A 184,656-nucleotide genomic window follows, 5' to 3' on the forward strand; every position below is an offset into this window, starting at 1 on the left:
TCGCATATGCGCGCTCGCATGTCCGAAAACGTAGTGAATATGACATTTGGGACGCAAGCTTTCAAGACTATTGTTCCTTCATGCGGATTGAACCTCCCACCGCAGGAAAAGGACAGAAACGATGACAAATTCATCCCTAGGAAAAGCATTGGTAACAGGTGCATCGTCGGGCATCGGCGCGGTTTATGCGCATCGTCTTGCCAGACGCGGCTTCGACCTCATTCTGGTCGCGCGCAATGAAGAACGGCTTTCGGCAATCGCCGCTCAGCTTCGCGAGGAGACGGGCCGCAAGGTCGAGGTCATTGCCGCGGACCTGGGCTCGCAGAAGGATCTCAGCCGTGTCGAGCATGTGTTGAAGACGGATGATGCGATCACGCTTCTCGTCAACAATGCCGGTTTCGGCGGGGCAGGATCCTTGCTGGAGTCGGACGTCGAAAGAATGCAGCAGATGATCGATCTCAACGTCACGGCGCTGATGCGGCTCACCTATGCCGCCGCGCCGGGGTTCGTTCAGCGTGGTGGTGGCGCCATCATCAACATCGCGTCAATCGTTGCGATCGCGCCGGAGCTGCTGAACGGCGTCTATGGCGGTACGAAGGCTTTCGTTCTGGCGTTCAGCCAATCGCTGAAGCATGAGCTGGCGGATAAGAATGTTCGCATCCAGGCGGTTCTGCCCGGTGCGACCGCTACGGAATTCTGGGCTGTCGCCGGTGTTCCCGTCGAGCATCTGCCGTCCGAGATCGTAATGTCGACCGAGGACATGGTCGACGCCGCGCTGGCCGGTTTTGATCAGGGAGAGCTGGCGACGATTCCCGCTCTCGAAAGCGTCGAACTGCAGAACGCCTATGAGGATGCGCGGCAGGCTCTGAAACCCAATTTGTCACGCTCCAGCGCCGCACCGCGCTACAAGGTGAAATAGTAAGATTATCGAAATGATGCCATGGCCGGCATCAAATCGCGGGTGCCGGTCATTCAAAAGCCACAAAACTAAAGAGGCTCAGGAATGCAGGGCGGATCGACGCGATCCTGACAGCCTCTGCTTGAGCTATTCGTTGACGCCACTCGTGCGCCATGCCCATCCCGCTGCCAGCGGGTTCAATCACAGGACCTGATGAGAAGGTTCGCCACGACCAAAGCAGATCTGCGAGGTTCAATGCGATGTATTCCATCCACGACCGCATTCCCGTTTCCATCGTTATCGCCAACTATAATTACGCTCATTATTTGAGGCGCGCCATCGATAGCGCATTGGAACAGGACTACGACAATGCCGAAGTCATCGTCGTCGATGACGCATCGACGGATGCGACAACCGATGTCATCGCCTCTTATGACTCACGGATTAAGACCTGCCTCAGAGAGGTGAATGGCGGACATGCCGCAGCATTCAACACAGGCTTCGCATCCAGTCGCGGCAAGATCGTGCTGTTTCTCGATGCGGATGATTATCTTTATCCGAATGCGGTGTCGGAGGTGGTCGAAGCCTGGGAAGAGAAGACTGCCCAGATGCAGTTCAGGCTGCATATCGTTGATGAGTACATGCAGGTGAAGGACGTGTTTCCACCTGCGGAACTACCTTTCGATTCCGGTGACGTCACTCCGGAGCTTTTGCGAAAGGGGCGCTATCAGACGACCGTCACGAGCGGCCTGGCGTTCAGCCGCTCGGTTCTCGACAGGGTGATGCCCGTTCCGGAACGGGAATTTCGACAGGGCGCCGACGGATATCTGGCGACGGTTGCTCCCCTGCATGGCGAGGTGACATCCATCGATGATTGTCTGGGTGCCTATCGTATCCACGGCGCCAATCATTCCGTCTTTGCAGAAAGGCTCGGCCGGCGTGCGCGCTGGCGCATACAGCATGATTTTCGCCGGCTGGAGGCTTTGTCGGATCAGGCGGCGGAGATCGGCCTGGAAGTACCTCAAGATGCCGGTCTGCGCGATCCTGTGCATTTGGAGGAGCGTCTTGCATCGCTTTGTATCGACAGGGAACGACATCCTGTCGCCGAGGATTCCCGGCTCTCTCTCGGCGCCGCCGGAGCGGTCGCCAGCCTGAAGATGAATGCGTCCAGACGGCGCCGTGCGATGCTGGCCGCCTGGTTTCTGTCGGTCGGCATCCTTCCTCGCCATATGGCAAAAGCAATTCTTTCATGGAAACTCGTTGCCTCATCGAGGCCTCGGTTCCTCTTGCGCCTGTCGAAAACGATCCGGCACGCGGTGGGGTAGGGCGAATTCACCAGTGCGAATGACCGGACGGCCCTAGTCGGGCATGTCTGGTTTGCGCGAAGCTCCCATCAATGCGTCGATCACGCCCTGATGGTGGATGTTCCGGTCGAAACGGCTGTCGTTTGCCAGTTGCATCAATCCCGCGAAGGCATGCTTGGCCGAAGGTTTTTTGCCCTCTCCGCGAAGATGGGCGACCAGGCGGCGGTAGTCTGCATTCGCCTTGATTTCGAGCGGGTTGCCCGCACCGATTTTCTTCAGGGGCCACCATGACCAGCCGATGCCGTTTTTCTCCTGCAGCGCCACGGCGCGGGCATACCAGTCATTGTTGTTTTCGCCGGATTCGCCGTTCCAGAGCGGCATGTCATATTGCTCGCGCAGTTTCAGGAACGGTTCGATCGATTCCCGCGTCGTCGGCGTCCAGTATTTGTGAAAGCTGAGCGCCGTGTTGCGATCCTCGATCGGCAGCACGCCGGCATAATTATTGCCCCAGCAATTGCCCTCGATCACAAGCATATGGTTGGTATCGATCGCGCGGATCGCACGAATGGTGCGTATGTAGATGTCGCGCAGCGGCCGGTTTTCGGTTTCGCGGCAGCCGCCCTTGTCTTTCTTGTCCTGAAAGCCCCAATTCGGTTCGTTAAGCAGGTCATAACCCGCGATCGTCGATTCGTCCTTGTAGCGACGGGCGATCTCGCTCCAGAGCGCGATCATCATTGCCTGGTTCTCATCGCTGTGCCAGAGCGACGGCTTGTTCGGATTGCGATCGGAAATGGCGATGTCGTGACCCTGGCCGCCAGGTGCCGCATGCAGGTCGAGTATCAAGTACATGTCATGGGCTTTCAGCCAGCCGATCAGCGCATCAACCCGGCGAAAGCCCTCCTCGTTCCAGACAATGTTCTTGGACGTTTTCTTGCCGTGCCTATCCTTGATGAACAGGTTCCAATGCATCGGCAGGCGCACGCTGTTGAAGCCCCATTTGGCCATTGCGTCGATATCGGCTTTCGTCACGGCATTATCGAGCCAGGACCGATAGAATTGTTCAGTCCTTTTCTCGCCGATGATTTCGGAAATGCGGCGGCGAATGATGTGCTGCGCCTTCAGATTGGAAGGGCCCATCATGTAGCCTTCCTGCACCATCCATCCTCCAAGGCCGAGGCCACGCAGGATGAGCCGATGGCCTTTGCCATCAACGATTTGCTGATGATCGGCGCGGACGAATCCCTCCGCATGCGCCGGCGGCGCATATGAGCCCAGGCAGATAATGAACAGGCTGGAGAGCAGCAGCAGAAAATGCCTCATGAACCTCAACTCGCCCGAAAACTTTGGCGCCATGTGGGCACGATACCGCGCAGGCGATTAAAATCTTGCGACGGAGCCTATGCCGGACGATCCAGCGGCGCACCGAAGATGATCTGCTGATAGGCTGCAAGCAGGGCAGGTTCCTCGATGGAGCCGTGATGATGAAGCTGCCGCCAGACGCCGTCGATCCTGACGAACCAGCGGGTTGTGCGAATGCGAAGTTCAATGCTCTCGCCGGCCGTGACGCAGGTTCCTTTCTCCCGGCCGACGAACAGGTGCCAATCATCGCCGCCCTGACTGGTGAAATCGTGGAATGTGACCCGGACCTTCGCCTTCCCGGTAAACAGCTTCTGATAACCGTCGCGGATCGACGGCCATCCGCGCCGGATGCCTCCGATCGGATTGTCCATGCTTGGCTTGTCGCCATCGGCCCAATTGGCGGCCAAGGCAGTCAGGTCGCCGGCATTGAAAGCGCGGTAGAAGCCGATAAGTGCGTCGAGGGCGCCGCCATTGTTCACCATGTCTTCGCTGCCGGTAATTTCAGTCAAAAGCTTTGCCATGTCATGTTCTCCTATTGTTATGCGTCGTGATCCCGGGCACTTCCCTGAGGAACTCGAACCAACACCGCGACGGCGAGGTCGATCGTCAAGGCGAGGACCATGGCGCCGGTTCCGATGAAGAAGAGCAGGTAATAGTTTCCGCCGGTTTGGGCGAAGACGAAGGAAAGTCCATAAGCCGCCGCCGCTTGGAATAGGGCAAAGAATACGGTTGCCAGGCTCCATGCGACCTTCTGCTGCGCCGGATGGTGCGGCAGCAATTCCGCGATCCTCCCGAGCATCAAGGGAACCGTGCCGGTCACGAATGCCCCGACGATCAGGCTCGATGCGATGAGCCATGCCTGTCCGAGACCAAGGGCGGGAATGACGACTGCGAAGGCTTCAAGCAGAAAGGCAAATCGCAGTGCTGCGGCGAAACCGGTGCGATCGGCCAGATGGCCGGCAAGGATCGGGCCGATGGTGGCGCCAAGGCCAAACAGCACCCAGTATTCCGCGCCAACCTGCAAGCCCTCTCCCAATCCGCGGGCAACGAAATCCACGAGGAAGATCATATGCGGAACCCAGCCGGCGGCATTCAGCGCATATTCGATGTAGAGCGCGCGTAGCGTCCAGCGTTTCGGGACATGCGTGGCATGGTGGCTTGCGGTGGTGTGACCGGCGATTTCGCGCGGCCATCCGGCCCAGGCAATGATCGTCAAAAGCAGCGACAGGGCGCCGATGCCGAGCCAGGTTTCGCGCAAGCCCTGTTGCAGCAGCAGGGGAACCAATGTGCCCGATAGTGCAACGCCGGCGCCGATGCCCATGAAGATCACGCCGCTGGCAAGCCCTCGGCGAGACGGTACGATCAGCGGCAGGACGGTTGGCGCCGCGAGTACCATCAGGGCGCCACCGGCAAGGCCGGCTGCGAAACGCCATGCGAAGAACCATGGAAAGCTGACAGGGAAGGCGCAGGCAAAGAAGGCCGCCGTTGCGGCAAGCATCATGATCCTGAGCGTCAGGACAGTGGAGGCGCGTGCGGCGATTGTCCGCCCGAGCAATGCGCCGACCAGATAACCGGAAAGATTTGCGGCACCGAGATAGGCGGCTGCCGGGGCTTCGAACCAATTGTTATCGACGATGGCAGGCAGAAGCGGCGTATAGGCGAAGCGGGCAAGGCCGATGCCGATCAGGCAGGCACAGAATGCCGACAGGATGGCACGCCATGCCATCCGGGCATCATAATGGTTCCGGTCGGTTTCGTGCGTGGCAGCGTCGATCATGGGAACTCTCTCAGTGATCAGTGCTTGAGAGAATACGGCACACATATTATCATAAAAACTGAATTATTATGAGAGCAGTTATCTCTTTGGGAGATATGAAATGGACGTATCGGATCTCAGAGTTTTCGAAGCGGTATCACGGCACGGCAGCATGAACCGGGCGGCGCAGGAGCTGCACACTGTTCAATCGAATGTGACCGCGCGAATCCGGGCACTGGAAGAAGAGCTGGGTGTCAGCCTATTCCAGCGGCATGCAAGGGGCGTGTCGACCACACCGGCGGGACAACGAATTCTCCCATTTGTCGGCCGCATCACCAAGCTTCTGGCCGATGCCCGCACCGCCGCCAAGGATGATGGCGAGCCGGGCGGGACGCTTTCCCTCGGCAGCCTGGAAACGACGACAGCGCTGCGATTGTCGCCGCTCCTCGGCCAATTCGCCAAGACCTATCCGCAGGTACGTCTTGTCGTGACAACAGGCACGACCCGCCGGCTGATCGACGATGTCGTTTCATGCCGGGTCGAGGGCGCCTTCGTGGCGGGTCCTGTCAGCCATCCCGATCTCGAGCAGGAGGTGATCTTTCAGGAAGAGCTCGTTCTCGTGACATCGCCTGCCATTCGCGGAATGGAAGATTTGGCCGGCATTATCGATCTCAAGACCATCGTCTTCCAGATCGGCTGCTCCTACCGGCAGCGGCTGGAGTCGCTTCTTGCCGATATGGGTATCGTCACCTCGAAGCCGCTGGAATTCGGCTCTCTGGATACGATCATAAGCTGCGTGTCGGCCGGCGTCGGCATCACTCTCTTGCCAAGAGGTGTCGTCGCTGCCGCCGCCCAAGAGGGCAGGGTTGCAATCCACACGCTTCCTCCGGAACGGTCTCTGGTGGATACGCTTTTCGTGCGCCGATCGGATGCCTATACGACGAGCGCCATGACCGCTCTGCTCGATATGCTCAGATCGGCGAGCCCGATTAGCTCAACGCCATGATTTCCTGCCACGAGCGGTAGGCGGAAAGCACTGTTTCCATTTGCGCGGTATGGCCGGCGATGAAGGCGTCGCCGTAAATGGTCTCGTCCGGATATTCGGTGATCAAGGTCAATGGCACCGTATGGCGATCGTCGATATTGGCGAGACAGGGGAAGCCGTTGATGATGCGGAAGCCTGTTTCGCCGGCATGGGTTTCATAGAGTGCGATCTGACGATCGTTATAATCCCGTAGACCGGGGATGGCGTCGAGGTGTTTGGTCACTTTATCCAGAAGCTGCTCGGCCTGAGCCGCCCAGCCGGAATGATAACGGGCAATCAGGAAAAAGCCCTTCGGCAGCGTCCACATGGCGAAGTTGCGTGGGACATAACCGGAGAGCGGCCGTGTCCACTCGTGCGCCGGATAGCCATGCAGGTTGACGTGCAGCTGCGCTCCGCTCAGCCTCTCCGCCTGGAAGCGGATTTTCTTTTCGAAGAGATAGGGGCCGGCAGTCTCTTCGGTCCGATATTCGAGATCGTCGCCAAGCGCGGTGTAGCGGGCGGCATGATACATATGGCGCGGACTATCCTGGCGCAGGCGCTGATGCAGCGCGTAGCCATCGGGATTTTCGAGCGGCGAGATCGTGAAATGCGCGCCTTCAACCTTGGCAAGCCGACGGGCCGCACGCAAGGCACCCGCACCCCCGGTCGTCTCGTTGGCGTGCTGTCCACCGCTGATCATCACGGCCGCGTCGCTGCCCTTGATGTAGCGCGCTCGAACTGTGCGACCAGAGCGTGCGGCAGCCTCAAATGCTTCGCCGCCGATCTTGCTAAGCTCGGCCTCGATCTGCTGCATAGCCAGAGGTTCCGTCGCCGTCTCGATCTGCTGTTCGGCTCTATCCCAGTAGCGAGACGTCAGTGGCTGCGTTTCCACTCGGACGGAAATCTCACCAGAGGACCGCAGGATCTGCGGAACGATCTGCCCCGGCTTCAAGCCGCGGTCGCCGAGCGGGCGGCCGGATTTCTTCTGGAAGAATTCGAGCAGCGAAAAATAGAAATCCTCATGTAGCGCCTCGCGAAGGCTCATGACTTCGTCGCCGACGGGCAAGGCCTCGTCCAGCGCCGGCAGGGCAACGCGAATGTTCAGTTCCTCGAAATAGGGTTCGCTTGCGCCCCAGTCGAAGTGTGTGACCGCGGCAATGGTCTCCTCGAAGAGTTGTTCATAATCGGTGGCGAGCCGATCGCCCGTCGCATTGCCATCCCGCACGAGCCAGCCGGTCGGGGAAACGCTCGTTTCGCCGGCGGCGTCTATATGGACGCGATTAGGCACCAGCACCTTCAATTGGCGCTCTTCACCGGCTTTGCTTTTCAGCAGAACGCCATAGTGAAAGTCACTGTCAGCTCTTGCGACAAAGGTGATCTCGCGATTTTCCACCATTGCCGCGAGCGGATAGGCTTCCAGACGGAAGCGGTTTCCCGGTGCACTGGGATGAACCGGGTAGCGGATCTCGATCGCATCCACATCATGCAGGTCGATTTCCTCGATAAAGGCATTTACCAGCGGCTTGTAGGTGCTGCGAATGCGGGCCTTGATGCCTTTTTCCGCGAGCTTGCGTTCAGCTTGCTGGCGGCTGTCTCTGTCATCGAAAGTCCATGCCTCGAAGTTCTGGCCAGGCTTGGCATCGGCGACAAGGCGCGACAGCGTGCGCTCAAAACGTCTCTCGAAAATCACGGTCATGATATCTACCTTGTCGTTCTGCCGGTCGGGTCGAGGCTGTCGCGCAGCCAGTCGCCGAGGAGATTAAGGCCAAGCACAGTCAAAAGGATTGCAAGGCCGGGGAAGAGGCTGACCCACCATGCCGTCTGCAAATAGGTGCGTCCGTCGGCGAGCATGCCGCCCCAGCTGGGAATGGTCGGGTCGACGCCCAGTCCGAGGAAGGTGAGGCTGCTTTCCAGAAGGATGTTGTTGGCGATGTTCAGCGTCATCAGCACAATAACTGGACCGATAAGGTTCGGCAGCAGATGCTGGAAGATGATGCGCCAGTCTTTGACGCCGATCGCCCGAGCCGACAGGATAAACTCGCGCTCGCGCAAGCTCAGCACCGAGCCGCGCACGAGGCGCGCATATTGCACCCATTGCGAGACGATCAAGAGGATGATCGTGTTGGTGAGGCTGCCGCCGACGATGGCGATGAAGGTGATTGCCAGCAGAATGAAAGGCATCGCGAGTTGGATATCCGCAAAGCGCATCAGCAGCATGTCCCAGATGCCGCGGTAGTAACCCGCGGCAAGCCCTACCAGCACGCCAAGCACAACGCCGCCGATGACCGACGTCAGGCCGACGGTCAGCGATATCTTGCCACCTGCAACGACACGGGCCAGCACATCGCGTCCCAGAGGATCAGTGCCGAAGGGATGGGCGAGGCTGGCGAAGGGCCTGGCAAGCCTTGCCATCAGGTCGATCTTTTCGGCGCCGCCGGGAAAAAGGACGTCGGAGAGAAGAACGGCAAGGCAAATGACGATGGTGAGCAAAGCGCCGAATATGAATTCGAAGTTTAGAAAGCGCGAACGGCGCGAGATCGTGGCAGCCATCGGCGTTACTCCGTGCGGATACGGGGATCGACAAGGCCGTAGGCGATGTCGACGAGAAGGTTCACGCCGACGATGAACAGCGCCAGCACGGTGATCACGCCCTGCAATACCGGGTAGTCGCGGGCGCCAACGGCATCGAATGCCAGCGTGCCGAGACCGGGCCAGTTGAAGACGCGCTCGATGACGACGATGCCGCCGAGCAGCCCACCGAACTGGATGCCGAAATAGGTGATGAGCGGTATCGCGCAATTGCGCAATGCATGCTTGTAGAGCACTTTGCTTTCGCTAAGGCCCTTGGCGCGCGCGACCATAATGTATTGAGATTGCAGCGTTTCCAGCATGGCGGTACGCACCAGGCGCACATTCGTTGCCGTCAGGATGACGCCCATGGTCACAGCCGGCATGATGTAGCTCGAAATTCCGACCATGCCGCTCGGCGGCAGCCAGCCGAGCGTGATGGAAAACAACAGCACCATCATCAGCGCCAGCCAGAAGTTCGGGAAGGAGAGGCCGAGGAGCGAGAGAACGCGGATGATCTGGTCTGCTGTCTTGCCCCGCGCCGTCGCGGCCTTGATGCCGAGCGGGATGGAGAGCGCGATCGAGACCACCATGGAGATGAAGGCGAGTAGCAGCGTCGCGGGCAGGGCATTGGCAATTAGCTGGGAAACAGGCGTGCCGCCGGTGAAGCTGCGACCGAAATCGAGCGTCAGCAGCCCCTTCAGGAAGCTGAAATACTGCACGAGGAAAGGTTGATCCGTGCCGAGGGCTGTGCGGATACGGGCCAGGTCGTCTTCGGTCATGCTGCCGCCGCCCTGAAACATCATCACGGCAGGGTCGCCGGTGAGGCGGATGGCGAAGGAGACGAGAAGAGTGATGGCGATCACGACGAAAATCGCCTGCAGCAATCGCTTGATGAGAAAACCGGCCACGTTCTTACCCCGAGAGCTTTCGGATGACGCCGCCGGCCGGGCCGACGGCGTCCTGCTTGATGATTAGTCGACGGTGACTTCGTTCAGCTTGATGCGGGTATCCGGAGCGGGCACGAAGCCCTTGACGCGCTTGCTGACGCCGTAGATCGCATTGCTGTTGTAGAGCGGCAGTTCGAGCGCCTTGTCGGCGACATATTTGCCGATGTCCTTCAGCACCTTTTCGCGCTCGGCGCGATCGGTGAGCGGGCGCTGCGATTCCAAGAGCTTGTCCAGAGCGGCATCCTTTTCATAAGGATTCCACTTTTCGCCGGAGTGATACATCGAATAGGCCGTGTTGTCGTAGTCGAAGGTCCAGCCGCCCCATTTCTGCTGGAACATCGCGCCGGTCTTGCCCTGCGGAATGATGTCGTTCAGCAGAACGTTGGTTTCATAGGGCTTGATGGTGGCGGTGAGGCCGACCATCTGCAGATAGCTTGCCACGACCTGCGCCACCTCGTTCATCGTCGCGTCATTGCCGCGAATGTCGATCTGCAATGCCGCGCCGGGCTTCACTCCGGCTTCTGCAAGCAGCTTCTTGGCGCCTGCCGGGTCGTAAGGAAGCGGCTTCAGGTCGGCATCGTAGCCGAAGGAAAGCGAATTCTGGAAGCTGACGATTTCGGTCCCCTGGCCTGCAAGGATCGACTTGACGATCGTGTCGCGATCGACGGCCATGATGATCGCCTTGCGCACCCGCGGATCGGCGGTAATTCCGTCGCGGGTGTTGAAGCGCAGCGCATCGACCGTCGGGCCGGGAACGCTGGCGATTTCGAGCTTGGAATCGCCCTGGATGACCGGCAGCATGCCGATCGGGATGGTCGGCGGGATGACGATATCGACGCGGCCCGCCTGAAGCTCGGCAACGGCGGTCGCCGGCTCGCTGATGAAGCGATATTCAAGCTCGGAGAGCTTCGGTGCGCCACCCCAGTAATCCGGGTTGGCTTCGAGCTTGATGTTCACTTTCGGCGTATAGGAAACGAATTTGAAGGCGCCGGTGCCGACCGGATTGAGATTGAAATAATCCTCTCCCTTTTCCTTGATGTATTTCGGCGGCACGATCATCGCACCATAGCCGGCAAGTTTCGTCAAAAGTACCGGATCGGGCGTCTTCAGCTTCATATCGACCGTGTAGTCGTCGATGATGTCGATGCTTTCGATCGCGGTGTAGTTCGAGCGCTGCGGTCCCTTGGCGCCCTGCTCGCCGAGCAGGCGGTCGAAGGTGAACTTCACCGCTTCGGCATTGAAGGGCTCGCCATCATGGAATTTCACGTTGTGACGCAGCTTGAAGCGGATGCGCTTGCCCAGATCCAGTTCTTCCCAGGATTCGGCAAGGCCCGGCACCAGCTTGAGATCGGGGCCGCGATAGGTGAGGCCGTCGAAGATGTTGGTCGAAACGGCAGCCCATGCCACCAGGAACGTGTCGATCGGGTCCCAGCTACCGGGATCCTGTGACGACGAAACCGTCAGCTTGCCGGCCGCGAAGGCGGGAGCGGCACTGATGGCGACGCTCGATATCATGAGTGCGGTCAGAGCGGTCTTCAGTCCCCATTTCATTCTTTTCATTGAACCTGTTTCCTCTTCAGATCGATGCGATGTTTGGTAGTCGCTCAGGCGCTCTTGGCGATGAAGTGGCCTGAGGTGATTTCCTCGTGAGCCAGGATCGGCGGCTCGTCGCCAACGCGGCGGACGGGATTGGGGATCTCGCCCTCCAGCAGGGTGGTTCTGCGCTCCTGCGTCGGATCGGCGATCGGTACGGCCGAGAGAAGGCGCTGCGTATAGGCGTGCATTGGTGTTTCGAAGACCTGGCGGCGGCTGCCGATCTCCATGATCTGGCCGAGATAGAGAACGGCGACGCGATGGCTGATCTTCTCGACGACGGCCATGTCATGGCTGATAAACAGATAGGCGAGCCCGCGTTCGGCCTGGAGATCCATCAAGAGATTGATGATCTGGGCCTGGATCGACACGTCGAGAGCCGATAGCGCTTCGTCGGCGATGATGAGCTTCGGATCGGAGGCCAGGGCACGGGCGATGCAGACGCGCTGGCGTTGGCCGCCTGAGAATTCGTGCGGATAGCGATCGGCATGAGCCGACGTCAGGCCGACGCGCTCCAGAAGTTCGTCCACCCGGCAGCGAACTTCCTTCGATCCGGAGATGATGCCATGGGTGTTGATCGGCTCCGCAATCGAGAAGCCGACCATCTTGCGCGGATCGAGCGAGGCGAAGGGATCCTGGAAAATGTATTGCACGTCGCGCCGCAGGCGGAAACGTTCGAGCTGCGACATGGCGGCGAAACTCTTGCCGTTGAAGGTGATTTCACCGGAACGCGCTTTCTGCAATTGCTGGATGGTGCGGCCGATCGTCGATTTGCCGGAGCCGGATTCGCCGACGAGGGCCAGGGTTTCACCGGGATGAATATCGAAAGCGACCTTCTGGACGGCGCTGCAGCGATGCGTGACCTGGCCGAATATGTTCTTTCTTATGTCGAAGCGCACAAAGAGGTCGCGTACCGATAGCAGCGGCTGCTGGTCGTAGCGGGCGGTATTCTGGACTCGTTCTTCACCGACGATCTTCGGCTCGCCACCATCGAGCACCGTCAAGGGCATGCGCTTCGGAAAGTCCTGGCCGGTCATGCTGCCAAGCTTCGGCACTGCGGCGAGAAGCGCCTTCGTATAAGGGTGCCCGGGATTGGCGAAGATCTCGCGAACCGGGCCTTCCTCGACCTTCTTGCCCTTCCACATGACCACGACATCATCAGCCATTTCGGCCACCACACCCATGTCATGGGTGATGAAGATCATGCCCATGCCGAGATCCTTTTGCAGGTCCCGCATGATGTTGAGAATCTGTGCCTGGATCGTCACGTCGAGGGCAGTCGTCGGCTCGTCGGCGATCAGCAGCTTCGGGCGGCAGGCGAGCGCCATGGCGATCATCACACGCTGGCGCATGCCGCCGGAAAGCTGATGCGGATAGCGCTTCAAGAGTGCCTGCGCATCCGGCAGACGCACCATTTCCAGCAGGCGCTGCGCCTCCGCCATGGCAGCGGATTTGCCGATCCTCTCATGTAGAAGGAGGACTTCGCAGATCTGATCACCAATGGTGAAGACAGGGTTGAGCGAGGTCATCGGCTCCTGGAAGATCATGGCGATCTCCTTGCCGCGAACAGCGCGCATCTCCTTCTGCGGGAGCTTCAGCAGATCCTTGCCGTCGAAGAGGATGGTGCCTGTCTCGAAGCGTGCGCCCATCATATCGGCAAGGCGCATGATGGAAAGCGAGGTCACCGATTTGCCGGAGCCGGATTCGCCTACGATTGCGAGCGTCCGGCCCGGCTCGATCGAAAAGGAAAGCCCTTCGAGCACGCGGTTTTCACCGAACCGCACAGTCAGATCCGCTACAGACAGAAGCGGTTTGTTGTCGCCCGCAGCATTCGTCATGCGCTTACCTCGGTATTGGGCTGGTCGCTCATGGCATCCGAGATGATGACGATGTTGCTCTGTGCATTCATGATGCAGGTGCACTCGCCGAAATCGAACCGCAGCATCCTCATGCCGACACCCGCTGCAGCCTGACAAAAGCAGGCGAGGTTTTTCTACAAAACAGGCGTCTCATGAACATCTGTATCTGCGTTCCCGTTATGTTTGTGAGAACGTGAGATAGCATCAAACCACAATGTGGTCTATATTGTTCAACAATTTTCATATTGCCAATCGAAAACGGGGACAAATCTGCGCAAAATCGCCCGCCGGACCTTGCTGTCAACGGGCCGCCAACCGCAGACAAGTACGAATAGCCACTCGCTTTCCAACAAGTGGCTGATTAGTGGCCGTCGGAGCGATTGAATGCAGGTGCCGGGAGAGCAAATGAAGCAGACAAATCTTGCCAGCATCGAGCCGACGGTTGTCGCGGAGACGGGGCAGACGGTTGCGGAACTGACCGCCGCCCGCATCCGCGAGCGCGTGATCAGCGGCACGCTCTCGCCTGGCAGCCATCTGTCCGAAGCGGCTCTTTGCGAGGAATTGCAGGTCTCGCGCAACACGCTGCGCGAAGTCTTCCGGCTGCTGACGAAAGAGGGTGTGCTGCGTCATGAGGCCAATCGGGGCGTCTTCGTCACTACGCCGAGCATCTCGACAATCATGGATATCTTTCATATTCGCCGCCTGATCGAATGCTCGGCGCTCGCCAATGCGCATCACCGCCACCCGAGCGTCGACAAGATGCGCGCCGCCATCGATGCCGCCGTCCAGCATCGTGATCGTGGCGAGTGGCTGGAGGTCGGCAGCGCGGATATCGCCTTTCATGCCGCCATCGTCGCGCTTGCCGACAGTCCAAGGCTTTCAGCCTTCTATGCCCAGATTTCCCTGGAACTGCGCCTCGTCTTCGGCCTGATCCGCGATCCCGAATATCTGCATGCTCCCTATGTCGGCCAGAACGCGGCCATCCTGGCGCATCTGGAGCAAGGGGCGTCCGTGAGCGCAGCCGACGCACTGGAGAAATACTTGTTTCAGTCAGAGCGCTTCATCCTGGCCGCCTATTCGCGCGCGATGCCCGGCTGAAGCCCACCTGCCGTCATTGATGTGATGAATGATGTGGACAATCCATGTCCGAAGGGGTCAAGCACAAAGCAACCATTTGCGTCTCGATCCACTTTGACGGAAGGATATCCAGCGCCCCGAAGGCGTGATTTACAACATCCTCGACCCGCCGATGACCCACCTTCTTCCTGATGTTTTCCGCGACCCGACCATTCGGGTGAGCATGCTTGCCATTTTTGCCTTTGGCTTTGCCGGCGCCGCCACATCGCCCTATCAATCGGTCGTCGGCATCCACGAACTCGGACTCAGCAATGGGCTCTATTCGACGCTGATCTTCTGCGCGGCCGCGGTGAACGTCGTCGTCAGCATCCTGCTTGGAAATCTGGCGGACCGGATCGGCCAGTATCGCGTGATGATGCTGAGCGTCGCCATTTTCGGGGTCCTGGGTTATGGCGCCGTCTATGCCGTGCCTGCGCAGGCAACCTTCGTTCTCAGCGCCTTGTTCTTCCTGCCGGTCTACGGTTCGCTCAACTCGCTGCTCTTTGCCAATGTCAGGGTGGCGACAAGCGGAATGGAGCGCAACCATGTCGCCACGGTCAATTCCGGCGTACGTGCGATGATCTCGCTCTCCTGGGTTCTGGTGCCTGGTATAACTGGCGTCCTGCTTGCAAATTCAGCAAGCATGCTGCCGGCCTATTTGTTTGCCGGTCTCGCCTGTGCGGTCTGCTTCGGATTGATCGCCTTTTTCCTTCCGCGCCAGGATGGCACCGACAAGGCATCGGCACGCCATCTTTCCTATCTTGCCGCGCTGGGCGAAGTTATGTCACCGCCGGTCTTCGTGCGCCTCATCGCGGTGGCACTGATCACCAGCACGCTGCATGTCAATGGCGCCATTCTGCCACTCATCGTCACCGGCGCGGCGCACGGAACGGTGGCCGATATCGGTATCCTTGTCGGGATCGTCGCCCTTCTTGAAGTCGTTTTCATTGTCGCGTGGGGGCGGGCGCAGCGGATCATGACCCATCTCATGGCGCTGGGGATCGGCACGGTCATCTACGTCGTCTATCTGGTCCTGCTCGGCTTGGCTTACGCACCCTGGCACGTCTATGCGCTGACCCTCGTCAGCGGGATCGGCGCGGCAGCGCTCATCAGTATTCCCATTACCTATCTGCAGGATCTGATTGCCGAGCGCCCCGGTCTCGGCAGCGCGCTCATATCGGTCAATATCTTCCTCAGTGCAGGTTTGAGCGCTCTTCTCTTCGCGATCGGCACGGCGATCAGCAGCTATTCCGGAACGGCCCTTATCGGTGCTGCCGCCGGTCTGCTGGGACTTGCCTTACTGCTTTTCTTCGAAAAGAGCAGACGTCATAACTAGCCGCTGATCATTCCTGCAATTGGATTGACGAAGAGCTTTTCGCCGCCTAAATCATAAAGTCATCCGATGACTTGATGATAGTAGATCATGCGTGCCCTGACCAAAACCACTCTTGCGGACAATGCCGTCGAGGCCATTCGCGGCGAAATCATCGCCCGACGCTGGCTTGTCGGCGAAAAGCTCCCGAATGAAGCCTCGCTCTCATCCATGCTGTCGGTCAGCCGCGGCACGATCCGCGAGGCAGTGAGGGTGCTGGTCTCCCAAGGCTTTCTCGAGACGCGGCAGGGGTCCGGCACCTATGTTCGCTCGGTGACGGATGTCAGCCGTCCTTTGGATATGGCGCGTCGCGCCGGCTTGCGCGATCAGTTCGAGGCCCGGCTTGCGCTGGAGGTCGAGGCCGCACGGCTCGCTGCCTTGCGTCATTCGCCGGAAATTGTTTCGCAACTGCGCGCCTTGCTGATTGCGCGCGGAAACTATACCGGCGGTGACAAGGCCGCGTTCATCGAGCGCGACCTTGCCTTCCATAAGGCGGTCGTCGCGGCCTCACAGAACAGGGCGATGATCGAGCTCTACGAATTCTTCTCCCTTTCCATTGCCGAGACCATCGAGGCGACGCTCGGCGCGGATATTCCCGAGCCGGATATGCAGGCGCATATCGCGATCGTCGACGCGATCGAAACCGGCAATCCTGAAGCGGCCGATGCCGCCGTACGCCGCTTCATGGCGCCCGTCGTCGCTACTCTTGATCGATTGCTGATGTCATGACCATAACTTCACAAAATGCCGCCTCGCTCGAATTGATCGATGCCGAGGCCGATGAAATTCCCGTACCGCGGCCACGTGGAGGCAAATCGCCGATCGGCAGGTTTCTGCTGGGTGCAAGCCTCGTGCTCATTGCGTTCAATCTCAGACCGGTTTTCTCGAGCGCATCGGCGCTTCTGCCGGAAATCAGGTCCGCGCTTGGCGTTTCGGCCTTCGGTACCAGCATCCTCACGACCTTGCCCGTGGTCTGCATGGGGCTGTTTTCGCCATTTGCGCCAAGGCTTGCGCAGCGCATGGGAACCGAGCGTGTCCTGCTTGCGGTCATCTTCCTGCTTGCGCTCGGCACGGCGCTGCGCGGAGTTTCCTCCATTTCCCTGCTCTTCCTCGGAACGGCACTGACCGGCGCATGTATTGCCATCGGCAACGTGCTGCTGCCTGGGCTCGTCAAGCGTGATTTCCCGGACAAGGCCGCCCTGATGACGGGCTGCTATACGATGGCGCTATGCGCCGGCGCGGCAAGTGCTGCCGGGTTCACGCTTCCGATCGAGCATGCCCTCGGTGGATCGCTGGGTGGTGCGCTTGCGGCGTGGGCCGTGCCGGCCTTCGTGGTCGGACTTCTCTGGCTGCCGCAGGTGGTTCGAACGCGCAGCCAGGTCCGCCGCGCTGGTTTTCGTGTCACCGGCCTCTGGTCGGATCGCATCGCCTGGCAGGTAACGCTTTTCATGGGGCTGCAATCGGCACTTGCCTACTGCGTCTTCGGCTGGCTCGTGCCTATTCTGCGCGAACGCGGCCTTGACGGCGTGACCGCCGGAGCCATTGTCTCCGCCTCGGTTATGGTGCAGGCCGTTGCCTGCCTCGTCGCACCCCATATCGCCGTCAAGGGAAGGGACCAGCGCGCCATCAATGTCATTCTCTGCCTGGTCGCGGTCGCAGCATTGCTGGGCCTGCTCTTTGCGCCGCTTTGGACGGTCTGGTTCTGGGCCGTGCTGCAAGGCATCGGGCAGGGCGGATTGATCGCGGTGGCACTGACCGTCATCGTGTTGCGATCGCCCGACGCGCATGTGGCGGCCCATCTCTCCGGGATGGCGCAATTCGTCGGTTATCTGCTTGCCGCGATCGGCCCGCTCGTCGTCGGCACGATCCATGGCTGGACCGGGAGTTTTGCCTGGAGCTCCGTATTGTTCGTCCTGCTCGGCCTCGGCGCCGGTATCAACGGCTGGTTTGCCGGCCGCGCGATTACCGTCAATGCCAAGACAATCGAAATTCCGTGATCCTGCAGCGACTTGATCGCGCAATTATCGTCGAAGTGCGGACAGGGCGGATCACGCGAAGTGGCTCAAAACGTTCCTGGAGCATCTACAAGCGTGCGCGCAGCGATTTTCCGTTCGCAACGCGCTGGGAAATAAAAAGATAGGCGCGTACGCTTTTCGAAGAAACGCAGAACTACTCCAAATCAGCCGGTTTTCCGCTGCCGTCGAGCCGGCTCGGCAGCCGGCGCAATATCGGTCGCGTTCTTTGTATGGCCGAGGAGGGCTTTCTTCGCCAGCGTCGATCGTGTGGCTGCATAGGTGGCCGAGACCATCGGGTAGTCGGCCGGCAAGCCCCATTTCTTTCGATATTCTTCGGGTGTCAGGCCGTATTTGGTGTTGAGGTGCCGCTTCAGCGATTTGTACTTACCGCCGTCTTCCAGGCAGATCAGATATTCATCGGTAATGGATTTCTTGATCGGCACCGCCGGCTTCAGCGACTTTTCCGATGACAACGGCTCAGGTTGCCGAGAACCGGTAAGCGCGGCATATGTGTCTATGATGAGCCTCGGCAAATCTTCCGGCGCGGTCGCGTTGCGAAGAACGTAGGCCGAGACGATCTTGCTTGTCAGCTCAATAAACCTCTCGTGGCTGGCAGTATTTTCTCTTTTCATTTTCGGCCTCACGTCGTGTTTTTTTACTCATGTATCCAAAGTTGTTTTTACTTTCAATTAAAATAACGAGGGCCTCATGTATTCTGCGCATGTTATCATATTCGTAGTAAATAAGCTCACCGCTAAAGTTGAAATCTATTAATTTTTCATTTTGTTACAATATTTAAATTTTACTCTCGCCCCATGTAAAGCGACGTGCAATTGGACGGCTCGTCCGCCGTGAGCAACGCGTCTGCCGCCCATAGGCGAATAGGCGAACGAAGTTGTATTCCAGGCCAGGAATTTCCAGGAAATCGCCGAAGTTGCCCTCATTGTCTGGAGCCGATGAAATTCGACCTCATTGGCCCGCGGACACAGTCTGCTGCCGATAATGAGGAAGGATATGATGCTCGGTCAGGGGAGCCATAGCTATATGTCCCGGATTGTGGGGCGATACCCAGCGGATCTCCTCGATCTCTGCCGCTGCTGTGATTGCCGGATCGCCCACATGCAGCCGGAATATATCCGCGACGACAGTATGGTGCGGTTCGTTGGCTGCCGGCGCCTAGAAACGACCGAGGAAAGTCAGATCCTTCATCTCTGCCGCAAGGCCCAGTTCTTCGAGGAGTTCCCTGATCAGCGCCGTCTCTGGCGTCTCCTGCTGCTCCACCTTGCCACCGGGTTGCATGAAGGCAATAGTGCCGCGCTTGCGCACAAGCAATGTCTTCCCGTCCGGGCGCAGCACCAGAGCCGCCGCTATGCGTATCGTTTTTGTCATGATCTGATCGGATTCGCGGACGAGTTTCAACGCTCATAATGCCTGCGCATTGTTCCACGTCACATGCTGCTTCACGCTCCGATATGCTTGCCGTTACCGCTGCGTCAGATGCCGGCGGAAAAATGCGACGACAGCGGCGTTGAATTGTCTATGAAACGCGACGCGATCGAAGCCCGGCGCATCGGTGCAGGCATCCGACGACGGCCTCATTTCCGGGCAAGGTGTCAGAAACGACAAATGAACGGCATTGGGGACGACTCGAAAATCAGGTTTTTCCGGCAATAGCCGTGCAAGCGTTGCGACATTTTCAGGAGATGCTCCACCACCCCCTCCAAGCTCTGAGCCCCAAAGCTGAAGCGGAACTTTGACATCTTCCACGCTGTCCACGGTCGGGAAGACGATGCTCAGCGGGTCGGCTACAACGACTGCTTTGATGCGGGGATCGTGAGTTAGCAACTGTGGTGGCGGTTGTCGCCGGGGACTACTCCATTTAACCAGAGATACAGGCTGCGCGATGGCTGTGATGGCAAGGCATGTCGGTCCGTAGTCCAGACGATGACACGAAGAGGCATGTGCCGGTTGCGAAAGCCGTCCTAGCTACCTTGCATAAACAGATAGCTTGTTATATTCGTTCTGTAAAGCTGAGGCGTTCATGACTGACTCGATCCAAGTTCAATTGCGGAAGGGCGTGCTCGATCTTTGCGTCCTGGCCGTGCTCTCGCGGGGCGAAAGCTACGGCTATGAGATTGCGAGTACGCTGGTTGCGGCGGTGGGCATGGGCGAAGGAACGATCTACCCGCTGATGCGCAGGATGCAGAATGACGGACTGGTTGCGACCCGCATCGTCGAGTCGAGCAGCGGGCCGCCGCGTAAATATTATCGGCTCACGCCGCTCGGCCGCTCGATTTTCGAAGCCCATCGCCGCGACTGGCGCTCGCTAGCCGACGCTGTCGATAAACTTCTTGAGGATTCACCATGACCAGGGACGCTTTCTTACGCACGTTGAGGCTTGGGCTTGCGAGCCTGCCGCCGCATGAGATTGACGATATCCTGGCTGATTACGCAGCCCATTTTGCCGAATCCGAGGCTTCCGGCCGAAGCGAGGAGGAGGTTGCCGCAGCGCTTGGCGATCCGGGCAGGATCGCTCGGGAGCTGCGGGCGGATGCGGGGCTGCGCCGTTTGGAGGCCCACTGGAGCGTACCGAATCTCCTGGCCGCTATGATGGCCCTGGCCGGCCTTGCCATTGTCGATATTTTTTTCCTGCTGCCGCTGCTCTTTGCTGCGATCTTCGTCACGCTTGGCCTTGCGATTGCATTGGTGGCTGTCGGCGCCGTGGGTCTGAAGATCATCGTCACCACCGTGCTGTTCCACATCGGCCTGCCTTCCGTCGGCATGCTGGCCCGCCTGCTGATCGGTGCCGGCCTGGTGAGCTGCTTCGTGGGTGGCGGTGCTTTGCTGCTGATGGGTCTGAGTTTGGGCATCCGCATGCTTGGGCAATATGCTCGCCTGCATTTCCGCCTGGCTCAAGTGGACGAAAGTCGAGCTTGAGCACCGGACTGCGCATCGTTGGAGGAAATGGACAATGAACGGGAAATTGGCGACTGTCGCGACGACCGGACTGATTTGTGCATTCGTCTTTCTTACGCTCGGCACCGGGCTTTCCGGGCCGGATTGGGCCAATGCGGGGCGTTGGTGGGGTGGCATGCGATCCGGTTGCGAATCTGCGGCATCCGGCAAGCAGCAGGTCATCCTGCCTTTCAGCTCCAATGGCAGCCTGGCGGTCGATATTCCGGCCTCCGTTCAGTACCGGCCGGGCGGAAAGGCGGAGGCCGTCATCAGCGGTGATCCGGCACTTCTGGATCATGTACGCCTGCAGGGTGGCAGGCTGAGCCTGGATTGCGATCCGGGTTGGTCCAGCTCCAAATTCGAAGTCAGCCTGTCGGGACCGCTCGTCACCGATTGGAAGGTGCGCGGCAGCGGCGATCTTGCCCTGTCGCAGCTCGATCAGTCCGATTTGCGTTTGAGCATATCCGGAAGTGGCAGCGTCTCCGCCACGGGCAGCGCGCATACGGTCGATCTCGAGATTTCCGGCTCAGGTACCGCACGGTTGAAAGACCTGGCCGCCCAATCGGTGAAGATCAGGGTTCGGGGCAGCGGCGATGCTGAGGTTGCCGCTGCTGCCGATGCGGATATATCGATCAGCGGAAGCGGCAACATCGAGCTATATGGGCATCCAGTCCTGCGACGCTCGGAGATCAGAGGCAGCGGCCGCCTCGTGCAGGTGCCATAAACCTCTCCCGACGGCCTCCCCTTGGCCTCAGGCGACGCCGCCGAGGCAGACATATTTGATTTCGGTGAATTCCTCGATGCCGTAGCGCGATCCCTCGCGGCCGAGGCCGGAAAGCTTGACGCCGCCGAACGGCGCTTCGGCCGTCGAGATCAGGCCGGTATTGACGCCGACCATGCCGTATTCCAGCGCTTCGGCGACCCTGAAGACGCGGGCGAGATCCTTGGCATAGAAATAGGAGGCAAGGCCGAACTCGGTGTCGTTGGCCTGGGTAATGACATCGGCCTCGTCCTTGAAGCGGAAGAGGGGAGCGACCGGCCCGAATGTCTCTTCCTTGGCGACGGCCATGGCGGGCGTGATGTCGGCAAGGACGGTCGCCTCATAAAAGCGTCCACCGAGATGGTGGCGATGGCCGCCGGCAACGATGCGGCCTCCCTTCGAAAGGGCGTCGGCAACATGCTCCTCGACCTTGGCAAGGGCCGCCTCGTCGATCAGCGGGCCGAGATTGATGCCTTCGTCGAAGCCGTTGCCGGTCTTCAGCGAGCCCACAGCCTTAGAGAGCTTCTCGGCAAAGGCATCATAGACGCCGTCCTGAACATAGAGACGATTGGCGCAGACGCATGTCTGGCCATTGTTGCGGAACTTGGCGATCAGCGCGCCTTCGACGGCAGCATCGAGATCGGCATCGTCAAACACGATGAAAGGTGCGTTGCCGCCGAGCTCCAGCCCGAGTTTCTTGATGGTCGGCGCGCTCTGCTTGTAGAGTTCTGCGCCCACTTCGGTCGAGCCGGTGAAGGTGAGCTTGCGCACGACCGGACTTGCGGTCATCTCGGCGCCGATGGCGCGAGCCGAACCCGTCAGTACGCTGAAAAGCCCCTTGGGCAGACCGGCGCGTTCGGCAAGGACCGCAATGGCGATCGCCGAAAACGGCGTTTGCGAGGCCGGCTTCAAGACCATGGCACAGCCAGCGGCAAAGGCAGGACCGGCCTTGCGAGTGATCATGGCGTTCGGGAAATTCCAGGGCGTGATCGCCGCGACAACGCCGACCGGCTGCTTCATGACCAGAATGCGCTTGTCCTTCTGGTGACCGGGAATGATGTCGCCATAGACACGGCGGGCTTCTTCGGCAAACCATTCGATGAAGCTCGCGCCATAGGCGATTTCGCCTTTGGCTTCAGGCAGCGGCTTGCCCTGTTCGGCTGTCAGGATACGTCCGAGATCATCCTGGTTTTCCATCATCAGCTCGAACCAGCGGCGCAAGATACCGGAGCGTTCCTTGGCGGTGCGGGCGGCCCATTCCTTCTGCGCGGCTTCGGCTGCAGCAATCGCCTTCCTGGTCTCCGCAGCACCCAGATTGGGAACGAGGCCGATGATCTCGCCCGTTGCGGGGTTGTCGACCTTGATCGCGTTGGATGGATCGGCTTCGATCCAATCACCGCCGACCAACGCGGCCTGCCGGAACAATGTTGCGTCTTTCAAATTCATGATTGCCTCCTCGCGCTTCGAACGTTGATGAGGAGCGGGTGTTTTTCATCCGCTCCCAGGGGTAACGCTTAAGGCGCGATAATCGGCTGTGCCTTCAGGTCAGGCTCTGCCACTTCCGCACCGGCAACAGGCTATCATGTTCGAACCAGGATTTGGGAGCGGATACTCCGGCCGCCTGCCGACGGCCAAGCCTGAAACGGAATTCCATCCAGCGGCGGCCGTCCGATGAACGGATGGTTGCGACGAGGCGGCCGGTCTTGAGCGTTCAGCTCCTCCTGAACCGCGAGCGAAATTCGCGCGGCGTGCAGTTTTCCCGCTCGTGAAACAGCCGGGAGAAGTAGAACGCATCGTCAATGCCGACCTTGGCGGCGATGACCTCGATCTTGTCGTCCGTCGTTGCCAGGAGTTCCTTGGCATGATCCATGCGCACCCTAAGCTGAAAGCCTTTCGGCGGCAGCCCGACCTCCCTTGCGATCTTTCTGCGGAGTGTCGCGGGCAACATTCCATATTCGGCGGCGAAGGCGGCGATATCGAGCGGTTGCATCGCCCTGCGCCGAAGCGCCTCGACGATTTCGGCCATATCCGCTCCTTCCTGAAGGGAAGGCGTGGTCTGGCAGGCCTTTCGCGCCGCCAGGACAACGATCTGGTGGAGCGAAGCGGCCGCCGAGGCTCTCGCAAGGTTCGAATCCGCGAGCAGATCGCCGTGAATGCCGCCGAAAAGGCGCTGGATGCGATCGAGATTGCGCAGATTGATGAGCGGATCCTGCTCGCTGATGAGGCGCAGCCTCAGAAAGTCCCGCACCAGAGAGCCCTCGAAAAGCGCCCATCGCTCGTTCCAGCCATCAGCATCCGGGCCGTATGAGTGCTGGCGGTTTGGAAAGAGCCAGAAGAGGGCCGGGCCTTTCACGCTCCGGCGACCGCAAGCCTCGGTCTCGAGAAAGCCCTGGCCATTCTCTACGAGGACGACCGCATAGCACGGCAGCTTCCGTCCTTTGACGGCGTGCATTGCATGCTGTCTTCCACTGCCGGTGATAGCTAGCCCGCTGGCGGCCGCGAGTGATGATCGGTAGACGGCTTCCGTCGGTCTCATGATGAGCGAAAAGTCCAGTATGATTTCCGTCCATGTAATGGAACATCACTGACTGCTAGATTCAATGGGCAATCACATCGAGCGATAGGCGAATGAAATGTCTATTTCCATGCAGGCCGTGCAATCCGGCGAGCGCGAGCTCAATCTTGTCGCCAACGGAAAGGTTCTTTCCACCGCACCCGATCGGCTCGGCTATCTGACGCCGACTGATCCGGGCATCGGCGTTCAGGCAATCCGCAGCCTTTATGAAGAGAATGGCTATGTGTGGCTCAAGGGTTTCCTGCCGCGCAAAGACGTCATCGACTTTCGCGGCTGGGTTTTCGGTCATCTGGCGGCGACGGGGCTGATCGAGAAGGGAACGGATCCGAGGGATGGCATCGCGTCCGCTGTGGCGCCCGAAGGCGGTGATGTCGATCGCTGCCTGATGTCGCTGGTCCGTTCGGTCGCTTATGAGGGCTTCTGCGCGCAGCCTCGCATGTCGCGTTTCATGGACGAATTCCTGTCGGGCATTTCCTATCTGCACAAGCGCAAGATCATGCGCCATGTCCGGCCGGGAACGACGACGGCAACGCCTGCCCATTATGATCTCGTCTATCTGCGTGGCGGAACGAGCCGGATCGTGACGGCATGGATACCGATCGGCGATATCCCGATGGAAATGGGCGGCCTTGCCTATCTGGAGGGATCGCATGCCATCGGCGTCAAGATGGAGCGTGAGTTCAGCGAGCGGAACAAGGATCTCGGTCCCGAGGAGCGCGTGAGCGCCTATAACCGCAACATGACGGAGGGCGGCTGGGTTTCGAAGGATCTGCCCGAGATGGCGAAACGTTTCGATACGCGCTGGCTGGTCGCCGACTATGAGGCCGGCGACGTCATGCTCCATTCGCCCTTCATGATTCACGCCTCGACCACCAACCAGGACAGACGGCAACGGCTGCGTCTCTCCACCGACATCCGGTATCAGAATGTCGAGGACGAGATTGATATCAGATGGAACAACCATTGGACGCTCGGCGACATGCTGTGATCATGTCACCGGCGGCTTGCCGTTCACTGCCAAAGTCAAAGTGCAGACCGGGTAGCGTGCCTCACTCGTGACGGCCGAGGATGCGCTCGATTTCCTCGATCCGGTCGCGGCGACGCTTCAGGCGTTTGCCGATACGGCCGAACCAGCGTTTACGCTTCGTCGCCTCGCGGCTTGCCTGCAGCTGCTCGATGAAGATTTCGCTCGCAGGCTCATTTTCGAGCCGATCGAATATCCAGCAGAAGGACACGGGCAATTTCACGATTTTGAATTGCGGGTTCGGAGTTGCGGCATCTTCGGCAATGATCTGCTGGAGAACGAGCTGGTCCCACATGTCGGGCTTGGCAAGACATCCTTCCTGCCAGAGCTCGATGAGCCGCGCCGCCCCGGGCGTATCGTTGATGAGGATCGTCGCGCTGATGAGGCGCGCATTGCCTTCGTAATAGACCGCAAGGTCGCATTCGAGCTTACGAAGTTCCGGCCAGGGATTGCGATGGAAGACCGCGTCGACGTCGACGTACAGTATGGGTCCGCGCAGCCTTGCCCTCTCCTGCAGCAGGAAACCGGGTTTCAGGCCGGCATTCAATACCCAGCTACCAGCGCTGGGCACTGGCGTCGCCTGAACGCTCAGTCCGATACGCTTGGCGGAGTGGACCATGCGATCCTTCTCATGTTCGTAAAAACTGCCTTCCGTGAAGAAAGCGACGATCGGGCCATCGGCGATGGTTGACGTGGATCTGCGTTCGGCCAGATCTTGTTCTGCTGGAAATGGCACAATCAATGCACGCTGCTGCGCCGTCCAGGGGCGGATTTTACTGAGGATATTCAAGAGGCACCTTCAGAGTTGGTGGATTTCAATCGGATATCCGCCACCACAGCCCCCGGGGCGTTGCAGACAAGATTGAAGTTGAGATGAATTGAGCGCTTTGCCCGACCATTTTTGGAAACATCGCCTCCGGCATCCATACCGGATTGGCAAACTGTTTGATCTTCGCTAATCGATTGTCATGTCCGATAATGTCATCAAGTTTGAACGTCGTCCTAAGCCAAAGCCGCCGAGGCAAACGCCCCCTTGGCTCAAGCGTTTGCTGGCGATCCTGGCCGTCATCGCATTTTTCGTAGCAGCCTTTGCTTATTTCACGCTGAAGAGCGGCGCGTCCGGGCCGACTTTTTGATCATCTTACGATCTATGCGATCTCGAGCCGATTTCTTGATCGTCGTGGGAGCCGTCGCTTGATTGCAGAGCAAGCGCTGCGTAGCGGCCTGCAAGATTTTTCGTTGCCGACGAAGGGAAGTTTATTCCGCTATTTCAGGGCGTTGGCGAGAGTATCTCGTGCCTGCATAGCCCGGCCGCGGGTGGAAGTTTATCCTCGAGTTGCTATATTTCAGGGATGTTCATGGTCTGGCAAACAGGAAGAGGAGCAGGACATGACATTGACCTCGCAAGACGTCACCTCCGTACTCGGCCCTGTGGACGAGACCCTTATCGCCGAAATTGTTGCAACAGGCGCAACGCCGACGGAACTATCCGAGGCTTGGGCCTGGGTAAACAGCGATGAGGCTTTGATCGGCGAAGGCCGCCATCTGCCTGCCGGTAATGTGGCAGTCTTGGTGGATCTGCTTTCGGCCGATGAAGAGGAATGGGAAGAATAGGAGTTCATGCCATCCGGCCCGGGCTCTGGTGCGAGCCATGCCGCCCCGGTTGGCGCGGCATGGCTCGCAGTGATCCATCGCCTCTAAAGCTCGACTTTCACGTTCTCGCCCATGTCGGGCTTTGAATTTGAAACGGCGGCAGCGGCCATCTTGATGTAGCTGATGATCGTCCCGGGACTGTCCCAGTATTCGGCGAAAGAAGGGGTCACCTTCAAGACGCGGATGGAGGGATCGTCGACGCTGTGCCAGCGGGCCTTCGCACCCGTCGTCCAGAGATCCTCCACTCGTTCGCGGTCGTTGCTGACTTCCGCCGTACCGGATATCGAGACATATTTCTGGCCTTTCGTGTCGGCGAAGGCCAGGCAGACGTTCGGCCAGCGGGCGATCTCCTCATCCTTGTGGCCGGCGACATCCGTCAGAAAATAAATCGCATTCTCGATCGGTTCGGGATGTGCGGCCATCGGTCGGGCGCGCAGGCTGCCGGAGGTTTGAGTGGTCAGCATGCAGACGCCGATCTTCTCGACCAGTTCCCAAACGCGGGCGTTCTCATCGATATCCATAATGGCGATCTCCTTGAGTTTACTTTTAGCGTGGGTGGAGGATAGGCGCCCCGGCGCAATCTCAGGGCTGCTCGCGGGTGCCCGGTGACGCCTCGCGCTCGTCTGCGTCTTCAAGATCGCTTTTCACGATGAAGGCATCGTCGTGCTGACGCACCGCCTCCTTCGTGGCCTCGATATTGGGCAGGTCGTCGGGACCGCGCTCTTTGGCGTGCTCCGACGCGGCGTCGAGTTCACCTTTGGTCTGATTGGCTGCCGCAGGCCGGTGGCTGCGAGAGCCTGTATTGCGCTCAGCCGTTGTTTGGCTGTTTTCTCGTCGCGAATCCGTCATGTCGATTACCTTATTCGTCTGATTTGCAAGAGCTCGCGTCATTTCAAATGCAGCGCGGCCGAAATCTTCCCGGATGAAAGGTGTCCGGCCACACCAATCGAACCGTGCGACGGCCACAATGTTCCGCATTGGCGAGGGCGATGCCTTTCTTCGCGGCTGATGAAGGTCCCATCTCCTATCGGCGAGATCACGATTTGGCCGATATCGGGTCGAACGAGGGAACCTTGAACCCGAATTTGCGTCTTCCTACGTGAGGAGTAATCGAGGCTTCATGAGCTCGGTTGCCATCACGTCTATGAAGAGTGAGTAATCAAAATGGAAGATAAAACCAAAACCATCGAAGACCTCAGCATCGAAGAGCGCGAGGAAATTCTCATCAATGTCGCCCGAACGCTGGAAGGCACGGCGCTTGAGGCCCTTGTCGAGGGCAACAAGCAGTTTGCGGCGCTTTCCACCAACATGGCGGAAGCAATCCGCGTCAATGCTGACGAACTGGCCCGCGACGATCCCGAACAAGCCGAGGAATTGCTGCAGCAGGCTGTCGCAATGATCTCGCAGTTCAATGCTACTCATCCTTACCGGTTGATCAGCACGGCTGTTCACTGATCGGCTTGAAGACTCCAGTTCCCGTCTCGACACCCCGACCCGGAGAATTTCGATGTCAGAACTCATAGTGCTCGGTTTCGATAATGCCGACAAAGCGGACGCGGTTCTCAACCGCCTCGTCCAGCTCGAGAAGGAATATCTGATCGACCTCGAAGATGCGGTCATTGCCGTCCGCGACGAGTCCGGCAAGGTTCGTCTGAAGCAGAGCGTCAATCTGACCGCGGCAGGCGCTGCAAGCGGCGGCCTTTCGGGCGCCCTGTGGGGATCGCTCGTTGGCCTGCTGTTTCTCAATCCCCTTGCCGGCCTTGTGGTCGGCGGTGCAATCGGTGCCGGTTCCGGTGCTCTCGCCGGATCGATGGCCGATTACGGCATCGACGACGGGCTCATCGAGAAGCTTGCCGAGACCATTCCGGCGCAAAGCTCCGCGCTGTTCCTGCTGATCCGCAAGGTTCAGCCTGAGAAGGTGCTTGCCGAGTTCAAGGGCGAGCATGCAAGGCTGCTGCGCACCTCGCTTTCGCCCGAGCAGGAAGAACGCCTGCGGCAGGTTCTCGTCAGCGAGACGACTCCGACATCTGCGGCCTCCGCCACGGTTTGAGCTCAAAATCTGGTCTGTGACTATCGTCCAAGGACCGTGCTTCCGGGTAGGAAGCACGGCAGAAGACGCGGAATGGGCCGGTGGTTGCCGTTGGGCAGGCACCTTCCATATTATGTCGAATGCCGCCATCGTGAGCGCCGGTTCGCCGGGCGATCGGCGGCATTGCATCAAAGGGGAGGGGCAAGACCCAAACGGCCATTGTCAGCATACGTTTCCAGACGAAAAGTTGCGCGATGACCGAGCCCGCATCTCGCCAAAGCCAGCCTCCGTCAAAACCAAAAACATCCCTCGTTCAAACCCAGCGCGCAGCGGTGCAGGCGCTGCGGGTCATGATCGCCTGCACGATCACCTATGCCATCTCCCAGCTTCTCCACCTTCAGCAAGGTTATTGGGCTGTCTTCACCGTGCTGATCGTCATGCAGGCTTCGGTGGGCGCGACGGCCGGCATGGCTGTCGATCGCTTGGTGGCGACGGTCGCCGGGGCGATACTTGGAGGCATGGCGGTATTCGTGACACCGCAGGATCCGCTCGCCATCGGGATCGCGCTGATCTGTGTCGTCGGCTTTTCGAGCTTCGTGGCAGCGCGCCTGCCTCGCCTGCGCAATGCCGGGCTGACGGCGGCGATCGTCATGCTCACTCATTCCGCCGCCGTTCCCGTCGAGATTTTCGTGATCGACCGCATTGCCGAGATTACGCTCGGCGGTGTCGTCGGCGTGCTCGCCAGCCTCTTCATCCTGCCGACGCGTTCGCGGACCGTGGTGCTCGATCGCTTCGGATCCGCCCTCGACCTCATGGCGCAGATATTGCGCACGCTTGCATCGGCGGTCGAAAAGGGCGAGCCGGTCTCCGCCTCGCAAGCCAATATCGCGCTGCGCCAATCCCTGATGGCGACGGAGGCGCTTTTGACCGACGCGCAGCGCGAACGCGCCTTCTGGCTGACGAGGCAGGGAATTTCAGAAGCCATCCCGCGCTCGCTCTGGCGAATTCGCAACGACATGACCTATGTCAGCCACATCGTGGAAACGCCTTTCCCGCCGGCGATCGTCGAAGCAATCGGGCCGCAGGCAGGGCAAGTGCTCGAGGCACAGGCCCGCTTCGCGGAAGCGTGCGGCCGGGCACTGCGTGACGGTGGCGAGATCGATCCAGAGATGCTTTCGGCCGGTGACGCGGCTTTCGAGGCCGCATTCAGCGCACTTCAGCGTTCCGAGGCGGCTCAATCGATGGATTTTAGCGAAACGGGCCGCCTATTCGGTCTCGATTTCACCTTGCGCCGCATACGTCAGAATTTTCTGGATCTTGCCGATCGCATTCGCGAGAGCAAGATCAGTTGAAGCGGCGAACCGTGTACCGACCTATTTCGGGACGCGTTAGCTGGTCTTGCGATGTAATCATCCGGAACCGATCACGCAGCGGCGTTCGCCTTCGCTTGAAAAAGCAAACAGCCGGCCCCAACGATAGAGCCGGCCATTGAATCATCGGATCTTAACGATCCGGGATCGGGATTACTTGTTGAGCGCATCCTTCAGCGCCTTGGCGGGCGTGAAGGCAAGCTTCTTCGATGCGGCAACCTTGATGGTTGCGCCCGTTCCCGGGTTGCGCGCTTCGCGCTCCGGAGTGTCCTTGACCTTGAATTTGCCGAAGCCCGGAATCGAGGTTTCGGCGCCGGAGGTGGCGGCTCCGGTGATGGCTGCAAAGACGGCTTCTACGATTGCCTTGCTCTGGACTTTGGTGAGCTTATGCTCTGCGGCAATCTTATCTGCGATTTCATTGGTAGTGGTCATGAGGCTTCCCCCGCATTGATGACGCCGGAATCATTTCCATTGCCGGTGCCTATTGTCACGTGGGGTCCTGCCCGGAAAGGCCGAGAATGCCTGCATTTCCACAATTTCCGACGTATTGAAGCCATTTCGGACGCTTTCCGCGGGTGATTTTCCAGTTGAAGAACAGGCCAGCAGCCAGCAGGTGAGCGGTCGGCGGCATCCGGGGGCGCCTGCGAATCTGCTGAAAAGTCCGGAATCGGCGGCTCCAGCGCGCCTTTTCGCCATGCGGATCCGGCCTGTGGCGGCGTAATCGAGGCTGGTCTTTCGCAGGGAGGGCCTATAGAGGCTTGCTCACGATGAAGGAATGGGACAGGCAATGGAACACGAGATCAAGATAGACAATCGTGGCGATTTCGGGCTTTGGGCGATCGAGGTCGCAAAGCAGATCATCAGCGATGAGGGCTTTGAGCTGGCAAGAGCCGCGCGTGACGGCACGGACGATGATGTCCGCGCCGCCGGCAATGCGCTCGGGCAGGCGATCACCAATGCGCTGATGGAAGTTTATGACGGTCTGACCGAAGGTGCGGATGAAGACTAGCATCGTCTCCGGAGGCTGCGGCCTGTCATCCGCATGCTCGCGCGATCGGCATGCTCAGGATTGAGCTTTTCAAGCTGCACCAACTTAAAATCGCACCTTACAATCATGAGCCGGCATCCCCATATAGAGGGCAAATTCGTCTTTCTGCCCTATGACAGGAGAGCCAATGTTCAGTGCAGTACCGCGTTTTGCCAAGATCGCAGCTATCGTCGTCCTTGCCGCCGCTTCGTCCGTAGCGACCTTTGACGCCGCCGATGCGCGTCGGGCTGGATCCAGCGGATTCGGAAGCCGCGGGATGCGTACCTTCGATACGCCGGCCATTACGAGGACAGCGCCCACGCAGGCAGCACCCATTGACCGGACGATGACGCAGCGGCCGCCGCAGCAGACGACGAGCCAGCCGCCGCTTGGCGCGCCACAGCGTCCAGGCCTTTTCGGCGGCTTCGGTGGGTCGATGATCGGCGGACTGATCGCCGGTGGCCTTCTCGGCATGCTGCTCGGCCATGGTTTCGGTGGCGGAATCGGCTTCCTCGGTATGCTGCTGCAGATCGGCTTGATCGTGCTGCTCATCAGCTTTGCCATGCGGTTCTTCGCAAACCGCCAGCGCACGCAATATGCAGCACCGGGATCAGGCACGCCCTACAATGTGAATCCGATGAACAATGCGAGCGCCTCGCAGCGTCCCTCCTTCTCCATCCCGTCTCTCGGTGGCGGAGCGGCGGCTGCGCAGAAAGCACGTCAAGCCAATGACGAGATCGGGTTGCACCAGGCCGATCTCGATCGCTTCGAGCATCTCCTGACCGAAATCCAGTCGGCCTATGGCAAGGAAGACTACGCCACGCTGCGCCGGCTGACCACGCCGGAGGCGATGTCCTACCTGGCCGAAGAGCTTGGGGAAAACGCGACGAATGGCGTGCGCAACAGCGTTTCCGATGTCCGCCTGCTGCAGGGCGATATTGCCGAGGCCTGGCGCGAGGATAACGCCGAATATGCAACGCTTGCGATGCGCTATTCGAGCATCGATGCTCTGGTCGATCGCACGACGGGAAAGCTCGTTGATGGCGACGATCGCAATCCTTCGGAAACGACCGAACTGTGGACCTTCGTGCGCAAGCCGGGTTCGGACTGGACGCTTTCAGCAATCCAGGGAACGGAACAGCACTAATCCTACGCAGCTTCCGCAAAGGGCCGCCCCACGAGGATCGGGGGCGGCCAGCCTTATCCGAAAACTGACTGTGCTCCCCGTTTGACCCTGGAGAGGTCGAGCAGATGTCGAGGACGATCGGCATCCGCCTTGACTCGCCAAATCCGTCCTCTAATGTGCATGTGTGGAAACGTTACCACATCGGGAGGAAACAGATGAAATCGGCGCGGCTCAACCGCCTCTTCGGCGTGTCCGGAAATTGCTTCGATGTTGCCATCGATCATGGCATGTTCAATGAACGGACCTTTCTTTCCGGCATCGAGGATATGCGGACAGCGATCAAGGTCATTGCCGATGCCGCGCCCGATGCCATCCAGCTTCCGCCGGGCACTGCGCCGATCCTCCAGGCAATTCCCGGCAAACATCGGCCGGCTCTGGTGCTGCGGACCGATATCGCCAACATCTACGGCAATCCGCTGCCCTCGGCGCTGTTTTCCGAGATGATCGACCGGGGTGTCGAGCAGGCATTGGTATTGGATGCAGCCTGCGTCGTCGTCAATCTTCTGATGCTGCCTGACCAGCCGGAGGTTTATCGCGCCTGCGTGCGCAACGTGAACAGCCTGAAGCGCGAATGTGAGATTTACGGCATGCCGCTGATGGTCGAGCCGCTGGTCATGCAGGACAATTCCAAGGGCGCCTATATGGTCGATGGCGCGATCGACAAGATCCTGCCGCTGGTACGCCAGGCTGCCGAACTCGGCGCCGACATCATCAAGGCGGACCCCTGTGACGACGTGCAGGAATATCACCGCGTTATCGAGATCGCTCAGGGCTTGCCCGTACTGGTGCGAGGCGGCGGCCGCGTCTCGGATCAGGAAATTCTTTCCCGCACGAAACAGTTGATGGAGCAGGGCGCCCGCGGCATCGTCTATGGCCGCAACGTCATCCAGCACAGTAACCCCGCTGGCATGACGCGCGCCCTGATGGCGATCGTCCACGAGGAGGCTTCCGTCGAAGACGCCTCGCGGCATCTCGTCTGACGCATCCTGGGAGGAGGAAACATGAAGAAGGTATTTCGCTTCGGCGTCATCGGCTGCGGCCTGATGGGGCGTGAATTCGCAAGCGCTGCGGCACGCTGGCTGCATCTTGCCGACACCAGGGCACGGCCGGAAATCGTTGCCGTCTGCGATACCAATGCGGCACTGCTGGACTGGTTCAAGGACAATGTGCCGTCGGTCCGGCAATTCACCAACGACTATAAGGAACTGCTCGCCAATCCGGATGTCGACGCGGTCTATTGCGCCGTGCCGCATGTGCTTCATCAACAGTTTTACGTCGATATCCTGAAGGCCGGCAAGCATCTGCTCGGCGAAAAACCGTTCGGCATGGATGCGGCACAGAACCGCGAGATCATGGCGGTGCTTGCCGAGAATCCGAAGCTTCTGGTTCGTTGCTCGTCGGAAATGCCCTTCTTCCCTGGAGCGCAGAAGGTCATTGCGCTCGCTGAAAGCGGCGAGATGGGCGATATCCTCGAAGTCGAGGCCGGTTTCCTGCATTCTTCCGACATCGACAGGCAAAAGCCGATCAATTGGAAGCGCATGGCCGATATTAATGGCGACTATGGCTGCATGGGTGATCTTGGCATGCATGTGCTGCATGTGCCCCTGCGGCTCGGCTGGCGCCCGCAAACCCTCCATGCGCAGCTGGTCAAGAAGATCACCGAGCGCCCGGACGGCAAGGGCGGCATGGTGCCGTGCACGACCTGGGACAATGCAACGATCAGCACACGCGTCAGTGCAGGTGGCCAGGATTTTCCGATGGTGCTGAAGACGTGGCGCATCGCGCCGGGCGAAGCCAATAACTGGTATATTCGGATCCTCGGTATGAAGAAGAGCGCGTTCTTCACCACCAAGTCGCCGCGGCAATGGCAGTGGATGGACTATACCGGTGGCGCGCAGGCATGGAGCACCGAAGATTTGGGATACGGTTCGCTTTTCCCGGCGATAACAGGCAAGATCTTCGAGTTCGGCTTCGCCGATGCCATCCAGCAAATGTGGGCCGCTTTCGTCGACGAATTGGCAGGCGGAAACGCCAATGGCTTTGCCTGTGCGACGCCCGAAGAAGCGCAGGCGCATCACGCAGTGCTGACGGCGGCGCTGAAATCCGGCCGTGAGAATATCGTCGTACCCGTCGATTACGAAGGAGCGGCCGCCCGATGAAGCGCTCCGAAATCAACGAAGCGCTGCGGCGCGCAAGCAAAACCCTAGACCATTGGCGCTGGTCGCTGCCGGAATGGGGTTATTGGACTGCGGCGGATTTCGCCACCAATCAGGAGGCGGCGCGCTATTTGCGTGCCCATCAATTGGGGTGGGACGTCACCGATTTCGGCTCCGGCCGTTTTGCCGAATGCGGCCTCGTGCTCTTCTGCCTGCGCAACGGTATCGTCGGTGTCGAAGGCGAGCGGACCTATGCCGAGAAGCTGCTTTTCGTCGAGGAAGGGCAGATGACACCGACGCATCGTCATCAAGCCAAGATGGAAGACATCATCAACAGGGCCGGCGGTGATCTCGTCATCGAATTCGCCGCGACCGACGCGGAAGGCAATGTGCTGCAGGATGATGTCACCGTTCCGGTTGACGGCTTGCCGAGGAAGCTTGCCGTATGGGAGCCGCTGGTTCTCTCGCCCGGCCAAAGTGTCACGATTCGAACTGGGCTCTATCATCGGTTCTACGGCCGCAAGGGCGGCGGGCCTGTGTTCGTCGGCGAGGTCAGTCAAGTCAACGACGACAATACCGATAATTACTTTCTGGAACCGATCGGGCGCTTCGCCGCGATCGAGGAGGACGAGCCGCCGCTCAGACCCCTATGGAATGAGGCAGGTGGCTGATGCGGACCGGGGAGGAGGTTCAAGGCGGCGAAAAGAAAGACAAGGGAGGTATCGTTTGCGCGGGAAACTTCATCGTCGACCGCGTGCACACGCTGTCCTATTTGCCCGAGCAGGGTGATCTCGCCCATATCCTGCATCAGGATGTGGGGGTCGGGGGAGGGGCTGCCAATGTCGTCACCGACCTGGCCTCGCTCGGCTTTCCCGGAAAGCTCGCCGCCGCCGGCTGTATCGGCGCGGATATCGACGGAGAGATCGTCAAGACACGGCTTCAGAGCGCCGGCATCGATGCGAGCGGTCTGCGGCAGCTTCCGGACCACGCGACGGCGCACACGCATGTCATGAACGTGCCGGGGCAGAACCGCACCTTCTTCTATCATGGCGGCGCCAACGACGCGGTGACGGATGCGCTCGTCTCAGCCGGCGTCTTTGCGGATGCCGGCTATCGCTTGTTCTATCTCGGCTATCTCATGCTGCTGCCCGGTCTCGACACGCTCGATGCGGACGGCCGATCCGGGGCATCGCGCCTTTTGGAGGCCGCGCGCAATGCGGGCCTGACCACCTGCGTCGATTTCGTCTCCAGCGAAGATCCGGAGTTTGCGGTCAAGGTTGGCGCGGCGCTGCCATATTGCGATTTCCTTGTCATCAATGAAATCGAGGCGGGGCGGGCAACCGGCGTAACCGTACGCGACGGGAAGGGAGAGTTGATCGAAGCCGCACTTCTGACGGCCGGCGAGCGGCTGCTGGCGGCAGGCGTCGCCAGGGGTGCGATCATTCATGCTCCGGAAATCTGCTTCTGGTTTGCGCCTGGGCACTCGCCTATTGTTTGCAGATCGCGGCCGGTCGATCCGGCTGAAATCGTCAGTACGGTCGGCGCCGGCGATGCCTTCTGCGCCGCCGTACTTTACGGCCTGCATGAAGATTGGCCCGTCGAGCGCATCTGCGCCGCCGCCCATGCCGCCGCTGCCCGTTGCCTGGGAGGCGCGACCGCGACCGACGGCATCCCCGACATGGCAACGCTTCTGGAGGATGTGACGGCGATGCAGCATGCCTGCGTATGACGTGTCGGTTGCGAAGCGGTAACGCGTATCATTGGATGCTATGGTGCCGACGGGAGCGGCGCGATAGGATCAGGAAATTGAACCTTATGCTCGGAGGAGGAGAATGAGGGCAGTCCGTTTGGAAGCGATCGGATCCATGGCCATGCGCAATGTGGAAAAGCCGAGCGCCGGACCTGGAGACATCATCGTCCGGGTGCTGGCCGCCGGCGTCTGCGGATCCGACCGGCATATGTACAAGGGCGAATATCCGACTTCCATGCCTGTCGCGTTGGGCCATGAATTCTGTGGTCTCGTCGAGGAAGTGGGCGAGGGTGTTTCATCCTTCATGGGCGGTGAGCTCGTGACGGTGGACCCGAACATTGCCTGCGGTACTTGCCACGCCTGCCGGCACGGGCGGCCGAATCTCTGTGCCAATCTGAAGGCCATCGGGGTGACGCGGGATGGCGGCTTTGCAGACTATGTCGCGGTTCCCTGCGGCCAGGCGTTCACCCTGCCTCCCGATCTCAATCCCGTCCACGGCGCTTTTTGCGAGCCGCTTGCCTGCTGCATTCATGCCATCGACAAGGCGAAGATCCGCCGGGGCGATAGCGTCGCTATATTGGGCGGCGGCGTGATCGGCCTGCTCATGGTGCAGCTGGCCCGCCTGGCCGGCGCGGACCGGATCATCCTGATCACGAGACAGCTGTCGCGGCGCGAGGCGGCGCTGCGGCTGGGGGCGACGCTGGCCCTCGATCCGACGGCGACCGATGCCGTTGCCGCCGTCCGGGATGCGACCGGCGGTGGCGTGGATGTCGTCATAGAATGCGCCGGCGTTCCCGAAACGCTGCAGACCGGCGTACGGATGGCGCGGCGCGGCGGAGTCTTCGTCCTCTTCGGGGTAACGCCGGCGGGTCTCGAAGTGCCCGTTCTGCCGTTCGATCTGCTCGTCAACGAGGTCGAGATCAGGCCGGCCTATCTCAATCCCTTCACCCATTCCCGCGCGGCCGCCATGGTGGCGAGCGGTATTCTGGAACTGGATTCGCTTGTCACGAAGACCATAGGTCTTGAAGAGGTGGCGAGCGTGGTCGGCAGCGCACCATTGGCCGGTGAGATCAAGGTCATTGTCCGACCGTAAAAGCCGATTGACGGCGGTGCGCATTCATTTGCGGACAGGGCCGGTGGAGTCGCGCGTGATCAATCTGACAGGTATTTTGACGATCGCGTCTTCTCGCGATTCGCCGTCTGCCTCTTGCTCTTCGATCAGGGCCTCCAATCGCCGGACTGCCTGCTCGCCAACACCGCGGATCGGCTGCGCGACGGTCGTCAGGCGTGGAAAGACATAGGCGGCCTCCGGCAGATCGTCGAAGCCGATGACGGAATAGTCGCGTGGTACGGAAAAGCCGTGATCCTGAACGGCATGGATTGCGGCGATCGCCGAAATATCTGTTGTGCCGATGACGGCTGTTACTTCGGGCCTGGAGGCCACCAATTTCCTTGCGAGCGGATAGGTCGCCGCGAAGCTTTGTTCCTCGGCCATGGCCACCACCGCCGGTGCTATGCCAATCTCGGCCATTTCCGCCCCGATGCCGCGAAGGCGAAGCTGGACCGGCTGGCTATGGGCAGGGGCGCCAACAATGCCGATTACGCGATGGCCGAGGCTGATCAGATGGCGGGCCATCAGGCGCCCGCCCTCCTCATGATCGGCCATGACGGCATCGCCGGCAATTCCAGTCAGTTCACGGTCTATGGCGACGATCGGGATCTGCGCGTCGCGCAGCGCTTCGAAATGTTCGGTGCTCCCGAAGGCGCTCGCGACGATGACGCCGTCGACGCGCTGGGATAGGAGCATGGAGATGTAGCGCGCCTCGTGATCCATATTTTCGGCCGTGCTGCAGATCAGGGTCTGATAACCGCGTCGGAACAGTTCCTGCTCGATGGCATGGGCCAGAATGCCGAAGAAAGGCACGTCGATCGATGGCAGCATCAGCCCGATCATCCGGCTCGGTGCGCCGCGCAGCATGCGTGCTCCCTTGCTCGGCGTATAGTTGAGCGTGCGGATGGCGGCCTCCACACGCTCCCGCAGCTCCGGAGAGGCATAGCCGCTATTATTCAGCACGCGCGAGACTGACGAGACCGATGTTCCTGCGAGCTTGGCGATATGTCTGATGCTGGTGGTCACGGGCTCGCATTTCTTTGTCTGGCGGTCGAATAGTCGTAGGACAAGTTATCAAAACTCGATCCGTATGCCGTGGACTAAATCACTGGCGGGAAACGGCATCAAGCGTGATGCGGCGCTCAGCATTCATATCTCGCCACACTCCTTTTCGACCGTCTCAGGTTTGCGGTCCAGGTGCGGAATGGAAACATCTCCGCTCGTCTCGGCAATCCCATGGGCATTTATAAGATTTTTATATCTTCCCCTGTCGGCCCGTCTCGAACCTTAATGCGGTTCGGTCGCATATTGTATGGCGAAGATACACCTGAAGTGCTCTTCCCCCAGGCAGAATGAAAAGAGGCGCCTTCATGCAAGGCGCTCCCTACTATTTTCTGTCATCAACAATAACAATCAAGGACTCGCGATCGATGATGGACATTATTCTTGTCGGGATCGGCGTTTTATTCTTCCTCCTTTGCGTCGCCTATACCAAGGCTTGCGACAGCCTATAGTCGGAGAGACGGCAATGCTTCTCGATTACATTCTCGGTGGCGGCGTGACGATCTTTCTCACCGTCTACCTGGTCTATGCTCTTATTCGCCCCGAGCGCTTCTGACAGCGCTGGATAGGGAAAGTTACCTCCATGACCTTCAACGGATGGCTTCAGATCCTCCTTTATATTGGGATCCTTCTCCTGCTCGTCAAACCGCTCGGCGGTTACATGACGCGTGTCTTTACCGGCGAGCGCACCTTCCTCTCCTTCGTCCTCCGTCCTGTGGAACGGGGGCTTTATCGTTTGGCCGGCACGGATGAGCGCGAAGAGCAGCACTGGACGACCTACTCGGTTTCCATGCTGCTGTTCAGCCTCGCGGGCTTCCTCGTTCTTTACGCGCTGCAGCGACTGCAAGGCAGTCTGCCGTATAATCCGGCCGGCATGACCGCAGTCGGCCCGGAACTGTCCTTCAACACGGCAACGAGCTTCGTCACCAATACCAATTGGCAGAACTACGGCGGCGAAAGCACGATGTCCTACCTCGTGCAGATGGCCGGCCTGACGGTGCAGAACTTCGTGTCTGCAGCAACCGGCATTGCGATCGCCATTGCGCTGATCCGTGCTTTCGCACGTGCTTCGGGTAAGGCGATCGGCAACTTCTGGGTCGATATGGTCCGCGCGACGCTCTACGTCCTCTTGCCGATCTGCATCGTGCTGACGATTGTTTTCGTCTATCTCGGCGTGCCGCAGACGCTCGGTCCCTATGTCGATGCTACGACGCTCGAAGGCGCGCGGCAGACGATCGCCGTCGGTCCCGTCGCCTCGCAGCTTGCCATCAAGATGCTCGGCACGAATGGCGGCGGCTTCTTCAATGCCAACTCGGCGCATCCGTTCGAAAACCCCGATGCCATCTCCAACCTCCTGCAGATGCTGGCGATCTTCGCCATCGGCGCAGCGCTGACCAACGTCTTCGGCCGCATGGTCGGCAGTCAGCGCCAGGGCTGGGCGATCCTGGCTGCGATGGGCACGCTGTTCATCGCCGGCGTGATCGTCACCTATTGGGCTGAAGCGGCAGGCAATCCGCTTGTTCATGCGCTCGGTATCCAGGGCGGCAATATGGAAGGCAAGGAAGTCCGCTTCGGCATTGCCGCCTCTTCGCTCTTCGCCGTCATCACCACGGCCGCATCCTGCGGCGCGGTCAACGGCATGCTCGACAGCTTCACCGCGATCGGCGGCCTGATCCCGCTCATCAACCTGCAGCTTGGCGAAGTCATCGTCGGCGGCGTCGGCGCCGGTTTCTATGGCATCCTGATGTTCGTCGTCATCGCCATCTTCGTTGCGGGTCTGATGGTTGGGCGCACGCCGGAATATCTCGGCAAGAAGATCGAGGCCAAGGACGTGAAGATGGCAATGCTTGCCGTGCTTTGCCTGCCCTTCGGCATGCTGATCTTCACGGCGATCTCCGTTGTATTGCCCTCCGCCGTTGCCTCGATCGCGAATGCCGGTCCGCACGGCTTCTCGGAAATCCTCTATGCCTACAGCTCGGCCGCGGCAAACAACGGCTCGGCCTTCGGCGGTCTGACCGGCAATACCTCCTGGTACAACATCACGCTCGGTATCGTCATGCTGATCGGCCGCTTCCTGGTCATCGTTCCGGCCCTTGCGATTGCCGGTTCTCTGATCAGCAAGAAGACGGTTCCTGCCTCGGCCGGTACCTTCCCGACGGATGGCCCGCTCTTCGTCGGCCTCCTGGTCGGCACGATCCTGATCGTCGGCGGTCTGACCTTCTTCCCGGCGCTGGCACTCGGACCGATCGTCGAACATCTGTCGATGATCGTAGGCCAGACCTTCTAAGGAATGACGGCCATGAGCCAACCGCTTCTGGGCAAGCTTAGAAAAGTCATCGATCCACGCCCCTTCGACAGGGGGCGTGGCCCGGCCGGAACGACCTGCGCGTCCGATGCCATCTTGCTGGCAATGGCCGCACTGTTCCTCGGCATTGTCGTCTTCGGATTTTTGATCGGCTGATCGGCGGCGTTCCGATCTGACGTTTTCCTCTTCACGCTGGAGCCTCTTATGAGCCAGTTAAAATCAGCGAGTATTCTGGATTCTCGCATCCTCGTTCCGGCGATCGGCGCTTCGTTCAAGAAACTGAACCCGCGCACGCTTGCCAAGAACCCCGTCATGTTCGTGGTCGCCGTCGTTTCGATGCTGACGACCGTCCTCTTCCTGCGCGATCTCGTGACCGGCGGCGGCAATCTCGCCTTCTCGCTGCAGATCAATATCTGGCTGTGGTTCACGGTGCTGTTTGCCAATTTTGCCGAAGCGGTAGCGGAAGGTCGCGGCAAGGCGCAGGCGGATTCGCTGCGCAAGTCGCGCACCGAAACGCAGGCGAAGCTGCTCGTCGGCAACAGCCGCACCGATTACAAGATGGTGCCCGGCACCAGCCTTAAGGTCGGCGATGTCGTCCTGGTCGAAGCCGGCGATATCATCCCCTCGGATGGTGAGGTCATCGAAGGCGTCGCTTCCGTCAACGAAGCCGCGATCACCGGCGAATCTGCGCCTGTCATCCGTGAATCGGGCGGCGACCGCTCTGCTGTGACTGGCGGCACGCAGGTCCTGTCGGACGAGATACGTGTGCGGATCACCGCTGCCGCTGGTTCGACCTTCATCGATCGCATGATCGCGCTGGTCGAAGGTGCAGAACGGCAGAAGACGCCGAACGAAATCGCGCTCAACATCCTGTTGGCCGGTATGACGCTGATCTTCGTGCTCGCGACCGTCACCATCCCGAGCTTCGCCGCTTATGCCGGCGGCTCGATCCAGACTGTCGTGCTTGTTGCGCTCTTCGTCACGCTGATCCCGACCACCATCGGCGCTTTGCTTTCGGCGATCGGCATTGCCGGCATGGACCGTCTGGTGCGCTTCAACGTGCTCGCTATGTCCGGCCGCGCCGTCGAAGCCGCCGGGGACGTCGACACGCTGCTTCTCGACAAGACTGGTACGATCACGCTCGGCAACCGCCAGGCGACCGCCTTCCGCCCGGTCCGGGGGATCAGCGAGCAGGACCTTGCCGATGCCGCGCAGCTTGCCTCCCTTGCCGACGAGACGCCCGAGGGCCGCTCGATCGTCGTGCTTGCCAAAGAGAAATATGCGATCCGTGGCCGCGACATGACGAGCCTGAAGGCGACCTTCGTTCCCTTCACGGCCCAGACCCGCATGAGTGGCGTCGATCTCGATGGCTCCTCGATCCGCAAGGGCGCTGTCGATGCCGTGGTCGCCTATGTCGAAGGTGCGGCCAATGACACGACGGAAGGCACGGCCGTGATGTCGCGCACGACGAGTGAAACGTTGCGCGAGCTGCAGGTGATCGCCGACGAGATCGCCAAGGCCGGCGGCACGCCGCTTGCCGTGGCGCGAGACGGTCGTCTTCTCGGCGTCATCCATCTTAAGGATATCGTCAAGGGCGGCATCCGTGAGCGTTTTGCGGAACTGCGCCGCATGGGTATCCGCACCGTGATGATCACGGGCGACAATCCGCTGACGGCCGCCGCCATTGCCGCCGAAGCCGGCGTCGACGACTTTCTCGCCCAGGCAACGCCCGAAATGAAGCTGGCGCTGATGCGTCAGGAGCAGGCACAGGGCAAGCTGGTCGCCATGTGCGGCGACGGCACGAACGATGCGCCAGCGCTCGCCCAGGCCGATGTCGGCGTCGCCATGAATACCGGTACGGTCGCCGCCCGCGAAGCCGGCAACATGGTCGATCTCGACAGCGACCCGACGAAGCTGATCGAGATCGTCGAGATCGGCAAGCAACTGCTGATGACGCGCGGTGCGTTGACCACCTTCTCCATCGCCAACGACATCGCCAAGTATTTCGCCATCATTCCGGCCATGTTCATCGCCTTCTATCCGCAGCTGAAAATGCTGAATGTCATGGGGCTGGCAACGCCGCAAAGCGCCATTCTTTCGGCCATCATCTTCAATGCGCTCATCATCGTCGGACTGATCCCGCTATCGCTGAAGGGGGTCCGCTACCGGCCGATCGGCGCCGGCGCGCTGCTCAGCCGCAACCTGCTGATCTATGGCCTCGGCGGCATCATCGTCCCCTTCATCGGCATCAAGGCCATCGATATGGCGATCACCGCCATCGGCCTCGCCTAAGGAGTTTCTCTCATGTTGAAACAAATCAGACCCGCCATCGTCATGATCGTCGCCACGACCGTCCTGACCGGCCTTGCCTATCCGCTTGCCATGACGGGTGTCGCCCAGACGCTCTTTCCCCACCAGGCCAATGGCAGCCTGGTGGAGAAGGACGGCAAGGTGATCGGCTCCAGCCTCATCGGCCAGAATTTCACGGCGGATAAGTATTTCCACGGCCGCCCTTCGGCCACGACCGGCGCCGATCCGAATGATCCGACCAAATCGGTTTCCGTACCTTACAACGCCGCCAACTCCGGGGCCTCCAATCTCGGTCCGACCAATTCGAGCCTGATCACCCGTATCAAGGGGGATGCTGCGACATTGCAGGCGCAGAACCCGAATACGCCGGTTCCGGTCGATCTGCTCACCACTTCGGGCAGCGGTCTCGACCCGGATATCTCGCCTGAAGATGCCTATTTCCAGGTTCCGCGCGTCGCCAAGGCCCGCAACATGGATGAGGCTAAGGTCAAGTCGCTCGTCGATGCTGCCATCGAGCCCCGCGAGCTCGGCGTTCTCGGCGAGCCTGTGGTCAATGTGCTGGCATTGAACCAGGCGCTCGATGCTTCTATGACTCAATAAGTTGAAGGGATTGAGACGGTTAGCGCCGTCTCAACCTATCAGGAAAGACGACTCTCGAATGGCAGACGACAGCCGCGACATGTTGAGCAGGCCTTCCCCCGATGCGCTTCTCGAAAAGGCGCGGGCCGAGACACGCGGACGGCTGAAGATATTCCTGGGAGCGGCACCCGGCGTCGGCAAAACCTATGAGATGCTGATGTCAGGCAGGGCGAAGATCGCCGACGGTGTCGATGTCGTGATCGGCGTTGTCGAGACCCACGGCCGCCGCGAGACGCAGGCGCTGCTGGAAGGGTTTGAGATCGTTCCGCGAGTCAATGTCGACTATAAGGGCAGGGCGCTCGAGGAGATGGATCTCGATGCCATCCTGAAACGCCGCCCCGACCTGGTGCTGGTCGACGAACTTGCTCATACCAATGCCCATGGCAGCCGGCATCCCAAACGCTACCTCGATGTCAAGGAACTTCTTGACCGTGGGATCGATGTCTACACGACGCTGAATATCCAGCATGTCGAAAGCCTGAATGACGTCGTCTCGCAGATTACCCGCATCCGGGTGCGCGAGACGGTACCGGATTCGATCATCGACATGGCCGATGATGTCGAGATCATCGATCTGACGCCGGATGATCTCATCAAGCGGCTACATGACGGCAAGGTCTATGTCTCGAAGACGGCCGAGCGGGCGCTGACCAATTATTTCACGCCCGGCAACCTGACGGCCTTGCGCGAGCTGGCGCTGCGACGCACCGCCCAGCGCGTCGACGACCAGCTGCTGACCCATATGCAGGCGCACGCGATCCAGGGCCCTTGGGCTGCCGGCGAGCGCGTGCTCGTCTCTATCGATCATCACCCGCGCTCTGCCGCGCTGGTCCGCTACGCCGCACGCATGGCCGCGCGCTTGCGTGCCCCCTGGGCAGCCGTCTATGTGGAGACCAACCGCTCGATCAGTTTGAGCGAGGCGCAGCGCGACACGATTGCCGCAACGCTCAGGCTCGCCGAACAGCTTGGTGGTGAAGCCATCACACTTCCAGGTCGGGAGGTGGCGGAGGAGCTGCTTCGTCATTCTGCCAGCAACAACGTCACACACATCGTTATCGGTTCGCCGAAAATCGGCTCATGGCGTGATTGGTCTCGCCGCTCAGTTTCTTATGATCTCATTCGCAAGGCCGGGGATATCAGCGTCCATGTCATTTCCGGTAGCGAAGCGGATGGTCAGGCAGCGAGCCGCGGCGTCAAGGTCGCGCCTTCACCGCCTCCCTTCCAGCTTCGCGGCTATGTTCTGGCGACGCTCTATGTCGCCATCGCGCTGGGCTTTTGCGTCATCCTCGATCAGGTGCTGGATGTCCGCAATCTGGCGCTCGTTTTCCTGATGGCGGTGCTGGTAAGCGCCGTGACCCAGGGTCTGCGTCCGGCACTTTACTCCTGTTTTCTCGGCGCGCTTGCCTTCAACTTCTTCTTCCTGCCGCCGCGCTATACGCTGACGATCAGCGATCCGGAAAGCGTGCTTGCCTTTTTCTTCTTCCTTGGTGTCGCGGTCATTGCGAGTAATCTGACGGCGACGGTGCAACGGCAAGCGGCTGCAGCGCGACAACGGGCACGAACGACGGAAGACCTCTATCTCTTCTCCAAGAAGCTCGCCGGCACAGGTACGCTCGATGATGTTCTCTGGGCCACCGCCTTTCAGCTGGCCTCGATGCTGAAGCTGCGGGTGGTGCTGCTTCTTCCCGAACATGGCACGATCGCCGTCAAGGCCGGCTATCCGCCCGACGATACGCTCGATGATGCCGATATTGCCGCGGCCCGCTGGGCCTGGGAGCACAATCATGCGGCAGGCCGTGGCGCGGATACCCTGCCTGGCGCGAAGCGCCTTTATGTTCCGCTCCGCACCGGTCGAACCGCTGTCGGCGTCATCGGCCTCGACAGCGATCGCCGCGACGGTCCGCTTCTGACGCCGGAACAGCAGCGGCTGCTCGATGCGCTCGCCGATCAGGCCGCACTTGCCATCGAGCGCGTGCAGCTGGTGGCCGATGTCGACCGCGCGAAACTCGCCGTTGAGGCCGACCGGCTGCGCTCCGCACTGCTGACCTCGATTTCGCATGATCTGAAGACGCCGCTCGCTGCCATCCTCGGCGCAGCGGGAACGCTGCGCGACTACCTTCATTCGCTACCGCCTGAGGATCGCGTCGATCTCCTGTCGACGGTCATCGACGAATCGGAACGCCTCAACCGCTTCATCGCCAATCTTCTCGACATGACCAAGATCGAGTCCGGTGCGATGGAGCCGAATTACGCCCTGCATTATGGCGGCGATATCGTCGGCAGCGCGCTGCGGCGGGCGGAAAAAATCCTGGCTCATCATCGCGTCGATGTGCAGATGCCCGTCGATCTGCCGATGGTGAAGGTCGATCCGGTGCTGTTCGAACAGGTGCTGTTCAACCTGCTCGACAACGCCGCCAAATACGCGCCTGAGGGATCGGCCATCCGCCTGGAGGCCTGGGCGGATGTCGACAATATCGTCTTCCGCGTGATGGACGAGGGACCCGGCATTCCGCCCGCCGACCTCGAACGCGTCTTCGATACGTTCTACCGCGTGCGCAAGGGCGATCAGGTGCGCGCCGGCACCGGCCTTGGCTTATCCATCTGCCGCGGCTTCATCGAGGCGATGGGCGGCACGATCGCCGCCGGCAATAGAACTGATCGGCAAGGGGCTGTCTTCACTATTCGCCTGCCGAAACCAACAGATGTCCCGAAGCTGGATGAACTGAAATGAACACCACTGCCGTCAAGATTCTCGTTGTCGATGATGAGCCGCCGATCCGCAAATTGCTGCGCGTGGGCCTCGGTGCCCAGGGCTATGTCGTCAATGAGGCGCAGAGCGCCGCGTCAGCCCAGGCGTCGATCGATGAAGACCAGCCTGATCTGATCGTGCTCGATCTCGGCCTGCCGGATAAATCAGGCCATGATCTGTTGCTCGGTTGGCGCGAGGATGGGGTGCAGATCCCGGTCGTCATTCTGTCAAGCCGCACGGATGAGGCGGGCATCGTCAAGGCGCTCGAGAGTGGCGCCGACGATTATGTGACCAAGCCTTTCGGCGTCAACGAGCTTGCCGCCCGCATCCGTGTGGCGCTGCGCCATCGGCTGCAACAGCAGGGCGAGAAGGCGATTTTCCAGACCGGCGGTCTTTCCATCGATCTCGTCAAGCGCATCGTCAAGGTCGACGGCAAGGAGATCAAGCTGTCGCCGAAGGAATACGACATCCTGCGCGTGCTCGCCCAGCACGCCGGCAAGGTGCTGACGCACCAATTCCTGCTGAAGCAGATTTGGGGACCGGCGGCCGATGTGCAGTATCTGCGCGTCTATGTCCGCCAGCTCCGACAGAAGATCGAGGAGATTCCCGATCAGCCGCACTATATCACCACCGAGACGGGCGTCGGCTATCGCCTGCGCGAGCCGGATTGAAGCCATCAAGACTTCGGATCCGTTATCGAGGTGGCTTAGCCTCGATCTTCCGGCGATGAAAATCATTCCAGAACGACCGATTGCCCGACTCTGAGTGCGACCATGGACCTTTCCACGATCATTCTTCCCGAACACGTCTTTGTCGGATTGGCGGCTCCGACCAAGTGGCGGGCGCTGCAGATGCTGTCGTCGAAGGCGGCGAGTTGCTTCGGCTTGGATGAGGCAATGGTTCTGCGCGTACTGGAGGCTCGCGAGAAGCTCGGCACCACAGGCATCGGCAACGGCGTTGCCGTTCCGCATGCCGCCATTGCCGGCATGACGAGGCCGCGCGGATTGATGGTGCACTTTGCCCATGCCGTCGATTTCGAGGCTATAGACGATATTCCGACGGAATGGGCGTTCGTGCTGCTTTTCGGGGAAGGCGGACGGAGCGACTATCTGAATGTGCTTGCCGCGATTGCCAGACGGCTGCGGACCGAGGGCGTTCTGACGGCGATGCGGCAGGCCAGGAGCGCCGACGAACTCTATTCGGTCTTCATGTCCGACTCCATCGCCTGAGGTGCTTGGATCGCACCCTCGTCGCTGTTCGGGAATGTGATTTCACTTTTCAAGATTCTATGGGATGCTGTTCTCCGGAGTTCCTTAAAACGGGAACGGTCTTCGTTACTTTATACGACCAAGTTGATAGGGTTTAAGGACAACGAAGGGGGTGCATCCATGCAGACGATAAAGCTTTCCCGGCTTCTCGCCACCGCAGTTCTGATCGGTAGTTTTTCGGTCGCGGCCGTCGCGCCGACCTGGGCGGCGGACAAGACGTTTCTCAATGTTTCCTACGATCCGACGCGTGAATTGTATAAGGATTTCAACGCGGCTTTTGCCGCCAAGTGGAAGAAGGACAGGGGCGAAACCATCAATATCAAGGCTTCGCATGGCGGTTCCGGCGCGCAGGCCCGTTCGGTCATCGATGGTCTCGACGCCGATGTCGTGACGCTGGCGCTCGAAGGCGATATCGATGCGATCGCCAAGGCGACGCACAAGATTCCCGCCGACTGGAAGACCAAGTTCCCGAACAATTCCGTTCCCTATACTTCAACCATCGTCTTCCTGGTGCGCAAGGGCAATCCTAAAGGCATCAAGGACTGGGGGGATCTGGTCAAGGACGGCGTTGAAGTCATTACGCCGAACCCGAAGACGTCGGGTGGTGCCCGCTGGAACATTCTGGCAGCATGGGCCTGGGCCAAGCAGGCCAATGGCGGCGACGATGCCAAAGCGCAGGACTACGTCGCAAAGCTCCTGAAGCATGTCCCGGTTCTCGATACCGGCGCGCGCGGCGCGACGACGACCTTCGTGCAGCGTGGCCTCGGCGATGTTCTGCTCGCCTGGGAAAACGAGGCCTATCTCTCGCTCGACGAGCTCGGCCCCGATCAATTCGAGATCGTGACTCCGTCCGTCTCGATCCGAGCCGATCCTCCGGTTGCCGTTGTCGACGGCAATGTCGACACGAAGGGTACACGCAAGGTCGCGGAAGCCTACCTCAACTATCTGTACTCGGATGAGGGTCAGAAGATCGCCGCCAAGCACTATTATCGGCCGATCAAGCCGGAAGCTGCAGACCCCAAGGATGTTGCCCGTTTCCCGGCCTTGAAGCTGGCAACCATTGACGATTTCGGCGGATGGTCTCAAGCTCAGCCGAAATTCTTCGCTGACGGAGGCATCTTCGATCAGATCTACAAGCCGGGACAGTAAGACTGAATGCATTCTATAACCCGCAAACGGTGGCGGTTACGGCAGCCGAGCGTCATTCCGGGCTTCGGATTGGCGCTCGGTGTTACCTTGGCTTGGCTCATCTTTATCGTTCTTATTCCGCTGTCGGGCTTGCTGTGGAAGAGCAGCGCTCTCGGCTGGGAAAAATTCTGGGCTTTGGCTCTTGATGTTCGCACGCTCTATGCGCTGCGCATGAGCTTCGGCGGCGCCTTCATCGCCGCGCTCGTCAATGCGGTGCTCGGGCTTATCCTTGCCTGGGTGCTGGTGCGCTATCGCTTTCCGGGCAAGCGCATCCTAGATGCGATGGTCGACCTGCCATTCGCCCTGCCGACGGCAGTTGCCGGCATTGCACTGACGACGCTCTATGCGCCGAATGGCTGGATCGGTCAGTTCCTGACACCGCTCGGCATCAAGATCGCCTTTACTCCGGTCGGGATCGTCATCGCGCTGATTTTCGTCGGTCTGCCTTTCGTGGTGCGCACCGCGCAGCCCGTCATGGAGGAGATCGACCGCGAAGTCGAAGAGGCGGCGGCAACCCTTGGGGCGAACCGCTTTCAGACGATCACGCGCGTACTTCTGCCGGGATTGGCGCCTGCAGCGCTGACAGGTTTCGCGTTGGCATTTGCGCGCGCGGCCGGCGAGTACGGATCGGTGATCTTCATCGCCGGCAACAAGCCCTATGTTTCGGAAATCGCACCGCTGCTCATCGTCATTCGCCTGGAGGAATATAATTATTCCGCAGCGACGGCGATTGCGACGCTGATGCTGTTCATTTCCTTCACCATGCTTTTGATCATCAATCTCATCCAGTCGTGGAGCAGAAGGAGATATGGCTATGGCGCATGATCTTTCTGCAGCTGCCGAAACGGGTCATTCCGTCATCACCGAAAGCCGGCTCGCGCGCATCACCTTCATATTGATTTCGCTCGCCTTTTTGACGTTGATGGTGCTCCTGCCCCTGGCCGCCGTCTTTGTCGAGGCTTTCCGCAAGGGGATCGAGACCTTTTTTGGAGCTCTGGTCGACGAGGAGACCTTCGCAGCGATCCGGCTGACATTGATCGTTGCTGGCATCAGTGTGCCGTTGAACCTCGTCTGCGGCATTGCGGCCGCCTGGGCGATCGCCAAGTTCGAATTCAAGGGCAAGGCCTTACTGACGACGCTGATCGATCTGCCATTCTCGGTGTCGCCGGTCATATCGGGCCTTGTCTTCGTGCTGTTGTTCAATTCGAACAGCACACTCGGCCCTTGGCTGCAGGGCCACGGCATTCAGATCCTGTTTGCGGTTCCCGGGCTGGTGCTGGCGACGATGTTCGTCACCTTTCCCTTCGTCGCGCGCGAATTGATCCCGCTAATGCAGGAGCAGGGCAGCGCGGACGAAGAGGCGGCGCTGTCGCTCGGGGCCAATGGCTGGCAGACCTTCTGGCATGTCACGCTGCCGAACATCAAATGGGGCCTGCTTTACGGCGTGCTGCTCTGCAACGCCCGCGCCATGGGTGAGTTCGGAGCCGTTTCGGTCGTTTCGGGTCATATCCGCGGCGAAACCAACACCATGCCCCTGCAGGTCGAAATTCTTTATAACGAATATAATTTTTCGGGGGCATTCGCGGTTGCCACGCTCCTGGCCCTGCTCGCCCTTGTCACATTGATACTGAAGACGCTGCTGGAAATGCGCTATAGCGAAGAGATCGCAGCCAGCCGGCGTCACTGAAGGAATTCTTGATGGAAGTTCGCGTTCAAAACCTGCGTAAGGAATTCGGTCGCTTTCCCGCATTGCATGACGTGTCGCTGGATATCCGCTCGAGCGAATTGATTGCGCTTCTTGGTCCATCGGGCTCCGGCAAGACGACGCTACTGCGCCTGATTGCCGGATTGGAGACCCCGACGGAGGGGCAGATCTTCTTCGGCGAAGAGGATGCGTCGCGAAAGACGGTGCAGCAGCGCAATATCGGCTTCGTGTTTCAGCACTACGCGCTGTTTCGGCACATGACCGTGCTCGACAACGTCTCTTTCGGCCTGAAAGTCCGCTCGGCATCGCGTCGTCCGCCACGCGATGAAATTCGCCGGCGTGCCCTGGAGCTGTTGGAGCTGGTGCAACTGAACGGCCTAGAGAAGCGTTATCCGGCCCAGCTTTCCGGCGGTCAGCGCCAGCGCGTTGCACTGGCGCGCGCCATGGCCGTCGAGCCAAACGTGCTGCTTCTGGACGAGCCCTTCGGCGCTCTCGATGCTCAGGTCCGCAAGGACCTGCGCAAGTGGCTGCGGGAAATCCATGACCGGACCGGCCATACTACCGTCTTCGTGACCCATGACCAGGAGGAGGCGCTGGAACTCGCCGACCGCGTCGTCGTGCTCAACAAGGGGGCTATCGAGCAGGTCGGAACGCCGGACGAGATCTACGACTCGCCGAATTCTCCTTTCGTCTACGGCTTCATCGGCCAGTCCAACCGTCTCAAGGTGCGCATCACCAGCGGCGAGATCTGGTTCGATGACAAGCCGCTGGGGCTCAGCACGCCGCATGAGCCTGATGGCGAAGCCTATCTCTATTTCCGACCCCACGATATCGAGATCCGCGACGGCGATGGCGGCGCGATTGCAGGTTTGCTCGTTGCCAGCAGGCGCGTGGCAGGCACCCGCCATCTTGAGATCAACATCGGTGCCGAGCACGATCCTATCGAGATCGAGCTGCCGCCGAACAAGGCGGATGCCTTGGATCGCAACCGTATCGCCTTCAGGCCGACACGCTGGAAGCTGTTTCGCGACGGCAGCTGAAGCGGTTCAGTTTTTCACGGAATCTCTGAACCGCTCCGTCTCGTCGTTTTCCAGCAATTCCAGGAAAGCCGCAGTGTAATTTTCCTGGAATTGCCTGAGGGTCAGTCTTCCGGATGGCCGGCCGAGGCGAAGCCGCCGCCCTGGTAGATGACGGTCGGATCATTGGGATCCTCCGGCGGTGCTTTCGATAGGATTTCGGCCCGCCACGGCGCTGCGCTATCGCGCGGCTTCCAGCCGAGGAAGGCAGCGTTGCTATTGTCCCACCATTGTTCGTCATTGTCGGAGGCGCCGTAGACGATCGTGTGCCCGAGCCTTGGTGCATCGAAAGCACAGCCGCAAAGGGAAAGAAAGTCCCTGACGCTGAACCAGGTGGCCAGCATGCGCGTATTGCGCGGCTCGGGGAAGCAGGAGCCAATGCGCACCGAAAGCGTCTCCTGGCCGAACTTGTCGAAGTAGAGGCTCGCGACCGCTTCGCCGAACACCTTGGAAACACCATAGAGCGAATCCGGTCGGGTCGGCACCTTGTTGTCGATCCGCTCGTCGCGGCGATAGAAGCCAATCGTGTGGTTGGAGCTCGCAAAGACGATACGCGGCCTGCCGGCGGCGCGCGCCGCCTCGTAGAGATTATAGAGGCCGACGATATTCCCCTGCAGGATCATGTCGAAAGGCTTCTCCACCGAGATGCCGCCAAGATGGATGATGCCGTCGACACCCTTGACCATGGCATCGACGCCGCCGCGATCGGAAAGGTCGCAGGCGACGAAACGCTCGTTCGGACGGAGATCGTTTATCGGCGTCAGATCGGACAATACAACGCTCTCGGCAATCTGCGGCAGAAGCGGCCGGATTGCCTGGCCAACACCGCCGGCGGCGCCGGTCAGCAACAGAGTTTTCAGCATGATTGTCTCCCGGATCGGTCATTTCGGCGGGGAGCCTATAAGATGGTCCGTCGCCCGTCATCACATATATCGGTGGGATCAACATGAAGCATGTCGATAGCGTTTAGGCAGTCTGTGAATGCGCCCGGGCGTCGAAGTCGAGCGCTTCCAGACTGACCACGGCCTTGATGGGCAGGTGATCGGAAGCCACGCGCGCCAGCGGCGAGTCATGCACCTCGACCGCCGAGATCATGCCGCGGCGGTTTGCCATGATGCGATCGAGCGCCAGAAGCGGCAGCGTCGAGGGAAAGCTCGGAACAGCGGGAGGAAGCGGGCCGAAGGCGGCCTGAAAGGTGTTGAGCGATGAGCGATCGCCCAGCCGCCACTCGTTGAGGTCGCCGAGCAAGATGGTCGGGACCTCGCCGCCATCGCTCATCAGGTCGACGATCAGGCGGGCCTGCTGCGCCCGCGACCGGTGCAGCAGGCCAAGATGCGCGGCAATGATCCTGATGCTTCCGCCACGCGCCAGTTCCAATTCGGCGATCAGGGCACCGCGCGGCTCCAGCCCCGGCAGGCTTATCTGATGCACGTCGCGCACCGTGCCCTGTTTGAAAAGAACGACATTGCCATGCCAGCCATGTGCCTTGGTAACGCCGGCGACAGGCACCGGGGTAAGCCCGGTCTCGCGTTCGAGCCGGCGCAGATCGAGGATGCCCGTGCGTTCGCCGAAACGCGTATCGGCCTCCTGCAGGCCGATGACGTCGGCATCGATTTCATGAATGACCCGGCTGGTCCTTTCCGGATCGAAGCGCCGGTCGGCGCCGACGCATTTATGGACATTATAGGAGGCGATCAGCGTGCCCTGAGGGCGATCAGGCTTGCCGACCGGCTTGGCGCGCGATTTGTTCCGGCTCTTCAGGCTTTCCAGAATGCTCGCACGGAGACTTTCTTTCTTTTTCTTCATCTATCCGTCGACCGTTCTTTGATCAGATCATGTCGGACACATGCATGGGAGTATAAGAAGCGATAATCGGCCTTGTCATGTAAAAAGGCTGCGACAGGGATAGATTGTCTATGGGCTCGACCGTCAGAGATAGGGCGAACCGAGCCAGAGAACCTTCTCGATGAGCCTGACGACGAAGGGACGTGCCCGGAGCTTTTCGAGATCGACCGGACGCGCCGTTTCCAGGATTGCGCCGATATGAGCATCGATCGTGCCGGCGAAACCGCGATCGAGCACCTCCAGATCCACTTCGAAATTGAGTCGCAGGGAGCGGGGATCGAGATTGGAGGAGCCGACATAGGCCCAGATTCCATCGATCGCCAGCAGCTTGGAATGATTGAACGGGCCTTCGGCGCGCCAGATGCGGCAATAGTTCTTCAGCATCTGGTCGAACTGCGCCGTCATGGCACGGTCGACAAGCACGAGATTGTTGGCGGTCGGCACGACAATGTCGACCTCGACGCCGCGCCGGGCTGCCGTGACCAGCGCGCTGATCAGCTCCCGATCCGGCAGGAAATACGGCGACATGATGCGGATCGATTTATGTGCAACCGACAGGGCACCGATGAGCATCTTGTGGTTGGTCTCGACGCTGCGGTCCGGGCCGGAAGCGACCACCCGCATGAAGACAGCCGCTCCCGGCTCATTGGAGGGCGCTGCAATCCGCCATTCGTTTCCGCTGAGGACCTCGCCGGTGGTAAAGCGCCAGTCCTCGGCGGCTGTATTGAAAAGATCGGCAACCGCCGGGCCTGTCACGCAGAAATGCATGTCGCGGGCGCAATGGTCATGGGCAAATTCCCGCGTGAATCCCTGGCGGATATTCATGCCGCCGGTAAAGGCGATCCGTCCGTCGATGCTCAGAATCTTGCGGTGGGTGCGCAGATTGGCGTAGGGCAGTCTGAGGCCCATGATGACATTGCCGTTGAAGACGTCGACCTCGACGCCGCCCTGACTGAGATAGCCCATGATGCTTGGCACCGAATAGCGGGCGCCGACGGCATCGATCAGCACGCGCACGCTGACGCCGCGTTTGGCGGCGGCGATCAGGGCGTCGGCGATGCGCAGGCCGATCGGGTCGCGATCGAAAATATAGGTCTCCATCAGGATGCTGCGTTCGGCGCCATCTATCGCAGCTTTCATTGCCCCGTAAGCGGCGTCGCCGCTGGTCAGCATTTCGATCGTGTTGCCGGTGCTCATCGTATAGCGGACGACGCGGTCGCCGAGCGTTTTCATCGAGCCGAAACGCTCGCCGAAAAGCCGCCGCACCCGGTCGTCCTCGGCATCGAAGCTGGAGAGTTCTCCGTTCGCATCCTTGCGAAAAAGCGCATCTCGCTGTGAACTGAGCGAGGCCCTGCGGATGCGGTTGATGCCCGCAAAAGCATAGAGCGCGGCGCCAATGATGGGCGACAGGATCACGACACCGACCCAGCCGATCGCCGCGCGAACATCCTCTTTGGTCATTGCCGCATGGATCGCGGCGGCTGCCCCCAACCCAATGGACAGGACAGCGAGAACTTGGCCCCAATGGGCATCCACCAGGTCGATCATGGCGCGAGTATATCTCTGCCCGCAAAAGCTGCAACGAGCTGGCTTGCGATTGCAGATCTTTGGCCGATTATGGTGCTAAAACTCATCCTATTAGATATTTTTAATTGAAGACAGTTGTTGGCGCCTTCATACTTAGGGTGCTTCGGCTGCTTCGCTACCGTCCCCCACGGTAACTTTGTTTCTTGTTTGAAGCGCCACTGCGTTCGGGAGCCGAGACCGAAGAAAACAAGCCTGGCATTTTTTAGGCCATGGCGTCTCGGATGCTCGGGGGAGGCGTGAAAGCCCGCGTTTCAAGAACGGGCATTGTTCATCGAAACCATGTTCAATGATGCGAACGGAGAACAGCAGATGTTGGAATCTCGGGACGAATGGATCAAGAAGCGCGCATATGCCATCTGGGAGGAGGAGGGCCATCCCTTCGGGCGCGATGTCGAACACTGGGAACGGGCGAGCGGTGAACGCATCGCGCTCGACGAAAGTGCCGCGATCGCTATCGGAGGCGAAGCAAAGCCCAAAGCCAAACGCAAGCCGACCGCCGCCGCTGCCAAGGTGGTCGCCAAGCCGACGGCAAAGAAGGCATCGAAGAAAGCCGCAGTTGCAAAGGCGTAGGGCGCGCTGGTTTTAGAGGTACGGCAAAGACCGGGGCGGTTCGATGGCAGACATCGAGCCGCCTCTCTTTTTGGGCTGTTGCAGGAGAAATATTCGCAATAATTTCGGTCATTTGGGGCCTGATCGCGAAATAGCTGTCACACAGCGATGCTACCAAGTGAAAAGGGAGCCACGCAATGAGCTGCAGCCATATCGATGATCTGGAAATGACTGGTACTACGATCGTCACAGCATACTGCCTTTTGCGTTTTGGCGGCAGTGCCGGGGGGTGATTGAGGTGACGTCCCTTCTCGTACTTGCGGCGATCTATCTTGTGGCGGCGCTGATCCTCATCCTGATCATCGACCGTTCCGTCGGCATGTTTTTCCCGGCATCAGCCAAACGCCGGGCGACGCGGCAGCACGATCGGCGCCTGTGGCCGTTTTCGGCCAATCGCAATTCTCCCGGCCAGGTATCGGAACCTTTTCCGTGACGACGTGTTGCTCTTTCTTCCATAGTAAGGAGAAAGATCATGCCACGAGGAGACAAATCGGCCTATACCGACAAGCAGAAACGCAAGGCCGAGCATATCGAGGAAGGCTATGAAGACCGCGGTGTCTCGCATGGAGAGGCGGAACGACGCGCGTGGGCGACCGTAAACAAAGAAAGCGGCGGCGGCAAAAAGTCCGGCTCGGGCCGCGGCCATGCGGAAAGTCATGAATCTTCCGAGAAGGGCGGCAAGATCGGCGGACGCGCCGCCGCAAAACGCCCGGCGTCGGAACGCTCCGCTTCCGCAAAGAAGGCGGCCGCGACACGTAAACGTCATGAACACCGAGCGCATTCATAGGCTGCGCTTGAATGCCGAATTCTGGGTTGGCGCGCATTGACCGGTGAGGTGATGTCATTTCGTCGGCTCGCGATCGTCGACACCCTTCCGTTCCGGAATATGGATTTCTGCGCGAGGCCAACCGGTGATTCACGCCGATCGTCGCTGGTAGCCTATTCAATTCTCGGGAGGGAAAGCCGAATGCCTTATGAACTCTACTATTGGGACGGCATCCAGGGACGTGGCGAATTCGTCCGGCTGGCATTGGAGCAGGCCGGCGCCGACTATATCGATATCTGCCGTGGCAAGGCGAGCGCAGGGCAGGGAATGCCGGCTATGCTGGCGATCATGGAAAATGGCGAAGGGTCCAATATCCCGTTTGCTCCGCCGTTTTTAAAGGACGGTGACGTCATCATTCCGCATGTGGCAAATATTCTGATGTATCTCGGCTTGAAATTCGGCCTTGCACCAAAGGACGAAGCACAGCGTCATGTGTTGAATGGCCTGCAATTGACGATCACCGATCTCGTTGCCGAGGTGCATGATACGCATCATCCTATAGCCATTTCGAAATATTATGAGGACCAGAAGCGAGAAGCCAAGGCTCGCGCCGCCGAATTCATCGACAATCGTATTCCGAAGTTCCTCGGATATTTCGAGCGGGTACTGCAGCAAAATCCGGACGGACCGAACCATATTTTCGGCAAGAGCCTGACCTATGTCGATCTCTCGCTGTTCCAGATCTATGAGGGGTTGCGTTATGCCTTTCCGCGCGCGACCGCACATCTGGACCGTCGCTATCCGCACTTGGCGGCACTGCATGCCGCTGTCATGAAACTGCCCAATATTGCTCGCTATCTTCAATCCGATCGCCGCATCCCCTTCAACGAGGACGGCATTTTCCGGCACTATCCGGAGCTGGATAAAGATATGGCGTGAGCGATGCTCCTCTATCAATTCATTCCCGCGTGCTGGATCATCTGGCTGCTGATCTGGTTTTTTGCGTCCTTCGGCGGCAAGAAAACCGTGCGGCAGGAAGATCCGTTGTCGCGGCTTGGCAATACCGCGCCGATCTGGATCGGCGCGTTTTTTCTGGCGGTCAATCCTTCCTGGCTGGGGCCTCTGCGGTTTCGCCTAATCCCGCAGGATCTGACGTTCTATATGATCGGTGCGGCTTTGACCTTCGTCGGGCTCCTCTTCGCGATATGGGCCCGCTACCACATCGGTCGCAATTGGAGCGGGGTGATTACCCTCAAGGAAGATCACGCACTGATCCGTTCCGGACCCTACGCTCTTGTCCGCCATCCAATCTATTCCGGGCTGATGCTCGCCATCGTCGGTTCGGCCATCGCACGCGGCGATATCGCAGCCGTCCTTGCGATCGTCGCGGTGCTTTATGCCGTTTTGCGACGCGTATCCATCGAGGAAAGCTGGATGAGTGAGACTTTCGGTTCGGCTTATGCCGACTATAAAGCGAGCACGCCGGCACTAGTCCCGTTTCTTCTATAGCGTCAGACTTTGAGCGGCGATGCCGCCGCGAAAAAATCGGCCCAGGGATCGGCGCTCGATCGGCTCAAACGCGAGGCTGCGTTGCCAATGGTGAAAGAAGCCGGGCCGATCTTGCCGTCCAACTCCTCCCAGCCGATCGGCATCGAAACCGCGGCACCCTTTCTTGCGCGCGTCGAATAAGGGGCGACCGCGGTATTGCCGCGGCCGTTGCGCAGGTAGTCCACGAAGATGTGGCCGGTCCGCTTCGCCTTGCTGGCGACCGACAAATATGTCTGCGGGCTATCGGCGCTCATGGAATGCGCCATCGTCTCGGCTGCCTCCTTGACCTGCTGCCAGTTTGCTTGTGGTGTAAGGGATGCGACGACGTGTAGGCCTTTGCCGCCCGAGGTCTTGATGAATGAGGTCAATCCCTGGGCGGAAAAGCGTTCCCTTATTTCCTTCGCCGCAGCGGTGACCTTGCCCCAGGTGACGTCTTCGCCCGGGTCGAGATCCATGATGATCATGTCGGGCTTTTCCCAGTGACGGATGGTCGTGCCCCAGGGATGTATTTCCAGCGCCGCCGACTGAACGAGGGCAGCCAGTCCGTCGAAGTCTTCGATCTTCAAAAGCTTTGCCGCATCCTTGTCTTCAGGATCGGCAATCTCCTCGATATGCGGATTGATGCCCTTCCAGGCATGTTTCTGGAAAAACTTCGGCCCATCGATGCCGTCGGGGCAGCGCAGGAGGGCGAGGGGGCGATTGGTGACGAAGGGTTGCATCCGCTGCCAGGCAAGCGCGTAGTAATCGAGGAGATCCTGCTTGCTGACACCGTCATCGGGCCAGTAAACCCGCTCCGGATGCGTCAGTTCCACCGAGGTCTTGATGTTGTTCTGAATGGGCGTCTTTGCCATCTCGCGCGCGCTCCATTTTCTGCGACGGATGGGCCGCAGCGCCGGATAAGACTAGCATTGTCCGGCGCATGAAGTCGATTGGCTGTTACGGCATGAGTTGGCCGCCATTGACCTCGACGACCTGGCCGGTGATATAGCCGGACAGCGTTGCCGAGGCGAGGAAGAGATAGGCGCCGACACAATCCTCCGGCGTACCGACGAAACCCATGGGGATCGTCTTGCGTTGAATTTCCATCTGTTCGTCGTTGGTGTAGCGCTCGTGGAAGGGCGTCGCGATCACGCCAGGTGCGACCGCATTGACCCGGATCTTGTCGTTGACGAATTCCTTGGCATGGCCGTGGGTGATCGTCGAGACAAACCCCTTGGAGGCTGCATAGAGGATCGCGCCGTTGCCGCCGCCGTTGCGCGCGGCAATCGAGGTCGTGTTGATCACGAAGCCGCCCTGTTGCTTGAGGTATGGGTGGGCCGCGCGGGTCGCCGCGAGCACGGAGCGGGCGTTGAGGTTCATCACCCGGTCGTAATGTTCATCGGTCATGTCGACGGTGGGAAGCCGCCCCAGCATGCCGCCGGCATTGTTGACCAGCCCATCGAGGCCGCCCAGCGCTTCGGCCGCGTCCGTGACGACGCGTTCGGTCTCGCCGCCTTGCGAGACGTCACCCTGGATCAGATGAACCACGCCGCCGCTGGCCTCGATGTCTGCCGCCAGCTTTTCCGCCGGTTCGCGGCTGGCATTGAAATGAAGGCCGACCTTCATCCCCTGCGCGGCAAAGGCCCGTGCGACGGCAGCGCCGATGCCGGTCGAAGCCCCTGTTATCAACACCCGTTTTCCGGCTAGATCTGGGATGCGGATGGACGCAAGCAATTGCGCGAGTTCTGCCATGACAACTCCTCCTCAATGTCAATCAATCATATGACGAAATATGCCCTGTCTTATCAGGCGGAAGGGAGGAAAGGCAATCGGGGCAGGGCCAGACAAAAGGACGCGATATGCTCTTGGGATCGCATTTCCGCTCTGCAAACTCTCGCTTTTGCATCAAAATGGCACTCCAGGATTTTACCGTAAATTTTTGAAATTATGATCATTTCCATAAATGAAAAACTTCATTCTCTACTTTAACAAGGTGCAATCCGCGGAGATTGACACGAAACGATCTGGTCTGACAGTGCCGCGGCAGATAATGAGGGTGCTCCGGGAGTCGGCCGCTCCTTACAGTGGTGAGGCGCTGGCGGCCGCGGCTTCGACAACAAGGAGAGACCGAACAATCATGAGCAGGAACAAACTGATCCGTTTCGATGTTGCCGACAATCAGGCCGGTGGCCAGCGCCGTCCCTTCGCCAAGGCAGTCCGCGCCGGCGATTTCGTCTATGTCTCGGGCCAGGTGCCGACCATCAACGGTGAAATCGTCGTCGGCAATATCGTGACCCAGACCGAGCAGGTCATTGCCAATATCAAGGATGTTCTTGCCCTCGCCGATTGCACGCTCGAGCACGTTGTGAAGGTCAATGTCTGGCTGGACGATGCCCGCGATTTCTCGAGCTTCAACGCGGTGTTCGAGAAACATTTCATCGATCACCCGCCAGCGCGTTCCACTGTCCAGTCGCCGATGATGGTCGATGTCAAGGTCGAGATGGATGTCGTGGCTTACAATCCGCTCGACTGAGTAGAGATTGCTTTGCGATTACGATCGCAAAGGTGCGGCGACTGCATCGTCATATCCGCGAATGCCGCGGTGACGGCCGTTCGATAAATTTCTGCCGCGCCTAACTCCCGCGCTTTCGATGCCGGCTCTCTGTATGTCGGCATCAAGGTGGCGTTTCCATATCATCGGTATGCGGCATCAATGCCCTGTTCGCTCCGCCGTTGCAGACAGCGGCGAACCGCAACGATTTCCCCAATCCCAATCGCCCGATATCGCCGCCTCATCGGCGACTGCGCCCATTAGGTCCAATCCATCCCTGTTGATTTCCAATCAGCGATTGACGAGTCTCAAAACTCACGATTAAATCAATTTGATTGACTACTCGAAAACGAGAGGGAACGACAAATGGGAATGAGGAAAAGGACACTGCGCAATCTTTTAAACCGGACGCCTTGGGCGGCCGCGGCGGCACTGAGCGCCTCGCTGGTATTCGGTTCCGGCATCGCCTCGGCGGCGGAATCCGTGCTGACGATGCATATCGAGGAGCAGACCAGCTGGGTCAGCAACTTCAATCCCTTCGATCTGGCCGGTCGTCGCCAGAGCACGATGGATTTCATCTACGAACCGCTGGTCATCTTCAACGCCAATGATGGCGGCAAGCCGGTCTGGCGGCTTGCGACCAGCTACAAGTTTTCCGACGATCTGATGTCGATCACCTATGAGCTGCGTCCGGGCGTGAAATGGTCGGACGGTCAGCCGCTGACCTCGGCCGACGTGAAATACACGATCGATCTGATGCTGAAGAACCCGGCCGTCGATACCGTCGGTGTCGGCCAGACGGTCGCCTCCGTCGAAGCGCCGTCGCCAACGCAGGTGAAGATCAACCTCAAGGCTGTGAATTCCGAATTCCCCGAATCGCTGGCCGATCTCGCCGTCGTACCCGAGCATATCTGGAAAGACGTTCCCGATCCGGTCGCCTTCAAGAACGAGAAGCCCGTCGGTTCCGGCCCGATGACCGAGGTTCGCCGCTTTACGCCGCAAGTCTATGAGCAGTGCCGCAACCCGAACTACTGGGATGCCACATCGCTGCATGTCGATTGCCTGCGTCTGCCGCAGATTTCGGGTAATGACCAGATGCTGGCGCTGCTGCCGGAAGGCACCGTCGATTGGATCGGTTCGTTCCTGCCGCAGATTGACAAGACCTTCGTCGCGCTCGACCCGCAGCACAATGGTTACTGGCAGCCGCCGGCGGAAACCGTTGCTTTCGAGATGAACTTCAAATCCACGAATGCCGGTAATCTCGAGGCTTTCAAGGACCTGAACTTCCGTCATGCCTTCAGCCTGGCGATGGATCGCAAGTCGATGGTCGACATTGCCGGCTTCGGCTACCCCGTCGTCAACCTGCATGCCAGCGGCCTGCCGCCGCGCTTCGAAAGCTGGCGAAACAAGGCAGCCGAAGGCGACAAGGACGCCTTCATGGGCTTCGACACCGACAAGGCAAACAAGATCCTCGACGATGCCGGCTACAAGAAGGGTGCGGATGGTTTCCGCACCACGCCGAGCGGCAAGCCGATTACCTTCCCGATCATCGTACCGAACGGCTGGACCGACTGGATTGACGCAGTGCAGATCGCCGTCGAAGGGTTGCGCGCCGCTGGCATCAACGCCTCGGTCACCACGCCCGAATACGAGCAGTGGCGCAAGCAGCTTCTCGATGGCAGCTTCGATGTCGTCATGAACTCGCGTGCGGATAGCGCAACCCCGTTCCAGGGCTATTATCAGAGCCTGTCGACGGCCTATGCCGGCAAGCTCACCGTCGCCGCGGCACGCTATTCCAACCCGAAGCTCGATGCGCTCTTCGATCAATATCTGAAGTCGTCTTCCGATGATGATCATAAGAAGATCTTCAACGATATTCAGGTGCTGATCGCCGACGATTTCCCGGTCGTTCCCGTCTTCAACGGCCCGACCTGGTACCAATATTCGAGCAAGCGTTTCACCGGTTGGGTCACGGACAAGGATCCCGTGATGAACCCGGAAAACCACGACAACAACCGCATGCGTCTCATGCATCTGCTGCGTCTGAAGCCGGTCCAATAAGACCACAGCGAAGGAAGCAGAGATGCGTGTTTCAAGCCGGCGCCTCGGCGTCTACGCGGTGGCCCTGGCCTTCGCGATCGTCGTGAACTTCATTCTTCCCCGGCTTATGCCGGGGAGTCCCGTCGACGCCATGGTCGCGCAACTCGGGCCGCGGGCCACGCCCGCGGCCGTGGAGGCGATCAAGGCCCGTTTCGGCGAGATCGATCAGCCGATCATGATGCAGTTCTTCGACTACCTTAAAGGCCTTGCCACCTTCGACCTTGGCGTTTCGGTCAAGTATTACCCGCAGACGGTGGTCCAGGTGCTGAGCCGGGCCACTCTGTGGACCATCTTCCTGGTGGTAACGGCGATCATCTTTTCGCTGTGTGTCGGCGTCGTGCTCGGCGCCATCGCGGCCTGGAGGCGTGGCGGGCGGTTCGATACGATCGTATCGCCTTTTGCCGTCATCCTGTTTTCGATCCCGCCCGTCATTGTGGCGCTCACGACCCTGTTCGTCTTCGCCGTATCGTTGCGCTGGTTTCCTGTGGGATATGCCTATGATCCCAATCTCGATCCAGGCTTCAATTTCACCTTCTTCGGCAGCGTGTTCATGCACTCGATCCTGCCGGTGCTGACGCTGTCGCCTTTCCTGATCGGCGAGTTCCAGACCACCATGCGCTCATCCATGATCGTCGTGCTCGGCGAGGATTACGTGACGATGGGGCGGGCCAAGGGGCTGAGCAATCTCGCCGTCATGTTCGGCTATGGCGCGCGCAATGCGCTTCTGCCGGTCCTCACCAATCTTGCTCTGATGCTTGGTGCCGTTTTCGGCGGCTCGATCGTCACGGAGATCGTCTTCAACTATCCAGGTCTCGGCCTGACGCTGTTTACCGCCAGCGTGGCGCGCGACTATCCCGTCATCCAGGGGCAATTGCTGCTGATGACGCTCGCAACCCTGGGCGCCAATTTCCTCGTCGACATCATCTACGGTCTCGTCGATCCGCGATTGAGGGAGGCAGGCCGATGAGCTTCTCCTTCCGATCCATTTTCAGCCAGAAAAAGGCGCTTGTCGGCTTCGTCATCGTCGCCGCGCTATGCCTGATGGCGATCTGCGCGCCGATCATCGCGCCAGGCGAAGCAGGAGCCCGTGTCGGCCGCTCGCATCAGCCGCCATCTGTCGAGCATGTCTTCGGCACGACAAAGATGGGCCGCGATGTCTACAAGCAATTTGTCTGGGGCGCCAGAAGCTCGCTTTCCGTCGGCTTTGCCACGGGCATCGCGATCACCGTGCTCGGCACCGCCATCGGCCTCATCGCCGGCTATACCGGCGGCAAGACGGATGCGGCGCTCGATCTCGCTACAAACGCCGTGCTTGTTATCCCGAACATGCCGCTCCTCATCCTCCTCGCTTCCTTTGCGGGTACTGTCGGCCCGATAACGATCATGACCATCATTGCGCTAACGTCCTGGCCGTGGGGCGCGCGCATGACACGCTCGCAGACGATGGCCTTACGCAACCGCGATTTCGTCACCGCTGCCAAGATGATCGGCGAGCCGGCCTGGCGCATCATCTTCGTCGAGATCTTGCCAAACCTGACGCCGCTCATCGGCATCAATCTGGTCGGCAGCATCATCTATGCGATCGTCGCCCAGACCACGCTCGAATATCTCGGCTTCGGCGATCCGCTGAAGGTCACCTGGGGTACCATGCTCTATAATGCCCAGAATGCCTCGGCCATCATGGTCGGCGCCTGGTGGGATATCGGCGTGCCGGCGATCGGCATTGCGCTGACGGGGCTTGGTCTCGCGCTGATCAACTTCACTTTCGATGAAATCGCCAATCCGCAATTGCGTTCCGGCCCGGCCTTGACCCGCTGGTTCCGCCTGACGCGTGCCCGCAACCGCATGATGAGGGCCGAGCAATGAGCGACAATCTGCTTGAGATCGAACACCTCAATATCGACTATCTGCTCGACAAGGGCGATTTCCGCGCGGTGAAGGATGTATCCCTCAGTATTGGCCGGGGTGAGATCTTCGGTCTTGCCGGCGAATCCGGCTGCGGCAAGAGCACGATCGCCTATGCGATCACGCGGCTATCGAAGGCGCCGGCCTGGGTCAGCGGCGGAAGCATCCGGCTCGACGGGCAGGATCTGCTGAAGATGCCGGAAGGCGAGCTGCAGAAGATCCGCTGGAAGCGCATCGGCATGGTATTCCAGAGCGCCATGAATTCGCTCAATCCGCTGATGCGGGTGGAGGCGCAGTTCCACGACGTCCTGCATCGCCATACCGGCTGCTCACGCCAGGAATCGCGCGCCCGTGCTGAAGAGATGTTCAAGCTGGTGGGTATTCCTCCGCATCGCGTCAGCGATTATCCGCACCAGTTTTCCGGCGGCATGCGCCAGCGCATCGTCATCGCCATCTGCCTGGCGCTGCGTCCTGAACTCATCATCATGGACGAACCGACAACGGCGCTCGATGTCGTCGTGCAGCGAGAAATCCTGGAACAGGTTCTCGACCTGCAGCAGACCTATGGTTTCTCGGTGCTCTTCATCACCCATGACCTGCATCTGATGGCCCAGCTTTGCCATCGCATCGGTGTCATGCTGAAAGGCGAATTGGTCGAGGTCGGCGATGTCGCCCAGGTCAGCCAGTCGCCCGTTCACGAGTACACGCGCAAGCTCTGGAATGCCATCCCGCAGCTTCCGGCCAGCGCCCATTCTCCCGGAGTTTTCGCATGAACCCGCAGATACAGGCCGTAACTGCAGAACCCATCATCCGGCTTGATGATATCCAGCGCCACTTTGGCCCCGTGCACGCATTGAAGAGCGTTTCCTTTTCGCTATTCGCGGGAAAGGCGCTGGCATTGGTCGGCGAATCCGGCTGCGGCAAGACCACGTGCGCCCGCATTATCGCCCGGCTCGACAAGCCGACGGCCGGCAGGCTGCTGTTTCGTGGGCAGGATCGCACGGCACGAGGGTCGGGCAGGGAAGAGCGGATGTACCGCAAGGATGTCCAGATGGTCTTCCAGGATCCGTTCTCATCGCTCAACCCGGCCTTTACCATCAATCATCACATCGCAAGGCCGCTGCAATTGCACGGCCAGGACAAGCCGAAGGCCGAGCGGGACGAGGATATAGCGAAGCTGCTCGAAAGCGTTGGGCTCGATCCTTCGGTGACGCGTCAGAAGTTCCCGCACGAACTCTCCGGCGGCCAGCGTCAGCGCGTCAATATCGCCCGTGCGCTGGCGGTTTCCCCGAGCGTGCTGGTGGCGGATGAGCCGACCTCGATGCTCGATGTCTCGATCCGCAAGGACATTCTCGATCTGCTGGCGCGGGTAAAGCGCGAAAACGATCTCGCCATGCTCTACATCACCCATGATATCGCGACGGCAGCCCATGTTGCGGAGGAGATCGTGGTAATGTTTGCCGGCCAGATGGTCGAGTGGGGCGAAACCAATGCCGTGCTTGCCAATCCGAAGCACCCCTATACGCAGCTTCTGCTTTCGGCCGTGCCGGATGGCGGCCGCAGGTTTGTGACCGGCGGCAGCGCTCGCTTCCTCGAACAGGCGGAAAAGATCCGCGCGCTCAGCCGACCGGTCTCGACGGTGGTCGAGGAGGTCGGCCCCAATCATTTCATGCGTGCGCTGGTCGCATCGAATTAGGAGGAATTCCCGTTGGACTATCTGGTCAATCTATCGACCCTGCCGATCGACACGCAATCGCCCGGGCGCATGGCGAAGGCTGATGTCACCATCCGGCGCGCTCTGCCGCCGGAACTGCGTGTTATCACCGCTTGGGTGGCTGAACATTTCAGTGAGGGCTGGGCGAGCGAGACGACGGTCGCGATGAGCCGCCAACCGCCGACATGCTTCATCGCCACCCGTAATCGCGAGCTTGTCGGCTTTGCCTGCCACGAAGCGACGGCGCGCGGCTTCTTCGGTCCGACCGGCGTCGACGAAAGCGTGCGCGGCCTCGGCATTGGTCGGGCGCTGCTGTTTGCCTGCCTCAACGACCAGAAGGCGATGGGCTATGCCTATACGGTCATCGGCGATGTCGGCCCATCGGAATTCTATGAGAAGACGGTCGGCGCCATCCAGATCCCCAATTCCGCACCCGGCATTTATGCCGGCATGCTCAAGCTTTGAACGATCCTTCAGGAAGAGAGAATACTCATGTCCACACCGCGATCCCTGGCTCTGCGGCTTGAAACAACCTGGAACCCGCCGACAGACGACAAGGAATTCTCCTATGTCCTGCGGCTGAAGAACCTGTCGTTAGAGCCGCTTTCCGGCTTTTCGCTCTGCGTCAGCGGCCCTGGCCGCGTCGATCCGGCCGGCGTCGTCGAAGGTGCGACGGTCACGAAACGGCTGTCCAATTTCACCGAATTCCAGCCGCCGGAAGGCTTTGTGCTGGCCGGTGGCGAGACATGGACCATCATGGTGCACGCGCTCAGCTGGCCGTTCCGCCATTGGACTGACGGTGCGACCAGCGCCTATCTTGCACTGCCGGATGGCACGGCGGTATCGCTCGCCGCCGAGCCGACGCGCACATCGTCGAGCAATGCGCCGCTGAAGCGCGGTGCCGAAATCTATCCCGTTCCAGCCAATCCTCCCGTTCCGCTGGCGATCATTCCCTGGCCGAACCGTGTAGCCGTTTCCTCCCGCCGTCCGCTGCCGGCAGGCTTTGCGCTCAAAGCCGATACGTCGGCAGCGCAGGCGGCGGCTGCAAGCTTCACGGCTCTGGTCGAGCATCTCTTCGCAGCTGAAGGCCTCATCCGCCCCGAGGCGGAAGGCGGCACCACGGTGGTGCTGCGTCAAACGGAAGATCTTGGGCCTGAGGCCTATAGGCTGGAGTTTTCGCCTGAGACCGTCACTGTCGCGGCGAGCACCCAGACCGGCTTCGTCTATGGCCTCGTGACCATCGGCCAGATCTGGCGCGGCGCGCGCCTGCATCCGCAGGCTTTCCACTTCCCGGCGGCTGGCGAGATCGTCGACGAGCCATCCATGAGCTGGCGTGGCCTGCATCTTGACGTCTCCCGCCAGTTCTACGCGACCGCCGAAATCAAGAAGCTGATGGCGGTTCTTGCCTGGAACAAGCTCAATCGTTTCCACTGGCACCTGTCGGACGACGAATCCTGGCGCGTCGAGATCGATGCCTATCCGGCATTGACGGAGATCGGTGCATGGCGGGGCCACGGATTGCCGTTGCCGCCGCTGCTCGGCTCCAGCCCGGCCCGCACCGGCGGCTATTATACCAAGGCGGCGGTGCGCGAGATCGTCGCTTACGCCAAGGGTTTCGGTATCGAGATCCTGCCCGAGATCGACATGCCCGGTCATTGCTATGCGATGCAGCAGGCGATCCCCGAGCTTCGCGATCCGAACGAGGCCGGCAGCTATTATTCGGTGCAGGGCTTCCCGGATAATTGCATCAATCCGGCGCGCGAGAAGACCTACGAGGTCATCGAGACCATCCTTTCCGAACTGATCGAGCTCTTCCCGTTCAAGACGATCCATATCGGCGCCGATGAAGTGCCGCTCGGGGCCTGGTCCGGGTCGCCGGAGGCGCTTGCCCGTCTGCGCGAACTTGCCGGCGCCGACGTTGCGGACGCCCATGCCAAGCGTCTGAACGTCATCACCAACACCCATGGCGCCGACGATATTCACGGCTCCGGTGCTGCCATCCTGCAGGCGGAGTTCCTGGAGCGCGTCCAGGCATTCCTTGCCTCGAAAGGCTGCGTGACCGGCGGCTGGGAGGAGGCGGCGCATGGCGATAGGATCGACAAGGACAAGAGCTATCTCTGCAGCTGGCGTAACGTCGAGGTGGCGGCCGAGCTTGCGGGGCGCGGTTATGAGATCGTCGTCTGCCCGGGCCAGGTCTACTATCTCGACATGGCGATGCGTCCCGATTGGGACGAGCCGGGCGGCAGCTGGGCCGGATATTCCGATGCGGAGAAGATCTACACCTTTGATCCCGTTGGTGGTTGGACGGATGCGCAGAAGGAGAAGCTTCGCGGCATCCAGGCCTGCATCTGGTCGGAACCGATGACCGACCGCGCTGTCTTCGACCGGCTCGTCTTTCCGCGCCTGTCGGCGCTGGCGGAAACCGGCTGGACGAAGCCCTCGGCCAAATCCTGGGAGCGGTTCAAGGCGCTGGCCGGCACCATGCCCCTGCTTTACGGCCTGCATCAATTTTGACAGCTTGATGCATGGCCCTCAGGCGCGGCCCCGGCGGGTCGCGCCTGAGCAAGGTTGACTGGATATAAGTCGAATCGTTTGCCTAACCTATGACGGCGCGGTGCGTCAGTGGCTTCTGAAGGACATCGAACTGCGGATTGGTCTCGGAGAAGATCGGCAGGGCCGCTGCACCGAGAATGGCGGTATCCTTGCCGGTGGCGCCGATCATCAACCGCGGAATGCTGCGCTCTTCGGTTGGGTTGACCGGGGTGTGGAGAGGTTCGACGCTTTCGGCCAGCCCCGTCATCAGGGATGTTGGTGCACTGCCGCCAAGCACAATCGTCTGCGGATCGAAGGCCAACTCAAGAAAGTCGATCGTCTGGCGCAGCGGCTGTACCGCCTGTTCCAGCCATGCCTTTAGGCCATGGCCGTTTGCCGCGATCAGCGCATCTAGATCGTCGGGGTCCAACTCCTGTGCATTCTGGATGCCCAGACACTCGTAAGCGACAGATGGCGAGACATAGCGATCGAGACAGCCGCGCTTGCCGCAGGTGCAAAGCCTGCCATGCGGCTCGACGATGATATGGCCGATTTCGCCGGCGTTGGCGCGGCTGCCTTTGTAGAGGTGGCCATCGAGGAACATGCCGGCGCCGATACCCCCGTCACCCGCCAGAAAAAGATAGACGAAACTCCCAAGGCCGCGGGCGACGCCATAGAGCCGCTCGCCGATCGCCGCCGCCGTCGCGTCGTTTTCGACGAGGACGGGCAGCTCGATGAGCCGTTCCAGCTCGCGGGCAACCGGGAAATCCTGCCAGCCGGGCAGGTTGAGCGGGCTCAGCGATGTGACGCCGCCATCGGCATAGCGCCCCGGCAGGGCGATGCCGGCGCCAAGCAGCCGCGCACGATCGAAGGAAAAGGCCTCCTGCAATTCTCTGACGATCTCGGCAAAGATCGGCATTGCCTCCTTCGGTCCTGGCCTGTCGACGTGGCGGTCAATACGGGCACAAACCGTGCCGGAAAGATCCGTGAGCACGCCGGCCGCGCGCTGGCGGCCGAGCTCGAGGCCAATGGAATAGGCTCCCATGGGATTGATGGTGTAGGGAATGATCGGCTGGCCGCGGGCGATCCTCTGTGCCTCCATGGGGATCAGCAGGTGCGAGCGCGCGAGTTCCTCCACAATATTCGAAACCGTCTGCGTGGTCAGTGCTGTCATGCGCGCAATCGCAGCGCGCGACATCGGTCCGTTGGTGCGAATGGCCTCGATCACGACACGCCGGTTATGCGATTTGGCCTGTTCGAGATTCGTGCCTGAAATTATCTTCATGAGTGGATGGGGATTTTCTGTATCGGCGTTCGGTTGGCGTTGTTGCTTGTCACGAGCCGCCGTTGGCGTGACGGGGAAATGGCCGATTTTGCCGGTGTCTGCCCCAGCAGGTATTTTCCATTCTTTTGTCGAGCTCTTCAAGTGGCCGCGCGTTTCTGCCTGGCGACTGTGCGCCTGTCAAAGCGGGGCGGCAGCCCTTGGTCGGCGGAAAAGCGTTGGAAACGCCCCTCTGTGGCGTCGCACATCACCGCAGGCGGGGATTGCAATGCCTGCCTGCGAACCAGATCATCTCATTGTTTGCGATAGGTTCCCTGCAAGGTCACGCCCTCGGCAAGATTGCAGACACCTGTCTGTGACACGCGCCAGGTCTTTGCGTTGAGGCGCTCAAAATCGACCTTGCAGGCGTCTCTGGAAAGCTGGGTATGTTCCTTTACCAGCGGAACAACGCCGTCCATGCCATCGGCATTGACATCGCCCGCTTCGGCACCACCCGGGCCGACAGAGGTCGATGAGATCGAAATTGCGATAAGGCCGTCGACCGGTCCGAAAATCGAAAGATGGCTCTCATTGCCGTCAGTGTTGTTCGACTGGAAATCCATCGATGCGCTTCGCCCGCCCTTGGTCATCAGGAGGGAGCCGATCTGGTCATCATAGGCCTGCCGGATGCAAGCCGCATCGCCGCAGGACTGCACTTTCGTAATCCAGCGCCGCTGCCGTTCCCGGATCTTACCTCTATCGTCCTGCTTCAGGGCGGAAGCATACAGCGCGCCCATCATGTTATCCCGTGAAAGCAGCGATTTATCCTGGCAAATCATATGATCGCTCGTCGAGGCAGGCTTGGCGCAATCGATGCCGGCCGCTTCGACGGGCACTGCAAACAGCATGACGACGACCATCGCTGATGCGGATATCGAAGTCCTCATGGGCACCTCCATTCTTCGATATTTCAGCTAATTATGCCCGGGAGCGGCTTCGTAAAGGCTCTGCCTGCGCCTCAGGCAAATTCAACAGATACTGCGCCGGCGTTTGACGATCGCAGGCATCCTTCTAGTTTCAACCCTCTGGGCATGAGATCGACAGGGAGGTCATATGGCGGGCGAAACGCAACTATCCGGCAGGATCACATTCCTGATCGTCGGCTCCGTGTTTCTTGCCGTCACTATCGGGATGGGAGCCTTGGCGGTCCACCTCTACCGGACCTATGCGAACCCGACCGCTATGGCGGCATGTACGGTTTTTTCCTGGGCATTCGGCAGCATGGTCATGTCGATGATGCTCGTGCTTCTGACGTCGGGGCGGAAAACCAGAGGCAGGATCGGCACCAGGAGAGGGCAGGTCACCGTCATGCTTGGCAGCAGATCGCCCGCTTCCAGCGGCCACATTATCGGTGATGGCATCGAGGCCGAAGGCGAGGCGGGAACGCGCATCATAAGCGTGATCCCGTCTCTTTTCCTCATCGCATCTTCGCTTGGACTGGCTCTTCTCGGCCTGTTCCTCTTCGGCCGCCACCGGCTCGATCTGATCGGATCCGGAATGTTCATCGCCGTGGTGTTCTACATCGCGAATTGGAGCAGGCTGGCCTGGCCGCGAAAATAAGTTTGGAGGCTTCAGGCGGCGTTCTTTCGATCTATGGAATGACTTACGCCCAGCGGGGCGAGATCGGCTCGATACGCAAACAATTTGCGGCCAGCCCTGACGCTGATCGGAATAAAGAGAGGCAGAAGCAGATCCCTCAGAAACAGGCTAAACCGATTGGTTTTTCGCTTCCGCGAGGCATTTCGCCGAGTAAGTTTCACCACGCGGGCAATGCGTGGGCGCCGCAGGTCTTCATAGCGGGCGAAGGCAGCGCCGTAGTCGAGTGTATCGGCGAGGCAGGCGGACAGGACAAGGGCATCTTCTATAGCCATCGATGCGCCTTGGCCGGCATGCGGGCCGATCGCATGGGCAGCATCGCCGAGCAGCGCCACGCGCCCGTTGGACCAGACAGGAAGCTGCGGCACATCGAAGATGGGATAGCTGCGCCCGATCCCGCCGACCGCACGCAGGATCGACATGGTGGGTTCCGGATCGTCCGCATGCATCTGGCGAACATGGGCAGCCAGCGCCTCTGGCTCCAATGTGCGTAGTGCATCGGACGCGTCGGCGGGGAAGGAATCGAACCAGTAAACCGGATGGGACGCCGTCTTGATATAGCCGAAGAAGGCCTTCTCTCCGAAGGTCATACGCATTATGCCATCCGTATCCGGTACATCCGCGTCGACGATCCCTCCGGTGCCGATCAGCCCCGTAAACTGCGGCAGGGGGTAATCTGGGAATATTTGCGCGCGGACGGAGGATCGCAATCCGTCGCAGGCCACCAGCAGATCGACGGCGATAGCGTTACTTTCGGAGAAGGCGAGAGTCACGGCATGCGCGTGATTGTTGACCCTGGTCACGCGACGGCCAAACTGCACGATGATGCCATCCGCCAGGCACTTCTCGATCAGAATATTCGCCAGAGCGCCGCGCCTGATCGTCACGGCGGGCGCGCCGAAGGTTGCAAGGTGATCGTTTTGATCCACGAGCGCGAGCCGTTTGCCTCGCGCATTGCAAAGCTCGATGGCGCAGGTCTCCAATCCGTGGCGCAATACCTCCTCGTAGCAGCCCACCGCCCGAAGCCCGTTCAGTCCGTTCGGGGCGAGCGTCAGAAATTCTCCTTCCGACAAGGCGGCTTCCTTTGAGCGGGCTTCGAACAATATCGGACGAAAGCCTAGCTTTGCCAGCCGGAGTGCAAGCACCAGCCCGCCAACGCCGGCGCCGCATATGCCAATCAACGTTTCCGGATGCATTGCCTGATTGCCAGTTGCGGCATGCTCGCCGATGGGGCACATTGGTTCTCGCTTCTAATAGTTTGATAAATGAATTATTTGATGATAGAACAAAAATCAAATGAAGACGAGCAGCATCTCGCCGAAGCCATCGGGTTTGCCTGCATGCGCTGGCAGGAGGCGACTGAAAGCTTTGACGAGGCCTTCGGCAAGTTGCATGGGCTCAACAGCGCCGAGCGACGCTGTCTCAGCGCGATCATGCGCGCACCGCAACCCGCAAACGCCGTCGCCAAGGCCATCGGCCTTGCGCCGCCATCGGTGACGGCGCTGATCGACCGCCTTTCGGCACGCGACCTTGTCCATCGCATTCCCGATCCGAACGATCGACGTCGTGTGCTGGTCGCCCCTTCCGAGAAAGCAATCAGGCTGGGGAAGGAGGGCTATGGCCCGATCCAGGAGGCCGGCATGCGGATGCTGAAGCAGTTTTCCGCCGCGGAAAAGCAGGTGGTCCTGCGGTTCATCACGCAGGCCATCGAGATGCAGGAGCGCGAACTTGCTCGGCTGTTGATGGACGACAAGGACTGATCTCGATCGCCGCGGATGGCGCTCCGATTCTAGACGCGCTGTGCGTCTTGCCATGGTCTACGGCATTCCTTTACCATCCGGCGTTATAATCGGGCCTGGGGATAAATTTGAAGACCCTCTGGGAGAAGATGCTGGACGCGGAAATCGTTGCATTCCTGGAAGCGTGTCCGATGGCGGCACTTGTGCTCGACGCCGTCGGCACGATCGTCTTCGCCAATGCGGGAGCCCGGGAACTCTTTGTCCTTTCAGATGCGTCCCACGAGCTATCGGTCTCGAATTTGATACCGGACTGGCCGCTGCCTGCCACTGCCTCGCAGCCACTGCTCGTGACAGGCGCCGGTCATCGACGGGACTGCCGGGTCGGCGTCATGACGTGGTCCTCGGCGTCAGGAAGATTGACGGCGGTTCTGATCGAACCGGAGAGTGAAGACCGCCATGCCGCGGTGGCGGCGAGAGAGGCCAATCTGCGCCTTCGATATGTGATCGAGATGCTGCCGGAAGCCGTGTGCGTCTTCGATGCGAATGATCGCTACGTTCTCTGGAACGAGAAATATGCCGAGCTTTATCCGGATATCGCCGATCACCTCAAGCCGGGCATCGCTTTCGAAGATATTCTGAAGATCAGCCTTGCCAGCGGCCGCATGCCCGAAGTCGTCGAAGACAGGGATATGTGGCTGAAGCAGCGCATGCGAAAATTTCGCCAGCCGGTTTCGCAGGAGGAGCAGCAGCTCAAGGATGGGCGATGGCTTCGGCATGATGATCGGCGCACGCCCGACGGCGGGGCCATCGGCATGCGGATAGACATCAGCGAGTTGAAGCAACGTGAGGAGCGGTTGCGCCAGCTTTTCGATGCCAATCCGATGCCGATGCTCCTGTGCGATGGCAGCAGTCTGCAGATCCTGCAGGTCAACCGGGCGGCGATCGACTTCTATGGCTTCGCAAAAGCGACGCTGCTCTCGCGGAGGGCGTGCGACATGCATGTCGAGAGCGAGGCGGATCGCTTTGCAGATGGGCTTCTGGAACTCGAAGGCGATTGCGAGGCGAGAACCGTCTGGCGCCAGAGAGTGGCCGATGGGACGGAACGCCACGTGCTTGTTTACGTTCGGCTGCTCCATGAAGGCCTGGACCGTCGCCTCCTCCTGACCATTGCCGATGTCAGCGATCGCATTCTCGCTGAGGCCGAAGCCAATCGCCTGGCACGGCACGACATGCTCACCGGATTGCCGAACCGGATGTGCTTCTACAAGGCCCTCGATGACGCCTTGAAGATGAACAATGGAATGGGCGTCGCCGTTTTCTGTCTTGATCTCGATGGGTTCAAGCCGGTCAACGACACTTTCGGGCATGCGGCCGGCGACGAGGTTCTCAAGATGGTGGCCGAGCGGCTGCGCGGTGCAGCCAGAGGCCACATGGTCGCGCGCTTGGGCGGCGATGAGTTTGCCATCCTGATGACCGGGGATGTGGGTGATATCGCCGATGTTGCGAAGGGTTGCATTGCAGCCTTCAAATCCTCGTTTCGCATCGAGGGTGCCATCGTCGATATCGGTATCAGCATCGGCGTTTCGGCAGCGCCGGAGAACGGCGAGAACGGAGAGGTTCTCATTCAGGAAGCAGACCGTGCCCTCTACCGAGCCAAAGCCAACGGCCGGAACACATGGCGGACGGCGAGTAGCGACCATCGCCAACAGACCGTTTCAGGGCGTATGAGATAAGAGGCGGTTCAGTACACACGTCCATATGTGGCTCTTGAACTTGGCGTGATCTCTCCTCATTTCAGTATCTACTGTTTCAATCTGTCGAACCGACAGCCTCCTGCTTTCCAACAGTTGCTGCCGTTCCTCTATGCGACGCGTCCGCGTCGGGGGAGTTTTCATGGGCTTTATTGATCGCGACATTCAGCCGTCATCCGATGCCGGGCTGCTGGATGCCTATTCTCAATCGGTATCGAGCGCCGTCGATCTCGTCGGTCCGGCCGTCAGCCGTATCGAGCGATTGGGCGGCCGTGCCGGGCATGGTTCCGGTTTTGCCATTTCGCCTGACGGCCTTGTGGTGACCAATAATCATGTCGTCGACGATGCCAAAGCCGTACGTATCAAGACCCCGGAAGGGGCAACCGTCGAGGGAAGGGTGCTGGGGCGCGATCCGGATACAGACCTCGCGCTCATTCGCGCCAATGACTGGCCAGGCAACTGGGCGAGACTTGGCGATTCCAAATCGCTGAAGCGCGGTCACATCGCGATCGCCATCGGCAATCCCCTCGGTTTCGAATGGACCGTCACGGCCGGCATCGTCTCGGCGCTTGGCCGCTCCATGCGCGCGGCGAGCGGTCGGCTGATGGAAGACATCATCCAGACCGATGCCGCCCTCAACCCAGGTAATTCCGGCGGTCCGCTGGTCTCGTCGGCGGGTGAGGTTATCGGCGTCAATACCGCCGTCATCCAGGGCGCGCAGAGCATCGCGTTTTCGGTCGCCTCAAACACGGCTAAGCACGTCGTATCCGAGATCCTGCGTTTCGGCCATGTCCGGCGCGCCTATATCGGCATTGCCGCCGACACGGTGGAACTGCATCGGCGGATCGCGCTGGAAGCCGGCGTCACGCATTCGACCGCCGTGCGCCTGCGTCGTGTCGAGAAGGATAGCCCGGCCGCAAAGGGCGGCTTGCAGGAGGGTGACTACCTGCTTGCCATCGACGGCCAAGCCGTCTCCGGGATCGACGATGTCGTGCGGCTGCTCGATGGCGACAAGATCGACACCGAGATCGAAGTTTTGATCTTCAGCGTCGGCGGCCTGATCGAGCGAAGGCAGGTCAAGCCTTCGGCACGGCCGGCAATCTAGCCAATACGCGAATTGGTAATGTCGGCAGCGCCGTGCTCACGACGCTGCCGATTGCTTTTATCCCCTGCCGACGAGCGGCATCTTCGTTGCCATGACGGTCATGGAAAGAACGTTGGCATCGAGCGGCAGCGTGGCCATGTAGACGACGGCGCGGGCGACATGCTCTGCCGAAATCGTCGGCTCTGCCGCGGTCTCCCCATTTGCCTGCAAGACGCCGGCGCTCATCCGTGCGGTCATGTCGGTGGCGGCATTGCCGATATCGATCTGGCCGCAGGCGATATCGAAGGGACGGCCGTCGAGCGCCGTCGATTTTGTAAGGCCTGTAATGGCGTGTTTCGTGGCCGTATAGGGTGCGGAATGCGGCCGTGGCGTCGTTGCCGAGATCGAGCCGTTATTGATGATACGACCGCCTTGCGGCGTCTGGGCTTTCATCAGACGGAAAGCCTGCTGCGTGCAGAGGAACGCGCCGGTCAGGTTTGCGCCGACAATAGCATTCCATTGCTCGAAACTCAGTTCCTCCATCGGCACGGCCGGCAGGCCCATGCCCGCATTGTTGACCAGAAGGTCGAGGCGGCCATAGCGACCTGCAATGGTGTCGAAAAGGCTGCGGACCGAATTGGGGTCGCTGACATCGGCCGCCACCGCAAGAAATTCTGCCCCTGTCTCCTTGGAGAGCTCGCGGGCGGATTTTTCGAGAACGTCCGCACGACGCCCCGAGATGACGATCTTGAAGCCGGCCGAGCCGAGTGCCTTGGCGATGGCGCGACCAATGCCGGTGCCGCCGCCGGTCACCAGTGCGATTGCGCTTTGTGCGTTCGATGACGCCTCCGTCATGCGACCCTCCCGTCCAATTCGTCTTCGATATGTGCCTGCAGGATCTCGTCGAAGCTCTGTTCGGCCTTGAAGCCGAGGTCGCTCGCGCGCTTGGCGTCGAACTGCGTCGCCCAGCCGGAAACGATGCGCTCGATCACCGGATCAGGCTGACGGCGGATCAGCGCAACCGCCTTGTCGCCGCCGACACGGCGCAGCGCATCGATCTCATCGGAAACGAGTGCAGAAAGCCCGGGCATGGTAAGATTGCGCCGCGGCCCGACCTTCGCCGTATCGAGCGTTGCCGCATGCACAAAGAAACCGACCGCCGCCCGCGGGCTTGCGAACCAGTGGCGCACCGTATCGCTGACGGGCAGAACAGCCTCTTTGCCGACCAGCGGCTCGCGCAGGATGTTGGAAAAGAAGCCGGAGGCCGCCTTGTTCGGAGTGCCGGGGCGAACGCAGATGGTCGGTAGTCGGATGCCGATGCCATCGAAAATGCCGCGACGCGAATAATCGGCAAGCAGGAGTTCCGCGATCGCCTTCTGCGTGCCGTAGCTCGTCAGCGGTGCGGTCAGGAATTCGTCACCGATAACCTCGGGGAAGGGGGTGCCGAACACCGCAATGGAAGAGGCGAAGATGACGCGCGGCGTATAGGCGGATTTCAGGCCTTGCTGGCGGATGGCTTCGAAGAGAGCTCGCGTGCCATCGAGATTGACGGAGTACCCCTTGTCGAAGTCGGCCTCGGCCTCGCCGGAGACGATGGCGGCGAGATGGAAGACCATATCCGGACGGTCTTCGATGAGTTTTTCCGTAACACCCGGTGTCGCAAGGTCGATCGTCAAAGCCTTGGACACGGATTGAAGCGCTTCCGGCACCGGCGGCTGGAAAGCGTCGACCAGCGTCAGGCGATCGATAGCCTTGCCGAGAATCGTCGGTTCGGCGGCGATGCGGTTGACAAGCTTGCGGCCGACCATGCCCGCGGCACCCAGGATCAAAACATGCATATCGGATTTTCCTCCCAGTAGACGAGTGTCAGTCTTCGGGATCAGTCCCGAGTGAATAAGTTTGACGGCCGCATCCGGGACGCCAACCGCCGTTTCATCTGTAAGTCTGCAGCCAGGTGAGCCCCGCATTCGTCGTGGTTGCCGGCCGATATTCCGCGCCGATCGGCCTGTCATAACCAAGCATTTCCAGGACCTGCAGAATGTGACGATAATCGATCTCTCCGTGATCCGGTTCGCGCCTGTCCGGAACAGCAGCGATCTGGATATGGCCGATTGCTCCCATATGCGCTTGCAGCCTATGTGTCAGATCGCCCTGCATGATCTGGAGGTGATAGCAGTCGAACATCAGTTTGAGATTATCAGCGCCCACTTCAACGATGATGTCCAGCGCCTGATCGGCAGTCTGGAGGAAGTAGCCTGGTGCATCGCGATAGTTGAGCGGCTCGATCAGGATGGTCGCTCCCATCTTGCTGGCGCGTTCGCAGGCATAGCGCAGATTGGAAATGAAGGTGGCCCGTGCGTCATCGCCGGCGGTCTTGCCTGCCATCACATGCACATTTCGCGCCCCGATGGCGTCTGCATAGTCGATAGCCTGATCGATGAGCAGGCGGGCTTCTTCCTCGCGTCCCGGGATGGCGGCAAGTCCGTTGTCGCCGGCCGCGACATTGCCGCGGGCAGTATTGAGGCCGAGCATGGCGAGGCCGGTTTCCTCCAACGCCCGACGCACGGCTTCAGCGGGCGTGTCGTAGGGGTAGTGGCATTCCACGGCGTCGAAGCCGGCGGCCTTGGCGGCGCGGATGCCGTCGGGAAGGGAAAGCTCCTGCCACAGGAAACCCAGATTGGCGGAAAAGCGTGTCATGTTCAGTCCCATTCCACATCATAAGTGCGGACGAGATCGGCGATTTGCGCATCCGTCAGCAGCGAAGGATTAGCCCCACGGGTCAAGATGGCAAGCTTAGCCGTCTCTTCCAGTTCTTCGATCGCATAGATAGCGGCTTCCAGATCCTTGGCCGAAACGACAGGGCCGTGTGCTGCCAGCATCACGGCGCTGCGCTTGCCGGCAAGGCCGCGAATGGCATCGCCCATCGCCGGATCGCCCGGCATGAAATAGGGCAACAACTTCACCTTGCCGAGCTTCATGATCGAATAGGCGGTCAACGGCGGCAGCATGTTGTCGGCATCGACGCCGGGCAGGATCGAAAGCGCCACCGAGTGGCTGGAATGAAGATGGACGACGGCGCCTGTCTTTTTCGGTCGTGTCTCATAGAAGGCGGCATGCAGCGGCATCTCCTTCGTTGGCTTGTCCCCGCCGATCAGGCGCCCTTCATCGTCGAAGAGCGAGAGGCGGGCGGGATCGAGGCGTCCGAAGGAGCTGCCCGTCGGCGTCACCAAAAGCCGTCCGTCGCTGAGCCGCGCCGAAATATTGCCGGAGGAGCCGGCGGTCAGGCCGCGATCGTAAAGCGATTTGGCCATCATGCAGATCTGTTCGCGCAGCGCGGCTTCCTCGCTCATGCCGCCCTCAATCCATCGAAAGCGTCTGTAAAGAAGGTTTCCCCGCCGAAATTGCCGGACTTTAGAGCTAGAGCGACTGTTTCGCCCCCAAGGGTCGTGAAAGTCCAAGGCACGCCGGGTGCTATTTCCGGCCCGATAGTCAAATGCGCCGCCCCGAGCGCCTGCGTGATCGCGCCGGAGGTCTCGCCGCCGGCAACGACGAAGCGGCGGGTGCCGCCATCGAACGCCGCGCGGGCGATCTCGGAAAGCGCGTTCTCGACGACCTGGCCCGCCTTGTCCCGCCCCAACCGCTCCTGCGCCTGCCGTACCTCATCGGGTTCGGCGGTCGCGTAAATGAGTTTCGGCGCATCGGGGGACTGTTGACGCAGCCATTCCAGCGCAGTACCGGCGCCTTCCTCTGCAAGCACGACCGGATCGAGCTGCAGGCTGGCGACCTTGCCGGCGTAATTGACAACCTGCTTCCGCGTCATGGCGGAGCAGCTGCCGGATAGGACGATCGAGCCGCCGGCGACCTTCGGCGGCGCCTGTCTATGTTCGGAGAGGCCAACGAGACCCTGCTCCATGTAGAATCGCGGAAGCTGGCCGGCAATTGCGCTGCCGCCCGTCAGCAGCGGCATGTCGAAGGATGCCGCCGCGATCGTGCGGAGATCGTCGTCGGATACGGCATCGACGATCACATGTTGAATGCCGCCGCTGCCGAGTTGCGCCAACTTTGCTCTCAGCGCCGCTGCACCCTTCGAGACGATATTACGGCTGGCAAGGCCGACAGCGCCATTCACCTGCGGCGTCAGAAGCCGCAAGAGGCTTGAATCGCGCATCGGCGTCAGCGGATGGTCCTTCATCGGACTTTCCGACAGAGGCTGCTCGCCGACGAAGAGATGGCCCATGAAGACGCTACGCCCATTTTCCGGAAAGGCAGGACAATAGATTGTCTGGGTCGCACTCGTCTCCGCCAGCAGCATCTCAGCGACCGGACCGATATTGCCTTCGGCCGTGCTGTCGAATGTCGAGCAATATTTCCAGAAGAAACGGTTTGCTCCCGCTTCCTTCAGCCAATCCAATGCTTGCCGAGCCTGCTTCACGGCGATCGCGACCGGCGATGTCCGGCATTTCAGGGCGATGACCTCGAAGGCAGCCGTCTCGTTCCGGTCGCGCTTCTCCGGCGGTATGCCGATCCGCAGCGAAACGGGCAATCCGCTGCGCGCCAGCAGCGCGGCAAGGTCGGTCGCCCCGGTAAAGTCATCCGCGATGCAACCAAGCAGGAGCGCCATGGTCTAACCTTTCACGCCCGGCAGGCTGGCTCCGCTCTTGGCGGCCAGGATTTTTGCGACGGCTGCGTCATCTTCAAGACCGAGACCCGCTTGCGATGCTTCAACGAAGAGATCGAGCGCCGTTGTTGCAAGCGGGGTGACGGCACCGGCCTTGCCGGCCTCCGAAGTGACGATGCCGAGGTCCTTGACGAAGATATTGACCGCCGAGCGCGGCGTGTAATCGCCTGAAACGATGTGCTCGCCGCGGTTCTCGAACATCCAGGACGAGCCGGCGGAAACACGAATCACCTCGTAGAGCGTTTTCAGATCGATACCTGCCTTGGCGGCAAGCGTCATGGCCTCGGCTGTCGCGGCGATATGCACGCCGGCCAGCAGCTGGTTGATCATCTTGACCTGCGAACCGGCGCCTGGGCGATCGCCGAGCCGGAACACCTTGGCCGAAATGGCATCGAGCACCGCGGATGCGCGATCGAAGGCCTCGGGCATGCCGGACGCCATGACGGTGATCTCGCCTGCAAGGGCGCGCACGTGACCGCCGGAGACGGGCGCGTCGATGACGAGCATGCCTGCCGCTTCCAGCCTTTCCGCAATGGCTATTGTGGCGCTCGGGGCCATAGTGGCGCAGAGCAGGAACACCGTCGACGGCCGCGCTGTTTCCAGCGCACCGTTCTGCCCGAAAAGCACGTCCTCGGTCTGCTTGTTGTTGACGACATAGACGAGGATCACGTCGGCATCTTCCGCCGCCGACGCCGGCGTCGTGCAGGGTGTGCCGCCGTTCTCGGCAAAACAGGCGAGAGCCTCGCTGCGAAGATCGCAGCCGCGCACGTTAAAGCCAGCTCTCAGAAGCGACAAAGCGGCGCCCCAGCCCATGGACCCCAGACCGATAACGGCGGCCTTCTTCGTATTCTGCACGGCGCTACCTCTGCGATTTTCAGCCTATGTTACCGATACCGGTATCGGTAACATAGGCTCATTTCTCGAGGAATTGTCAATAGGCTCATGTTTGCCTTTTCGGCGAAACATTCTATGAAGGAGAGCGGCATTGTGCCAGCCGCATGGTTCATCGAGGGTTGCTTGGGGATGCGCAAACCCACTCTGGAAGAAGTCGCGACCGAAGCGGGCGTCAGCAAGATGACGGCGTCGCGCGCTTTGCGCGGCGTTGCCGACGTCTCCAGCGAGACGCGCGACAGGGTGATCGAGGCGGCAACGCGGATGAACTATGTGGGCAACAGGCTGGCACTCTCACTATCTTCTCAGCGCACCAATCTGGTCGCTGTTGTCGTTCCCAGCATGTCGAACATTGTTTTCCCGGAGATTCTTGCCGGCATTTCCGCCGGGCTTGATGGTTCCGGCATGCAGGCCGTGTTCGGCATATCCGATTATGACATGGCAAAGGAGCGCGACATCATCCGCGATATGCTCTCCTGGCAACCCTGTGCCATCATCGTCACCGGCCTGGATCAACCCGAGGAAACGGTGGACTTGCTCCGCCACGCCAATATTCCGGTCATCCAGCTCATGGATCTCGATGGTGCGCCCATCGATTTCAATGTCGGGCTGTCGCATGGCGCGGCGGGCGAAGACATGGCCGAAGCGCTCATTGCCGCCGGCCGTTGGCGGTTCGGCTATGTCGGCAGCGCGCTGGAAAAGGACCTGCGTGCCGGCAAACGCAAGGCCGGCTTCGAGCGCATATTGCGTACGCATGGTCTCGATTTCATCGAGCAGCGGATTGACGATGCCTTTTCCTCAATCGCACTGGGAAAGCGGCTGACGATGGCAATGCTCGCGGCTGCGCCCGATATCGATTGCATTTATTATTCGAACGACGACATGGCGAGCGGCGGATTGTTCGCCTGTATGCAGCTCGGCATTGAGGTTCCTGGCCAAGTGTTGATTGCCGGATTCAATGGGCTGGATCTGGTCGGCTCCCTGCCGGCGCCGATCGCGACCTCCCGCTCGCCAAGGCGCGCCATGGGCGAGATGGCCGCACAGCTGGTTCGCCACGCTGTCGCCGGCGAGGGCGATATCGGCGAGAAAACCATCGCGTTCAAACCGACGATCACTGGCATCGAGCGCTAGGATATCTCCGTCTGGATGACGAAGCGGGGATATCAGGCCGGGTATTGAGGGCAGCATGGCCTCTTACGTTCAGCAACAAGATTTCCCATAAATTCCATCGTGCAGAAACATTCGGACAGGGGCGGAGCGAGCTCGTCAGCTAGACAGATATCGGGTTTGCTATCCAGCGAGGTTTCCGAGTGCCGATGCTTTCCATAAATTCGCGGCGATGCGCTGAAAGCCCGAATTCTGGCGATCGCATCATCATGTGAGCAAGTTGTCATTTCGTAGGCTTGATACTAATTTGGGTAGCATCAGGGGATTGGGGATTCATGTACGACGATTCGATCCTGCCAACAGAGATTGCCGTTTTGCTTGGTTTGGTCTGCAATATCGGCGCGCCGCTTTTGGCTTTCTGGGCGGCGGGAAAATTACCTCGACTACGCCTCTGGTTTCATGCAGCCGCCTTTGTCGCGATCCTGGCCTCGCCGCTGGTGGCCATGAGCCTTGGGCTGCCGGATCTTTTTCCTGAAGAGGAAGACAGCCCAGGCGCCCATTTTGCTTTCCTGCCGCTGATCATAGAAACGGCCATTATCGTGTTGCTTTATTGTCTCGCCGCCGCAATGCTTCTGTCCCAGTCGGTTCATTCTGCCATCACCGATTGGCGGGATGGAGATCATACGTCCTGACGCGTGGTACGCGAAAATAGGTAGCGGTTTTCGCGAGATTGGCGCGGTTTGGCTGCAGACTGCTGGCATGAATCTCGAGGACATGGAATTTTGCTGGCTGTCGAGGAAATTGCGAGCGCCTCTGCGCGGCCGTCAATGGCTGGTCCGTCGATAGTCCCTTGACGTTCGACCCTGTGCTATGATCACGCTCCGGCGGCGTTCAGGCAGAGTTCAGGCGAGCTGGTGTATCTCTGCCTCGTCCATAAGAGAAAATGGGGTAAGGGAAATGTTGGAACGTTTCGTACGAGTATCGCGCGTCGCCCTGATCGGGCTGGCCGCGTTGCAACTGATGACCTCTGCCGCCTCGGCGCAGTACTATGGTGGCGATGACGGCTACGCGCCGCCGCCCTGGCAGCGTGACCAGGGTCGTGATTGGAACCGCCCGCCGCGCGGATGGGACCGCGACCGGGATCGCGATTGGGACCGTGATCGCGGCTGCAGCCGGCGCGAGCTCATGCGAGCCGCCCGTGCCGAAGGCTTCCGGCGCATCGATTCAATTGACAGCAATGGCCGGCGTATCGTCGTTCGTGGCTGGAATGATGGCGGCCCGGACCGTATGGTCTTCGCCAATCGGAGCGGCTGCCCGGCTCTCAACTGATAGCCGATATAGCGCAAGCGGAAGCCGAGTGTGGATCGGCTTCCGCTTACCTTCGCGGCCGCGCATCCTTTCGACTGGCTAAAAAAGGATGCGCCGTTGCCGCTTTAGAGCTTTGTTGCCGTTTGTCGCGCAGCCTTAGGCGGCGGCGAATTTCTTTTTCGCGGGAACAGTGCCGCTGGTCTTGTCGGATATGACTGCCGCTTCGACGCCATCGCTTTGCGACGTCACGATGAACTGCCAGGATACACCCCAGGGATCTACCACCGGGCTGTGACTATCCTTCGAACTGCCCTTTTCCAGAGCAGCGCGCAAACGATCCGCTTCGGCCTTCGTTTCGCATTCGAAGATGATGGAAGAGCAATGCTCCGAGCGATCGAGCGGCCCGGCCTCAAAGCCCATGAAGGAACGGTTGCCGAGTGTGAAGCCTGCGAATTTCACGCTGCCGGCCGGACCATTCGGATTATCGGTCAGGATATTCGAGATCCACCCGGTTGCCGAATTCGGAATAAGCGTCGCGTAGAACTCGATCGCCGATTCCATATCACGCCGAAACCAGAGATGTTGCCTGACTTTCATCACTATTCGCTTTCTTCAAGTCCCGCCTGGATAGGGCGCCGCATGAAGGAGGCATGTCTGCCGTATTGATGGGTAGAACTCGTGCCGCCGGCGAGCCGCCTTCTTGGTGAGCGGTGTCGCCGGCGGCATGCTGAAGAGTTGCTGCTGGCCGTCCGTGCCCACCCCTGCGGGGCACGGACGGGTACGCAACACTATTTTTCGGCAACTCTACCAGCGAGAGCCATGACGTAGTCGTCGGCGATGTCGGCGAGGGTCAAAGCGACTTCCGGTTCATTCCAGCCGGCAGCAAGCACCATTTGTACGAAATCGCGAAACGCTACTTCCAGAACCTCTTCACGTTCGACGGCGCGATAGGCGTCGGTGGAAGGATGTTGAGGCTTGCTGATGGTCATTGTCTGGCGGGTCGATACCATTGCTATGTTCCCTAAAGCTTTGCCGTGGTGGACGGAGGGTACATTCGCCACTCACCAGGGCCTTGGTGTCCAAACGATTATTATGCTTCTTTTCTAATAGGTTACGTGCGACATGTCGTTAGCCGTGCATCCTGAAACTTGCAGCAGCGTCCATTTTCGCAATTGCTGAAGTGCGATCCGGCGGCCGAGCGCCGAGATCGCGGAGGCGAACGTATCGCCCGGCGCGCGAAGCAATCCGCTTTGCGCGCGTTCAAGGGATGTCAAAATCCATCGTCTTTAGTGATAGTAGCCGAGGGTCCTCAGCCATTCTTCGAAGGAATGGGTGTCAGGCGATGCCGGCGAAGCGACTTGTCCAAGATAGCGTGGAATGGTGAGATTTCTTGCTTCACGAGGACTGTAGCCAAATTCCTTGCTGAATGCCCGGCTGAAATGTGCTGCCGATGAAAAACCGACGCTAAAGGCAATATCGAGGATCTGCTCCCGGTTCGCCGGATCGCTGAGCGCGGCATGGGCCGACAGAAGACGGCGTCGCTGAATATAATGATGCACGCCGCCATATTGCTCGAAGATTTGGTAGAGCCTGGTGCGGGATATGCCGAGCTGCCGGCATATCTGCTCCACCGTCAGGTCGCCCGCAGCAAGATTGCTTTCGACGAACCGCCGCACGCGCTCCGTTACTGCCAGAGTGCTATGTTGCTCGACGCCTGTCGATTGGGCCGCCGATGTCGAAACGGACGCCACGATCATGTTGCGCACCGTCTGAACGATATGCGGCAGGTCGGTCGCCGCAAAGCGAGGAAGATTGTCCGTGACGCTGTCGAGATATTCGATCAGCATGCCCGTGAAGATCCCGGAAAGGGCGATGTTGTTTTCGATCTCGACGGGGGCGGGAACTTCGAACAGCAATGCTCGCGGCAGAAAGAGCGAGAGGGTTTTCGCTTCGGTCGATCGTCCCCGAAAAGGATGCCCGAGAGAGCGCAATTCTATCTTGCCCGGCTCGCCTTCCAGCACACGCCCGTCGACCTCCGTCCATGTCCGGCCATCGCTCAGGACGGAAATATGCCAATGATCGATGAGGTTGGCTTTTACCTTCGCCTGCGAGCGCATGTAGCTGTGAGGAGGCGTATCCTGCTGAACGATGAGCATGCCACCGAGATTCCAGGCCACATGATCTGCGGGAAAACCGGTTTCCGGCGAGACATTATCCGGCAGGCGGATGTCAACCAGGGGTGCGATATAGGTCTGCCAGGCGGCAAATTGTGCCGCCGGTTCGAGCTCGCGCGTCGAAAACCGCAGCGGCTGCAAAGCCGGCAGTGGCAACACTTCCTCGCTCGCCGGCTTTTCCGGCCGCGGAAAGCGCCGCCGATCTGACGGCTGGGGCCTTCTGTCCTCGCGCCACGATCGATCCTTCGCCTCGATGGACGCAGATGCGGATTGTTCTTCGCGCCGCAAATCAGACAATCCGGTCTCCTCGAATACCGTCGGGATAAAACATGAGCACCGCCTTCAAACGGCCACTCACGATGCCGGCTGATAGATGGTCGCCTGTTTCAACAGGAATAAGGTTCAAAGCCTGCTTCGGGCTGTCTTTTCTCCAGCGAAACGACATGTTGCACCTGCCGTATCCTTAGCTACCTGATGATGCCAAACCCTTTCATTTGCAGCGCGATTTCGAAAAGGCAAGTCCCGCGGGTCATCAACCTCATATTCGCGTGGCAATTGCCCTGAACTATGGCGCCAGGTGGTGTGGATTCGTGTCGTATTGGCACATACCGAGCGATTTCGGGACGGCGGGCCGATCGGATATCTGCAAGAGTGGACGGACTTTGGGCTGCGCTGCAGACCAATGTCGCCCCGGTATTTGATTGAAGGCGTTGCCGACTTCCGGCAATAGCTTTATGCCGCACATAACGAGGCTTGGCATGGTCCGGTCTCCATCATATCTTTGCGGAACTCCCCACCGGCGCGCTTTGCGAGCAACCCTTCCGTTTTTCATGCGTAGTTTGCATTTGCCCATCCAGCCAATTTTTCCTACGCAGATATCAACCACAGTTTTGGAATGAGACATGACCGAATCCTCGATAATCCCCGTCTTTGATGGCCACAACGACGTGCTGCTCCGGCTGCGCCGCGGCGGCTTGAATTCCGTCGACGCTTTCCTGAATGGCGAAGCTGCCGGGCATATCGACCTGCCTCGTGCGCGCCGCGGTGGCCTCGCCGGCGGGCTATGCGCCATATTCATTCCGTCGCCGGATCAGCCGAAGCCCGAAAACGCCGATTTTGTCACGCCTGCCCAGCCCGACGCGCTGAACGAGACCCTGGCCATGGCGCGGCTTTTGCTAGCGATCGAGGCCCGCTCCAAGGGAGCGGTAAAGGTTTGCCGTTCGGCCGCCGATATCAAGCGCTCCATTGCCGAGGGCCAATTCGCTGCGATTTTCCACATCGAGGGCGCGGAGGCTGTCGCGGCCGATCTCGATGCTCTTTACGTCCTGCATCAGGCCGGGCTACGCACGCTCGGGCCTGTATGGAGCCGCTCGAACGTCTTTGCTCATGGCGTGCCGTTCCGCTTTCCCTCGACGCCGGATATCGGCCCTGGCCTCACCGATGCCGGCAAGGATCTGATCCGCGCCTGCAACGAGCTCAGGATCATGATCGATCTATCGCACATGAACGAGCAGGGTTTTTGGGATATCGCGAAATTGTCGAATGCGCCGCTGGTCGCCTCGCATTCCAACGCGCATGCCATCAGCCCGCACAGCCGCAATCTGACCGACAGGCAGCTCGACGCGATCCGCGATACGGGCGGCCTGGTCGGCATCAATTTCGGCGTGCTCTTCCTGCGCGATGACGGCGCGAGGAACATGGATACGCCGCTCGACATCCTCGTTCGCCACGTCGCCTACATTGCCGAGCGCATTGGCATAGAGCACGTCGCGCTCGGTTCCGATTTCGATGGTACGACCATACCGGCAGCACTAGGCGATGCGAGCGGGCTGCCGAAGCTGATCGACGCCCTGCGCGCGCATGGCTTTGACGACCAGGCGCTCGCCAAGATCGCGCATCAGAACTGGATTCGCGTCCTCGATCAGACCTGGGGCGGCTGAGAAGAGCCGTCTCCGTCCAAGCCGGGGCAGCTGCGGAAGATCGCGGCGGCCCCTTGCCTGAAGCCTATCCGGCGCGTCTGGATAGGGCCGCAACTTCCCCAAGATTGCGATAGCCGGCCGCCGGATGCGGTGCCGTGAGTCTTGGGCCGCTGCCGCCGAGCTTCTCGCGCAGGGTGCCCGCGCGATATTCGGTCTTGTAGACGCCGCGCTTCTGCAGCTCCGGCACCAGAAGATCGACGGCATCTTCGAAGCTTTCGGGCGTGACGGCATAGGCAAGATTGAAGCCGTCGACGTCGGTATCCTCGATCCATTCCTGCATGAGGTCCGCGACCGTCTGTGGCGAGCCGACAAAGACCGGGCCGAAGCCGCCAATGCCGACCCAATCCGCCATTTCGCGCACCGTCCATTCCTTGCCTGGGTCGATGGTGGTGAAGGTCTCGACAGCAGATTGCACCGCATTGGTATGGCGATGGCGCAGCACCTCGTCGGGCGAGAACTGGCCGAAATCGATGCCCGTCCAGCCGGAGATCAGCGCCTGCGCGCCTTCGAGCGAAACATATTGACGGTATTCGTTGAACTTGCGCTGCGCCTCGGCATCCGTCTCACCGAGAATCACAGTCTGAAGATTGAAGGAGAGGATTTCTCGGGGATTGCGGCCGATGCGCTCGGCGGCTTCGCGAACATTGGCGACATAGCGTTTCAGGACCGCTTTTGACGGTGCGGCGACGAAAATGCATTCGGCATGCGCGCCGGCGAAATCCTTGCCGCGGCTGGAGGCGCCCGCCTGGTAGAGCACAGGCGTGCGCTGCGGCGACGGTTCGCAGAGATGAATGCCGGGTACGCTGAAATGCTTGCCGGAATGGCGGATCGGATGCACCTTTTCCGGTCTCGTAAAGATGCCGCTCTCGCGATCGCGGATGACGGCGTCGTCTTCCCAGCTGCCCTCCCAAAGCTTGTAGCAGACTTCGAGATATTCCTCGGCCAACGCATAACGATCGTCATGTTGTGTCTGGGCCGATTGACCGATGTTGAGCGCGCCGCTGTTCAAATAGGAGGTGACGATGTTCCAGCCGACGCGCCCTTTCGTCAGATGATCGAGCGTCGAGATGCGCCGTGCGAAGGTATAGGGATGCTCGAAAGAGAGCGAAGCCGTCAGACCGAAGCCGAGATGCTCCGTTTCATAGGCCATGGTCGGGATGAGCTGCAGCGGATCGTTGACCGGCACCTGTGCCGAATGGCGCAAGGCCGCATCGACATTGCCGTTCAGAACGTCATAGACCCCAAGCACGTCGGCGATGAACAGGCCGTCGAACTTGCCGCGCTCCAGCGTCTTTGCCAGATGGACCCAATAATCGAGGTCCTTGTAGGTCCAGGATTTGTCGCGCGGATGGCGCCATAGGCCCGGTGACTGGTGTCCGACGCAGTTCATGTCGAAGGCATTGAGCCTGATTTCGCGTGTCATCTTGCTATTCCTGCGATTGTATCGTTGGGCCGGCGATCAGACGCCGACGGCTTTCTTGTTGACGAAGCTGAAGGCGAGCACGGCGAAGATCAAAAGGCCGGTGCCGACCTGCTGCCAATAGAAGTTCAGGCCCGTCAGCAGCAGGCCGTTGGCAACGATGCTCAACAGCAGAACGCCAAGAACGGTGCCGGCGACATTCGGCCGACCGAGTGGCGAAAAGGTCGTGCCGATGAAGGTGGCGCCGATGGCGTTCAGCATGAAGCCGTTGCCGGAGGAGGGGATATAGACGGTGACCGTCGCCGTCAGGATCAGCCCGGCAAAGGCGGCAATCGTGCTTGCAAGAATGAAGGTCACGGCGACATGCTTTGCCAGTCCAATCCCGGAATAGCGCACCGTCCGCGGTTGGATGCCGATCGCAAGCACGACTCGGCCGAAGCGCATGCGCCCGAACAACAGTGCTGCGCCCGCGATGATGACCGCGGCGATCAGAAGCGGGACCGGCAGGCCGGCAATCGTTCCATGACCGATAAAGCGGAACGCTGCGGGGACGCCGGAAGGCGGCAGATAGACCGGATTGCCACCGTCCGTGAGCAATTGCTGAATGCTGCGGCCGATGAACAGCGTTCCGAGTGTTGCCAGGAATGGCGAGACGCCGATCGCCGAGATCAGCGCCGCATTGACGCTGCCGACCACGGCTCCGGCGCCAAGGCCCGCCAAGGCGGCCAGCGGCACGGGCAGGCCTGCAAGAATACCGGAGACGAAGGCGAAGCTTGCGAAATCGACCGCCGTTCCGACGGAGAGATCGATGCCGCCGGCGGCAACGGCGAAGGTCATGGCGATCGAGACGATGGCCAGCAGCGTGAAGTTATTGACGAGAATGCTCTGCAGATTGCCGATGCTGAGAAATGTCGGTGCCACGATCGAAAACAGGGAAAAGACGACGACAAGGGCGACAATGAGTCCATAGCGGGCGAGGCCGGCGAATGATCGTGTCGGAGCGATGGCAGCGGTCATGGCTCAGATCTCCCGTTTGCGCAGCAGGGTGGTGGCAGAAACCACGATGAGGATCAGAAGACCTTGAACGCCGCTGACCAGCGTGCTTGGCAGGTTGAGCAACTGAAAGCCATTGATGAGAAAGCCGACGAACAGCGTCGATATGAGCGTGCCGCCGATGGTCGGTACGAGCCGGCGCGAGAAGACAGAGCCGAGCAAGGCCGTTACGACGACGGGAAGCAGCATTTCGCCCGAACCGGTGGTGCTGCCGCTGAGATAGGCGACCGACAGGATGCCGGCGATGCCGCCGCAGAACCCGCTGGCGACGAAAGCGCCCGCGACCAGGCTCCTCAACGGCAATCCGGCGGCGCGTGCGGCCTCCGGAAACTCGCCGACGGCATAGAGCCTGAGGCCGAGTGGGGTGAATTGAACGATCGCCGTGGCGATGATGGTGAAGCCGATCAGCACATAGGCGAGGATCGGAATGCCGAAGCCGTCAGACGATGACAGAAGGGCAAGGAGGTCAGTCGAGGCGGGAAGCACGGTATTCTGCGTCAGCACCAGCTCCAGCCCGGCGACCACGTTCATTACGGCGAGGGTCGCCAGCAATGGTACGATGCCGGCAAAGACGATCGCCAGCGCATTGACGGCGCCGATCGCCAGACCGGTCGCCAGCGCGCCCGCCGCGGCGACCAGGTCACTGAAGCCGAGCTGGATGAGGCTTGCGTAAACCGCGGCGCTCAGCCCCATATTGGCGGCAAGCGAGAGGTCTATGCCACCGGTGACGACATTGGAGCCGCCTGCAATCAACACGATCGTGAGGCCGATGGCAAGAACACCCGAAATGGCCGATTGTCCGAGCACGTTGCCGATATTGCCGACCGTCAGAAAATAGGGCGCCGTCAGCGCGAAAATCACCAGAATGGCTGCAAAGGCAAGCAGCGAACCGAACCGCAGGGCAGCAGCGGCAAGCCTGCCGCCGGTCGGTAAGGCTTTTGCCGTCGAAGTTTCAGGCAGCGAGGCAAATTGAACATCAGCCGACATGGCGCAATCCTTCCAAGGCACCGGTGGATGCCGACAGAACTTCGTCCGTTGTGGTCTGAGAGGAAATCAGTTCACGCGTCACGCGACCGCGGAATAGCACAAGGATCCTGTCCGTGATGCCGACAAGCTCCTGAAGATCCGAAGACAGCACGATCACACCGGCACCGCGGGCGGCAAGTTCGCCGATCAGCGAATAGATTTCGACCTTCGAGCCGATGTCGACGCCGGCGGTCGGCTCGTCGAGCAGGTAGATATCCGACCGGCGGCTCAGCCATTTGGCAATCGCCACCTTCTGCTGATTGCCGCCCGAGAGCGTCCGCACCAATGCCTCGCGTCCAGCCGTCTTGATCTGCAGCCGCTTGATCAGCTCGTCGGTGTCGGCGCTTTCTCGCTTTTTGTTGAGAAAGCCGAAGCGCGTATAGCGGCCCAGGCTCGACAGGGTGATGTTTTCACGGACGCTGAGCTCCAGACCTACACCGTGGCCGCGCCTATCCTCCGGTACCAAGGCGATCTGGTGATCGACGGCTTCGACCGGGTTGCGCGGCTTCAGGCCACGCGCATCGACATCGATCGTCCCATCTGTTGCGGCCTGCAAGCCAAACAGGGTGCGAACGAGATCCTTTGCCCCCGAGCCGAGAAGGCCCGTAATACCGAGGATCTCGCCGCGATGCAGTGAGAAGCTGACATCGTGAAAACGGCTGGCTGCCGAGAGATTCCTGACCTTGAGGATTTCCTTGCCGAGTTCGACCTGCCGCTTGGGAAACATGTCGGCGATATCGCGTTCGACCATCAGGTTGGCAATCTTACCTGCCGAGATTTCGCTTGCCCTCAGAGAAGCTACATCGATACCATTGCGCAGAACCGTAACATCGTCGCACAAGGCCTCGATTTCATTGAGATAATGCGAGACATAGACAATGGTCACGCCCTCACCGCGCAGGCGACGGATGAGGCGGAACAGGATCTCCGCTTCCTGGCGCACCAGCGCCGCGGTCGGCTCGTCGAAGACAAGGATCTTCGGTTTATGCAGCAGCGCGCGGGTGATCTGCACGATCTGGCGTTCGGCCGTCGAGAGCTCGCTGATGAGCGCGTTCTTCGGCAGATCGACGCCGAAATAATTGGCAAGGAGCTCTGCTGCCCGCCGCTGCATGGCGCTGCGGTCGAGGAAAGGCGTCTTGCCGAGGCGGGTCTCTCGCCCGAGAAAAAGCGATTCTCCGACGGTGAAGGTCGGGACCAGCAGCCGATCCTGGTGGATGAAATGAATGCCGAGCTCTTCGCACAGATGCGGCGTCAGGCGATCATAGGCCCGGCCCTCGATCTCGATCCGTCCCTCGTCCGGGGTATGCAGACCGGCAAGGAGCTTGATCAAAGTGGATTTGCCCGCTCCGTTCTGACCGACAAGTCCGTGGACGGTGCCGCGCCTGATGGCAAGTGACGCTCCGGCCAGCGCCTGCGCGCCGCCGAAGCGTTTGACGATGCCATCGAAGCGCAGGATGTGCGACTCGTTGTCTGCTGTGGTCGCATGCTCGGCTGCGGTCATGAAAGAGGCCTTTCGCCTTTGGAGGAGCGATGCGGGGAGATCCGCATCGCCGGTTTGCAGGTCAGCCGATGCCGAGCTTCTTGATCACGTCGGCGACATTGCTTTTGTTTGCCAGCAGGGCAGGGACGTAGGTTTCGCGCGGCAGCGTCTGCCCCGAGAGCAGCTTGGCGACATTGCGGATAGCCGTACGACCGATCTCCGCCGGCTGCTGGGCAGCATCGGCGCCCGCCGGTGAATTGGGATCGGCGACGAGCTGCAGCACTTCCGGGCTGCCGTCGACGCCGTAGGTGCGGATCTCCGTGCGGCCGGCGGCGGCGAGAGCCTGCGTGGCACCAAGCTGCGGAATGTCCCAAGCCGACCAGATCGCTTTGATCGACCCCTTTTCCGGATATTTATTGAGGATCGCTGTGATCTGGGTGAATGCGTCCTGAACCGTATTCGGAATGACGTCACGCAGCTCCGGCTGGATAATCTTCACCTTCGGGAAGTATTTGACGACGTTGACGAGCTGGTCGTAGCGGATCGCGCAGGGCGTCACGCCGTAGAAGCCGTTGAAGGCGACGATATTGCCTTCGCCGCCAATGTCGGAGACGAGCTGCAGCGCCAGGTCCTTGCCGATGCCCCAATTGTCCGAGGTGGTGTTGTTGATCGAGTTGGTCGAGCCGACATCGACGGTCAAAACGGGAATGCCGGCGTCGCGGGCCTTCTTCAGCCAGGGGTCGATGACGCTCAGCGTGCCGAGGATCTGGACGATCGCGTCCGGCTTCTGGGCGATCAGCGTCTGCAGCTGCGAGACAAGCTTGCCGTCATTGCGGCCGGCATCGACGGCAATCGGCGTGCCGCCCAGGCGCTTCACTTCGTCGATTTGTGCGTTGTAGGCCTGCAGGTCGAAATAGTGGTCGGTTCCCGTCGCGCTTATGGCGATCCGCTTGCCTTTCAACGACAATGCATCATCGGCAGCTGCCGCGGTTTTGGACAGAATGCTCGAGGCCGCGAGCGCCGTTCCGGCAACCGCCGTCAGTTTAAGAATATCCCGGCGTCCGAGGCCGATCGTCTGTTCCTTGGTCATGAAAGCATCCTCTCCAGCAATCCATAAATGCCAATAGAATATAAAATTGGTAGATTTAAATGATTTGCGGGAGGAACGTTTTTCCAAAACTGGAGCGGCCTGGGAAATTTCCGTCATCCAGCCTTCTAATGTACAGATCGGGTTTCCGTGGCTCGTGCAGTGATTGACAGGTCAAGGTCTGCCTTTTCGGACGCTGCTCTATCGCCATCACCCGAACTGGCTATCTGCGAGATTGCGCGATCTCGTGGGCAAGCCCTTGCCGCCAAGCCTTCCCGTCGCGAACAAAGAATCTCCGAAGGCGGGCAAAATCGGATAATTTAATCTACTAAAAACATAGAGTTTATAGCTAAATAATTGCACGCGTCGCAGGGTCATCATTCCGTCAGACGACGCTTCCGATTGATCGTGAGGGTCGCGACAATGAAATTTCTCACACGGCTTGTCCTGTCGGCCGTTGCTCCTCTTCTTCTTGCGCAGACTGCGCTGGCTGGCGGTGTGAATGGCGCTCCCGCGCCCTTTGATAAAGGGGGCGTAAAGATCGCCTTGGTCAGCTACATATCCGCCGGCGATTTCTTTCAGGCTTATCAGGCCGGTGCGGAAGCGCAGGCGAAGGCGCTCGATATCGATCTACGCGTCTTCCCCGGCCGTCAGGATGCCGCAGCTCAGCGCGAACAGATCCTCCAGGCAATCAATCTTGGCGTCTCTGCCATCGTCATCGATCACGGCCTGCCGGAATCGCTTGGCGATGTCGTCCAGCAGGCGCTCGACAAGGGCATCAAGGTCGTCGCTTTCGACGTCAATCTCAACAATCCGAAGATCCCCCAGGTCGAGCAGAGCGATCATGAGCTTGCCGATCTCGCTTTGAAGCAGGCCGTCAAAGACAACGGGAACAGTTTCAAGGCAGGTTATGTCTATGTAGCCGGCTTTGCGCCGCTCGACCGTCGCAACGAGGTCTGGGACACGTTCAAGAAGCAGAATGCAGGGGTCGTCGAGAAGACCCGTTTCGGCAATGTCAGCGATACGACGGCGACGTCGACCGCGGACCAGGCAAAGGCGGCGCTGACGGCCAATCCCGATATATCGGTCGTCTTCGCTCCCTATGACGAATTCGCGCGCGGTGTGAAGCTTGCCGCCACCGATCTCGGGATTGCCGACAAGCTGAAGATCTACTCGGCCGACGTATCGACAGCCGACATTCAGGAGATCACCGAGCCGGGCAGCCCCTGGGTCGCGACGGTTGCAACCAATCCGGCCGTGGTCGGCGCCGTCTCCATCCGTGCCGCGGCTTTGCAGGTCGCAGGCCAGGAGGTTCCGCATCAGATCACCGTCAAGCCGACCCTGCTGACGCAGGAAGGGCTGCGGGCGGCCAGCGTCAAGACGATCGAGGAACTGGCACAGAAAGTTCCCGCCTTCAGCGCTAGCGACGCAGTGACCGCAAGCTGGATACCGGACAAGCTTTTCTAAGCTGCCGACTTCGATCTTTCGGCGGGGTCCCTTGATCCCGCCGGATTACGTCACTGAACCGGAGTTCATATCATGAGCCAGTCCAACGTCGTCTTTGCGGGCAATCGAAATGCCACGCGAGAGGACCTTTTTGCCAGAGCGGAAGAGATTGCCGCGGATCTTTCGAAGCGAGCTGCAGAACTTGACCGGGAGGGACGGCCTCCTCACGGCGAAATCGTCAGACTGAAGAATGCCGGGCTGCTGAACGCCCTGCACCCACAGCAGATCGGCGGCGGTGGTCTCGACTGGGTGGACGGATTGCGGCTGGTGCGCATCCTTGCGCGCGGCGAAAGCTCCATCGGCCAGCTTCTCGGCTATCACTATGTCAACAGCCAATATGTCTATTGGGCCTTCGACGAGACACGAGCGCAGGAATTCGGCAGCAAGACGGTTGCCAACAGCCTCTATTGGGGCGCCGCCGTCAATCCGCGCGATCCAGGCCTCGTGCTGACGCGTCGCGGCAACGGTTATGTCCTGAATGGCCGCAAATCCTTCTCGACGGCCGCTCGCGTGTCCGACTATATCAATGCCAATGCCGCGCTCGACGACAGGATCGTCGGCTTTGCTGTTCCGACGAACCGGCCGGGCTACAAGGCCAATGACGACTGGGACAATTTCGGCCAACGCCTCTCCGACAGCGGCAGCGTCGAATTCCATGATTTCCCCGTCTATGAGGAGGATCTGGACAGGGCGGCGGCGACTGGCGGTGAGGCGCCGGTGCTCGCGACGTTCAACACGCCGTTCATTCAGCTTGTTTTCGTGAACTTCTATCTTGGCACGGCCGAGGGCGCGTTGCGCGAGGCCATCGACTACGTCCGCACCACGACACGGCCCTGGGTTACTTCCGGCGTCGAGCGTGCATCGGACGACCCCTATATTCTCGAGCGTGTCGGCGAGTTCACTGCGGCCTTGAAGGCTTCCGTTGCGCTGGCCGATAGCGCCGCGGCAGCGGTGCAGGAGGCTCTTGCGAGAGGAAGCAGGGCAACGGCGCGCGAGCGCGGCGAGGCGGCAGCCGAGGCCTATGCGGCGAAGGTGCATGCGACGCACGTTTCGCTGGATATCACCTCACGCGTCTTCGAACTCACCGGCGCGCGCTCGACCGCAGAGAAATATCGCTTCGATCGCTTCTGGCGCAATGTGCGGACGCATACGCTGCACGATCCGGTCTTCTACAAGGCCAAGGAAGTCGGCGAGTTCGTGCTGAACGACCGGATTCCCGAAGTCAGCCTCTACAGCTGATCAGACCTCATCGGACAGAAAAGCCCCGTTGCCCAATGTCGGCAACGGGGCTTTTGTTTGCGCTCTTATCAAAGTGCGCCGTTCTTCGGCGGAATGACGTCGTTCAGATGGTAGTTGCCAACGACATGATATTTCCAGCGAACCGGATCGTGAAGCGTATGCGTACGGGCATTGCGCCAGTGCCGGTCGAGATTGAGGTCGAGCTTGACCGATGCCGTCCCGGCAAGCTCGAACAGCGTATTCGTCGCTTCGATGGCGATTTCCGTCGTCAGCACCTTGGCGGCAGCGACGGCGAGCGTTGCCTCAATTACTCTTTTTTCGGTCGTCTCGACCTGTGCGGCATCGACCTTGCGGCCGGCGCGTTCGATAGTCGCAGCCGCTGCTTCCAGCCGGATGGCGATCTGGCCGACCTTGGCGATCGTCAGCGGATCGTCGCTCGCGCGCTCGACGCCGCTATCCATCCAGGGGCGGGATCGGGTTTTTACGAAGTCCAGCGTTGCGGCAAATGCGGCTCGGGCAATGCCGAGATCGACGCCGGCGTGGATGATCTGACCGACCGAGCCGATCGTCGTCGGCCGTTCGAAGCCCTTGTGATGGGGGACGACGTGATCGGCATTCACATAGACATTGTTGAGGACCGTGGTGCCGCTGCCGGTCGTGCGCTGCCCGAAGCCATCCCAGTCATCGATGATCTCGATGCCTTCCGTGCCCTTGGGAACGAAGGCCATGACCAGCTTGTCGGCTTCATCCAGCGCGAAGACGGTGACCCAATCGGCAAAGAGAACGCCGGTCGAATAGAACTTGCGGCCATTGATACGATAGCCGGGACCGTCGCGGGTGATACGGGTATCATAGTGCCCGACCGTCTTCGTGCCGCGTTCGGAAAGGGCGTTGCCGAAACGATCGCCGGCCAATGCGCGGCCGAAGAAATAGCGCTTCTGATCTTCCGAGCCGTCGATGCGCAGGGCTTCGAGGATGTAGAAATGATTCTGCGGTATCTGCCCGATTGAGCCGTCGGCCTCAGCCAGGATCGCGGTGATCTCCGCCAGGGTGGCATTCGAGACATCCAGGCCGCCATATTCTTCGGGAACGGTGATCGCCAGCAGCCCGGACAGAGCCAGCTCATCCATTTCCGCAAACGGGAGCAGCCTTTCGCTATCGCGCTCCGAAGCGGTGGCGGCAAAGCGTGCGGCAAGCTCCTGCGCGACGGCCAGCGCCTGTTGCTCGGTCTCCAGCAAGGTCGCCTCGGGATGCTTGGCGTTGATATGGTGCAATTGCGCGTTCATGGGCAGGCTCCGATTTCATCCGGCGCCACGATGCCGCATTAAAAGCAGGCGTTCGAGAAAAGCCATTTCGTTTTTACGGATGCGGTCGCGTCTTCATTCCTTTCTCTATAGAATTTATGGTCAATTGCTGCCTGAAGCTGTCTAGGCATTGATAAGCAGCGATGTTCTCACCAAGCTATCGACGCCCGGTGCGCCAGTCTTCAAAGCGCGCATGCGCCAGAGCAAGCGAAGCGACGGCGGGCGTGAATCGGTGGAACGGCAGCGGGTGGCTGGATTGCAGCGGAATCGGCAGGGATTCCGCCGTTTCGCCGAGCGCCAGTCTCGCCAGTGTCCGGCCAAGCTGCGCCGTCATGGCGATGCCGCGACCATTGCAGCCAATCCCTCCGAAGAAGCCGCCGCCGAAACGATAGAGGCGCGGCAGGAAATCCGGCGTCATGATCGCCGTTCCGGTCCAGACGATCTCCACACCCGGATGATGCGGCAGGCGGAGTTCGGATGTGAGCCGGTCGACGACGGCGCGACCGACGCGCTCGAAGGCACCGACCGGATTGATCGCCATGCCGCCGCTGATCAGCCTGTTGTCGCGATCGAGCCGGTAGGTGAAGAGGTTGGAGCGTGTATCGCCGACGGGCCGGCGATTGGGAGCGATCCGCGCAACGGTTTCGGCATCGATCGGCTTCGTGGCCACTTGATACACCTTTAACGGCACGCCCGTTCGGCCCATGCGGGAAGCTATGCCGCTCGTGAAGGCGTTGGTGGCGAGGATGACGACCTCCGTTTCGATTTCATGGTCCACGAGGCTAACGTGCCAGGTGCCGGCATGTCGCTCGACGTGCTCGACCACGCTGTTTTCGCGGATCATAGCGCCGCGCCGCATGGCCGCCCTTGCGAGCCCATAGAGATAATTTAGCGGGTGGATGGTGCCGCCGGAGTGATCGATCAATCCTCCGGAATAGATAGTCATACCGGTCTCGTTCCGGACGGCGCCGGCATTGAGAAATTCGACTGGACGACCAAGCTCTGTCCAGTCCTTCGCCCTTTGGCGCAGGATCGCAGCCATGTCGTCGCCATAAGCGGGCTGCAGCCAACCGGTCTGCGCCGCATCGCATGAAATCTGCTCCTCCGCGATGGTCGCAAACACCTCGTCGGCGCCCGCACCGACGAGCGACAACAGCGCATCCGCCTTGTCGCGCGGCAGCTTCTGACGGACGGTCGCCGGATCGGCCTTGGCGAAATTGGGAACGACGAAGCCGGCATTCATGCCGCTGGCTCCCGCACCCAGCCGCCCGGCCTCAAGAACGGTCACGGAGCGGCCGGCGCGGGCAAGATGAAGTGCTGCGGTCAGGCCGGTGAAGCCGCCGCCGATCACGACGACGTCTGAGCGGGAAGGCAGGTCGTGGGAAAGTTCAGGGGCAGGGCCGGCTGTCAGCGTCCACAGGGTCGGATTGGTGGGGCGAGGGGCACTGCCGGGCATCAGCGGAGGATCTCTCAATAACTACGCCAGATAGCTGTCACCATAGATCAACCGCTGAAAGGATTGCGCTAGGATGATTTCAAGCGAGGCGCGCCGATGGGGAGCACCTCGCCTTTTTGCAAAGTAGAGTGTCGCCTACTTGATCTTATCCTTCAGGGTCGAAACGTCTTCCATCTTCAGCTCGCCGTCGGTGACGATCTTGCCGTCGGCGATCTTCCAGAGACGGAATGGGCCGGTGATGTCGCCATATTGATCGAAGGAGACCGGGCCGATGATGCCTTCGTAACGGATCGGCTTGCCTTCCTTGATGAGGCCGAGCGCCTTGGCGAACTCTTCCTTGCCGGCATAGATCGGCGTGCCCTTGGAGTCGACGACCTTGAAGATTGCATCCTTCAGCTTCGAGGTGTCGTCGCCGGCGATAGCAAGCGCGAGACCGACGATCGCGCCCGCATCATAGGCTCGGTCAGCGGCTGGATTAGTCGGCTCGATCCCTGAGAAATCCTTGTAGTTCTTGTTAAAATAGTCGGTCGAGGGCGTCGGCGTCGTGCCGGAGGAGGTGCCAAAGGCGTCCTTCAGATAGTCGGCGCCCACGGAATCGATAAAGTCCGGGCTGTTCATGCCGTCATTGAGCAGGAACTTCTGCGGGCCGCCTTGCGAGATCCATGTGCGGGCGATTGTCGCGCCGTCGACCGGCGTGCTGACGAGGTAGAGGCCGTCCGGATCGCCGCCCATGCCGGCGGTGACTTCCGAAGCATAGCTCGACTGCTTTTCATTGTAGGGCGTCGTCGAGACGATCGTGCCGCCGAGCGCCTTATAGGCCTTCGAGAATTCGGCGACCATGTTCACGCCGAAATCATTGTTGACGTGGATGATCGCGAGCTTCTTGAAGCCCTTGTCGATCGCATATTTGGCAGCGGCAATGCCCTGCAGCGAATCTGAGGTGATGGTGCGGAAGAATATACCGTTGGTCTTGCCGTCGCGGCCGAGCGCCGTCAGCGTCGGCGAGGAAGCTGCCGGCGATACCTGCACGATCTTGGCCGGCGCGGTGACCGAGGTCAGGATCGGGATCGTCACCGAAGAAATAATGCCGCCGATAATCGCCGGTACCTTCTTGACCTGCACCAGCTGGGTCGCAGCATCCACTGCCACATTGCCCTGGCTCTGGCTGTCGCGTGTATCCGTCACCAGATCGCAGCCATGGGCGCCGCCAGCGGCATTGATGTCGCGAAAGGCCATCTCGACGGACTTCGCGCCTGCCTGGCCATATTCGCCGGCCGGGCCGGTCAGTTCCATCACGAGGCCGACCGTGACTTTGCAGTCCGCGGCATTGGCGGCGCCGGCGGCAGCGAGAAGGGCCAGAGCCGTGGTGATTTGAAATATCGTCTTCTTCATCTTTGTTCCCCTTGTTCGGTCAACGATTTTCGTTTCCGTTTTTTAGAACCTGTCAGGTCTCCGGCATCTGCAGCCAGGTTTCATGCAGATGCTGCCATTCGACGCCGTTGGGTGCCGATGAACTTGCAGTGAAAAGGGCGCTCGCCTGACGCCGGCTATATTTGCCCGCCCGCGTCTGCGCTTCGACATAAGTCAGGACGATCGTATCCGTAGTTTCGTAGCTCGCGCGGATATCCGAAATCTCGATGGTGAAATTGCCCTGAAACGTCGCCCGGTTTGCCCGGATGAGCTCGATGGTTTCAGCGCGGTCGAAGATGCGGCCGGTCGGCGGGATCATATGGAAGGCCTGGCCGAAGGTGCGTTCGCAGCGGCCGAAATCCGTATGATCGGCAGTCGCGGCATCGTACCAGGCTTCGAAGAAGCGATGGAAATCGATGACTTCGGCGCTGGCTTTGCGGAAGAGAGGCGATTGCTGGCTCATACCTTCCCCGCATTGAGGTTGTAATGCATGATAGAGCCGTGCCTGCCGGTGCGGTCGCGCTCCAGCGTATAGACGTCGCCTTCAAGTCCGGGGCTTTGGGCGATGATGTCGGTGATCTGGCGGCGGTCTTCGTCCGAGAGTGCAATATCCATGATCTTAGCGTTGGCGAGCGCGTGCGCCTGGTTGCGGGCGCCGATGATGACAGCGGCCACCTGGGGCTGCTCCAGCACCCAGACGCTGGCGATCGTGGCAATATCGACGCCATGACGATCACCGATGGCTTTCAGCGTGCCGAGCAGCGATTGAAACAGCTCCCAGCCGCCAAAGTCATCGATGATCAGCTTGTATTTGACGAGAGAGCGGTTCTCGAGCGGCATGTCCGGTTCCGGCTGCCCCAGCCATTTATCGCTCAGGAAGCCGCCGGCCACCGAGCCGTAGCAGAGGAACTTCACCTCGTTCTCCGCCGCCAGCTTGGCGAGGCTAAGCGACGGCCGCTGGTCGAGAACGGAATATTGCAATTGCTGGCTGACGAGTGGAATGCCGGCTTTCAGAATCTCGGCAATATGAGGTGTATCGAAATTGGTCGTGCCGACATTACGCACCTTGCCTTCACGGCGCATCTCGTCCAGCCAGCTCAGGGCTTCGAGATAGCCGGGCAGGGAGTAGTCCCACCAGTGAAACTGTACCAGGTCAAGCTGTTCGGTCTTCAGTTTGCGAAGCGATTTGTCGACGATGCCGCGAATATAGTCGCGGCTGATGGTTGCGAGCTTTTCCAGATCAGGAACCAGCTTCGTGTGGACCTTCATCGCGCTTGAGGCTTCCGTGCCGCGCTCGTTGCGGAGCCGTTCGCGCGCCTCGCCGATCAGCTCCTCGACGCCCGTATAGATGTCGGCGCAGTCATAGGTGCGGATGCCGACGTCGAAGGCGGCGATCAGGTCGGTCACCGCCTGGGTGCGATCGATGGCGCCGTGCCCGCCGGCAAGCTGCCAGCCGCCGCGGATGACGCGGGAGATCTCGTATCCGGGGCTGAGCTCAAAAGTCTTGGCGGTCATGCAATTCATTCTCCTTCGGGCAACGGCACGGCCGTTGTGTCGGCATGGCTGAACCGCCGTTTGCCCGTTCTGACGATCCGCAGCCGGCTCGCGCAATTGGGGTCGGGGCAGGCGATTTCTGCGTCCGAGGTCATCCAGTCGTTCTTGTGAGTTGGCCGTTGCTTGGCCGCCAGCAGCGGCAGGACGGCTGAAATGGAGTAGATCGAAAAGCCCTGGCCCGCAGGGAGGGACAGCATTTCGCCCTTGAGTTCGAAATAGTCGCCCGGCTTGGCGCCGCAATAGATCGGTTTGCCCTCGGGAATGACCGCTTCCACTCTAAGATCGAAGAGCTCGAAACTGTCGTCGCTTTCAGCCGCCATCTCAGATCTCCGCGCGTTCGAAGGTGACGTCACAGGCGCCGTTGCGGCGGATGACGCCGCAGGCCGCCGCGAAGTGTTCGCGTTCTTCAGGGCGCACTTGCGCGACGACGCTGCCGGCAAGCCAGCCGATCGGGAAGAGCAGGCGAGCGCCCTGACCATAGAACAGACCGATATCGAAGATCGCATCTGGATTGCCGCCCCACATACGCGGCGGCACGTAGCTGAGCACGATATCGCCTGGCTGCGGCGTCAGTGTCGCGTTCTCGGCGGGCAGGGCGTTCGCATAGGAAGCACCTTTCAGATGCGCCGGCGGGATCGGGCAGGAGATTTCCGGGCCGGTCCACATGGCATGAATACCGCTGACGACGCGCGACTCATTCAGATAGGTCCACAGAAAGGCGGCATTGTCGGGCGCCTTGGCTTCCAGCAGAGGCGCCAATACACTGAGGCCGGAACGTGGTTCGGTGATCTTGATGGCGCGTTGGCTCATACGGATTGGCCCTTCTTGGCTTCGGCTTCCAGTTTGCTGCGCAGGAAGGTGAACGGCCGGCTGATGTCTGCGATCAGTGCATCGCGGGCTCCCTTGGCGTCTTGCGCGGCGATCGCCTTGACGATTGTGCGGTGATAATGGGCGGTATCGACCTCACCGGCATCCGAGAAGGCATAAATCGCGACGCGGATACAGGGGCCGGATTGCAACCAAAGGCTTTCGATCATCGGGATCAGCACGGCGGAACCGCAGGCGCGATAGATCTCGAAGTGAAAGGCCTGGTTCAACGTCACCTCGCGGTCGACGTCCTTCTTGTGTTTCAGCGCGCGCATCTCATCCCATTCGCCGAGCATGCTCTCGATGGTCGTAATCTGCCGCGGCGTCATGCGGGTCGCGGCAAGCGCGATCGCCTCGCCTTCGATCAGGATGCGAGCGCGCAGAAGATCGTCCATGCGCTCCAGCGTGATCGGCGGCACGCGAACGGATCGATTGGGAAGGGCTTCTAACGCCTTTTCGGTAATGAGCCGACCGAGCGCCTCGCGCACAGGCATGGTGCTGGTCATCAGCGCGTCGGCCAAGCCGCGGATCGTCAGCACCTGGCTCGGCTCGAACAGCCCGCCGATCAGCGCGCGGCGCAGCTCCAGATAGACCCGGTCCTGAACGGTTTCTCGCCCCACTGGCGCAAGCTGTGCGGCAATCGGATCGCTCTTGTCGGCGGTGGCCTTTTGCATTCGAAATCCCTTTTTCGGCTTGCGAAGAGGATTAAAGCTGATTAGCGTGATCAATGCAAGTGTGATCACAAATCAAATAATCAGGGAAGCGGCAACGATTGTTTTCCGGCCAGAGGGATCTCATGAGTACGACAACTGAACGGCATGGGGAGGAAGCCCGGCCCGTTCTGACAGCCAGAAACGTGGTGCGGCGTTTCGGCGGTCTCGTGGCCGTCAACGACGTTTCCTTTCACGTGCGCCAGGGCGAGATCCTCGGCCTGATCGGCCCGAACGGCGCCGGCAAGACGACGATGTTCGACCTTCTGGCTGGCAGCGTCGCGCCGAGTAGCGGGGAAATCGTCTTGGATGGCACCGCAGTCGCGGGCGAGGCGGCCCATCGGCGGATCGCACGTGGTCTTGGACGCACCTTCCAGATCCCGCGACCGTTTCCCAATCTGACGCTTCTCGACAACGTGATGCTGGCCGCCCAGGATCAGGCGGGCGAGCGGCTGCTATCGAATTTCCTACGGCCATGGAAGGTTGCCGCTGAGGAGAAGGCTGCCCGTGCCAAGGCGATGGAGCTGCTCGACCTCGTCCACCTGACGCGTCTGGCGCATGAACCGGCGCGCGTTCTGTCCGGCGGTCAACGCAAGCTTCTGGAGCTTGCTCGCGTCATGATGGCCGATCCTGCCCTCATCCTGCTCGATGAACCGGCGGCCGGCGTCAACGCGACGCTTCTGGAAACGATCATCAACCGCATCCGCGATATCAATCAACGCGGCGTCACCTTTCTTCTGATTGAACACAATATCGATATGGTCACCCGCCTGTGTCACCGCGTGCTTGTGATGGCGAGCGGCCAGCTTCTTTGCGAGGGCACGCCGGAAGAGGTCGCCCGCGATCCGCGCGTCATCGAGGCCTATCTGGGAGGTGCGGCATGAGCGAACCGGTCTTGAGCGTTCGCAATCTCGTTGCCGGTTACGAGCCGGGTGTTCCGATCGTGCGCGGCGCCTCGATTACGGTAGCGGAGAAGGAAATCGTCGTTGTGCTCGGCCCCAATGGCGCCGGCAAATCGAGCTTCATCAAGGCGATTGCCGGTCTCGTTCCGGTCGAAAGCGGCACGGTGGAACTGGTTGGCAGGGATATAACGAGTATGCCCGCGCACACGATGGTGCGGCTCGGTCTTGCCTTCGTGCCGCAGACGGAGAATGTCTTTCCGCTGATGTCCGTCGAAGACAATCTGAAGGTCGCCGGCGGCATCCTGAAGCCGAAGGACGTGCCTGCTCGTATCGACGAAATGTACGCGACCTTTCCGGATCTTGCCCGCCATCGCCGCATCGCGGCCGGCAATCTCTCCGGAGGGCAGCGGCAGATGCTGGCCGTTGCGCGTGCTCTTATCGTTCACCCGAAGCTTCTCGTGCTCGATGAGCCCTCGGCGGGCCTCTCGCCGAAATTCGTCTCGATGGTCTTCGACATGCTGAGCGAAATCCGCAAATCCGGCGTCACCATTCTGCTGGTCGAGCAGAATGCCAGGGCGGCGCTGGCCATCGGCGATCGCGCCTATGTCCTCGTCGAGGGCAAGGACAGGCATGAAGGCGTGGCTTCTGAGCTTTGGAACGATCCTGTCGTAGCCGAACTCTATCTCGGGCAGCGACCAGCACCGTCGACAAAGGGAGGTGCGGCATGAACCTGCAATTCATCGTCGACGGCTTGCTGACGGGCTCGATGATCGGCCTAGGCGCCATTGGTGTCACGCTCACCTATTCGATCCTGCGGTTCTCGAACTTCGCCCATGGCGATTTCATGGCTTGGGGCACTTATGCGACGCTTGCCGTCGTCAGTGCCATCGGGGCAATCTTCGGCAAGGTCGCCCCCATCGGCCCGCTTTCCTTCGGCTGGCCGCTGATCGTGGCAGTGATCCTGGCGATGGGCTTTACCGGCGTCCTTGCCCTCGCGCTCGACAAGGTGCTGTTTGCCAGGCTCAGGGCCAAGGGCCAGTCGATCATCGTCGTCATGGCAAGCTTCGGTGCTTCCATGGCGCTGCGCAGCCTGCTCGAATTTCTCTTCACGTCGCGCCCGACCTATTTCAGCCGCGCCATCCAGATCGCCATGCCCGTCGGTTTCGGCATCCGCATCACGCCCGATCAGATCGCCCTTTTGATCGTCACGGCACTTTTGGTCTTCGGCGTGCATATGCTGATGACGAGGACGCAGACGGGCCGCTCCATGCAGGCGCTGAGCCAAAATCCGGCGCTTGCCCGCGTCGTCGGCATCGATGTCGCCAAAGTCGTGCGCGTCACATGGCTGATCGGTGGCGGGCTGGCTTGCGTCGCCGGTGTCATGATCGGCATTCTCGTGCAGATTCGCCCGCTGATGGGCTTCGACATGCTGCTGCCGATGTTTGCCGCCGCCATTCTCGGCGGTATCGGCAGCGTGCCGGGCGCGGTTCTCGGCGGCCTGATCATCGGCCTTGCCGAAGCGGCCGCGGTTCAGCTTGTCGGTGCCGAGTGGCGTGCCGCCATCTCGTTCATCATCCTGATGGCGGTGCTGTTCATCCGGCCGATCGGCCTTTTCGGAGTGAGGGAGCGATGATGGACATTATTGGCTATGGCGCTTTCTTCCTGACCACCGCGCTGATCTTCTCCTTCATCACCCTCGGCCTGAACCTGCAATGGGGCCTGACCGGCCTCTTCAATGTCGGGCTCGCCGGCTTCGTAGCGATTGGCGCCTATACCTCGGCCCTGCTGACGACGCCCGATACGGCCGGGCGGTTTGGTGGGTTCGATCTGCCGATCCTCGTCGGCTGGCTCGGCGCAATGATTATCGCCGGTCTTGCCGCCGCCCTCATCGGCGTGGCGACGCTCCGGCTGAAATCCGATTATCTGGCGATCACCACTTTCGGCGTCGCGGTTGTCGTCCAGCTCGTGGCGCTGAATGCGCAGAAGCTCACCGGTGGCCCCTTTGGCATCGGCTTCATCCCGCGCCCATTTTCCAGCCTTGCCGAAACGCCACTTCTTTTCAATCTTGCCAATCTAGGCATCGTGGTCGTCGCATTGCTGATCGTTTATTTTGCGCTGGAGCATCTTGCAAAAAGCCCCTGGGGACGTGTTCTCAAGGCGCTGCGTGAGGACGAGCGTGCCGCCATTTCTCTCGGCAAGAGCGCGCGCTTCTACCGTGTGCAGGCCTTTGCCGTCGGAGGCGCGATCATGGGGCTTGCCGGTGCCATGCAGACGCATTTCATCGGCTTCATCGCACCCGACAATTATATCCCGACCCTGACCTTCCAGGTATGGGTCATGCTGATCGTCGGTGGTTCAGGCAGCAACAAGGGCGCCGTTGTCGGCAGCATTCTCGTCTGGGGGATATGGGCTGGATCGGGAGCGCTAACGAGCGTGCTTTTTTCGCCGGAGCAGCAGGCCCGTGCGGCCTCGCTTCAGATCGTCGCGATCGGCGTCATGCTCTGCATCATCCTGCTTGTGCGGCCGGGCGGCCTTTTCGGCGATATCCCGAAGCGTCGATCTGCGATCGCGCCGCAGCAGAAACCGATCGCGGATGAAAGTAACGCACCATCCTAGCGGGAGCTGGAAGCAGGCCCTTTGCCGACTGGATTGATAGTCTGTGCTGTTTGGGGTTTTAAGATCGGGCGACGCGGATTGGTGGCGTACCGGCCATAGGCGGCCGGTACGCAGTTCGGTTCAAGACGCCAAAGCGCGGCGCACGGGCTGAGCGGAAATAGGCTTGGCGGGAACCCGCAACGGCGTTTTCCGGGCGGCAGGAGAGGCGACGGGCGGCTTACGCGCCGTGCTGGTTTTCGCTGCCCCAAGCCAGCGAAGAATAGCATCGAAGCCGGGCTGGGCCGCGCGCTTCAGTTCCGGGCTCATTTCCTCGTCCATGCCGCAGAGGGAAGCGATCTCCTGCCAGTCGACGCGGCCTGCCCGAAGAGGAGGGCGCGACTGGAAAACGATCAGACCGATCATGAAGCCTTTGATATTCTCGAAGCTACGCGGCTGAAGCAGCGGCTTGAGCCGCATATCGCAAAAATCCGAAATCTTGCGCTGGAAAACGTCAGAGGCAGAGCTTTTCTTTATGGGCATTATTCATTCCTTGCAGGCGACATCATCCAATGGTCGGGGTGTGGCCCGCTAAAGCACGGAAGTTAAGGAAGCGCAAACAACCGACCGATTGGCCGCTTTCAATTCTACGATGCGCCGGGATTTGGCAAGTGGCAGATTGGTCACGCTTCGGTCAACTCCGCTTCGGACCGAATGCGATGACGGCAAAGCCGAAGATGTTCTCGCCGCGCCGCTAAAATCATGAAAAAACTGTAACTTGCCTCCCATGCCTTTGAGAGCGACATTTTCCTTGCGCCGGATAGATGAGGTGAAAGACATGTCAGTCTTAGAAATGTTGGTCAGACGCCGGATGCAGGAAGAATATGCCAAGGGTACATCGCCAGAGCGCATTACCCGCCTCCTGCAGGAATTCTTCAACGGGGCAGAGGCCTCCCAAGCCGATGTTGCCGCGCGACGGTCGTCTGGCAATCCATAAAATGCGAGGCCGGCCTCGATATCTTTTCCGAAGGCCGGCCGTTTGTCGAAGCTGACTAATCCTCAAGCCACTCTCTATCGTGCAGCGTTCGATCCGGACAGGCTCTCGACTGCCGCCAGGATCTTGTAGGCCGCGGAGACGCGGGCCGGGATCGGAAAGTTCCTGTTTGCCAGGAGCACAATGCCGACCTGACGGGCGGGAATGAAGGCCGCATAGGCGCCAAAGCCGTTCGTCGAGCCGGTCTTGTTGATCAGCACGTCCTTGCGTAGCGGCTGCGGCGGGTCGAGCCGGGTGACCTTGTGCGGTTGGCGCGTCATGTCGGATGAGTTGCCGGCGAGCAACCGGGCAAGCGTTGTCGGATAGGCATAGATTTCCCAGCCAAGCCCCTGCGTCATGTTGCCGACGGTGTAATAGCCGGCATGCGTCGCCTCGACTGCCCGCTGAAACGTTTCGTCGAGCTTCGAACCATCCATATTGGCTTCGAGAACGGCAAGCATATCGGATGCCGTGGTCTTGATGCCATAGGCGGGCGTGTCGAGAACGCCGGGGCCGACGCGAACCGGCTTGCCCATTTTCGAGTAGCCATAGGCATAGCTGCCCATCTCGGCGGCGGGAACATGGACATAGGTATGCTTGAGCCCGAAGCCGGCGATGATCTTGTCCTGCATCAGCGTATCGAACGGCTGGCCCATGGCCCGTGCGGCCAGATAGCCGAACAGCCCGATGCTGGGATTGGAATATTGCCGGTACGTGCCGGGCGCAAAGGACGGATGCCAGCTGCGATAATAGGCGATCATTCCATCATTGCTGACGCTCTCCGGGAATTGCAGAGGCAGGCCGCCGGTCGTGTATGTGCCGAGATCGAGAAGGCTGATCCTGTCGAAGGCCGTACCAGCCAGCTCCGGCATGTATTTCGTCGCCTTGTCGGAGAAAGACAGCTTCCCGCTGACTTCGACGTAGGAGGTAAGCGTTGCCGCAAACGTCTTGCTGATGGAACCGAGCTCGAAGATCGTATCGTTCGTCACCTTCTGGCCGCTCTCCTTCGAGGCGACGCCGTAGTTGAAGATGTAGCGCTTACCCTTGAGGGTGACGGCGATTGCCATGCCCGGCACGTCGTTATCCTTCATGAGCGGACGAATGGTCTCGTTGACGGCCCGCTCCAGGCGGTTCTGATCGATGCCTTCGGCGTGGGCGCCGATCCCATAGAAAAGGCAGCCTGCGACGATGCCGAGCTTCTGCAGAGAATTGTTAGGTATATTCAAGATGATATCCTCATGCTGATGGATGAAGGGCGATCTCAGATCGTCGCGGCGATCCGGCCTATCTCGGCAATTACGGCGTTGCGTTCGTCCGCTGAAATCGAGGGGATCTCGCAATAGGCCGTCACGATGATCGGCGCGCGCTTCGACGTCCACAGCACCGCAATGTCGTTGGCATTGCCGGCTTTGTCACCGTTCGTACCGGTTTTGTCACCGACCAGCCAATCCTTCGGGACGCCGGCGCGCAAGCGGGCGTCCCCCGTCTTGTTGGTGATCAGCCATGCGGCAAGCTGCGATCGCGAGGAGGCCGTGAGCACGTCGGTAAACAGAAGCCGCCGAAGGTTCTCCAGCATCGCGGCCGCCGTCGTCGTGTCGCGCTGGTCGTCCGGCGTGTCGTGGTAGTTCAATGTGGGTTCTGTGCGGTCAAGGCGCGTGAGATCGTCGCCAAGGCTCCGGCAGAACGCGGTCAGCGCCTTGGGGCCGCCGAAGCTCGCAAGCAGGAGATTTGCAGCCGCATTGTCGCTGAGCGTGACCGCCGCAGCACAGAGTTCTGCCACCGTCATGCCGTCGCCAACGCGCAATTTGGTTGCTGGCGAGCCGCCGATGATATCGCCTTCCGAGTAGCGAATGCGCCGGTCGAGCTTCTCTTCGCCTTTGTCAACGCGGGCGAGCACCAGGGCAGCCGCCAGTGCCTTGAAGGTGCTGCACATCAAGATATGTTCGCCGGCGCGGTGTTCGATGCGCCTGCCGCTCGCCATGTCGAGAATACTCACACAAATACGGCCCGGATGCTTGCTCTCGAGCGCTGCAAGCCGCTCTTCGCCGGAATGATCCTCCGCGGTGCGTCCAACACCGCTTATCCCCGCCAGAACGGGCAGAGCGAGCAACCCGCCGGCAAGGCTTTGCCGGCGCGACAATAAGATCGTCATCTTGTTTCCACTTCGATTGATGTTGAGCAAAGAGGTGCGTCTCAGGCTCCGTGGACGTCATTGGCGCCTTGCAAATCACCTTGCGAGCCGGACTATGGCGCCGCTCCCTGCCCTAGACAAACGATCAATTCTGAGCTTAGACATGAGAAAAACTTGGTCTTTGGACACAAATGGATATTTCACAGCTGCCGTTGAACGCGCTCCGTGTTTTCGAAGCTTCGGCGCGGCATTGCAGCTTCACGCGGGCGGGCCTCGAGCTTCGGGTGACGCAGACGGCCATCAGCCATCAGGTCAAGGCGCTGGAGGATGTGCTTGGGGTGCCCCTTTTCAAGCGCCTGCCGCGCGGGCTTGCCCTGACCGATGAAGGCCATGCGTTGTTGCCGGTATTGACGGATGCCTTTCGGCGCATGAGCGCCACGCTCAGCCAGCTGGAGGAGGGGAATTTTGCCGAGATCCTGACGGTCGGCGTCGTCGGCACTTTCGCGATCGGCTGGCTGTTGCCGCGTCTCGGCCGCTTCAGAGCGCAGCATCCGCATGTCGATCTGCGCCTGAAGACCAACAACAATCGTGCTGACATGGTGCTCGATGGGCTCGATTTCTTCCTGCGCTTCGGCGACGGAGCATGGCATGGGACCGAGGCGATCCATCTCATGGATGCGCCGCTCTCCCCGGTCTGTACGCCGAATATTGGCGAGCGCTTGCGCACACCGACCGATCTTGCCGAGGTCGAGCTGCTCCGATCCTACCGGATCGATGAATGGTCGCTCTGGTTCAGGGCGGCGGGCCTGCCGCCGCCGCATCTTCGCGGCTGGATGTTCGATTCGTCGTTGACGCTGGTGGAGGCGGCTGCGCGCGGCGTCGGCGTCGCGCTTGTGCCCGTCGCGATGTTCTCTCATGACATCGAGGCTGGGCGTATCATGCAGCCGTTCCAGATTACGGCGACGACCGGCAGCTATTGGCTGACGCGGCTGAAATCGCGGGCGGAAACGGCATCGATGAAGGTGTTTCGCCAGTGGCTGATTGGCGAAATCGAGGAGATGCCGGCATAGGCCGCGTAATTCAATCGACCCCAGGTAGATACCTGGAGCCGGTTGAACCATTGTGTCAGGCCGGGGGCGGCGCTAGCTGGCGAGCTTCAATCTCACCGCGCCGGTTCTCGTGCCCGAGCGCACCGTCTTGAACCGGCCGACCAGGCCGGCAAGTTCATTGCTGATATCGGCGAGGTGGCGCGTCGAGGCATTCGTCTCTTCCATCAGCGCGACATTCTGCTGGGTCATCTGATCCATGTTGCGGACGGCGGAGTTGATTTCGCCGATGCCGGCGGCCTGTTCCTGCGCCGAGCGGGCGATGGCACCGACATTCCGGTCGATGGAAGCGACCTGGTTGCCGATCAAGGCCAGTGCCTCGCCGGTCCGGTTGACCAGCTCGACGCCGCGGCGCACGTCATCCGACGACCTGTCGATCAGATCCTTGATTTGCTTGGCCGCGGATGCCGAGCGCTGTGCCAGCTCGCGGACTTCCTGCGCCACGACGGCAAAGCCCTTGCCCTGTTCGCCCGCTCTCGCCGCCTCGACGCCGGCATTCAGCGCGAGAAGATTGGTCTGGAAGGCAATATCGTCGATGACGGAGATGATGTCGGTCATCTTGCGCGACGAGGTCTCGATATCGTCCATGGCGGACACGGCCTGCTGCACGACCTCGCGAGAGCGTTCGGCTTCGGAGGCGGATTCCTTGACGATCGCCTGTACCTCGCGCGTCCGCTCGGCGGTCTGTTCGGAAATCGTGGTGATCTGGTCGATTGCAGCAGCACTTTCCTCCAGTGCGGAAGCCTGCTGCTCCGTGCGTCGCACCATGTTGTCGGCGGCCGATGAGATCGACCCGGCTTCTTCGCGAACGCGGGTTACCGAATCCTCGATGCGCTGCATCGCGCTTCCGAGAGATGAAAGAGATTCATTATAGTTGCTTTTCAGAGCTTCGAACTCGGCAGAAAGGGCTTCGGTGATCTCAGCCGTCAGGTCGCCACTCGCAAGTCCGTTCAGCGCGAGGCCAAGGGCATCAAGCGCTCGCTCCTGCTCCCGTTGCGCGACGGCCCGTTCGGATTCTGCGCGGTCGCGCTCATCGGCGAGCACCTGCAGATAGACAGAAATGCCGTAGTCCATGTCGAGGAGTGCCGCCTTGACGATCGCCGACAGCCGCCGTGACAGGGCCTGCTCGTGCTTGCGTTGCATGATGCCCTTGAGCTGCTGCGCGACGATCGAGCGCACCATGCCTTCAAGGATCAGTGCGTAGCCGCCGATATACCAGCGCGGTTCCAGTCCCAGGCGCGCATGGGTTCTGCCGACGGCCGAGACTGCTTCGACATAATCGGGACCATACTTGCCCGATGCGATGGTCTTCCAGTGTTCCTGCTGCTTAGATTTCGCATGCGCCACGTGCTGCTGCGACGAGAAGAATTTCGACATCTCGGGGTGTTTGGTGATCTTCCCGTAGAAGATATCGAGAGAGCCCTTGACGGCAGATTCGATGGTGGGCTGCAGCTCTGCCAAAGCCTGCCTGGCATCCTGCCCTAGTCCAATAAAGTCGAGCCGATCGTTCAACTCGTCCATTTTCGATGCGCGTACCATAACCTGCTCCAGTAATGAAATTACAAACAGTTAGGGCATGGTCATGGTTAACAAATCATTAGATTTCCCGTCCATTTTCGCTGCGTGATTGTCGCACTCTATATGGGCAGGTTGCAGTCCGCGCAGGGCTCGCAACATCATTGTCCGACTTGATGGCATCTGCTAAAGGCTGATCATCACTACCTATCTCACCACGGAGCTATTGGCATGGGGACCTTAAAGTCAGCAGATAGATAAGCCGCAACAGCTTCCTGTTGTTGCGGCGTGCTGTCGAACTCATTCCAACCGGATCCCTAGTGGCAGACGCCGCCCGATTTCTCTTTCGAGCGGAATTTTCTCATGTCTGACATACGCCCGTCATGGGCCTACTCGCTGCCGGCGGCATTGCTGCTGATGGCGCCTTTCGACATTCTCGCCTCGCTGGCGATGGATATCTACCTTCCCGTCGTTCCAGCGATGCCCGGCATTCTGAACACGACGCCATCGGTCATTCAGCTCACACTGAGCCTCTATATGATCATGCTTGGTCTTGGGCAGGTCCTGTTCGGTCCGCTTTCGGATCGCATCGGTCGCCGTCCCGTGCTGCTTGCCGGGGCGATCCTGTTCGCCGGTGCCTCTCTCGGAGCGGCTGGCTCATCGACGGCGACCGCCTTCGTCCTTTGCCGGCTGCTGCAGGCCATGGGTGCCTCGGCGGCACTGGTTACGACCTTTGCAACCGTCCGGGACGTCTACGGCAACCGGCCGGAACAGGCGGTCATCTATGCCGCGTTCGGCGCGATACTGTCCTTCGTGCCGGCACTTGGCCCAATAGCAGGCGCGATGATCGCCGATCGGTTCGGATGGCGTGTGATCTTTATGGTGCTGGCGCTTCTGGCCCTGGCCGCGACGATCAACGCCACGGCAAGGTGGCGTGAGACGCGGCCAGCAGGTTCGAGAGGACCACGCCGTTCCATCCGGCCGATCTTCATAAGCTTTCCGTTCTGGACCTACACGCTGGCCTTCAGCGCGGGCATGGGCACATTCTTCGTGTTCTTCTCGACTGCGCCGCGCGTACTGATCGGCCGGGCCGGCTATTCGGAACTCGGCTTCAGCATGGCATTCGCAACCGTCGCAGTCATGATGATCGCTGCGGCGCGCTTCGCCGGATCATTTGTCGAGCGGTGGGGTGTCGCGGGCTGTGTCGCACGGGGCATGGCACTGCTTCTTATCGGCGCGGCTGGTCTCGCGCTTGGTCAGGTCTACGGCTCGCCGTCTTTCGCGAGTTTCGTGCTGCCGATGTGGATCATGGCCCTTGGGATCGTCTTCACGTCATCGGTGACGGCGAACGGAGCGCTTGCGGAATTCGGCGATATCGCCGGATCGGCCGTGGCGTTCTACTTCTGCATCCAGAGCCTGATCGTCAGCATCGGTGGTACGCTGGCGGTGACAGCACTGGGTGGCGACAGTGCATGGCCTTTGGCGGGCTTCTCCACGCTCACGGCATTGCTGGTGCTGGCAGCACTGCACGTCTTGCGGCGCCAGGATGCTATAGCCTGATCTGCAAGCGCCCGCCTTTCGGCGGGCGCGTTTGAAAGTACCGCCCGCGAAAGTCGAATTTCGCGGGCGGCCGAGGCCGGTTTATGTGATCTGCATGCCGCCTTATCGCCACCCCAATGCCGGAGCGACATGGGTCAGAATGGATTCAATGACATGGGCGTTGTATTCGACGCCAAGTTGGTTCGGTATGGTCAGGAGCAGGGTATCGGCTGCCGCGATCGCCTCATCTTTCGCCAATTCCTCGATGAGCACGTCGGGCTCGGCCGCATAGCTGCGTCCGAAGATGGCGCGCGTCTTCTCGTCGATGAAGCCGATCTTGTCGGCGTCCTTGCCGCTGCTGCCGAAATAGGCACGGTCGAGATCGTTCACCAAAGCGAAGATACTGCGGCTCACCGACACCCGCGGTTCACGCTTGTGTCCTGCCTCTTTCCAAGCCTCGCGGTAGAGCTTGATCTGGTCGGCCTGCTGAACGTGGAAGGGCAGGCCGCTTTCGTCGTCCTTCAGTGTCGAGCTCTGCAGGTTCATGCCGAGCTTTGCTGCCCATACGGCCGTAGCATTGGAGCCGGCACCCCACCAGATCCGCTCGCGCAAGCCCTCGGAGTAAGGTTCGAGGCGCAGCAGGCCGGGCGGGTTCGGGAACATCGGCCGAGGACTGGGCTGTGCGAAGCCTTCGCCGCGCAGGAGGTCGAGCAGCACTTCCGTATGTCTGCGGCCCATGTCGGCGTCGCTTTCGCCTTCCATCGGCGTATAGCCGAAGTGGCGCCAGCCATCGATCACCTGTTCCGGCGAGCCGCGGCTGATGCCGAGCTGCAGCCGGCCGCCGGCGATGAGATCGGCAGCGCCCGCATCCTCGGCCATATAGAACGGGTTCTCATAGCGCATGTCGATAACAGCCGTGCCGATTTCGATACGGCTGGTCCTGGCGCCGACGGCCGCCAATAGGGGGAACGGCGAAGCTAGCTGACGCGCGAAGTGGTGCACGCGAAAATAGGCGCCGTCAGCACCCAATTGTTCAGCCGCCACGGCGAGATCGATCGATTGCAGGAGCGTGTCGCCTGCCGATCGTGTCTGCGATTGGGGCGACGGCGTCCAGTGGCCGAATGAAAGGAAACCGATCTTCTTCATGATGTCATCCTGCTATATCCGGTTTGCCCGGCTTGATTTTGCATCATCCATGTCCATGCCAGACACAGATGGCGCCCGTCCGAGGCGCTGCTTGCTTGGGTCTTCATGTCATGGCTCGCAAAAGCCGTAGGTTCAGGGGCTATATGTGCATGGATGCAGCGGGGGAAACAGCACAATCTGTGAACTGATCGTCAACGCCGATAGAGGTTGCGTTCTTCTCCGCCATCATTTCCTGCGCGTCGCCTAACATGAACAAATTTTAACGAAGACATTAACAATCGAATAACGCACCGCACCGAGACTGCCGCGCGTGTGAGTGCTTCTCTCGCTTTCAACGTCCTTGAAACAAGAAATGGCAGGAAACTATGTTTGCTAGAAAATTCGCCCCCGCTCTGGTCTTCGTCGCATTCGGCGCCGGTATTGCGCATGCGGAAGTGCCCGTCCGTATCGATCAATTCGATCATTGGGGCGCATATTCTTATAAATCGGGCGATAGTGTCAGCTGCTATGTGTTGTCGAGGCCGGTCTCACAGCAACCCGCCACTGTCGACCATGGCGACAACTTCTTCATCGTCTCGCGCCTGTCTCCGGGCGACAAATTGGTCCCCGAAGCCGCGATGGGCTATGATCTGAAGGACGGCGCGCAAATGACGGCTGCGGTTGGCGACAAGACCTTTCCGATGTTCACGAAAGACCGGCACGGCTGGGTGAGGGATGAAACCCAGGAACCTTCGATGATCAGCGCCATGAAAGGCGGCGCGCAATTGGAACTGCAGGCAACGTCCAAACGTGGCACCGCCACGAGCTATTCCTACTCATTATCGGGCATTACGGCCGCGTTGAAACGCATAGAAACATGCAGATGATACTGCGGGCATCCGAGGTGCGGGCGGCGCTCCCATCCCTGGAAGTTGTATGGCGGAAATGACCCGATGGCGTCTTCCTGTGCGCATGGAAGACGCCAAAGGCCGATATCTCTTGTGAAATCAAAAATCCTGATATAAATGATATCCATTGATCGGGGTATTTGGGATTCGATGCAGCGCGGCTTTCTGACAATTTATGCGGGCGAGAACGCCGCGGTCTTCAGGGCACTTTCAGCGCCGGCCCGCGTCGAAATGCTGAAGCTGCTCTGCACCAAAGGTTCGATGAACGTCAATGAGATTGCTCGGGAACTCGATCTGCCGCAATCCACCGTCGCGACGGCGATCATGATCCTGGAGGAGGCTGGTCTCGTCGAGACCAAGGCTGCGAAAGCGCGCAAGGGCTACCAGAAGATCTGCACCGCGCTTTACGACGAAATCCTGCTGAGCTTCGAGGATCAGGCCTTCAAGCACGATGAGGACGTGATCGAGGTCGCCATGCCGATCGGTCTCTACACGAGCTGCGAAACGCATGCACCTTGCGGCCTTTGCTCGACCGAAGGTGTGATCGGCCTCCTCGACGTTCCGGATTATTTCCTCGATCCGCAGCGCATGCAGGCCGGTCTTCTCTGGTTCGGCCGCGGCCATGTCGAATATAAATTTCCGAACAATGCCAAGATCTTGAACCGGAATGTCAATGCCATCGAATTCTCGATGGAGCTGTCGTCCGAAGTGCCGGGCACCAATCCGGACTGGCCGTCGGACATCACCATCTGGGTCAACGGCGTCGCTGTCGGCACATGGACATCCCCTGGTGACTACGGCGACAAGCGCGGAGCCTTCACACCGGGTTGGTGGAAGCTGGAAGGCTCTCAGTACGGCAAGCTTAAGACCTGGCGGATCTCCAAGAAGGGCACGTTCATCGACGGGGTTGCCGTATCCGATGTGACCATCGACGATCTCGCCATCAGCCAGCATTCTTCGATCCGGCTGCGCATCGGCATTGCCGACGACGCACGCAATACGGGCGGCGTCAACATTTTCGGTCGCGGCTTCGGCAATTACGGCCGAGACATTTTGATGCGGGTCGATCTGGCATAGATTTATATCATATTTTTTGATATATAGCATATGATCGAGATAAATTTCCAATAAGTCGTATTTTTAATAACCATCTGTTTTTTCAGCGTATTTTCCACCTGGAAATCGTTATCATTGCGATCCTCAGGCTTTTTCCGCTGTGGAAGCGTTGACGGCCTTCCAAAAGTGTATCAAGATCAAGGTATAAGAACGAAATATCTGATATATATGGGAGGAAGGCCGTGAAGGCGCATGTGATCGTCCACCGTGATTTCCGAATTGCCGACATCGATGATCGGCTCTACAGCTCTTTTCTGGAGCATCTGGGCCGGGCGATCTATGGCGGCATCTATGAGCCGGGCCATCCAACCGCCGACGAGCACGGTTTTCGCACGGATGTGATTGAGCTCGTGCGCGAGCTCAACTCGCCCTATTGCCGCTATCCGGGCGGTAATTTCGTTTCAGCCTATAATTGGGAAGATGGCGTCGGGCCGCGATCCGAGCGCCCCGTGCGTCTCGATCTTGCCTGGCGGACGCGTGAGAGCAACCAGATCGGCGTCAATGAATTCGTCGATTGGTGCAAAAAGGCCAATACCAAGCCGATGCTGGCAGTCAATCTCGGCTCGCGCGGTCTGGATGCGGCGAGAAACTTCCTCGAATATTGCAATCATCCGGGCGGCACATACTGGTCGGATCTGCGGCGCAAGCACGGCTGGTCCGATCCGCACGGCGTGAAGCTCTGGTGCCTGGGCAATGAAATGGATGGTCCCTGGCAGGTCGGTCACAAGTCTGCCTATGAATATGGCCGCCTGGCCGACGAGACCGCCAAGGCCATGCGCGGTTTCGACAAATCTCTCGAACTGGTGGTCTGCGGCTCGTCGAATTCCGATATGAAGACCTATCCCGATTGGGAAGCGCAGGTTCTGGACGAGTGCTATGACAGCGCCGATCATATCTCGCTGCATATGTATTTCGCCAATCGCGAAAAGAATACGCTGAACTATCTCGCCAAGGCCGAGAAGCTGGATCGCTATATCGTCACCATCGGCGGCGTCATCGACTATATCAAAGCGAAGAAGCGGTCGAAGAAGACGATCGGCATTTCCTTCGACGAATGGAACGTCTGGTATCATTCCAACCAGCAGGACAAGGACATCCTCGCCCGCGATGAATGGCCGGATGCGCCGCACCTGCTGGAAGATGTCTATAATTTCGAAGACGTGCTGCAGGTCGGCGGCATTCTCAACACCTTCATTCGCCGCTCCGACCGCGTGCGCATTGCCTGCATAGCGCAGCTCGTCAACGTCATCGCGCCAATCATGACGGAAGATGGCGGTCCCGCGTGGCGGCAAACTATCTATTATCCGCTCTATTTCGCCTCGAAATACGGTCGCGGTTATGCGCTGCGTCTCATCACTGACGGCCCGACCTATGACAGCGACGAGGCCGACGACGTGCCTTATCTCGACGTATCAGCCGTGCATGACGATCTCGGTAAGATGGTGACGCTGTTCGCGGTCAACCGTCATCCCGACAGCGCGCTCGATCTGGACACACGTCTTGAAGGCTTTGCCGGAGCCCGTGTCGTCGAGCAGCACGAAATGGTCCACAGCGATCTGCAGGCAACCAATACGGCAGCGCAGCCGAATGCCGTCGTCCCGACCAACACGGGGGACGCCAAAATCGAGGATGGCCGGCTTCGTGCCACGTTGAAGCCTTTGTCTTACACGGTGATCCGGCTGGCCGTGTGACAGCCGGTAGCCGGAGCCGATCTGCTCCGGCGGAGAAAATGGCCGAACGGTCGCGAGGAGGCGGCCGACAGCCTGTTGCAGGCCTGGTTGCCGCGCAGCGTGCGCGGCCCACCGGGAAAAGGCGTGAACGTCGCGGCCCGTTTCCCATTGTTTGGGTAGGCCGCACAGTCGATAAGAATGGGAGGAGATGATGCAACAGTGGAAGAAGCTTGCCTTCGGTGTCGCACTGGCCACGTTCGGCCTCGTCGCGGCAGCCAAGGCTCAGGACTATACCTCTTTGCCTCGCAAGGAGACCTTGATCGTCGAAAACCCCGAGGGAACGATTAAGAATCCGGGCTGGTTCAATATCTGGGTCAATGGCGGCGGCGGCGTTTCGACCGGCTTGCAGCAGCTGACCATGGATACGCTCTGGTATATCGATCCGGAAAAGGGCCTGGGCGGCTCCGCCTGGGACAATTCGCTCGCTGCCGACAAGCCGCAGTATAATGATGATTTCACCCAAATGACGGTGAAGCTGCGCAAGGGTATCTACTGGAGCGACGGCGTCGAGTTCACCGCCGATGACGTGGTTTACACCGTCAAGACGCAGATGGACCATCCCGGCATGGTCTGGAGTGCTGCCTTTTCGGTTCAGGTCGCCAGCGTCGAGGCAACGGATCCCTATACCGTCGTCTTCAAGCTGAAGAAGCCGAATTCACGCTTTCACGCCATCTTCACCGTTCGCTGGAACGGCGCGTGGATCATGCCTAAGCATGTCTTCGAGAAGGTCGCCGATCCCGTTCGTTATGATAATGCCAATCCCGTCTCGCTCGGCGCCTATAAGCTGAAGGCCTACGATCCGCAGGGCAAATGGTACACCTGGGAGAAGCGTGACGATTGGCAGCGCACTTCGCTTGCCCGCTTTGGCGAGCCGGCTCCGAAATATGTGAGCTATGTCGATCCCGGTCCGCCGGATAAGCGCACCATCGCGCAGATCGAGCACAATCTGGATATCATTCACGACAACACGCCGGAAGGCATGTTCACGCTGAAGGAAAAGTCGAAGACCGTCGAAAGTTGGTTCCCCGGCTTCCCCTTCGCGCATCCGGATCCGACGCTGCCGGCTGTGATCTTCAACAATCAGGATCCGCTGTTCCAGAATGCCGATGTGCGCTGGGCCTTGGCATTGCTCATCGATATCAAGGCCGTCGACATGGCGAGCTATCGTGGCGCCGCCACGCTTTCGGCGCTCGGCGTTCCGCCGACGGCGATTGCCATGACGGACTATCAGGCACCGATGCAGGATTGGCTGAAGAATTTCGAGATCGATACCGGCAAGCGCAAGATCAAGCCCTACGATCCGACGGTCGGTCAGCAGATTGCCGATCTGCTGCGCAAGCAGCCGAAGTTCAAAGATCAGATTCCGACCGATCCGGCCGCCATCAGTGCTGCCTTCGGCTATGGCTGGTGGAAGCCCGATCCGCAGGCCGCTGCGGAGCTTTTGGAAAAGGCAGGCTTCAAGAAGGTGGGTGGCAAATGGATGACGCCCGATGGGCAGCCCTTCAAGATCCGTCTGACGGTCGAAGGCGACACCCGCTCGGTCTTCACCCGCGCCGGGACCCTGATTGCCCAGCAATGGGCGGCCTTCGGCATCGACTCCAAGGCTGCACCCACCACAAACCTCTGGCAAGTGGCACTGCAGCCCGGCAGCTATCAGGTTGCCATCGCCTGGAGCGTCGAGACCTGGGGCGGTGATCCGGATCTATCCTTCTTCCTCGACAGCTGGCATTCGCAGTTCGTTGCCAAGAAGGGCGAAAACCAGGCGCCGCGCAACTGGCAGCGCTGGTCCAATCCCGAGCTCGACAAGATCATCGAAAACATCCGCCGCATCAGCGCAGACGATCCGAAGGGTATCGAACTCGGCAAGGACTATCTGAAACTGGTCGCCCGTGAAATGCCGACCATTCCCCTGATGTCCTACAACGTCTTCACGTCGATGGATACGACCTACTGGAAGGGTTATCCGACGATAGCGGATCCCTACACCGACCCCGTTCCGAATTGGGCGAACTCGCGGTTGATGATGGTGAAGCTCAAGCCGGCGCAGCCTTAATTCTCCCAACCCTGACGCGGCTGATGCGCCGCGCCAGGCACCTGTCGCCGGGCGCGAAACGGGTCCGGCGATCTTTTCGATAAGAGATGAAATGCGAGCAGTAAGGAAAACGACGGAATGACGTCTTATCCAGTTTTCGTATTGAAACGATTTGGCCAGTTTCTGCTCGTCGTCTTCCTCGGCATATCTGCGACGTTCTTCATCACGCATCTGACACCGATCGATCCGGTCGAGGAAAGCATCGGCGCCATTCAGCAGATGGGGCAATCGGATCCCCGCGCCGTCGAACTGATGCGCGAGTCCCTGCGGGAACTCTACGGCATCGGGGGCTCGATCTGGCAGCAATATCTGCATTTCTGGGCACGCCTTGCGACAGGCGATCTCGGACCGTCGCTCTCGGCATTTCCCACGCCGGTTTCCGCCATCATTGCAAGGGCGCTGCCCTGGACAATCGGTTTGATGACGGTTTCGACAATCATCACATTTCTGATCGGCAATATGATCGGCGCGCTGGCGGGCTATTATCGCAAGAATACGCTGCTGAAGGCGGTCAGTCTCGTTTTCATCGCCATGCAGCCGATACCCTATTACATCCTGGCCTTCGTCCTGATCATTCTCTTCGGCTATATCTGGCCGATCCTGCCGATCAACGGCGGTTACGAGATGAACACCAATCTGCAGCTGTCCTTTGCTTTGGTGCTCGATATTCTGCGCCACTCCATCCTGCCGGCGTTATCCCTGATCCTTGTCGGGACAGGCAGCTGGCTTATCGGCATGCGGGCGCTGGTCTCCAATATCATCACCGAGGATTATGTCGTGTTCGCCGAGCTCGGCGGCGTGCCGAAGCGTAGGATTTTGCGCTCCTACATCGCCCGCAACGCCATGGTGCCGCAGTTTACCGGCCTTGCCATGTCGCTCGGCGCCGTCTTCAACGGCACCGTCATCACCGAGATCGTCTTCGGTTATCCCGGTATCGGCAATCTTCTGATTTCGGCCGTCCATGCCGGCGATTACAGCCTTGTCCTGGGGCTTAGCGCTTTGTCGATTGTCGGCGTCGCCGCCGCGGTCTTCATCATCGACATATTGGGTCCGCTGATCGACCCGCGCATCAAGGTGGAGTAGGCCATGCTGACGATCGTTCGCGACCTTGCTCGCCAGAATGCGGAATTCCTTTGCGGTCTGCTGCTGTTTGCCGTGATTGTCGGAATGGTGATCCTGTCTTATTTTTCGCCTTACGGCTCTTCCGATCTTTATCTGCTGCCGCCCGACATGCCGCCGGATGGACAATACTGGCTGGGCACGACATCGCGCGGCCAGGATGTCTTCTGGCAGCTCGCTGTCGCACTTCGCAACACGCTTTATTTCGGCATCGGCGTTGCCTTTCTGTCCCGCATCATCTCGTTGGTCGTAGGGCTGGTGGCCGGCTACGCCGGCGGCACCGTCGATCGCGTGCTGATGGCGATCAATGACAGCATCATGGTCGTTCCTCAGTTTCCGCTGCTGGTCCTCTTCTATTTCGTGCTCAAGGACGAAATGACCTGGACGGTGCTGATCCTGGTCATGGCGTCGCTCGGCTGGTCTTATGACGCGCGCCTGATCCGTTCGGTGGCGATCAGCCTGAAAACGCGACCCTTCACTACGCAAAGCGTCTATTCCGGCATGAGCATGCGCAAGATCCTCGTGGAGGAGCATCTGCCCTATGTGCTGCCGATCGTCTTCGCCACGACGATGAACAACATGATCTGGTCGATCGGCATGGAGATCACGCTTGCGGTGCTGGGTTTCACTGACATCGAAACGCCGACCATGGGAATGATGATCTATTGGGCCAATGCGCATTCGGCATTGATCGCCGGCACCTGGTGGTGGGTTGCGGCACCCGTCGCCGCCATCGTGGTGCTGTTCATGGCGCTCTTCCTGCTGTCGATGTCGATGAATGAATACAACGATCCGCGCAGTCGTTTGAACCGGATGGGAGGCTAGGCATGGAGGCTGTCGTCGAGGTCAATAACCTCAAGGCCTATTATCGGGCCTTCCTCTACGGCGTCGATCGCGAAGTGCGTGCGGTGGATGATATCAGCCTGTCGATCGGCCGCGGTGAGATCTACGGCGTTGCGGGTGAATCGAGCAGCGGCAAGACGACGTTGATCAAGACGATTGCGGGCGCGATCCGACCGCCGCTTCGTGTCGTCTCCGGTGCGGTCAAATTTCACTTCAATGGCGCAACGCAGGATATTTATGCGATGACGCCTGAGCAGCGGGCGGCGCTTCGCTGGCGGCATCTCTCCTATATCATGCAGGGATCGATGAACGTGCTCAATCCGGTGCGACGCATCCGGCACTCGTTCATCGATTTTGCCTTCCGTCATATGAAGGCCGATCGCGCCACCTTCTTCGACCGCGTCGGCGCCCATCTCCAGCGGCTGAAGCTCGATGCGAATCTTCTCGATGCCTATCCGCATGAATTGTCGGGCGGCATGCGCCAGCGCATGACGATCGCGCTTGCGACCATCCTGACGCCGGAATTCATCATTGCCGACGAGCCGACGACGGCGCTCGATGTTATCGTCCAGCGCGACGTGCTGCAGATGATCCGCGAAATACAGCGCGAGATGGGGTCCTCCTTCCTGTTCGTCACCCACGACATGGGCGTTCACGCCGCAGTCTCCGATCGCATCGGTATCGTCTATGCCGGCCGGTTGGTGGAGGAGGCACCGACGCGCAAGCTTTTCCACCTGCCGCTCCATCCCTATACGCAGCATCTGGTCGCAAGCCTGCCGCGGATCGGCGATGCCTCGACGCGGCCTTCCCTGGAAGGACGACCACCCAATCTTGCCATGCCGCCGGAAGGATGCCGTTTTCATCCACGCTGTCCGAAGCGCATGGACATCTGCAGCCGCGAAGTGCCGCCCATGGTGGCGGTAGAGCCGGATCGACGCGTAGCCTGCTTCGCGGTGACGGGAGGAGGGCGATGAGCGATCTTCTTTCACTCTCGCATGTCAGCAAGGTCTATCGTCAGGGCGGCATGCTCAGCCGGCGCCAGATCGTGGCGGTTCGCAATGTCAATCTGAGCCTCGGAGAGGAGCCGGAAATCCTTTCGATCGTCGGCGAGTCAGGCTCCGGCAAATCCACCATTGCGTCGATGATCCTCGGCCAGACGGCGCCGACATCGGGCAGCCTGAATTTTCGCGGCAGACCGGTGGCCATTCATGGCCGGTCCGAGCGGCGCGCCTTCATGCGGGAGGTACAGCCGGTCCTTCAGAATCCGTTCGAAGCGTTCAACCCCCTCAAGAGGGTTGATCGATATCTTTTTGAAACGGCAAGGAATTTCGCGCCGACCGGCGTGAGGCCAAGTCGGGCGGATGTCGAGCGCATGGCCGACGAGGCGCTTGCCCATATCGGCTTGACGCTTGCCGAGGTGAAGGGGCGGTTTCCGCATGAGCTTTCGGGCGGCCAGCTGCAGCGAACCGCAATCGCCCGCGCGCTCATACCGCAGCCCCGTCTGCTGGTAGCCGACGAGCCGGTTTCGATGGTGGATGCTTCCCTGAGAATGGCGATCGTCAATCTCTTCGGCCAGCTGAAGAAGGAGCTGGGGCTATCGATCATCTACATCACCCATGATCTGGCGACTGCCTATTACATCAGCGATCGCATCATCATCATGAAGAAGGGCGAGATCGTCGAGCAGGGCGGTGCGCGTGCGGTTCTGGATAATCCGCAGCATCCCTATTCGCGGGCTTTGAAGGAGGCTGTCCTCTCCACCACGCCCGAAGTCGAGCCGGTCTCGATCGCATGATCGGTCACTTTCAACGCGAGATCCGCGTCGAAAGGATGATGGATGACAGGGTGCGTTCGACGCCGTCGATCGTGCCGATGCCGTCGATCAGCTGATCCAGCTCGGAGATCGACGGTGCTGCGATGATAGCGATCAGATCGAATGTGCCGCTGACGGAATGAAGCGTCGTTACCTCGGGGATAGCATTCAGCGATGCGGTCACGGCTGATAATGCCTTCGGCGCGATCGTGATCAGTACATGCGCCCGAATGAGGCCCGATAGATAGGTTTCCGACAGCCGCACGCCATAGCCCGCAATCACGCCTTCTCGCTCCAGCCGCTCGAGCCTCGCCTGAACGGTGGTGCGCGACAGCGAAAGCTTTTTGGCGAGAGTCGCGACAGGCATTCGGGCATTCTGGCCGAGCAAGGCGATCAGTTCGCGGTCCTTATCGGTGACCTGCATGGCGACTCCTGCATTTTGCAAATTCTATTCGTCAATTTGTATAGATTTATACAGCGAAATGCATTTTTCGTCGCTATGAATCGTTCAACTCCTACCTACACTTATAAAAACCTTATCAATGAAATGCAGGGGAGTCATATGAAAGACATAGTGGTCATCGGTGCGGGCAAGATCGGTGGGGCGATCGCTCTGATGCTGGCGGAAACAGGCGATTACACGGTCGTTGTCGCCGACCGCAGCCAGGAACAGCTCGACAAGATCGACCGTCACCCCGCGATTTCCACCGCCGCCGTCGATATTGCCGACCGCGCCGGGCTCGTAGGCGTTCTGAAGGGCAAGTTCGCCGTTCTGTCGGCCGCCCCGTTCCATCTCACAGGTTTCGTCGCGGAAGCGGCACTTGAAGCCGGCGTTCATTATCTCGACCTCACCGAAGACGTGGCCACGACCAAGAAGGTCGAGGAACTGGCTCAGGGAGCAAATACCGCCTTTATCCCGCAATGCGGACTTGCGCCGGGCTTCATCTCGATCGTCGCCAATGATCTTACCAAGCATTTCGACAGCCTCGACAGCGTGCGCATGCGCGTCGGCGCGCTGCCGCAGTATCCCTCCAACGCTCTGAACTACAATCTGACCTGGAGCACGGACGGCCTCATCAACGAATATATCGAGCCCTGCGAAGCGATCGTCGAAGGCAAGCTCGTGACCGTGCCGGCCATGGAAGAGCGCGAGGAGTTCTCGCTCGACGGCGTCACCTACGAAGCCTTCAACACGTCTGGCGGCCTCGGCACGCTCGCCAAGACGCTGGCTGGCCGCGTGCGGACGATGAACTACCGCACCATCCGCTATCCCGGCCATCAGGCCATCATCAAGGCGCTGCTGAACGACCTCAACCTCAAGAACCGCCGCGATGTGCTGAAGGATCTCTTCGAGAACGCGCTGCCGGCCACCATGCAGGACGTGGTCGTCGTTTTCGTCACCGTGTGCGGTTGGCGCGAGGGCCGCTACATGCAAGAAACCTATGCCAACAAGGTCTATGCAGGCATCGTTGCCGGCAAGAAGATGAGCGCCATCCAGATCACCACCGCAGCCGGCATTACGACCGTGCTTGATCTTCTCGCTCAGGGCAAGCTGCCCTCCAAGGGCTTCGTTTGCCAGGAAGAAATCGATCTCGGCGATTTCCTCGCCAATCGCTTCGGACAGGTTTACAGCCTCGAGAAGATCAGGATGAAAGAAGCCGTCTAAGCGGCTATTCCTATTGCTGTTTTGAAATGTGGCGCCTTCGGGCGCCACATGTGTTTGGCCCTTGGAAACGGCGCTGCAGAGACTAACTTATCAGTCGTTCGAGGATCTCGACGGGATGCGGGATGGCTTGATGATCAATCTTGGCGACCTGCGAACGACAAGAAAATCCAGTCGCCATGACGACGGCCCGATTGCCGTTCTCGGCGATCCTGTCCTGCCAGCTCATCGCGTAAAGCTTTTCCGAGATGGCACGATTGCGCACTTCGTGCCCGAAGGTGCCGGCCATGCCGCAGCAGCCGACATCGGGCATATCTAGCCTGATTCCCAATTTCCCGAAGAGCACGGACCATTGCTTGAGGGCAGCCGGAGCGTTCGTTTTCTCCGTGCAATGGGCAAGCAGCGTGAAGCGCTCTTGCGACAGGGCCTGTGGCGGCGGCAATCGGTCGAGATTGGCGCCGAGCCATTCCTGAAGCAGCAGCACCGGCGCCTGCAGCTTGGCGGATGGCAGGGCTGCATATTCGCCGCGATAGGTCAGCGTCATCGATGGATCGATGCCGACAAGCGATATGCCCAGTTGCGAGATGCGATCGAGATAGTCGCGAGATTTCACCGCCGCCTTCTCGAAGCGGCCGAGATAGCCATGGACATGCAGGGCCTTGCCGTTGCTCGGTGACATAGCGAGCCACGGCTTGAAGCCCATTTTCAGCGCGAGCTTGAGCGCAGCGATGACAACGGCTGGATCAAAATAGGTGGAGAAGACGTCGGCAACGATGACGACAGCTTGGGTGCGCTCCTCCGCGGAGAGCTTTCCCAACAGTTCAGGAGTAGCAAGCTGCACGCGGAGACGAGCCGCTTCCCGTTCGAGCGATGCGGCAGGCATGGCCGGAAGCGCGGTGAGACCGGCAAGCCGCATCAAGGCCTGGCCGATACTGGAGCCCGTCAGCAGGTTGTAGCCAAGCTTGAAACGCGCCATCAGCGGCAGGGTAGTCTCGATGGCGGCGACGATCGGGTCCTTCAACGGCCTGACATAGCGGCCGTAATAGAGCTCCAGAAACTTCGATCTGAAGGCTGGGACGCTGACTTTGACGGGACATTGGCCGGCGCAGGCCTTGCAGGCGAGGCAGGTATCCATCGCTGCTCGCACCTCATGGGAAAAGTCGTCGCGATTGGCCGGATTGAGCGAGTTCACGGTTCGCCGCGAGAGATTGCCGAAAGGATTGGCGCGGCGCAAAGCTTCCGCCTCTCGCCGCGGATCGATCTTCCGCTCCGCCAGCAGGCGCAGCCATTCGCGCATCAATGCCGCGCGACCCTTCGGCGAATAGCGCCGGTCGCCCGTCGCCTTGAAAGAGGGGCACATCGGGCTTGTCGCGTCGAAATCGAAACAGGCGCCGTTACCGTTGCAATAGGCTGCATTGTCGAAGGCGGCACGGATGTCGTTGCCGATGATGCGGTCCAAGTCGCCACGCAGTGACACTTCGTCGATCTTCAGCAACGGGCGGGATGAGCCGGATGCGATCTTGCCGGGATTGAGGCGATCGCCGGGGTCGAATGCGCGCTTGATGTCCTGCAGGCTCGGATAAAGCTCGCCAAAATATTCAGGGACATATTCCGAGCGAACGCCCTTGCCATGTTCACCCCAGAGCACGCCGCCATATTTGCGGGTGAGGGCAACGACGCCGTCGCTGATCCTCCGGACGAGCGGCTGATGGTCCGCGCGGGTGAGATCGAGCGCCGGGCGGACATGCAGCACGCCGGCATCGACATGGCCGAACATGCCGTAATCCAGCCCCTCGGCATCGAGTAGGGCGCGAAATTCTCTTATATAAGCGGCCAGATGCTCGGGCGGAACGGCGGTGTCCTCGACAAAGGGCACCGGCCGCACCGGCCCTTCGACATTGCCGAGCAGACCGACGGCGCGTTTGCGCATCGACCATATCGCCTCGATCTCGCTCTTTTCGCGGGCGACCGTATAACCCTTGTGACGCGCGGAAGAACGGTCATCAAGGGCCGCGGTGACATCCGCGAGCTTGCGTTCCAGCTCGTCGCGATCGTCAGCCAGCACCTCGACGATATTGATGCCATTGGCCGAGCCGGACGCATCCTCCGGAAAGAAGTGGGCGATGCCGCTCCAGACGATGTCGCCCTTGGCGAGACCCAGCACCTTCTCGTCGACTGTCTCGACCGAGGCGACCTTCAGCGCCACTAACCGTCTGGCATCTTCGAGCGCCGTGTTGAAATCATCATAGCGGATATTGATGAGGGCAGATTGCGCCGGGATCGGCAGCACGTTGAGTTCGGCCTCGGCGATCATCGCAAGCGTGCCTTCGGAGCCGCACAGCACTGCATTCAGATCGAAGCGGCCGTCCTCGCACCTGATATGGGCAAGATCATAGCCGGTCATGTATCGGTTGAGCTTGGGGAAGGTCGCCGCGATCAGCTCGCTTTTGTCCCTAGCGATTGCATCCACCACCCGGTGAATTTCGCCGATCCGATCGTCACGCGCCTTGATCTCGTCCAGCTCGGGATTGCCAAGCGGGCGCGACCACCAGTCGCTGCCATCGCAAAGCACCACACGAAGGCCGAGAACGTGGTTGCTGGTCTTGCCGTAGAGACAGGAGCCCTGGCCGCAGGCATCAGTGGAGATCATGCCGCCGATGGTGGCGCGGTCGGAGGTGGAAAGCTCTGGCGCAAAGAATAGGCCGTACGGTTTCAACGCCTTGTTCAATTGATCCTTGACGACACCGGCCTCGACACGGGCGATCTTTCGAACCGGATCGATCTCCAGGATGCGGTTCATATGTCGGGAGCAGTCGACGACGACGCCCGAGGTCAGGGATTGCCCGTTCGTTCCGGTGCCACCGCCGCGGGGAGTGATGACAAGATCGGAAAAGGCAGGTTCAGATAAGGCTTTGGCGATGATTTTCAGATCATCGGCGCCGCGTGGATAGAGAAGGGCGGCAGGCTTGACCTGATAGATGGAATTGTCGGTCGAGGCGACTGTCCGCGCGCCGTCCTCCGTCTCAACATCTCCTTGAAAACCAAGTGCTGACAGACGACGGGCGAAGGCGCCGGTCTGATGTAGCGAACTGTCTTTCGCCGAAACGAGGCGTGGTATCATGATGCGAAGACTTCCGGCGTTTTACGCGGTGATTGGAGCATTCCCGCTTTTAAACAGAATTACGGGAATGCTCTATCTCTTTGTTTTCACGCAGTTCCGGATGGACAGCCGTTTTGTGCGTCGGTCGCAGCTGCTCTAGCGCCGGAGCGCCGCGCAGGCCCTTTCGATGCGATCAAGCGCTTCGACGAGATCGGCTTCCGATGTCGCATAGGAAATGCGGAAATAGGCCGACAATCCGAAGGCGGAGCCGGGCACGACGGCGACATGGGCCTCATCGAGCAGATAGGCGCAGAAATCCGCATCCGTCTCGATCATCTTTCCGGACGGTGTCGTCGTTCCAAGCACGCCGGCGCAATCCGAGAATGTGTAGAAGGCGCCTTCCGGCACAAGGCAATCCAGGCCTTCAATGGCGTTCAGCCTGTTGACCACAAGATCACGGCGACGCTGGAAACTTGCTTTGCGACCCTCGAGAAAATCCTGCGGGCCATTCAGTGCGGCAACGGCCGCCGCCTGGCTGATGGAGGAGGGGCAGGAGGTCGCCTGGCTCTGGATGACCGCCATCGCCTTGATGAGGGCCTTCGGACCGCCCGCATAGCCGATGCGCCAGCCGGTCATGGCATAGGCCTTGGAAACGCCGTTGACCGTCAGCGTCCGGCTCTTGAGGCTCGGCGTGATCGCGACGGGGGTGACGAACTGAAAGCCCTCATAGACGATGTGCTCATACATATCGTCGACCATCAGCCAGACATGCGGATGGCGCAGCAGCACCTCGATCAGCGGCCGATAATCAGCCTCGGAATAGGCGGCACCCGATGGATTCGACGGCGAATTGAGAAGCAGCCAGCGCGTCCTCGGCGTGATCGCCTGTTCAAGCTGGTCAGCCTTCAGGCGGAAGCCCGCGGCAGCATCGCAGGGGATCAGAACGGGCACGCCGCCGCAAATCTCGACGATATCGGAATAGGAGGTCCAATAGGGCGTCGGGATGATGACTTCATCGCCCGGATTGATCGACGCCATGAAGGCATTGAACAGGATCTGCTTGGCACCTGTCGCCACAGTGATTTCGTCGAGTGCGTAGTCGATGCCGTTCTCACGTTTGAATTTTCCGGCAATCGCGTTCTTCAGCTCCGGCGTGCCGTCGAGCGCGGTATATTTCGTTTCGCCACGATCGATGGCGGCCTTGGCGGCTTCCTTGACATTGTCGGGCGTGTCGAAATCCGGTTCGCCGGCGCCGAGAATGATGACCGGAAGGCCCTCCCGCTTCATCGCATTGGCGCGCGCGCCGATCTGAAGAATGGTGGAAACGCCGATGGAGGCGATCCGCGAAGCGGGCTTGAAGCCCGCCTCTTCGATTTTGGTCGCGACCGTCATGGAACTTACTCGATGTCGAAGGAGACACCCTGCGCCAACGGCAGGGCCTTGGAGTAGTTCACCGTGTTGGTTGCCCGGCGCATATAGGCCTTCCAGGCGTCGGAGCCGGATTCGCGGCCGCCGCCGGTTTCCTTCTCGCCGCCGAATGCGCCACCGATTTCAGCGCCCGAGGTGCCGATGTTGACGTTGGCGATACCGCAATCGGAGCCGTCAGCTGCCAGGAAGCGCTCGGATTCCTGCATATCACGCGTGAAGATCGAGGACGACAGGCCGGCGGCAACGGCATTGTGCTCATCGATGACAGCGTCGAAATCGTCATAGGGCATGACGTAGAGGATGGGCGCGAAGGTTTCTTCCATGACCGGGCCTGCCTGCTTCGGCATTTCCACAAGCGCCGGCTTTGCGTAATAGCCATCGGCATGGCCGATATCGACGCGCTCGCCGCCGGTGACGGAGCCGCCATGGGCCTTCGCCTCGGCAATGGCCTTCTGCATGCCGTCGAACGCTGCCTTATCGATCAGCGGGCCCACGAGCGCGGAAGAGTGTAGAGGGTCGCCGACCGATACGCTCTGATAGGCCTTCTTCAGCCGCGGAACGAGCTGATCGTAGACGCATTTGTGGACGAAGAGACGGCGCAGCGTCGTGCAGCGCTGGCCGGCGGTACCCATGGCGCCGAAGGCGATGGCGCGCAGCGCCATATCGAGATCGGCCGAGGGGCAGACGATGCCGGCATTGTTGCCGCCGAGTTCGAGAATGGCGCGGGCAAAACGCTTGGCAAGCCGCGGTCCGACTTCACGGCCCATGCGGGTCGAGCCGGTTGCCGAAACGAGCGGCACCTTCGGATGGTCGACGAGGACTTCGCCGATGGCGCGATCGCCGATCAGAACCTGCGACAGGCCCTCCGGCGCGTCGCCGAAGCGGGCAAGCGCACGATCGAGGATCGCCTGCGAGGCAAGTGCGGTCAGCGGCGTCTTTTCCGAGGGTTTCCAGACGACGGCGTCGCCGCAGATCAGTGCCAGCGCCGCGTTCCACGACCAGACCGCGACCGGGAAGTTGAAGGCGGAGATGATGCCGACGACGCCGAGCGGATGCCAGGTTTCCATCATGCGATGGCCCGGACGTTCGGTGGCGATCGTCAGGCCGTACAGCTGGCGGGAAAGGCCGACGGCGAAATCGCAGATGTCGATCATTTCCTGCACTTCGCCGAGCCCCTCGGAGCGGATCTTGCCGGCTTCGATGGAAACCAGACGGCCGAGATCGTCCTTGGCGGCGCGCAGTTCTTCGCCGAGCAGGCGCACCAGTTCGCCGCGCTTCGGTGCCGGAACAAGGCGCCAGGCGCGGAATGCGGCATGCGCCTTCTCGATTTTCTTCGCCGCTTCATCGGCCGAAACGGTCTTGAGGCTGCCGATCTTCTCGCCGGTGACCGGGGAGTATGAGGGCATGTCGCCCTCAGCATAAAGCGCCTTGTCGACGCCGAGCTTTTCGAGAATGGCGGCAGCTTCGGCTGCGACGGAAGGGGTCTTGGCTGCGATATTCATCTCATGAAACTCCACTTGCATTGATCCGGGTAGTGCGCGGCTGTCATCGCCGCATCACTTCACTCGGCGGCGTCTTGTTTGGAAAGGGCTCGTAGGCAGGCGTCGATCGATGCCTGTTCGATGCCGGCGTAATGATCAAATTCGTTCAGCACCTTCATGCCGAGATCGGCTTCGAAGCGCTGCTGGTTCGGGCTGGCGACGAAGTCCTGCTGCGCGCCATCGCCGAGATTGGACTGGAAGATGCCGGCAGCACTGACGGGCAGGAAGTCCTCGTAGACGATCGGATCGAACTGGACGAGGCCCTGATCGATCAGCGCGTCGACATCGCCATGGCTCGTTGCGGCGGTCTTGCCCTTGGCCGTCAGCGAATAGGTGAAGTAGCCGAGGCCTTCAGCGCGGATCGCCGCCCAGTCATCCGGGAATTCAGCAAAGCTCTCGGCAAGTGCGGCCTCATAATCGCGCGCGTTCGATCCATCGGCGGCCGGCCGTACGATCTTGCGCGACTGATCGAGCAGCTTGTCATAAAGCGCGCGGCCCTTCGGCGTCAGCGCAATGCCGCGCTGTTCGATCTCGCCGAAGCGGGCGGTGTGCGAGCCTTCTTCCCAGACGCCATCGGCATTGCGGAAGGAAACGGGTTCTTCCAGCGCCTTGAACGAGGTCTGGCGCAGCAGGACCGGGCAGGAGCGTGTCGGCGGTCCTTCGACCACGGCCTTCGGTGCGATATCGTAATCCGGCATCAGCGCCTGCACCTGGTCGATATCCAGCGTGCGCGGAGTCAGATGATTGATGTGCGGTCCCTTGAAGGACACGACATCGGCAATCAGGCGATGGGCATCGTGGAGCCGATGGTACATGCCAGCATCAACATTGGCTTCGTCATGCCAGCGGAAGGTCTCCAAAACCTCGCCGACGAAGCGCTGGGCGTCGCCCTTGTTCAGGCCGCCTTCGCGCTCTGCCTTTTCGGTCAGTGCGACGGCGCCATCGGTGAAAATCCGGCGCTTGGCCAGAATCTCTGCGGCTGCCTTGCGAAGATCTTCGTCGGCGACGAGATCGAGCCGCAGCAGCGAGGTGAAAACGCGGAAGGGATTGCGCTTCAGCTCCTTATCGCCGATCGGGCGGAATGCGGTCGAATGAACCGGCACGCCGGCGGTCGAAAGATCATAATAACCGACCGGATACATGCCCATGACGGCGAAGACGCGTGCCATCATCGCAAGCTCTGCCGCGGTGCCGAGCCGGATGGCGCCGTGACGTTCCTCGGAGATGCGATCGAGATAATCCGTCGCCTCCAGCCGCTCCTTAAGCCTTGGCTGTGCCACCAGCGTTTCGTCGTTGACGCGGGCGACCAGCTCCATCAGCGTGCCGTAGGCGGGCACTTCTTCGCGATACATCGCCGACATGGCGGCGGAAAAAGCGCTGCGAATATCGCTGGTTGAGACGTGATCAGGCTTCATGTGCGATCTCTTCCTGAAAGACTATGTCATTCCTATCTAGCAGAATATATCTTGTTGGGCAGCTGGTCTTGTGAGAGAGAATTCTAACTTGATGCGAAAATGGAATGACCATGCGTCGACGCCTTATCCCTGACATCGTCAATCTTCAGGCGTTCGAATGCGCCGCGCGCCATCAGAATTTTTCGCGTGCCGCCGAAGAACTCAATCTTACCCAAAGCGCGGTCAGCCGGCAAATCAGCGATCTCGAGCAGCAGACGGGCCTGAAGCTGTTCGAGCGTGTCCGCCAGCGCGTCGTGCTGTCCGAGGCCGGACTTCGGTTATTGCCGGAGGTCAAGGACCTGCTCTTGCGCTCGGAGCGGCTGATGATCGGCGCCGTTGCCGCCGGCCAGATGAAATTGTCTCTGAAGGTCGCGACCTTGCCGACCTTCGGCACGCGCTGGCTGGTGCCTCGCCTCGGCCGGTTTCTCGACGAACATCGCGATGTCGCGGTCACGGTTGAATCCCGGTCCAAGCCCTTCAATTTTGAGGAGGATAATTTCGATCTTGCCATTCACTATGGCCTACCGGCCTGGGCCGGCGCGGTTGCTACTTTTCTTTGCAACGAGACCGTGCTGCCCGTTGCCAGCCGGGAACTTGCCGGACGGCTGGCTCTTGTCTTGCCGCAGGAACTATCGGGAGCGCCGCTGCTGCATCTGACGACGCGCCCGAAGCTTTGGGCCCAATGGTTCGATCTGCAGGAGTTGCCGACGGAGAATGCCTATCCCGGCGCGCGCTTCGACCAGTTTTCCATGATCATCGCCGCAGCCATTGCCGGGCTCGGCGTGGCGCTTCTGCCGACCTATCTCATCGAGGAAGAACTGAGGGTCGGCACGCTTCTGCCGCTGTTTAATCTGCCGATGCCGACCGAGAACAGCTATTACGTCGTGATGCCGGAAAAGAAGCAGACGAACGAGACTGCGACATCGTTTCGGGACTGGCTCCTGAGCGAGGTCACGCCACAGAGACAGGTTTGATGTGAATTGAAATTTGGGTGTTTAGTTGCCTGCCGCAGAGGATTTGAATGGCACCGTGGCTTCATGCCGCCACGGACCGCCCAGATAGCTGGAAAGATCAATTCCGATAATTCTGATCGGGCGCTGTTCAAACTCCCCTCGCAGTCGAAAGAAAAGCGCATCCGCTTTTGCTCTCGGCACCTTGTTCTGGATAGTGATGTGCGGTTGCCACCTCTGCAGGTCCTTAGGCCCAGGCCACGAGCCGAACAGCCCCATCATTTCGGCGCGCAGATCGAACAGGCCGGGACTGTCGATTGCAAATGCGACGCCGGCGCCGAGGTGGCGAACGCCACTCACGATGGCCGCCGGCGCCGTCCGATCCTCGACGAGCTCTGCGACCAGTTCCTGCACGCGTGCAAGATGCTGCCCCGGAAGATGGTGGAAGATCGTCACATGAGCCTCTAGAAAGTTCCCTTCGGAAGGAAAATTCTCCTCACGAAGGCGATTGAAGGGAAGGAGGTCTTCAGGGAGGACGCGTGCCGTGACGATGATGGGCGGAATGCGCAACGATGTTTCCTTTCGAGCGGAAAACTATCCGATATCCATCATATTGTCAGCGCAGGATAGAATATGGATGGCTGCCACCTTGCTGACGCTCGGTCGCGCGCCGGCATTCGATCGCGGGAATGTGATCGTCCGCCATCGAAAGCATGACTGGTCGAAGAGGGCCGGTTTTTCAGGCCATTGCGATGATGTCGCTTTCATGCGGCGACGTCGCAGGCGCGACATGTGTGCAACGCAGCAAAAAACATCGGTCCAAGGGGTTTACAAGCGCCGTCGCGGATGGGAATCTTTTGCACGAAGGGAGCTGCTTGATTTGGAGCGGCGTCATTCCCTTCGATCGGATGCCGTCATCTTGTGGCTCCGATGCGCTGCAATCTGCTGGCGCTTAAGCGAACAAAATCAATCCGAAGCCAGAATGCGGCATTGTTCCGTATCTGGCTGTTGTCTCAGTGCGCCCTGGACATTGTCGCGTCCGGGCAAGGTAAATTCGGGCTTTAGCATGGGCTTCAAGTCAAAACGCGTCCTGCGTGGCGTTCTTGGTCTTTTCGCGAGTGTCAGCCTGCCGCAGGTGTCCAAAGCCAGCGATCTGATGATCTGGTCGCCGGTCAAGGTCGCGCCGCGAACGTACAAGACGACGCTTGGTTTTCGGCTGCCGATGGCATGGGACGTCAGCGCGGGCATGGATCTCGGGTTGGGTAGCGCCACGAGCGGCGCGATCCTGCGCAGCAGCAGCCTGGCGACGCTATGGGGTACGGCGATCGACGATCACAGGCGATTTTCGACCGTATGGCGTCGCGAAGTCGCCCTGAGGGTCGATACTCTCAACAGCACGGGAACTCTTTGTCTCGAACGCTCGCGGAGCTGGACGGTATCCGAAAACCTGGATATGAGCACATCCCGCTCCCTGAACCTGAATTACGCAGGATCGCGAAACGCGGCGAATTCCATCACTGCGACGCAGGCCGTCACCCTCGCCATTCCATGGACGGGAACCTCGTTTTCCGCAGTCGGCAATCTGAGGGATGTGGGCAACAGCTTTTCCAGCACGGTCTCATTTCAGCAGCCATTGGCGCCGAATCTCAAGTTTTCGGCATCCTTCGCCGATCTGGAGACTTTGACGCCGGCCGGCAATCTGCGCGTTGATTACCGGGTCAAATGGTAGGGCGGGCCGGTAAAGCCTTTGCCTGTTATGTGCGGAACAAACGCCACTCATGGAAGTTTAAGGCAGGCAAGAGACCGATCTTGCTCGAGGTGTTATAGCCTCGCGAAGCCTGCCGCTGGTTCAGCTCCCTGCCGGCGGCAGGCTTGGCGCGAAGAGGGTCAATCGGTCGGCCCACTAGGTTCGGTGGGTGATTTGATGGTGATGTCGGGCCCCGTGATTCGGGCCTTCAGCCTTGATACGACATCATGCCGAACATCTGTCCATGATGCCGTGATCGTCCAATATTCGATGTTCAAGACGGTCTGATCGACGGCCAGATCGTCGAGATAGACCTTCGGCGCGGGGGCATTCCTGATGCGCTGATCCGCCTTCAAGACGTCGAGAATGGTCTTGCGGGCAAGGTCGATGTCGACATTTTCGCCCAAGGCGACGGACAATTCCTGGCGGCGGTCCGGCTCGCGGCTATAGTTGATGATGGGGGTATTCCAGAGCGTGGAATTCGGCGCCATGAGATAGAGGCCGTCCGCTGTCTTCATCTCCGTTGCAAAGAGCCCGATATCCCTGATGTAGCCTTTGACGTTGGCCGTCTCGATATATTCGCCGACCCGGAATGGCCGCAGGATCAGCAGCATGATGCCAGCCGCGATATTTTGCAGCGTGCCTTGCAGCGCCAGGCCGATCGCCAGGCCGGCCGCGCCGAGAGCGGCAATGATGGAGGCGGTCTGAACGCCGAATTGTCCCAAAACGGTGATGAAGACCAGTATCAGCAGGCTGTAGTGCAGGACATTCTGGAAGAAACTCGCCAGGGTCTCGTCAATGCCGCGAATGCGGGAAATGACGCGATAGGCCGAGCGGCTGATAATGCCGGCGAGAATCCAGCCGCCGATCAGAAGAATGATGGCGCCGAGGATCGAAAAACCATAGTGGACGGCAAGTGCAGCGGCTTGATCGAGTGCGGTCCGGGTGGCGACGACGACATTGGTCGTTTGATCTTCCATATGATGGTTCCCTCTTTTCCCGAAGGCCAAATGAGACGTCGCGGTTTTTGTTCCCGGCCATCGGGTGCATGAAAATCGGCCATTTCAACCGATTGCGGCATCAGCTCCAGGCCCGACGCGTCAAGCGCCGTGCTTTGCCTGATGTGCGCCCGTGGTGGCGGCCGCGGCGTAGTGAGCTTTCTTCTGTTCGTACATGCCGAGATCCGCGCGCTTGATCATGGATTCCATCGTCTCGCCGGGTTGACTCGTCGCAACGCCGATGGAGATGCTGAGCGGCGCGCTCGAATAGAACTGGTTGTTGATCTTCAGCAGTTCGTTGATCGTCTCGACCATCGCGGCAGCCGTGACGTCATCCGCGCCGGGCATGAGAATGGCAAATTCGTCGCCGCCAATGCGGGCGGCGTGGTTCGGCAGGGATACGACGCTGTTCAGCACCTCGCCCATCCGGCGCAGCAGCGCGTCGCCGGCGTCGTGCCCACTTTCGTCATTGGCCTCCTTGAGGCCGTTGAGATCGATGATGATGGCCGAAACCGGCCGAAGCGACTTGCGCTCGAGCCTGTTAAGTTCCTCCATATAGAAGGCGCGGTTGAAGAGCCTGGTCAGCACATCGTGCTTGCCGAGATATTCGAGATAGGCCTCCGCCTTCTTGCGCGCGGTGATGTCGGTGAGCGCCACCTGCACCAGAGACCAGTCGTCCTCATAACCGGGAAAGACGGAAAACTGCAGGAGAACGTGGCGCTCCGATCCGTCGAGTGCATAGTTCAGCACCTCACGCTGATGGAAAAGGCGACCATTCCACAATTCCACCAACTGGCCGCGAAAGTGCTTTTCCATGTCATCTCGGAACACTTCGCCGATCCGGTGATGCAGGGTCTGACGATCGGCTGCACAGAAGAGGTCAAGCGTCGCCTGATTGACATCGAGCACGCTGATCTCGCTCATGCATTGCTGTACGAATTCCGGATGCACGTCGAGAAATACCTGAAAGTCGACGATGCCGCGATTGCGGATGCCGTCGAGCAAGATCTTGATACGACTGAAGTCCTCGACCCAAAGCGATACCGGCGAATGCTCGAACAGGCCTTCTGCATAGCGGCGCTGCCGCTCCTCCAGACGCCTTGCTTCCTCGCGTGCCGTCACGTCCTCCGTGGTCAGCAGCAATCTGCTCCAGGATGTCTCGTGGCCCGGCAAGATGACGCCGCGAAGCTGGATATCGAGCCTTCTGCCACCAAGCGTGTAATTGACGGCCGTACCGGAAAACTCGGTCCTGCCCTCCCAGAGGGCGACCAGTTCGTTCACATGGCTTTGCAGCATTTCGTCCCGAAACACTCTGGAAACGCTGGCAGCCAGCACCTCGAAGGAGGGCGCTTCGAAGAGTTCCAGCGTCTTGGCATTGACGGCAAGGAGCTTGATCCGTTGCGAGCAGGCTGCGACGCGCTGTTCATCTGCAAGCAAATATGAGCGCAGGTCCGTGACACCTTCCGCGCGCCAGAGTTCGAACTGTTCCTTGACGCCACTGAAATCCTCCAGCCACATGGCGATGGGGGAAAGGTCGAAAATAGTACTGCTAAGATCCTGGGCGTTCATCATGATTTCCTGCGCCGGCAATAAAACCAATATGTCAAATAGAAAGGCCGGCAGTTCGCTAAGTTCTGCTTAACGAGCATTTGTGAAGCTTGCGTTGATATCGGATATTGGGTCAAGCCGGACCATCGATCGCGGCTTATTTTCAATTCATTCTTGTTAAAACTGTGCCCAAAAAGGCGCTTGGGCGCCATGAACCGTCAAATCTGCGTAATATTTGCAACCGCTAGGTCTTTAAAAAGCGTTCAAACGCTTCGAGCGTCTTTTCGCTGACATGATGCTCGATACCCTCGGCATCGTTTCGCGCGGTGTCGGGATCGACGCCGAGGCGGCAGAGGACGGCTTCCACAACCACATGCCGTCGCCGGGTCGCAACCGCGAGGCGCTGACCTTCCTCGGTCAGAAAGACGCCACGATAGGGGCGTTGGGTGATCAGGTTTTCCTCGGCCAGGCGCTTGAGCATCTTTGCGACCGTCGGCTGCGTTACCCCTAATCTCTGTGCAATATCGGTCTGACGTGCCTCGCCGGCATGCTCTATCAGGTCGGCGATGAGCTCGACGTAATCTTCCATCAATTCCGTACGTCGATCGTCGCGGCTTTTCTGAAACGCCTCGGCATGTGTCTCCACTTCGGTGGAAGAAAGACGGCTTTCCGGGGCTGCAGGCTGTTTCATCAAGATGGCTCACCTTCGCAAGGCTAAGAAAGTGGTGAAGATACTTAGCCTCGCCTATAAATAAATCGCAAGCGCAATAAAACCCTCACGGCGGTATAATCACCGACAAATGAGGTCAGACTTCGCTCTCCGGTTTCGGGTGTTAAGCGCTGTTTCTATTTTGCGCCGATCAATGGAAGAGTTGAATGATCCAATAGGAGAGCGCCGAGATCAGGGCCGCAGCCGGCAGCGTGATGACCCAGGCGATCACGATGTTGCCGGCAATGCCCCACCGTACGGCGGAGACTCGCCGGGCGGCTCCGACACCGATGATGGCGCCCGTAATCGTGTGGGTCGTGGAAACCGGTATTCCGAGCCAGGTCGCTGCAAAGAGTGTCAATGCGCCGCCCGTCTCCGCGCAAAAGCCCTGCATCGGGTTGAGGCGGGTAATTTTCGAACCCATCGTGTGCACGATCCGCCATCCTCCGAGCAGCGTGCCCAAAGCCATGGCCGATTGGCATGAGAGAACCACCCACAAGGGGACGTGGAAAGCGCCGCCGCCATATCCTTGGGAGTAAAGGAGTATCGCGATGATTCCCATGGTCTTCTGGGCATCGTTGCCGCCGTGTCCGAGGGAATAGAGCGAGGCTGAGAAGAACTGCATGACGCGGAAGGTGCTGTCGACGGCAAACGGCGTCTGCCGGACGAAGAGCCATGTCACGGCAAGCACCAGAAACAACGCGAGCATGAAGCCGATGAGCGGCGACATGACGATCGCGCCCGCCGTCTTGAGGACGCCGAGCCAGACGATCGAACTGATGCCGACCTTGGCAAGGCCAGCGCCGATCAGTCCGCCGACCAGCGCATGCGACGAGCTTGACGGAATGCCGAATATCCAGGTGACGATGTTCCAGACGATTGCGCCCATAAGAGCGGAGAAGATGACCGATGCGTCGACGATTTTCGGGTCGATGATGCCCGTTCCAAGCGTCTCAGCGACGTGCAAGCCGAAGAACAGGAAGGCGATGAAATTGAAAAATGCGGCCCAGAGAACCGCATATTGCGGCCTCAGAACTCGGGTCGAGACGATGGTCGCGATGGAATTTGCTGCATCATGAAGGCCATTCAGGAAGTCGAAGAACAGCGCTGTGGCGATGATTGCCACCAGCAGCGGAAAGGCGAGCGAGGCCTCCATCAGACACTCTCGATCACGATGCCGTTGATCTCATTGGCGACGTCTTCGAAGCGGTCGACGACCTTTTCCAGCTCGCCATATATCTCGCTGCCGATGATGTAGGCCATGGCGTTGGAAGCGCCGTGTGTGCGGAAGAGATCCTTCAGGCCCTGTTCGTGCAGCTCATCGGCATAACCTTCGGCCTTGACGATCTCTTCCGTGATGGTCGCAAGCCGCGTGGCATTGGTGCCCATGCGATCCAGCAACGGCACCGCTTCGGCAACGAGATGTGCTGCCTTGACGATCACTTCGCCCATCTGCTGCATGAGGGGATCGAAGCTCTTCTGCTCGAACAGGCGTATGGTCTTGACCGTTTTGTGCATCATGTCGATGGCGTCGTCCATCGACATGATCAGATCCTTGATGTCGCCGCGATCAAAGGGGGTGATGAAGCTCTTGCGCACCGCAAGCAGCACGTCGCGCGTGATATCGTCGGCTTCATTTTCGAGCTCGACGATCCGCCGGCACTTTCCCTCGATGTCATTGCCGGAAAGCAGGGCGTTCAGCGCCTCGGCGGCACCCACGATCGTGCGCGAATGCTGCGCAAAGAGATCGAAGAATCGATCCTCGCGTGGCATGAGTTTGCGAAACCAGCCTAGCATCAAAGCTCCATGCGTCTATTGTCACGAAATCGTCATAATTGACAAAGTGCGGCTTGGAAAGGCTGGGAAGCATTATGTTTTCAGACCTTGCTGATGTTTATTGTGGACGCTGAGATGCCCGGCGTCGAGCCTCCATTCAAGGTGGACAGTTTTTTCGCCGCCGGATCACGCCGAAACGTGCTCGCGCAGGAGCGGCAGTAATTGGGTGCCCTGCCGTTCGATTCCCGAAAGATAGGGCGTGTCCGAGAGGACGAAATGCGTGATGCCCAGATCGCGATATTTGCGCAGCGAACGAGCAACATCCTCGGCCGAACCGACCAGCCAGGTGGTGCCTGCCCCTCCGCCGCCGAACTTGCCCGGTGCGGTGTAAAGATTGTCATCGAGCACCTCGCCGCGCGCGGCGAGATCGAACAGCCGCTTCTGGCCGACGGCGACCGATTGCCGATGATCGTTCCAGCGAACACCGTTGCCTTTGGCCATGTCGGCAACTTTCGCTTCGGCATCCGCCCAGGCCTGCTCCGTCGTGTCGCGAACCAGCGTCGTGATGCGCAGCCCGAACTGCAGTGGCGGGAGATCTCGATCGAGTTCTCTGCTCAAGGCCTTGAGCCGGCCGATCCTTTCACCGATGTCGGCGAGCGGCTCGCCCCAGAAAAGCTGAACATCGGCCTCCGTGGCGGAGACGCGCTCCGCTGCATCCGATGCACCGCCGAAATAGAGCTTGGGATGCAGGCGGTCACCGCGAGGCTGGATGCGTGGCGCGGCAGTGGAGTCGTTCACGCGAAAATGTTCGCCCTCATAGGAGACATTCTCTTCCGTCCAGAGTTTGCGGATGAGCCGCATGAACTCCTTGGTGCGGCCATAGCGATGCGCCTGGTCGCCTTCGCTATCGCCATAGGCGGCAAGATTGTCCTTGCCCGACACGATATTGACGCGCACGCGGCCGCCGCTCAGGTGATCCAGCGTGGCGGCAGCGGAGGCGAAATGCGCCGGCCGCCAGTAGCCGGGCCGGATCGCGATCAGCGGCTCGAAAGTGGTGGTGCGGGCGGCAAGTGCGGTCGCCACAGTGAAGGTGTCTGGACGGCCCCATCCGGTGCCGATCAGCGCTCCTTTCCAGCCGTGATCTTCGAGCGCCCTGGCATGACTGGTAAGCGTCTCCAGGCTATTGTGGTTTGCGACGGTGGAGTCGCCGCGATGACCCGGTTTGACGTCGTTGGGGATGTACCAGAGAAATTCGCAATTGCTGCTCATGCCTGTGCCTGTCAGTCTTCTGAATCCGCCGATGGGACTTGATGATGAGGAAAGCCGTGAGCGACATCGGCTCACGGCTGTCCATGGTTAAAGCTTGCCCTTCCAAGGAACGAGTACGGCTTCAAGGATGCGGACTGCGGCCGAAAAGGCGAATGCGCAGGCCGCGATGATGCCGATACCGACGAAGACGACGTCGGTGGCAAGGAATTGCGACGCCGACATGATCATAAAGCCGATGCCGCGGGTCGAAGCGATGAGCTCTGCCGCCACCAGCGTTCCCCAGCCGATGCCGAAGGCGATACGGACGCCGGTCAGGATTTCCGGCAGGGCCGAAGGCAGCACCACGGCGAAGAAGAGCTGCAGCCGGCTCGCGCCCAGCGACCGGGCGGCATTGACGCGTTCGAGCGGCAGCGAACGGACGCCAGCCTGCGCGGACAGGCAGATCGGGGCAAACATGGCGAGCACGAGGAGCGTGATCTTCGAGGTCTCGCCGATACCGAGCCATATGATCATCAGCGGCAGATAGGAGAGGGGAGGCAAGGGCCAGTAGAATTCGATCGGCGTATCCAGAATTCCCTTTGCCCAGCGGCTGAGCCCCATCAGCAGGCCGACGGGAATGCCGACGATGATCGCGATGACCGCCGCGGCGACGATACGAAACAGGCTTGCCAATATATGCTCGGAAAGCGAAGCGCCGGCATAGCCGTCACGATAGACGACGCCGATCTGCGTCAATACCTCATCCGGGCGGGGCAGGAAGAGATGTGACACCAGGCCGAGCTTTGCGACCAGCCACCATAGCGCAAGACAAACGATTGCCGTTGCGATGCTGATGGTAACGGTAGGCTTCTCGCCGACCCCGAAACCTGGGATGCGAACCAGCTTTGGCCGCTCTTCCTTCCCGGACGCCGCGATCGTGCGCGTCTCGATGATATCGCTCATGCCGCGCTCCTGATGTTGTCAGCGTCGTGAAGAATGCCGCGAATTTCCTCGCGGAGATTGCCGAACTCGGGCGATGTGACGATCGCCCTCGTGTCGCCGCTGGCGGCGAAGCGATGCACGAAATCGAGCTCGAAGCGGGCAACCACGCGTCCAGGCCGCGGAGACATGACCAATACTTCCGTGCCGAGAAACAGCGCTTCCTCGATCGAATGGGTGATGAAGAAAATGCGCTTGTCGGTTCTCGCCCAGATCGACACCAGCAGTTCCTGCATCTGCTCGCGCGTCAGGCTATCGAGCGCGCCGAAGGGTTCGTCCATCAGCAGGATATCCGGGGCGGTGGCGAGGGCGCGGGCAATGCCGACGCGCTGCCGCATGCCGCCCGACAATTCATAGGGCAGAGCATTGGCAAAATCGGTCAGGCCCACGAGCCGTAGCAGCTCGGCTGCGCGATCCCGTCGTTCCCGCTTTCCCAATCCGGCAAATTGCAAGCCGAGGGCGACATTATCGATCACCGTTTTCCATGGCAGCAACGCATCCTTCTGGAAGACGACGCCACGATCGGCGCCGGGGCCGGTGACGGGCCTGCCGTCGAGCGTGATCTTTCCCTCCGAAAGCGGCAGGAAGCCGGCGATCGCATTGAGCAAGGTGGATTTGCCACAACCGGAGGCACCGAGCGCCACAACGATACCGCGCTCGGGAATGTTGAAGGAAACGCGGTCGAGCGCGTGAACGGTTCTACCGTCACGCGCCGCGAAGAAAACGCTGGCATGGTCAACTTGAAGCATGGGGCCCTCAAAGGTTCGACACCGACGCGACGAGCGCGCCGGTGTCAGGGAGGATCAGTTGCTTGCGCTGATAAGCGCGTCAGCGGTGACGAAGGCGCTGTAGCTCGGCAGAACCTCGGAGACTTTCCCCTGGCTCTTCAGGAAGGTCGCCGTGTCCTTGAGGATCTTGGCTGCCCCGGACTTGTCGCCGCCGCCGAGCCAGTCGGCCGATGCCTGCACGTCAGGCGTCAAGAGGGTGAGGTTTTTCAGTGCTGCAGCCTGCTGATCAGCCGTGCCGCCCAGAAGCTTGGCGAGCGCTTTTGCGTTCTCGCTCTCCGGTCCCCATGCGGCCTTATCGGCGGCGAAGGAGGCGTAGTACTTGTTGATCACCGACGCATAGGCCTTCAGGAACTGCGGGTTGTCGGCCGCAAATTTCGAGGTTGCGACCCAGGCGGAGAATGTCGGAGCGCCCTTATCGGCGACGTCTTTGGACGTCACCAGCACCTTGCCGTTCTTCTTCAGCTCGGTCAGTGCCGGATCCCAGACGAAGCCGCCGTCGATATCGCCGCGATTGAAACTTGCGACGATTTCCGGCTGCGGAACGGCAAAGACCTGCACGTCCTTCTCAGTCAGACCGAGGGACTTGATAAGGGCGAGCAGTTGGTAGTGATCGGTCGAAACCGGTGCTGCCGCGAGCTTCTTGCCCTTTAGATCGGCCAGCGTGTTGATGCCGGAGCCGTTGCGCACCACAAGGGCTTCATCGACGCCCGAGATGGACGACAGGTAGAAGGCTTTCACCTCCAGCCCGCGCGAAGCGGCTGCCGCAAATGGGCTCGAGCCGACGTAGCCGATCTGGACGTCGCCGGATGCGATGGCGGCAAAGATCTCGGCTCCCGAGTTGAATTTGCGGAAGTCGATCTCGTAACCCGTCTCCTTCGCGAAATCGCCATTGGCGATCGCGACCGAGGAGGGCAGGGCATCGGTTTGGTAACCGACGACGACCTTCTTGTCGGCCGCAGCAGCAATGGTTGCCGCGGAGATGCTGGCGAGGCTTATGGCAGCGGCAGCAATCAATCTCTTGAACTTCATGTGTATCCCCCTGGCCGGATTGGGATTCTCCGGCGGTTCCCTGAGTGCGATGAGTAAAGCCTAGCGAAGAAGGGGGGAGGATCGACAGGAATAACAAACTATTTTTATAGACTATAATGGGATTTGTTTGTCTGAATCCATCATACGCACAGCGACGGCATATTTCCGCCGAGGAAAAGCGAAGAGCCGCGCTGGAGCCGGCATCCAAGACGGATCAGGCTGAATCGAAGAGGCGGCCCTACATCATGCGTGCGATCTCGCCGCTGAAACGCTTGCAGATTTCGGCTTGAGGTTGCCTATTCCTTCTACCGATCAATGTAGCGCGGCGGCCCATCGGGCTACGTGATCGGCAACGGTTGCGATATGTTCCGCGGAGGTGAGACCGGATACGGCCTTTCGTGGCGCGAAGTCATGGTCTCCATCCTCGAGCCAGAGAATCTCGATCATTTGGGAGAGTTCGTACGTGGAGACTTCTTCCCGTGATCCGAATAGGTCGCGAGTTCCCTGACAGATGAGAGTAGGCGTCTTCATGTCTGCGAGATGGGCGGTTCGCAGCTTCTCCGGTTTTCCTATCGGATGGAAGGGATAGCCAAGACAAAGCAGTCCGGAAATCTGTCCCGCATTGCTTAGATCGTCCGCGATCATACTCGCCACACGTCCGCCCATGGATTTTCCCGCGATGACGAGTGTCCCCCGCGAACCGACTTCATCGATCACGGCTTTGAATTCCTGATTCAGGAGCTCTGCCCGAGGCGGCGGAGACCGCTTCCCCGAAGAGCGTCGTGCCGACATGTAATCGAACTCGAACCGGATAATTCGCAAGCCTTTGTCGGAAAGCGCTGCAGATATGGCTTCCATCCATTTCGTGTCCATCGCGCCACCCGCCCCATGCGCGAGAAGGATAGTGATCTTGGCGTCTTCGGGACCTGTGACGAGCAGTTGGTAAGGCATTCAGCATTCTCCCAGTTCACAGCGTCGCAGGTCAAGCGCTGCGCTGCTGGCGCCTTGTTAGCAAAGCTCGGATTCGATGGCGAGGGACCACAGCTTTGAAGGGGCATGGCAGGCTGCTGGAGATCCCCGAAGCGGAATGACTACCTTGACTTGCGGAGCTTGCTAGGCTCACGTTAATTGACGTTGCTCGCGCTTGCAGCCAATTAAGTGAAACCCAACTACGCAAGGGTGTTGCCGATGGGATGGGAAGCACTTGGACAATGGGGTGACGACGCAGTTCGCATCGAACCGCTCACCGGCGGCATTGCCAACGACGTCTGGAGCGTTCGCGTTCATGGGCGGATTGCGGTCGGTCGTCTCGGCTTCAGGTCCGACGCTGATCTCGCATGGGAAACGGAGCTGCTCCAATACCTCGATCGTGCGGGTATGACCGTTCCAGTACCGATCCCGACGACCGATGGCCGTCTGTTCGTGGACGGTCTGGTGGTGATGAAATACATCGAAGGCGGACCGCCAGAGACGGGATCCGACTGGCGTCGCGTCGCCGATACGCTGCGCAAGCTGCATCGGTTGACGCAGGGATGGCCGCAGCGCCCCGGTTGGAAATCCTCGACCGACCTCCTGCATGCCGAAACCGGAACGAGGGTCAACCTTGCCGCAATGCCGCCCGAGGGCGTTGCTCGATGTCGAACGGCGTGGGCACGGCTCGTCGGGCGCCAGACATGCGTTGTCCACGGCAACCCAGGCAATCCTGGCAACATCCGCATGGCTGCGGATCACGTCGCATTGATCGACTGGGATGAGTCTCACGTCGACGTCCCCGATCTTGATCTGGCGCTGCCTGACAATGCTGCTGATCTCGACAACGACGCTTATGATATCGCCGCGCAAGCGTCTGCCGCATGGGAAGCCACCGTCTGCTGGAAGGACGAGTACGCAGTCAGGCGGCTCGCCGAAGTTCGAGTGGTCTGAGCGATTTCGGCAGATCGATACGCGCCGGAACATCCGGCGACTGAATAGGTCAAACTGCAAGCCTTAATCACGCCGCATCCCTAACTCCCCATCCTGCAGCTATTTCGCGTCTGTGACCTTTTGAAAGGCACAAGCTGCCACCAACCTCGGCTCAGGTGGCATTTGCTATGCCTCCATGCCCATCCCAGTCGGCCACTGCCGATTTTTTCCGCATCCGGCGAAAGAAAAAGAAAGCTGTTTCTTAAATAACTTAAAATCTATGTTTTTTATAGACTATAGCGCTCGATGGTCGGCATTGGACGCAAACATGGATGAAACGGCATGTCTTATCTCCTTAGCCTTCTCGACAAGAGCCCGATCGAACAGGGGCTCAGCGCTACCGATGCGCTTGGCGCCACGACGCGATTGGCCATCAGGGCTGAAGAGCTTGGCTATCATCGCTTCTGGGTCGCCGAGCACCACAATATGGCGAACCTCGCCAGTTCAGCGCCGGAAGTTCTGATCGCCTATCTTCTCGCCCGAACCTCGAAGATCCGCATCGGCTCGGGCGGCGTGATGCTGCAGCATTACAGCGCCTACAAGGTCGCGGAGGCCTTCAATCTCCTGGCCTCGCTGGCACCCGGCCGTATCGATCTCGGCGTCGGCAAGGCGCCGGGCGGTTTTCCGCTCTCGACCCGCGCGTTGCAGCGCGCCTTCGATCCTGAGAAGAAGCCGGACTTCGCCGAGCAGCTCTCCGACATCAACACCTACCTCGCGGCCGATCCTCATTCCGATGGCGCGCTGGCGACGCCTTTCCCGCCGCGCTCGCCTGAGCGTTTCCTGCTAGGCGCGAGTGTCGAAAGCGCGAAGCTCGCGGCAGCGAAGGGCTGGAGGTTGGTGTTTGCCGGTCATCTGAATGGCGATCCGGAAAATCTGCGGAAGACCTTCGAAGCCTATGACCATGCCAGCGGCGGCAAGGTGCCGATCCTGGCGCTCGCCGCCTTCGCCGCCGAAAATGAGGCCCATGCCCGTGAGCGCGTCGGCCAGCTGCGCATCGTCAAGCTTTTCCTGCCCAACGGCCAGAGCGTCAATGTCGGCACCCAGGAACAAGCGGCGGAATTTGCGCGCCAGGCGGGCTTTTCGGAGTTCCGGACTGAGGAAAAGGTGCCAAGCGTGCTGCATGGCACGGCGGCGCAGATCCGCGGCGAACTCGACGCGCTCCACAGCCGCTACGGCGTCGAAGAATTCGTGCTCGACACGCCGGCGCTGCCCGCTGCCGAACGGCTGAACTCCATAGAATTGCTCGCCAAAGAGCGCCTTTCTCTCGTTGCCTGAGCGCCTATCCCAGGAGGATCATCATGACTCAAAAACACGTCACCTTCGGTATCATGCTGCAAGGCCCGGGCGGCCACATGAATGCCTGGAAGCATCCGAGCGTACCGGCCGACGCCAGCACCAATCTCAACTTCTTCGTCAAGACGGCCCGAAAGGCGGAAGAGGCGGGGATTGCCTTCGCCTTCGTCGCCGATGGGCTCTACATCAACGAGCAATCCATCCCGCATTTTCTCAACCGGTTCGAGCCGCTGACCATCCTGTCCGCGCTTGCCGCCTTTACGACGAAGCTTGGCCTGGTCGGCACGGTTTCGACCTCCTATAGCGATCCCTTCACCATCGCCCGGCAGTTCGCCTCGCTGGATCTCATCAGCGGCGGCCGTGCCGGCTGGAATGCGGTGACGTCGCCGCTCGAAGGCTCCGGCCGCAACTATAGCCGCGAACATCCCGAGCACGAGTTGCGCTACGAGATCGCTGATGAATATCTCGATGCGATCAAGGGCCTGTGGGACTCCTGGGACGACGATGCCTTCGTTCGTGACCGCGAGAGCGGCGTCTACGCCGACAAGTCCAAGCTGCATCGCCTGAACCACAAGGGCCGGTTCTTCCGCATCGAAGGCCCCCTCAATATCGGCCGCTCCAAGCAGGGGCAGCCGGTGGTGTTCCAGGCCGGTGCATCGGATTCCGGTATCCGGCTCGCCGGCAAGCACGCCGATGCCGTCTTCACCAATGGTGGGCCGCTCGACGATGCCAAGATCTTCTACAAACAGGTGAAGCAGAGCGCGATCGCGCATGGCCGCAGTGCCGCCGATGTCGGCATCTTCCCAGGCATCGGCCCGATCGTCGGCGCGACGCAAGAGGAGGCGGACGCCAAATACCAGGCGATCCGCAATCTCGTCACCATCGAGGAGGCACTCGCCTATCTCGGCCGCTTCTTCGATCATCACGATTTCAGCGCCTATCCGCTGGACGAGCCGTTCCCCGATCTCGGCGACATTGGCCGCAACAACTTCCGTGCCACGACCGATCGCATCAAGAAGACCGCGCGCGAGAAGGGGCTCACCTTGCGCGAGGTGGCGCTCGATGCCGCCACGCCGCGAACCTCCTTCATCGGCACCGCCGAGCACATTGCCAATGAGATCATCCGCTGGGTGGACGAAGAAGGTGCGGACGGCTTTATCCTCGGCTTCCCGGTGATCGGCGAAGGCTTCGATGATTTCTCGAAACATGTCCTGCCGATCCTGACGGAGCGCGGCTATTTTGATCCCGCGCTCAAAGGCGAGACGCTGCGCGACCACCTTGGCCTGCCATTCCGCGAGAGCCGCTATGCGGCAAGGCAGGATGGCATCGAACCCGCAAAGGCCGTGGGCGCCTGAGCCTGGACGATCGCCATGAACGCCATCATCAAGCCCGCTTCAGTCACCGATCAAATCGAGACGAGGATCGCCGCCTATCTCGATGAGATTGTCGCGCTGAGACATGATCTGCACCAATATCCCGAGCTCGCCTTCCAGGAGCACCGAACCGCCAAGAAGGTTGCATCGCTCTTGTCGGACTGGGGCTACGACGTTGCCACGGGTATCGCCGGTACCGGTGTCGTCGCGACCCTGAAGCGCGGCGATGGCAAGCGTAGCATCGGTATCCGTGCCGATATGGACGCGCTGCCCATCGAGGAGGCGACCGGGCTCGACTATGCCAGCAGCAATCCAGGGGTCATGCATGCCTGCGGCCACGATGGGCATACTTCGATCCTGTTGGCAGCCGCCCGCTATCTCGCCGAAAGCGGCAATTTCAGCGGCACGCTGCGGCTGATATTCCAGCCGGCCGAGGAAATCGGCGCAGGTGCGCGCAAAATGCTGTCGGAAGGACTTTTCGATCGGTTTCCGGTCGATGCGATCTTCGGGCTGCACAATTGGCCCGGCGTCCCGACGGGACAGTTCGGCTTCGTTGCCGGCCCGGCAATGGCTTCCGTCGATCAGGCTGTGATCAGGATCGTCGGAAAGGGCGGTCATGGCGCCGAGCCGCATCGCGCCGTCGATCCCGTGCTGGCTTCGGCCTCCTTCATCACGGCGCTGCAAAGCGTGGTCTCCCGCAATATCGATCCGCAGGATATGGCGGTTGCGACCGTGGGCTCCATTCACGCGGGCTCGGCTTCGAACGTCATTCCCGAAAGCGTCGAGATGAAGCTGACCATGCGCGCCTTCAGCGAGCAGGTGCGTACAAGGCTGCAGGAGCGGATTCCCGCGCTCGCGCGTGCGCAGGCGGAAAGCTTCGGCGCGGTTGCCGAGGTCAATTACCGCCTCGGTTTCCCGGCACTGATCAACCATGCCGATGAAACCGCCTTTGCCCGCAATGTTGCTTTGCAGACGCTTGGGACCGCCGCGGTGGAAACGGACTTCCGGCCGCGGACGGCAAGCGAGGATTTCGCCTTCATGCTGGAGGCGAAGCCAGGGAGCTATCTCTTTGTCGGCAATGGCGACAGCGCGCCTCTGCATAGCGCCCAATACGATTTCAACGACACCATCATAGCGGCCGCAGCCCGTTACTGGGTGCGGCTCGCCGAGACTTTCCTCGCGGATGACAACAGGTGACGACCGACATGAGCGATACGTTTCTCTATACGACCCCGCTCGATCCACGCGCCAAGCCGCTGATCGACGAACTGATCCATGAATATGACAGCCGCTACGGCAACTATTTCAATGCCGAAGGGGCGGCGGCGGAACTCAATCGCTATCCGCCGGAAGCCTTCGCGCCCCCGGATGGCAATTTCCTGCTCCTCTTGCGCGATCGCGAAACGATCGGCGGCGGAGCCTTCAAGCACTATGACGACCAGACCGCCGAATTCAAACGGATCTGGACCCGGCACGATCTGCGGCGGCAGGGATTGGCGCGGAAATTGCTGGTGGAATTGGAAGCACAGGCCGGGCGACAAGGTTATCGCCGCATCTATTTGACCACAGGCTTCCGTCAGCCCGAGGCGGTCGGCCTTTATCTCACCAATGGCTACACCGCGCTCTTCGACACGTCGGTGGATCCGGAGATCTACAAGAGCCTGCCTTTCGAGAAAGATATCAGCCATCTGGCCTTGTCCTATGTCGCCGAAGCTTCCGACTCCCCACGGCGACTGGCCGCTGCCGGCCGATAGCGGCAACAGGATCAATCACAATCATAAAGGGGTAAGCATCATGGCGCTGACGACGGATTTTGCAGGTGTCGATCGAGGCACTGGAGCCGCCGAGACGAAGACTGACTATTCGCGTTATCGCATCGTGCCAGCGAGGCACCCCGGACGCGCGGCCGGCACGATCTTTGCCGCGCTTGTCATAGCGGTCGTCCTCTATTCCACTTTCACCAATCCGCGCTGGGGCTGGGGTGTCTTTGCCCAATGGTTCTTTGCGGAGCCGGTGCTGGTAGGCCTTGGCAGGACGCTGCTTCTGACGGCGCTTGCGGCGGTATCAGGCTCCATCCTCGGAACGGCCTTGGCGCTGGCGCGCGTATCGAAGTCGCCGCTGCTTGCAAGCCTCTCCTGGGGCTATATCTGGCTGCTGCGTTCGATCCCGATGATCGTGCTGCTGCTGGTTCTCAACAATCTCGGCTATCTCTATGAAACTATTAGCGTCGGTGTTCCGTTCACCGACAAGGTGCTGTTCAATTATCCGACCACGCAGCTGCTGACGCCGTTTGCGGCGGCCTTTCTCGGCCTGACGCTGAACCAATCCGCTTTCTTTGCTGAAATCGTACGCGGCGGCATTCTGTCGGTCGATCAAGGTCAGTTGGAAGCGGCTGCATCCCTCGGCTTGCCTCGCCGCCGCCAGGCGTTCCACATCGTCCTGCCGCAGGCGATGCGCTCCATCCTGCCGACGGGCTTCAACGAGATCATCGGCCTCGCCAAGAGCACGTCCATGGTCTATGTGCTCGCTCTGCCGGAACTGTTCTACACGGTACAGGTCATCTATCGCCGCAATCTGGAAGTCATTCCGCTGCTGATGGTGGCAACCGTCTGGTATCTCGTCATCATGACGGTGCTGTCGATCGCGCAGCACTATATCGAGCGTTATTTCTCCAAGGGTGCGGTGCGCAATCCGACGCCCTTGCCGTTCCAGGCATTCTTCAAACGCTTCGAGCGGCCGCTGCCTGCCGCCGCGGCAGGCACCAGATCGGACACCGAGGCACTCGCCGCTTTTCGGAGCGCGACGGATCTTCGTGCCAAGGGTGGTGCCGTACGCATCCATGGCATTTCGAAGAGCTTCGGCACGCTGAAGGTCCTGGATGATGTCGAGCTCAACCTGCCGGCCGGCAGCGTCACAGCCATTATCGGCCCGTCAGGCTCGGGAAAATCGACGCTGCTGCGTGCGATCAATCACTTGGAGCGCGTCGATAGCGGCTTCATCTCAGTGGACGGCGAACTGGTCGGCTACACGCAGAAGGGCGAGGTGCTCTATGAGCTCAAGGAGAAGGATATTCTGAAGCGCCGGACCGACATCGGCATGGTCTTTCAGAACTTTAACTTGTTCCCACATCTCACTGTTTTGGAAAACATTATCGAGGCACCGATTCAGGTGCGTGGAGTGAGCCGCGACGAAGCGACCTCCTATGCGCAAGAGCTTCTCGCGCGCGTCGGCCTCAGCGACAAGATCGATGCCTATCCCCGCCAGCTCTCCGGCGGCCAGCAGCAGCGCGTCGCTATCGCCCGTGCCTTGGCGCTGCGGCCGAAGGTGCTGCTGTTCGACGAGCCGACTTCGGCACTTGATCCGGAACTCGTCGGCGAGGTCCTCGATGTGATTAAGGAGCTGGTGCGTACCGGCACGACCCTTGTGATCGTCACCCATGAGATCGGCTTCGCCCGCGAGGTGGCGGATACCGTCGTCTTCATGGAAGGCGGGCATATCCTCGAAACGGGTTCGCCAAGCCAGATCTTCAACGATGCGAGGCATCCGCGCACCCGCGCCTTCCTCGCCAAGGTTCTCTAGCAGCAAGCAGGCATTGGACACTCTGACGCAAGAGGCGCCCGAGTAACCACAACAATATAAACAACCTATAATTGAAAAGGAGAAGGGAAATGACATTCATTGAGAGAGTGAAATATGTCGCTGCCGGCGTCCTGACGGCGGTAGCGATGAGCTGCACGGCAGCGGGTGCGGCCGAGAAGTTCAACCTCAGCCCGGACACGTCCAATCGCGTCCGCGCCGAGAAGGACGAGGCGGCGATCAAGGCGATTGCGCCGGGCTTCAAGTTCGTCAATCCCGGCAAGTTCACGGTCGCGATCAACCCGTGGGATCCGCCGATCGCCACCTACGCGACCGATGCCAAGACGGTCGTCGGCACCGATCCCGATATCGCACAACTGCTTGCCGACTCCCTCGGCCTGCAGCTCGAGCTGGTGCCGGTCGCCTGGGAGGACTGGCCGCTCGGCGTCTCCTCCGGAAAATATGATGCCGTCATCTCCAACGTGACGGTCACGGAAGAGCGCAAGCTGAAGTTCGATTTCTCGACCTATCGCAGGGATGTGCTCGGCTTCTACGTGAAGGCCGACAGCAAGATCACCTCGATCAAGGAGCCGAAGGATGTCGCGGGTCTCAAGGTGATCACCGGCGCCGGCACTAATCAGGAGAAGATCATTCTGGAATGGGACCGGCAGAATGTGGCAGCCGGCCTGAAGCCTATCGAGGTGCAGTATTACGATGACCGCGCCGCCGCCGATCTTGCCTTGCAGTCCGGTCGTGCCGATGTCGAATTCAATCCGAATGCGACGCAGGCCTATAAGGCCGCCATCAACGGGACGAGGAAGCTTGTCGGCACCGTCTCCGGCGGCTGGCCGCTGACGGCCGAAATCGCCGTGACGACGAAAAAGGGCGCCGGCCTTGCTGATGCCATCACCCTCGCACTCAACGATCTGATCAAGGACGGCAAGTATGGCGAAGTGCTGAAGCGCTGGAGCCTCACTGCCGAAGCGATCGATCAATCCAAGACCAACCCTGCGGGCCTGCCGAAGAGCGGTTCGTAATGTTGGTCGGGCGGACCGGCGTCAGTGGGGCTCACGCCGGTCCGCTCCCATCCATCTTAAATGGAGATACAGGTTCCGTGATTATCCGCACTATTTTCAGAACTGCGTTTGCTGCCGCAGTGGCACTTGCCTTCACCGGTCTCGCGCCGGCAATGGCAGCCGAAGATTTCGATCTGAGCCCGGAACAGCCCGGACGCCTTCACGCGGCGAAAAATGAAGCGGCGATTGCCGCTATCCCAAAGGATTTCAAGTTCGTCACACCAGGCACATTTACCGTGGCGGTCGCACCAGGCGGCCCGCCGCTCGCGACCTATGCGACGGATGCCAAGACGGTCGTTGGCGCCGATCCCGATTATGCCTATGCCGTTGCCGATGCGCTCGGCCTCAAACTTGAGCTCGTGCCAGTCGCCTGGATCGACTGGCCGCTGGGGCTGACATCGGGCAAATACGATGCCGTGATCTCCAATGTCGGCGTCACCGAGCAGCGCAAGGAGAAGTTCGATTTCTCCACCTATCGACAGGGCCTGCACGGTTTCTTCGTCAAGAACGACAGCAAGATCGGCTCGATCAAGGAGCCGAAGGACGCAGCCGGCCTGCGCATCATTGTCGGCGCCGGCACCAATCAGGAGCGCATCCTGCTGAAATGGAGCGATGAGGATGTCAAAGCCGGCCTGAAGCCGATCGAGCTGCAATATTACGATGACGAGGCCGCGAGCCTTCTGGCCCTCCGCTCGGGCCGTGCCGATGTCATCGTGCAGCCGCACGCCCAGCTGGTCTACATCGCGGCTCGCGACAAGAACATCAAGCGCGTGGGTACGCTAAGCGCCGGTTGGCCGGATCACTCGGACGTCGCGATCACCACGCGCAAGGGCAACGGTCTCGCGGCAGCGCTCACCATCGCAACGAATGGGCTGATCAAAGATGGCACCTACTCCAAGATCCTTGACCATTGGCATCTTGCCGAAGAAGCCTTGCCGAAGTCGGAAACCAATCCGCCGGGCCTGCCGAAATTTTGAGGAGACAGCCGCATGAGCCGCCAAGCCCCATCGATCAGCCATATCGGCTTTCTGACGCCGGGAAATTATCCGGATGAGGATCCGCTCGCCGGCCTGGAGCAGACCCTGCAATTGCTCGAATACGGAGAGCAGAGGGGTTTCAACAGCGCCTGGGTTCGCCAGCGCCATCTGGAGCCCGGCATCTCCTCGGCCAGCGCCTTCCTCGCTGCCGCGACGCAGCGCACGCGCCACATCGAGCTTGGCACCGCCGTCATTCCCATCGGCTACGAAAGCCCGTATCGCCTTGCCGAGGATCTGGCGACCGTGGATGTGCTGTCACGTGGACGATTGAATATCGGCTTGAGCGCCGGGCGGCCGCTGCATGCGGATCTGATCGGGCCGCTTGCCTTCGACGGCGATTGGGAGAGCCACGATTTCTCCCATCAGAGGGTGCTGCGCTTTGCCGACAATCTGAGGGGCACTTATCTCGGCAATCAGGATACGGTCATCAAGACGCCGTTCGGCCCGCAGCGTCCGCGCCTCCAGCCCTATGCGAAGGGGCTGATCAATCGCATCTGGTATGGCGGCGGCTCGTTGCGGTCCGCCGCATGGGCCGGCCGCAACGGCTTCAATCTCCTTATCGGCAACGTCACGACGGGCGAACAGACCGACGATTTCTTCGTTGCGCAATCGCGTCAGCTGGAAACCTATCGCGCGTCCGGAGGCGATACGCGGCGGGTGGCGCTCGGCCGGGTCATCGTGCCTTTCGACAGCGCCGACGCGATCACCCGCAAACGCTATACGGACTATGCCGCCGGCCGCTACGAGCGCACGCTTTCGCCGCAGGGCGAGCGGCGAACCCTCTTCGCCCGCGATGTCGTCGGCTCATCGGATGAGATACTGGAGCGCCTGCGCAAGGACCCGATCCTTACCCATGTGAGCGAATTCCGACTGGAGCTGCCCTATGAGTTCCACGATGAGGAATACCGGCAGATCATCCATGATTTCGTGACGCTGATCGCTCCGGAGCTTGGCTGGAAGGAGACCACGCTTCTGCGGCGGACCGCATCCTGAGGGTAGCATAACGGCAAGACCGGGCCCGCGGGATAAAGGCCGCCCGGTCTGCATGGCGGCGCGCTATCCGCGATGCGCTAGGGAATTTGCCGGCCCATAGGCGATGTCGTGGTTTCGCTGCCTTCGAGGATTCGCTTCGCAAGCCGCAGCGCTTCCTCTTGCGACGCGACGAGCTCCATTCTGGTGCCGAACGCCTTTGTGGCAAGAGCCATCTGCACTTGGATGGCGACGCGCTTGATGGGATTGGCCTCGATCCCGATCACCGCCCTGCAAATGGCCGCAAGCGCCGTCTTATTCTTCTTCAGCCATATGCCGCGAACTTTGCGGTCCTCGTGATCTTCGGCTGCCTGGTCGCCATCCATGATGACGACGAAGGGCATGGAGATGGCGAGCATGGCGTCCATCTCCCGCTCCCATTTTGCGGCATAGCCCGACCGTACGGACCCTGCCGATTGGCGGACGATCGGCCATAGGGAGACATCGTGAAAGGTGAACGTGGAGACGTCGATAGTCATGCTATTGTCCTCAAGCGATTTTGTCGGTCATTGCTGCGAACAGCATTGCGGCCCCGCGTTCCGACGCGTCGATGGCGCGGATTGCCCGTTCGCGCATGTCGGCCTCGTAATCCAGCAAGGCGGTGCAGATCGTCTTTGTTTCCTTGCCGGCCTTCGCGAGGATTTGTGAAAGCATGCGTGCGTCTTCGAGGGCCGTATTGGCGCCGAGGCCGCCGGCAGGGCTCATCGCGTGGATGGCATCGCCCAGGAGCGTGATGGCACCGAACGGCCAAAGGGCGTCGGGACGCCCGCTTCTGACCGGAAGCGCTGCCACCGCTTCGGCCTTGCTCCGGCCGATGATTTGCCTCAGTTCCGGATGCCAGCCGCGCATGGCTGTCCGGAGCAATACGGGCAGGTCCCGCGTGTGGTCATATGTCTCCAGGCCCAGCCTTTTACGTGGCCCGATCAACGCCCAATAGAGATAGTCTGTCACCGGCGTCAGCTTGCAATCGGGTGCGCAATCGGCGGCAAGACTTTGAAAATCGTCGCCAAATCGCATGAGATCCAAGATCGCCGTGCAGCCATCGGCAAAGATCACAGTCGTCCCGTCCTCAAGCAGGCCGCCGCCGGTCAATGGGAGCTCGCTTTTTCCGTAGACGCATATCGAGCCGGTATCCGCCGGCTCGGCATAGGGCGCCAGCTGGCGGCGTACCCGCGAGCTCACGCCATCGGCACCGATGAGCAGATTGCAGGAGACCGGGGAGGCACCTTCGAACTGCACCTCCACGCGCCCATCCTCCAAGCAGCGATACTGCGTGAATGCGTGCCCGAAATGAACATGGTCCTCGATTCCCGATAGCAGAATTTCGCGAAGAGTGAGGCGATTGACGCTCAGATCTCCGTCGTCTTCGTCCTCGCCGGTATCCCAGCTTGCCGGTACGCGCCGTGCGATCGGCAGAAGTTGCGGTGTCAGGAAGCGTCCCGCTTTCGGGCTGATGGAGGTCGTGGCTCGAAAAAGCGCGAACAGCTCGAGTGGCAAGCAAGCTTCCAGCGCCCGCTGCCCGCTCGGATCGATACGGATGCGATAACCTTGTAAGCGGCTATCGGCTGCAGGATCGCGCTCATAGACATCAAAACGGATGTTGGCGCGCTTCAATCCCTGGGCGAGGCACAGGCCTCCAAGGCCTGCGCCGATGATGACGACATGAAAGTCCTGCATGGGCCTTCTATTCCATTCACTATTCGACTTCGATTTTGTCAGGGAAGAATAGCGTGCCACGACCGGGACGTGGTAACGACATTCGGACTATAAATGTTGCGAAACGGCCAAACGGAACATGGGCATCGAAGATATTGGCGAGCGTCTCGACGGGCCACCGCTCATCGCCTTCTGGGGATCGGATGAACCGGGTAGCGCCTTCCGCCTCGGCACTCAGGAGTATGATTGGCACGCGCATGGCCGCGGGCAACTCTTCTGCATCGAGAGCGGCCTGGTACGCGTCGATACGCCTGGGGGCTCATGGCTGCTGCCGCCGCAGCGTGCAGGCTGGATTCCGCCAGGTGTGATGCACAAGGCAGGGATCAACGGCGTGCCGAGCGGCTGGGGTATCCTGCTGACACCGGACGCCAGCGCCGGATTGCCGACGACCCCCTGCGTTCTCAGCGTCAGCGATGTGTTGCGAGCACTGGTGCGGCGCGCGACCACATGGCGCTGGGAGGAAAGACTTACTCCACAACAGCGTCGCCTCGCCGCTGTTCTCTTGGATGAGGTACGAGCAGCCCCGCGCGAAAGCCTGCATCTGCCGATGCCGACAGATCGCCGCGTGCTCCGCATCGCGGATGCCGTGCTGCAGAATCCGGCCAGCGAGGAAACTTTTCATGCGTTGGCGCAGCAGGCAGGCATATCCGAGCGATCGGCCAGGCGTCTTTTCAACGCCGAAACGGGCATGTCCTTTGCCAATTGGCGGCAACAGGCGCGTTTGCTGCTTGCGCTTGAATATCTGAGTACGGGCAAGCCGATCGCTGAAGTGGCGGATAGCCTGGGATATGCCAGTGCCAGCAGCTTTATCGCCATGTTCAGGAAGGCATTCGGCCTATCGCCGCGCCGCTATCTCTCTGTTCGGAAGACCTGAGGCGAAATGTTGCGGAGGGTTGCGATCGCAGCAGTAGGGCGCCGACTTGTCGATCGGCGCCCATAGCTAGCCTAGGCGGCGACCCGACGAGGCCGGAGGGCGAGCAGGCGCAGGGCATTCATGGTCACCAGCACGGTTGCGCCGGTATCGGCGAGGATCGCCGGCCAAAGTCCGGTGATGCCGACGATGGTGGTGACCAGGAAGATACCCTTCAGGCCGAGCGCGATGGTGATGTTCTGGCCGATATTGCTCATCGTCCGTTTGGAAAGATCGATCATCTCGATGACATCGCCGACGCGGCCATGCAGCACGGCGGCATCCGCCGTCTCCAGCGCAACGTCCGTTCCTCCGCCCATGGCAATCCCGACATCGGCGGCTGCGAGCGCTGGCGCGTCGTTGATGCCGTCACCGACCTTGGCAACGCGAAAACCTTGCCGCTGCAGATCGCCGACGATCCGCTGCTTGTCTTCGGGCAGCAATTGCGCGCGAACCTCGATGCCGAGCGTCTTGCCGATCGCCTCAGCCGTGCGCTGGTTGTCGCCCGTCAGCATGATCGTCTTGATACCCGCATCGGCAAGCGCTTTGAGACCGGCGGCGGTATCGGTGCGCGGCTCGTCGCGCATGGCGAGCAAGCCGGCTGCCGCACCCTTGGCAACGATGACGGAAACCGTCTTTCCTTCATCGTTGAGTGCGGCGATCCGGGCAGACTGCTCCGAGGTTAACGATACGTGGTCGGCGGCTGCCCGCGGCGATCCGAGGAACACCTCCAAACCATCGACCGTGCCGCTGACGCCCTTGCCGCCGATCGCTTTAGCATCCATGACCGGCGGAATATCCGTTCCGGTTTCAGCCGCGTGGCCCAGGATGGCGCGGGCGAGTGGGTGGCTGGAGCCGGTTTCGAGCGCGGCTGCCAGCCGCAGTACGTCCGTATCGCTCATGCCGAGGCCGACGATATCGGTGACCTTGGGTTTGCCTTCGGTCAGCGTGCCGGTCTTGTCGAAGGCAATAGCGGTGACCTTGCCGATGTTCTCAAGCACGGCGCCACCTTTCAGCAACAGGCCACGGCGAGCGCCTGAAGACAGTGACGCTGCGATTGCCGCCGGCGTCGAGATGACGAGGGCGCAGGGGCAACCGATCAGCAGGATCGCCAAGCCCTTATAGACCCACTCGCTCCAGCTGCCGCCCAGGAATAAAGGTGGAATCACCGCGACGAGCGCACCGACAACGGCGACCCCAGGCGTGTAGTAGCGAGAGAAGCGATCGATGAAACGCTCCGTCGGAGCCTTCGATTCCTGCGCCTCCTCGACCAGCTTGACGACGCGGGCGATGGTGTTGTCGGATGCTGCCGCAATTACGCGGACGCGCAGGGCGGCATCGCCGTTGACTGTGCCCGCAAAGACGGTTGCATCCACCCCCTTGCGCACCGGCGTGCTTTCGCCTGTGACCGGCGCCTCGTCGATAGCGCTTTCGCCGGAGAGTATCACGCCGTCGGCCGGTATGCGGTCGCCGGGACGAACCAGGATGATGACGCCGACGGCGAGGCTTTCGGCCTGCACTTCGCGGGTCATGCCATTCTCTTCAAGGAGAGCGGTCGTAGGCACCAGATCCGTCAAGGATTGAATGCTGGCGCGCGCCTTGCCGGCTGCAACGCCTTCCAGCAGCTCGCCGATCAGAAACAGGAAGACCACGGCTGCCGCTTCCTCACTGGCGCCGATGATGACGGCGCCGATGGCCGCGATCGTCATCAGCATTTCGATCGAGAACGGCGTTCCCATCCTTGCGGCCACGAAGGCGCGCCTGGCGATCGGCAACAAGCCCACAAGCATGGCGGCAGTAAAGATCCAGGCGTCGAGTGCGGGAACGAGCTTGCCGATACCCCAGGCAGCGGCCACGGCCACGCCGGTCGCGATGGTCAACCGGCCCTTGGCAGATTTCCACCAGGGTCCCGAGGTTGGGCCGTGGTCATGACCGTGAAGGCCGGCCGTCGGCGCATCCGCCTCCTCCGAGGCGTGGTTATGTCCTGCGTGATCGTGTTGATGGTCAGCTGCACCATGCCCGTGATCGCCGTGGTCATGGTCGTGCCCCGTATGGTCGTGGTCGTGAGCGTTCGGCTTGCGATCATGATGGTCATGGCCGCAGCCGCAGGTGTGAGCATCCGCTGCCACCTTCGGCGCGGGAAGGTTGCCTTGCGGAAGCGGGAAAACCTTGTAGCCCAGGCCTGAGACCCGCTTTGCAATAGTCGGCAGCAGGTCGGGATCACCTTGATGCCTGACGGTCATCGTACCCGCCGTGACGGAGACGGAGACGTCCTCCACGCCCTGCAGGCGGCGAACGGCTGTATCGATTTTTGCAGCGCAGGAGGCGCAGTCCATGCCCTCCACGCGATAGCGGCTCTGTTGTGTTGTCGACGTCATCTTCCGGTTCCGATTTTGCTGTCGGAACCATTGCTACATCCTCTAGCTACTAGAGGAACAAGAGCCATTTTGCATATTCTCGCGGGATCGGAATACTCCGCCGGCTCTCGCCCTCACGGGGCGACGCCGTGGCTCACGCCGCCCGAAAGCCCACTGGCGGCGCGCGCTGCCCCAGGAAATTACAGCTTCAGCAGAACCTTGCCGGCCTTGCCGGGGGCCAATGAGGATTTCACCGCCTGGGCGATTTCCGTAATATCGTAGGAGGCCTCCACCGGCAGCTTGACCTCACCGGACGCGACCCGGGTGATCAGTTCGCTGATGAGCCTCCGGCGCTCGTCGGCCGACATGGCGGCGCTGACCTTGATGCCCCAGAAACCCTTGATCGTCAGCTGCTTGAAGATGACGGCCCTCGAGGCGATCTGCATCGGCTTGCCGGCCGCGGTGCCAAAGGACACCAGCAGGCCGTTTTCACCCAGCAGATCGGCAAGGTCGTTGCTCGCAACGCCGCCGACGGAGTCCACCGCGGCGCGGATCGGCGCATCGCCGATCATGGCGCGCACTTTCGCCTTCCATTCGGATGCGGCGGTCGAAACGGCGTTCCCGATGCCGAATGCCGACAGCTCGTCGATGCCGCCGTCGCGCCGCACAAGATTGATCATGTGAATGCCGCGGCTGCGGGCCAGCATGGCGAGCGTCTTGCCGACCGCGCCATTCGCGGCATTCTGGATGATCCAGTCGCCGCGTTCGACATTAAGGGATTCCAGAAGCGAGATGGCGCTGAACGGCATGGCGATCAGCTGTGCTGCGGCCTCGTCGGTAATGACATCAGGCACGGGGACGAGGCTGGCAGCCGGCGCCGTGAATTGCTCGGCCCAGGTGCCATGCACACCGGCGGCAACGACGCGCCTGCCGATCAACGTCTTGTCGACGCCCGCTCCGACGGCATCGACGAAGCCGACCGCCTCGCTGCCGCCGATCGCCGGCAGTATGGGTTTGTAGCCGTAGGCGCCGCGCACCGTCCAAAGGTCATGATTATGGATCGGCGAAAGAATGGTGCGAATGCGCACGTCTCCCGCGCCGGGCTCCGGCAGCGGCATGTCGGCCAGGTAAAGGACGTCTGCAGGGTCGCCGAAGACATCGTGGATGGCACTGCGCATTTTGTATTCCTTGCGTGTTGACATGCTGGTCCTGTCGTGGATCAAAGGCTGCCGGGTGCGGTAAGGGCTTGTTCAGTGGCAAGCATGGCCTGGTCGAGCGGTGTCCTGTCCTTGCCGAGCTTCGCCAGGATCGCCGCCCCGAGCCAGAGACTATAGAGTGAACGGGCTGTTTTTTCCGGGATGCAGGATGGTGAAATGGAACCGTCCTCACGTCCCTCGGTAATCGTCTTGGTGAGGCGGCGAATGAGATCCTCGACGCCGCCGAGCAGGATCACGCGCATATTGTCCGAAAGATCGGAGATCTCGGCGGCAAGTTTCACCACCAGGCACCGGTCGGCAAGGCTTGCGTTGCCGCCATCCGAGAGCCAGGCATTCCAATAGTGCATCACACGCTGGCGCCCGTTGCCCTTCCAGCCGAAAAGCGCATCGAGGCGATCCGCATAGTCGGAGCAATATTGCTTCAATAGCGCGCAGCCGAAGGCTTCCTTCGATGCGAAATAATAATAGAACGACCCTTTCGGCACGGCGCTCTGTTCGAGCAGCTCTTTCAGGCCGACGCCACCGAAACCTTTGCGCAGCACCAATTCCCGCCCGATCGCGAGAATATGGCTCCGAGTGAGCTCTGATTTCTTCTTTGTCACCATGAGCGGTCCGATAACAAATAATCGACCGGTCGTCTATAAACTCGATGCTGTTTGCCGTCAGATCACTGCGAGCGTTGCAAGCGAGAGGATCAGGGCAGGGAGCATGACGATGGCACCGATCCTTAAGAAGGCCAGTGCGCCGATATGGAGCCCCTCGCGACGAAGGGCGGCGAGCCAGAGGATGGTGGCAAGCGAGCCGGTTACCGAAAGGTTCGGGCCGAGATCGACGCCGATCAACACCGCGCCGGCGATGGAATCGGGAACATGGGCCGCCTGCACCGCGCTGCCTGCGAAAAGGCCGGCTGGCAAATTGTTGACGAGGTTGGAGACGATCGCGACCGAAAAACCGGCGGCCCCGATCGCCTGCGTCTGGGATTGTGCGGCAATGGATGCGAGCCTTTCGGACAGAAGCGTGGTCAGGCCGGTATGATTGACCGCTTCAACGATCACGAAGAGGCCTGCCACCAGGGGCAATACGCTCCAGCTTATGCCGCGTACCGTCTCCATCGGGCTTTGCCGCGTGAGTGCGAGAATGATCACCGTCGTGATGACGCCTGCGGCAAATGTCGGCATTCCGAGGTCGAAATTCATGGCCGATGCAGCGATCAGCACGAGGGCAGTGACCACAAGTCCCCATCCGGCCAGCCGGGCCGTCTGTGAAAGCGAAGGCTGCCCGACATCTCGTGCGATCGTGTCTTCGGCAAGCGCGCGTCTTTGTGTCCAATAGAGGCAGGCGAAGGTCGCGATGATCGAGACGATCGAAGGCAGAAGGAAGGTCTGCATCCATCGGGACAGAGGCGGCATTTCGCCGCCGGCAAAGATAACGAGATTGGCCGGGTTGGAGATCGGCAGCACGAAGCTGGCGGCATTGGCGATGAAGGCGCAGATCAGCAGGTAAGGCATCGGGTCCTTCACCCGCGCCGCGCGGCATGCGGCATAAACAGCCGGCGTGAGCACCACGGCGGTGGCGTCGTTCGACAAAAAGACCGTGACGACGATGCCAACGCCATAGACAAGTACGAACAGTCTGCGCGGTGAACCCTTGGCATGTGAGGTGGCGATGGCGGCGACCCAGTCGAAAAGCCCTTCGCGCCGTGCCAGCTCCGACAGAAGCATCATGCCGATCAGAAACAGATAGACATCGAAACCTTTGGAAATGCCCGCCCAAACGTCCGCCGGGCCGATCAGCCGGAAGGCGAGGAGAACCGCCGCGCCGAGAACCGCCCAGATCGCTTCGGGCCAGCGGAACGGGCGTGCAACGACACCTAAGGCCGTCAGGCCGGCAATACTCCAGGTGATGGCGGATTCAGTCATTCAGCTCGTCTTGATATCGAAAGGGAGCGGATATGTAGCATTGCAGCGCTGGGGCGCAAACGGTAATTTCGGCGCGGCCTTCAGGGAAACCGTGAGACGGACGACTTCGCCCGAGGCTACGCCTTTTTCGTTCCGGTCCCTTTCGCAGCAGTATCATGTGATTTGTCGGCGCGCTCGACGAGGACCGAGCATTCCGCATGCCGGATGACATGTTCGACAGTCGAGCCGAAGATGCGGTCGAGAATATCGGACGCATGGGTTGCAAGCACGATGAGATCGGCCTTCTGCTCCTGCGCGACCGTCAGCAAGGTTCTCGATGCCGTGCCGGTGCGGACTTCTATCGACGCGGTAATGCCGAGGCGCTTGCACAGCGCATCGAGCTTGTCTTCCGCTTCCTTGATGACGGACACGGCCCAACTGTCCGGGCTCTCGCTGCCCGAGGGAAAACGCTCGATCACATGAACCACGATCAGTTCCCCGCCCGGTGACAGAAGAGCGTGGGAGGTGCGCAATAGACGTTCAGCGCGCTCGCGGGATCCCAGCCCTATCGCGCAGATGATTTTCTCGTACATTCCACTCTCCCTATAGTCCACGCAGAAGCCATCGGTAACTCTGTCTGCGATCGCGGCGGCCGTCACCGACAGTATGACGCTTGCTCGTTGATTCGGCGATATCGTTAGCCGAGTGGAGCCTTTTGGCCGCTGTCCGTGCGTTCAATGGCCGCGTGCTTCGGCATTTGCACAGATTTAATCTCATCTCTTCCCAGAACGGAGCACATGTTCGGATTGCTGCATTGCAAAATGGCAGGGCGCCTGTCACCTGGATGCTGTCGTAACTTGACCTCAGGAATATCATTGGCTTCTGCGTCAATCTGCCATGGTCGGATAGGTGCCCTGCGACATCCTGCACGCTTTTGCGCACTGCACAATTCGTTTTAGAACCATTTCGCGAATAACTTGCTGTGGGCTCAACCCTTCGGCGAGACGGCTCCTGCTATTCTTGTCGCTGACAAGAGGCAGAAAGCCAGTCATATTGGGGCTCCGATATCGTCGATTGCGGCAAGTGCGTTCTGGGTTCGACGAAGACCAAGGTGTCTGCGATGCAGACACGTCGGTCATCATATGTCGGCGGACCCTCCTTGATGGCACAGTATGGGAAAGGACGGGCTCACGTGACAGCTTCCTCCGCCACCGATGGAATATTGGAAAGAGGCAAGGCCGCAAATCCCGCTTCGATGGGGAGCCCAGCCGCTGCAGGCGGCGTAGCTGGTCGGACGACCGAAAACTGTCGCGGTCTCGGTCTGGCTTCGGCACTGCAATGTCTGTCGTCGCTCGGTTGGATCGGGCAGGCGGCGATGCTCGCCGTCGGCGTGGGTGCGATCGGCCAAGGCGGCGGTGCTGCCGATGTCGCGGCCCCTGCAGCGGTCGTTGTCGGTATTGGCGTTCTGCGCGCTGGATTGGATGCGGCCGGTGGTCGGCTGGCATTTGGGGCCGCGCGCCGCGAGTTGAGTCTCCGGCGCGCCGCCGCGACCAAGGCGCTTGCACTGCGCTCGCCGCTCGACAGCGGCCGGCCGGCATCAGGCCTGGCGGCGAGCATCCTGGGCGAGCAGGCGGAGGCGATCGTTCCCTATCTCGCGCGGTTTCGCCCGGTCCGGGTGAAGGCGAGTGTCGTGCCGCTGGTCATGCTCGCCTGCATCTTGCCGATCTCATGGCTCGCCGCCTTGATCCTGACGCTCTGCGCGCCACTCATCCCGATTTTCATGGCGCTGATCGGCTGGCGCGCCAAGGCTGCCAGCGAAAAGCAGCTTGCCGAAACCGGCGGCATCAATGCCTTTCTGCTTGACCGCCTGCGCGGCCTCGCGACCATCCGTGCGCTCGACGCCGTCGATGTGACGGCGCAGCGCCTGCGTGCTGACGCGGAGTCGTTGCGGGTCCGGACCATGGCGGTGTTGAGGATCGCCTTCCTGTCTTCGGCGGTGCTCGAATTCTTCGCCGCTCTCGGCGTTGCCGCAACGGCCGTTTATGTCGGTTTCAGCCTGCTGGGCTCGATCGGAATCGGCACTTGGGACGGCCGTCTTACTCTGACACAAGGGCTGTTCATTCTGCTGCTTGCGCCGGCCTTTTTCGAGCCGCTGCGCGAATTGTCTGCCGTCTGGCATGACCGCGCCGGCGGCGAGGCGGCACTTTCGGCTCTCAAGGAGTTGACCTCGCCGCAGCAAACGATCGTCGGTGGCAGCGATCGGCAGACGTCGGCTTTCATTAGCAATATGTCGGTCGAGATCGAGGGGCTGGTCTTCCGGCATGGACTGGAACGCGATGTGGCGATCGATCATTTCGATCTGAAGGTCGCGCCGGGAGAACACGTGGCGCTGTGGGGCGCAAGCGGCTCAGGCAAGACCACGCTCCTGTCGCTGATTGCCGGTCTCGCCCGGCAGGATGCCGGTGTCATCCGGATCGGGGGCATTCCGCTGCGTGACGAGACCGCGGATGCACTGCGTCGCCGCATGGCCTGGATCGGCCAGCAGCCACACGTTTTTGCCGGCAGCGTGAAGCGCAATATCGCCCTCGGACGCTCGGGCATCGATGCTGCCGCCATCGCCGAGGCTCTGGAAGGCGTTGCTCTCGATCGCGTCTTTACGCCGGAACGGGTGTCGGCGGTCGGCGAGGGAGGGCTTGGCCTTTCCGGCGGCGAGGCGCTGCGACTGGCATTGGCCCGCATGATGGTCGACGACGGCGCAGACATTATTCTCGCCGACGAACCGACCGCGCATCTGGACGCACAAACCGCCGCTGCCGTGACGGATGCGCTGCTCGCACTCGCTGAGGGGCGGGTCCTGATCGTGGCGACGCATGATCCGGTGCTGGTGGCGCGGATGCACCGCGTCGTCCGACTTGGCGAGCGGGGAGGGAAGGTGGCGGCATGATGCGCTCACTCAAAATTCTGCTTCCGCTTATTGCTCTGTTCTGGCGCGAGCGTGGTGCAAGCCTGGCCCTTGGCGCTGCACTCTCCGTGCTGGCGATGCTTGCCGGCGGCGGATTGCTGGGATTGTCCGGCTGGTTCATCACCGCTTCGGCCTTTGCCGGCTTGACCGTTGCAACTGCCGCGGTCTTCGATGTCTTTGCGCCTTCGGCCGGCATACGCATGCTTGCGATCGGCCGCACGGCCGCCCGCTATGGCGAACGGCTCGTCACCCATGATGCGACGCTGAGGGTTCTCGCGGCCCTTCGCGAGCGGCTGTTCCGCGGCTGGGCCGAGCCGGCTGCCGCAGCGGCGATGATCCGCCGACCGGCGAAGCTGCTGTTCCGGTTGACGAATGATGTCGATGCGCTCGATTCCCTATATCTGCGCGTACTGGTGCCAGCCGTCGTCGCCGTCCTTGCCGCCATCGCCGTCACGATCGCCCTTAGCTTCATCGATCCGTGGCTTGGGCTGATAGCCGGAACATGGCTCATTACGCTCTGTCTCGGTCTATCGCTCGCAGCCGGACGTCTGGCGCTGAAGCCGGGCCGCCGTCGCGCCCATGCGATGGAAGCACTGCGCGCACGCGCCATCGATCTTGTCGCCGGCCAGACCGATCTCGCAATGGCCGGGCAATTGCAGTCGCAGCGAGCCGCGATTGCGGATGCCGACGCGCGGTTGGCCAGGGCCGATAATGATCTGAACCGCATCGATAGCGCCGTCGCAACCGGTTTCTCGCTTGGCGCGACCCTGTTGTTAACCGCCACGCTTTTGACTGTCGCCCTTCTTGCCAAACAGGGGACGATCGGTGCGCCCGCGGCAGCCTTTGCGTTGCTCATTGCCTTTGCCGCAACCGAACCGTTTGCGGCAATGAGGCGAGGAGCTCTCGAGTTCGGGCGAACCTTGCTTGCCGCAAGACGCATCGCGCCGCCGCTGAATCCGGCCGCAGTTCGGCTGGAACCCACCGAACAGCAGGCAGGCCATGCATTCCAGCTTGCCGGCGTGGTAGCCGGTCATGATGAAGCTCATCCTGTCTTGAAGGACGTCTCTCTGTCGCTTTCCGTCGGCGAGCGGCTGGCGATCGTTGGGCAGAGCGGTGTTGGCAAATCGACATTGCTGGCCCTGCTCGCTGGCGAGATCATTGCTGCCGGCGGTTCGGTGGCGAGCCTGCGTGCGGCAACGCTGACCCAGCGTACAGAGCTGTTTCAGGATACTGTACGGGACAATCTAAAACTCGCGGACCCTCATGCCGACGACAACCGGTTACGCGGCGCGCTCGCTGCGGCTGGCCTGCTTGAGGACATCGAAGCACTGCCGCACGGCCTTTCGACCCGTCTCGGCGAAGGCGGTGGCGGCTTGTCCGGCGGCCAGCTTCGCCGGCTGGCGCTCGCAAGACTTCTGCTGCGCGATGCCCCGCTCTGGCTGCTCGACGAGCCGACGGAAGGCCTCGATGCCACGACGGCCCGGACTGTGCTTGAGCGACTGGCCTCGGTTGCCGACGGACGCAGCCTCGTCATCGCCACGCATATTCGTCGAGAGGCCGCCTTGGCAGACCGCATTGTGCTTCTCGAGGGCGGACGCATAACCGCCAGCGCGCAGCGCGACACACCGGAATTCGAAATGCTCCTCGACCGGCTGCGGCCGGATTGAGGGGTACCCAACATGCCCGCGACGCGTCGAATGGCGTCGCATTCCTGTCAGACACACCGTAGGGGGTGGGAGAAAGACTATGGAACTCGATATCGTGGCGCTGTCGCGCCTGCAGTTTGCCATGACGGCGCTGTATCACTTCTTATTTGTACCATTGACGCTCGGTCTTTCCGTGCTGCTTGCCATCATGGAGACGACCTATGTCATGACCGGCCGCCAAATCTGGCGACAGATGACGAAGTTCTGGGGGACGCTCTTCGGCATCAACTTCGTGCTCGGCGTTGCAACCGGCATCGTGATGGAATTTCAGTTCGGCATGAACTGGAGCTATTACAGCTATTATGTCGGCGACATCTTCGGCGCCCCTCTGGCGATCGAAGGGCTGATGGCCTTCTTCCTCGAGGCGACCTTTGTCGGCCTGTTCTTCTTCGGCTGGGACAAGCTGTCCAAGGTCGGCCACCTGATCGCCACCTGGGCGGTGGCGCTGGGATCGAACTTCTCGGCGCTGTGGATCCTGATCGCCAATGGCTGGATGCAGAATCCGGCAGGCTCGGCGCTCAACCCGCAGACCATGCGCATGGAGATCGTCAGCTTCCTCGATGTCCTGTTCAACCCCGTAGCGCAGGCGAAGTTCGTTCATACCGTCTCGGCCGGCTACGTCTGTGCCTCGGTCTTCGTGCTCGGCGTTTCGGCCTGGTATCTCGTCAATGGCCGCAACATCGAGCTTGCGAAGCGCTCGATGACGGTGGCCGCATCTTTCGGCCTTGCCTCGGCACTTTCTGTGGTCGTGCTGGGCGACGAGAGCGGTTATCTCACGACCGAGCATCAGAAGATGAAGCTCGCGGCGATCGAGGCCATGTGGAAGACCGAGCCGGCGCCGGCCGCCTTCACCGCCTTCGGCTTTCCGGACCAGGATGCCCGCGAAACCCACTATGCCATCCATATCCCCTGGGCCATGGGTCTGATCGGCACACGATCGCTGACGACGGAAATCGCCGGCATCGACAAGCTCGAAGCACAGGCCAAGGACCATATTCGTCAGGGCATCAAGGCTTATGATGCACTGATGAAGATCCGCGCGGCCAAGCCGGCAGCGCCGGGCGAGCCTTCGCAGGACGTCGCCACTGCGCGCACTTCCTTCGAGGATATCGGCCATGAACTCGGCTACGCGCTGCTTTTGAAGCGCTATGTCGACGATCCGCGCCAGGCAACCGAAGAGCAGATCGCAAAGGCCGCCCGCGATACCATTCCGCATGTGCCGACGCTCTTCTGGTCCTTCCGCATCATGGTCGGCCTCGGCATATTCTTCATCCTGCTGATGACGGTCTTCTTCTGGCTCTCGGCGCGGCGGAAACTCGATCGATATCCAGCCCTGTTGCGGATTGCGGCCTTCGCCATCCCGTTGCCATGGGTCGCGATCGAACTGGGCTGGGTGGTTGCAGAATTCGGCCGCCAGCCATGGATCATCGAAGGCGTACTGCCGACGGCGGCGGCCGTCTCCAATCTCGGCGCCGGCACGGTGCTGCTCACCATCCTCGGCTTTGCCGCGCTTTACACGGTCCTCATCGTCATCGAGATGACGCTGATGATCAAGGCGATCCGCAAAGGTTCCGAACCGGATGACGAGCCGGAGGCCAAGCTGATTTCCGAAAACCTCGTTCCGGCTGCGGAGTGACCTGCCATGATCCTGCATGAACTGATCGACTACGAAACCCTGCGCATCATCTGGTGGCTGCTTCTCGGCGTGCTTTTGATCGGCTTTGCCGTCACCGATGGTTTCGACCTCGGCGTCGGTGCGCTGCTGCCATTCGTCGCAAAGACCGATACGGAGCGGCGCATCGCCATCAATTCGATCGGCGCGACCTGGGAGGGAAATCAGGTCTGGCTGATCCTCGGGGGCGGCGCCATCTTCGCCGCCTGGCCACCGCTTTATGCCGTGTCCTTCTCCGGCTTCTACCTCGCCATGTTCGCCATCCTCTTCGCACTGATCCTCCGGCCGGTTGCCTTCAAATACCGCTCCAAGCGCGATAGCGTCGGCTGGAAGGCCGGCTGGGATTGGGCATTGTTCATCGGCGGCTTCGTTCCGTCGCTGATCTTCGGCGTCGCCGTCGGCAATGTGCTGCAGGGCGTGCCCTTCCGCTTCGACGACGATATGCGCATCTATTACGAGGGATCGTTCTTCGCGCTTCTGAACCCCTATGCTCTCCTTTGCGGCCTTTTGTCAGTCGCCATGCTCGTCATGCATGGCGCCGCCTGGCTGCAGGTGAAGACCGACGGCACGGTTGCCGAACGCGCTCGCAGCTTTGGCACTTTGGCGGCTTTAGCGGCCATCGTGCTCTTTGCGCTCGGTGGCCTGTTCCTGTGGATGGGCATCGACGGCTATCGCATCGCAAGCGCGATCGATGCCAATGGGCCGTCCAATCCGTTGCTGAAGACGGTAGAGCATAGTGCGGGGGCATGGCTTGCCAACTACAGTGCCCATCCGTGGATGATGATCGCCCCGGTTCTCGGCTTCATCGGTGCGGCGGCAGCCCTGCTTGCGATGCTGGGCCGGCGCGAAATCGCCGGACTGCTCTTCAGCAAACTTGCCATCTTCGGCATCATCTCGACAGTGGGACTGTCGATGTTTCCGTTCCTCTTGCCGTCCTCGCTCGATCCCCGCTCGAGCCTGACCGTTTGGGATGCATCGTCCAGCCACCTGACGCTGTTCATCATGCTTGTCGTCACCATCATCTTTCTGCCGATGATCCTGGCTTACACCGCGTGGGTCTATCGCGTGCTGTGGGGCAAGGTCGACGAGGAGACGGTCAACGACAAGAGCGGTCACGCCTACTGATCCTAAGGGAGATTTCCTATGTGGTACTTTGCCTGGCTTCTCGGCTTTCCTCTCGCGGCGGCATTCGCCGTCCTCAACGCCATGTGGTACGAACTCATGGACGATCAAGCAAAGGCGAAAGCGGCAGCTCGCACTCAAGAAAAATGAGTTGCATGGCCGTTGTTTGAAGGCTTTCTGCCAGATAAACGGCACGCCGGCTCCAGCCGGCGTGCCGTTTATCGTCCGAATGGTTTCCTTCCATCGGGCCCGGCATCCCGTGAAACGAAATCCTATCATCATCCATTCAATTGCAGCCGCCCGCCAAAAGATGGTGGCGAACATTTTGCCTTCTCGGAGCTATCGCGCCGATCCCCTCAGCTTCAATATCTGGCTGCCCTTGGGCAATGGCTGGACGCGGGCCACCTTTGCCAGCCATATGCGCAATGCGGGCATCGGCGTTCTCGCAAGCGATGCTTTCACGGTAGACGGCACGGTGCCCGAAGCCGTGCGGGTCTGCCTCGGCGGCCCGATAAGTCGCGAGGCTTTGAAGGGGGCGTTGGACTTCCTGGCGCATGCAATGGAGGGACCGCCGGAAATGGCGGCATCGTTCTTTTAGAGTTCAACTGCAATTCGCTGCCGATCCTGACGGAGCGTAAGCTTCAGCTCGGTGGTAATCTTGCATCGCTCGCCGAGCGACCGCCTGCGTCACTCTGGCAGGTGGACTCGTTGCATGCATTCATTGTAACTATATTGAATGCATGCAATATCCATATTGATCGCATGTCTAGGAATGTTGATTGAGGAGCGATGCCGCCATGGAAACTGAATATCCACCGCTGAGCCCGGTTCAGACCGGTCTTCGTTGCCGCTGCCCCCGTTGCGGACAAGGGCGCTTGTTCGACGGGTTTCTGACGCTGCGAAAACAATGCGAAGCGTGTGGCCTCGACTATTCCTTTGCCGATCCCGCCGATGGGCCTGCTTTCTTCGTCATCTGTTTTGCCTGCATTCCGAGCGTGCTTCTCGGCGTATGGCTGGAGGTTGCCTTCTCGGCGCCGATCTGGGTTCAGTTCCTGGTGACGGGGCCATTCATGCTGGCGACCTGCATTCCACCGCTGCGGCCGCTCAAGGGGTGGCTGGTTGCCAGCCAGTATTTCTACAAGGCCGAGGAGGGCAAGCTCGTTCGTTTGCCCGCGACGGATATGCCGCACACGGCGAAGTGAGCACTGGCAATCCCCGCGCAAACCGAAGCGGGCCGTCTGCCGGCATGCAGATCATCGGCTGAATGCTGCCGGCCGCGGCGGTTGCAGATGCTTGAAGTATCAGGCCAGCAAGCCCGACCGGGCTTTTCCGGGCTCAAAAGCAATATCTTCATTGATCGCCTTTGACGGACACAGTCCTGCAAGACTTCCCCCGCTGGATATTGCCTATCTACATGTTCACTTGACGGATATCCTACAAGTTCATAGGATCATTGCCGATCTCTATGGGAGTCCAGTTCTATGGTCGGGAAAGTAATGCAGCCTTTGACGCGCGCGCCATTGCTGCATGTCTCCGTGCAGGAAAGCCTGCGCAATTACATCGTGGATAACGCCATTCAGGCCGGTACGATGTTGCCGGCCGAAGGTGAGCTCGCCGTGCAATTGGGTGTCAGCCGCAATTCCCTGCGCGAAGGCATCAAGGCGCTGGAATCCCTCGGTGTACTAGAGACGCGCCGCGGCATCGGCATCTTCGTCAAGGCCTTCTCCTTCGCCCCGCTGCTCGACAATCTCGCCTATGGGCTCGGCGATGCGCTGCGGCACATGGAGGAGGTGCTGGAAATCCGCCGCACGCTCGAAGTCGGCCTGATCGGCAAGACCCTCGAGATGATCGGGCCCGAGGATCTGGCCGAGCTGCGCGCGACCACCGACCGAATGCGCGCCCATGCCGAGCGTGGCGAGCCTTTTGCCGAAGACGACCAGCTGTTTCACCGGCTGCTGTTTCGCTGCCAGGGCAACGAGACATTCGTTCGTCTGATCGATGTGTTCTGGCTCGCCTTCTACAAGGCGTCCCGCTTTTTCGATCTGGAGAATATCGATCCCATGGCCACCTGGCGTGACCATGAGGCGATCGTCGATGCACTGGAATCCAAAAATCTCAAGGAGGTGCGCATGCGCCTCGACCGCCACTACGAGGGAATTTCGCAGGTGATCGCCAACAACAAGAAAGAATAGCGACCACAAACAAGGGAGGAGGATTGCAATGAGGAAAGCTTTTCATCTGCCGGCAATCGCGTTGGGAGCGCTGCTGTCGGCCACCGCAGTACCGGCCATGAGTGGCATGGCTGCGCCTGCCACCGCCGCAACCATGTCGGGCGGTTTCGATGTCGGTCCCGGTGGTTTTCAAGGCAACTTCAATCCGCTGGCGGCAACCGCCGGTCTCACTTGGCTCAGTACCTATTTCGAGCCTCTGGTCAGCTACGACGAAAAGCTGCAGAAGATCGTCGGCGTGCTTGCTTCCTCCTATGAGGTGAGCCCGGATCAACTGACCTATACGTTCAAGCTTGCCGATGCCAAGTGGCATAACGGCAAGGCTTTTACGGCCAAGGACGCCAAGTTCACCATCGATCTTGCAGCCAACGCCAAGACCGGCTCGATCTTTGCTGCCCGCTTTAAACTGCTGTCATCGGTCGAGACGCCTGACGATCATACGCTTGTCATCAAGCTTTCCGCGCCTTCCGCGAGCCTGCTCGATACGCTGGCCAAGATCATGGTGCTGCCTGAGCACGCGCTCGCCGCCGTGCCCGTCGATCAGCTTGCAAAGAGCACTTGGTGGTCGACCTCGCCGATCGGGACGGGGCCGTTCAAATTCGTCAAATATGTGCAGGATCAATATGTGGAGCTGACAGCCAATCCCGACTATCGCGGCGGCAAGCCCGTTCTCGATCGGCTGATCAACCGCTATTTCGCCAATCCGGCCGCGGCGATCTCGGCGCTGCGGGCAGGCGAGATCCAGTTCACCTATGTCGATTCCAACGATGTGCCGACCTTCAAGGACGACAAGTCCTTCCGGGTCATCGAGGGCGATTCCTTCGTGGTCAATTATCTTGGTTTCAACCAGGATTCGCCGCTGTGGAAGGATCTTCGCGTCCGGCAGGCCGTCATGCACGCCATCAATCGCGATGCGATCATCAAGAGCCTGTATGGCGGCGCAGCAAAATCGGCCAATTGCGCTTATGTCGCCAATCAGCTGGTTCCGGACGGCATCGAAGCCTATCCCTACGATCCGGCCAAGGCCAAGCAATTGCTCGATGCGGCCGGCTGGGACAAGATCAACGGCGGCAAGCCGATCACCTTACTGACCTATTACAACACGCCGCTTGCGACGAACGTATTGGCGGCCGTGCAGGCCATGCTGGCGCAGGTCGGCATCAATGTCGTGCCGCGCGCCGTCGATGCGCCGACCTATAATGGCATCGTGCTGAACCCCAATGCCGACGTATCGCAATTCCAGCTCGTCTACGCCGGCCTGCAGAACGGACCGGATCCAAGCAATATCAATACCGGGCTCAACGAAAAGCAGATCCCGCCGGCGGGCGCCAATGTGGTGCGCGCGCGCATGCCCGATCTGACCGAGGCGCTCGATGCGGCGATTGCCGAAACGGACGCCGGCAAGCGTGATCAGCGCTACCAGGATGTCTGCAAGGTCATGAACAAGGATCTGCCCTGGGCGACCATGTGGGTGGCCAACCGCTATGGCGTGGTTTCGTCCAAGGTGAAGGATTTCATATGGACACCGGCGCCCGGCGGCGGGCCATACATCGCGCATCCGGAAGCGTGGAAGCTCTCAAACTAGGTTTTGAGCCGGCCGCAGGCTCTGTGGCCGGCGCCTTCCTCGACACATAGGTTCGATATGCTTCACTATGGTCTCAAGCGTCTGGTAGTCGGCATCGGCATGCTCATAGCCTTGAGCGTGCTGGTCTTTGTGTTGCTGCGGCTGACGCCTGGCGATCCGATCGATGCCTATATCGATCCGAGCACGCCTCTGTCTCCCGCAGCCATGGCCGATCTGCGTGAGCGGCTCGGGCTGGATCGGCCGCTGCCGCTGCAATATGTCGGCTGGCTGCAGCAGGCTCTGCAGGGCAATCTCGGTTATTCCGTCAAGCGGCTGGATCAGCCTGTCTTGACGCTCGTGCTGTCCCGCATCGGTCCGACGGTGCTGCTGATGGGCTCTGCCCTGATCATGGCGATCGTCGCCGGCATTGTCGCTGGCGTCATCGGTGCCGTCAGGCGCAATTCGGTCACGGATATCTCGCTCTCCGTACTGGCGCTCGCCGGCATATCGAGCCCGGCCTTTCTGAGCGCGCTTCTTGGTCTTTATATCTTTGCCGTGCGTCTCGGCTGGCTGCCCTCGGGTGGCATGCTGACGCCCGGCGAGGACTTTTCCATCAGCGACCTGCTTTGGCATCTCATCCTGCCGGCCGCACTTCTGGCGATCGCGCAAGCCGCGCTCATCATGCGCTATATGCGCGCTTCGCTGCTGGAGGTCCTCAACCAGGATTATGTGCGCACGGCGCGGGCCAAGGGCGTGTTCGAGTTCTGGGTGATCGTCAAGCATGCCCTGCGCAATGCGCTCCTGCCTGTCGTCACCGTCATCGGCTCGACCATAGGGCTGGCGATCGGTGGTGCGATCTTCGTCGAAAGCGTCTTCAACTGGCCAGGCATGGGCCTGCTGCTCGTCGATGCGGTCACGTCGCGCGATTATCCCGTCATCATGGGGGCGACGCTCGTCATCGGCGCCTGCGTCATCATCGTCAACCTGCTGACGGATCTCGCCTATGCGGTGATCGATCCGCGCATCAAGGTGGGTTGAGCGATGCTGGCGCGAACCGAACGACCAAGCCATGGGCCACTTGCCCGGGCATTCGATCGCTTCCGGCTGAACGGGGCTGCCCTTTTCGGCGTCTGCATCGCCGTGCCCATGCTGCTGCTGATCGTCACCTATCCGCTTTGGTGGCGGTTCCAGCCCAACGACATCGATCTCCTGGCCATGAACGCGCCACCCAATGCGACGCACTGGTTCGGAACGGACGGCGTCGGGCGCGATGTCTTTGCCAGAGTGCTTGAAGGCGGCCGTATATCGCTGATGGTCGCGGCAGGTTCCACAGTCATTTCGGCCATTATTGGCTTTCTGTTCGGCTTCGTGTCTGCCTTTGCCGGCCGCTGGGCGGATGCGCTCAGCATGCGCTTCGTCGATCTGGTCATGACCTTGCCGCCGGTGATCTTCCTGCTGGTGCTGGCCTCCATCACCGGCACGGGCATTTTGCCGACGATAACAGTCATATCGCTGCTGTCCTGGCCGTTATTGGCCCGCATGGTGCGTTCCAGGCTGCTGGAACTGCGCGAACGCGATTTCGTCACCGCTGCGCGCGGCATGGGGGCAGGGCTGCCGCACATGCTGCTGCGCCACGGCATGCCGAACTGCATCGATATTCTGGTGGTCTACGCCACGACGCAGGTCGCCAATGCGATCCTCTTGGAGGCCGGGCTTTCCTTTCTCGGGCTCGGCATTGCACCGCCCGCGGCGAGCTGGGGCAATATGCTGAATACGGCCCGATCCACAGCCGTTCTTGAACAATATCCCTGGCAATGGCTGTTTCCCGGCGCCGCGCTGGTGCTTGCCGTCCTTGCCATCAATTTCATCGGCGACGGGCTGAGGGATGCCTTCGATCCGCGCGCCGAGCTTCGTTGAACCCAAGAAAGAAAGAGACAATGAGCAAATTCAAGGGCGTGGTGCCTCCCGTCGTAACGCCGCTGAACGACGATTTCACGGTGGATTACCCATCCTATACGAGGGTGCTGGAGCATCTCATTGATGGCGGCTGCCACGGCGTCTTCGTGCTGGGCTCCACCAGCGAAGTCGTCTTTCACGACGAAAAGACGCGGCGCGAGATTATCGAGCATTCCGCCAAGGTCGTGAACGGTCGCGTGCCGTTGCTGGTCGGCGTCATCGACCCCACGACCGACCGCGTGATCGCGCATTCGAAAATCGCAAAAGAGATCGGTGCCGACGCCGTCGTCGTCACCGCTCCCTTCTATACCGTGACCAGCCAGTCAGAGATATTGGACCATTTCCGCTATATTCGGGATGCCGTCGATGTACCGCTCGTCGCCTATGACATCCCGGTCTGTGTGCACGTGAAGCTGCAGCGCCAGACCGTGGTCGCCCTCGCAAAAGAGGGGACCATCATCGGATTGAAGGATTCCAGCGGCGACGACGGCAATTTCCGCTATGCGCTGCTCGATCTTGCCGATCACAAGGATATCTTCCTGATGACGGGCTCCGAAATCGTCGTCGACAATGCGCTTCTGATGGGCGCGCATGGCATGGTGCCCGGCATCGCCAATGTCGATCCGCATGGCTATGTGCGGCTGTGGGATGCCGCACAGCGTGGCGACTGGGCGGCGGCCCGGCGCGAGCAGGAAAGGCTTTGCCGCCTGTTCGAGATCGTCTGGGTCGCGCAGGGGCGCGTCAGCGGCGGTGCCGCCGGCATCGGTGCCTTCAAGGCAGCGATGAAAAGTCTCGGCATCATCGATACCGCTATCATGCCCCGTCCGCGCGCGGCGCTGAATGCGGAGGAAACGGCCAGGATCGATGCGATCCTGAAGAATACGGGGCTGTTGTAGGTATGATGATGGTGGCTGCCCAACCCGTTCTCGATATCAGGGGCCTCACGACCGTCTTCCGTACCCGCGGCGGCGAGTTGACCGCTGTCAGAGATATCGACCTGACCATCGACGCGGGCGAGACGCTGGCGCTGGTCGGCGAATCCGGCTCGGGCAAGTCGGTGACGAGCCTTTCGGTGATGCGGCTGCTGACGCGTAATGTCGGGAGGATCGCAGCCGGCAGCATCAGGCTGCGGGGCAGGCAGGGTATCGTCAGCGATCTTGCGGCGTTGGACGACAGCCGTATGCGCGAGATCCGCGGCGGCGATATCGGCATGGTATTTCAGGAGCCGATGTCGAGCCTCAATCCGGTGCTGACAATCGGCGATCAGATTGCCGAGCCGATCCGCATTCATCGGGGGGCAGATCGTGCCACCGCGATGCGTGAGGCGATCGCGCTGCTGGAAAACGTCGGAATTCCCGATGCGCAACGCCGCGTCAGGCAATATCCGCATGAACTATCCGGCGGGATGCGCCAGCGCGCGACCATTGCCATGGCACTTGCCTGCGATCCCGTGCTTTTGATCGCAGACGAGCCGACGACGGCGCTCGACGTCACGATACAGGCGCAGATCCTCGATCTCCTGCAGCGACTACAGCGGGAGCGCGGCATGGCGATCCTCTTCGTCACGCATAATCTCGGTGTGGTGGCAGAGATCGCCGATTGCGTCGCCGTCATGTATGCCGGCCGGATCGTCGAGGAGGGGCCGACGGAAGCCGTGTTCCGCAATCCGAGGCATCCCTATACACGCGGCCTTTTGGCCTCCATGCCGCGGCTTGGCGAGGCGACACGGATGCGGCAGGCCGGAGAGCCGCTATACGCCATTCCCGGTGCCGTGCCGAGCCTGATGCGAATGCCATCCGGCTGCGCCTTCGCGCCGCGTTGCGCCCATGCGATCGAGGCTTGCAGCGCAACGGTGCCGTCCCTCGAGGCCGTCGACGCAAGCCATGCGAGCCGCTGCATCCGCTGGCGGGAGATTTAGATGACGGAAGCGCTCGTCTCCGTTCGGGATCTTGCCAAGGATTATGTGTCCCGCGGTGCAAGGCTTTCCATCCTTCGTGATATCTCCTTCGACATCGGGAGAGGCGAAGTGGTGGGTCTCGTCGGCGAATCCGGCAGCGGCAAGACGACGATCGGCAGGTCCATCCTGCGGCTGGTCGAGCCATCGGCTGGCAGCGTGCGCTTCGACGGCACGGAACTGACCAGGCTCGGCGCCGGCGGTCTGAGGCGCATGCGGCCGCGCATGCAGTATATTTTCCAGGATCCTTTCGCCAGTCTGTCGCCGCGCATGACCATCGGCGAGATCCTGACCGAGGGGCTGAAGATCCAGCGCATCGGGGGCCGTATCGATCGGCTGGATCGCGCGCGGGCGGCGCTCGAACAGGTGGATCTGCCGGCGGACGCCATCAATCGCTATGCCCACGAATTCTCAGGCGGCCAGCGCCAGCGGATCGGCATTGCGCGCGCACTTGCGCTCGGGCCGGAGTTTCTGGTCGCCGACGAACCCGTCTCGGCACTGGATGTCTCCATCCAGGCGCAGGTCATCAATCTGCTGCGCGACCTACAGCAACGCCTCGCGCTTACCATGCTGTTCATCTCGCATGATCTTGCCGTGGTCGAATATCTCTGTGATCGCGTCATCGTGCTTTATCTCGGGCGGATCATGGAGATTGCCGCAAGCGCTGATCTCTACGCCAGACCGCGACATCCCTATACGCGCGCTTTGCTGTCAGCCATCCCGTCGCCGGACCCGGATCGCAGGCGTAACAGGCAAATTCTGAAGGGCGATATTCCGAGCCCGGCAAACCCGCCAAGTGGCTGTGTCTTCCGAACGCGCTGCCTCTTCGCGCTCGACGCCTGCGCGACGACAGTTCCGCAATTGCGGGAGGTCGCGCCGGGGCAGTTCAAGGCCTGTATTCGCGACGATCTCGATTGATCCCGCTTTCGGGCTCATACGGGTCTCGCTATGCGGTTGGCTATGCCGCACTGCACATTTGACCAAACGGGCCGCCTTTGATGTCAAAAAAGTATCGGTTGGACGTACAAGGCGTAGTAGCGGCGGGCGGCTATGAGGGGTAGGGTTACCACATAAAAGATGCGATGGCCTCTGGGAGGAGGCGCCGTAACCGTAACGAATGCGGACGGACGAAAGGAGGTTTGCCGATGAATCCCGATTTGGAAGTGGTCGCGATCGGCAGCGGAGAATCCTTCAAAGCGTGGGAGCACGGTTATCCCTACCGCACGGTTCGCTGGCATTTTCATCCCGAATATGAAATCCACCATGTCGTCGCGACAACAGGCCAATATTTCATCGGTGACTTCATCGGCGAGTTCGAGCCCGGCAATCTGGTGCTGACAGGACCGAACCTCCCGCATAATTGGGTGAGCGACGTACCGGTCGGCGTCACCCTGCCGTTGCGCTGCCGCGTCCTGCAATTTTCCGAATCCTTCTTTGCCGATGCGAGCAAGGTCTTCCCGGAACTGTCGGCCTGCGCCGGCATTCTTGAGACGAGCCGCCGCGGTGCGCTCTTCACGCCTGAGACGGCTGTCATCGTTGGCCCGATCCTCGGCGAGCTGGTAGAGGCGTCGGGCATCCGCCGCATCGAGCTCTTCATGAATATTCTCGACGCTATGAGCCGCGCTGAAGGTACGCGCACGCTCGCCAGCGCCGGTTATCAGCCGGATCCCTCAGGCTTCATGTCGGCGGGCGTCAACCAGGCGCTGGCTTACATCAATGCACATCTCACCGAGCCGTTCAGTGAGTGCGATCTGGCCGAATTGACCGGTCAAAGCCCAAGCGCCTTCTCGCGCAGCTTCCGCCGCCATACCGGCATGGCGCTGGTGCAGTATGTCAATCGGCTGCGCATCAACTTCGCCTGTCATCTTTTGATGAGCAAGGCCGAGATGACGATCACCGACATCTGCTTTGCGGCAGGCTTCAACAATATCTCGAACTTCAATCGGCGTTTTCTGGATCAGAAGGGCATGGCGCCCTCCCGGTTCAGGTCGCTCTTGGCACAGCACGCACGCGCGGTGGAGGCCGCCTAACACAAGGGAGGACAGGGAGGAGAGACAAAATTCAGGGCGAGCGAACGGGCAGGCATCTCTGCCGTCCGAAGGAGAAGGCTTGTCCGAAATTACCGTCGCGTCGGTCTGAGATCGCCTTCGGCGACGCATCAACAAGAGCATCGCGTGCGGACAGCCGCGATGATCGAGGGAAACCATTACCACTTGGAACGGAGAAATTCCAATGAACCATTTCGCACTGAAAATCGCCGGCATAACCGCGCTTGCGGTCGGTCTTCTGGCCGGCACTTCCGCCTTCGCGCAATCCGCCAAGGTGACGGACGCAACCGTCGCCTTCCTGATGCCCGACCAGAGCTCGACGCGCTATGAGGAGCACGATTTCCCTGGTTTCCAGGCCGAGATGAAGAAGCTCTGCGCCGGTTGCAAGGTCATCTACCAGAACGCCAATGGCGATGCCTCGCGTCAGCAGCAGCAGTTCAATTCGGCGATCTCGCAGGGTGCGAAGGCAATCGTGCTCGACCCGGTGGACTCGACGGCCGCCGCATCATTGGTGAAGCTCGCGCAGAGCCAGGGCGTGCGCGTCATCGCCTATGACCGGCCCATCCCGTCGGCGGCCGCCGACTACTACGTGTCCTTCAACAATGAAGAGATCGGCAAGATGATCGCCAAGTCACTGGTCGATCATTTGAAGGCGAAGGGCGTGAAGGCTGGCGATGGCGGCCTTCTCGAAATCAATGGCTCGCCGACCGATGCTGCTGCCGGCCTGATCAAGAAGGGCATCCATGCCGGTCTGGCCGACGGCGGCTATCCGGTGCTGGCCGAATTCGACACGCCGGAATGGGCACCGCCAAAGGCGCAGCAATGGGCAAGCGGCCAAATCACCCGCTTCGGCAAGAAGATCCTCGGTGT

178 protein-coding genes and 1 pseudogene are annotated in these 184,656 nt (G+C 60.4%); 102 read left to right on the forward strand and 77 right to left on the reverse strand.

Translation table 11 applies throughout. The features are described from left to right. Positions 1 to 121: 121 nt before the first annotated feature. Complete coding sequence (locus PH552_RS07950; protein ID WP_169643245.1) at positions 122 to 919, forward strand: SDR family NAD(P)-dependent oxidoreductase; 798 nt, start codon at positions 122 to 124, stop codon at positions 917 to 919. A gap of 49 nt (positions 920 to 968) precedes the next feature. On the opposite strand, the gene PH552_RS07955 is transcribed toward PH552_RS07950, so the two are convergent. Further along, positions 969 to 1,169, reverse strand: a complete 201-nt coding sequence (locus PH552_RS07955) for a hypothetical protein (protein ID WP_145644290.1) — start codon at positions 1,167 to 1,169, stop codon at positions 969 to 971. On the opposite strand from PH552_RS07955, the gene PH552_RS07960 reads away from it, so the two are divergent. After that, complete coding sequence (locus tag PH552_RS07960; protein WP_112344786.1) at positions 1,159 to 2,223, forward strand: glycosyltransferase family 2 protein; 1,065 nt, start codon at positions 1,159 to 1,161, stop codon at positions 2,221 to 2,223. The genes PH552_RS07955 and PH552_RS07960 overlap by 11 nt on opposite strands. Positions 2,224 to 2,256: 33 nt before the next feature. Here PH552_RS07960 and PH552_RS07965 read toward each other — a convergent pair whose 3' ends face one another. The 3 genes from PH552_RS07965 to PH552_RS07975 all read right to left on the reverse strand — a co-directional run bounded on the left by PH552_RS07965 (position 2,257) and on the right by PH552_RS07975 (position 5,338). Then, positions 2,257 to 3,522, reverse strand: a complete 1,266-nt coding sequence (locus tag PH552_RS07965) for a glycoside hydrolase family 5 protein (protein ID WP_112344787.1) — start codon at positions 3,520 to 3,522, stop codon at positions 2,257 to 2,259. A gap of 77 nt (positions 3,523 to 3,599) precedes the next feature. Continuing rightward, positions 3,600 to 4,082 carry a YybH family protein gene (locus PH552_RS07970; protein ID WP_113250459.1) on the reverse strand — a complete coding sequence of 161 codons (483 nt, stop codon included), beginning with the start codon at positions 4,080 to 4,082 and terminating at the stop codon, positions 3,600 to 3,602. 17 nt (positions 4,083 to 4,099) lie between these two features. Further along, positions 4,100 to 5,338 carry a YbfB/YjiJ family MFS transporter gene (locus PH552_RS07975; protein WP_112344789.1) on the reverse strand — a complete coding sequence of 413 codons (1,239 nt, stop codon included), beginning with the start codon at positions 5,336 to 5,338 and terminating at the stop codon, positions 4,100 to 4,102. A gap of 100 nt (positions 5,339 to 5,438) precedes the next feature. Here PH552_RS07975 and PH552_RS07980 point away from each other — a divergent pair, with 100 nt between their 5' ends. After that, on the forward strand, positions 5,439 to 6,323 hold the full coding sequence (locus PH552_RS07980) for a LysR family transcriptional regulator (RefSeq protein ID WP_112344790.1): 885 nt from the start codon (positions 5,439 to 5,441) through the stop codon (positions 6,321 to 6,323). On the opposite strand, the gene PH552_RS07985 is transcribed toward PH552_RS07980, so the two are convergent. The 5 genes from PH552_RS07985 to PH552_RS08005 form a co-directional block, all read right to left on the reverse strand. Continuing rightward, on the reverse strand, positions 6,307 to 8,037 hold the full coding sequence (locus PH552_RS07985) for a M14 family metallopeptidase (protein ID WP_285165811.1): 1,731 nt from the start codon (positions 8,035 to 8,037) through the stop codon (positions 6,307 to 6,309). The genes PH552_RS07980 and PH552_RS07985 overlap by 17 nt on opposite strands. Positions 8,038 to 8,042: 5 nt before the next feature. After that, entirely contained in the window at positions 8,043 to 8,891 is an 849-nt protein-coding gene (locus PH552_RS07990) for an ABC transporter permease (protein ID WP_112344792.1), read from the reverse strand. A gap of 5 nt (positions 8,892 to 8,896) precedes the next feature. Next, positions 8,897 to 9,820, reverse strand: a complete 924-nt coding sequence (locus PH552_RS07995) for an ABC transporter permease (protein WP_112344793.1) — start codon at positions 9,818 to 9,820, stop codon at positions 8,897 to 8,899. Between the two features lie 63 nt (positions 9,821 to 9,883). After that, complete coding sequence (locus tag PH552_RS08000; protein ID WP_432422039.1) at positions 9,884 to 11,410, reverse strand: ABC transporter substrate-binding protein; 1,527 nt, start codon at positions 11,408 to 11,410, stop codon at positions 9,884 to 9,886. 53 nt (positions 11,411 to 11,463) lie between these two features. Next, positions 11,464 to 13,290, reverse strand: coding sequence for an ABC transporter ATP-binding protein (locus PH552_RS08005; protein WP_112344795.1), 1,827 nt, complete (start codon positions 13,288 to 13,290; stop codon positions 11,464 to 11,466). Between the two features lie 426 nt (positions 13,291 to 13,716). Here PH552_RS08005 and PH552_RS08010 point away from each other — a divergent pair, with 426 nt between their 5' ends. The 4 genes from PH552_RS08010 (at position 13,717) to PH552_RS08025 (ending at position 17,796) form a co-directional block, all read left to right on the forward strand. Further along, positions 13,717 to 14,409 (forward strand): GntR family transcriptional regulator, encoded by a 693-nt coding sequence (locus PH552_RS08010; RefSeq protein WP_181592425.1) that lies wholly within the window; start codon positions 13,717 to 13,719, stop codon positions 14,407 to 14,409. A gap of 151 nt (positions 14,410 to 14,560) precedes the next feature. Beyond that, the gene (locus tag PH552_RS08015; protein ID WP_112345198.1) at positions 14,561 to 15,763 is read left to right on the forward strand and encodes an MFS transporter; all 1,203 of its coding nucleotides are present in this window, start codon (positions 14,561 to 14,563) and stop codon (positions 15,761 to 15,763) included. 87 nt (positions 15,764 to 15,850) lie between these two features. Next, complete coding sequence (locus tag PH552_RS08020; RefSeq protein WP_112344796.1) at positions 15,851 to 16,528, forward strand: FadR/GntR family transcriptional regulator; 678 nt, start codon at positions 15,851 to 15,853, stop codon at positions 16,526 to 16,528. Next, positions 16,525 to 17,796, forward strand: a complete 1,272-nt coding sequence (locus PH552_RS08025; protein WP_112344797.1) for a CynX/NimT family MFS transporter — start codon at positions 16,525 to 16,527, stop codon at positions 17,794 to 17,796. Before PH552_RS08020 ends, PH552_RS08025 begins: the two co-directional genes overlap by 4 nt. Positions 17,797 to 17,978: 182 nt before the next feature. On the opposite strand, the gene PH552_RS08030 is transcribed toward PH552_RS08025, so the two are convergent. Both PH552_RS08030 and PH552_RS33740 read right to left on the reverse strand, forming a co-directional pair. Continuing rightward, a complete protein-coding gene (locus PH552_RS08030) occupies positions 17,979 to 18,446 on the reverse strand; it encodes a Ros/MucR family transcriptional regulator (RefSeq protein WP_112344798.1) in 468 nt (155 codons plus the stop codon). Positions 18,447 to 18,990: 544 nt separating this feature from the next. After that, a complete protein-coding gene (locus PH552_RS33740) occupies positions 18,991 to 19,203 on the reverse strand; it encodes an NUDIX hydrolase (RefSeq protein WP_348628029.1) in 213 nt (70 codons plus the stop codon). Positions 19,204 to 19,855: 652 nt separating this feature from the next. Here PH552_RS33740 and PH552_RS08040 point away from each other — a divergent pair. The 3 genes from PH552_RS08040 to PH552_RS08050 are packed head-to-tail and all read left to right on the forward strand — an operon-like array spanning position 19,856 to position 21,493. Then, positions 19,856 to 20,182 carry a PadR family transcriptional regulator gene (locus tag PH552_RS08040; protein ID WP_112344800.1) on the forward strand — a complete coding sequence of 109 codons (327 nt, stop codon included), beginning with the start codon at positions 19,856 to 19,858 and terminating at the stop codon, positions 20,180 to 20,182. Continuing rightward, positions 20,179 to 20,751: a DUF1700 domain-containing protein gene (locus PH552_RS08045; RefSeq protein WP_112344801.1), complete on the forward strand. Its 573-nt coding sequence runs from the start codon at positions 20,179 to 20,181 to the stop codon at positions 20,749 to 20,751. The genes PH552_RS08040 and PH552_RS08045 overlap by 4 nt, the downstream gene beginning before the upstream one ends. A 34-nt stretch (positions 20,752 to 20,785) precedes the next feature. Further along, the gene (locus PH552_RS08050) at positions 20,786 to 21,493 is read left to right on the forward strand and encodes a GIN domain-containing protein (RefSeq protein WP_112344802.1); all 708 of its coding nucleotides are present in this window, start codon (positions 20,786 to 20,788) and stop codon (positions 21,491 to 21,493) included. 27 nt (positions 21,494 to 21,520) lie between these two features. Here PH552_RS08050 and gabD read toward each other — a convergent pair whose 3' ends face one another. Together gabD and PH552_RS08060 are read right to left on the reverse strand one after the other, a co-directional pair. Then, positions 21,521 to 22,975, reverse strand: a complete 1,455-nt coding sequence (gene gabD, locus PH552_RS08055; protein ID WP_112344803.1) for an NADP-dependent succinate-semialdehyde dehydrogenase — start codon at positions 22,973 to 22,975, stop codon at positions 21,521 to 21,523. 265 nt (positions 22,976 to 23,240) lie between these two features. Further along, on the reverse strand, positions 23,241 to 24,065 hold the full coding sequence (locus PH552_RS08060) for a helix-turn-helix transcriptional regulator (protein WP_112344804.1): 825 nt from the start codon (positions 24,063 to 24,065) through the stop codon (positions 23,241 to 23,243). 97 nt (positions 24,066 to 24,162) lie between these two features. Here PH552_RS08060 and PH552_RS08065 point away from each other — a divergent pair, with 97 nt between their 5' ends. Next, positions 24,163 to 25,092: a phytanoyl-CoA dioxygenase family protein gene (locus PH552_RS08065; RefSeq protein ID WP_112344805.1), complete on the forward strand. Its 930-nt coding sequence runs from the start codon at positions 24,163 to 24,165 to the stop codon at positions 25,090 to 25,092. 61 nt (positions 25,093 to 25,153) lie between these two features. Here PH552_RS08065 and PH552_RS08070 read toward each other — a convergent pair whose 3' ends face one another. After that, on the reverse strand, positions 25,154 to 25,918 hold the full coding sequence (locus tag PH552_RS08070) for a putative nucleotide-diphospho-sugar transferase (protein ID WP_246698444.1): 765 nt from the start codon (positions 25,916 to 25,918) through the stop codon (positions 25,154 to 25,156). 178 nt (positions 25,919 to 26,096) lie between these two features. Between PH552_RS08070 and PH552_RS08075 the strand changes: the two genes are divergently transcribed. Both PH552_RS08075 and PH552_RS08080 read left to right on the forward strand, forming a co-directional pair. Further along, a complete protein-coding gene (locus PH552_RS08075; RefSeq protein ID WP_169643241.1) occupies positions 26,097 to 26,264 on the forward strand; it encodes a hypothetical protein in 168 nt (55 codons plus the stop codon). Between the two features lie 253 nt (positions 26,265 to 26,517). Next, positions 26,518 to 26,742, forward strand: a complete 225-nt coding sequence (locus tag PH552_RS08080; protein WP_112344806.1) for a hypothetical protein — start codon at positions 26,518 to 26,520, stop codon at positions 26,740 to 26,742. Between the two features lie 83 nt (positions 26,743 to 26,825). Here PH552_RS08080 and PH552_RS08085 read toward each other — a convergent pair whose 3' ends face one another. Both PH552_RS08085 and PH552_RS08090 read right to left on the reverse strand, forming a co-directional pair. After that, positions 26,826 to 27,302 carry a pyridoxamine 5'-phosphate oxidase family protein gene (locus tag PH552_RS08085; RefSeq protein WP_210260438.1) on the reverse strand — a complete coding sequence of 159 codons (477 nt, stop codon included), beginning with the start codon at positions 27,300 to 27,302 and terminating at the stop codon, positions 26,826 to 26,828. A gap of 61 nt (positions 27,303 to 27,363) precedes the next feature. Beyond that, positions 27,364 to 27,630 carry a hypothetical protein gene (locus PH552_RS08090; protein ID WP_145644288.1) on the reverse strand — a complete coding sequence of 89 codons (267 nt, stop codon included), beginning with the start codon at positions 27,628 to 27,630 and terminating at the stop codon, positions 27,364 to 27,366. Between the two features lie 315 nt (positions 27,631 to 27,945). On the opposite strand from PH552_RS08090, the gene PH552_RS08095 reads away from it, so the two are divergent. The 3 genes from PH552_RS08095 to PH552_RS08105 all read left to right on the forward strand — a co-directional run bounded on the left by PH552_RS08095 (position 27,946) and on the right by PH552_RS08105 (position 30,162). Beyond that, complete coding sequence (locus PH552_RS08095; protein WP_112344808.1) at positions 27,946 to 28,236, forward strand: hypothetical protein; 291 nt, start codon at positions 27,946 to 27,948, stop codon at positions 28,234 to 28,236. Between the two features lie 52 nt (positions 28,237 to 28,288). Continuing rightward, on the forward strand, positions 28,289 to 28,831 hold the full coding sequence (locus PH552_RS08100; RefSeq protein WP_112344809.1) for a DUF1269 domain-containing protein: 543 nt from the start codon (positions 28,289 to 28,291) through the stop codon (positions 28,829 to 28,831). A gap of 233 nt (positions 28,832 to 29,064) precedes the next feature. Continuing rightward, positions 29,065 to 30,162, forward strand: coding sequence for an FUSC family protein (locus tag PH552_RS08105; protein WP_113250456.1), 1,098 nt, complete (start codon positions 29,065 to 29,067; stop codon positions 30,160 to 30,162). Positions 30,163 to 30,333: 171 nt separating this feature from the next. Here the strand turns inward: PH552_RS08105 and PH552_RS08110 are convergent, their stop codons facing one another. Next, on the reverse strand, positions 30,334 to 30,612 hold the full coding sequence (locus tag PH552_RS08110) for an HU family DNA-binding protein (RefSeq protein ID WP_112344811.1): 279 nt from the start codon (positions 30,610 to 30,612) through the stop codon (positions 30,334 to 30,336). A gap of 355 nt (positions 30,613 to 30,967) precedes the next feature. On the opposite strand from PH552_RS08110, the gene PH552_RS08115 reads away from it, so the two are divergent. The 7 genes from PH552_RS08115 to PH552_RS08145 all read left to right on the forward strand — a co-directional run bounded on the left by PH552_RS08115 (position 30,968) and on the right by PH552_RS08145 (position 37,392). Then, positions 30,968 to 31,189, forward strand: coding sequence for a hypothetical protein (locus PH552_RS08115; RefSeq protein WP_112344812.1), 222 nt, complete (start codon positions 30,968 to 30,970; stop codon positions 31,187 to 31,189). 166 nt (positions 31,190 to 31,355) lie between these two features. Beyond that, complete coding sequence (locus tag PH552_RS08120; protein WP_112344813.1) at positions 31,356 to 32,354, forward strand: Tim44 domain-containing protein; 999 nt, start codon at positions 31,356 to 31,358, stop codon at positions 32,352 to 32,354. Between the two features lie 194 nt (positions 32,355 to 32,548). Next, complete coding sequence (locus PH552_RS08125) at positions 32,549 to 33,373, forward strand: class I fructose-bisphosphate aldolase (protein ID WP_112344814.1); 825 nt, start codon at positions 32,549 to 32,551, stop codon at positions 33,371 to 33,373. Positions 33,374 to 33,394: 21 nt separating this feature from the next. Continuing rightward, on the forward strand, positions 33,395 to 34,552 hold the full coding sequence (locus PH552_RS08130) for a Gfo/Idh/MocA family protein (protein WP_112344815.1): 1,158 nt from the start codon (positions 33,395 to 33,397) through the stop codon (positions 34,550 to 34,552). Then, positions 34,549 to 35,220 carry a D-lyxose/D-mannose family sugar isomerase gene (locus PH552_RS08135; RefSeq protein WP_112344816.1) on the forward strand — a complete coding sequence of 224 codons (672 nt, stop codon included), beginning with the start codon at positions 34,549 to 34,551 and terminating at the stop codon, positions 35,218 to 35,220. The genes PH552_RS08130 and PH552_RS08135 overlap by 4 nt, the downstream gene beginning before the upstream one ends. Then, the gene (locus PH552_RS08140; RefSeq protein WP_285165814.1) at positions 35,220 to 36,278 is read left to right on the forward strand and encodes a carbohydrate kinase family protein; all 1,059 of its coding nucleotides are present in this window, start codon (positions 35,220 to 35,222) and stop codon (positions 36,276 to 36,278) included. The genes PH552_RS08135 and PH552_RS08140 overlap by 1 nt, the downstream gene beginning before the upstream one ends. Positions 36,279 to 36,381: 103 nt before the next feature. Then, positions 36,382 to 37,392 carry a zinc-dependent alcohol dehydrogenase family protein gene (locus tag PH552_RS08145; protein WP_112344818.1) on the forward strand — a complete coding sequence of 337 codons (1,011 nt, stop codon included), beginning with the start codon at positions 36,382 to 36,384 and terminating at the stop codon, positions 37,390 to 37,392. A gap of 24 nt (positions 37,393 to 37,416) precedes the next feature. Here PH552_RS08145 and PH552_RS08150 read toward each other — a convergent pair whose 3' ends face one another. Then, positions 37,417 to 38,436 carry a LacI family DNA-binding transcriptional regulator gene (locus PH552_RS08150; protein WP_112344819.1) on the reverse strand — a complete coding sequence of 340 codons (1,020 nt, stop codon included), beginning with the start codon at positions 38,434 to 38,436 and terminating at the stop codon, positions 37,417 to 37,419. Positions 38,437 to 38,938: 502 nt separating this feature from the next. On the opposite strand from PH552_RS08150, the gene kdpF reads away from it, so the two are divergent. From kdpF to PH552_RS08210, 12 genes are all read left to right on the forward strand, one after another. Continuing rightward, on the forward strand, positions 38,939 to 39,028 hold the full coding sequence (gene kdpF, locus PH552_RS08155) for a K(+)-transporting ATPase subunit F (RefSeq protein WP_041678183.1): 90 nt from the start codon (positions 38,939 to 38,941) through the stop codon (positions 39,026 to 39,028). Between the two features lie 27 nt (positions 39,029 to 39,055). Continuing rightward, positions 39,056 to 40,759, forward strand: a complete 1,704-nt coding sequence (gene kdpA / locus PH552_RS08160) for a potassium-transporting ATPase subunit KdpA (protein WP_112344820.1) — start codon at positions 39,056 to 39,058, stop codon at positions 40,757 to 40,759. 12 nt (positions 40,760 to 40,771) lie between these two features. Beyond that, positions 40,772 to 40,933, forward strand: coding sequence for a hypothetical protein (locus PH552_RS08165; RefSeq protein WP_162737013.1), 162 nt, complete (start codon positions 40,772 to 40,774; stop codon positions 40,931 to 40,933). 48 nt (positions 40,934 to 40,981) lie between these two features. Next, positions 40,982 to 43,069 carry a potassium-transporting ATPase subunit KdpB gene (gene kdpB / locus PH552_RS08170; RefSeq protein ID WP_112344821.1) on the forward strand — a complete coding sequence of 696 codons (2,088 nt, stop codon included), beginning with the start codon at positions 40,982 to 40,984 and terminating at the stop codon, positions 43,067 to 43,069. Positions 43,070 to 43,081: 12 nt separating this feature from the next. Further along, on the forward strand, positions 43,082 to 43,687 hold the full coding sequence (locus tag PH552_RS08175; RefSeq protein WP_112344822.1) for a K(+)-transporting ATPase subunit C: 606 nt from the start codon (positions 43,082 to 43,084) through the stop codon (positions 43,685 to 43,687). 58 nt (positions 43,688 to 43,745) lie between these two features. Next, complete coding sequence (locus PH552_RS08180) at positions 43,746 to 46,457, forward strand: sensor histidine kinase (RefSeq protein ID WP_112344823.1); 2,712 nt, start codon at positions 43,746 to 43,748, stop codon at positions 46,455 to 46,457. Continuing rightward, a complete protein-coding gene (locus PH552_RS08185; RefSeq protein ID WP_112344824.1) occupies positions 46,454 to 47,146 on the forward strand; it encodes a response regulator transcription factor in 693 nt (230 codons plus the stop codon). The genes PH552_RS08180 and PH552_RS08185 overlap by 4 nt, the downstream gene beginning before the upstream one ends. Before the next feature lie 102 nt (positions 47,147 to 47,248). Beyond that, positions 47,249 to 47,704 carry a PTS sugar transporter subunit IIA gene (locus PH552_RS08190; RefSeq protein ID WP_112344825.1) on the forward strand — a complete coding sequence of 152 codons (456 nt, stop codon included), beginning with the start codon at positions 47,249 to 47,251 and terminating at the stop codon, positions 47,702 to 47,704. Between the two features lie 159 nt (positions 47,705 to 47,863). Next, a complete protein-coding gene (locus PH552_RS08195) occupies positions 47,864 to 48,892 on the forward strand; it encodes a sulfate ABC transporter substrate-binding protein (protein ID WP_183760896.1) in 1,029 nt (342 codons plus the stop codon). Between the two features lie 6 nt (positions 48,893 to 48,898). After that, the gene (gene cysT, locus PH552_RS08200) at positions 48,899 to 49,756 is read left to right on the forward strand and encodes a sulfate ABC transporter permease subunit CysT (protein WP_112344827.1); all 858 of its coding nucleotides are present in this window, start codon (positions 48,899 to 48,901) and stop codon (positions 49,754 to 49,756) included. Further along, positions 49,746 to 50,618 carry a sulfate ABC transporter permease subunit CysW gene (cysW, locus tag PH552_RS08205; RefSeq protein WP_162737012.1) on the forward strand — a complete coding sequence of 291 codons (873 nt, stop codon included), beginning with the start codon at positions 49,746 to 49,748 and terminating at the stop codon, positions 50,616 to 50,618. Before cysT ends, cysW begins: the two co-directional genes overlap by 11 nt. A gap of 11 nt (positions 50,619 to 50,629) precedes the next feature. After that, positions 50,630 to 51,676 (forward strand): sulfate/molybdate ABC transporter ATP-binding protein, encoded by a 1,047-nt coding sequence (locus PH552_RS08210; RefSeq protein ID WP_112344829.1) that lies wholly within the window; start codon positions 50,630 to 50,632, stop codon positions 51,674 to 51,676. Between the two features lie 101 nt (positions 51,677 to 51,777). On the opposite strand, the gene PH552_RS08215 is transcribed toward PH552_RS08210, so the two are convergent. The 3 genes from PH552_RS08215 to PH552_RS08225 all read right to left on the reverse strand — a co-directional run bounded on the left by PH552_RS08215 (position 51,778) and on the right by PH552_RS08225 (position 55,105). Beyond that, a complete protein-coding gene (locus PH552_RS08215) occupies positions 51,778 to 52,575 on the reverse strand; it encodes an NAD-dependent epimerase/dehydratase family protein (protein ID WP_112344830.1) in 798 nt (265 codons plus the stop codon). Positions 52,576 to 52,678: 103 nt separating this feature from the next. After that, positions 52,679 to 53,518, reverse strand: coding sequence for an endonuclease/exonuclease/phosphatase family protein (locus PH552_RS08220; RefSeq protein WP_112344831.1), 840 nt, complete (start codon positions 53,516 to 53,518; stop codon positions 52,679 to 52,681). Between the two features lie 123 nt (positions 53,519 to 53,641). Next, positions 53,642 to 55,105, reverse strand: coding sequence for a phospholipase D-like domain-containing protein (locus PH552_RS08225; RefSeq protein WP_112344832.1), 1,464 nt, complete (start codon positions 55,103 to 55,105; stop codon positions 53,642 to 53,644). A gap of 348 nt (positions 55,106 to 55,453) precedes the next feature. Between PH552_RS08225 and PH552_RS08230 the strand changes: the two genes are divergently transcribed. The 5 genes from PH552_RS08230 (at position 55,454) to PH552_RS08250 (ending at position 58,028) form a co-directional block, all read left to right on the forward strand. Next, positions 55,454 to 55,714, forward strand: a complete 261-nt coding sequence (locus PH552_RS08230; protein WP_112345201.1) for a DUF2934 domain-containing protein — start codon at positions 55,454 to 55,456, stop codon at positions 55,712 to 55,714. Positions 55,715 to 55,991: 277 nt separating this feature from the next. After that, complete coding sequence (locus tag PH552_RS08235) at positions 55,992 to 56,186, forward strand: hypothetical protein (protein WP_112345202.1); 195 nt, start codon at positions 55,992 to 55,994, stop codon at positions 56,184 to 56,186. A 39-nt stretch (positions 56,187 to 56,225) separates the two neighbouring features. Beyond that, positions 56,226 to 56,540 carry a plasmid stabilization protein gene (locus PH552_RS08240; RefSeq protein ID WP_112344833.1) on the forward strand — a complete coding sequence of 105 codons (315 nt, stop codon included), beginning with the start codon at positions 56,226 to 56,228 and terminating at the stop codon, positions 56,538 to 56,540. A gap of 180 nt (positions 56,541 to 56,720) precedes the next feature. Further along, positions 56,721 to 57,458 carry a glutathione S-transferase gene (locus tag PH552_RS08245; protein ID WP_112344834.1) on the forward strand — a complete coding sequence of 246 codons (738 nt, stop codon included), beginning with the start codon at positions 56,721 to 56,723 and terminating at the stop codon, positions 57,456 to 57,458. Positions 57,459 to 57,461: 3 nt separating this feature from the next. After that, the gene (locus tag PH552_RS08250; protein ID WP_112344835.1) at positions 57,462 to 58,028 is read left to right on the forward strand and encodes a methyltransferase family protein; all 567 of its coding nucleotides are present in this window, start codon (positions 57,462 to 57,464) and stop codon (positions 58,026 to 58,028) included. Between the two features lie 2 nt (positions 58,029 to 58,030). On the opposite strand, the gene ligD is transcribed toward PH552_RS08250, so the two are convergent. Both ligD and PH552_RS08260 read right to left on the reverse strand, forming a co-directional pair. Further along, positions 58,031 to 58,918, reverse strand: a complete 888-nt coding sequence (ligD, locus tag PH552_RS08255; protein WP_112344836.1) for a non-homologous end-joining DNA ligase — start codon at positions 58,916 to 58,918, stop codon at positions 58,031 to 58,033. 85 nt (positions 58,919 to 59,003) lie between these two features. Further along, complete coding sequence (locus tag PH552_RS08260; RefSeq protein WP_112344837.1) at positions 59,004 to 59,798, reverse strand: SDR family NAD(P)-dependent oxidoreductase; 795 nt, start codon at positions 59,796 to 59,798, stop codon at positions 59,004 to 59,006. Between the two features lie 385 nt (positions 59,799 to 60,183). On the opposite strand from PH552_RS08260, the gene PH552_RS08265 reads away from it, so the two are divergent. The 8 genes from PH552_RS08265 (at position 60,184) to PH552_RS08300 (ending at position 68,830) form a co-directional block, all read left to right on the forward strand. Beyond that, the gene (locus tag PH552_RS08265; protein WP_112344838.1) at positions 60,184 to 60,579 is read left to right on the forward strand and encodes a RidA family protein; all 396 of its coding nucleotides are present in this window, start codon (positions 60,184 to 60,186) and stop codon (positions 60,577 to 60,579) included. 384 nt (positions 60,580 to 60,963) lie between these two features. Next, positions 60,964 to 62,658 (forward strand): ABC transporter substrate-binding protein, encoded by a 1,695-nt coding sequence (locus tag PH552_RS08270; protein ID WP_112344839.1) that lies wholly within the window; start codon positions 60,964 to 60,966, stop codon positions 62,656 to 62,658. A gap of 22 nt (positions 62,659 to 62,680) precedes the next feature. After that, positions 62,681 to 63,664 carry an ABC transporter permease gene (locus tag PH552_RS08275; RefSeq protein ID WP_112344840.1) on the forward strand — a complete coding sequence of 328 codons (984 nt, stop codon included), beginning with the start codon at positions 62,681 to 62,683 and terminating at the stop codon, positions 63,662 to 63,664. Beyond that, a complete protein-coding gene (locus tag PH552_RS08280) occupies positions 63,661 to 64,563 on the forward strand; it encodes an ABC transporter permease (protein ID WP_112344841.1) in 903 nt (300 codons plus the stop codon). Before PH552_RS08275 ends, PH552_RS08280 begins: the two co-directional genes overlap by 4 nt. Beyond that, complete coding sequence (locus tag PH552_RS08285; protein ID WP_112344842.1) at positions 64,560 to 65,375, forward strand: ABC transporter ATP-binding protein; 816 nt, start codon at positions 64,560 to 64,562, stop codon at positions 65,373 to 65,375. Before PH552_RS08280 ends, PH552_RS08285 begins: the two co-directional genes overlap by 4 nt. Further along, on the forward strand, positions 65,372 to 66,298 hold the full coding sequence (locus PH552_RS08290) for an ABC transporter ATP-binding protein (RefSeq protein WP_112344843.1): 927 nt from the start codon (positions 65,372 to 65,374) through the stop codon (positions 66,296 to 66,298). The genes PH552_RS08285 and PH552_RS08290 overlap by 4 nt, the downstream gene beginning before the upstream one ends. A 12-nt stretch (positions 66,299 to 66,310) precedes the next feature. Beyond that, positions 66,311 to 66,781: a GNAT family N-acetyltransferase gene (locus PH552_RS08295; protein ID WP_112344844.1), complete on the forward strand. Its 471-nt coding sequence runs from the start codon at positions 66,311 to 66,313 to the stop codon at positions 66,779 to 66,781. A 27-nt stretch (positions 66,782 to 66,808) separates the two neighbouring features. Continuing rightward, positions 66,809 to 68,830: a beta-N-acetylhexosaminidase gene (locus PH552_RS08300; RefSeq protein WP_112344845.1), complete on the forward strand. Its 2,022-nt coding sequence runs from the start codon at positions 66,809 to 66,811 to the stop codon at positions 68,828 to 68,830. Positions 68,831 to 68,912: 82 nt separating this feature from the next. Here the strand turns inward: PH552_RS08300 and PH552_RS08305 are convergent, their stop codons facing one another. Both PH552_RS08305 and PH552_RS08310 read right to left on the reverse strand, forming a co-directional pair. Beyond that, a complete protein-coding gene (locus PH552_RS08305) occupies positions 68,913 to 70,133 on the reverse strand; it encodes an ROK family transcriptional regulator (RefSeq protein WP_112344846.1) in 1,221 nt (406 codons plus the stop codon). Between the two features lie 290 nt (positions 70,134 to 70,423). Then, on the reverse strand, positions 70,424 to 71,056 hold the full coding sequence (locus PH552_RS08310; protein WP_113250453.1) for a lysozyme inhibitor LprI family protein: 633 nt from the start codon (positions 71,054 to 71,056) through the stop codon (positions 70,424 to 70,426). Between the two features lie 166 nt (positions 71,057 to 71,222). On the opposite strand from PH552_RS08310, the gene PH552_RS08315 reads away from it, so the two are divergent. Beyond that, positions 71,223 to 71,729 carry a hypothetical protein gene (locus PH552_RS08315; RefSeq protein WP_112344848.1) on the forward strand — a complete coding sequence of 169 codons (507 nt, stop codon included), beginning with the start codon at positions 71,223 to 71,225 and terminating at the stop codon, positions 71,727 to 71,729. An 11-nt stretch (positions 71,730 to 71,740) separates the two neighbouring features. On the opposite strand, the gene PH552_RS08320 is transcribed toward PH552_RS08315, so the two are convergent. After that, the gene (locus PH552_RS08320; protein WP_285165816.1) at positions 71,741 to 73,003 is read right to left on the reverse strand and encodes an FAD-dependent monooxygenase; all 1,263 of its coding nucleotides are present in this window, start codon (positions 73,001 to 73,003) and stop codon (positions 71,741 to 71,743) included. A gap of 39 nt (positions 73,004 to 73,042) precedes the next feature. Here PH552_RS08320 and PH552_RS08325 point away from each other — a divergent pair, with 39 nt between their 5' ends. The 3 genes from PH552_RS08325 to PH552_RS08335 all read left to right on the forward strand — a co-directional run bounded on the left by PH552_RS08325 (position 73,043) and on the right by PH552_RS08335 (position 76,360). Beyond that, on the forward strand, positions 73,043 to 73,525 hold the full coding sequence (locus PH552_RS08325) for a MarR family winged helix-turn-helix transcriptional regulator (protein WP_245430471.1): 483 nt from the start codon (positions 73,043 to 73,045) through the stop codon (positions 73,523 to 73,525). Positions 73,526 to 73,632: 107 nt separating this feature from the next. Continuing rightward, positions 73,633 to 75,237: a diguanylate cyclase domain-containing protein gene (locus PH552_RS08330; RefSeq protein WP_245430472.1), complete on the forward strand. Its 1,605-nt coding sequence runs from the start codon at positions 73,633 to 73,635 to the stop codon at positions 75,235 to 75,237. A 160-nt stretch (positions 75,238 to 75,397) separates the two neighbouring features. Continuing rightward, positions 75,398 to 76,360 carry a S1C family serine protease gene (locus tag PH552_RS08335; protein WP_112344852.1) on the forward strand — a complete coding sequence of 321 codons (963 nt, stop codon included), beginning with the start codon at positions 75,398 to 75,400 and terminating at the stop codon, positions 76,358 to 76,360. Positions 76,361 to 76,417: 57 nt separating this feature from the next. Here the strand turns inward: PH552_RS08335 and PH552_RS08340 are convergent, their stop codons facing one another. The 6 genes from PH552_RS08340 to ltnD form a co-directional block, all read right to left on the reverse strand. After that, positions 76,418 to 77,194, reverse strand: coding sequence for an SDR family oxidoreductase (locus tag PH552_RS08340; protein WP_113250452.1), 777 nt, complete (start codon positions 77,192 to 77,194; stop codon positions 76,418 to 76,420). Further along, complete coding sequence (gene denD, locus PH552_RS08345) at positions 77,191 to 78,177, reverse strand: D-erythronate dehydrogenase (protein ID WP_112344854.1); 987 nt, start codon at positions 78,175 to 78,177, stop codon at positions 77,191 to 77,193. Before denD ends, PH552_RS08340 begins: the two co-directional genes overlap by 4 nt. Before the next feature lie 94 nt (positions 78,178 to 78,271). Next, entirely contained in the window at positions 78,272 to 79,036 is a 765-nt protein-coding gene (locus PH552_RS08350; protein WP_169643233.1) for a hydroxypyruvate isomerase family protein, read from the reverse strand. Positions 79,037 to 79,038: 2 nt separating this feature from the next. Beyond that, positions 79,039 to 79,689, reverse strand: coding sequence for a 3-oxo-tetronate 4-phosphate decarboxylase (gene otnC, locus PH552_RS08355; RefSeq protein WP_112344856.1), 651 nt, complete (start codon positions 79,687 to 79,689; stop codon positions 79,039 to 79,041). Then, the gene (otnK, locus tag PH552_RS08360; RefSeq protein WP_112344857.1) at positions 79,686 to 80,960 is read right to left on the reverse strand and encodes a 3-oxo-tetronate kinase; all 1,275 of its coding nucleotides are present in this window, start codon (positions 80,958 to 80,960) and stop codon (positions 79,686 to 79,688) included. The genes otnC and otnK overlap by 4 nt, the downstream gene beginning before the upstream one ends. 3 nt (positions 80,961 to 80,963) lie before the next feature. Continuing rightward, positions 80,964 to 81,830 carry an L-threonate dehydrogenase gene (gene ltnD, locus PH552_RS08365; protein WP_246698456.1) on the reverse strand — a complete coding sequence of 289 codons (867 nt, stop codon included), beginning with the start codon at positions 81,828 to 81,830 and terminating at the stop codon, positions 80,964 to 80,966. Between the two features lie 210 nt (positions 81,831 to 82,040). Here ltnD and PH552_RS08370 point away from each other — a divergent pair, with 210 nt between their 5' ends. From PH552_RS08370 to PH552_RS08380, 3 genes are all read left to right on the forward strand, one after another. Beyond that, positions 82,041 to 83,039, forward strand: a complete 999-nt coding sequence (locus tag PH552_RS08370) for a LacI family DNA-binding transcriptional regulator (protein WP_112345203.1) — start codon at positions 82,041 to 82,043, stop codon at positions 83,037 to 83,039. A 311-nt stretch (positions 83,040 to 83,350) separates the two neighbouring features. Then, positions 83,351 to 83,707: a hypothetical protein gene (locus tag PH552_RS08375; protein ID WP_112344859.1), complete on the forward strand. Its 357-nt coding sequence runs from the start codon at positions 83,351 to 83,353 to the stop codon at positions 83,705 to 83,707. Between the two features lie 265 nt (positions 83,708 to 83,972). Further along, positions 83,973 to 84,344, forward strand: coding sequence for a hypothetical protein (locus PH552_RS08380; protein ID WP_112344860.1), 372 nt, complete (start codon positions 83,973 to 83,975; stop codon positions 84,342 to 84,344). A 135-nt stretch (positions 84,345 to 84,479) separates the two neighbouring features. Here the strand turns inward: PH552_RS08380 and PH552_RS08385 are convergent, their stop codons facing one another. From PH552_RS08385 to PH552_RS08400, 4 genes are all read right to left on the reverse strand, one after another. Next, positions 84,480 to 84,920, reverse strand: coding sequence for a VOC family protein (locus tag PH552_RS08385; protein WP_112344861.1), 441 nt, complete (start codon positions 84,918 to 84,920; stop codon positions 84,480 to 84,482). Positions 84,921 to 85,111: 191 nt separating this feature from the next. Then, complete coding sequence (locus PH552_RS08390) at positions 85,112 to 85,333, reverse strand: hypothetical protein (protein WP_112344862.1); 222 nt, start codon at positions 85,331 to 85,333, stop codon at positions 85,112 to 85,114. A 276-nt stretch (positions 85,334 to 85,609) separates the two neighbouring features. Then, positions 85,610 to 86,752: a helix-turn-helix transcriptional regulator gene (locus PH552_RS08395; RefSeq protein ID WP_112345204.1), complete on the reverse strand. Its 1,143-nt coding sequence runs from the start codon at positions 86,750 to 86,752 to the stop codon at positions 85,610 to 85,612. Between the two features lie 34 nt (positions 86,753 to 86,786). Beyond that, complete coding sequence (locus PH552_RS08400) at positions 86,787 to 86,942, reverse strand: hypothetical protein (RefSeq protein WP_186450724.1); 156 nt, start codon at positions 86,940 to 86,942, stop codon at positions 86,787 to 86,789. A 457-nt stretch (positions 86,943 to 87,399) separates the two neighbouring features. On the opposite strand from PH552_RS08400, the gene PH552_RS08405 reads away from it, so the two are divergent. Then, entirely contained in the window at positions 87,400 to 88,437 is a 1,038-nt protein-coding gene (locus PH552_RS08405) for a dipeptidase (RefSeq protein ID WP_112344863.1), read from the forward strand. Between the two features lie 64 nt (positions 88,438 to 88,501). Here the strand turns inward: PH552_RS08405 and PH552_RS08410 are convergent, their stop codons facing one another. The 5 genes from PH552_RS08410 to PH552_RS08430 all read right to left on the reverse strand — a co-directional run bounded on the left by PH552_RS08410 (position 88,502) and on the right by PH552_RS08430 (position 94,545). Next, positions 88,502 to 89,899 (reverse strand): LLM class flavin-dependent oxidoreductase, encoded by a 1,398-nt coding sequence (locus PH552_RS08410; protein WP_183760893.1) that lies wholly within the window; start codon positions 89,897 to 89,899, stop codon positions 88,502 to 88,504. A gap of 36 nt (positions 89,900 to 89,935) precedes the next feature. Further along, positions 89,936 to 90,913 (reverse strand): ABC transporter permease, encoded by a 978-nt coding sequence (locus tag PH552_RS08415; protein ID WP_112344865.1) that lies wholly within the window; start codon positions 90,911 to 90,913, stop codon positions 89,936 to 89,938. A gap of 3 nt (positions 90,914 to 90,916) precedes the next feature. Next, positions 90,917 to 91,936, reverse strand: a complete 1,020-nt coding sequence (locus PH552_RS08420; RefSeq protein WP_112344866.1) for an ABC transporter permease — start codon at positions 91,934 to 91,936, stop codon at positions 90,917 to 90,919. Next, positions 91,926 to 93,476, reverse strand: a complete 1,551-nt coding sequence (locus tag PH552_RS08425) for a sugar ABC transporter ATP-binding protein (protein WP_113250449.1) — start codon at positions 93,474 to 93,476, stop codon at positions 91,926 to 91,928. Before PH552_RS08425 ends, PH552_RS08420 begins: the two co-directional genes overlap by 11 nt. Before the next feature lie 61 nt (positions 93,477 to 93,537). Next, a complete protein-coding gene (locus PH552_RS08430; protein WP_112344868.1) occupies positions 93,538 to 94,545 on the reverse strand; it encodes a sugar ABC transporter substrate-binding protein in 1,008 nt (335 codons plus the stop codon). A gap of 420 nt (positions 94,546 to 94,965) precedes the next feature. On the opposite strand from PH552_RS08430, the gene PH552_RS08435 reads away from it, so the two are divergent. Further along, entirely contained in the window at positions 94,966 to 96,009 is a 1,044-nt protein-coding gene (locus PH552_RS08435) for a substrate-binding domain-containing protein (protein WP_112344869.1), read from the forward strand. Positions 96,010 to 96,081: 72 nt separating this feature from the next. After that, positions 96,082 to 97,287 carry an acyl-CoA dehydrogenase family protein gene (locus PH552_RS08440; RefSeq protein WP_112344870.1) on the forward strand — a complete coding sequence of 402 codons (1,206 nt, stop codon included), beginning with the start codon at positions 96,082 to 96,084 and terminating at the stop codon, positions 97,285 to 97,287. A gap of 68 nt (positions 97,288 to 97,355) precedes the next feature. Here PH552_RS08440 and PH552_RS08445 read toward each other — a convergent pair whose 3' ends face one another. From PH552_RS08445 to PH552_RS08480, 8 genes are all read right to left on the reverse strand, one after another. After that, a complete protein-coding gene (locus PH552_RS08445; protein ID WP_112344871.1) occupies positions 97,356 to 98,573 on the reverse strand; it encodes an SfnB family sulfur acquisition oxidoreductase in 1,218 nt (405 codons plus the stop codon). A gap of 175 nt (positions 98,574 to 98,748) precedes the next feature. Continuing rightward, complete coding sequence (locus PH552_RS08450; RefSeq protein ID WP_112344872.1) at positions 98,749 to 100,047, reverse strand: NAD(P)/FAD-dependent oxidoreductase; 1,299 nt, start codon at positions 100,045 to 100,047, stop codon at positions 98,749 to 98,751. Positions 100,048 to 100,182: 135 nt separating this feature from the next. Then, on the reverse strand, positions 100,183 to 101,439 hold the full coding sequence (locus PH552_RS08455; protein ID WP_112344873.1) for an ABC transporter substrate-binding protein: 1,257 nt from the start codon (positions 101,437 to 101,439) through the stop codon (positions 100,183 to 100,185). Positions 101,440 to 101,491: 52 nt separating this feature from the next. Then, entirely contained in the window at positions 101,492 to 101,920 is a 429-nt protein-coding gene (locus PH552_RS08460) for a hypothetical protein (RefSeq protein WP_112344874.1), read from the reverse strand. Continuing rightward, entirely contained in the window at positions 101,917 to 102,972 is a 1,056-nt protein-coding gene (locus tag PH552_RS08465) for an aldo/keto reductase (protein ID WP_112345205.1), read from the reverse strand. Before PH552_RS08465 ends, PH552_RS08460 begins: the two co-directional genes overlap by 4 nt. Before the next feature lie 5 nt (positions 102,973 to 102,977). Further along, complete coding sequence (locus tag PH552_RS08470) at positions 102,978 to 103,331, reverse strand: TIGR04076 family protein (RefSeq protein WP_112344875.1); 354 nt, start codon at positions 103,329 to 103,331, stop codon at positions 102,978 to 102,980. Position 103,332: 1 nt separating this feature from the next. Next, a complete protein-coding gene (locus PH552_RS08475; RefSeq protein WP_145644286.1) occupies positions 103,333 to 103,821 on the reverse strand; it encodes a DUF3830 family protein in 489 nt (162 codons plus the stop codon). Further along, positions 103,818 to 104,552, reverse strand: a complete 735-nt coding sequence (locus PH552_RS08480; protein WP_112345206.1) for a GntR family transcriptional regulator — start codon at positions 104,550 to 104,552, stop codon at positions 103,818 to 103,820. The genes PH552_RS08475 and PH552_RS08480 overlap by 4 nt, the downstream gene beginning before the upstream one ends. Before the next feature lie 122 nt (positions 104,553 to 104,674). Here PH552_RS08480 and PH552_RS08485 point away from each other — a divergent pair, with 122 nt between their 5' ends. From PH552_RS08485 to PH552_RS08500, 4 genes are read left to right on the forward strand one after another with little or no spacing between them, the layout of a single operon-like run. Beyond that, the gene (locus PH552_RS08485) at positions 104,675 to 105,472 is read left to right on the forward strand and encodes an ABC transporter ATP-binding protein (RefSeq protein WP_112345207.1); all 798 of its coding nucleotides are present in this window, start codon (positions 104,675 to 104,677) and stop codon (positions 105,470 to 105,472) included. Continuing rightward, positions 105,469 to 106,218, forward strand: a complete 750-nt coding sequence (locus tag PH552_RS08490; RefSeq protein ID WP_112344877.1) for an ABC transporter ATP-binding protein — start codon at positions 105,469 to 105,471, stop codon at positions 106,216 to 106,218. The genes PH552_RS08485 and PH552_RS08490 overlap by 4 nt, the downstream gene beginning before the upstream one ends. Then, positions 106,215 to 107,123 carry a branched-chain amino acid ABC transporter permease gene (locus PH552_RS08495; RefSeq protein WP_112344878.1) on the forward strand — a complete coding sequence of 303 codons (909 nt, stop codon included), beginning with the start codon at positions 106,215 to 106,217 and terminating at the stop codon, positions 107,121 to 107,123. The genes PH552_RS08490 and PH552_RS08495 overlap by 4 nt, the downstream gene beginning before the upstream one ends. Continuing rightward, positions 107,120 to 108,106, forward strand: coding sequence for a branched-chain amino acid ABC transporter permease (locus PH552_RS08500; RefSeq protein ID WP_112344879.1), 987 nt, complete (start codon positions 107,120 to 107,122; stop codon positions 108,104 to 108,106). The genes PH552_RS08495 and PH552_RS08500 overlap by 4 nt, the downstream gene beginning before the upstream one ends. Positions 108,107 to 108,226: 120 nt before the next feature. Here the strand turns inward: PH552_RS08500 and PH552_RS08505 are convergent, their stop codons facing one another. After that, positions 108,227 to 108,625, reverse strand: coding sequence for a hypothetical protein (locus tag PH552_RS08505; protein ID WP_112344880.1), 399 nt, complete (start codon positions 108,623 to 108,625; stop codon positions 108,227 to 108,229). A gap of 295 nt (positions 108,626 to 108,920) precedes the next feature. Here PH552_RS08505 and PH552_RS08510 point away from each other — a divergent pair, with 295 nt between their 5' ends. Then, positions 108,921 to 109,079, forward strand: a complete 159-nt coding sequence (locus PH552_RS08510; protein ID WP_181592426.1) for a hypothetical protein — start codon at positions 108,921 to 108,923, stop codon at positions 109,077 to 109,079. A 74-nt stretch (positions 109,080 to 109,153) separates the two neighbouring features. On the opposite strand, the gene ampC is transcribed toward PH552_RS08510, so the two are convergent. After that, on the reverse strand, positions 109,154 to 110,320 hold the full coding sequence (ampC, locus tag PH552_RS08515) for a class C beta-lactamase (RefSeq protein WP_432422041.1): 1,167 nt from the start codon (positions 110,318 to 110,320) through the stop codon (positions 109,154 to 109,156). A 56-nt stretch (positions 110,321 to 110,376) separates the two neighbouring features. Then, complete coding sequence (gene bla / locus PH552_RS08520; protein WP_112344883.1) at positions 110,377 to 111,267, reverse strand: class A beta-lactamase; 891 nt, start codon at positions 111,265 to 111,267, stop codon at positions 110,377 to 110,379. Positions 111,268 to 111,437: 170 nt separating this feature from the next. Between bla and PH552_RS08525 the strand changes: the two genes are divergently transcribed. Beyond that, positions 111,438 to 112,316 (forward strand): LysR family transcriptional regulator, encoded by an 879-nt coding sequence (locus PH552_RS08525; protein ID WP_112344884.1) that lies wholly within the window; start codon positions 111,438 to 111,440, stop codon positions 112,314 to 112,316. Between the two features lie 72 nt (positions 112,317 to 112,388). On the opposite strand, the gene PH552_RS08530 is transcribed toward PH552_RS08525, so the two are convergent. Then, positions 112,389 to 113,891: a globin-coupled sensor protein gene (locus PH552_RS08530; protein ID WP_112344885.1), complete on the reverse strand. Its 1,503-nt coding sequence runs from the start codon at positions 113,889 to 113,891 to the stop codon at positions 112,389 to 112,391. A 339-nt stretch (positions 113,892 to 114,230) separates the two neighbouring features. Between PH552_RS08530 and cml the strand changes: the two genes are divergently transcribed. Further along, positions 114,231 to 115,427 (forward strand): CmlA/FloR family chloramphenicol efflux MFS transporter, encoded by a 1,197-nt coding sequence (cml, locus tag PH552_RS08535; RefSeq protein ID WP_112344886.1) that lies wholly within the window; start codon positions 114,231 to 114,233, stop codon positions 115,425 to 115,427. A gap of 102 nt (positions 115,428 to 115,529) precedes the next feature. Here cml and PH552_RS08540 read toward each other — a convergent pair whose 3' ends face one another. Then, a complete protein-coding gene (locus tag PH552_RS08540; RefSeq protein WP_112344887.1) occupies positions 115,530 to 116,552 on the reverse strand; it encodes an LLM class flavin-dependent oxidoreductase in 1,023 nt (340 codons plus the stop codon). A gap of 365 nt (positions 116,553 to 116,917) precedes the next feature. On the opposite strand from PH552_RS08540, the gene PH552_RS08545 reads away from it, so the two are divergent. The 8 genes from PH552_RS08545 to PH552_RS08580 all read left to right on the forward strand — a co-directional run bounded on the left by PH552_RS08545 (position 116,918) and on the right by PH552_RS08580 (position 126,134). Next, on the forward strand, positions 116,918 to 117,418 hold the full coding sequence (locus PH552_RS08545) for an invasion associated locus B family protein (RefSeq protein ID WP_112344888.1): 501 nt from the start codon (positions 116,918 to 116,920) through the stop codon (positions 117,416 to 117,418). 171 nt (positions 117,419 to 117,589) lie between these two features. Then, on the forward strand, positions 117,590 to 118,516 hold the full coding sequence (locus tag PH552_RS08550; protein ID WP_112345208.1) for an ArsR/SmtB family transcription factor: 927 nt from the start codon (positions 117,590 to 117,592) through the stop codon (positions 118,514 to 118,516). A gap of 221 nt (positions 118,517 to 118,737) precedes the next feature. Continuing rightward, the gene (gene arfA / locus PH552_RS08555) at positions 118,738 to 120,246 is read left to right on the forward strand and encodes an arabinosylfuranosidase ArfA (protein WP_285165818.1); all 1,509 of its coding nucleotides are present in this window, start codon (positions 118,738 to 118,740) and stop codon (positions 120,244 to 120,246) included. A gap of 190 nt (positions 120,247 to 120,436) precedes the next feature. After that, positions 120,437 to 122,338, forward strand: coding sequence for an ABC transporter substrate-binding protein (locus tag PH552_RS08560; protein WP_112344890.1), 1,902 nt, complete (start codon positions 120,437 to 120,439; stop codon positions 122,336 to 122,338). A gap of 117 nt (positions 122,339 to 122,455) precedes the next feature. Further along, positions 122,456 to 123,460 carry an ABC transporter permease gene (locus tag PH552_RS08565; protein WP_112344891.1) on the forward strand — a complete coding sequence of 335 codons (1,005 nt, stop codon included), beginning with the start codon at positions 122,456 to 122,458 and terminating at the stop codon, positions 123,458 to 123,460. 3 nt (positions 123,461 to 123,463) lie between these two features. Continuing rightward, on the forward strand, positions 123,464 to 124,321 hold the full coding sequence (locus PH552_RS08570) for an ABC transporter permease (RefSeq protein ID WP_112344892.1): 858 nt from the start codon (positions 123,464 to 123,466) through the stop codon (positions 124,319 to 124,321). A gap of 2 nt (positions 124,322 to 124,323) precedes the next feature. Then, positions 124,324 to 125,313, forward strand: coding sequence for an ABC transporter ATP-binding protein (locus tag PH552_RS08575; protein ID WP_112344893.1), 990 nt, complete (start codon positions 124,324 to 124,326; stop codon positions 125,311 to 125,313). Beyond that, positions 125,310 to 126,134 carry an ABC transporter ATP-binding protein gene (locus PH552_RS08580; protein WP_183760890.1) on the forward strand — a complete coding sequence of 275 codons (825 nt, stop codon included), beginning with the start codon at positions 125,310 to 125,312 and terminating at the stop codon, positions 126,132 to 126,134. The genes PH552_RS08575 and PH552_RS08580 overlap by 4 nt, the downstream gene beginning before the upstream one ends. 10 nt (positions 126,135 to 126,144) lie before the next feature. Here the strand turns inward: PH552_RS08580 and PH552_RS08585 are convergent, their stop codons facing one another. Then, entirely contained in the window at positions 126,145 to 126,576 is a 432-nt protein-coding gene (locus tag PH552_RS08585) for an Lrp/AsnC family transcriptional regulator (protein WP_041678395.1), read from the reverse strand. 138 nt (positions 126,577 to 126,714) lie between these two features. Here PH552_RS08585 and PH552_RS08590 point away from each other — a divergent pair, with 138 nt between their 5' ends. Beyond that, the gene (locus PH552_RS08590) at positions 126,715 to 127,818 is read left to right on the forward strand and encodes a saccharopine dehydrogenase family protein (RefSeq protein ID WP_112344895.1); all 1,104 of its coding nucleotides are present in this window, start codon (positions 126,715 to 126,717) and stop codon (positions 127,816 to 127,818) included. A gap of 82 nt (positions 127,819 to 127,900) precedes the next feature. On the opposite strand, the gene ydiJ is transcribed toward PH552_RS08590, so the two are convergent. From ydiJ to hglS, 4 genes are all read right to left on the reverse strand, one after another. Beyond that, on the reverse strand, positions 127,901 to 130,936 hold the full coding sequence (gene ydiJ / locus PH552_RS08595) for a D-2-hydroxyglutarate dehydrogenase YdiJ (RefSeq protein WP_285165819.1): 3,036 nt from the start codon (positions 130,934 to 130,936) through the stop codon (positions 127,901 to 127,903). A gap of 135 nt (positions 130,937 to 131,071) precedes the next feature. Beyond that, positions 131,072 to 132,307 (reverse strand): pyridoxal phosphate-dependent aminotransferase, encoded by a 1,236-nt coding sequence (locus PH552_RS08600; RefSeq protein ID WP_285165821.1) that lies wholly within the window; start codon positions 132,305 to 132,307, stop codon positions 131,072 to 131,074. A 5-nt stretch (positions 132,308 to 132,312) separates the two neighbouring features. Then, a complete protein-coding gene (gene amaB, locus PH552_RS08605) occupies positions 132,313 to 133,845 on the reverse strand; it encodes an L-piperidine-6-carboxylate dehydrogenase (RefSeq protein WP_113250427.1) in 1,533 nt (510 codons plus the stop codon). 59 nt (positions 133,846 to 133,904) lie between these two features. Then, on the reverse strand, positions 133,905 to 135,299 hold the full coding sequence (hglS, locus tag PH552_RS08610) for a 2-oxoadipate dioxygenase/decarboxylase HglS (RefSeq protein ID WP_113250426.1): 1,395 nt from the start codon (positions 135,297 to 135,299) through the stop codon (positions 133,905 to 133,907). Between the two features lie 104 nt (positions 135,300 to 135,403). Between hglS and PH552_RS08615 the strand changes: the two genes are divergently transcribed. Continuing rightward, a complete protein-coding gene (locus tag PH552_RS08615) occupies positions 135,404 to 136,312 on the forward strand; it encodes a LysR family transcriptional regulator (protein ID WP_113250425.1) in 909 nt (302 codons plus the stop codon). Between the two features lie 21 nt (positions 136,313 to 136,333). On the opposite strand, the gene PH552_RS08620 is transcribed toward PH552_RS08615, so the two are convergent. Further along, positions 136,334 to 136,858: a 2'-5' RNA ligase family protein gene (locus tag PH552_RS08620; RefSeq protein ID WP_113250424.1), complete on the reverse strand. Its 525-nt coding sequence runs from the start codon at positions 136,856 to 136,858 to the stop codon at positions 136,334 to 136,336. Between the two features lie 496 nt (positions 136,859 to 137,354). Here PH552_RS08620 and PH552_RS08625 point away from each other — a divergent pair, with 496 nt between their 5' ends. Next, the gene (locus PH552_RS08625; protein ID WP_113250481.1) at positions 137,355 to 138,017 is read left to right on the forward strand and encodes a hypothetical protein; all 663 of its coding nucleotides are present in this window, start codon (positions 137,355 to 137,357) and stop codon (positions 138,015 to 138,017) included. Between the two features lie 158 nt (positions 138,018 to 138,175). Here PH552_RS08625 and PH552_RS08630 read toward each other — a convergent pair whose 3' ends face one another. From PH552_RS08630 to PH552_RS08675, 10 genes are all read right to left on the reverse strand, one after another. After that, positions 138,176 to 139,015 carry a mechanosensitive ion channel family protein gene (locus tag PH552_RS08630; protein WP_113250423.1) on the reverse strand — a complete coding sequence of 280 codons (840 nt, stop codon included), beginning with the start codon at positions 139,013 to 139,015 and terminating at the stop codon, positions 138,176 to 138,178. A gap of 120 nt (positions 139,016 to 139,135) precedes the next feature. Next, a complete protein-coding gene (locus PH552_RS08635) occupies positions 139,136 to 140,602 on the reverse strand; it encodes a sensor domain-containing diguanylate cyclase (RefSeq protein ID WP_169643226.1) in 1,467 nt (488 codons plus the stop codon). Between the two features lie 223 nt (positions 140,603 to 140,825). Next, complete coding sequence (mntR, locus tag PH552_RS08640) at positions 140,826 to 141,272, reverse strand: manganese-binding transcriptional regulator MntR (protein ID WP_112344904.1); 447 nt, start codon at positions 141,270 to 141,272, stop codon at positions 140,826 to 140,828. Positions 141,273 to 141,441: 169 nt separating this feature from the next. Further along, positions 141,442 to 142,446 (reverse strand): inorganic phosphate transporter, encoded by a 1,005-nt coding sequence (locus PH552_RS08645; RefSeq protein WP_112344905.1) that lies wholly within the window; start codon positions 142,444 to 142,446, stop codon positions 141,442 to 141,444. Next, positions 142,446 to 143,087 carry a DUF47 family protein gene (locus PH552_RS08650; RefSeq protein ID WP_113250421.1) on the reverse strand — a complete coding sequence of 214 codons (642 nt, stop codon included), beginning with the start codon at positions 143,085 to 143,087 and terminating at the stop codon, positions 142,446 to 142,448. The genes PH552_RS08645 and PH552_RS08650 overlap by 1 nt, the downstream gene beginning before the upstream one ends. Before the next feature lie 165 nt (positions 143,088 to 143,252). After that, positions 143,253 to 144,335, reverse strand: a complete 1,083-nt coding sequence (locus PH552_RS08655) for an LLM class flavin-dependent oxidoreductase (RefSeq protein WP_169643224.1) — start codon at positions 144,333 to 144,335, stop codon at positions 143,253 to 143,255. Positions 144,336 to 144,422: 87 nt separating this feature from the next. Beyond that, a complete protein-coding gene (locus tag PH552_RS08660; RefSeq protein ID WP_113250419.1) occupies positions 144,423 to 145,277 on the reverse strand; it encodes an ABC transporter permease subunit in 855 nt (284 codons plus the stop codon). Beyond that, positions 145,274 to 146,062 (reverse strand): taurine ABC transporter ATP-binding protein, encoded by a 789-nt coding sequence (locus PH552_RS08665; RefSeq protein WP_113250418.1) that lies wholly within the window; start codon positions 146,060 to 146,062, stop codon positions 145,274 to 145,276. The genes PH552_RS08660 and PH552_RS08665 overlap by 4 nt, the downstream gene beginning before the upstream one ends. 54 nt (positions 146,063 to 146,116) lie before the next feature. Beyond that, complete coding sequence (gene tauA, locus PH552_RS08670; RefSeq protein WP_113250417.1) at positions 146,117 to 147,130, reverse strand: taurine ABC transporter substrate-binding protein; 1,014 nt, start codon at positions 147,128 to 147,130, stop codon at positions 146,117 to 146,119. Positions 147,131 to 147,442: 312 nt separating this feature from the next. Continuing rightward, positions 147,443 to 148,081, reverse strand: a complete 639-nt coding sequence (locus PH552_RS08675) for an alpha/beta hydrolase family protein (protein WP_113250416.1) — start codon at positions 148,079 to 148,081, stop codon at positions 147,443 to 147,445. A 237-nt stretch (positions 148,082 to 148,318) separates the two neighbouring features. On the opposite strand from PH552_RS08675, the gene PH552_RS08680 reads away from it, so the two are divergent. From PH552_RS08680 to PH552_RS08720, 9 genes are all read left to right on the forward strand, one after another. Continuing rightward, complete coding sequence (locus PH552_RS08680; protein WP_113250415.1) at positions 148,319 to 149,053, forward strand: phosphotransferase enzyme family protein; 735 nt, start codon at positions 148,319 to 148,321, stop codon at positions 149,051 to 149,053. Positions 149,054 to 149,374: 321 nt separating this feature from the next. Further along, the gene (locus PH552_RS08685; RefSeq protein WP_113250414.1) at positions 149,375 to 150,367 is read left to right on the forward strand and encodes an LLM class flavin-dependent oxidoreductase; all 993 of its coding nucleotides are present in this window, start codon (positions 149,375 to 149,377) and stop codon (positions 150,365 to 150,367) included. A gap of 23 nt (positions 150,368 to 150,390) precedes the next feature. Further along, positions 150,391 to 151,740, forward strand: a complete 1,350-nt coding sequence (locus tag PH552_RS08690; protein ID WP_113250413.1) for an LLM class flavin-dependent oxidoreductase — start codon at positions 150,391 to 150,393, stop codon at positions 151,738 to 151,740. A gap of 15 nt (positions 151,741 to 151,755) precedes the next feature. Continuing rightward, on the forward strand, positions 151,756 to 152,955 hold the full coding sequence (locus tag PH552_RS08695; RefSeq protein WP_113250412.1) for a M20 aminoacylase family protein: 1,200 nt from the start codon (positions 151,756 to 151,758) through the stop codon (positions 152,953 to 152,955). Further along, the gene (locus PH552_RS08700) at positions 152,952 to 153,512 is read left to right on the forward strand and encodes a GNAT family N-acetyltransferase (RefSeq protein WP_113250411.1); all 561 of its coding nucleotides are present in this window, start codon (positions 152,952 to 152,954) and stop codon (positions 153,510 to 153,512) included. Before PH552_RS08695 ends, PH552_RS08700 begins: the two co-directional genes overlap by 4 nt. Before the next feature lie 40 nt (positions 153,513 to 153,552). Further along, positions 153,553 to 155,337 carry an amino acid ABC transporter permease/ATP-binding protein gene (locus PH552_RS08705; protein WP_113250480.1) on the forward strand — a complete coding sequence of 595 codons (1,785 nt, stop codon included), beginning with the start codon at positions 153,553 to 153,555 and terminating at the stop codon, positions 155,335 to 155,337. A gap of 89 nt (positions 155,338 to 155,426) precedes the next feature. Then, positions 155,427 to 156,371 (forward strand): ABC transporter substrate-binding protein, encoded by a 945-nt coding sequence (locus PH552_RS08710; RefSeq protein WP_112344917.1) that lies wholly within the window; start codon positions 155,427 to 155,429, stop codon positions 156,369 to 156,371. Further along, complete coding sequence (locus tag PH552_RS08715) at positions 156,371 to 157,387, forward strand: ABC transporter substrate-binding protein (protein WP_210260436.1); 1,017 nt, start codon at positions 156,371 to 156,373, stop codon at positions 157,385 to 157,387. Before PH552_RS08710 ends, PH552_RS08715 begins: the two co-directional genes overlap by 1 nt. Before the next feature lie 12 nt (positions 157,388 to 157,399). Next, positions 157,400 to 158,440 carry an LLM class flavin-dependent oxidoreductase gene (locus tag PH552_RS08720; protein ID WP_112344919.1) on the forward strand — a complete coding sequence of 347 codons (1,041 nt, stop codon included), beginning with the start codon at positions 157,400 to 157,402 and terminating at the stop codon, positions 158,438 to 158,440. A 77-nt stretch (positions 158,441 to 158,517) separates the two neighbouring features. Here PH552_RS08720 and PH552_RS08725 read toward each other — a convergent pair whose 3' ends face one another. Further along, positions 158,518 to 158,955 (reverse strand): hypothetical protein, encoded by a 438-nt coding sequence (locus PH552_RS08725; RefSeq protein WP_285165823.1) that lies wholly within the window; start codon positions 158,953 to 158,955, stop codon positions 158,518 to 158,520. 10 nt (positions 158,956 to 158,965) lie between these two features. Then, on the reverse strand, positions 158,966 to 160,153 hold the full coding sequence (locus PH552_RS08730; RefSeq protein ID WP_113250409.1) for an FAD-dependent oxidoreductase: 1,188 nt from the start codon (positions 160,151 to 160,153) through the stop codon (positions 158,966 to 158,968). A gap of 118 nt (positions 160,154 to 160,271) precedes the next feature. Here PH552_RS08730 and PH552_RS08735 point away from each other — a divergent pair, with 118 nt between their 5' ends. Next, positions 160,272 to 161,066 carry an AraC family transcriptional regulator gene (locus PH552_RS08735; protein WP_112344922.1) on the forward strand — a complete coding sequence of 265 codons (795 nt, stop codon included), beginning with the start codon at positions 160,272 to 160,274 and terminating at the stop codon, positions 161,064 to 161,066. A gap of 71 nt (positions 161,067 to 161,137) precedes the next feature. Here the strand turns inward: PH552_RS08735 and PH552_RS08740 are convergent, their stop codons facing one another. From PH552_RS08740 to PH552_RS08760, 5 genes are all read right to left on the reverse strand, one after another. Continuing rightward, the gene (locus tag PH552_RS08740; RefSeq protein WP_113250408.1) at positions 161,138 to 163,480 is read right to left on the reverse strand and encodes a heavy metal translocating P-type ATPase; all 2,343 of its coding nucleotides are present in this window, start codon (positions 163,478 to 163,480) and stop codon (positions 161,138 to 161,140) included. A 179-nt stretch (positions 163,481 to 163,659) separates the two neighbouring features. After that, the gene (locus PH552_RS08745; protein WP_112344924.1) at positions 163,660 to 164,637 is read right to left on the reverse strand and encodes a zinc-binding dehydrogenase; all 978 of its coding nucleotides are present in this window, start codon (positions 164,635 to 164,637) and stop codon (positions 163,660 to 163,662) included. A 41-nt stretch (positions 164,638 to 164,678) separates the two neighbouring features. Next, positions 164,679 to 165,281, reverse strand: coding sequence for a TetR/AcrR family transcriptional regulator (locus PH552_RS08750; protein WP_112344925.1), 603 nt, complete (start codon positions 165,279 to 165,281; stop codon positions 164,679 to 164,681). Positions 165,282 to 165,338: 57 nt separating this feature from the next. Beyond that, positions 165,339 to 166,595, reverse strand: a complete 1,257-nt coding sequence (locus PH552_RS08755) for an arsenic transporter (RefSeq protein WP_112344926.1) — start codon at positions 166,593 to 166,595, stop codon at positions 165,339 to 165,341. A 116-nt stretch (positions 166,596 to 166,711) separates the two neighbouring features. Further along, positions 166,712 to 167,167, reverse strand: a complete 456-nt coding sequence (locus tag PH552_RS08760; protein ID WP_112344927.1) for a universal stress protein — start codon at positions 167,165 to 167,167, stop codon at positions 166,712 to 166,714. A gap of 662 nt (positions 167,168 to 167,829) precedes the next feature. On the opposite strand from PH552_RS08760, the gene cydD reads away from it, so the two are divergent. From cydD to PH552_RS08840, 16 genes and pseudogenes are all read left to right on the forward strand, one after another. Beyond that, a complete protein-coding gene (cydD, locus tag PH552_RS08765) occupies positions 167,830 to 169,518 on the forward strand; it encodes a thiol reductant ABC exporter subunit CydD (protein ID WP_113250407.1) in 1,689 nt (562 codons plus the stop codon). Continuing rightward, entirely contained in the window at positions 169,515 to 171,203 is a 1,689-nt protein-coding gene (gene cydC / locus PH552_RS08770) for a thiol reductant ABC exporter subunit CydC (RefSeq protein ID WP_112344929.1), read from the forward strand. The genes cydD and cydC overlap by 4 nt, the downstream gene beginning before the upstream one ends. 79 nt (positions 171,204 to 171,282) lie before the next feature. Then, the gene (locus PH552_RS08775) at positions 171,283 to 172,878 is read left to right on the forward strand and encodes a cytochrome ubiquinol oxidase subunit I (RefSeq protein WP_285165827.1); all 1,596 of its coding nucleotides are present in this window, start codon (positions 171,283 to 171,285) and stop codon (positions 172,876 to 172,878) included. A gap of 6 nt (positions 172,879 to 172,884) precedes the next feature. Beyond that, positions 172,885 to 174,039 carry a cytochrome d ubiquinol oxidase subunit II gene (cydB, locus tag PH552_RS08780; protein ID WP_112344931.1) on the forward strand — a complete coding sequence of 385 codons (1,155 nt, stop codon included), beginning with the start codon at positions 172,885 to 172,887 and terminating at the stop codon, positions 174,037 to 174,039. An 18-nt stretch (positions 174,040 to 174,057) separates the two neighbouring features. Further along, the gene (gene cydX, locus PH552_RS08785; protein ID WP_112344932.1) at positions 174,058 to 174,186 is read left to right on the forward strand and encodes a cytochrome bd-I oxidase subunit CydX; all 129 of its coding nucleotides are present in this window, start codon (positions 174,058 to 174,060) and stop codon (positions 174,184 to 174,186) included. A 130-nt stretch (positions 174,187 to 174,316) separates the two neighbouring features. Beyond that, positions 174,317 to 174,634: pseudogene (locus PH552_RS08790) on the forward strand (PLP-dependent aminotransferase family protein); the annotation flags it as partial. Positions 174,635 to 174,833: 199 nt separating this feature from the next. Further along, positions 174,834 to 175,238: a DUF983 domain-containing protein gene (locus PH552_RS08795; RefSeq protein ID WP_112344933.1), complete on the forward strand. Its 405-nt coding sequence runs from the start codon at positions 174,834 to 174,836 to the stop codon at positions 175,236 to 175,238. A gap of 279 nt (positions 175,239 to 175,517) precedes the next feature. Further along, entirely contained in the window at positions 175,518 to 176,228 is a 711-nt protein-coding gene (locus PH552_RS08800) for a FadR/GntR family transcriptional regulator (RefSeq protein WP_112344934.1), read from the forward strand. 28 nt (positions 176,229 to 176,256) lie between these two features. Next, positions 176,257 to 177,849 carry an ABC transporter substrate-binding protein gene (locus tag PH552_RS08805; RefSeq protein ID WP_285165829.1) on the forward strand — a complete coding sequence of 531 codons (1,593 nt, stop codon included), beginning with the start codon at positions 176,257 to 176,259 and terminating at the stop codon, positions 177,847 to 177,849. 57 nt (positions 177,850 to 177,906) lie between these two features. Continuing rightward, complete coding sequence (locus PH552_RS08810) at positions 177,907 to 178,866, forward strand: ABC transporter permease (protein WP_112345211.1); 960 nt, start codon at positions 177,907 to 177,909, stop codon at positions 178,864 to 178,866. 3 nt (positions 178,867 to 178,869) lie between these two features. After that, positions 178,870 to 179,745: an ABC transporter permease gene (locus tag PH552_RS08815; RefSeq protein WP_112344936.1), complete on the forward strand. Its 876-nt coding sequence runs from the start codon at positions 178,870 to 178,872 to the stop codon at positions 179,743 to 179,745. Positions 179,746 to 179,765: 20 nt separating this feature from the next. Further along, positions 179,766 to 180,680, forward strand: a complete 915-nt coding sequence (locus PH552_RS08820) for a dihydrodipicolinate synthase family protein (protein ID WP_113250406.1) — start codon at positions 179,766 to 179,768, stop codon at positions 180,678 to 180,680. Between the two features lie 5 nt (positions 180,681 to 180,685). Then, a complete protein-coding gene (locus PH552_RS08825; RefSeq protein ID WP_112345212.1) occupies positions 180,686 to 181,702 on the forward strand; it encodes an ABC transporter ATP-binding protein in 1,017 nt (338 codons plus the stop codon). Then, on the forward strand, positions 181,703 to 182,656 hold the full coding sequence (locus tag PH552_RS08830; RefSeq protein WP_112344938.1) for an ABC transporter ATP-binding protein: 954 nt from the start codon (positions 181,703 to 181,705) through the stop codon (positions 182,654 to 182,656). A 227-nt stretch (positions 182,657 to 182,883) separates the two neighbouring features. Beyond that, positions 182,884 to 183,768 (forward strand): AraC family transcriptional regulator, encoded by an 885-nt coding sequence (locus PH552_RS08835; protein ID WP_112344939.1) that lies wholly within the window; start codon positions 182,884 to 182,886, stop codon positions 183,766 to 183,768. 202 nt (positions 183,769 to 183,970) lie between these two features. Next, on the forward strand, positions 183,971 to 184,656 hold a 686-nt coding region (locus PH552_RS08840; RefSeq protein ID WP_285165833.1), incomplete at its 3' end, for a substrate-binding domain-containing protein.

Origin of the sequence: Rhizobium aureum (assembly GCF_030182495.1) — a bacterium.
In the GTDB taxonomy this organism is placed as follows: domain Bacteria; phylum Pseudomonadota; class Alphaproteobacteria; order Rhizobiales; family Rhizobiaceae; genus Rhizobium; species Rhizobium tropici_C.

Coding starts and splice junctions, on each gene's coding strand:
- PH552_RS08430 (WP_112344868.1), bottom strand. CDS start 94,545: ATGACCAAGGAACAGACGATCGGCCTCGGACGCCGGGATATTCTTAAA.
- PH552_RS08740 (WP_113250408.1), bottom strand. CDS start 163,480: ATGACGTCGACAACACAACAGAGCCGCTATCGCGTGGAGGGCATGGAC.
- PH552_RS08725 (WP_285165823.1), bottom strand. CDS start 158,955: ATGACTATCGACGTCTCCACGTTCACCTTTCACGATGTCTCCCTATGG.
- PH552_RS08090 (WP_145644288.1), bottom strand. CDS start 27,630: ATGACGGATTCGCGACGAGAAAACAGCCAAACAACGGCTGAGCGCAAT.
- PH552_RS08560 (WP_112344890.1), top strand. CDS start 120,437: ATGCAACAGTGGAAGAAGCTTGCCTTCGGTGTCGCACTGGCCACGTTC.
- PH552_RS08080 (WP_112344806.1), top strand. CDS start 26,518: ATGACATTGACCTCGCAAGACGTCACCTCCGTACTCGGCCCTGTGGAC.
- PH552_RS08660 (WP_113250419.1), bottom strand. CDS start 145,277: ATGAGCGATATCATCGAGACGCGCACGATCGCGGCGTCCGGGAAGGAA.
- PH552_RS08385 (WP_112344861.1), bottom strand. CDS start 84,920: ATGAAAGTCAGGCAACATCTCTGGTTTCGGCGTGATATGGAATCGGCG.
- PH552_RS08815 (WP_112344936.1), top strand. CDS start 178,870: ATGCTGGCGCGAACCGAACGACCAAGCCATGGGCCACTTGCCCGGGCA.
- PH552_RS08045 (WP_112344801.1), top strand. CDS start 20,179: ATGACCAGGGACGCTTTCTTACGCACGTTGAGGCTTGGGCTTGCGAGC.
- PH552_RS08260 (WP_112344837.1), bottom strand. CDS start 59,798: ATGGCAGAACTCGCGCAATTGCTTGCGTCCATCCGCATCCCAGATCTA.
- kdpB (WP_112344821.1), top strand. CDS start 40,982: ATGAGCCAGTTAAAATCAGCGAGTATTCTGGATTCTCGCATCCTCGTT.
- PH552_RS08245 (WP_112344834.1), top strand. CDS start 56,721: ATGCCTTATGAACTCTACTATTGGGACGGCATCCAGGGACGTGGCGAA.
- PH552_RS08715 (WP_210260436.1), top strand. CDS start 156,371: ATGTTGGTCGGGCGGACCGGCGTCAGTGGGGCTCACGCCGGTCCGCTC.
- PH552_RS08140 (WP_285165814.1), top strand. CDS start 35,220: ATGCGGACCGGGGAGGAGGTTCAAGGCGGCGAAAAGAAAGACAAGGGA.
- PH552_RS08745 (WP_112344924.1), bottom strand. CDS start 164,637: ATGCGCAGTGCCATCCACGATGTCTTCGGCGACCCTGCAGACGTCCTT.
- PH552_RS08300 (WP_112344845.1), top strand. CDS start 66,809: ATGTCCACACCGCGATCCCTGGCTCTGCGGCTTGAAACAACCTGGAAC.
- PH552_RS08600 (WP_285165821.1), bottom strand. CDS start 132,307: ATGACGGTCGCGACCAAAATCGAAGAGGCGGGCTTCAAGCCCGCTTCG.
- PH552_RS08705 (WP_113250480.1), top strand. CDS start 153,553: ATGGCGCTGACGACGGATTTTGCAGGTGTCGATCGAGGCACTGGAGCC.
- PH552_RS08380 (WP_112344860.1), top strand. CDS start 83,973: ATGTTGGAACGTTTCGTACGAGTATCGCGCGTCGCCCTGATCGGGCTG.
- PH552_RS08625 (WP_113250481.1), top strand. CDS start 137,355: ATGGGCTTCAAGTCAAAACGCGTCCTGCGTGGCGTTCTTGGTCTTTTC.
- PH552_RS08460 (WP_112344874.1), bottom strand. CDS start 101,920: ATGAGCCAGCAATCGCCTCTCTTCCGCAAAGCCAGCGCCGAAGTCATC.
- PH552_RS08540 (WP_112344887.1), bottom strand. CDS start 116,552: ATGAAGAAGATCGGTTTCCTTTCATTCGGCCACTGGACGCCGTCGCCC.
- PH552_RS08465 (WP_112345205.1), bottom strand. CDS start 102,972: ATGACCGCCAAGACTTTTGAGCTCAGCCCCGGATACGAGATCTCCCGC.
- PH552_RS08105 (WP_113250456.1), top strand. CDS start 29,065: ATGACCGAGCCCGCATCTCGCCAAAGCCAGCCTCCGTCAAAACCAAAA.
- PH552_RS08095 (WP_112344808.1), top strand. CDS start 27,946: ATGGAAGATAAAACCAAAACCATCGAAGACCTCAGCATCGAAGAGCGC.
- PH552_RS08755 (WP_112344926.1), bottom strand. CDS start 166,595: ATGACTGAATCCGCCATCACCTGGAGTATTGCCGGCCTGACGGCCTTA.
- PH552_RS08810 (WP_112345211.1), top strand. CDS start 177,907: ATGCTTCACTATGGTCTCAAGCGTCTGGTAGTCGGCATCGGCATGCTC.
- PH552_RS08220 (WP_112344831.1), bottom strand. CDS start 53,518: ATGAAGAAAAAGAAAGAAAGTCTCCGTGCGAGCATTCTGGAAAGCCTG.
- PH552_RS07970 (WP_113250459.1), bottom strand. CDS start 4,082: ATGGCAAAGCTTTTGACTGAAATTACCGGCAGCGAAGACATGGTGAAC.
- PH552_RS08325 (WP_245430471.1), top strand. CDS start 73,043: ATGATAGAACAAAAATCAAATGAAGACGAGCAGCATCTCGCCGAAGCC.
- PH552_RS08630 (WP_113250423.1), bottom strand. CDS start 139,015: ATGGAAGATCAAACGACCAATGTCGTCGTCGCCACCCGGACCGCACTC.
- PH552_RS08795 (WP_112344933.1), top strand. CDS start 174,834: ATGGAAACTGAATATCCACCGCTGAGCCCGGTTCAGACCGGTCTTCGT.
- PH552_RS08485 (WP_112345207.1), top strand. CDS start 104,675: ATGAGTACGACAACTGAACGGCATGGGGAGGAAGCCCGGCCCGTTCTG.
- denD (WP_112344854.1), bottom strand. CDS start 78,177: ATGCATGTTTTGATCCTGGGTGCCGCGGGCATGGTCGGCCGCAAGCTT.
- PH552_RS08115 (WP_112344812.1), top strand. CDS start 30,968: ATGGAACACGAGATCAAGATAGACAATCGTGGCGATTTCGGGCTTTGG.
- PH552_RS08805 (WP_285165829.1), top strand. CDS start 176,257: ATGAGGAAAGCTTTTCATCTGCCGGCAATCGCGTTGGGAGCGCTGCTG.
- PH552_RS08305 (WP_112344846.1), bottom strand. CDS start 70,133: ATGAAGATAATTTCAGGCACGAATCTCGAACAGGCCAAATCGCATAAC.
- cysT (WP_112344827.1), top strand. CDS start 48,899: ATGCATTCTATAACCCGCAAACGGTGGCGGTTACGGCAGCCGAGCGTC.
- PH552_RS08020 (WP_112344796.1), top strand. CDS start 15,851: ATGCGTGCCCTGACCAAAACCACTCTTGCGGACAATGCCGTCGAGGCC.
- PH552_RS08015 (WP_112345198.1), top strand. CDS start 14,561: ATGACCCACCTTCTTCCTGATGTTTTCCGCGACCCGACCATTCGGGTG.
- PH552_RS08435 (WP_112344869.1), top strand. CDS start 94,966: ATGAAATTTCTCACACGGCTTGTCCTGTCGGCCGTTGCTCCTCTTCTT.
- PH552_RS07955 (WP_145644290.1), bottom strand. CDS start 1,169: ATGGAATACATCGCATTGAACCTCGCAGATCTGCTTTGGTCGTGGCGA.
- PH552_RS08440 (WP_112344870.1), top strand. CDS start 96,082: ATGAGCCAGTCCAACGTCGTCTTTGCGGGCAATCGAAATGCCACGCGA.
- PH552_RS08050 (WP_112344802.1), top strand. CDS start 20,786: ATGAACGGGAAATTGGCGACTGTCGCGACGACCGGACTGATTTGTGCA.
- PH552_RS08565 (WP_112344891.1), top strand. CDS start 122,456: ATGACGTCTTATCCAGTTTTCGTATTGAAACGATTTGGCCAGTTTCTG.
- PH552_RS08290 (WP_112344843.1), top strand. CDS start 65,372: ATGAACCCGCAGATACAGGCCGTAACTGCAGAACCCATCATCCGGCTT.
- PH552_RS08210 (WP_112344829.1), top strand. CDS start 50,630: ATGGAAGTTCGCGTTCAAAACCTGCGTAAGGAATTCGGTCGCTTTCCC.
- PH552_RS08710 (WP_112344917.1), top strand. CDS start 155,427: ATGACATTCATTGAGAGAGTGAAATATGTCGCTGCCGGCGTCCTGACG.
- PH552_RS08825 (WP_112345212.1), top strand. CDS start 180,686: ATGATGGTGGCTGCCCAACCCGTTCTCGATATCAGGGGCCTCACGACC.
- PH552_RS08230 (WP_112345201.1), top strand. CDS start 55,454: ATGTTGGAATCTCGGGACGAATGGATCAAGAAGCGCGCATATGCCATC.
- PH552_RS08125 (WP_112344814.1), top strand. CDS start 32,549: ATGAAATCGGCGCGGCTCAACCGCCTCTTCGGCGTGTCCGGAAATTGC.
- PH552_RS08415 (WP_112344865.1), bottom strand. CDS start 90,913: ATGACCGCTGCCATCGCTCCGACACGATCATTCGCCGGCCTCGCCCGC.
- PH552_RS08320 (WP_285165816.1), bottom strand. CDS start 73,003: ATGTGCCCCATCGGCGAGCATGCCGCAACTGGCAATCAGGCAATGCAT.
- PH552_RS08275 (WP_112344840.1), top strand. CDS start 62,681: ATGCGTGTTTCAAGCCGGCGCCTCGGCGTCTACGCGGTGGCCCTGGCC.
- PH552_RS08545 (WP_112344888.1), top strand. CDS start 116,918: ATGTTTGCTAGAAAATTCGCCCCCGCTCTGGTCTTCGTCGCATTCGGC.
- PH552_RS08065 (WP_112344805.1), top strand. CDS start 24,163: ATGTCTATTTCCATGCAGGCCGTGCAATCCGGCGAGCGCGAGCTCAAT.
- PH552_RS08420 (WP_112344866.1), bottom strand. CDS start 91,936: ATGTCGGCTGATGTTCAATTTGCCTCGCTGCCTGAAACTTCGACGGCA.
- PH552_RS08165 (WP_162737013.1), top strand. CDS start 40,772: ATGAGCCAACCGCTTCTGGGCAAGCTTAGAAAAGTCATCGATCCACGC.
- PH552_RS07950 (WP_169643245.1), top strand. CDS start 122: ATGACAAATTCATCCCTAGGAAAAGCATTGGTAACAGGTGCATCGTCG.
- PH552_RS08495 (WP_112344878.1), top strand. CDS start 106,215: ATGAACCTGCAATTCATCGTCGACGGCTTGCTGACGGGCTCGATGATC.
- PH552_RS08280 (WP_112344841.1), top strand. CDS start 63,661: ATGAGCTTCTCCTTCCGATCCATTTTCAGCCAGAAAAAGGCGCTTGTC.
- PH552_RS08455 (WP_112344873.1), bottom strand. CDS start 101,439: ATGAAGAAGACGATATTTCAAATCACCACGGCTCTGGCCCTTCTCGCT.
- amaB (WP_113250427.1), bottom strand. CDS start 133,845: ATGAATATCGCAGCCAAGACCCCTTCCGTCGCAGCCGAAGCTGCCGCC.
- kdpA (WP_112344820.1), top strand. CDS start 39,056: ATGACCTTCAACGGATGGCTTCAGATCCTCCTTTATATTGGGATCCTT.
- PH552_RS08195 (WP_183760896.1), top strand. CDS start 47,864: ATGCAGACGATAAAGCTTTCCCGGCTTCTCGCCACCGCAGTTCTGATC.
- PH552_RS08180 (WP_112344823.1), top strand. CDS start 43,746: ATGGCAGACGACAGCCGCGACATGTTGAGCAGGCCTTCCCCCGATGCG.
- PH552_RS08110 (WP_112344811.1), bottom strand. CDS start 30,612: ATGACCACTACCAATGAAATCGCAGATAAGATTGCCGCAGAGCATAAG.
- PH552_RS08335 (WP_112344852.1), top strand. CDS start 75,398: ATGGGCTTTATTGATCGCGACATTCAGCCGTCATCCGATGCCGGGCTG.
- PH552_RS08310 (WP_113250453.1), bottom strand. CDS start 71,056: ATGAGGACTTCGATATCCGCATCAGCGATGGTCGTCGTCATGCTGTTT.
- cydC (WP_112344929.1), top strand. CDS start 169,515: ATGATGCGCTCACTCAAAATTCTGCTTCCGCTTATTGCTCTGTTCTGG.
- PH552_RS08475 (WP_145644286.1), bottom strand. CDS start 103,821: ATGAGCCAACGCGCCATCAAGATCACCGAACCACGTTCCGGCCTCAGT.
- kdpF (WP_041678183.1), top strand. CDS start 38,939: ATGCTTCTCGATTACATTCTCGGTGGCGGCGTGACGATCTTTCTCACC.
- PH552_RS08675 (WP_113250416.1), bottom strand. CDS start 148,081: ATGCCTTACCAACTGCTCGTCACAGGTCCCGAAGACGCCAAGATCACT.
- hglS (WP_113250426.1), bottom strand. CDS start 135,299: ATGAAGCCTGATCACGTCTCAACCAGCGATATTCGCAGCGCTTTTTCC.
- PH552_RS08530 (WP_112344885.1), bottom strand. CDS start 113,891: ATGGTACGCGCATCGAAAATGGACGAGTTGAACGATCGGCTCGACTTT.
- PH552_RS08285 (WP_112344842.1), top strand. CDS start 64,560: ATGAGCGACAATCTGCTTGAGATCGAACACCTCAATATCGACTATCTG.
- PH552_RS08340 (WP_113250452.1), bottom strand. CDS start 77,194: ATGACGGAGGCGTCATCGAACGCACAAAGCGCAATCGCACTGGTGACC.
- PH552_RS08270 (WP_112344839.1), top strand. CDS start 60,964: ATGGGAATGAGGAAAAGGACACTGCGCAATCTTTTAAACCGGACGCCT.
- PH552_RS08190 (WP_112344825.1), top strand. CDS start 47,249: ATGGACCTTTCCACGATCATTCTTCCCGAACACGTCTTTGTCGGATTG.
- PH552_RS08480 (WP_112345206.1), bottom strand. CDS start 104,552: ATGCAAAAGGCCACCGCCGACAAGAGCGATCCGATTGCCGCACAGCTT.
- PH552_RS07985 (WP_285165811.1), bottom strand. CDS start 8,037: ATGACCGTGATTTTCGAGAGACGTTTTGAGCGCACGCTGTCGCGCCTT.
- PH552_RS07990 (WP_112344792.1), bottom strand. CDS start 8,891: ATGGCTGCCACGATCTCGCGCCGTTCGCGCTTTCTAAACTTCGAATTC.
- PH552_RS08040 (WP_112344800.1), top strand. CDS start 19,856: ATGACTGACTCGATCCAAGTTCAATTGCGGAAGGGCGTGCTCGATCTT.
- PH552_RS08030 (WP_112344798.1), bottom strand. CDS start 18,446: ATGAAAAGAGAAAATACTGCCAGCCACGAGAGGTTTATTGAGCTGACA.
- PH552_RS08830 (WP_112344938.1), top strand. CDS start 181,703: ATGACGGAAGCGCTCGTCTCCGTTCGGGATCTTGCCAAGGATTATGTG.
- PH552_RS08500 (WP_112344879.1), top strand. CDS start 107,120: ATGATGGACATTATTGGCTATGGCGCTTTCTTCCTGACCACCGCGCTG.
- PH552_RS08100 (WP_112344809.1), top strand. CDS start 28,289: ATGTCAGAACTCATAGTGCTCGGTTTCGATAATGCCGACAAAGCGGAC.
- PH552_RS08760 (WP_112344927.1), bottom strand. CDS start 167,167: ATGTACGAGAAAATCATCTGCGCGATAGGGCTGGGATCCCGCGAGCGC.
- PH552_RS08735 (WP_112344922.1), top strand. CDS start 160,272: ATGGGCATCGAAGATATTGGCGAGCGTCTCGACGGGCCACCGCTCATC.
- PH552_RS33740 (WP_348628029.1), bottom strand. CDS start 19,203: ATGACAAAAACGATACGCATAGCGGCGGCTCTGGTGCTGCGCCCGGAC.
- PH552_RS08410 (WP_183760893.1), bottom strand. CDS start 89,899: ATGACACGCGAAATCAGGCTCAATGCCTTCGACATGAACTGCGTCGGA.
- cydB (WP_112344931.1), top strand. CDS start 172,885: ATGATCCTGCATGAACTGATCGACTACGAAACCCTGCGCATCATCTGG.
- PH552_RS08590 (WP_112344895.1), top strand. CDS start 126,715: ATGAAAGACATAGTGGTCATCGGTGCGGGCAAGATCGGTGGGGCGATC.
- PH552_RS08240 (WP_112344833.1), top strand. CDS start 56,226: ATGCCACGAGGAGACAAATCGGCCTATACCGACAAGCAGAAACGCAAG.
- PH552_RS07975 (WP_112344789.1), bottom strand. CDS start 5,338: ATGATCGACGCTGCCACGCACGAAACCGACCGGAACCATTATGATGCC.
- PH552_RS08085 (WP_210260438.1), bottom strand. CDS start 27,302: ATGGATATCGATGAGAACGCCCGCGTTTGGGAACTGGTCGAGAAGATC.
- PH552_RS08060 (WP_112344804.1), bottom strand. CDS start 24,065: ATGAGACCGACGGAAGCCGTCTACCGATCATCACTCGCGGCCGCCAGC.
- PH552_RS08075 (WP_169643241.1), top strand. CDS start 26,097: ATGTCCGATAATGTCATCAAGTTTGAACGTCGTCCTAAGCCAAAGCCG.
- PH552_RS07960 (WP_112344786.1), top strand. CDS start 1,159: ATGTATTCCATCCACGACCGCATTCCCGTTTCCATCGTTATCGCCAAC.
- PH552_RS08490 (WP_112344877.1), top strand. CDS start 105,469: ATGAGCGAACCGGTCTTGAGCGTTCGCAATCTCGTTGCCGGTTACGAG.
- cysW (WP_162737012.1), top strand. CDS start 49,746: ATGGCGCATGATCTTTCTGCAGCTGCCGAAACGGGTCATTCCGTCATC.
- PH552_RS08010 (WP_181592425.1), top strand. CDS start 13,717: ATGAAGCAGACAAATCTTGCCAGCATCGAGCCGACGGTTGTCGCGGAG.
- PH552_RS08265 (WP_112344838.1), top strand. CDS start 60,184: ATGAGCAGGAACAAACTGATCCGTTTCGATGTTGCCGACAATCAGGCC.
- bla (WP_112344883.1), bottom strand. CDS start 111,267: ATGACGATCTTATTGTCGCGCCGGCAAAGCCTTGCCGGCGGGTTGCTC.
- PH552_RS08775 (WP_285165827.1), top strand. CDS start 171,283: ATGGAACTCGATATCGTGGCGCTGTCGCGCCTGCAGTTTGCCATGACG.
- PH552_RS08005 (WP_112344795.1), bottom strand. CDS start 13,290: ATGACGAATGCTGCGGGCGACAACAAACCGCTTCTGTCTGTAGCGGAT.
- cml (WP_112344886.1), top strand. CDS start 114,231: ATGTCTGACATACGCCCGTCATGGGCCTACTCGCTGCCGGCGGCATTG.
- cydX (WP_112344932.1), top strand. CDS start 174,058: ATGTGGTACTTTGCCTGGCTTCTCGGCTTTCCTCTCGCGGCGGCATTC.
- PH552_RS08575 (WP_112344893.1), top strand. CDS start 124,324: ATGGAGGCTGTCGTCGAGGTCAATAACCTCAAGGCCTATTATCGGGCC.
- PH552_RS08350 (WP_169643233.1), bottom strand. CDS start 79,036: ATGACACGCTTTTCCGCCAATCTGGGTTTCCTGTGGCAGGAGCTTTCC.
- PH552_RS08655 (WP_169643224.1), bottom strand. CDS start 144,335: ATGAGCAGCAATTGCGAATTTCTCTGGTACATCCCCAACGACGTCAAA.
- PH552_RS07980 (WP_112344790.1), top strand. CDS start 5,439: ATGGACGTATCGGATCTCAGAGTTTTCGAAGCGGTATCACGGCACGGC.
- PH552_RS08685 (WP_113250414.1), top strand. CDS start 149,375: ATGTCTTATCTCCTTAGCCTTCTCGACAAGAGCCCGATCGAACAGGGG.
- PH552_RS08120 (WP_112344813.1), top strand. CDS start 31,356: ATGTTCAGTGCAGTACCGCGTTTTGCCAAGATCGCAGCTATCGTCGTC.
- ltnD (WP_246698456.1), bottom strand. CDS start 81,830: ATGGGCTGGGGCGCCGCTTTGTCGCTTCTGAGAGCTGGCTTTAACGTG.
- PH552_RS08525 (WP_112344884.1), top strand. CDS start 111,438: ATGGATATTTCACAGCTGCCGTTGAACGCGCTCCGTGTTTTCGAAGCT.
- PH552_RS08400 (WP_186450724.1), bottom strand. CDS start 86,942: ATGTCGTTTCGCTGGAGAAAAGACAGCCCGAAGCAGGCTTTGAACCTT.
- gabD (WP_112344803.1), bottom strand. CDS start 22,975: ATGAATTTGAAAGACGCAACATTGTTCCGGCAGGCCGCGTTGGTCGGC.
- PH552_RS08570 (WP_112344892.1), top strand. CDS start 123,464: ATGCTGACGATCGTTCGCGACCTTGCTCGCCAGAATGCGGAATTCCTT.
- ydiJ (WP_285165819.1), bottom strand. CDS start 130,936: ATGATACCACGCCTCGTTTCGGCGAAAGACAGTTCGCTACATCAGACC.
- PH552_RS08450 (WP_112344872.1), bottom strand. CDS start 100,047: ATGCCCGGCAGTGCCCCTCGCCCCACCAATCCGACCCTGTGGACGCTG.
- PH552_RS08550 (WP_112345208.1), top strand. CDS start 117,590: ATGCAGCGCGGCTTTCTGACAATTTATGCGGGCGAGAACGCCGCGGTC.
- PH552_RS08175 (WP_112344822.1), top strand. CDS start 43,082: ATGTTGAAACAAATCAGACCCGCCATCGTCATGATCGTCGCCACGACC.
- PH552_RS08505 (WP_112344880.1), bottom strand. CDS start 108,625: ATGCCCATAAAGAAAAGCTCTGCCTCTGACGTTTTCCAGCGCAAGATT.
- PH552_RS08730 (WP_113250409.1), bottom strand. CDS start 160,153: ATGCAGGACTTTCATGTCGTCATCATCGGCGCAGGCCTTGGAGGCCTG.
- PH552_RS08615 (WP_113250425.1), top strand. CDS start 135,404: ATGACCATGCGTCGACGCCTTATCCCTGACATCGTCAATCTTCAGGCG.
- PH552_RS08135 (WP_112344816.1), top strand. CDS start 34,549: ATGAAGCGCTCCGAAATCAACGAAGCGCTGCGGCGCGCAAGCAAAACC.
- PH552_RS08185 (WP_112344824.1), top strand. CDS start 46,454: ATGAACACCACTGCCGTCAAGATTCTCGTTGTCGATGATGAGCCGCCG.
- PH552_RS08510 (WP_181592426.1), top strand. CDS start 108,921: ATGTCAGTCTTAGAAATGTTGGTCAGACGCCGGATGCAGGAAGAATAT.
- PH552_RS07965 (WP_112344787.1), bottom strand. CDS start 3,522: ATGAGGCATTTTCTGCTGCTGCTCTCCAGCCTGTTCATTATCTGCCTG.
- PH552_RS08425 (WP_113250449.1), bottom strand. CDS start 93,476: ATGACCGCAGCCGAGCATGCGACCACAGCAGACAACGAGTCGCACATC.
- PH552_RS08665 (WP_113250418.1), bottom strand. CDS start 146,062: ATGCTTCAAGTTGACCATGCCAGCGTTTTCTTCGCGGCGCGTGACGGT.
- PH552_RS08215 (WP_112344830.1), bottom strand. CDS start 52,575: ATGCTGAAAACTCTGTTGCTGACCGGCGCCGCCGGCGGTGTTGGCCAG.
- PH552_RS08720 (WP_112344919.1), top strand. CDS start 157,400: ATGAGCCGCCAAGCCCCATCGATCAGCCATATCGGCTTTCTGACGCCG.
- PH552_RS08370 (WP_112345203.1), top strand. CDS start 82,041: ATGCGCAAACCCACTCTGGAAGAAGTCGCGACCGAAGCGGGCGTCAGC.
- tauA (WP_113250417.1), bottom strand. CDS start 147,130: ATGAAGTTCAAGAGATTGATTGCTGCCGCTGCCATAAGCCTCGCCAGC.
- PH552_RS08225 (WP_112344832.1), bottom strand. CDS start 55,105: ATGATCGACCTGGTGGATGCCCATTGGGGCCAAGTTCTCGCTGTCCTG.
- PH552_RS08585 (WP_041678395.1), bottom strand. CDS start 126,576: ATGCAGGTCACCGATAAGGACCGCGAACTGATCGCCTTGCTCGGCCAG.
- PH552_RS08635 (WP_169643226.1), bottom strand. CDS start 140,602: ATGAACGCCCAGGATCTTAGCAGTACTATTTTCGACCTTTCCCCCATC.
- PH552_RS08250 (WP_112344835.1), top strand. CDS start 57,462: ATGCTCCTCTATCAATTCATTCCCGCGTGCTGGATCATCTGGCTGCTG.
- PH552_RS08650 (WP_113250421.1), bottom strand. CDS start 143,087: ATGCTAGGCTGGTTTCGCAAACTCATGCCACGCGAGGATCGATTCTTC.
- PH552_RS08130 (WP_112344815.1), top strand. CDS start 33,395: ATGAAGAAGGTATTTCGCTTCGGCGTCATCGGCTGCGGCCTGATGGGG.
- PH552_RS08445 (WP_112344871.1), bottom strand. CDS start 98,573: ATGAACGCGCAATTGCACCATATCAACGCCAAGCATCCCGAGGCGACC.
- PH552_RS08695 (WP_113250412.1), top strand. CDS start 151,756: ATGAACGCCATCATCAAGCCCGCTTCAGTCACCGATCAAATCGAGACG.
- PH552_RS08315 (WP_112344848.1), top strand. CDS start 71,223: ATGGCGGGCGAAACGCAACTATCCGGCAGGATCACATTCCTGATCGTC.
- otnC (WP_112344856.1), bottom strand. CDS start 79,689: ATGAGCGAGGAAGCCGCGCTGCGCGAACAGATCTGCATGATGGCCAAA.
- PH552_RS08375 (WP_112344859.1), top strand. CDS start 83,351: ATGTACGACGATTCGATCCTGCCAACAGAGATTGCCGTTTTGCTTGGT.
- PH552_RS08645 (WP_112344905.1), bottom strand. CDS start 142,446: ATGGAGGCCTCGCTCGCCTTTCCGCTGCTGGTGGCAATCATCGCCACA.
- PH552_RS08835 (WP_112344939.1), top strand. CDS start 182,884: ATGAATCCCGATTTGGAAGTGGTCGCGATCGGCAGCGGAGAATCCTTC.
- mntR (WP_112344904.1), bottom strand. CDS start 141,272: ATGAAACAGCCTGCAGCCCCGGAAAGCCGTCTTTCTTCCACCGAAGTG.
- PH552_RS08000 (WP_432422039.1), bottom strand. CDS start 11,410: ATGAAATGGGGACTGAAGACCGCTCTGACCGCACTCATGATATCGAGC.
- PH552_RS08390 (WP_112344862.1), bottom strand. CDS start 85,333: ATGGTATCGACCCGCCAGACAATGACCATCAGCAAGCCTCAACATCCT.
- ligD (WP_112344836.1), bottom strand. CDS start 58,918: ATGGCAAAGACGCCCATTCAGAACAACATCAAGACCTCGGTGGAACTG.
- PH552_RS08680 (WP_113250415.1), top strand. CDS start 148,319: ATGGGATGGGAAGCACTTGGACAATGGGGTGACGACGCAGTTCGCATC.
- PH552_RS08820 (WP_113250406.1), top strand. CDS start 179,766: ATGAGCAAATTCAAGGGCGTGGTGCCTCCCGTCGTAACGCCGCTGAAC.
- PH552_RS08800 (WP_112344934.1), top strand. CDS start 175,518: ATGGTCGGGAAAGTAATGCAGCCTTTGACGCGCGCGCCATTGCTGCAT.
- cydD (WP_113250407.1), top strand. CDS start 167,830: ATGGGGAGCCCAGCCGCTGCAGGCGGCGTAGCTGGTCGGACGACCGAA.
- PH552_RS08470 (WP_112344875.1), bottom strand. CDS start 103,331: ATGGCGGCTGAAAGCGACGACAGTTTCGAGCTCTTCGATCTTAGAGTG.
- PH552_RS08025 (WP_112344797.1), top strand. CDS start 16,525: ATGACCATAACTTCACAAAATGCCGCCTCGCTCGAATTGATCGATGCC.
- PH552_RS08145 (WP_112344818.1), top strand. CDS start 36,382: ATGAGGGCAGTCCGTTTGGAAGCGATCGGATCCATGGCCATGCGCAAT.
- PH552_RS08580 (WP_183760890.1), top strand. CDS start 125,310: ATGAGCGATCTTCTTTCACTCTCGCATGTCAGCAAGGTCTATCGTCAG.
- PH552_RS08690 (WP_113250413.1), top strand. CDS start 150,391: ATGACTCAAAAACACGTCACCTTCGGTATCATGCTGCAAGGCCCGGGC.
- PH552_RS08750 (WP_112344925.1), bottom strand. CDS start 165,281: ATGGTGACAAAGAAGAAATCAGAGCTCACTCGGAGCCATATTCTCGCG.
- otnK (WP_112344857.1), bottom strand. CDS start 80,960: ATGGCGCTCCTGCTTGGTTGCATCGCGGATGACTTTACCGGGGCGACC.
- PH552_RS08405 (WP_112344863.1), top strand. CDS start 87,400: ATGACCGAATCCTCGATAATCCCCGTCTTTGATGGCCACAACGACGTG.